At 59.9% G+C, this 226,573-nt stretch carries 210 protein-coding genes, 2 tRNA genes, 3 pseudogenes and 1 riboswitch (2 of these 216 running past the window's edge); of the genes and pseudogenes, 100 read left to right on the forward strand and 115 right to left on the reverse strand.

Annotated features, from left to right (window positions below):
* The 3 genes in view from AC3IUA_RS01275 to AC3IUA_RS01285 are tightly spaced (at most 42 nt apart) and all read left to right on the forward strand, a layout consistent with a single transcriptional unit that may run on beyond the window.
* Positions 1-199: the 3' portion of a tautomerase family protein gene (locus AC3IUA_RS01275; RefSeq protein ID WP_489358729.1), read on the forward strand. The gene continues 17 nt to the left of window position 1, outside the view; the window shows 199 of its 216 coding nt (coding positions 18-216); its start codon lies beyond the left edge, outside the window; its stop codon occupies positions 197-199.
* Positions 196-852 carry a DsbA family oxidoreductase gene (locus tag AC3IUA_RS01280; protein WP_489358730.1) on the forward strand — a complete coding sequence of 219 codons (657 nt, stop codon included), beginning with the start codon at positions 196-198 and terminating at the stop codon, positions 850-852. Before AC3IUA_RS01275 ends, AC3IUA_RS01280 begins: the two co-directional genes overlap by 4 nt.
* Before the next feature lie 42 nt (positions 853-894).
* Positions 895-1,605, forward strand: a complete 711-nt coding sequence (locus tag AC3IUA_RS01285) for an SDR family NAD(P)-dependent oxidoreductase (RefSeq protein ID WP_489358731.1) — start codon at positions 895-897, stop codon at positions 1,603-1,605.
* 118 nt (positions 1,606-1,723) lie between these two features.
* Here AC3IUA_RS01285 and AC3IUA_RS01290 read toward each other — a convergent pair whose 3' ends face one another.
* The 3 genes from AC3IUA_RS01290 to AC3IUA_RS01300 form a co-directional block, all read right to left on the reverse strand.
* Positions 1,724-4,174, reverse strand: a complete 2,451-nt coding sequence (locus AC3IUA_RS01290) for a TonB-dependent siderophore receptor (protein ID WP_489358732.1) — start codon at positions 4,172-4,174, stop codon at positions 1,724-1,726.
* 81 nt (positions 4,175-4,255) lie between these two features.
* On the reverse strand, positions 4,256-5,185 hold the full coding sequence (locus AC3IUA_RS01295) for a FecR family protein (RefSeq protein WP_489358733.1): 930 nt from the start codon (positions 5,183-5,185) through the stop codon (positions 4,256-4,258).
* A gap of 5 nt (positions 5,186-5,190) precedes the next feature.
* Complete coding sequence (locus tag AC3IUA_RS01300; protein WP_489358734.1) at positions 5,191-5,697, reverse strand: RNA polymerase sigma factor; 507 nt, start codon at positions 5,695-5,697, stop codon at positions 5,191-5,193.
* 167 nt (positions 5,698-5,864) lie between these two features.
* Between AC3IUA_RS01300 and AC3IUA_RS01305 the strand changes: the two genes are divergently transcribed.
* The 4 genes from AC3IUA_RS01305 (at position 5,865) to AC3IUA_RS01320 (ending at position 7,191) form a co-directional block, all read left to right on the forward strand.
* Complete coding sequence (locus tag AC3IUA_RS01305) at positions 5,865-6,179, forward strand: hypothetical protein (RefSeq protein WP_489358735.1); 315 nt, start codon at positions 5,865-5,867, stop codon at positions 6,177-6,179.
* Positions 6,179-6,469 (forward strand): helix-turn-helix domain-containing protein, encoded by a 291-nt coding sequence (locus AC3IUA_RS01310; RefSeq protein WP_489358736.1) that lies wholly within the window; start codon positions 6,179-6,181, stop codon positions 6,467-6,469. Before AC3IUA_RS01305 ends, AC3IUA_RS01310 begins: the two co-directional genes overlap by 1 nt.
* A gap of 265 nt (positions 6,470-6,734) precedes the next feature.
* On the forward strand, positions 6,735-6,863 hold the full coding sequence (locus AC3IUA_RS01315; protein ID WP_489358737.1) for a hypothetical protein: 129 nt from the start codon (positions 6,735-6,737) through the stop codon (positions 6,861-6,863).
* A 43-nt stretch (positions 6,864-6,906) separates the two neighbouring features.
* Entirely contained in the window at positions 6,907-7,191 is a 285-nt protein-coding gene (locus AC3IUA_RS01320; protein ID WP_489358738.1) for a hypothetical protein, read from the forward strand.
* A 19-nt stretch (positions 7,192-7,210) separates the two neighbouring features.
* On the opposite strand, the gene AC3IUA_RS01325 is transcribed toward AC3IUA_RS01320, so the two are convergent.
* Complete coding sequence (locus AC3IUA_RS01325) at positions 7,211-7,699, reverse strand: SixA phosphatase family protein (RefSeq protein ID WP_489358739.1); 489 nt, start codon at positions 7,697-7,699, stop codon at positions 7,211-7,213.
* A 164-nt stretch (positions 7,700-7,863) separates the two neighbouring features.
* Between AC3IUA_RS01325 and AC3IUA_RS01330 the strand changes: the two genes are divergently transcribed.
* Positions 7,864-8,298, forward strand: coding sequence for a YybH family protein (locus AC3IUA_RS01330; protein WP_489358740.1), 435 nt, complete (start codon positions 7,864-7,866; stop codon positions 8,296-8,298).
* A 229-nt stretch (positions 8,299-8,527) separates the two neighbouring features.
* Here the strand turns inward: AC3IUA_RS01330 and AC3IUA_RS01335 are convergent.
* The 12 genes from AC3IUA_RS01335 to AC3IUA_RS01390 all read right to left on the reverse strand — a co-directional run bounded on the left by AC3IUA_RS01335 (position 8,528) and on the right by AC3IUA_RS01390 (position 21,100).
* A tRNA-Thr gene (locus tag AC3IUA_RS01335) sits at positions 8,528-8,603 on the reverse strand.
* Positions 8,604-8,800: 197 nt separating this feature from the next.
* The gene (locus AC3IUA_RS01340; protein WP_489358741.1) at positions 8,801-9,022 is read right to left on the reverse strand and encodes a formate dehydrogenase subunit delta; all 222 of its coding nucleotides are present in this window, start codon (positions 9,020-9,022) and stop codon (positions 8,801-8,803) included.
* Positions 9,019-11,901, reverse strand: coding sequence for a formate dehydrogenase subunit alpha (gene fdhF / locus AC3IUA_RS01345; protein ID WP_489358742.1), 2,883 nt, complete (start codon positions 11,899-11,901; stop codon positions 9,019-9,021). The genes AC3IUA_RS01340 and fdhF overlap by 4 nt, the downstream gene beginning before the upstream one ends.
* Positions 11,898-13,460, reverse strand: coding sequence for a formate dehydrogenase beta subunit (locus tag AC3IUA_RS01350; RefSeq protein ID WP_489358743.1), 1,563 nt, complete (start codon positions 13,458-13,460; stop codon positions 11,898-11,900). Before AC3IUA_RS01350 ends, fdhF begins: the two co-directional genes overlap by 4 nt.
* Positions 13,457-13,933, reverse strand: coding sequence for a formate dehydrogenase subunit gamma (locus AC3IUA_RS01355; RefSeq protein ID WP_489358744.1), 477 nt, complete (start codon positions 13,931-13,933; stop codon positions 13,457-13,459). The genes AC3IUA_RS01350 and AC3IUA_RS01355 overlap by 4 nt, the downstream gene beginning before the upstream one ends.
* Before the next feature lie 417 nt (positions 13,934-14,350).
* Positions 14,351-15,175, reverse strand: coding sequence for an FkbM family methyltransferase (locus AC3IUA_RS01360; protein ID WP_489358745.1), 825 nt, complete (start codon positions 15,173-15,175; stop codon positions 14,351-14,353).
* 176 nt (positions 15,176-15,351) lie between these two features.
* Positions 15,352-16,590, reverse strand: coding sequence for a nucleoside deaminase (locus AC3IUA_RS01365; RefSeq protein ID WP_489358746.1), 1,239 nt, complete (start codon positions 16,588-16,590; stop codon positions 15,352-15,354).
* Positions 16,591-16,889: 299 nt separating this feature from the next.
* Positions 16,890-18,119, reverse strand: coding sequence for a methyltransferase (locus AC3IUA_RS01370; protein ID WP_489358747.1), 1,230 nt, complete (start codon positions 18,117-18,119; stop codon positions 16,890-16,892).
* The gene (locus AC3IUA_RS01375) at positions 18,100-18,789 is read right to left on the reverse strand and encodes an ABC transporter permease (protein ID WP_489358748.1); all 690 of its coding nucleotides are present in this window, start codon (positions 18,787-18,789) and stop codon (positions 18,100-18,102) included. The genes AC3IUA_RS01370 and AC3IUA_RS01375 overlap by 20 nt, the downstream gene beginning before the upstream one ends.
* Positions 18,786-19,481, reverse strand: coding sequence for an ABC transporter permease (locus AC3IUA_RS01380; RefSeq protein ID WP_489358749.1), 696 nt, complete (start codon positions 19,479-19,481; stop codon positions 18,786-18,788). The genes AC3IUA_RS01375 and AC3IUA_RS01380 overlap by 4 nt, the downstream gene beginning before the upstream one ends.
* Positions 19,482-19,560: 79 nt before the next feature.
* Entirely contained in the window at positions 19,561-20,313 is a 753-nt protein-coding gene (locus AC3IUA_RS01385) for an ABC transporter substrate-binding protein (RefSeq protein WP_489358750.1), read from the reverse strand.
* 13 nt (positions 20,314-20,326) lie between these two features.
* Positions 20,327-21,100: an ABC transporter ATP-binding protein gene (locus AC3IUA_RS01390; RefSeq protein WP_489358751.1), complete on the reverse strand. Its 774-nt coding sequence runs from the start codon at positions 21,098-21,100 to the stop codon at positions 20,327-20,329.
* A 553-nt stretch (positions 21,101-21,653) separates the two neighbouring features.
* Between AC3IUA_RS01390 and gabP the strand changes: the two genes are divergently transcribed.
* The gene (gabP, locus tag AC3IUA_RS01395; protein ID WP_489358752.1) at positions 21,654-23,045 is read left to right on the forward strand and encodes a GABA permease; all 1,392 of its coding nucleotides are present in this window, start codon (positions 21,654-21,656) and stop codon (positions 23,043-23,045) included.
* Positions 23,046-23,131: 86 nt separating this feature from the next.
* Here the strand turns inward: gabP and AC3IUA_RS01400 are convergent, their stop codons facing one another.
* From AC3IUA_RS01400 to AC3IUA_RS01435, 8 genes are all read right to left on the reverse strand, one after another.
* Positions 23,132-23,590 carry a hypothetical protein gene (locus tag AC3IUA_RS01400; protein WP_489358753.1) on the reverse strand — a complete coding sequence of 153 codons (459 nt, stop codon included), beginning with the start codon at positions 23,588-23,590 and terminating at the stop codon, positions 23,132-23,134.
* Positions 23,591-23,725: 135 nt separating this feature from the next.
* Complete coding sequence (locus tag AC3IUA_RS01405) at positions 23,726-24,784, reverse strand: PDDEXK nuclease domain-containing protein (protein ID WP_489358754.1); 1,059 nt, start codon at positions 24,782-24,784, stop codon at positions 23,726-23,728.
* A 195-nt stretch (positions 24,785-24,979) separates the two neighbouring features.
* A complete protein-coding gene (locus tag AC3IUA_RS01410; protein WP_489358755.1) occupies positions 24,980-25,381 on the reverse strand; it encodes a protein-tyrosine phosphatase family protein in 402 nt (133 codons plus the stop codon).
* A gap of 42 nt (positions 25,382-25,423) precedes the next feature.
* On the reverse strand, positions 25,424-26,389 hold the full coding sequence (locus AC3IUA_RS01415) for an alpha/beta hydrolase family protein (RefSeq protein WP_489358756.1): 966 nt from the start codon (positions 26,387-26,389) through the stop codon (positions 25,424-25,426).
* A 128-nt stretch (positions 26,390-26,517) separates the two neighbouring features.
* On the reverse strand, positions 26,518-27,645 hold the full coding sequence (locus tag AC3IUA_RS01420) for an O-antigen ligase family protein (RefSeq protein ID WP_489362198.1): 1,128 nt from the start codon (positions 27,643-27,645) through the stop codon (positions 26,518-26,520).
* Positions 27,646-27,778: 133 nt separating this feature from the next.
* Positions 27,779-28,660, reverse strand: a complete 882-nt coding sequence (locus AC3IUA_RS01425) for a glycosyltransferase (protein WP_489358757.1) — start codon at positions 28,658-28,660, stop codon at positions 27,779-27,781.
* Positions 28,661-28,670: 10 nt separating this feature from the next.
* A complete protein-coding gene (locus tag AC3IUA_RS01430; RefSeq protein WP_489358758.1) occupies positions 28,671-29,507 on the reverse strand; it encodes a glycosyltransferase family protein in 837 nt (278 codons plus the stop codon).
* 119 nt (positions 29,508-29,626) lie between these two features.
* Positions 29,627-30,568 carry a glycosyltransferase family 2 protein gene (locus tag AC3IUA_RS01435; RefSeq protein ID WP_489358759.1) on the reverse strand — a complete coding sequence of 314 codons (942 nt, stop codon included), beginning with the start codon at positions 30,566-30,568 and terminating at the stop codon, positions 29,627-29,629.
* A gap of 450 nt (positions 30,569-31,018) precedes the next feature.
* Here AC3IUA_RS01435 and AC3IUA_RS01440 point away from each other — a divergent pair, with 450 nt between their 5' ends.
* Positions 31,019-31,474, forward strand: coding sequence for a carboxypeptidase regulatory-like domain-containing protein (locus tag AC3IUA_RS01440; protein WP_489362200.1), 456 nt, complete (start codon positions 31,019-31,021; stop codon positions 31,472-31,474).
* Positions 31,475-31,593: 119 nt separating this feature from the next.
* Here AC3IUA_RS01440 and AC3IUA_RS01445 read toward each other — a convergent pair.
* The 5 genes from AC3IUA_RS01445 to AC3IUA_RS01465 form a co-directional block, all read right to left on the reverse strand.
* Positions 31,594-31,669: transfer RNA gene (locus AC3IUA_RS01445), tRNA-Phe, on the reverse strand.
* Positions 31,670-31,772: 103 nt separating this feature from the next.
* Positions 31,773-32,045, reverse strand: a complete 273-nt coding sequence (locus tag AC3IUA_RS01450) for an oxidative damage protection protein (RefSeq protein WP_489358760.1) — start codon at positions 32,043-32,045, stop codon at positions 31,773-31,775.
* Entirely contained in the window at positions 32,042-33,109 is a 1,068-nt protein-coding gene (mutY, locus tag AC3IUA_RS01455; RefSeq protein WP_489358761.1) for an A/G-specific adenine glycosylase, read from the reverse strand. The genes AC3IUA_RS01450 and mutY overlap by 4 nt, the downstream gene beginning before the upstream one ends.
* Positions 33,106-35,334 (reverse strand): AsmA family protein, encoded by a 2,229-nt coding sequence (locus AC3IUA_RS01460; RefSeq protein WP_489358762.1) that lies wholly within the window; start codon positions 35,332-35,334, stop codon positions 33,106-33,108. The genes mutY and AC3IUA_RS01460 overlap by 4 nt, the downstream gene beginning before the upstream one ends.
* Positions 35,335-35,418: 84 nt before the next feature.
* A complete protein-coding gene (locus AC3IUA_RS01465; protein ID WP_489358763.1) occupies positions 35,419-35,817 on the reverse strand; it encodes an acetyl-CoA sensor PanZ family protein in 399 nt (132 codons plus the stop codon).
* A gap of 265 nt (positions 35,818-36,082) precedes the next feature.
* Between AC3IUA_RS01465 and hisB the strand changes: the two genes are divergently transcribed.
* The 6 genes from hisB (at position 36,083) to AC3IUA_RS01495 (ending at position 39,981) form a co-directional block, all read left to right on the forward strand.
* Positions 36,083-36,676, forward strand: coding sequence for an imidazoleglycerol-phosphate dehydratase HisB (gene hisB, locus AC3IUA_RS01470; protein ID WP_150643277.1), 594 nt, complete (start codon positions 36,083-36,085; stop codon positions 36,674-36,676).
* A complete protein-coding gene (hisH, locus tag AC3IUA_RS01475; RefSeq protein WP_489358764.1) occupies positions 36,676-37,314 on the forward strand; it encodes an imidazole glycerol phosphate synthase subunit HisH in 639 nt (212 codons plus the stop codon). The genes hisB and hisH overlap by 1 nt, the downstream gene beginning before the upstream one ends.
* Positions 37,314-37,568, forward strand: coding sequence for a DUF2164 domain-containing protein (locus tag AC3IUA_RS01480; RefSeq protein WP_150643279.1), 255 nt, complete (start codon positions 37,314-37,316; stop codon positions 37,566-37,568). The genes hisH and AC3IUA_RS01480 overlap by 1 nt, the downstream gene beginning before the upstream one ends.
* Positions 37,569-37,610: 42 nt before the next feature.
* Entirely contained in the window at positions 37,611-38,348 is a 738-nt protein-coding gene (gene hisA, locus AC3IUA_RS01485; protein ID WP_489358765.1) for a 1-(5-phosphoribosyl)-5-[(5-phosphoribosylamino)methylideneamino]imidazole-4-carboxamide isomerase, read from the forward strand.
* Between the two features lie 9 nt (positions 38,349-38,357).
* A complete protein-coding gene (gene hisF / locus AC3IUA_RS01490; RefSeq protein ID WP_489358766.1) occupies positions 38,358-39,128 on the forward strand; it encodes an imidazole glycerol phosphate synthase subunit HisF in 771 nt (256 codons plus the stop codon).
* Positions 39,129-39,225: 97 nt separating this feature from the next.
* A complete protein-coding gene (locus tag AC3IUA_RS01495) occupies positions 39,226-39,981 on the forward strand; it encodes a substrate-binding periplasmic protein (protein ID WP_489358767.1) in 756 nt (251 codons plus the stop codon).
* A 6-nt stretch (positions 39,982-39,987) separates the two neighbouring features.
* Here the strand turns inward: AC3IUA_RS01495 and AC3IUA_RS01500 are convergent, their stop codons facing one another.
* The 5 genes from AC3IUA_RS01500 to gpmI form a co-directional block, all read right to left on the reverse strand.
* On the reverse strand, positions 39,988-41,490 hold the full coding sequence (locus tag AC3IUA_RS01500; RefSeq protein ID WP_489358768.1) for a trypsin-like serine peptidase: 1,503 nt from the start codon (positions 41,488-41,490) through the stop codon (positions 39,988-39,990).
* Between the two features lie 197 nt (positions 41,491-41,687).
* Positions 41,688-42,476: a divergent polysaccharide deacetylase family protein gene (locus AC3IUA_RS01505; RefSeq protein ID WP_489358769.1), complete on the reverse strand. Its 789-nt coding sequence runs from the start codon at positions 42,474-42,476 to the stop codon at positions 41,688-41,690.
* Position 42,477: 1 nt separating this feature from the next.
* On the reverse strand, positions 42,478-43,782 hold the full coding sequence (locus tag AC3IUA_RS01510) for a S41 family peptidase (RefSeq protein ID WP_489358770.1): 1,305 nt from the start codon (positions 43,780-43,782) through the stop codon (positions 42,478-42,480).
* A gap of 31 nt (positions 43,783-43,813) precedes the next feature.
* A complete protein-coding gene (locus AC3IUA_RS01515) occupies positions 43,814-45,100 on the reverse strand; it encodes a murein hydrolase activator EnvC family protein (RefSeq protein WP_489358771.1) in 1,287 nt (428 codons plus the stop codon).
* Positions 45,101-45,294: 194 nt separating this feature from the next.
* Positions 45,295-46,824 carry a 2,3-bisphosphoglycerate-independent phosphoglycerate mutase gene (gpmI, locus tag AC3IUA_RS01520; RefSeq protein ID WP_489358772.1) on the reverse strand — a complete coding sequence of 510 codons (1,530 nt, stop codon included), beginning with the start codon at positions 46,822-46,824 and terminating at the stop codon, positions 45,295-45,297.
* A gap of 151 nt (positions 46,825-46,975) precedes the next feature.
* Between gpmI and AC3IUA_RS01525 the strand changes: the two genes are divergently transcribed.
* From AC3IUA_RS01525 to secB, 3 genes are read left to right on the forward strand one after another with little or no spacing between them, the layout of a single operon-like run.
* Positions 46,976-47,389, forward strand: coding sequence for a rhodanese-like domain-containing protein (locus AC3IUA_RS01525; RefSeq protein ID WP_489358773.1), 414 nt, complete (start codon positions 46,976-46,978; stop codon positions 47,387-47,389).
* A gap of 1 nt (position 47,390) precedes the next feature.
* The gene (gene grxC / locus AC3IUA_RS01530; protein WP_150802314.1) at positions 47,391-47,645 is read left to right on the forward strand and encodes a glutaredoxin 3; all 255 of its coding nucleotides are present in this window, start codon (positions 47,391-47,393) and stop codon (positions 47,643-47,645) included.
* A gap of 42 nt (positions 47,646-47,687) precedes the next feature.
* Entirely contained in the window at positions 47,688-48,176 is a 489-nt protein-coding gene (gene secB, locus AC3IUA_RS01535; RefSeq protein WP_489358775.1) for a protein-export chaperone SecB, read from the forward strand.
* A gap of 202 nt (positions 48,177-48,378) precedes the next feature.
* On the opposite strand, the gene AC3IUA_RS01540 is transcribed toward secB, so the two are convergent.
* Entirely contained in the window at positions 48,379-48,834 is a 456-nt protein-coding gene (locus AC3IUA_RS01540; RefSeq protein ID WP_489358776.1) for a tRNA (cytidine(34)-2'-O)-methyltransferase, read from the reverse strand.
* Between AC3IUA_RS01540 and AC3IUA_RS01545 the strand changes: the two genes are divergently transcribed.
* Positions 48,833-49,273, forward strand: coding sequence for a hypothetical protein (locus tag AC3IUA_RS01545; protein WP_489358777.1), 441 nt, complete (start codon positions 48,833-48,835; stop codon positions 49,271-49,273). The genes AC3IUA_RS01540 and AC3IUA_RS01545 overlap by 2 nt on opposite strands.
* 485 nt (positions 49,274-49,758) lie before the next feature.
* Here the strand turns inward: AC3IUA_RS01545 and ntrC are convergent, their stop codons facing one another.
* The 6 genes from ntrC to glnA all read right to left on the reverse strand — a co-directional run bounded on the left by ntrC (position 49,759) and on the right by glnA (position 55,728).
* Positions 49,759-51,195 carry a nitrogen regulation protein NR(I) gene (gene ntrC / locus AC3IUA_RS01550; RefSeq protein ID WP_489358778.1) on the reverse strand — a complete coding sequence of 479 codons (1,437 nt, stop codon included), beginning with the start codon at positions 51,193-51,195 and terminating at the stop codon, positions 49,759-49,761.
* Complete coding sequence (gene glnL / locus AC3IUA_RS01555; RefSeq protein ID WP_489358779.1) at positions 51,192-52,277, reverse strand: nitrogen regulation protein NR(II); 1,086 nt, start codon at positions 52,275-52,277, stop codon at positions 51,192-51,194. The genes ntrC and glnL overlap by 4 nt, the downstream gene beginning before the upstream one ends.
* 253 nt (positions 52,278-52,530) lie before the next feature.
* Positions 52,531-53,157 (reverse strand): DUF4124 domain-containing protein, encoded by a 627-nt coding sequence (locus tag AC3IUA_RS01560; RefSeq protein ID WP_489358780.1) that lies wholly within the window; start codon positions 53,155-53,157, stop codon positions 52,531-52,533.
* The gene (locus AC3IUA_RS01565) at positions 53,157-53,678 is read right to left on the reverse strand and encodes a DUF4124 domain-containing protein (protein WP_489358781.1); all 522 of its coding nucleotides are present in this window, start codon (positions 53,676-53,678) and stop codon (positions 53,157-53,159) included. The genes AC3IUA_RS01560 and AC3IUA_RS01565 overlap by 1 nt, the downstream gene beginning before the upstream one ends.
* Before the next feature lie 26 nt (positions 53,679-53,704).
* Positions 53,705-54,130, reverse strand: coding sequence for a cupin domain-containing protein (locus AC3IUA_RS01570; protein ID WP_489358782.1), 426 nt, complete (start codon positions 54,128-54,130; stop codon positions 53,705-53,707).
* Between the two features lie 191 nt (positions 54,131-54,321).
* On the reverse strand, positions 54,322-55,728 hold the full coding sequence (gene glnA / locus AC3IUA_RS01575) for a glutamate--ammonia ligase (RefSeq protein WP_150744898.1): 1,407 nt from the start codon (positions 55,726-55,728) through the stop codon (positions 54,322-54,324).
* A 331-nt stretch (positions 55,729-56,059) separates the two neighbouring features.
* Between glnA and thiI the strand changes: the two genes are divergently transcribed.
* Both thiI and typA read left to right on the forward strand, forming a co-directional pair.
* Entirely contained in the window at positions 56,060-57,514 is a 1,455-nt protein-coding gene (thiI, locus tag AC3IUA_RS01580) for a tRNA uracil 4-sulfurtransferase ThiI (protein ID WP_489358783.1), read from the forward strand.
* A 139-nt stretch (positions 57,515-57,653) separates the two neighbouring features.
* Positions 57,654-59,474, forward strand: coding sequence for a translational GTPase TypA (gene typA / locus AC3IUA_RS01585; protein ID WP_489358784.1), 1,821 nt, complete (start codon positions 57,654-57,656; stop codon positions 59,472-59,474).
* A 158-nt stretch (positions 59,475-59,632) separates the two neighbouring features.
* On the opposite strand, the gene AC3IUA_RS01590 is transcribed toward typA, so the two are convergent.
* The gene (locus AC3IUA_RS01590) at positions 59,633-60,073 is read right to left on the reverse strand and encodes a YkgJ family cysteine cluster protein (protein WP_149416955.1); all 441 of its coding nucleotides are present in this window, start codon (positions 60,071-60,073) and stop codon (positions 59,633-59,635) included.
* A gap of 264 nt (positions 60,074-60,337) precedes the next feature.
* Between AC3IUA_RS01590 and AC3IUA_RS01595 the strand changes: the two genes are divergently transcribed.
* The 5 genes from AC3IUA_RS01595 to AC3IUA_RS01615 all read left to right on the forward strand — a co-directional run bounded on the left by AC3IUA_RS01595 (position 60,338) and on the right by AC3IUA_RS01615 (position 69,880).
* Positions 60,338-62,788, forward strand: a complete 2,451-nt coding sequence (locus AC3IUA_RS01595) for a glycogen/starch/alpha-glucan phosphorylase (RefSeq protein WP_489358785.1) — start codon at positions 60,338-60,340, stop codon at positions 62,786-62,788.
* 198 nt (positions 62,789-62,986) lie between these two features.
* Positions 62,987-66,598 (forward strand): DUF2339 domain-containing protein, encoded by a 3,612-nt coding sequence (locus AC3IUA_RS01600; RefSeq protein WP_489358786.1) that lies wholly within the window; start codon positions 62,987-62,989, stop codon positions 66,596-66,598.
* Positions 66,595-67,968, forward strand: a complete 1,374-nt coding sequence (locus AC3IUA_RS01605) for a DUF3999 domain-containing protein (RefSeq protein ID WP_489358787.1) — start codon at positions 66,595-66,597, stop codon at positions 67,966-67,968. The genes AC3IUA_RS01600 and AC3IUA_RS01605 overlap by 4 nt, the downstream gene beginning before the upstream one ends.
* Positions 67,969-68,259: 291 nt before the next feature.
* The gene (locus AC3IUA_RS01610; RefSeq protein ID WP_489358788.1) at positions 68,260-69,270 is read left to right on the forward strand and encodes a class 1 fructose-bisphosphatase; all 1,011 of its coding nucleotides are present in this window, start codon (positions 68,260-68,262) and stop codon (positions 69,268-69,270) included.
* A gap of 4 nt (positions 69,271-69,274) precedes the next feature.
* The gene (locus tag AC3IUA_RS01615) at positions 69,275-69,880 is read left to right on the forward strand and encodes a DUF924 family protein (RefSeq protein ID WP_489358789.1); all 606 of its coding nucleotides are present in this window, start codon (positions 69,275-69,277) and stop codon (positions 69,878-69,880) included.
* A 13-nt stretch (positions 69,881-69,893) separates the two neighbouring features.
* Here AC3IUA_RS01615 and AC3IUA_RS01620 read toward each other — a convergent pair whose 3' ends face one another.
* From AC3IUA_RS01620 to AC3IUA_RS01630, 3 genes are all read right to left on the reverse strand, one after another.
* On the reverse strand, positions 69,894-70,226 hold the full coding sequence (locus tag AC3IUA_RS01620; protein ID WP_489358790.1) for a type II toxin-antitoxin system RelE/ParE family toxin: 333 nt from the start codon (positions 70,224-70,226) through the stop codon (positions 69,894-69,896).
* Complete coding sequence (locus tag AC3IUA_RS01625) at positions 70,223-70,495, reverse strand: type II toxin-antitoxin system Phd/YefM family antitoxin (RefSeq protein ID WP_489358791.1); 273 nt, start codon at positions 70,493-70,495, stop codon at positions 70,223-70,225. The genes AC3IUA_RS01620 and AC3IUA_RS01625 overlap by 4 nt, the downstream gene beginning before the upstream one ends.
* A gap of 97 nt (positions 70,496-70,592) precedes the next feature.
* Positions 70,593-72,485, reverse strand: coding sequence for a methyl-accepting chemotaxis protein (locus AC3IUA_RS01630; RefSeq protein ID WP_489358792.1), 1,893 nt, complete (start codon positions 72,483-72,485; stop codon positions 70,593-70,595).
* A gap of 283 nt (positions 72,486-72,768) precedes the next feature.
* On the opposite strand from AC3IUA_RS01630, the gene AC3IUA_RS01635 reads away from it, so the two are divergent.
* A complete protein-coding gene (locus tag AC3IUA_RS01635) occupies positions 72,769-73,023 on the forward strand; it encodes an outer membrane protein assembly factor BamE (protein WP_150802296.1) in 255 nt (84 codons plus the stop codon).
* 35 nt (positions 73,024-73,058) lie between these two features.
* The gene (locus AC3IUA_RS01640) at positions 73,059-73,628 is read left to right on the forward strand and encodes a lipocalin family protein (RefSeq protein WP_489358794.1); all 570 of its coding nucleotides are present in this window, start codon (positions 73,059-73,061) and stop codon (positions 73,626-73,628) included.
* Between the two features lie 98 nt (positions 73,629-73,726).
* Here the strand turns inward: AC3IUA_RS01640 and AC3IUA_RS01645 are convergent, their stop codons facing one another.
* A complete protein-coding gene (locus AC3IUA_RS01645; RefSeq protein ID WP_489358795.1) occupies positions 73,727-75,091 on the reverse strand; it encodes a formimidoylglutamate deiminase in 1,365 nt (454 codons plus the stop codon).
* A gap of 145 nt (positions 75,092-75,236) precedes the next feature.
* Between AC3IUA_RS01645 and hutC the strand changes: the two genes are divergently transcribed.
* The 18 genes from hutC (at position 75,237) to AC3IUA_RS01735 (ending at position 97,794) form a co-directional block, all read left to right on the forward strand.
* Entirely contained in the window at positions 75,237-75,947 is a 711-nt protein-coding gene (hutC, locus tag AC3IUA_RS01650) for a histidine utilization transcriptional repressor HutC (protein ID WP_489362201.1), read from the forward strand.
* A 24-nt stretch (positions 75,948-75,971) separates the two neighbouring features.
* Positions 75,972-76,544, forward strand: coding sequence for a HutD/Ves family protein (locus AC3IUA_RS01655; RefSeq protein WP_489358796.1), 573 nt, complete (start codon positions 75,972-75,974; stop codon positions 76,542-76,544).
* A 495-nt stretch (positions 76,545-77,039) separates the two neighbouring features.
* Positions 77,040-78,719, forward strand: coding sequence for a urocanate hydratase (gene hutU / locus AC3IUA_RS01660; protein ID WP_489358797.1), 1,680 nt, complete (start codon positions 77,040-77,042; stop codon positions 78,717-78,719).
* A 222-nt stretch (positions 78,720-78,941) separates the two neighbouring features.
* Complete coding sequence (locus AC3IUA_RS01665) at positions 78,942-79,910, forward strand: ABC transporter substrate-binding protein (RefSeq protein WP_489358798.1); 969 nt, start codon at positions 78,942-78,944, stop codon at positions 79,908-79,910.
* A 69-nt stretch (positions 79,911-79,979) separates the two neighbouring features.
* Positions 79,980-80,831: an ABC transporter permease gene (locus AC3IUA_RS01670; RefSeq protein ID WP_489358799.1), complete on the forward strand. Its 852-nt coding sequence runs from the start codon at positions 79,980-79,982 to the stop codon at positions 80,829-80,831.
* Positions 80,828-81,658 carry a quaternary amine ABC transporter ATP-binding protein gene (locus tag AC3IUA_RS01675; RefSeq protein ID WP_489358801.1) on the forward strand — a complete coding sequence of 277 codons (831 nt, stop codon included), beginning with the start codon at positions 80,828-80,830 and terminating at the stop codon, positions 81,656-81,658. The genes AC3IUA_RS01670 and AC3IUA_RS01675 overlap by 4 nt, the downstream gene beginning before the upstream one ends.
* A 142-nt stretch (positions 81,659-81,800) precedes the next feature.
* Positions 81,801-83,339, forward strand: a complete 1,539-nt coding sequence (gene hutH, locus AC3IUA_RS01680) for a histidine ammonia-lyase (protein WP_489358802.1) — start codon at positions 81,801-81,803, stop codon at positions 83,337-83,339.
* Positions 83,340-83,461: 122 nt separating this feature from the next.
* Positions 83,462-84,994, forward strand: a complete 1,533-nt coding sequence (gene hutH, locus AC3IUA_RS01685; RefSeq protein WP_489358804.1) for a histidine ammonia-lyase — start codon at positions 83,462-83,464, stop codon at positions 84,992-84,994.
* 162 nt (positions 84,995-85,156) lie between these two features.
* The gene (locus tag AC3IUA_RS01690; protein WP_489358805.1) at positions 85,157-86,566 is read left to right on the forward strand and encodes an amino acid permease; all 1,410 of its coding nucleotides are present in this window, start codon (positions 85,157-85,159) and stop codon (positions 86,564-86,566) included.
* Positions 86,567-86,583: 17 nt separating this feature from the next.
* Positions 86,584-87,789: an imidazolonepropionase gene (hutI, locus tag AC3IUA_RS01695; protein WP_489358806.1), complete on the forward strand. Its 1,206-nt coding sequence runs from the start codon at positions 86,584-86,586 to the stop codon at positions 87,787-87,789.
* Positions 87,790-87,799: 10 nt separating this feature from the next.
* Positions 87,800-88,603 (forward strand): N-formylglutamate deformylase, encoded by an 804-nt coding sequence (gene hutG, locus AC3IUA_RS01700; protein ID WP_489358807.1) that lies wholly within the window; start codon positions 87,800-87,802, stop codon positions 88,601-88,603.
* A gap of 182 nt (positions 88,604-88,785) precedes the next feature.
* Positions 88,786-89,757, forward strand: coding sequence for a prolyl aminopeptidase (pip, locus tag AC3IUA_RS01705; RefSeq protein ID WP_489358808.1), 972 nt, complete (start codon positions 88,786-88,788; stop codon positions 89,755-89,757).
* The gene (gene dtd / locus AC3IUA_RS01710; protein WP_489358809.1) at positions 89,754-90,191 is read left to right on the forward strand and encodes a D-aminoacyl-tRNA deacylase; all 438 of its coding nucleotides are present in this window, start codon (positions 89,754-89,756) and stop codon (positions 90,189-90,191) included. Before pip ends, dtd begins: the two co-directional genes overlap by 4 nt.
* A 275-nt stretch (positions 90,192-90,466) precedes the next feature.
* Positions 90,467-92,269 (forward strand): glucan biosynthesis protein G, encoded by a 1,803-nt coding sequence (locus AC3IUA_RS01715; protein ID WP_489358810.1) that lies wholly within the window; start codon positions 90,467-90,469, stop codon positions 92,267-92,269.
* Complete coding sequence (gene mdoH / locus AC3IUA_RS01720; protein WP_489358811.1) at positions 92,262-94,832, forward strand: glucans biosynthesis glucosyltransferase MdoH; 2,571 nt, start codon at positions 92,262-92,264, stop codon at positions 94,830-94,832. Before AC3IUA_RS01715 ends, mdoH begins: the two co-directional genes overlap by 8 nt.
* Before the next feature lie 295 nt (positions 94,833-95,127).
* On the forward strand, positions 95,128-95,925 hold the full coding sequence (locus tag AC3IUA_RS01725) for a transporter substrate-binding domain-containing protein (RefSeq protein ID WP_489358812.1): 798 nt from the start codon (positions 95,128-95,130) through the stop codon (positions 95,923-95,925).
* A 182-nt stretch (positions 95,926-96,107) separates the two neighbouring features.
* Positions 96,108-97,067: an amino acid ABC transporter permease gene (locus tag AC3IUA_RS01730; protein WP_489358813.1), complete on the forward strand. Its 960-nt coding sequence runs from the start codon at positions 96,108-96,110 to the stop codon at positions 97,065-97,067.
* Positions 97,060-97,794: an amino acid ABC transporter ATP-binding protein gene (locus AC3IUA_RS01735; RefSeq protein ID WP_489358814.1), complete on the forward strand. Its 735-nt coding sequence runs from the start codon at positions 97,060-97,062 to the stop codon at positions 97,792-97,794. Before AC3IUA_RS01730 ends, AC3IUA_RS01735 begins: the two co-directional genes overlap by 8 nt.
* 106 nt (positions 97,795-97,900) lie before the next feature.
* On the opposite strand, the gene AC3IUA_RS01740 is transcribed toward AC3IUA_RS01735, so the two are convergent.
* The 11 genes and pseudogenes from AC3IUA_RS01740 to ubiE form a co-directional block, all read right to left on the reverse strand.
* On the reverse strand, positions 97,901-98,773 hold the full coding sequence (locus AC3IUA_RS01740) for a methyl-accepting chemotaxis protein (protein ID WP_489362202.1): 873 nt from the start codon (positions 98,771-98,773) through the stop codon (positions 97,901-97,903).
* Positions 98,759-99,817: pseudogene (locus AC3IUA_RS01745) on the reverse strand (methyl-accepting chemotaxis protein); the annotation flags it as partial. The gene AC3IUA_RS01740 and the pseudogene AC3IUA_RS01745, both read right to left, overlap by 15 nt.
* A 204-nt stretch (positions 99,818-100,021) precedes the next feature.
* Complete coding sequence (locus AC3IUA_RS01750; RefSeq protein ID WP_489358815.1) at positions 100,022-100,729, reverse strand: 16S rRNA (uracil(1498)-N(3))-methyltransferase; 708 nt, start codon at positions 100,727-100,729, stop codon at positions 100,022-100,024.
* Entirely contained in the window at positions 100,726-101,526 is an 801-nt protein-coding gene (gene tatC / locus AC3IUA_RS01755; protein ID WP_489358816.1) for a twin-arginine translocase subunit TatC, read from the reverse strand. The genes AC3IUA_RS01750 and tatC overlap by 4 nt, the downstream gene beginning before the upstream one ends.
* Entirely contained in the window at positions 101,523-101,978 is a 456-nt protein-coding gene (gene tatB, locus AC3IUA_RS01760; RefSeq protein WP_489358817.1) for a Sec-independent protein translocase protein TatB, read from the reverse strand. The genes tatC and tatB overlap by 4 nt, the downstream gene beginning before the upstream one ends.
* Before the next feature lie 10 nt (positions 101,979-101,988).
* A complete protein-coding gene (locus tag AC3IUA_RS01765; protein ID WP_489358818.1) occupies positions 101,989-102,264 on the reverse strand; it encodes a twin-arginine translocase TatA/TatE family subunit in 276 nt (91 codons plus the stop codon).
* 28 nt (positions 102,265-102,292) lie between these two features.
* Positions 102,293-102,625, reverse strand: coding sequence for a phosphoribosyl-ATP diphosphatase (locus AC3IUA_RS01770; protein ID WP_489358819.1), 333 nt, complete (start codon positions 102,623-102,625; stop codon positions 102,293-102,295).
* Between the two features lies 1 nt (position 102,626).
* The gene (hisI, locus tag AC3IUA_RS01775; protein ID WP_150802270.1) at positions 102,627-103,019 is read right to left on the reverse strand and encodes a phosphoribosyl-AMP cyclohydrolase; all 393 of its coding nucleotides are present in this window, start codon (positions 103,017-103,019) and stop codon (positions 102,627-102,629) included.
* A 79-nt stretch (positions 103,020-103,098) separates the two neighbouring features.
* Positions 103,099-104,703, reverse strand: coding sequence for a ubiquinone biosynthesis regulatory protein kinase UbiB (gene ubiB / locus AC3IUA_RS01780; protein WP_489358820.1), 1,605 nt, complete (start codon positions 104,701-104,703; stop codon positions 103,099-103,101).
* Positions 104,700-105,323 (reverse strand): ubiquinone biosynthesis accessory factor UbiJ, encoded by a 624-nt coding sequence (locus AC3IUA_RS01785; RefSeq protein ID WP_489358821.1) that lies wholly within the window; start codon positions 105,321-105,323, stop codon positions 104,700-104,702. Before AC3IUA_RS01785 ends, ubiB begins: the two co-directional genes overlap by 4 nt.
* Positions 105,323-106,093 (reverse strand): bifunctional demethylmenaquinone methyltransferase/2-methoxy-6-polyprenyl-1,4-benzoquinol methylase UbiE, encoded by a 771-nt coding sequence (gene ubiE / locus AC3IUA_RS01790; RefSeq protein ID WP_039756654.1) that lies wholly within the window; start codon positions 106,091-106,093, stop codon positions 105,323-105,325. Before ubiE ends, AC3IUA_RS01785 begins: the two co-directional genes overlap by 1 nt.
* A 155-nt stretch (positions 106,094-106,248) precedes the next feature.
* On the opposite strand from ubiE, the gene AC3IUA_RS01795 reads away from it, so the two are divergent.
* From AC3IUA_RS01795 to AC3IUA_RS01805, 3 genes are all read left to right on the forward strand, one after another.
* Entirely contained in the window at positions 106,249-106,524 is a 276-nt protein-coding gene (locus AC3IUA_RS01795) for a polyhydroxyalkanoic acid system family protein (RefSeq protein ID WP_489358822.1), read from the forward strand.
* A 172-nt stretch (positions 106,525-106,696) separates the two neighbouring features.
* Positions 106,697-107,119, forward strand: coding sequence for a phasin family protein (locus tag AC3IUA_RS01800; RefSeq protein WP_489358823.1), 423 nt, complete (start codon positions 106,697-106,699; stop codon positions 107,117-107,119).
* A 10-nt stretch (positions 107,120-107,129) separates the two neighbouring features.
* Positions 107,130-107,918 (forward strand): phasin family protein, encoded by a 789-nt coding sequence (locus tag AC3IUA_RS01805; protein ID WP_489358824.1) that lies wholly within the window; start codon positions 107,130-107,132, stop codon positions 107,916-107,918.
* A gap of 161 nt (positions 107,919-108,079) precedes the next feature.
* On the opposite strand, the gene AC3IUA_RS01810 is transcribed toward AC3IUA_RS01805, so the two are convergent.
* The 10 genes from AC3IUA_RS01810 to AC3IUA_RS01855 all read right to left on the reverse strand — a co-directional run bounded on the left by AC3IUA_RS01810 (position 108,080) and on the right by AC3IUA_RS01855 (position 121,036).
* Positions 108,080-108,700 (reverse strand): TetR/AcrR family transcriptional regulator, encoded by a 621-nt coding sequence (locus AC3IUA_RS01810; RefSeq protein ID WP_489358825.1) that lies wholly within the window; start codon positions 108,698-108,700, stop codon positions 108,080-108,082.
* Positions 108,701-108,762: 62 nt separating this feature from the next.
* Positions 108,763-110,442, reverse strand: coding sequence for a class II poly(R)-hydroxyalkanoic acid synthase (gene phaC, locus AC3IUA_RS01815; protein ID WP_489358826.1), 1,680 nt, complete (start codon positions 110,440-110,442; stop codon positions 108,763-108,765).
* Between the two features lie 113 nt (positions 110,443-110,555).
* Complete coding sequence (gene phaZ / locus AC3IUA_RS01820; RefSeq protein WP_489358827.1) at positions 110,556-111,413, reverse strand: poly(3-hydroxyalkanoate) depolymerase; 858 nt, start codon at positions 111,411-111,413, stop codon at positions 110,556-110,558.
* A 136-nt stretch (positions 111,414-111,549) separates the two neighbouring features.
* Entirely contained in the window at positions 111,550-113,229 is a 1,680-nt protein-coding gene (gene phaC / locus AC3IUA_RS01825) for a class II poly(R)-hydroxyalkanoic acid synthase (protein ID WP_489358828.1), read from the reverse strand.
* Between the two features lie 258 nt (positions 113,230-113,487).
* The gene (locus tag AC3IUA_RS01830) at positions 113,488-113,865 is read right to left on the reverse strand and encodes a gamma-butyrobetaine hydroxylase family protein (RefSeq protein WP_489358829.1); all 378 of its coding nucleotides are present in this window, start codon (positions 113,863-113,865) and stop codon (positions 113,488-113,490) included.
* A gap of 78 nt (positions 113,866-113,943) precedes the next feature.
* Positions 113,944-115,281, reverse strand: coding sequence for an ATP-dependent protease ATPase subunit HslU (gene hslU, locus AC3IUA_RS01835; RefSeq protein ID WP_489358830.1), 1,338 nt, complete (start codon positions 115,279-115,281; stop codon positions 113,944-113,946).
* 58 nt (positions 115,282-115,339) lie between these two features.
* Positions 115,340-115,870 (reverse strand): ATP-dependent protease subunit HslV, encoded by a 531-nt coding sequence (hslV, locus tag AC3IUA_RS01840; protein WP_150802257.1) that lies wholly within the window; start codon positions 115,868-115,870, stop codon positions 115,340-115,342.
* A 246-nt stretch (positions 115,871-116,116) separates the two neighbouring features.
* A complete protein-coding gene (locus AC3IUA_RS01845) occupies positions 116,117-116,815 on the reverse strand; it encodes an SPOR domain-containing protein (RefSeq protein ID WP_489358831.1) in 699 nt (232 codons plus the stop codon).
* Position 116,816: 1 nt separating this feature from the next.
* Entirely contained in the window at positions 116,817-118,553 is a 1,737-nt protein-coding gene (argS, locus tag AC3IUA_RS01850; RefSeq protein ID WP_489358832.1) for an arginine--tRNA ligase, read from the reverse strand.
* 263 nt (positions 118,554-118,816) lie between these two features.
* Positions 118,817-121,036: a primosomal protein N' gene (locus AC3IUA_RS01855; RefSeq protein ID WP_489358833.1), complete on the reverse strand. Its 2,220-nt coding sequence runs from the start codon at positions 121,034-121,036 to the stop codon at positions 118,817-118,819.
* A 252-nt stretch (positions 121,037-121,288) separates the two neighbouring features.
* Here AC3IUA_RS01855 and rpmE point away from each other — a divergent pair, with 252 nt between their 5' ends.
* The 3 genes from rpmE (at position 121,289) to AC3IUA_RS01870 (ending at position 123,797) form a co-directional block, all read left to right on the forward strand.
* A complete protein-coding gene (gene rpmE, locus AC3IUA_RS01860; protein ID WP_150644193.1) occupies positions 121,289-121,522 on the forward strand; it encodes a 50S ribosomal protein L31 in 234 nt (77 codons plus the stop codon).
* Between the two features lie 23 nt (positions 121,523-121,545).
* Complete coding sequence (locus AC3IUA_RS01865) at positions 121,546-122,346, forward strand: thermonuclease family protein (protein WP_489358834.1); 801 nt, start codon at positions 121,546-121,548, stop codon at positions 122,344-122,346.
* A 182-nt stretch (positions 122,347-122,528) separates the two neighbouring features.
* Positions 122,529-123,797: a malic enzyme-like NAD(P)-binding protein gene (locus tag AC3IUA_RS01870; protein ID WP_489358835.1), complete on the forward strand. Its 1,269-nt coding sequence runs from the start codon at positions 122,529-122,531 to the stop codon at positions 123,795-123,797.
* A 166-nt stretch (positions 123,798-123,963) separates the two neighbouring features.
* Here AC3IUA_RS01870 and AC3IUA_RS01875 read toward each other — a convergent pair whose 3' ends face one another.
* Positions 123,964-126,402 carry a penicillin-binding protein 1A gene (locus AC3IUA_RS01875; RefSeq protein ID WP_489362204.1) on the reverse strand — a complete coding sequence of 813 codons (2,439 nt, stop codon included), beginning with the start codon at positions 126,400-126,402 and terminating at the stop codon, positions 123,964-123,966.
* A gap of 220 nt (positions 126,403-126,622) precedes the next feature.
* Here AC3IUA_RS01875 and AC3IUA_RS01880 point away from each other — a divergent pair, with 220 nt between their 5' ends.
* The 11 genes from AC3IUA_RS01880 to hemE all read left to right on the forward strand — a co-directional run bounded on the left by AC3IUA_RS01880 (position 126,623) and on the right by hemE (position 142,372).
* A complete protein-coding gene (locus AC3IUA_RS01880; RefSeq protein ID WP_489358836.1) occupies positions 126,623-127,687 on the forward strand; it encodes a pilus assembly protein PilM in 1,065 nt (354 codons plus the stop codon).
* A complete protein-coding gene (locus AC3IUA_RS01885) occupies positions 127,687-128,256 on the forward strand; it encodes a PilN domain-containing protein (RefSeq protein WP_489358837.1) in 570 nt (189 codons plus the stop codon). Before AC3IUA_RS01880 ends, AC3IUA_RS01885 begins: the two co-directional genes overlap by 1 nt.
* Complete coding sequence (gene pilO / locus AC3IUA_RS01890; protein WP_489358838.1) at positions 128,253-128,876, forward strand: type 4a pilus biogenesis protein PilO; 624 nt, start codon at positions 128,253-128,255, stop codon at positions 128,874-128,876. The genes AC3IUA_RS01885 and pilO overlap by 4 nt, the downstream gene beginning before the upstream one ends.
* Positions 128,873-129,400 (forward strand): pilus assembly protein PilP, encoded by a 528-nt coding sequence (locus AC3IUA_RS01895; protein ID WP_489358839.1) that lies wholly within the window; start codon positions 128,873-128,875, stop codon positions 129,398-129,400. The genes pilO and AC3IUA_RS01895 overlap by 4 nt, the downstream gene beginning before the upstream one ends.
* Before the next feature lie 13 nt (positions 129,401-129,413).
* Positions 129,414-131,492: a type IV pilus secretin PilQ gene (locus AC3IUA_RS01900; RefSeq protein WP_489358840.1), complete on the forward strand. Its 2,079-nt coding sequence runs from the start codon at positions 129,414-129,416 to the stop codon at positions 131,490-131,492.
* A 4-nt stretch (positions 131,493-131,496) separates the two neighbouring features.
* A complete protein-coding gene (gene aroK, locus AC3IUA_RS01905; RefSeq protein ID WP_489358841.1) occupies positions 131,497-132,015 on the forward strand; it encodes a shikimate kinase AroK in 519 nt (172 codons plus the stop codon).
* A gap of 148 nt (positions 132,016-132,163) precedes the next feature.
* Entirely contained in the window at positions 132,164-133,264 is a 1,101-nt protein-coding gene (aroB, locus tag AC3IUA_RS01910; RefSeq protein ID WP_489358842.1) for a 3-dehydroquinate synthase, read from the forward strand.
* Positions 133,265-133,274: 10 nt separating this feature from the next.
* On the forward strand, positions 133,275-134,867 hold the full coding sequence (locus AC3IUA_RS01915; protein WP_489358843.1) for an AAA family ATPase: 1,593 nt from the start codon (positions 133,275-133,277) through the stop codon (positions 134,865-134,867).
* A gap of 350 nt (positions 134,868-135,217) precedes the next feature.
* Positions 135,218-139,666, forward strand: coding sequence for a glutamate synthase large subunit (gene gltB / locus AC3IUA_RS01920; protein ID WP_489358844.1), 4,449 nt, complete (start codon positions 135,218-135,220; stop codon positions 139,664-139,666).
* Positions 139,667-139,698: 32 nt separating this feature from the next.
* Positions 139,699-141,117, forward strand: a complete 1,419-nt coding sequence (locus AC3IUA_RS01925) for an FAD-dependent oxidoreductase (RefSeq protein ID WP_489358845.1) — start codon at positions 139,699-139,701, stop codon at positions 141,115-141,117.
* Positions 141,118-141,304: 187 nt separating this feature from the next.
* A complete protein-coding gene (gene hemE / locus AC3IUA_RS01930; protein ID WP_489358846.1) occupies positions 141,305-142,372 on the forward strand; it encodes a uroporphyrinogen decarboxylase in 1,068 nt (355 codons plus the stop codon).
* Between the two features lie 268 nt (positions 142,373-142,640).
* Here hemE and AC3IUA_RS01935 read toward each other — a convergent pair whose 3' ends face one another.
* Entirely contained in the window at positions 142,641-143,915 is a 1,275-nt protein-coding gene (locus AC3IUA_RS01935; RefSeq protein ID WP_489358847.1) for an MFS transporter, read from the reverse strand.
* Positions 143,916-144,033: 118 nt separating this feature from the next.
* On the opposite strand from AC3IUA_RS01935, the gene AC3IUA_RS01940 reads away from it, so the two are divergent.
* Complete coding sequence (locus AC3IUA_RS01940; RefSeq protein ID WP_489358848.1) at positions 144,034-144,933, forward strand: LysR family transcriptional regulator; 900 nt, start codon at positions 144,034-144,036, stop codon at positions 144,931-144,933.
* A gap of 9 nt (positions 144,934-144,942) precedes the next feature.
* On the opposite strand, the gene AC3IUA_RS01945 is transcribed toward AC3IUA_RS01940, so the two are convergent.
* Positions 144,943-145,311, reverse strand: coding sequence for a DUF6124 family protein (locus tag AC3IUA_RS01945; protein WP_489358849.1), 369 nt, complete (start codon positions 145,309-145,311; stop codon positions 144,943-144,945).
* A 420-nt stretch (positions 145,312-145,731) separates the two neighbouring features.
* On the opposite strand from AC3IUA_RS01945, the pseudogene AC3IUA_RS01950 reads away from it, so the two are divergent.
* Positions 145,732-146,036 (forward strand): annotated as a pseudogene (locus AC3IUA_RS01950) (type II toxin-antitoxin system RelE/ParE family toxin).
* The gene (locus AC3IUA_RS01955; RefSeq protein WP_092395574.1) at positions 146,033-146,320 is read left to right on the forward strand and encodes an addiction module antidote protein; all 288 of its coding nucleotides are present in this window, start codon (positions 146,033-146,035) and stop codon (positions 146,318-146,320) included. Before AC3IUA_RS01950 ends, AC3IUA_RS01955 begins: the two are co-directional and overlap by 4 nt.
* 264 nt (positions 146,321-146,584) lie before the next feature.
* Here the strand turns inward: AC3IUA_RS01955 and AC3IUA_RS01960 are convergent, their stop codons facing one another.
* From AC3IUA_RS01960 to AC3IUA_RS02050, 19 genes are all read right to left on the reverse strand, one after another.
* Positions 146,585-147,811 carry a beta-ketoacyl-ACP synthase gene (locus tag AC3IUA_RS01960; protein WP_489358850.1) on the reverse strand — a complete coding sequence of 409 codons (1,227 nt, stop codon included), beginning with the start codon at positions 147,809-147,811 and terminating at the stop codon, positions 146,585-146,587.
* Entirely contained in the window at positions 147,811-148,539 is a 729-nt protein-coding gene (gene fabG, locus AC3IUA_RS01965; RefSeq protein ID WP_489358851.1) for a 3-oxoacyl-ACP reductase FabG, read from the reverse strand. Before fabG ends, AC3IUA_RS01960 begins: the two co-directional genes overlap by 1 nt.
* A complete protein-coding gene (locus AC3IUA_RS01970; protein WP_489358852.1) occupies positions 148,532-148,996 on the reverse strand; it encodes a hotdog family protein in 465 nt (154 codons plus the stop codon). The genes fabG and AC3IUA_RS01970 overlap by 8 nt, the downstream gene beginning before the upstream one ends.
* Positions 148,993-150,189, reverse strand: a complete 1,197-nt coding sequence (locus AC3IUA_RS01975) for a beta-ketoacyl-[acyl-carrier-protein] synthase family protein (RefSeq protein ID WP_489358853.1) — start codon at positions 150,187-150,189, stop codon at positions 148,993-148,995. Before AC3IUA_RS01975 ends, AC3IUA_RS01970 begins: the two co-directional genes overlap by 4 nt.
* Positions 150,186-150,671, reverse strand: a complete 486-nt coding sequence (locus AC3IUA_RS01980; protein ID WP_489358854.1) for a DUF3261 domain-containing protein — start codon at positions 150,669-150,671, stop codon at positions 150,186-150,188. Before AC3IUA_RS01980 ends, AC3IUA_RS01975 begins: the two co-directional genes overlap by 4 nt.
* A 91-nt stretch (positions 150,672-150,762) precedes the next feature.
* Entirely contained in the window at positions 150,763-152,010 is a 1,248-nt protein-coding gene (locus AC3IUA_RS01985; RefSeq protein ID WP_489358855.1) for an NAD(P)/FAD-dependent oxidoreductase, read from the reverse strand.
* Positions 151,997-153,157, reverse strand: coding sequence for a cation:proton antiporter (locus tag AC3IUA_RS01990; protein WP_489358856.1), 1,161 nt, complete (start codon positions 153,155-153,157; stop codon positions 151,997-151,999). The genes AC3IUA_RS01985 and AC3IUA_RS01990 overlap by 14 nt, the downstream gene beginning before the upstream one ends.
* The gene (locus AC3IUA_RS01995; protein ID WP_489358857.1) at positions 153,154-155,493 is read right to left on the reverse strand and encodes an MMPL family transporter; all 2,340 of its coding nucleotides are present in this window, start codon (positions 155,491-155,493) and stop codon (positions 153,154-153,156) included. The genes AC3IUA_RS01990 and AC3IUA_RS01995 overlap by 4 nt, the downstream gene beginning before the upstream one ends.
* Positions 155,477-156,226: an outer membrane lipoprotein carrier protein LolA gene (locus tag AC3IUA_RS02000; protein WP_489358858.1), complete on the reverse strand. Its 750-nt coding sequence runs from the start codon at positions 156,224-156,226 to the stop codon at positions 155,477-155,479. Before AC3IUA_RS02000 ends, AC3IUA_RS01995 begins: the two co-directional genes overlap by 17 nt.
* Positions 156,223-156,648 (reverse strand): acyl-CoA thioesterase, encoded by a 426-nt coding sequence (locus tag AC3IUA_RS02005; protein ID WP_489358859.1) that lies wholly within the window; start codon positions 156,646-156,648, stop codon positions 156,223-156,225. Before AC3IUA_RS02005 ends, AC3IUA_RS02000 begins: the two co-directional genes overlap by 4 nt.
* The gene (locus AC3IUA_RS02010) at positions 156,641-158,185 is read right to left on the reverse strand and encodes an HAL/PAL/TAL family ammonia-lyase (RefSeq protein ID WP_489358860.1); all 1,545 of its coding nucleotides are present in this window, start codon (positions 158,183-158,185) and stop codon (positions 156,641-156,643) included. Before AC3IUA_RS02010 ends, AC3IUA_RS02005 begins: the two co-directional genes overlap by 8 nt.
* Complete coding sequence (locus AC3IUA_RS02015) at positions 158,166-159,110, reverse strand: lysophospholipid acyltransferase family protein (protein ID WP_489358861.1); 945 nt, start codon at positions 159,108-159,110, stop codon at positions 158,166-158,168. The genes AC3IUA_RS02010 and AC3IUA_RS02015 overlap by 20 nt, the downstream gene beginning before the upstream one ends.
* Entirely contained in the window at positions 159,107-159,841 is a 735-nt protein-coding gene (locus AC3IUA_RS02020) for a glycosyltransferase family 2 protein (RefSeq protein WP_489358862.1), read from the reverse strand. The genes AC3IUA_RS02015 and AC3IUA_RS02020 overlap by 4 nt, the downstream gene beginning before the upstream one ends.
* Complete coding sequence (locus AC3IUA_RS02025; RefSeq protein ID WP_489358863.1) at positions 159,834-161,513, reverse strand: ApeI family dehydratase; 1,680 nt, start codon at positions 161,511-161,513, stop codon at positions 159,834-159,836. The genes AC3IUA_RS02020 and AC3IUA_RS02025 overlap by 8 nt, the downstream gene beginning before the upstream one ends.
* The gene (locus AC3IUA_RS02030; RefSeq protein ID WP_489358864.1) at positions 161,510-162,055 is read right to left on the reverse strand and encodes a COG4648 family protein; all 546 of its coding nucleotides are present in this window, start codon (positions 162,053-162,055) and stop codon (positions 161,510-161,512) included. The genes AC3IUA_RS02025 and AC3IUA_RS02030 overlap by 4 nt, the downstream gene beginning before the upstream one ends.
* Positions 162,052-162,306 carry an acyl carrier protein gene (locus tag AC3IUA_RS02035; RefSeq protein WP_150642358.1) on the reverse strand — a complete coding sequence of 85 codons (255 nt, stop codon included), beginning with the start codon at positions 162,304-162,306 and terminating at the stop codon, positions 162,052-162,054. The genes AC3IUA_RS02030 and AC3IUA_RS02035 overlap by 4 nt, the downstream gene beginning before the upstream one ends.
* Before the next feature lie 9 nt (positions 162,307-162,315).
* On the reverse strand, positions 162,316-162,588 hold the full coding sequence (locus AC3IUA_RS02040) for a phosphopantetheine-binding protein (RefSeq protein WP_419117129.1): 273 nt from the start codon (positions 162,586-162,588) through the stop codon (positions 162,316-162,318).
* Positions 162,557-163,378: a lysophospholipid acyltransferase family protein gene (locus tag AC3IUA_RS02045; RefSeq protein WP_489358867.1), complete on the reverse strand. Its 822-nt coding sequence runs from the start codon at positions 163,376-163,378 to the stop codon at positions 162,557-162,559. The genes AC3IUA_RS02040 and AC3IUA_RS02045 overlap by 32 nt, the downstream gene beginning before the upstream one ends.
* Complete coding sequence (locus AC3IUA_RS02050) at positions 163,354-164,082, reverse strand: beta-ketoacyl synthase chain length factor (RefSeq protein WP_489358868.1); 729 nt, start codon at positions 164,080-164,082, stop codon at positions 163,354-163,356. Before AC3IUA_RS02050 ends, AC3IUA_RS02045 begins: the two co-directional genes overlap by 25 nt.
* A gap of 327 nt (positions 164,083-164,409) precedes the next feature.
* Between AC3IUA_RS02050 and AC3IUA_RS02055 the strand changes: the two genes are divergently transcribed.
* Positions 164,410-165,180 carry a ParA family protein gene (locus AC3IUA_RS02055; protein WP_489358869.1) on the forward strand — a complete coding sequence of 257 codons (771 nt, stop codon included), beginning with the start codon at positions 164,410-164,412 and terminating at the stop codon, positions 165,178-165,180.
* A 139-nt stretch (positions 165,181-165,319) separates the two neighbouring features.
* On the opposite strand, the gene trxC is transcribed toward AC3IUA_RS02055, so the two are convergent.
* Entirely contained in the window at positions 165,320-165,751 is a 432-nt protein-coding gene (trxC, locus tag AC3IUA_RS02060) for a thioredoxin TrxC (RefSeq protein WP_489358870.1), read from the reverse strand.
* A 263-nt stretch (positions 165,752-166,014) separates the two neighbouring features.
* On the opposite strand from trxC, the gene AC3IUA_RS02065 reads away from it, so the two are divergent.
* Together AC3IUA_RS02065 and AC3IUA_RS02070 are read left to right on the forward strand one after the other, a co-directional pair.
* The gene (locus AC3IUA_RS02065; RefSeq protein WP_489358871.1) at positions 166,015-166,311 is read left to right on the forward strand and encodes a type II toxin-antitoxin system HigB family toxin; all 297 of its coding nucleotides are present in this window, start codon (positions 166,015-166,017) and stop codon (positions 166,309-166,311) included.
* A complete protein-coding gene (locus AC3IUA_RS02070; RefSeq protein ID WP_489358872.1) occupies positions 166,308-166,709 on the forward strand; it encodes a helix-turn-helix domain-containing protein in 402 nt (133 codons plus the stop codon). Before AC3IUA_RS02065 ends, AC3IUA_RS02070 begins: the two co-directional genes overlap by 4 nt.
* 6 nt (positions 166,710-166,715) lie before the next feature.
* On the opposite strand, the gene selO is transcribed toward AC3IUA_RS02070, so the two are convergent.
* Genes selO through AC3IUA_RS02085 form a run of 3 tightly spaced genes read right to left on the reverse strand, consistent with a single transcriptional unit; the run spans position 166,716 to position 173,355 of the window.
* The gene (gene selO, locus AC3IUA_RS02075; protein WP_489358873.1) at positions 166,716-168,179 is read right to left on the reverse strand and encodes a protein adenylyltransferase SelO; all 1,464 of its coding nucleotides are present in this window, start codon (positions 168,177-168,179) and stop codon (positions 166,716-166,718) included.
* 48 nt (positions 168,180-168,227) lie between these two features.
* Positions 168,228-171,578, reverse strand: a complete 3,351-nt coding sequence (gene mscK / locus AC3IUA_RS02080; RefSeq protein ID WP_489358874.1) for a mechanosensitive channel MscK — start codon at positions 171,576-171,578, stop codon at positions 168,228-168,230.
* Positions 171,579-171,612: 34 nt separating this feature from the next.
* Positions 171,613-173,355, reverse strand: a complete 1,743-nt coding sequence (locus tag AC3IUA_RS02085) for a potassium/proton antiporter (RefSeq protein WP_489358875.1) — start codon at positions 173,353-173,355, stop codon at positions 171,613-171,615.
* 398 nt (positions 173,356-173,753) lie between these two features.
* On the opposite strand from AC3IUA_RS02085, the gene AC3IUA_RS02090 reads away from it, so the two are divergent.
* From AC3IUA_RS02090 to AC3IUA_RS02105, 4 genes and pseudogenes are all read left to right on the forward strand, one after another.
* The gene (locus AC3IUA_RS02090; protein WP_489358876.1) at positions 173,754-173,984 is read left to right on the forward strand and encodes a hypothetical protein; all 231 of its coding nucleotides are present in this window, start codon (positions 173,754-173,756) and stop codon (positions 173,982-173,984) included.
* On the forward strand, positions 173,981-174,283 hold the full coding sequence (locus AC3IUA_RS02095) for a cell division protein ZapA (RefSeq protein WP_489358877.1): 303 nt from the start codon (positions 173,981-173,983) through the stop codon (positions 174,281-174,283). The genes AC3IUA_RS02090 and AC3IUA_RS02095 overlap by 4 nt, the downstream gene beginning before the upstream one ends.
* 156 nt (positions 174,284-174,439) lie before the next feature.
* Positions 174,440-175,465 (forward strand): annotated as a pseudogene (locus AC3IUA_RS02100) (HAMP domain-containing protein); the annotation flags it as partial.
* Between the two features lie 135 nt (positions 175,466-175,600).
* Entirely contained in the window at positions 175,601-176,332 is a 732-nt protein-coding gene (locus tag AC3IUA_RS02105; RefSeq protein ID WP_489362206.1) for a methyl-accepting chemotaxis protein, read from the forward strand.
* Positions 176,333-176,402: 70 nt separating this feature from the next.
* On the opposite strand, the gene AC3IUA_RS02110 is transcribed toward AC3IUA_RS02105, so the two are convergent.
* Genes AC3IUA_RS02110 through AC3IUA_RS02125 form a run of 4 tightly spaced genes read right to left on the reverse strand, consistent with a single transcriptional unit; the run spans position 176,403 to position 178,862 of the window.
* Positions 176,403-176,708 (reverse strand): DUF167 domain-containing protein, encoded by a 306-nt coding sequence (locus tag AC3IUA_RS02110; RefSeq protein WP_489358878.1) that lies wholly within the window; start codon positions 176,706-176,708, stop codon positions 176,403-176,405.
* A 5-nt stretch (positions 176,709-176,713) separates the two neighbouring features.
* Positions 176,714-177,304 (reverse strand): YggT family protein, encoded by a 591-nt coding sequence (locus AC3IUA_RS02115; protein WP_489358879.1) that lies wholly within the window; start codon positions 177,302-177,304, stop codon positions 176,714-176,716.
* Between the two features lie 10 nt (positions 177,305-177,314).
* The gene (gene proC, locus AC3IUA_RS02120) at positions 177,315-178,133 is read right to left on the reverse strand and encodes a pyrroline-5-carboxylate reductase (protein ID WP_489358880.1); all 819 of its coding nucleotides are present in this window, start codon (positions 178,131-178,133) and stop codon (positions 177,315-177,317) included.
* Positions 178,134-178,157: 24 nt separating this feature from the next.
* On the reverse strand, positions 178,158-178,862 hold the full coding sequence (locus AC3IUA_RS02125) for a YggS family pyridoxal phosphate-dependent enzyme (RefSeq protein ID WP_489358881.1): 705 nt from the start codon (positions 178,860-178,862) through the stop codon (positions 178,158-178,160).
* Positions 178,863-178,919: 57 nt separating this feature from the next.
* Between AC3IUA_RS02125 and AC3IUA_RS02130 the strand changes: the two genes are divergently transcribed.
* Positions 178,920-179,954: a type IV pilus twitching motility protein PilT gene (locus AC3IUA_RS02130; RefSeq protein WP_489358882.1), complete on the forward strand. Its 1,035-nt coding sequence runs from the start codon at positions 178,920-178,922 to the stop codon at positions 179,952-179,954.
* 143 nt (positions 179,955-180,097) lie between these two features.
* Here the strand turns inward: AC3IUA_RS02130 and AC3IUA_RS02135 are convergent, their stop codons facing one another.
* Positions 180,098-180,715: a C40 family peptidase gene (locus AC3IUA_RS02135; RefSeq protein ID WP_489358884.1), complete on the reverse strand. Its 618-nt coding sequence runs from the start codon at positions 180,713-180,715 to the stop codon at positions 180,098-180,100.
* 250 nt (positions 180,716-180,965) lie between these two features.
* On the opposite strand from AC3IUA_RS02135, the gene AC3IUA_RS02140 reads away from it, so the two are divergent.
* Positions 180,966-181,385 (forward strand): NINE protein, encoded by a 420-nt coding sequence (locus AC3IUA_RS02140; RefSeq protein WP_489358886.1) that lies wholly within the window; start codon positions 180,966-180,968, stop codon positions 181,383-181,385.
* 168 nt (positions 181,386-181,553) lie between these two features.
* Here AC3IUA_RS02140 and AC3IUA_RS02145 read toward each other — a convergent pair whose 3' ends face one another.
* The 7 genes from AC3IUA_RS02145 to gshB form a co-directional block, all read right to left on the reverse strand.
* Entirely contained in the window at positions 181,554-182,825 is a 1,272-nt protein-coding gene (locus AC3IUA_RS02145) for a dihydroorotase (protein ID WP_489358887.1), read from the reverse strand.
* A complete protein-coding gene (locus AC3IUA_RS02150) occupies positions 182,822-183,826 on the reverse strand; it encodes an aspartate carbamoyltransferase catalytic subunit (protein WP_489358888.1) in 1,005 nt (334 codons plus the stop codon). The genes AC3IUA_RS02145 and AC3IUA_RS02150 overlap by 4 nt, the downstream gene beginning before the upstream one ends.
* Positions 183,827-183,838: 12 nt before the next feature.
* Complete coding sequence (pyrR, locus tag AC3IUA_RS02155) at positions 183,839-184,342, reverse strand: bifunctional pyr operon transcriptional regulator/uracil phosphoribosyltransferase PyrR (protein WP_489358889.1); 504 nt, start codon at positions 184,340-184,342, stop codon at positions 183,839-183,841.
* 121 nt (positions 184,343-184,463) lie between these two features.
* A complete protein-coding gene (gene ruvX, locus AC3IUA_RS02160) occupies positions 184,464-184,901 on the reverse strand; it encodes a Holliday junction resolvase RuvX (RefSeq protein WP_150642382.1) in 438 nt (145 codons plus the stop codon).
* Positions 184,901-185,470: a YqgE/AlgH family protein gene (locus tag AC3IUA_RS02165; RefSeq protein ID WP_489358890.1), complete on the reverse strand. Its 570-nt coding sequence runs from the start codon at positions 185,468-185,470 to the stop codon at positions 184,901-184,903. Before AC3IUA_RS02165 ends, ruvX begins: the two co-directional genes overlap by 1 nt.
* 187 nt (positions 185,471-185,657) lie before the next feature.
* Positions 185,658-186,557 carry an energy transducer TonB gene (locus AC3IUA_RS02170; RefSeq protein ID WP_489358892.1) on the reverse strand — a complete coding sequence of 300 codons (900 nt, stop codon included), beginning with the start codon at positions 186,555-186,557 and terminating at the stop codon, positions 185,658-185,660.
* Between the two features lie 77 nt (positions 186,558-186,634).
* Complete coding sequence (gene gshB / locus AC3IUA_RS02175; protein ID WP_489358893.1) at positions 186,635-187,588, reverse strand: glutathione synthase; 954 nt, start codon at positions 187,586-187,588, stop codon at positions 186,635-186,637.
* 227 nt (positions 187,589-187,815) lie between these two features.
* Between gshB and pilG the strand changes: the two genes are divergently transcribed.
* From pilG to madM, 15 genes are all read left to right on the forward strand, one after another.
* Positions 187,816-188,223 (forward strand): twitching motility response regulator PilG, encoded by a 408-nt coding sequence (pilG, locus tag AC3IUA_RS02180; protein WP_150642386.1) that lies wholly within the window; start codon positions 187,816-187,818, stop codon positions 188,221-188,223.
* A gap of 43 nt (positions 188,224-188,266) precedes the next feature.
* Positions 188,267-188,632 carry a twitching motility response regulator PilH gene (gene pilH, locus AC3IUA_RS02185; protein ID WP_489358894.1) on the forward strand — a complete coding sequence of 122 codons (366 nt, stop codon included), beginning with the start codon at positions 188,267-188,269 and terminating at the stop codon, positions 188,630-188,632.
* 10 nt (positions 188,633-188,642) lie between these two features.
* Positions 188,643-189,182: a chemotaxis protein CheW gene (locus tag AC3IUA_RS02190; protein ID WP_489358895.1), complete on the forward strand. Its 540-nt coding sequence runs from the start codon at positions 188,643-188,645 to the stop codon at positions 189,180-189,182.
* A 126-nt stretch (positions 189,183-189,308) separates the two neighbouring features.
* A complete protein-coding gene (locus AC3IUA_RS02195; protein WP_489358896.1) occupies positions 189,309-191,369 on the forward strand; it encodes a methyl-accepting chemotaxis protein in 2,061 nt (686 codons plus the stop codon).
* Between the two features lie 34 nt (positions 191,370-191,403).
* A complete protein-coding gene (locus AC3IUA_RS02200; RefSeq protein ID WP_489358897.1) occupies positions 191,404-197,361 on the forward strand; it encodes a hybrid sensor histidine kinase/response regulator in 5,958 nt (1,985 codons plus the stop codon).
* Positions 197,354-197,815, forward strand: a complete 462-nt coding sequence (locus AC3IUA_RS02205) for a chemotaxis protein CheW (RefSeq protein ID WP_489358898.1) — start codon at positions 197,354-197,356, stop codon at positions 197,813-197,815. Before AC3IUA_RS02200 ends, AC3IUA_RS02205 begins: the two co-directional genes overlap by 8 nt.
* Positions 197,816-198,001: 186 nt before the next feature.
* Positions 198,002-199,672, forward strand: coding sequence for a malonate decarboxylase subunit alpha (gene mdcA, locus AC3IUA_RS02210; RefSeq protein WP_489358899.1), 1,671 nt, complete (start codon positions 198,002-198,004; stop codon positions 199,670-199,672).
* Positions 199,672-200,547: a triphosphoribosyl-dephospho-CoA synthase gene (locus AC3IUA_RS02215; RefSeq protein ID WP_489358901.1), complete on the forward strand. Its 876-nt coding sequence runs from the start codon at positions 199,672-199,674 to the stop codon at positions 200,545-200,547. Before mdcA ends, AC3IUA_RS02215 begins: the two co-directional genes overlap by 1 nt.
* On the forward strand, positions 200,547-200,846 hold the full coding sequence (locus tag AC3IUA_RS02220; RefSeq protein WP_489358902.1) for a malonate decarboxylase subunit delta: 300 nt from the start codon (positions 200,547-200,549) through the stop codon (positions 200,844-200,846). The genes AC3IUA_RS02215 and AC3IUA_RS02220 overlap by 1 nt, the downstream gene beginning before the upstream one ends.
* Entirely contained in the window at positions 200,839-201,702 is an 864-nt protein-coding gene (locus AC3IUA_RS02225; RefSeq protein WP_489358903.1) for a biotin-independent malonate decarboxylase subunit beta, read from the forward strand. The genes AC3IUA_RS02220 and AC3IUA_RS02225 overlap by 8 nt, the downstream gene beginning before the upstream one ends.
* On the forward strand, positions 201,699-202,502 hold the full coding sequence (gene mdcE, locus AC3IUA_RS02230; RefSeq protein ID WP_489358904.1) for a biotin-independent malonate decarboxylase subunit gamma: 804 nt from the start codon (positions 201,699-201,701) through the stop codon (positions 202,500-202,502). The genes AC3IUA_RS02225 and mdcE overlap by 4 nt, the downstream gene beginning before the upstream one ends.
* A 14-nt stretch (positions 202,503-202,516) precedes the next feature.
* Positions 202,517-203,134, forward strand: coding sequence for a malonate decarboxylase holo-ACP synthase (locus AC3IUA_RS02235; RefSeq protein ID WP_489362207.1), 618 nt, complete (start codon positions 202,517-202,519; stop codon positions 203,132-203,134).
* On the forward strand, positions 203,131-204,066 hold the full coding sequence (gene mdcH, locus AC3IUA_RS02240) for a malonate decarboxylase subunit epsilon (RefSeq protein ID WP_489358906.1): 936 nt from the start codon (positions 203,131-203,133) through the stop codon (positions 204,064-204,066). Before AC3IUA_RS02235 ends, mdcH begins: the two co-directional genes overlap by 4 nt.
* Before the next feature lie 66 nt (positions 204,067-204,132).
* Positions 204,133-204,549 (forward strand): malonate transporter subunit MadL, encoded by a 417-nt coding sequence (gene madL / locus AC3IUA_RS02245; protein WP_489358907.1) that lies wholly within the window; start codon positions 204,133-204,135, stop codon positions 204,547-204,549.
* Between the two features lies 1 nt (position 204,550).
* Positions 204,551-205,315 (forward strand): malonate transporter subunit MadM, encoded by a 765-nt coding sequence (gene madM / locus AC3IUA_RS02250; RefSeq protein WP_489358908.1) that lies wholly within the window; start codon positions 204,551-204,553, stop codon positions 205,313-205,315.
* Positions 205,316-205,469: 154 nt separating this feature from the next.
* Here the strand turns inward: madM and AC3IUA_RS02255 are convergent, their stop codons facing one another.
* The gene (locus tag AC3IUA_RS02255; protein WP_489358909.1) at positions 205,470-206,384 is read right to left on the reverse strand and encodes a LysR family transcriptional regulator; all 915 of its coding nucleotides are present in this window, start codon (positions 206,382-206,384) and stop codon (positions 205,470-205,472) included.
* 186 nt (positions 206,385-206,570) lie between these two features.
* Here AC3IUA_RS02255 and trhA point away from each other — a divergent pair, with 186 nt between their 5' ends.
* Positions 206,571-207,188 (forward strand): PAQR family membrane homeostasis protein TrhA, encoded by a 618-nt coding sequence (gene trhA, locus AC3IUA_RS02260; RefSeq protein WP_489358910.1) that lies wholly within the window; start codon positions 206,571-206,573, stop codon positions 207,186-207,188.
* A gap of 97 nt (positions 207,189-207,285) precedes the next feature.
* Here the strand turns inward: trhA and AC3IUA_RS02265 are convergent, their stop codons facing one another.
* Positions 207,286-208,200 (reverse strand): LysR family transcriptional regulator, encoded by a 915-nt coding sequence (locus AC3IUA_RS02265; protein ID WP_489358911.1) that lies wholly within the window; start codon positions 208,198-208,200, stop codon positions 207,286-207,288.
* Between the two features lie 107 nt (positions 208,201-208,307).
* Between AC3IUA_RS02265 and AC3IUA_RS02270 the strand changes: the two genes are divergently transcribed.
* From AC3IUA_RS02270 to AC3IUA_RS02280, 3 genes are read left to right on the forward strand one after another with little or no spacing between them, the layout of a single operon-like run.
* On the forward strand, positions 208,308-209,549 hold the full coding sequence (locus AC3IUA_RS02270) for a D-amino acid dehydrogenase (protein ID WP_489358912.1): 1,242 nt from the start codon (positions 208,308-208,310) through the stop codon (positions 209,547-209,549).
* Between the two features lie 26 nt (positions 209,550-209,575).
* Entirely contained in the window at positions 209,576-209,926 is a 351-nt protein-coding gene (locus AC3IUA_RS02275; RefSeq protein ID WP_489358913.1) for a RidA family protein, read from the forward strand.
* Between the two features lie 28 nt (positions 209,927-209,954).
* Positions 209,955-210,857 (forward strand): transporter substrate-binding domain-containing protein, encoded by a 903-nt coding sequence (locus tag AC3IUA_RS02280; RefSeq protein ID WP_489358914.1) that lies wholly within the window; start codon positions 209,955-209,957, stop codon positions 210,855-210,857.
* Between the two features lie 121 nt (positions 210,858-210,978).
* On the opposite strand, the gene AC3IUA_RS02285 is transcribed toward AC3IUA_RS02280, so the two are convergent.
* Together AC3IUA_RS02285 and AC3IUA_RS02290 are read right to left on the reverse strand one after the other, a co-directional pair.
* The gene (locus AC3IUA_RS02285; protein ID WP_489358915.1) at positions 210,979-211,698 is read right to left on the reverse strand and encodes a 16S rRNA (uracil(1498)-N(3))-methyltransferase; all 720 of its coding nucleotides are present in this window, start codon (positions 211,696-211,698) and stop codon (positions 210,979-210,981) included.
* Positions 211,699-211,771: 73 nt separating this feature from the next.
* Positions 211,772-213,178, reverse strand: coding sequence for an adenosylmethionine--8-amino-7-oxononanoate transaminase (locus tag AC3IUA_RS02290; protein ID WP_489358916.1), 1,407 nt, complete (start codon positions 213,176-213,178; stop codon positions 211,772-211,774).
* A gap of 223 nt (positions 213,179-213,401) precedes the next feature.
* Between AC3IUA_RS02290 and AC3IUA_RS02295 the strand changes: the two genes are divergently transcribed.
* The 3 genes from AC3IUA_RS02295 to AC3IUA_RS02305 all read left to right on the forward strand — a co-directional run bounded on the left by AC3IUA_RS02295 (position 213,402) and on the right by AC3IUA_RS02305 (position 216,673).
* Positions 213,402-215,273 (forward strand): FAD-dependent oxidoreductase, encoded by a 1,872-nt coding sequence (locus AC3IUA_RS02295; RefSeq protein WP_489358917.1) that lies wholly within the window; start codon positions 213,402-213,404, stop codon positions 215,271-215,273.
* Positions 215,274-215,510: 237 nt separating this feature from the next.
* Complete coding sequence (locus AC3IUA_RS02300; RefSeq protein ID WP_489358918.1) at positions 215,511-216,062, forward strand: cytochrome b; 552 nt, start codon at positions 215,511-215,513, stop codon at positions 216,060-216,062.
* 32 nt (positions 216,063-216,094) lie between these two features.
* Entirely contained in the window at positions 216,095-216,673 is a 579-nt protein-coding gene (locus AC3IUA_RS02305; protein WP_489358919.1) for a YceI family protein, read from the forward strand.
* 180 nt (positions 216,674-216,853) lie between these two features.
* Here AC3IUA_RS02305 and rhlE2 read toward each other — a convergent pair whose 3' ends face one another.
* The 4 genes from rhlE2 to ahcY all read right to left on the reverse strand — a co-directional run bounded on the left by rhlE2 (position 216,854) and on the right by ahcY (position 222,376).
* A complete protein-coding gene (gene rhlE2, locus AC3IUA_RS02310; RefSeq protein WP_489358920.1) occupies positions 216,854-218,731 on the reverse strand; it encodes an RNA helicase RhlE2 in 1,878 nt (625 codons plus the stop codon).
* Positions 218,732-218,954: 223 nt separating this feature from the next.
* Positions 218,955-219,770, reverse strand: coding sequence for a substrate-binding periplasmic protein (locus AC3IUA_RS02315; RefSeq protein WP_489358921.1), 816 nt, complete (start codon positions 219,768-219,770; stop codon positions 218,955-218,957).
* Between the two features lie 224 nt (positions 219,771-219,994).
* The gene (metF, locus tag AC3IUA_RS02320) at positions 219,995-220,840 is read right to left on the reverse strand and encodes a methylenetetrahydrofolate reductase [NAD(P)H] (RefSeq protein WP_489358922.1); all 846 of its coding nucleotides are present in this window, start codon (positions 220,838-220,840) and stop codon (positions 219,995-219,997) included.
* A 126-nt stretch (positions 220,841-220,966) separates the two neighbouring features.
* Positions 220,967-222,376 (reverse strand): adenosylhomocysteinase, encoded by a 1,410-nt coding sequence (ahcY, locus tag AC3IUA_RS02325; RefSeq protein WP_489358923.1) that lies wholly within the window; start codon positions 222,374-222,376, stop codon positions 220,967-220,969.
* Between the two features lie 22 nt (positions 222,377-222,398).
* Positions 222,399-222,505, reverse strand: a riboswitch (S-adenosyl-L-homocysteine riboswitch).
* A 194-nt stretch (positions 222,506-222,699) separates the two neighbouring features.
* On the opposite strand from ahcY, the gene AC3IUA_RS02330 reads away from it, so the two are divergent.
* Positions 222,700-223,104, forward strand: coding sequence for an acyl-CoA thioesterase (locus AC3IUA_RS02330; RefSeq protein ID WP_489358924.1), 405 nt, complete (start codon positions 222,700-222,702; stop codon positions 223,102-223,104).
* 247 nt (positions 223,105-223,351) lie between these two features.
* Complete coding sequence (locus tag AC3IUA_RS02335) at positions 223,352-224,239, forward strand: formate/nitrite transporter family protein (RefSeq protein WP_489358925.1); 888 nt, start codon at positions 223,352-223,354, stop codon at positions 224,237-224,239.
* Here the strand turns inward: AC3IUA_RS02335 and AC3IUA_RS02340 are convergent, their stop codons facing one another.
* Positions 224,240-225,505 carry a cation:proton antiporter gene (locus AC3IUA_RS02340; protein ID WP_489358926.1) on the reverse strand — a complete coding sequence of 422 codons (1,266 nt, stop codon included), beginning with the start codon at positions 225,503-225,505 and terminating at the stop codon, positions 224,240-224,242. It abuts the gene before it with no gap.
* 190 nt (positions 225,506-225,695) lie between these two features.
* Positions 225,696-226,573: the 3' portion of an MFS transporter gene (locus tag AC3IUA_RS02345; protein ID WP_489358927.1), read on the reverse strand. Its footprint extends 292 nt past the window's final position; 878 of the gene's 1,170 nt are visible here — the last part of the coding sequence; the start codon falls outside the window, past its right edge; it ends in the stop codon at positions 225,696-225,698.

Genomic DNA, 226,573 nt, shown 5'->3' on the forward strand with positions numbered 1-226,573 from the left:
ACGCATTACCCGCGATGGCGTTACCTCAGAGCAGAAAGCTCAGGTGATCGCTGAAATCACTGAAACCCTGGAACGCGTCCTCGACAAACGCCCGGACCTGACCCACATCGTGATCGAAGAAGTCGACACCGATAACTGGGGCTATGCCGGGATGACCACCACCCAGTATCGAAAACAACTGACGGAGGGGCAGTCATGAGACCGTCCGTCACCATTGATTTCGTCTCCGATGTGGTGTGCCCGTGGTGCGCCCTGGGCGCGACGGCGCTGGAGCAAGCCATCGAGAACCTGGCCGATGAGGTCTCGGTCGAGCTGACCTTCAAGCCCTTCGAGCTGAACCCGGACATGCCGGCCGAGGGCGAGAACGCGGTCAAGCACTTGATGCGCAAATACGGCCGCAGCGCCGAGGAAGTCGCCGCCGGCAAAGCGCTGCAAATCGCTCGCGGTCAGGCCATCGGGTTCCGCTTCGATCTGGAAAAGCGCAGCCACTTCTACAACACCTTCGATGCTCACCGTCTGTTGTTCTGGGCGGCGCGGGAAGGGCGGCAGATCGCGCTCAAGCGAGCCTTGCTGCGCGCGTATTTCACCGACGGCCAGAACCCGAGCGATCACCAGACGCTGGTGCGTCTGGCCGCTGAAGTGGGGCTGGACAGGGCGCGTGCGAATGAGGTGTTGGCATCCGGCGCGTTCGCCAACGAGGTGCGTGTGCTTGAAGCGTTTTACCGCGAGCGCGGCATCAATTCGGTACCGGCCATGGTGCTCAACGGTCGTCACCTAGTGTCCGGTTCGCAATCGGTCGAGTACTACGAACAGATGCTGAGACAAATGGCGCAGACCCCCGCCGAAGCCTGATTGATCGCTTTTTCAAACCTTCATTTTTAGTAGAGGTTCATCATGAGCAATTCGAAAAAAGTCATTGTGATCACTGGCGCATCCCAAGGTCTCGGCGCCGGTATGGTCAAGGCCTTCCGTGATCTCGATTACCGGGTGGTTGCCACCTCGCGTTCGATCAAACCGTCCACCGATCCGGACATTCTCACCGTGGCTGGGGACATCGGCGACCCGGCGATCGCCCAGCGAGTTATCCGTGAAGCGATTACACGTTTTGGCCGTATCGACACCCTGGTCAACAACGCCGGGATCTTCGTCGCCAAGCCGTTCACCGCCTATACCCACGAAGACTATGCTGCTGTGTTGTCGGTGAACCTGAATGGTTTCTTCTACATCACCCAACTCGCAATCACCGAGATGGAAAAGCAGGGCAGTGGCCACGTCGTCAATATCACCACCAGCCTGGTGGACCACGCCATCGAAGGTGTGCCGTCGGTACTCGCCTCGTTGACCAAAGGTGGCCTCAATGCCGCCACCAGATCCCTGGCCATTGAGTACGCCAAGCGCGGCATCCGTGTGAACGCGGTTTCCCCCGGCATCATCAAAACCCCGATGCACGGCGAAGAAACCCATGAAGCGCTGGGGAGTTTGCACCCGGTCGGGCATATGGGGGAGGTCAGCGATATCGCTCAGGCCGTCGTGTATCTGGACTCCGCCAAATTCGTCACCGGTGAAATCCTGCACGTCGATGGTGGTCAGAGCGCCGGTCACTAAGCACTGTGCGCAGCGTCGTCGATAAACCAGGCCGATGTTGGCCGGTCTGGCTCAATGCCCCTCTCTCACGATAGGGGCATTTTTGTTTTCGGCTCGCTGGCGTTACACCTTCAGCGACTCAGAAGTCCCACTTGGTAGTGAGCATCAGGTTGCGAGGCTCGCCGTAGAAGGTGGTGTCGAAGTTGCCGAGGCCGGTCAGGTAGCGCTTGTCAAAGACGTTGTTGGCGTTGGCGGTGAAGCTCAGGTGCTCGTTGTACTGATAACGGGTCATCAGGTCCACGAGGGTGTAGCCGCCTTGTTTGATCTGGGTGTAGTCGCCGACGGTAGGGCTGTAGATCTTGCCGTAGAAGGCGCTCTGCCAGCTGACGCCGCCACCGACGGTGACATCGTCCAGGGCGCCGGGCAGGCGGTAAGTGGTGAACATGCGCACCACGTGTTCCGGCTTGCTGGTGGACAGCGGGTAGCCGAAGATCCGTTGTTCGTCGGCGTCGCGGGTGCGGGCGTAGGTGTAGCCGGCGGAGAGGTTCCAGCCTTCTTGCAGCTCGCCGGCCAGCTCCAGTTCCACACCCTTGGTGGTGGCGCCGTCGATGGCCTTGTAGATGCCTTCGTTGGTGATCGGGTTGGTGCCGATCGACTCGGCGACGTTGTCCTGCTCGATGCGGAACAAGGCCAGACTGGCGTTCAGTTTGCCGTCCAGGTACGCCGCTTTCAGGCCAGTCTCGTAGCTATCGCCTTCAACCGGCGCCAGGGTCGTGCCGGCGGAGTCCTTGTAGATCTGTGGTTGGTAGATCGAGGTGTAGCTGGCGTACACCGAGTAAACATCGTTCAGGTCATAGACCACGCCGGCGTACGGTGTGACGACGCCATGTTCCTTGTAGCTGGCGTGGGTATCGTCCAGGCCGGCACCGGCGTTGTAGGTGTAGTCTTCGTTGTATTTGAAGGTGCTCAGACGGCTGCCGAGGATGAACGACAGGTCGTCCGTCGGACGCAAGCGTGACGCCAGGTAAATACCGTTCTGGCTCTGGGTACGTTCGTACTTGCCGTTTTTCGGGAAGTCCTGTTCCGGCAGGTCGCCGTTCCAGTCGTAAATGCTGCCTGGCACCAGGCTGAACGCGCTGGTGTCGTAGGTCGAGCCAGTCTGGCGCGAGTGGGACGCCATGACGCCGGCCACCAGTTCATGCTCGCGACCGCCCAGGGTAAACGGACCGGAGACGTTCACGTCGGCGGTGTCCTGGACACGATGGCCTTCCCAGCGACCCCAAAACAGGAACATGCCTTCTCCGGTGGCCCGGTCCGGGTTGCCGCCGCTGGCGGAGGCCAGGCGGGTGTCGTGATCGGTGATTTTCTCGTCGAGGCTGACCTTGAGTTTCCAGTCATTGGCCAGCGCCTGTTCCAGCGAGGTGAAATAGGTGATGTCGTCGAAATCGCGACGGCTCCAGTCAGCGCCCGGGTTGAAGCTACGGGAGAAGTCGGTACGGCCGCCGTCAGAGAAGTAGGTCGGGTTACCGGTCCAGGAAGTACCGCGCGGCGTCACACTCGACTTGTCGATGCCAAAGGTCAGCAGGGTATCGGGCGTCAGGTCGGCTTCAAGGATCCCGTAAAACACGTCTTTCTTCTGGCTGTAATGGTCCAGGTACGAATTGCGGTCCTGGTAGGCACCGACGAAGCGACCGCGCACGGTGCCAGAATCGTTCAACGAGCCGGAGATGTCGCCTTCGGTGCGGTAGTTGTCCCAGGAACCGGCGGTGCCTTTGATCGACGCCTTGAATTCCTTGGTCGGCTTCTTGCGCACCAGGTTGACGGTCGCGGACGGGTCGCCCGAGCCGGTCATCAGGCCAGTCGCGCCTTTGATCACTTCGATACGGTCCAGGGTGGCCGCGTCGACGTTGGTGGCCGCTTCACCGTAAACACCGTCATAGATGCGGTTGACGCCATCGTACTGGTAGTTGGTGATCGCGAAGCCGCGGGCGGAAAACTCCATGCGGTCGCTGTCGTACGCCTGCTGGGAAATGCCAGGGGTATTGCGCAACACATCGCCGACGTCCTGTGCGCCGAGATCATCCATTTGCTGACGAGTCATCACGGTCACCGATTGCGGCGTTTCGCGAATCGACAACGGCAGTTTGGTCGCCGTTTGCGTGGTGCCAGTGGTATACGAGCCCGTACCTTCGGTGGTTTCGCCCAGTTGTTTGCCATTGATGTTGGTCGCGCCCAACTCCAGCGTCCCGGTGGGCTCTGGCAGTTTTTCCAGCATCACGCTACCGCTGCCGGTGGCGCGCCAGGTCAAGCCGCTGCCCTGGAGCATTTGGGCGAGGGCCGCTTCCGGTTCCTGGCGACCACTGACACCGTGACTCGATTTGCCCACCACCATGTTACCGTCATAGATCACTTGCAAACCGCTCTGCGCCGCCAGGCGATTGAGCGCGCTGCTCAACGGCTGGGCACTGATATCGAACTGCAAGGGTTCGGCCAATGCCAGCCCGGGAATCAACGCCAACAGGAGCGAGATTCGGCCCAGGGCCAAAGCCAGAGGTTTACGCTGAAAACCTTGGGGTAGCGGACGGTACATCGGTGTTCCTCTCTATAAATGCGAAGCATTATCGTTTTAGAGAAGAAAGACGTACGAGCCGCGCAGACCCGTAAAAATAAGTCAGCTGCGGGGTTTGAGGACGATCAAATAGTCGGTGTAGCGCTCGATTTTCAACGGGAACACCTGCTCCAGCGCGGCCAACCCGCCATCGAGGCGGTCGAGCCGGAAGCTGCCACTGACCTTGAGATCACGCAGTCGGTCGTCGCTGATCAGGATGAATCCCGGACGATAACGCTCGATCTCTTTGAGTACTTGCGCCAAGGGTGTCAGCTCGAACACCAGCCGCCCGTGCTGCCAGGCCAGTGCCTTGTCGGTATCGACCCGATGTTTCGCACCCAGGCCATTGGCCTGCCGGGCGACCGCCTCCCCCGCTTGCAGCACCACATTGTCTGACGCATCGTTGACCGCCACTTGGCCTCGGGCAACCGTGACCTGCGCTTGCGCACCGTCGCGGCGCACCGCGTAAACCGTCCCCAGCGCCGTGGCCCGCAGATCCCCCGCTTGCACACTGAACGGCCGCCCAGGGTCATGGGCCACGTCGAACAGCGCTTCGCCTTTGCGCAGCACGATCTGCCGACCGTTCGGTGTCAGCTGCACATCCAGCGCGGAATTCGAGTCGAGGATGATCTGTGAACCATCGGCCAACTGGACCTGTTTTTGCTCACCCTGAGCGGTGCGGTAATCCGCATCCCAAGCGTTCTGCCGCACCAGCAACAGGCTCAACCCCAGCACCAACACCGCCGCACTCGCCATCGCCCAGTGTCGGGTGAATGAGCGCTTCGCGACCGGAACGGACAAGTGCCCGCTCAGTTGCCACAAGTGTCGGGCTTCAATAAAGGCGTTTTGATGGGCCGGATCCTCCTCGCACCAGGCACGGGCCGCGGCAACATCGGCGGGCAGCACAGCGCCCGAGGTCAGGCGAATCACCCAGGCATGGGCAACGCGGTGAACATCGGGTTCAAGGGCATGGGTGGACGGGCGCTCGTGCATAACGGTTAACGTTGCAGACATTGGCGAAGAAAGTCGAGAGCGATGGCCAATTGTTTTTCAACGGTGCTGACCGAGATACCCAATTGCTCGGCGGTCTGCTTGTGGGGCATACCTTGCAGGCGGCACAGCAAAAATATCTGCTGACACTGCGCCGGTAGCCGTTGCAGCGCGTCGGCCAGAGACGCCAGCTCGCGGTGAGCGGCCACCACTTCGAACAGTTCAGGGCTTTCGCCGGTGACCTCATAAAGATAAGCCATGCCCTGATCATGCTGATCCCGCGTGCCACGGCTACGGGCGTGATCGATGGCCAGGTTGCGGGCAATCCGGAAAATAAACCCGCGCAAATTCAGCACCGGTTTTCGCGGCGGTTGGCGCAACAAGCGCAGGTAGGTTTCCTGGGCCAGGTCGGCGGCGGTCTCGGTATTTCTCAACTGCCGATACAAAAACGAGCGCAACTCTCCCGCATGGGCCTTGAAGGCCAATTCCAGCTCTTCGGTGGTCATGCTCGACATTCGGCACAGTCATGCGACGGGAAAGGTTGAGGACTTTAAAGATAACGCTTCGCATTTACAATGAGTGGGTGGCATTTATTTCTGGGGTTGATGCTTGGCAACCAGTTGCGCTTCTTTGGTTAGGCTTCTAGAATCCGTATACGCCATTGACGCATAGCAGGGATTGCATGATATTCATCGAGACGCCAATTTTTACTGCTGACTTACCAAGTCATCTGGGCGATCACGAGTACGGAGAAATGCAGCAGTACCTTGCCGAGCACCCAGAAGCAGGAGCGTTGATTGAAGGGACAGGCGGGTTGAGAAAAATCCGTTGGGCAGCGCATGGCAAGGGAAAGAGTGGCGGCGTACGAGTTATCTACTACCACGTGATCTCTGCTTATCAGATACGTTTGCTGCTGATCTACCGCAAAGGTATTCAAGACACCCTCTCGGATAAAGAAAAAGCAGTTCTTTGTGCCATCAATAAAGGATGGAAATAATGGAAAAAAATCTCTTCGATCGTCTTGTAGACAGCATGACGCAGATGGATGAGATCGATCGTGGTGAGCGCCAACCATCGCGTGAGTTCCATATCGATGCTGTTCAAGTAAAGAAAATCCGCCTGGCCACCGGCCTTTCTCAGGCGGCATTTGCCAAAAGAATTGATGTCGCAGTAGGGACGTTGCGCAACTGGGAACAAGGGCGCCGCGATCCAGAAGGCCCTGCCCGCGCCCTGTTACGAGCGATACACAACGACCCGGAACATGTGCTGGCCGCGCTCAGTCATTAAGTGCTCGGTCATTTGCAGACTGTGGACTTAGCCATTGGCTAAAGGCTGGATAAAAATGCCCGTATCGCAAGATATGGGCATTTTTTGTGCGCTACTGCTATGGAGCGGCCTAGCCGCGGAGTGTCATTCGTCCTGAGGATCACGACACCAAATAGCCCGCCATTACTAGCTGTCTTTCGTTGGCGCGGATGCGCGCGGAACGCTGAGCACTTACACCACATCATCGATCACCGCGAGCGACGAGGAAATTTCCGAAGCCAGCTTTATGGGCGCGCTGACCATGATGGGCAGCACCTTTATTAACGCCCAGCAGATCGACTACGAGCAGTTCCGGCAGGAAACGCTGAGTATCGTCCGGTATGTCAAAGATCACTCGCAATCCAAAGCCGCTTAAGCCGTTGCGCGAACCAGCCCTTCGCCAGCTGACGAAGGATAAGTTGATTGCAACCACCAGCGATGGTCCGAGGACCACCGCTCGGTGGCAAGCGGCGGTGCTGCGCGCCATCGCCGAACTCATGCAATACAGCGATACCGCCCGCGAAGAAAACCAGGACCTGCGCATCCCCTTCGCCAAAGCACTCCATGACCTCTATGCGGGACAGAAGTCCGACGCCGAGTTGACGGAAATGGTGTTGCTGATGCTGGAAGTGGAAACCGCCCCCTTTCTCGGCGAAGGGCCCCAGGCGGGAGCGGCATCTGAACCCCCGCGTTCGCAAGGGTGATGACTTTTCCAGAGTTTCCCTAGGGTTTTTTTGGAGAGTCGAGTGCCACTTGTGCGGGCTCGATCTTGCCGATTTCTGACCACGACTTCACATCGAACCTGAACTCGGCGACGGCGCACGTTGGCATTTCGGTGATCTCGCTGGAGAGCCGCTGTGCGAGTTCGACCAACGCGGGGTTATGGCCAAAGATCATCACTGACTTCAGCCGGTCGCCCAGCGTGCGGATGACCTCAAGCAAGTCATTCGCCTCGACGGCATACAGCCGATCCTCCACGACTATGTCCTTGCGCCGGTAATCGAGTTTCCTGGCGATGATCTTCGCCGTCTCGAGCGCACGCACGGCCGGGCTCGACAGGATCAGATCGGGCTTCAGATCGCGCTTGGCCAAGCGCTTACCGATCTTGGGCGCGTCGCGTCTGCCGCGATCGTTCAATGGGCGGTCTTTGTCGGGCTGCGCAGCGTCATCCCAACTCGACTTGGCATGGCGAATGAGAAATAACATTTTCATACCGCCTCCGGTATCCGGGGAAAATCCGACCAAAGGGGGTCGTAGTGATTATCTAAATTAAATCACCACACCGCCTTATCGAGATATTTTCATGACACCTGTCGATTTACTATCGCGTCGTTCGACCATTAGGTGCCACTACCAACTCAAAATGGAGTAATGGGATGAATTCGACAGCAGATGCAGATAGAGCCGAGATAGAAGCGCTCTTCCAACGATTGGGAAGAGCACATGCTGACCGCGACGCAGACGCCATCGTCGAGGCCTATGCGCCGGACGCTGTGATTTACGACCTGGCGCCGCCACTAGGGCGCCGCGGAATGAAACGCGACAGCGTCGCGGCATGGCTTGCAGGCTGGGACGGGCCAATCCAGATCGATGCGCGCGACGTCGATCTCACCGTCGACGGCGACGTGGCGTTTGCATCAGCGCTAAACCGAATGCGCGGGCGACAGAGCGGTGAAGACCAGGATCTTTGGTACCGCACTACGATGTGTCTTCGGAAGACGAACGGGCGATGGCGCATCGTCCACGATCACTCGTCCGTGCCCTTCCACATGGATGGGAGCTATCGCGCTGCTGTTGATCTTAAACCGTAGTGGGTCGCGTGGTGTGAAAGTGCATCACCAATGACGGCCCTTGGGATCCAGAGAAGGTGTTCTGCGCCCAACACGAGGGGAAAAAAGGGGACACCCATTAGCCGACCCTACGTCAAGATCCAAAGCCTACCCGCCCTGCTTGTTAATGTGTTTCCCGGGGCTGTAGCAGTTGGATTTCTGGATGCCAGAAACAACAAAGGCCCGCATTTCTGCGAGCCTTCGTTTTGTATGGTGCCGGCACCAGGAGTCGAACCCGGGACCTACTGATTACAAGTCAGTTGCTCTACCAACTGAGCTATACCGGCGTGTTAGGGCGACGATTATATCGATTGGTTTGGATCTGTAAACCCCTGAAAACAGACTATTTTTGCGTGGGGCGTGCTGACCCTTTGCGCTTGGGTGTTTGTGGGTTCTCCGCACCCTCGAATGGTCGACTTTAAAAGCCTCTGGAACGCCCCTTGGTTCACAGGCCAAGGGGTAATCCACAAGGGATCGTATGAACCTAAGCCTCCCAGCCCGCCCCACTTACCGCGGCCTGCACCAGTGGGTGCAAGTCTGCCCCCTGATGCGCCGTCTGCCAGGCCAGCAACTCCTTGCGCATGCCGGGCGTCCAGTACATCTGCAGGTGATTGCGCACGCCGAGCACGGCCTGTTGCTGGTCCGGTTCGCCGGCGAAGTACTGGGCGATCTGGTTGGCCATTTTGATCAGGTTGGCGGTGCTCATCGGCGTACCTCTGCTTTAGCGCCACGCGCCTTACGGCGTTCGTCGAGCAGGCGGTGTTGTTCGTCGCTGAATTCCTGGTAGCGTTTTTGCCACTCGGAAGGGTGGTAGACGCGGCTGACTTCCACGGCGGTGACCTTGTACTCCGGACAGTTGGTGGCCCAGTCGGAGTTGTCGGTGGTGATGACGTTGGCTCCCGATTCAGGGAAGTGGAAGGTGGTGTACACCACGCCTGGGGCTACCCGTTCGGTGACTCGCGCACGCAGTACGGTCTGCCCGGCGCGGCTGCCGATGCCGACCCAGTCACCTTCGTTGATGCCACGGCTCTCGGCGTCGGTCGGGTGGATTTCCAGGCGGTCTTCGTCGTGCCAGGCGACGTTGTCGGTACGCCGGGTCTGGGCGCCGACGTTGTACTGGCTGAGGATGCGCCCGGTGGTCAGCAGCAGGGGATAGCGATTGTTGACCTTTTCCTCGGTGGGCACGTAGCCGGTAAGCATGAAGCGCCCCTTGCCGCGCACGAATTCCTCGACGTGCATGGTCGGCGTGCCGTCCGGTGCCGCGGCGTTGCATGGCCATTGCAGGCTGCCGTGGCGCTCCAGTGAGGTGTAGCTGACGTTGCTGAAGGTCGGCGTCAGGCTGGCGATTTCATCCATGATTTCTGACGGGTGCTGGTAGTTCATGGGGTAACCCAGGGCGTTGGCCAGGGCCACTGTGCCTTCCCAGTCGGCCTTGCCGCCCAGAGGCTCCATGACCTTGCGCACCCGGGAGATGCGCCGCTCGGCGTTGGTGAAGGTGCCGTCTTTTTCCAGGAACGAGCTGCCCGGCAGGAACACGTGGGCGAACTTGGCGGTTTCGTTGAGGAAAATATCCTGCACCACCACGCATTCCATGGCCGACAGCGCCGCGGTGACGTGCTGGGTATTGGGGTCGCTCTGGGCGATGTCTTCACCCTGGCAATACAGGCCCTTGAAGCTGCCGCCCAGGGCTGCCTCGAACATGTTGGGGATGCGCAAGCCCGGGTCGGGTTGCAGGGTGACGTTCCACGCCTGTTCGAACTGTGCCCGTACCACCTCGTTGGAGATGTGCCGGTAGCCGGGCAACTCGTGGGGGAAGGAGCCCATGTCGCAGGAGCCCTGAACGTTGTTCTGCCCACGCAGCGGGTTCACGCCGACGCCTTCGCGGCCGATGTTGCCGGTGACCATGGCCAGGTTGGCGATGCCCATGACCGCGGTACTGCCCTGGCTGTGTTCGGTGACGCCCAGGCCGTAGTAGATCGCCGCATTGCCGCCGGTGGCATACAGACGGGCGGCGGCACGGATGTCGGCAGCGGCTACGCCGCAGATGGCGCCAAGGACTTCCGGCGAGTTTTCCGCACGGCTGACGAATTCGCGCCAGTGGGCGAAATCGCTGCCCTCGCAACGGGCGTCGATAAAGGTCTGGTTGAGCAGACCTTCGGTGACGATGACGTGGGCCAGGGCGTTGAGCATGGCGACGTTGGTGCCCGGGCGCAGGGCCAGGTGCAACTCGGCGCGGGCATGCACCGAGTCCACCAGATCAATGCGTCGTGGGTCGATGACGATCAGCCGCGCGCCTTCACGCAGGCGGCGTTTGAGCTGGGAGGCGAACACCGGGTGGGCGTCGCTGGGGTTGGCGCCCATTACCAGGATCACGTCGGCCTGCATCACCGAGTCGAAACTCTGGGTGCCGGCGGACTCGCCCAGGGTTTGTTTCAGGCCATAGCCGGTCGGCGAGTGGCAGACCCGCGCACAGGTGTCGACGTTGTTGTTGCCGAAGGCGGCGCGCACCAGTTTTTGCACCAGGTAGGTTTCTTCGTTGGTGCAGCGGCTGGAGGTGATGCCGCCAATGGAGTCGCGGCCGTATTTTTGCTGCAGCCGGCGGAATTCGCTGGCGGCGTAGGTCACCGCTTCATCCCAGCTGACTTCCTGCCAAGGGTCGTTGATGGACTGGCGGATCATCGGCTTGGTGATGCGATCCGGGTGAGTGGCGTAGCCCCAGGCAAAGCGCCCTTTGACGCAGGAGTGGCCGTGGTTGGCCTGGCCGTTCTTGTCTGGAACCATGCGCACCAGCTGTTCGCCTTTCATCTCGGCGCGGAACGAGCAGCCCACGCCGCAATAGGCACAGGTGGTGATCACGCTGCGTTCGGGCTGACCCAGTTCGACCACGCTTTTTTCCATCAGGGTCGCGGTGGGACAGGCTTGCACACAGGCGCCGCAGGACACGCATTCCGACTCGAGGAAGTTCTCGCCACCGGCGGCTGCGACCCGGGATTCGAAACCGCGCCCGGTAATGGTCAGGGCAAAGGTGCCCTGGGTTTCTTCGCAGGCGCGCACGCAGCGGTTGCAGACGATGCACTTGCTCGGGTCGTAGTCGAAGTAGGGGTTGGAGGTGTCCTTCAGGTCGGCCAGATGGTTGTCGCCTTCATAGCCGTAACGCACTTCCCGCAGGCCGACCTGGCCGGCAACGGTTTGCAGCTCGCAGTTGCCGTTGGCCGAGCAGGTCAGGCAGTCCAGCGGGTGATCGGAGATGTACAGCTCCATGACGTTGCGGCGCAGGGTCGCAAGCTTCGGCGTCTGGGTGTGCACGCTCATGCCTTCGCTGACCGGCGTGGTGCAGGACGCCGGGTAGCCGCGCATGCCGTCGATCTCCACCAGGCACATGCGGCAGGAGCCGAAGGCTTCCAGGCTGTCGGTGGCGCACAGTTTGGGAATGGTGGTGCCCAGCAGCGCGGCGGCGCGCATCACCGAGGTACCTTCGGGCACGCTGATGCTGCGACCGTCGATGTTCAGGGTGACCTGCACCTGGCTGTCGCGGGCCGGGGTTCCAAGGTCGATATCTGTGGCAGGGTCGAAGAGGGTGATCATTGGTCGGCCTCCGAGGGCTGCAGACCGAAGTCGGCGGGGAAGTGCTTGAGGGCGCTGGCCACGGGATAGGAGGTCATGCCGCCCAAGGCGCACAGCGAACCGTACTGCAGGGTGTCGCACAGGTCCTTGAGGATGATCGCCTGTTCATCACGTCCGCTCTGGTCAGGCGCGGCCAGCAGGCGGTCGATCACCTCCACGCCCCGGGTCGAGCCGATGCGGCATGGGGTGCATTTGCCACAGGACTCCTCGGCGCAGAACTGCATCGCGAAGCGCGCCATGCGGGCCATGTCCAGGCTGTCGTCAGCCACCACCACACCACCGTGACCGAGCATGGCGCCGATGGTGGCGAAGGCTTCGTAATCCAGCGGAGTGTCGAATTGCCCTGGTGGCACCCAGGCGCCGAGGGGGCCGCCAACCTGGGCGGCCTTCAGCGGCCGGCCACTGGCGGTACCACCGCCGTAGTCTTCCACCAGTTCCCGCAGGGTCAGGCCAAAGGCCCGTTCCACCAGGCCTCCATGACGAATATTGCCCGCCAGCTGGAAGGGCATGGTGCCCAGGGAGCGGCCCATGCCGTAATCGCGATAGAACTGCGCGCCCTTGGCCAGAATCAGCGGCACCGAGGCCAGGGTCAGTACGTTATGCACCAGGGTCGGCAGGCCGAACAGGCCCTGCAAGGCGGGGATGGGTGGCTTGGCGCGAACGATCCCGCGCTTGCCTTCGAGAGAGTCCAGCAGCGCGGTTTCCTCACCGCAGATGTAAGCGCCGGCACCGACTCGCACTTCCATATCGAAGGTCTGGCCGCTGCCGCCGACATTGGCGCCGAGGTAACCGGCGGCCCGAGCGATTTTCAGCGCCTCGCGCAGTGTGGCCACGGCCTGTGGATATTCCGAGCGCACATAAATGTAGCCGTAGCTGGCCCCGACGGTGAGACCGGCAATGGCCATGCCTTCGATCAGCAGGAAGGGGTCGCCTTCCATCAGCATGCGGTCGGCGAAGGTGCCAGAGTCGCCTTCATCGGCGTTGCACACAATGTATTTCTGCGCAGCCTGGGTGCCGCGCACCGTGCGCCATTTGATCCCTGCCGGGAAGGCCGCGCCGCCACGGCCACGCAGGCCCGAATCGAACACTGCGGTCGCGGTCTGCTCGCCGCCCAAAGCGATGGCCTGGGTCAAGCCCTCGAAGCCACCGTGGGCCCGGTAATCCTCCAGGGACAGCGGCCGGGTAATGCCGGCGCGGGCGAACAGCAGGCGTTGTTGCGTCTTCAGATAAGGCAACTCCTCCACTAACCCCAAGGCCAGCGGATGAGCGGACGGCTCACCTTGCAGCGCATCGAGCAGGGACGGCACATCGGCAGCGGTCAGCGGGCCGAAGCCGATACGGCCTTGCGGGCTGTCCATTTCCAGCAGCGGTTCGAGCCAGTACAGGCCGCGGGAGCTGGTGCGTTGCAGGTCCAGCACCAGATTGCGTTCCCGGGCCTGAGTGGCAAGGGCCGCGGCCACTTCATCGGCGCCCACGGCACGGGCCAGGGAATCAGCGGGCAGATAGAGGCTCGGCATCATGCGTCCTCCCGGCAAGCGTCGAGCAGGGCATCCAGGCGCTCGGCGCTGAGCCGCGCATGCAGCTGGCCATCCAGCTCCAGGGCTGGCGAGCAGGCGCAGGCGCCGAGGCAATACACCGGGCGCAGACTGATGTTGCCATCGGCGCTGCTGCCGTGGTCGTCCAGTTGCAGGCGTTCGCGCAACTGCGCTGCGAGCTGCTCGGCGCCGCGGCTCTGGCAGGACTCGGCCCGGCACAGACGCAGGATGTGCCGCGCTGGGGGCGCGGTGCGGAAGTCATGGTAGAAGCTGATCACCCCGCGAATCTCGGCCTGACTCTGGTTGAGGGCGTGGGCAATCTCGGGGATGGCGGCATCGGGGATGTAACCGATGCCCTCCTGAATCTCATGAAGGATCGGCAACAGTGCGCCAGGGGAGCCCTTGTGGCGCTCCAGCAGGCTGTTGACCATCGGCAGGTGCAACATCTCATCAGGCATACAGCAATCCTCACGGTCACGGACAAACCAGGCGGTTGCCGATTGTCCGAAAAGTGTCGGCTGCGGCACTCACGCCACGTCACGGTATCGTGGCATTTTCAGGCCGTTGGCCAGGCACCCTGAGCGGGCATCTTGTTGGGCCCGGTGCGGTCTTTGCCGCACCTCTTCAGGGCATAACAGGCAGCTTGCCACGCTGCCTTTGATTCATCTGCACCAAAGCGACGTGTTCGATTCTTTCTACGACTACCTATTGAGTCTAGAAGAGCGCAGCCCTGGGTGTTGGGGGGGAAGATCAAAAGATCGCAGCCTTCGGCAGCTCCTACGGGGGTATGTGCAGCCGTGAGGTTTCTGGATGGCGGAAACAACAAAGGCCTGCATTGCTGCGAGCCTTCGTTTTGTATGGCAGGCTGAAAACGTCTAGCCGCGAACCAGCAGGGTTTTTAGTTTTTGCACGGCGCGCCATGAGCGGCTCAGCTTGAGCGCGCGGAGTTCTGCTTCGGCGCGGTCGGCGCGTTGGCGTTCCTGTTTGAGGGCGTTTTCGAGGTCGGCCACCGGGTAGCTGAATTTGTGGCCGTAGCAGAACTGGAATTCATCGAGGTTGCACGGCGGGGTGTTGAAGGCGCCCAACAGGTTCAGGTGTTCTTCGGCCAGGTAGAAGGTGTTCAGGCCGTCGAACTGGACAACTTGATAACCGGCTTCGATGACGATTTTTTCCCAGGCCTGGTCTCTGCTCCATGGGGTCTCGATCAGCATGATCCAGGGCCGCCATTGCTTGAAGTCCATGCCGCGCAGCACGGATTCTTCGTGGCCTTCGACATCGATTTTCATGAAGTGAATGGGCCGGCCCTGGACGTGCTCCGCGCAGATGGCGGACAAGGTGCGTGAGGTGACGGTTTGAGTCTGCACGTCCATGCCGGAGTCTCTGTGAAGCCTGGCGACCTCGGCTTCGACGGTCGACAGGCCGGTGCCGGCGATGCCGTAAAGCGTGCGGGTTTCTTCGGTCTCGCCCGCCACGCATTGCAGGTTGATGTCCTTGGGGCGTTGCTGGGCCAGGGCGGCGTAGTATTCCTCGACCGGTTCTATGTTGATGCCGGTCCAGCCGCGGTCATAGAAGGCTTTGGTGACTGAGTCGTGTGAGGGGTGGTTGGCCCCGACGTCGATGTAGAAGCCGTTTTCAAAGTACTTGAGTGCGCGCCACAACCTGATGTCTTCGAAGTTCTGTGCGTAAGAAATGAACGTCACTGTCGCTTCCCGATGGTCAGAAATGAAGCCCGATGCCTGAGTTTAGCCAGCTTCAATCAGAAAATGTGTGGCGAAGCGGCCAAAGACGGGTGCCTGGCAGCAATTTGGCAAGCACGGTGAAAGCGCCTGATCCGCTGATTCAATCAGGGATCAGGCTGTCAGCTGTACTCCGCTCTCTACACGCCGTTTTTGACCGCGTTGATCAAGTCCTGGCTAAGCACTTGATTCGGCGCCACTTGAACGCTTTGGGTATAGAAGGGTGGCAGGTTCTGGGCCAGAGTCGCCAGTGCCTGAGGCGTGGTATTGCCCGGCAGCAGCACGTATTGCAGGTTCGACGGGTAACTCTGGGGCACCGGGCCTTCCATGGTCGAGCCGTAGGCGCCGAAGGTCATCACGGCTTGCGGGGTGGTCGGGTCCGGGGCGTAGAGGAACACGAAGGTGCCGTATTTCGGGTGCGTCAGGTATTGCTCGGCCTGGGCGCGAACGACCGGGTCCGGGTCGTTCATCAAGGTCCAGCGCATGACGGCGTAATTGCGGGTGGTTTCCATGAACGCGGTACGGATCGGCGACTGGTTCTCTACTCCGCCAAGGCACACCAGCAGGTTGCCGAAGGGGTCGAGCAAGGCCACGGAGTTGAAGGCATCGGCTTTTTTCGCGGTCTGCAGCAACGGCTGGGCCAGTTCTGCACCGGGGTCGCGCGGGTTGGCCGAGGTGACGGTCAAGGCGTAGGGGCTGAGCTTGGTCAGCGCTTTGCGCACCGGGCTGTTGAGCGGGAGTGTCGCCGGGTTCTGCAGCTGCGAAGGGTCCAGGCCGCTGTTGTTGCTGGCTTCGCGCACCGTATTGACGCTGGCGTCGAAGATCGACGCGGTGAGGTAGTAGGCCGATGAGTCGATGCCCTGGCCGCCGAATACCGGGCTCGTCGAGCCCTGATAGGAGCGTTTGACCGGGGCGCCGATGGCGTAATAAGCCCAGGTGCTTTGCGCCTGCTGGCGAATCTGCGGCGGCAGCGACGGGAAGGTGAACTGGCTGTTGTAGTTGATCCCGGCGTAGGTATCGATCGCGCTGACGGCGACGTTGAAACCGGCGGTGAGCAGCGAGCCGGCGCACATGGCGCAAGGGTCGAGAGTGGTCACGATCGTCAGTTGGCCAGGCGGCGGGAGATTCAGTGCCGCTACATGCTCGTAATACCAGTCGACCAGTTGCCGCTCGCCGTGGGCGGTCGGGTCGTGAGGCAGGAAGTAGGTGGTGTTGCCCAGGAAGGGCATCAGTACGTTGTTGTGCATCGCGACTATGACTTCGCCGGTCGCGTTGTTGATGATGGCGCCGCCGACGGCGAAGGTTTTCTGAATGGCGGCGAGAATGGCCTGGTCGGCGACGGTATCTACAGCTTCCTGTGCACTGTTCACTGTGCTCATGGTGTTCCAGCTCCTTGCTGTCTTTTCGCCAGACCATTCTGGCGTTTGAAAACAATAGCTCAGCTTTATCCGGGCCGTTGGTGCGAATGCTTATGCACAACTGACCCGTCGCAATCAAGATTTATAAGTGATTTTTTGGATCCGTTTTCAGCTTCGCGCAACTGGCTGTTTTTTGGGTTTTTTATCGAGTGATACAAAACTGAACGGTTGTTGTGTCAGCGCTGAAACAGCGCCGGGATTGGAGACTCGCAAGTTTCATCAACAGAGTTATCCACAGGCTGGAGGATAAAAGGACGTGGCTATTTGCGTTCGGCCAGGAGCATCAGGTTGCGCGGGGTGAGTGGGGTTTCGCAGAACAATCCGAGGCGTACGGCATACTTTTGCTCTTGCAGAAACAAGGCGCGATCGAGCACCAGCCAGAGTTCCAGTGGCCGCCGAAACAGGCCCCGCACCAGCTCCAGATTGCGCACTTGCGCCAATCGCTGCCAGCCGGCCGCTTCGAGTGACGACCAATCCTGTTCGTTTGTGGATAACTCTTTGAGGGTGGCGAGGTCGCGGCAATAATCGGCGAACGGCTTGTCCAGCCAGGCGCTGGGTAATGAAGGCGTCGGTAGATACTCGTCGCAGCCGCGCAGTTGCCGTTGCAGCAGATCGAAGGCCAGGCGCCGGGCCATCGAGGTATCACGCTGGCGCCGTACGCGAGCGCCAGCGGTGACGGTTTCGCTGAGGGGCAGTGCCAGGTCATCCAGTGATAACCGCAGGCCCGATGCTTTTGCCGCGATGGACAGTGTCTGGTACTCATCGCTGCGGATGCGGTTGTAGCAGCAGGGGGCGATAGCCATTTGCTTGCAGCCCGCGGCGCTGGCCAGTTGCATCAGGCGTACGTGCAGGTCGCCGCAGGCGTGCAGGGCAACCGGGGTTTGCCCGCTGCTCAGGCGCGAGACGGCGTCGTCTGCCAGAACGTCCTGTTGTACATGGGTTGCGGGCAGTCGATGGCGTTGGCTGAGCTGCTGGCCGGAGGCGATCAGGGCAGGATCGTATTCCAGGCAAGTCAGTTGTTGCCCGCTTTGCAGCAGGCGCCGGCCCAGATGCCCCTTGCCCGCGCACCAGTCGAGCCAGTGGGTGGGCGTTTGCGCAAACTGCAGGCATCCGGCGAAGGCCTCGATCTGCTGCCATTTGCGCCCGGGTACATCGACGTTCAAGCGCCGGGTGGCAGGATCGAGCGGATGGCTGGGCAGATCCCCGACAGCGCTGAGCGCGACCGAGGTGGCCGCCAGCGCTGTAAAGGGTGCCGGGGCATCCAGGTATTGTGGCTGGTTGTGGCTGGCTTCGGCCTCGTCCAGTGAACGTTGCCGCAGCCAGTTGGCCAGTTCGGGATGCTGCGCTTCCCAAGGCAGTTGCCGGTGGGTAAAGGGCCGCGGTCGCCACAACGCCTGATGCTCGATGAGGAACGCATCCAGGGCCTTGAAGCGGGCGATCAGTTGCTCGCCCTTCAATACCTGTGGCAGATCAGCGTCCCTGGCAGGCATCGACGCGCAACCAGCGCTCCAGCAGCTTGAAGCCGCGTACCAGGAGGTAGGCCATCAGCAGGTAGAACATGCCCGCGGCGAAGAAGATCTCCACCGGCAGATAGGTCCGGGCAATGATGGTCCGGGCCATGCCGGTCAGTTCCAGCAGGGTCACGGTACTGGCCAGGGCGCTGGCCTTGAGCATCAGGATCACTTCGTTGCTGTAGGCCGGCAAACCGATCCGCGCCGCACGCGGCAGGATGATGTAGAACAACGCCTTGGGCCGGGACATGCCCAGGGCACGCGCCGCTTCGATCTCGCCGGGTGGAATGGCCTGGATCGCGCCGCGCAGGATCTCGGCGATGTAGGCCGCCGTGTGCAAGGTCATGGTGGCAGTGGCGCACCAGAACGGATCACGCAGGTAAGGCCAGAAGACACTCTCACGTATTGCGTCGAACTGCGCCAGACCGTAGTAGACCAAAAACAACTGCACCAGCAGCGGTGTGCCACGGAAGAAGAAGATGTAGGCGTAAGGCAGGGACCGTACATACCAGCGCCGCGACGAGCGGGCGATGCCCAATGGAATGGCCAGCAGCAAGCCGAGGATGACGGCGATGGCGACCAGTTCCAGGGTCAGGGTTGCGCCCTGCGCCAGTTTCGGCAGCCATTTGATGATCACTTCCCAGTTCATTGCGTGCTCCTCGCGAAGCCGCGAGCGGCGCGTCGTTCCAGAAAGTGCATGCCGGTCATGGCGAGAACTGTCAGGCCCAGGTACATGAAGGCGGCAACCATATAGAAGGTGAACGCCTGTTTGGAGAAGTTCACCGCGATTTGCGAGTGACGCATGATCTCTTCCAGCCCGATCACCGAGACCAGCGCGGTGTCCTTCATCAGGATCATGAACAGGTTGCCCAGCCCCGGCAGGGCGATGCGCCACATTTGCGGCATGATCAGCTTGGTGAAGATCCGGAATTTCGACAGGCCCAAGGCCACGCCGGCTTCACGGTGACCTTTCGGAATTGCCAGAATCGCCCCGCGGAAGACTTCCGTGGCATAGGCGCCGAAGCACAGGCCCAAGGCAATCACACCGGCAGCGAAGGCGTTGAGTTCCAGATCGGGATTGCCGAAGAACTCGCCCAAGGCACGCATCAGGTTGACCGTGCCGAAGTAAATCAACAATACCCAAAGCAGTTCCGGGATGCCGCGAACCAGCGTCGAGTAAGTACCGCCAAGCCACTGCAGCGGCTTGTACGGGGAAGTCTTGGCCAAGGCGCCGAGCAGACCGAGCACCAGCCCCAGGCACAGTGCCGAGAGAGCCAGTTTGACGGTCATCAGCGCGCCAGCGGCGAGCGCCGGGCCGAATCCGTAGAGATCGATATTCATGGCATTCTTTTTTTAAATCGCGGCAGGCTTTACCAAGGACCATCACCGCGGGTTGCGGTGACGGTCAGGCAAGTCAGGATCAATAGATGCTGAACGGGAAGTACTTGTCGTTGATCTTCTTGTAGGTGCCGTCAGCCACGATTTCTTTCAGTGCGGTGTTCAGCTTCTCGCGGATCGGATCGCCTTTGCGCACGGCAATACCGATTTTGTCGCTTTCTTCAACCGGGTCGCCCTTGAATTCATAAGGCTTGCCCGCGTCGCTTTTAAGCCACTCGTAGTTGACATACTTGTCCGCCAGGATCGCGTCGACACGGCCGGAAGTCAGGTCCAGGTAAGCGTTTTCCTGGGTGTCGTAGAGTTTGATCTCGACCGCGTCACCCAGATTGTCTTCCAGCCAGGTACCGGCCAGCGTCGCGCGTTGGGCGCCGATGACTTTGCCTTTGAGGGATTCTTTGTCGGTCTTGAAATCGGTTTTGGCTTTAGGCGCGATGAACTGCAGCTTGTTCGAGTAGTACGGTTCGCTGAAATCGACGGCTTGTTTGCGCTCGTCAGTGATCGACATCGAAGAGATCAGGAAGTCGAACTTCTTCGCGTTCAGGGCCGGGATGATGCCGTCCCAGTCGGAGGTGACGATGGTGCACTCGGCTTTCATCTTGGCGCACAGGGCGTTGCCGATATCGACGTCGAAACCGACGACCTGGCCGCTGGCATCTTTATTGTTGAACGGCGGGTAGGCCGCTTCGATGCCCATTTTCAGGGTTTCGGCAGCAGCGGTGGCGCTGAACGCCATGGTAACGGCAGCGGCCAAGAGGAATTTTTTATAGCTCTGCATTCGTGTTGCTCCGTTAGCGGTTGCTGGACATGAATTGTTTGCAGCGTGCCGAAAGCGGGTTCTCGAAAACCTGCTGTGGCGATCCTTGCTCTTCGATCAGGCCTTGATGAAGGAACACCACTTCACTGGAAACCTGACGGGCGAAGCCCATTTCATGGGTGACCAGCAGCATGGTGCGGCCTTCTTCAGCCAATGCGCGGATCACATTAAGTACTTCCTGAACCATTTCCGGGTCAAGGGCCGAAGTCGGTTCATCGAACAGAATGACTTTGGGTTGCATCGCCAGGGTACGGGCGATGGCCGCACGCTGTTGCTGACCGCCGGAGAGTTGCGCGGGGTAGGCGTGGCGTTTGTCAGCGATGCCGACCTTGGCCAGCAAGGCTTCGGCGACTTCGATGGCTTCGGCCTTGCTCTGCCCCAGTACCCGGCGTGGCGCTTCGATGATGTTGTCGAGCACGCTCATGTGCGGCCAGAGGTTGAAGTTCTGGAACACAAAACCGATTTCGCTGCGCATGCGGTTGATCTGCCTGCCGTCGGCAGCGACCAGGTCACCGTTTTTCGCGGCTTTGAGCTTGAGTTCTTCACCGGCCACGAGGATCTGGCCCTGATGAGGGTTTTCCAGCAGGTTGATGCAGCGAAGGAAAGTGGACTTGCCGGAACCGGAGGAACCCAGGATCGAGATCACATCGCCGTCGCGTGCGGTCAGCGAGATACCTTTGAGTACCTCAAGCGTGCCGTAGCGTTTATGCAAGTTGCGGATTTCAAGCGCGGGCGTGGCCTCAGCCATGTGCGGTCCTCATTGTTCTGTAGCGCTCCTGCTGTTGGTGGCCTTCCTGGCGAGGCGGCCAAGCTAGCATAGCGTTTGAATGACAGCCAACAGCGCTACGGGGGTAAACAGGTGGCATGTGGCAGGTTGTCGCATCGGCACAGCAGACTGTCGCGCTATCAACAACCGAACACTCGTTTGAACTGCTGTCGCGGCGGCTGTCGCGTAAAAAAGGGCGCGATGGTGCCAGCTTTGGCCGGGTGTTGGAAGCGCCAGGCAGCTCAACGGACCCATATCCGCCCCTTTATTGTGCATGAGCTGAATTTGCAGTGTGTTTCTGGTGCGTCGATTGGCTTTGCGGATGGGTCGGAGGGTAACGTTCTGGCGAAATGCCATTAATCTCAATGGGTTACGATTTTTTCCCGATTGCTCCACAGCCCCCGGAAACTGGCGATTTGAAACATTTTGGCGCAAAACTTGCGTAAAAAATAAGGAACGCCCCGTTGGATACTTTTTACGAGAAAGTCTGCAGACGGGGTGGACTGAATCGCTTTCACCCGCAAAGGTAGTTTCAATGAGCAGTACCCATAGCTCCAATGGCCTCGAACAGGGGCTTAAACCACGGCATGTGACCATGCTGTCGATCGCCGGTGTGATCGGCGCCGGGCTGTTCGTCGGTTCCGGCCACGCCATCGCCGCCGCCGGTCCCGCTGTGCTGTTGGCCTATGCCGCCGCAGGTACCCTGGTGGTGCTGGTCATGCGCATGCTGGCTGAAATGGCCATTGCTTCGCCGGACACCGGCTCGTTCTCGACCTATGCCGATCAGGCAATCGGTCACTGGGCCGGTTTCACCATCGGCTGGCTGTACTGGTGGTTCTGGGTGTTGGTGATCCCGCTGGAAGCCAACGCCGCCGCAACCATCCTCCACGCCTGGTTCCCCGATGTGGCGATCTGGGTGTTCACGCTGGTTATTACCCTGCTGCTGACGGTGACCAACCTGTTCAGCGTGAAGAATTACGGCGAGTTCGAATTCTGGTTTGCGCTGGTCAAGGTCGTCGCGATTATCGGCTTTATCATCCTCGGTTTGCTGGCGATCTTCGGCTTCCTGCCGGGCAGCCAGGTCAGCGGTGTGTCGCACCTGTTCGATACCCAAGGCTTCCTGCCCAACGGCATGGGCGCGGTCCTGGCCGCGATGCTGACCACAATGTTCTCGTTTATGGGCACCGAAATCGTCACCATCGCCGCTGCCGAATCGAAGGACCCGGGCAAGCAAATCTCCAAGGCCACCAACTCGGTGATCTGGCGGATCGGCTTGTTCTACCTGGTGTCGATCTTCATCGTTGTGGCGTTGGTGCCATGGAACGACTCAGGCCTGGCGCAGGTCGGTTCCTACCAGACCGTGCTCGACCGCATGGGTATTCCCAACGCCAAGCTGATTGTTGATCTCGTGGTGCTGGTCGCTGTAACCAGCTGCCTGAACTCGGCGCTGTATACCGCTTCGCGGATGCTCTTCTCCCTCGGTAAGCGCGGCGATGCCCCGGCAGTATCGAAGATCACCAACAACAGCGGTACGCCTTACTGGGCGGTGATCCTGTCCACAGCAGCGGCGTTCCTCGCGGTATTCGCCAACTACGTGGCTCCGGCTGCGGTGTTCGAATTCCTCCTCGCCAGTTCCGGGGCGATTGCCCTGCTGGTGTACCTGGTGATTGCCGTGTCCCAGCTGCGCATGCGCCAGAAGCGCATGGCCGTTGGCGAGAAGATCGCCTTCAAGATGTGGCTGTTCCCGGGCCTGACCTACGCGGTGATCGTGTTCATCGTCGGGGTGCTGGCGATCATGCTGTTCCAGGAAGCGCACCGCGTAGAAATTCTCGCGACGGGGCTGCTGAGTGTTCTGGTGGTTGCGGCGGGCCTGTTGGTCGCGCGTCGCCGCAGTATCGAGAAGCGTGGGGTGGTGGTGTTGAATTGATGGTTTGATTCGAACCGCATAACCAGAACGGCCGCTGCCAGGGATGACAGCGGCCGTTTTTGTTTTCGGTGTTTTAACGAATGGATTTACTCGTCCGTTTTCAGCGCTATATCGAGCGCTTTCTTATAGCTGTCCAGCGCGGTCCCGAAATCAGCGATGACTTCAGGGTCTTCAAGCCAGCGTTGGGCTTGCTCGCGATCAATGCCGTCGGCCCACATGCGGTAATCAATCAACATGTCCGCCGCCAGGTGGGTGGCAGCCATCGACTCGTTCTCGGCGTTTTCCATGTCCAGCAGCTCTGGCTGCTCCTCGATAATCTTGCTGAGCGAGATGAGCATTCTCACCAGCATTTCTACGCGATTGGTGGACTCTTCCGCGTCCTGCATGAGGAGGAACATCTTCAGGATGTTCTGCGGAATTTGCTCATCGTTCGGGCCGGTCGGATCGTCGTACATAGCGATGGGTTTTCTTGTTCCCATGCGCAGTTGCTTGGCTTTGACCTTCGCGCGTTTGGCGCGTTTCTGTTGTTTGTTCAGGGATGCCATTGGTTTGGGTCGTTTTCAGAGAGAGATTGCTGAGCATTAAAACGCAATATGACGGATCGATAAATCATCTGCCTGTAAGGCGCGGTCGTATTGCGCGGCTTACGGTGGTCGTTCGCCACCTAGCGTGGCTGTTTTCTATTGCGGATTCTGACCGAGCAGGCGCTCCTCCAGTACCGATCGTTCACGATCCAGTTCGGCGCGCAGCTCTTCTTCACTCGGCAGCACCAGTTTGTATTTGCTGGCGAACAGCTGTTCATTACCCTGGAGTACCGAGTAGCGCACCACCGACTCATCTTTCTGCGCGCAAAGAATAATGCCCACCGTCGGCCCGTCGTCCGGTCCGCGTTTGAGGTCGTCGTACATGCGTACGTACATGTCCATCTGGCCGATGTCTTGATGAGTGAGTTCGCCGCGTTTGAGGTCGAAGATCACGAAGCATTTGAGCAAGTAGTTGTAGAACACCAGGTCCAGGTAAAAGTCTTTGCTGTCGGTGCTGATGCGTTGCTGTCGGGCGATGAAGGCGAAGCCTTTGCCAAGTTCCAGCAAGAATCCTTGCAGTTGATCGATCAGTGCTTGTTCGAGGGCGTTTTCCAGAACGATTCCGGTGTTAGGCAGACCCAGGAACTCCAGCACCACAGGGTCTCGCACAAACTCTCGTGGGCTTTTGTTGAGCGTCTGGAGATTGATGGCTGCTTCTTGCTCGACTGGAAGCCGATCCTTGCTGGCCAGCAGGCGCTCGTAGTAGAGCGTCGCGATTTGGCGTTCCAGTGCGCGGGTTGACCAGTTGAGCGTGGCAGCTTCGCCCATGTACCACTGGCGGGCGTTGTTGTTTTCAACCCGAAGCAGGAGGCGGTAGTGGGTCCAGCTCAATTCGCGACGCAGTGCGTCGCATATTGGGAACGCTATGAAAAAACCGCGCATGTGACGCAGATTCGTCGTATCGAACCCCTTTCCAAACTCCGCCGTCAGCCTATTGGCCAGCGTTGGCAGTAACCGCTTGCCATAGGCAGCCCGCTCCACGCCCTCCTGCTCGAATTCAACGATATGCCTACCGATTTGCCAGCAGGTTTGCACTTGCAGCGTATCCACCGCGCGCAGCGCTTTCTGGCGCGCCTGCCGGATCAGTTCGCCGAGGCTGCCAAGCAGTGGAGCGAGTTGTACGTTTTGATCGTGGGTTGAGGTGAGTGTGCTCATGGCGTCTTCCGCAGCGAGGGCTGGTGCGCGGTCGGATGGACGGGGGGTTGACCGAACTGGAAGAAGAGAATGCCTGCAAACGCTGAGCGGGCTTTGTAGGACAGATCTGATTGATCGGAAGGAATAGGCGATAACGAAAGCGGCCGCCGTCAGTGATGACGGCGGCCGTTTTCGGTCAGTTCGAAAAAGTCAGGCTTACGACATCAGCAACGCGTCCGATGCAGCAACGTAATCGGCCTGGAATTGCGGGCTCTCGATCCAGGCAAGGGCTGCGGCCTCGTCCGCCTCGGTGGACCACTGGCGATACTCGATGAGCGCCGCGAGTATGAAGTCAGTCGCGCCTTCTTCGCCTTCCTGCTCCAGCACCAGCTCGAGCAGAGGATCGGCCAGGAAAGCCGCACACATGGCTTGTTGGCTGGTGGTTTCGGCCGTGCGCATCTTCTTGAACAGCTCGGTCAGGTCCACCGATTCAAAGTCGATGCGATCGTCATTCGGATCCAGCGCTTCGACTGCGGCGCCTGCGCGTTGAGTTCGATTCTGCTTGGCCTTGGCTTTTGCGCGGGAGGCGCGTTTGTGTTGTTTGTTCGCGGATGCCATGGGCTTCGTTCCGTATTCCGTTGAGTAGGGCAGGCAGGTCAATCAGCTGCGTGGCATCAAGCGCCCAGGCGTACCGGGAGCAAGCTCGCCGTTTTGCAGCCAGGACAATGCAATGGGCCATAGTGTGGCTTGGTACGGGCTGCGAAAAAAGGCGAAATGTCCGACTTCCACTTCGCCGATGTCTTGCGGGGCGATTCGCAGGTGCGAGTTTGAGCTGGCCTTGAAGTAGCCAAGCAGCCGCTCGATGGCCGGGATCGTGCCATAGGGATCGTCGCTGAGGCTGATGGCAAGGGTTTGCGCGGTGACAGCGTGGAAGGGCAATTTATCGAGCAAGCGCCCGCTGGGACGCCTCTCGTACAGTGCAGTCGGGGTGCTCCAGTCCCGGACCACGCCAGCCGGAGTGTCTTCAAGCCAGCCCAGGCGCTTGCCGGGGAAGTAACCGTAGAACATTGTCACCAGTGGCATCAACACGTGCCATTTGCAGAGCATCCGCCAACGGGTGGCCGGTGCGTAGTCGCGCCAATAGGCGAACTGTGCTCCTACGGTCACCAGGCGTCGGATCAGCTGTCCCGAGGCGCCCAGCCCGGCTGCGCAACCGCCGAAGCTGTGCCCGACCACGTCTATGGGTTGGCCGGGAAACTCCCGGGTCGCCCGTTGCAACATAGCCTCGAAGTCGAGTGCGCCCCAATCCGTCCATGATGCGCTGAAGCCGCGCAAGGATGCTGGTCGTGACTCACCGATCCCGCGATAGTCGTAGGTGATGACGTCGAAGCCGTTGGCAAACAGATAATCGGCGAAGCGAAAATAATGGCGGCAGCGCACCGAGGTCGCCGCGTTGATCACCACCACTGAGCGTGTGATGTCCGTCTGTGGATGACGCCAGGTGAAACCACCGAGGGTGAAGCCATCGGCGGCTACTTCCTTGAATGATTCTCCAGGTTCTGTTTTGGGGGCGGCCCGTGCAGTGGTTGCCGGGAGCTCCGACGCAGGCGTGATCTGCTGATTCATGAGTGCTGGGGTCCCTTGTGCTGTTGATGCATTCACTGCGAAGCGTGTCGCGGAAATCAGAAGCTAGCAAATTCCCGGCAATAAAAAACCCCAAGGAAACACACTTGGGGTTTTTCGACGCGAGCTTGTCAGGTATGCGGGTGATTTTCAGCTCGGGGTAGCGGCGGCTGTTCTTCAGCCTGCTGCCTGGAGCTGAATCGGGTCGCTGCCAATAAGGCCAGGGGAATCCAGATCAGAAACCAGTGCTCCTTGGGTCGGGAAAAAAACGCACTGCCTTCGGTGAGGCCGGCCATGAAGCCATAGACCACCAACGTAGAGGCCATCAGCACGCAGGGTTGGTCGCGACGTTGCCATGCGTAAAACATGGCATAGGCATACATCATTAGCCACAGCATCAGGCCAACCACGCCACCCTCAAACAGTACGCCAAGTTCAATGTTGTGTGGGTCGGCCAGCGCATAGTGGAGCCCTTCGACCCAGAAGACTTGCGGGTGGGTAAAGCCCAGGCCCAACCATGGGCTTGCCTGGATTTGCCGCAGTGCTTCAGCCCAGATTGCCGGTCGGTAGGAAACCCCGCGGGCCATTAAATCCTCCGATTGCGGCAGTGACTGGGTGGCGACGACAAGGGCTATCGCCACGGCAATGACCAGCCACAGTCGATGTTTCCATTGTGCAATGGCCATCCACAACAGGCAGCCGGCCATGGCCATGATCGGGGTGCGCGATCCGGTAAAGATCAGCAGTGCCCAGAGTATGGTCATGGCGATCAGGGGTAAAAGGGCGGTCGGTTTGCTGTCCAGATACCAGCAACTCAGCCAGTAAGCGCAAAAAAAGCCAAATACATGTGAGCTCAGCAGCGGGTTGTATAAGGCGCCATAACCATTGAAGCGGCCACCTTCGTCACGATAAAAGAAATAAACCAGGGAAGCAGCCGCACACACTACGGCAAGCATCGCTGCCAGCCTGGTCATGCGGTCAAGTCGGCCGGGAGATTTGAGGGTAATCAGCATCGCGGCAAACAGCAGCATCAAGATGTAGAGCGGGCGTTTACTCATGCTCAGGGGAGTTTCTTCGGTGCCTGACCATTGCACCGAAATCAGTATGTAAGCCGAGAACAACAAGAACAGTTTTATCAAAGGCGAACTTAATAGTTGTTTGAGCAGTTGTGGCTCAAGGAGCAACGCTATCAAGGTCGGTGCGGCAAGGGTGAGGTAGTAGAGTTTGTGGTACAAGGCGCGATCACCGACCCAGAACATCCCGCTGAGCAAGGCAAGCCAGCCGATGGGTAGCCAGTACAAAATGAGCCAGGTGGAAATTTTTCCGGCTTGCGCTGAAACCCGGTGGGTCGCTTTAAGTGATTGTGTGGTTGTCATTCGGGGAAGTACCGCGTCATTTATCGTTATGAGGCAAAGCCAGGCGCCACAGTCCACGCAAAGTCTTTGCATTCCATGTTCTGAGCGGGAGTTGCGCCAGCAGCTCGCGTGCGAGGTTCTTGTCCTGGCGCGCGCACTTGAGCAGCATCGAGTTGCGAAAGTTCGTGCACACCTGCGTATAGGCGGGGTGATCACTGAACTGTGCATAGGTGCGCAGAACGTTGTCGGTCATGAAGTGATGATTTTTGTAGGTGTTGCTGCCGTGTACGCGGTAGTGGGCCAATACTTCGCCCAGTACATCGATGGAGTAGCCCGCCCGGGTGATCTTTAGCTGAATCAGCAAGTCTTCCAGACGAATCTGCGGGTCGAAACCACCCACTTTTTCCAGTGCTTCACGACGAAACAACAGCGTCGGTGCTGGCGCTCCGGTTTTGCGGTTGAGGAACACATCCTCGAAGTCGAGGCGGCGCCGCGGCAGATCGCGGAACGTGCCTAGCGGGTGCCCTTCGGCATCGATCTCTTGAATATTGCCGGCACAAATCCCTACCCCGGGTTTATCCCTTAGATACGCCACTTGCAGTGCTATGCGCGCTGGCAGCATCACATCATCGGAACCGAACGGGGCAATCAGGTTGCCCCGTGCCCGCGCTATGGTTTCGTTGAGCGTTCGCGACAAGCCCTGGTTTTCCTGCGCGAGGAAATTGAAACCATGCAGTTGCTGCAAACGCTGAATGCGTTCGACGCTGCCATCCGTTGAGCCATCATCGACCACCAGCAGCTCGATGTTCGGGTACGTCTGCGTGAGTGCGCTGGTGATGCTCGCTTCGATGAAGGCGCAATGGTTGTATGAGGCAATAATGATGCTGACCAGGGGTTGATCAGCCACGGACTGGGTCATGCAGGCGCTCTCAGTAGGGGCACAGGCGCTGCCACAGGGCTCGCCAATAGGTGGGGGAGGAGATGGCTGGCCAAGGCTCTGCCAGCACGCCGGCGATCTGCTCGGCGAGGTGTTTGTAGCTATGATGGGTTTCGACAAAGGCGCGCCCCGAATCCGCGATGCGCTGTGCCAGCTCCGGGTCGCTACGCAGCTTGGCGATATGCCCGCGCAACTCTTCAAGGCTGCTGTAGAGCAGCAGGTGCTCGCCATCGCGCAGACCCAGCGCCGCCTCTTCTGCGTCCTGACGCCAGGCCAGCAGCACGCAACCACAGGCCATGGCCTCGAAGTTCTTTGCCATGTACTCGCCTAGCCCGATATCGGCACTGATAAACAGTCGAATCCGGTTGAGCGTCTGCCGATAAGGCTCACCCGGATCAGTGCGCAGTACTTGCAAGGGTTCAGTGGCGGCCAGCTGCTCAAGCAGCGATTTGCGTTGCGTATAGGCATCGCTCGTCGTTCGGCCAATAAAACCTAACTCGATGTCACGCTCGACCGACTCGGCAAATAACCTGACGGGGTCATAGCCTTTGGCCGCGAAGCTCACGTTGAAGCCTTCGGCCTGCAAGCGGGCGGCGATACCGGCCCCGGTCACCAGAATGCGGGCGCGTGGCAAGCGGCGATAGAACCGGCTGAAGGCCCCGCGCCAGCGCGAGCAGGTCAGGTAGTTCTGGCAGGCATCTTCCTCGTAGACCAGCAAGCCGCTGAGGTGTGCCAGGTAGCTCGTTTGGCGGTGCACATTCTTGAACGGCAAATCCAGAATGATTCGCTGAAAATCAGACAGGTCGAGATCGCCCAGAAATGTGCGCAAATTTCGCTGCTGACTTTTTGTCAGTCGGTGAACCTCAAGGGAAACACGTCGCGCAAGGTCGCCGTATAGCGTTGTGAGATCTGGCAGGCGTTCAGCCGCAGTCAACACTAGAACGCGCATCAGCTCAGCCCGGTCACGAGTCGTAGAGCCTTTTTCAGATAGCTCCAACGCAATGCCTGCAAGGGCGACAGGCCCAGGGCATGCCGATAAAAGCGCCGCGCCGCGGGCTTGTCATCGGCTAGCATGGCCGCACGAAACAACGACAGATAACGTTGCGCTTCATACGCCGCTCGAAAGACCTGGCAATCTTCAGGCAGGCTGGCGAAAACCTCGTGGAGCATGCCCTGGGCCACCGCCTTTTCGTCATGACGGTCATGCCGCAAGCTGTTGGCGTGTTTATGGATTCGCGCCAGGGGGCGATTGGTCAGGGCGACTGGTGCGCTTACCAGCAGGTAAGCGAAGACTGCAACGTCTTCTCCTGCTCGCAGCTCCTCAGGGTAGGGGCGCTGCAACAACAGGTCGCGACGAAAGAGCGTGCGGCTGTGGGAGATGGAGATTTTCTTGTCCAGCAGATAACGCCGAATCAGTTCCGGCGGCGAGCCCGTGGCTGGAGTCGGCAGGCGAACCCGCTCACGCCCGTCGGCAAAGACGGATATGTGCGCACCGAGGATCATGCCTGCCGCTGAATTGTCGAGCAGCACTGAGCGCAGAGTCTGCAACGCTTCAGGCAACAGCTCGTCATCGGCATCCAGCAACAACACATACTTCCCGCGGGCCACGCGGATGCCATGGTTGCGCGCGGCTGCAGGACCGGCATTTTGCTGGTGGATGATTTGAAGCGTGTCCGGGTAGCCTTGGGCGTACTCCTCGAGTACGTGTGCAGTGTTGTCTTCGGAGCCGTCGTTGATGATCAGGACTTCAATATCCTCAGCCCACTGTGACAGCACAGAGTCCAGCGCCCGCGGCAGGACGGCAGCGTAGTTGTATGCGGCGATAACGACACTGATGAGCGGCTCAGACAGTGCCACCGGCACGCTTGCCTTCTCTTTAAACGCTTGCATTTCAGCTTCCTGATTACTGCTGAATGTTTGGCGTCTGACCCGGTTAACGCCCCCGGTACAAGCATTCCCTTGGGGCGGGTTCTGGTCTGTAAGGCAATTCTTGCGTGACTGTCAGTAGATTCTTTATCGGATGACGATACTGGATCGCAGGCTTGTGCTGGCCGAACGAAAGATGCTCAGACTCTATGAGTCTGCGCATTCCCGGCGCGATGGATAAACGGGGCGGAATAGGCGTTGAGGCAGTATTCAACGTTTGGCTGTAGTCCGAATAGGCGCAAGTCTCACACTGAATTGATCCAGGTGCCCTATGAGCCAGGCATAAACTTTTCGCAGTCGGACGGATCAACAGTACAGGGAGGGGATTTAATCGGGATGCCGCTGGTTTATGGCATAGCGCCCAATGGTGGTATCGCATTCATCGGTGTCTGTACGAACCTGGGAGTCGTCATCATGAAGTCCTTCCACTTACTCGTGATTTCAGGAGCGGTAGCGTTCATGTTGTCGGGGTTGCCTGCAACGGTACTGCAGGCTGCCACCGAGGAGCCGATCGATATGTCCGGCGTACAGCTGGAGCCACAAACGCAAAATGGGATTACTTATCTATCGGGGGGAATCGGTCTGGATGAGTCGCGGGCCATTCATCAGGCCAAGGGTTACAACCTGCACATGACCTTTGCGATCGGGCCGGACAATAAATACATCCCTGATGTCGATCTAGTGGTGCAGAACATGCAAGGGAGCTCAGTGCTGAAGCTGAGTCAGGTAGGGCCTATCGTTTACGTTCAGTTGCCACCCGGTAAATACTCGGTGGTCGCCGCTCGTAATGGTCAGGAAAAACGCAGTGCTGCCGAGATCAAAGGCGGGGCTATTCGCGATCTGGTCTTCCACTGGAATGATGGCGATTGATCGCTGATACCTGGAAACCATTAGTGCTTCTTCAAAATTCACAGGCAACAAAAAACCCGCACGAGGCGGGTTTTTTTTGGGCTTTCATGTGATCTATAACACCACATGAAAACTGAATGTGGTGCCCAGAGACGGAATCGAACCGCCGACACGGGGATTTTCAATCCCCTGCTCTACCGACTGAGCTATCTGGGCAACGGGGCGCATTAAACTGGTTTTTCGGGGGGTCGTCAAGCAAGTTTTCAAAAAAAGTTTAATTATTACCGTCGCTTACGACCCGGCCCCCGAAAACGCGGGGTTATTCGGACGGCGGCACGTAGCCTTCGGCCTTGGCGTAGTCCTCTCCGCAAAAGAACTTGTCCATTTCGCCCTGCAGATATTTGCGGTCTTCGGCGTTCATCATGTTCAGGCGTTTTTCGTTGATCAGCAGGGTCTGGTGCTTTTGCCAGTCAGCCCAGGCCTTGGCCGAGACGTGATCGAAAATGTCCTGGCCTTTGGCTCCCGGGAACGGGGCGCGCTCCAGGGCGGGCAATTCTTCTTTGTACTTGCGGCACATGATGGTGCGGGTCATGACGACTCTCCTGCGTTCAATACGTCGGCCGCGCGTTTGAGCAGCTTTTTCACCGGAGCGGCAAGGCCCAGGCGCGGCGGGGTGGCGAGGTTATACCAGAGCCAGTCAGCCTCGGCCACGTGGTGGCTGGACTCCTGGACCTGAACCAGCCAGGGTTCGATAGCCAGTTGGAAATGGCTGAAGGTGTGAATCAGGCTTGGTAGTGCGTGATGTTTGCCCAGTTCCAGCGAGTGTTGCAGCGCCAGATGTTCCAGGTCGCCGAGATCATCCAGCTCCGGCAAGCTCCAGAGACCGCCCCAGAGGCCCGTGGAGGGGCGACGGTAAAGCAGGATGGCGCCGTCGCGATTTGCCAGCAACGGCATCAGGGTGCGCTTCTGCGGCACGCTCTTGCGCGGTTTTGGAATCGGGTAGCGAGTCTCCAGGCCAAGCAGGTGCGCCTGGCAGCCGCTTTTCAGCGGGCACAGCAGGCAACTGGGTTTGCTGCGGGTACAGAGCGTCGCACCGAGGTCCATCATTGCCTGGGTGTAATTGTTGACCCGAATGTGCGGCGTGAACCGCTCGGCATTGGCCCATAGCTGTTTGGCGACCTTGGGTTCGCCCGGGTAGCCCTCTTGTGCGGTGAAGCGTGCCAACACCCGCTTGACGTTGCCGTCGAGGATCGGAGCGCGCAGGCCCATGCTCAGGCTGGCGATGGCGCCAGCGGTGGACAGGCCGATGCCGGGTAGCTCGATAAGTTTTTCGACATCGCGGGGAAACTCGCCGGCGTGGTCGGCGACAATGATCTTCGCGGTCTTCTGCAGGTTGCGGGCGCGAGTGTAGTAACCCAGGCCGGTCCACAGGTGCAACACTTCGTCTTCCGGCGCCGCGGCCAGGGCTTCGACCGTTGGTAAAGACGCCATGAAGCGGTCGAAGTAGTTCAGCACGGTGCTGACCTGGGTCTGCTGCAACATGATTTCCGAGACCCACACCCGATACGGGGTGATGCCCTGTTGCCAGGGCAGATCGTGGCGGCCGTGGCAGTCGTACCAGTCCAGCACCGCCGTTGAAAATTGCTCGGCTCTCATCGTTTGAACAGCCCCTTGAGAGCGTCTTTCAGTTCCGGACTGACTTTGTCGCCGAGTTTCTCTTCAAGCTTGTCGCCGAGCTTGTCACCGGCCAGTTTGGCCGCGATCTTGCCCAGCCCGTCATTGTCCAGGCGGCAGGCCTTGGCCCCCAGTTCCAGCGGACCGCGGCAACGCAATGGCCACTCGATGCCGACATAACGCTCGTTAACCTGACAAGCCGGGTCCGGCATGTCGCTCTTGTCGCCTTCGATGAGGATGCCGACCCGGTAATCCATGCCCAGTACCCGCAGGTCGACATCACCGTTGCCTTTGACGGTCAACCCCGGGATTCGCACTTTCAGGTCGGGGTTGCTGGCCACGCCGTTACGGAAAGTCAGGTTGCCCTTGAGCTCCTCGAACGGAGTGTCCTTGCCCCGTGGTGGGCCGTTGAGCGTTTTGCGATTGAGGGTCGCAATGCCCTGGCAGAGTTGCTGTTCGAGGTTGGCGTTGAGCAGCACACCGTCGTTGATGACGAAGTTGCTGGTGCCATTGAGGCTGTCGATCAGGGCTTTCTGGCTATTGCCGCTGCCCGTCAGGTTGCTGTTCAACGTGACCAAGCCTTTTACCGGCGGCGTTTGCCCCTGGCTTTCGAGGATGCGTTCGACCGGCACTTTGTTGATGCGTGTCTGCATGCTCAGCAACGGCTCTGGCTGGCGTACGTCAAGGTTGCCACTGGCTTCGAAGTTGCCGTCGTAGAGCTCGCCGCGCAGGTTGTCGAGCTTGAGCAGGCCGCCCTGGCCGGAAGCTTTGAGCGTTGCATTCTGGATCGGTAGCTTGTCGAGGGTCAGTTGACCGAAGCTCAGGTCAGCGTCGATATCCAGTTTGCTCAGGCGTTCGATCGGCAACAGTCTTTCGGTGCTCCAGGCGCCCTTGGTCGGTGCATCAGGCAGGGGTGAGGTAGCGGGACCGGTCATGGCAGTGTCCTCGCTGCTTTTCACTTCAGCCTTGCGGGCCACCGCAGCGCTGTTGGCTTCCGCGGATTTTGGCGGCAGGTAGCGATCAACGTTGAAGGTGTCGCCCTTGAGCTGTACGCGCAGTGACTGTTTGGCGAAGTCTTCGACCGCGACGCGCCCGGTGAAGGTGCCGTCATCGAGTTTCAGATTCAGCTCTTCGAGGGCGATGCTGGTCGGCGTGCCTCTGAGGCGGCTGACCAGTTCGACCTTGCTCAGGCTGCCCTCGGCCATGGCCGGGAGTTTCTGCCCGATGCTGTCGACAAACTTCGCCAGGTCGAATTGGGCAATCGACAGCCCGCCGCTGATTTGCGGGGTCTTGTCCAGATCGTTGACCTTCAGTTCACCCAGGGCGCGCAATTGGTTGGCGGAGATTTTCAGGCCGGTCCATTCGGCAACGTTGGCTGCCTTGTCGACCAGCAACTGGCCTTGGGCGGCGAAGGTCATGGTCTTGCCTTGCAGCGGTTCGCCGGAAGCTTCGCCGGAAAGCTTCATGTCTTCAAACTGATAGCGCTTGAGCACCCGGTCGAAACGCAGTTCGCCGCCGAGCTCGGTTCTGACCCGCAGTACCGGTTGGTTGCTGCCCAGGAATGCCGTCAGTTTGACTGGAATATTTGTGCCTTCATGGATCGCACCGGTACTCAGCTGGATGCTTTCGGCGCTGAATTGCTTGCCGCTGCGCTCATCGAAATACTCAACCCGGGCGTTGTTCACGGTCAGGCTGTCGATATCCAGGCGAATCGGCTGGGAAGCCTTGTCGGGCGCTGGAGGGGTAGCGGGCGCGGATTCTCCGGCCGTTGTTGCGCGGGTGTCAGCCGGGGTGGCTTTCGGCGCGGTCTTGCCGATGTCCTGCCAGTTGCCGTGGCCGTCCTTGTCGCGATTCAGGCGCAGGTTCAGCCCTTCGACGCGCACATCGCTCATCTGTACTTCGCGGCGCAGCAATGGCATCACGCGTACCGACAAACCAAGCATTTGCAGGTCGGCGAAAGGTTTGGTCGGGTTGGCCAGGGTCGCGACGCTGGCTTCGTGCAGTTCCAGGCCAAGCCATGGGAACAGGCTCCAACCGATATCGCCATTGAGCGTCAGCTCAATATGGGCCTTGTCGCGGGCCATCTGGCGAATCTCGTCTTTGTAGTCATTGGGATCGAAGAGGTGGGTCAGGGCAAAGCCCAGAGCCACAATGATCAGCAACAACCCGAGAATTACCAGACCCAGGATTTTGCCAAACGCTTTCATGGGCGAGTCCTTGTAGTGTGTCGAATTCGTAATTTAGCCGGGGAGTATAGCGCTCCAAATCTGGTGGCAGGCCATGGATAGCGATTAGAGCAGATCCAGCGGCAGGTGCAGCTTGGCCGCCAGTGCCTGTGCTTCCAGGTGTCCGGCAGGGGCCAGCAGGCGCAGTGTTGCGCCTTGCTGCTCGGCCATTCTTTGGGCTTCGCTCACCAGGCGTTCGGCCACGCCGCGGCGCCGGGTAATTTTTCGTACGCACAATTGCGACAGGTGCCATACCTCAGGCTGCCGCTGCAGGCGTGCCGCACCCAGCAGCCGGTCATTGAAGCGCCCGGCGATCAGGCTGCCTTCGCGCAGGCCGTGTTCGATCAGCTGCAGCTCATCGTCGAATGGTGCAAACAGCCAGTCCGGGGCGTCGCGATAAATTTTCTGCAGGTCCTGCTGATCCTGATAGCTGGCTTCGTTCAGCGACTCGACAACGATGGGCATGGGATTTCCTTGGACAGTACGAGAGCAGATGACACAGAGAAGTGATGTCAGTTTGATTTTTCAGGCATGAGCAAATGGTAACCATGTGTTGTGTCAGGTGCATGGGGTTTATGCCCGCAAAAATCGCAGCCTGCGGCAGCTCCTACGGTCAACGTTCACTTGAAATTGTGTTGCCCGTCAGTGATATTGACCTTCATGTTTCTGTTTGCCGCCCGCGAGCCTATAATGGCTGCCTTTTTCGCCCAATGATTTTGCGGAGCTGGTGATGGCCGAACGTAAGGCGTCCGTCGAGCGCGACACTCTGGAAACCCAGATCAAAGCCTCGATCAACCTGGATGGCACCGGAAAGGCCCGATTTGATATCGGTGTTCCTTTTCTTGAGCACATGCTGGATCAGATCGCCCGTCACGGGTTGATCGACATTGATATCGTGAGCAAGGGCGACCTGCATATCGACGACCACCACACAGTGGAAGACGTCGGTATCACCTTGGGTCAGGCCTTCAGCAAAGCTATCGGCGACAAAAAAGGCATCCGTCGTTACGGCCATGCCTACGTGCCGCTCGATGAAGCGCTGTCGCGCGTGGTGATCGACTTCTCCGGCCGTCCAGGCCTGCAGATGCACGTCCCCTATACCCGCGCTACCGTCGGCGGCTTCGATGTCGACCTGTTCCAGGAATTTTTCCAGGGCTTCGTCAACCACGCCAACGTCTCCTTGCACATCGACAATCTGCGTGGGCATAACACCCACCACCAGATCGAGACTGTGTTCAAGGCCTTCGGTCGCGCGTTGCGCATGGCTGTCGAGCTGGATGAACGCATGGCCGGGCAAATGCCTTCGACCAAGGGCGTGCTCTGATGCAGACGGTCGCGGTTATCGATTACGGCATGGGCAACCTGCACTCGGTGGCCAAGGCCCTCGAGCACGTGGGTGCCGGCAAGGTGTTGATCACCAGTGATGCCAACGTGATTCGCGAAGCCGACCGGGTGGTATTCCCCGGGGTCGGTGCGATTCGCGATTGCATGGCGGAAATCCGTCGCCTGGGTTTCGATTCGCTGGTCCGTGAAGTCAGCCAGGATCGCCCGTTTCTCGGCATCTGCGTCGGCATGCAAGCCTTGCTCGACCACAGCGAAGAGAACGATGGCGTCGATTGCATCGGTCTGTTTCCGGGTCAGGTGAAGTTCTTCGGCAAAGGTCTGCACGAAGATGGCGAACACCTGAAGGTCCCGCATATGGGCTGGAACGAAGTGCGCCAGGCGGTGGATCACCCGCTGTGGCACAACATTCCGGACCTGGCGCGCTTTTACTTTGTGCACAGCTACTACATCGCCGCCGGCAACCCGCGGCAGGTGGTGGGCGGCGGGCATTATGGTGTCGACTTCGCCGCAGCGCTGGCTGAAGGTTCACGTTTTGCCGTGCAGTTCCATCCGGAGAAGAGCCATACCCATGGCCTGCAGTTGCTGCAGAACTTCGCCGCCTGGGACGGTCGCTGGTAATGGCCAGGAAGAAGCCGCCGATTCTCACGCTCACCCCTGAGCAGGAGAACGAAGCCAACAGCAAGATCAAGCGCTTCATGGAAGATCGCTTCGAACTCGACCTGGGCTCTTTCGAGGCGGCTGAAATCCTCGATCTGTTTACCCGCGAAATTGCTCCGCACTATTACAACAGGGCGATTTTCGATGTGCAGACACACCTCAAAGAGAGGTTCGAAAGCATCGAAAGCGACTTGTGGGCGCTCGAGAAAAACTGATTTTCGAGTGAAGCTGAAAAATCGAATTTGAAGGTTTGCCAGATGCTGATTATCCCCGCTATCGATCTTAAAGACGGTGCCTGTGTACGTCTGCGCCAAGGCCGCATGGAAGATTCCACGGTGTTCTCCGATGACCCGGTGAGCATGGCCGCCAAGTGGGTGGAGGGCGGTTGCCGCCGGCTGCATCTGGTCGATCTGAACGGCGCTTTCGAAGGCCAGCCGGTCAATGGCGAAGTGGTCACTGCGATTGCCAAGCGCTACCCGAACCTGCCGATCCAGATCGGCGGCGGTATCCGTTCGCTGGAAACCATCGAGCATTACGTCAAGGCTGGCGTCAGCTACGTGATTATCGGTACCAAGGCAGTCAAGGATCCGGCATTCGTTGCCGAGGCCTGCCGCGCGTTCCCGGGCAAGGTGATTGTCGGCCTGGACGCTAAAGACGGCTTCGTCGCCACCGATGGCTGGGCTGAAATCAGTACTGTGCAGGTGATCGACCTGGCGAAGCGCTTCGAAGCTGATGGCGTCTCGGCCATCGTTTATACCGACATTGCCAAAGACGGCATGATGCAGGGCTGCAATGTGTCGTACACCGCAGCACTGGCGGCCGCTACGCGGATCCCGGTGATCGCTTCCGGCGGCATCCACAACCTGGGCGACATCAAGTCGTTGCTGGATGCCAAGGCTCCGGGGATCATCGGTGCCATCACTGGCCGGGCGATCTACGAAGGCACTCTCGATGTCGCCGAGGCGCAAGCCTTCTGCGACAGCTACCAAGGCTGAGGACTCACCATGGCTCTGGCCAAACGCATCATCCCTTGCCTGGACGTGGATAACGGCCGGGTGGTCAAGGGCGTCAAGTTCGAGAACATCCGTGACGCCGGCGATCCGGTGGAAATTGCCCGTCTTTATGATGAGCAAGGCGCCGACGAGATTACCTTTCTCGACATCACCGCCAGCGTCGATGGCCGCGATACCACGCTGCATACCGTCGAGCGCATGGCCAGCCAGGTGTTCATCCCGCTGACTGTCGGAGGCGGTGTGCGTACCGTGCAGGACATTCGCAACCTGCTCAATGCCGGCGCGGACAAGGTCTCGATCAACACCGCAGCGGTGTTCAATCCAGAGTTTGTGGGCGAGGCGGCGCAGCATTTCGGTTCGCAATGCATTGTCGTCGCGATCGATGCGAAGAAGGTCTCCTTGCCTGGCGAAGCTCCGCGCTGGGAAATCTTCACCCACGGCGGCCGCAAGCCGACCGGACTGGATGCGGTACAGTGGGCGATCAAGATGGAAGGCCTGGGTGCCGGTGAGATCCTGCTGACCAGCATGGATCAGGACGGTATGAAAAACGGCTTCGACCTGGGCGTTACCCGTGCCATCAGCGACGCGTTGGGGATTCCGGTGATCGCTTCCGGGGGGGTCGGCAACCTGCAGCATCTGGCGGACGGTATTCTGGAAGGCCACGCCAGCGCGGTCCTGGCGGCGAGTATTTTCCACTTTGGCGAATACACGGTTCCCGAGGCCAAGGCCTATATGGCGCAGCGCGGCATCGTCGTTCGCTAGTCGTTTGACATAAAGGCCCTAGTGGCCACACAGGCCACTAGACAGCATGGCGGGCTCACGGCACTCTTGGGCACGCCATGGATTTGGGTAGCCCGTTATGTTCAAACGTCTTCTCCTTGTACTTGCCAGCGCTTCGGTGTTGCTCGCCGGCACCGCTCACGCTGCAGAGAATGCCGACACCCCGCTGGTGTTGCTGACGGAAAACTTCCCGCCGTACAACATGGCGAAAAACGGCAAAAACTTCGCTCAGGACGAAAATATCAACGGTATCGCCGTGGATATCGTCCGCGAAATGTTCAAGCGCGCCGAGATCAACTACAGCCTGACCTTGCGCTTCCCATGGGAGCGAATCTACAAACTCGCCCTGGAAAAACCGGGGTACGGTGTGTTTGTCATGGCGCGTCTGGCGGATCGCGAAAAACTCTTCAAATGGGTCGGCCCGATCGGCCCTGACGACTGGATTATGCTGGCCAGGGCCGACAGTAAAATCAGTCTCGAATCGCTACAGCAGGCGCGCAAGTACAAGATCGGCGCCTACAAAGGCGACGCGATTGCCGAGACCCTGAGCAAGCAAGGGTTGGCCCCTGTCGTAGTGCTGCGCGATCAGGACAACGCCCGCAAGCTCGTCAATGGCCAGATCGACCTGTGGGCCACCGGTGACCCGGCCGGTCGCTACCTGGCGCGGCAGGACGGAGTCACCGGGCTCAAGACGGTACTGCGTTTCAACAGCGCAGAGCTTTATCTGGCGCTGAATAAAAACGTGCCGGATGAAGTGGTGAAAAAACTTCAGGCTGCGCTGGATCAGTTGCGCAATGAAGGTGTGGTCGACGACATCATGGCGCGTTATCTCTGATTGCTTTCAGGGCAGGGCAAGCAGGTCCGTGCGTATTGCGGAGGGGCGAAAACCATAGTCCTTTCCATAACTGCAAAGAGTCAGAGGAAGTTGCTCTGCGGCGAAGGTGACGTCTTCAGTGACGAAAATATACTCTTCAGTCTTTATATTGCTGCAATTTGTCTTGTCTGCCGGTCCGGCGTAATAGTAGCTTTCGGCATACAGGGGATATGAAAAGCGCCATGTAACGCTGTAATTCCAGTCAGCTCCCAGCGTAATAGTCAGCTCCGGTAGTCTGACGGGTTCTGCCTCGACGAGTTGTGCCGGGGAGATCCAGGCATTTCTCAATAGTCCGGCTGTTGGAGTTTGCTCCGCAGATTCGACGCCCAGCACGCAAAGAAAATACATACCTGCTTCGCGACCCGTAGGCGTATTGATAAAAGCCCCGGCGGAACTAGTTGCCTGGCTGTAAAAGTGGGGAGACATACACTCACTGGCATCGCGTACGGTTTTGAAACGGTAGTAAGGAGTATCAATCGTAAAGCTCAGGCCCCATGCAGGTGTTTGATTTTCAGTGGATGGCACCGTGGTGTACCTCAATGGCGCGTAATCCTTGGTGGATAATTTGAAGCTTGGTTCCAGCGTGCAGGAACTTGATGTGGTACTGAAGACTCCTTGTGCGAAGCAGTCAGGCAAGTAGTCGATAGCGTGGCTGTAATGGGTTTCAGGAGCCCACTCGGGTTTTCCGTTTTTTACTTCGCAAGGGGCATTTTCGAAGCACAATTGATCTGGTGTCGATCCAAATGTAGACGTAAATAACACGCCGACAATATTACCTGTTCCACGATCAAGTACAGGGCTGCCGGAGGATCCGCCACGAATATCCTTGCACTTGTTTTTCAGGGTGTTCGGAAAGCTCCACCAGTCTTCAACAAGCGTTGCTTCTGTTGGCTCCTGAACGCAAGCAGCCAAGCGTAGACCTGATTCCGGAAGGCTTCCGGGGGCGCCGACAATGAGGACATCGCCAGGTGCTGTAAAGGCATCGCGTGTCAGTTTAAGTGGTGTTATTCCATCTTCCAGCAAGGTGGAAAGAGGTGAAGTCAACTCCAGAATTGCAATGTCAGTGCCGGTCATGCTGGCCCAGTTCGCTGTATGGATGGTGTAGCTCTTGTAGTCGTCCGGGGTATCATTGAAAAAATTAAATTTCACGCTGGCTTCAAAGGGACGTACTGCAGCAGGGCGTGCCAGATATAGGGACACGCAGTGTCCCGCAGTGAGCACATAAGCCGGTCCGAGCGCATTGCTTTCCTCATCTCGAGTGTCAATAAGGCTCGCGGTACAGTGGGGTTGGTTATCCTTGAAGAGTTTGCCAATACCATTCCAGTGATTATATTTTCCTTGGTGATTTTTCAGTGCCGTCGACTGCGATTGATTGATAAGCCCTTCCCCTAGGTCTCCTGCGTGGAGAGGGCCGCAAAGGAGTGCTGCGCCGAGTGCGCAATAGATAGCTGTGGCAAGTGTACTTCTCATGACCGTTCCTTGGTAATGATGATTGATTTATTGTGTGACTGGATGCAGGGATATTATTGGCGGGTTCTATAACTGTGGGTGATATATATGTATGTTGCAGTCGATAAGGTCGACGGCACGCTGGGAAAGCGTTCAAGTGTACGGGGTCTGTTAATGGTTCCGGGTCTTCCGAGGAAACAGCTTATTGTGAGCGTTAGTTACCGCACTTCGTGATAACGCCCATTCTTTCCGTGCGCTGCTGTTGCTTGGTTGCCGCGCACACTGATCATCAGCTTGATGTCGATCCAGTCGATGCCCTGGGCCTTGAGCTTGGGCAGTTCACGCTCAAGCACCGCCAGGGTTTGCGGATAAGGGTGGCCGATCATCACCGCCGAGCCCTGCTTGTGAGCGAGACTGATAGCCGTCTGTAGTTGAGTGAGGATCGCCGCCTCGGTGCGTTCATCATCGAGAAACACGTCCCGCGATACGCTCGCCAATCCGGTTTTCTGTGCTTGGGCCGCGGCCGAGGTTTTGGCGCTGGTGCGGCTATCGACGAAGAATTTGTGCCGACCCTGCAAGTCGGCCATCAACCAGGCCATGGCCTGGGGTTCGGCGGTCATGCGGCTGCCCATGTGATTGTTGAGGCCGCTGGTGTAGGGCACGGCCCTGAATGCGGCATTCAAGCGCTTCTCGAGTTCTTCCAGGGGTAAGTCGGGATGCCAGGTGAATGGACCGGTAGCGGGGTCCATAGGCATGTGCAGCATGACTGTCTTGCCGGCGCGATGGGCTTCGCGGGCGAATTCGGCGGCATGGGGGGTGTCGGGCATCACCGCGGTGGCAACCGGGCCGGGTAATGCCAGCACCCGGCGGTCCCGTGGCAGGTTTTGCCCGAGGTCATCGATGATCAGGCTCAGGTAAGCCTTGTGCGGGGCCTCCGTATCGGCGGGCAACCCGTGAGCAGCGCCCGCCAGGCAGCACAGCAGACTGAGGATTAGCGCAAGGCGCATCTCAGTGGCTACGAGTAATGCTCAGACCTTTGAGCAGGCTCAGGGCCTGAGCCAACTGATAGTCATCATCCTGCGGCATCGGTTTGGCCTTGCCACTGCTGGTCGGCTTGTCGGCACCGCCGTTGCCATTGCCCAGGTGGCCTTGCAGATCGGCTTCCTTGAAGTATTCGCTGTCTTGTTCGCTAGTGATCTTGGCCTTGCGCACTTCAATGTCCGGCACGATGCCCTGAGCCTGGATCGAGCGACCGTTCGGGGTGTAATACAGCGCGGTGGTGATCTTCAGCGCACGGTCATTGTTCAGCGGCAGCACGGTTTGCACCGAGCCTTTGCCGAAGCTGGTAGTGCCCATCACGACCGCCCGCTTCTGGTCCTGCAGGGCGCCAGCAACAATTTCCGAAGCCGAGGCACTGCCGCCGTTGATCAACACCACCAGTGGAACGGCTTCGCTTTCGTCTTTGCCGGTCGCCGAGAAACGCAGTTCGGAATTGGCGATGCGGCCCTTGGTGTAGACGATCAGGCCCTTGGTGATGAAGTGGTCGACCACTTCAACCGCCGATTGCAGCACGCCACCCGGGTTGTTACGCAGGTCGAGGACGATCCCGTTGAGTTTCTTGCCGTTGTCCTTGCGCAGCTTGGCCAGGGCCTTCGAGACCTCTTCGCCGGTCTTGACCTGGAACTGGGTGATGCGGATGTAACCGTAGCCGGATTCGAGCAACTGGCTCTTCACGCTCTTGACCTGGATGATGGCGCGAGCCAGCGTCACGTCGAACGGCGTGCCGCCATCGCGCACCAGGGTCAGGGTGATTTTCTCGCCGACCTTGCCACGCATCTTGTCGATGGCTTCGGTCATGCTTTGGCCGCGAGTCGGCTGGCCGTTAATCTTGACGATGTAGTCGCCGGCCTGAATACCTGCTTTGGATGCAGGGGTATCGTCGATCGGTGAGACGACTTTGATGAAGCCGTCTTCGGCACCGACTTCGATGCCCAGGCCACCGAATTCGCCGCTGGTGCTTTCCTGCAACTCAGCGAAGTCTTCCGGGCCAAGGTAGGCCGAGTGTGGATCAAGGTTGTTGAGCATGCCCTTGATGGCATTTTCCAGCAGGGTCTTGTCGTCTACGGGTTCGACATAGGCAGCCTTGATCCGGTCCATGACCTCGGCAAAGGTGCGCAGCTCGTCGAGCGGCAGTGGCGCCTTGGTGGTCGCGGCCGTCGCTGGCTTCGCGGTTTCGGCGGCGAACGCGCAGGGCGCACCGATCACAATGGCGATGGTCAGGGCCAGCGAGGTAAGGCGGGACAAATGCAGCATGACGAACGAACTCCTGGGTTAGATGGTGCGCTTATCCTTGCGCACGGCACCATTGTGCTGGATCGCTGGGGCGACCCTGCTGGCGAATTGCGAAATACAACGCTGGGGTATCCTGGCCACCACTGCTACCGACAGTGGAGATGGATTCACCGGCTTTGACAATGTCGCCAGCTTCTTTAAGTAGCGTCTGGTTATGTCCGTACAGGCTCAAGTAGCCGTTGCCATGGTCGAGAATGACCAGCAATCCGGCGCCTCGCAACCAGTCGGCGAACACCACGCGACCGCCGTGTACGGCGTGTACCTGGCTGCCGGCGGAGGCACTGATCATTACCCCGTCCCACTTGGTACGGGCATCATCGCCACGGGTTTCGCCAAAGCGCGCAAGCAGACGACCATCAACCGGCCATGGAAGTTTGCCGCGCGCTGAGACAAAAGGGCCGCCGTAGGATGCTCCCGAACTGGAAACCAGTGGGCCAGGTGCTGCTTTAGCCGGCTTGTCCGGACTATCGCTGGCAAGCGCCTGGGCCTCAAGCAAGCGCTTTTTTTCGGCTTCCTGCTGGGCGATCAGCGCCTTTTGTCGTGCTTCTTCTGCCTCCCTGGCCTGGCGAGCCAGGGTTTCTTCGATGGTTTTCAGGACGTTTGACAGGTCGGCCTGATCTTGCTCGCGGGCCTGGAGTTTTTCGTCGCGGGCCTTTACGTCGCTGTTGAGCTTGGCCAGCGCCAATTGGCGCTCCTTGCGGACCTTGTCGAGTTCGTCATGCTGGCTGTCGAAGGTGCTTTTCTGCACCAGCAGCTGAGCTTGCTGCAGGGCGATGTCCTGTTCGACGTTGGCCAGCTGGCGCAAGGTCTCGTTGAAGTTTTTCAGCTGCTCCAGGCGCGCTTGGCTCAGGTAATCGTAATAGGTCAGGGTCCGGGCGAATTTTTCCGGGTTCTGTTGGTTGAGCAGCAGCTTCAAATACTCCTGGCGGCCGTTCTGGTAGGCCGCGCGAGCCTGAATGGCGATCAGTCGCTGCTGTTCAATGCGCGCGCTCTGAAGTTTTTTTTTCTCTTCATCGAGCCGCTGCAGCTCGGATTCGCTTTTCTTCAGCTCTTTTTGCAGAGACTCGACCTGCTTCTCGAGCTTGCCCATTTCGGTTTCGGTGCCGCGCAGGTCTTTTTGCACGCCGGATTTTTCTTCCTGGAGCTTGCCCAGGAGCTTTTTCAGCTCGGCAATATCCTGACGCGTAGCGTCCAGCTGTTGTTGGGTTTGTACGCGCTCGTCGGCCAAGGCCGGTTGGAGCAGGCAGACAAGAGCAAGGGTCATCAGGGCGCGAAGCATAGAGGCGGGCGACACCAGGGAAAGGGACGGCCTAGTATGCCCGCCGCGGACCGCAAAAAAAATGCCCAATTCAGACTGTGTGATGACCGGAGTGGGGTTCAGTCAGGTCTGGCACTTAAAAACAGCGCAAAACCAATGTGGGAAGGGCCGCCCGGCCCTTCCCACAGTTGATTTGCGGTGTAGCAGGGGCTGAATCAGACCAGTATCGAAGTGCCGGTCATTTCTTCAGGCTGCTTGAGATCCAGCAGTTTGAGCATGGTCGGCGCCACATCGGCCAATACCCCACCTTCGCGGACTTTAAGGTCGCGCTTGCCGACGTAGATGAACGGTACCGGCTCCGTGGTATGGGCGGTATGAGCCTGGCCAGTGGAGTCATCGGACATTTGCTCGACGTTGCCGTGGTCTGCGGTGATCAGTGCTTCACCGCCGACTTTTTCCAGGGCCTCGACAATCCGGCCAACGCACAGGTCCAGGCATTCAACGGCCTTCACTGCCGCGTCGAACACACCGCTGTGGCCGACCATGTCGCCATTGGCGTAGTTGACGACGATGACGTCGTAACGCTGGTTTTCGATGGCGTCGACGATTCTGTCGGTAACTTCCGGTGCACTCATTTCTGGTTGCAGGTCATAGGTCGCGACTTTCGGCGACGGGATCAGGATGCGTTCTTCGCCGTGGAAGGGTTCTTCACGACCGCCGGAGAAAAAGAAGGTCACGTGAGCGTACTTCTCGGTCTCGGCAATGCGCAGCTGGGTTTTGCCGTTTTTCGCCAGGTAATCACCCAGCACGTTTTCCAGGCTGCTCGGTGCAAAGGCCGAGGGTGCAGGAATACTGGCCGCGTATTGGGTCAGCATGACGAAAGCTGCCAGTTTCGGCTGGCGGGCACGTTCGAAGTCCTTGAAGTCGTCTTCGACGAACACGCGGGTCAGCTCGCGGGCGCGGTCAGCGCGGAAGTTCATGAACACTACGGCATCGCCGTCTTCGACCTTGACCGGCTCGCCGATGGTCGTGGCTTTGACGAATTCGTCGTTCTCGCCGCGTTCGTAGGCCGCTTGCAGGCCTTCCTGGGCGGTGGCGGCGTTGAATTCGCCGTTGCCGTCAACGATCAGGTCGTAGGCCTGGGACACGCGATCCCAACGATTGTCGCGATCCATGGCGAAATAACGACCAACGATACTGGCAATCCGGCCCTTGCCGAGGGTTTTGAAGGACTCATCCAGCAGTTCGATCGACGACTGGGCGCTTTTGGGCGGCGTGTCGCGGCCATCGAGGAAGGCGTGCAGGTAGATTTTCTCGGCGCCGCGTCTGGATGCCAGTTCAGCCATGGCTATCAGGTGATCCTGATGGCTGTGCACGCCACCATCGGACAGTAAACCGAGGATATGCACCGCTTTGCCAGCGGCAACGGCTTTATCTACGGCCGCGCAGAGGGTCGGGTTTTCGAAAAACTCGCCGTCGCGGATCGACTTTGTTACCCGGGTGAAGTCCTGGTACACCACGCGACCGGCGCCAAGGTTCATGTGGCCGACTTCCGAGTTGCCCATTTGCCCGTCCGGCAGACCGACGTCCATGCCCGAACCTGAAATCAAGCCGTTCGGCACCGTGGCGCACAGGCGGTCTAGCACAGGCTTCTTGGCCGAATAGACGGCGTTGTGTTCTTGGCTTTCACTGTAACCGAAGCCATCCAGAATTATCAGGACTAAAGGTTTAGGCGTGGTAGTCATAGATCCCACTCGTGGCTGGATTGAAAAGGGTATGGAAAAAAGAGTGGCAGTTTAAAGGCAAGTTCAATTGCCGTCACCGCCGGGCGGGGTTTGGTCGGCCATGGCGGCTGTGTATACTGGCCGACATTTTAACGCACTGGAACCTCCTTCAATGGTTGATCACCTGATTGCATTCGCCACTACCCACTATCTGCTCGTCGGCGCCTTCGTCGTTCTGCTGGCATTGCTGATCGCCCATGAGATGAAAGGCGGCGGCCGTAGCCTGAGCACCGGTGAACTGACCGGGCTGGTTAACAAGGACGCAGGCGTGGTGATCGACATTCGTCCGACCAAGGATTTCGCAGCCGGTCACATCGTTGGCGCGCTGAACATTCCACACGACAAACTCACCGCTCGCGTCGGCGAACTGGAAAAGCACAAGGCCAAGACCATCATCCTGGTCGATGCTCAGGGCCAGACTTCCGGTACTCACGCCCGTGAACTGCTGAAATCCGGCTTCACTGCCGCCAAGCTGTCCGGCGGCATTGCCAGCTGGAAAGGCGACAACCTGCCGCTGGTGAAGTGACATGAAAAACGTCGTCGTCTATTCCAGCGATTACTGCCCTTACTGCTCGCGAGCCAAGTATCTGCTCGAGAGCAAAGGCGTAGCCTTCGAAGAAATCAAGGTCGATGGCAAGCCGCAGGTGCGCGCTGAAATGTCCCAGAAGGCCGGCCGGACCTCCGTGCCGCAAATCTGGATCGGCAGCACCCACGTCGGTGGTTGTGACGAACTGCACGCTCTGGAGCGCGCCGGCAAGCTGGACGCGCTGCTCGAGGCTTGAATCCCAAACCCTACAAGACCCTAAAAGTGAGAAGGATCTGCGATGACTGATGAACAGAACACTACTGCTGCCAGCGAAGAAGAAACTGCTCCGCAATTCTCGCTGCAGCGTATCTATGTGCGTGACCTGTCCTTCGAAGCTCCGAAAAGCCCGGCGATCTTCCGCCAGCAGTGGGAGCCGAGCGTAGCTCTGGATCTGAACACTCGCCAAAAAGCCCTGGAAGGTGACTTCCACGAAGTTGTGCTGACCTTGTCGGTTACCGTGAAGAACGGTGAAGAAGTCGCGTTCATCGCTGAAGTGCAACAGGCCGGGATCTTCCTGATCAAGAACCTGGACGACGCTTCGATGAGCCACACCCTGGGTGCGTTCTGCCCGAACATCCTGTTCCCGTACGCTCGCGAAACCCTGGACAGCCTGGTAGTTCGTGGTTCGTTCCCGGCGCTGATGCTGGCTCCGGTGAATTTCGACGCGCTGTACGCACAAGAACTGCATCGCATGCAGGCCGCCGGCGAAACACCGACCGTACAATAAGCTTCGCCCGCCCATGAAAAAAGCGCCTCAACGGCGCTTTTTTCATGGGGAAAATGAAACGGTCGGGCACGCTGCGATCTTTTGATTTGCGTAGGAGCTGCCGCAGGCTGCGATCTTTTGATCTTAAAGGCGAAAAGATCGCAGCCTTCGGCAGCTCCTACATTGGATCGCTGTATCGCACGTTAACGAAGTGTGACGGGGGTTACTTGAAACCCAGTTGCCGCCACCCCTCGTAGACAGCGACGGCGACGGTGTTCGACAGGTTCAGGCTGCGACAGCCTTCGCGCATCGGCAGGCGCAGGCGTTGCTCGGCAGGCAGGGCGTCCAGCACTTCGGCTGGCAGGCCACGGCTTTCCGGACCGAACAGGAAGACATCGCCCTCGGCGAAGCTGGCGTCGTGAAACGGTCGCGAGCCCTTGGTGGTGAAGGCGAACACGCGTGGGTGGCCGAGGCTTTCCAGGCAGCTGGCGAGGTCGGCATGGCGTTGCAGGGTGGCATATTCGTGGTAATCGAGGCCGGCCCGGCGCAGGCGCTTGTCGTCCATCTCGAAGCCCAGCGGCTCGATCAAATGCAGGTGGCAGCCACTGTTGGCGCACAGCCTGATAACGTTGCCGGTATTCGGCGGAATTTCTGGTTGAAAAAGGATGACGTGAAACATGCACGGCTCCGAAGATAAAGATGGGCTGCATTCTACGCCTGAAGCAGATCCGCGGCCGAAGCTATTGCGGCGTATGTTTTTCTCGCTGGTGATAGTCGGCGTCATGGTCGGCCTGATGATCGGCCGCCTGACCACGCCGGATCCGACCGAGCTGCAGCAGGTGGATGTCGACACGGAAGGGTTGGTGCTGTGGTTCAACAATGAGCCCAAGCTGCATGGCGAACACATCGAGGGCGCCGTGGCGTTGCTGTTCGAGGCGACGGGCAGGGTGCAGAAGGGTCAGCTGAAGGTCAACGGCAATACTGCGAATTGGCGGGTGCGCTCGAGTGATGGAGGATTGTTGCTGAGTGTGGTGGCGGCCCGACCGTTGCGTGGTGAGTGGGCGGGGAGTGAGGTCGACGACCGCTGGCGGCTGGAGATCCATCTCCGGGAGGAATAAAAGAGGGAAGCCCCGGCCTGCCTGTACCAGGGTTCCCGAAACCGGGTGGGGCTCGGCGCTGTTTGCGTCGTGAGCCCGGTGTAAAGAAGGAATCCCCGGCCTGCCTGTACCAAGGACCCCAAAACGGGACGGGCTCGTCGCAGTTGCGGTATGAGCCCGGTGTAAAGAGGGGAATCCCCGGCCTGCCTGTACCAAGGTCCCCGAAACCGGGTAGTGAATCGAATCACTGATTGGACTATTGCAGGGGGCGTGCCAGTTTTTAACAAGTTGAAACAGAAAGTCGCGGAGCAGCGATGAAAGCCCCGTAAATCGGGGCTTTTGTGTTTTTCTGATATGGGGTTTCTGGTGGATGAAGGCGGGATTTCGAATCAATTGTCGTGTGCGATTGCGGTTCACGGTGCATTGCGGTGGTGCATGCTGGCCCCAAAAGCATCGCGAGCAGGCTCGCGATTGGATCTGGAGATCAGCGCAGATCTAAAGGCTGTTTAGCCCTCATCACTCTCGTCATCCTCTGCGCCATCGACCTTCATCCCCAGTTCCTTGATCTTGCGGGTCAAGGTGTTGCGGCCCCAGCCCAGTAGCACGGCGGCGTCGCGGCGACGGCCGGCGGTGTGTTTGAGGGCGGTTTCGATCATGATCCGCTCGAAGCTCGGCACCGCGCTGTCGAGCAGGCTCGATTGGCCGCGTGCCAGCGCCTGATCGGCCCATTGACGCAACGCCTGCTCCCAGTTGGTGACTGGCGCAGAGTCCTGCGGCAGGTTCAGCAGTTCCGGTGGCAGGTCGCCGATATGCACTTCGCGACCCGAAGCCATCACCGTGATCCAGCGGCAGGTGTTCTCCAATTGGCGCACGTTGCCGGGCCACGGCAGGTTTTTCAGGTATTCCTCGGTTTCGCTTTTCAGCAATTTAGGCTCGACCGCCAGTTCTTGGGCGGCGCGAGCGAGGAAATGCTTGGCCAGGGTCGGAATGTCTTCGCGACGATCGGACATCCGCGGGATATGGATGCGGATCACATTCAGGCGATGGAACAAATCTTCACGAAACTTCCCGGCATGAACCAGGGTTTCCAGATTCTGGTGAGTCGCGGCGATGATCCGCACGTCGACCTTGACCGGGGTGTGGCCGCCGACCCGATAAAACTCGCCATCGGCCAATACCCGCAACAGGCGCGTCTGGGTGTCGGCTGGCATGTCGCCGATCTCGTCGAGAAACAACGTACCGCCATCAGCTTGCTCGAAACGTCCACGGCGCAGGTTGGCGGCACCGGTGAAGGCGCCTTTTTCATGGCCAAACAGCTCGGACTCCATCAAGTCCTTGGGTATCGCCGCCATGTTCAAGGCGATGAACGGTGACGCCGCGCGCGGGCTGTGGCGGTGCAGGGCATGGGCCACCAGCTCTTTACCGGTACCGGATTCGCCGTTGATCAGTACCGTAATGTTCGAGTGGCTGAGACGACCAATGGCCCGAAACACCTCCTGCATCGCCGGCGCTTCGCCGATGATTTCCGGGGTGCGGGTCAGGATTGGCGCCACTTCCAGGCCTTGCTGTTCCTGGGCGTGCTGGTTGGCGCGCTTGACCAGGGAAACGGCTTCGTCGACATCGAACGGCTTGGGCAGGTATTCGAAAGCGCCGCCTTGATAGGACGCGACAGCGCTGTCCAGGTCGGAGTGAGCAGTCATGATAATCACTGGCAACCGTGGGTGCTGTTCGCGAATCCGTGCCAGCAGGTCCAGACCGCTGGCACCCGGCATGCGAATGTCGGAGATGATCACGTCCGGCTGCTGGCGCGCCAGGCGGCTCATCACGCCATCGGCGCTGTCGAAGCTTTGCGTGGTCATGCCTTCCTGCTGCAAGGCCTTTTCCAGAACCCAACGGATAGAACGGTCGTCATCGACGATCCACACGGTTTCACTACGGCTCATGTCGATGGGGCTCCTTGTTCCAGTGGCAGAAAGATCGAGAACGTGGTGTGGCCAGGATGGCTGTCACATTCGATCAGGCCCTGGTGCTGGCTGATGATGTTCTGAGTAATGGCCAGGCCCAGCCCGGTGCCGTCCGGGCGGCCGCTGACCATTGGAAAGAAGATGGTTTCCTGCAGTTCGGCGGGAATTCCCGGGCCGTTGTCGATGATTTCGATCTTGGTCACCAGGCGATGGCGTACATGGCCGATGGTGAACTGGCGCATCGCACGGGTGCGCAGGCTGATGCGGCCCAGGCGCAGTTCGTTCTGGCTGCTGATGGCCTGCATGGCATTGCGCACGATGTTGAGCACCGCCTGGATCATCTGCTCGCGGTCGATCAAGACATCGGGAATGCTCGGGTCGTAGTCGCGCACCAACGTGATGCAGCCCTGGCTTTCGGCTTCTACCAGGCTGCCCACGCGCTCGAGCACTTCATGGATATTGGTCATCGCCAGTGACGGCAGCTTGTTCGAGCCGAGCATGCGATCCACCAGGTTACGCAGGCGATCGGCCTCTTCGATGATGACGTTAGTGTAGTCCCTGAGGCTATCTTCGGGCAGTTCGCGGGCCAGCAACTGGGCGGCGCCGCGAATCCCGCCGAGGGGGTTCTTGATCTCGTGGGCCAGGCCGCGCACCAGCATCTTGCTGGTTTCCTGCTTGGACAGCTGGGCCTCTTCCTTGGTGATCCGCAGCAAACGGTCACGGGGATGGACTTCCAGCAGCAGCAGGGTGGTGCCCTCGCTGAGGATCGGCGTCACCGCGTAATCGACGGTCAGGGTCTGGCCGGTCAGGGCGGTGAGCATCGCTTCGCGTTTGGTGAACGGGTGCGCCTGCTCGACGGCCTGGCGCAAGGAGCTCAGGGCTTCGGCTGATTCGGTGAACAGCTCGCTGATGAATTGCCCATGACTGCGCTGGCCACTGATGGCCAGCAGCATTTCCGCCGCCGGGTTCATGTACTCAAGGCGCAGGTCGGCGTTGAGCAGGATGGTCGCGGTGGTCAGGTTGTCGAGTAGCAAGCGGTGCAGTGCGTCGCTGATGGTCATTAGGACCTCTTTTGAAGCGGGACAACCCAGGGCCGGTCCCGCATTGCGCGCGCGAATAAAGCGCTGATGCAAGGAAAATGCAAAAACCAAACCAAGGCTCCGAAAAGAAGCGTTAAACCCCTGAAACAGGCGTTTTAGGCTCGATTGCGTGGCGTTCGGCCGGCACTACCGGGTATTTTCGAACCAAAATGGGTTGATAAGTGACTAGGGTGCAGCTCATTGCACCAATATAGTGCGCAAACCTGAAAGGCGTTTAGAAGTTTGAAAAAATGCTTTTAGGTTCTTCAGGTTTGTCGACCAGCGGACATTCCGGACGCTGGCCGTAATCGACCAGGGAGCAAGGCTTGACCTGACGTTTCTGCGCCAGGGACATGCGCAGCATATGGAAAGGCTGATTGGCTGTTCGCTCGACGATTCGCCCTTGCTCATCGAGACTTTCCACTGCCAGGTGGTGGCTGCCGCGGTCGATATTGCTCAAGGCAAACACCGGGCTGGGGCCCGGAGCGGAGGTTGGCTGGCCATCCAGCAACAAGCGAAAGCGGTGACCGCGTTGCAGGCCGGGCTCATTGGTGACGCTGACAATCAACTCACCCTGAGTGCTGCGAATCGTGGCGTCGGGGTCGGGTACCAGAACACGCAACATCTGATAGTAGAAGGGCGGTTTACCCTCGGCCTTCCTGGCGGCTGATGTCGGAACGGCACCGCTCGGGTTTGCTGACATGCGATTGTCGGGTGCCAGCTGAACACGTTTGGCATTGCCCGGTTGCGGTTGATCGGTAAAAACCCGATTCCCCTGGCCATCGATATAGGTGTAGACCTCGGCGACGGCCGGAAAGGCGATCAGCAGCAGGCAGAGCGCAAGGGCACCAGTGAAAGGCATCAAGGCTTGTGCACCCGTTGCACGGTAAAGGTGGCGGTCGGGCTCTGTTGCACAACGCGCGCGCCATCCAGTACCTGAACCGCCAGTCGGTGTTCACCACGATCGATGTTCACCAGTTGCAAGCGTGGCACGTTGCTTGGCTGACCATAGGGCTGGTCGTCCAGCAGCAGACGCAGGCGATGCTCGCCTTGCAGGCGCGGTTGCAGCGCAACACCCACGGTGAAGGTGCCATTGTTGGCGCGCAGGGCTTCTTCGCTGGGTAACCCGGTCAACTCCAATACCTCATATGCAGCGACACTATCGGCTTGCTGACGGTCGTTTTGTGTCGGGCTGGCGTGTGGCGGGGCAGGCGGCTGACGCTCGACGCTATTGAGTGGCGGCAAGTCGACGGCCTGGCTCCGGGTACCGTCGGGCGGCTGATTGCTATAGGCAGTGTTGCCATTGGCATCGGTGTATTTGTAGATCTGCGCCGTCGCCGAGAAGGTGAGGGACAAAAGCAGAAACAGTAAAAACGGCCGCATTCAGGCTTCCCGATGGGTTGAACAAGTTACTCCGACAGCGCGATACCCGGGCTGCCAGCATAGAACACTATGAGTTCTACCGGGCTGTCGCCGGTTTTGCCGCGATGCACCGTGTTGACCATTTCCGCCAGGGTCTGCCCTTGTTTGAGTACTCGGGTCTGACCGCTGTCCCTGGCTTCGACGGTGAGCTCTCCGGCGAGGATATAAGCCGCATTGGGGATCGGGTGAGTGTGCCACTTTAGTTCGGTGTTGGCAGGTATCTTCAGTTTGAGCAGGGTCAGTTCGGGGCGGTCTTGGGGGTAGGAGGCATAGGGCGTTCCATCCCAGGAAGAGGAACTCTGCAGCAAGACTTCCTTTTCGATCCCGGGCTTTGCATTGGTATTGCTGCAGCCCAGAGTGAGCAGGCAAGCGAGCGCGACGAGCAAGGTTCTGGCAGGGACTGGTGTTTTCATGGCTCTATCCTTTGCAGGGGGGGGTGATGGCTCGAACAAGTGCTGTCAGGCTACATGCAATGCAATGGCGTTGATGCCGGAGGGGGCTGTGAGTACCGGAGGATGGGGTGCGATCAGTTGTCAGAAATTGCCCACAAAAAAGGCCTCCCGAAGGAGGCCTCTGTTACGCCGCTTGCGCAAGCGTTACTGGATTAGCAGCTGTAGTACAGCTCGTATTCCAGTGGGTGTACGAAGGTGCGAACCTTGATTTCTTCTTCGCTTTTCAGGGCGATGTAAGCGTCGATGAAGTCGTCGCTGAAAACGCCGCCTTTGGTCAGGAATGCACGACCTTTGTCCAGCTCTTCCAGGGCTTCTTTCAGGCTGCCGCAAACTTGTGGAATCTCTTTCGCCTCTTCAGGCGGCAGGTCGTACAAGTTTTTATCGGCGGCGTCGCCTGGGTGAATCTTGTTCTGGATACCGTCCAGGCCGGCCATTACCAGGGCAGCGAAGGCCAGGTACGGGTTGGCTGCTGGATCCGGGAAGCGGGCTTCGATACGGCGAGCACGAGGGCTGGACACGTAAGGAATACGGATCGAAGCGGAACGGTTGCGAGCCGAGTAGGCCAGCATTACCGGTGCTTCGAAACCTGGGACCAGACGCTTGTAGGAGTTGGTCGACGGGTTGGTGAAACCGTTCAGCGCCTTACCGTGCTTGATGATGCCGCCGATGAAGAACAGGGCGGTGTCGGACAGGCCGGCATAACCTTCGCCAGCGAAGGTGTTCTTGCCATCTTTGGCGATGGACAGGTGAACGTGCATACCCGAACCGTTATCGCCGTACAGCGGCTTAGGCATGAAGGTCGCGGTGCGGCCGTAAGCGTCAGCAACGTTGTGCACGCAGTATTTCAGGGTCTGAACTTCGTCAGCCTTGGCTACCAGGGTGTTGAACTTGACGCCGATTTCGTTCTGGCCAGCAGTCGCCACTTCGTGGTGGTGAACTTCGATGACCAGGCCCATTTCTTCCATGGCGTTGCACATGGAGGTACGGATTTCGTGGTCGTGGTCGAACGGAGGAACCGGGAAGTAGCCGCCTTTGACGCCTGGACGGTGACCGCGGTTGCCGCCTTCGACGTCCTGGTCGGACATCCACGAACCTTGTTCGGAGAAAATCTTGAACATGGAGCCGGAGATGTCGGACTTGAACTTCACTTCGTCGAAGATGAAGAATTCTGGCTCCGGGCCTACGAATACGGTGTCGCCGATACCGGTGGACTTCAGGTATTCCTCGGCGCGCTTGGCGATGGCACGTGGGTCACGGTCATAGCCTTGCATGGTCGAAGGTTCGATCACGTCGCAAACCAGGATCAGGGTCGGCTCTTCGGTGAACGGGTCCAGGACGGCAGTGCTGTCGTCCGGCATCAGGATCATGTCGGAAGCTTCGATGCCTTTCCAGCCAGCGATGGAGGAGCCGTCGAACATTTTGCCTTCTTCGAAGAAAGCTTCGTCCAGCGCGTCGCGAGCCGGCATGGTCACGTGGTGCTGTGTGCCTTTGGTGTCAGTGAAGCGCAGATCAATCCATTTGACGTCATGATCTTTGATGAGTTGAACCGACTTCGACATAGTGTCCTCCGGGTGGGCTTCGGGCTTGGTAGTGGATGCCCTTAGAATGTGGGTGATGCCGGCGCGAATACTCTGCCAAGGCAACCTGCCTCACAAGGGAGCAAATTGCATGCCAGTGCCCCGACTTGGGTTTTTCGCCCCAATCTCACGCATATAAACGTGTAAATGGAGAAAAACGTAATTTTTACGCACTGCAATGTGGCGCGAAAAAGCTCATACGCCCCGTTTTAGTGCGCGCAAAACCATCTGAACATTAACTGGTTAAACCTTGAGCAATTTCCGCTATAATCCGCGCCCCCCTTTTTCGGCTGGCCCTTCGCGCGCTGTTTTCATGAAACTAATCGTAAAAGTCTTTCCCGAGATCACCATCAAGAGCCGCCCGGTACGGATGCGTTTCATCCGCCAGCTGGCCAAAAACATCCGTGCCGTGCTCCGTGATCTGGATCCGGCTGTGGTGGTGAACGGTGTGTGGGACAATCTCGAGCTGGAAACCCGTGTCAGCGAGCCGAAAGCCTTGAAGGACATGATGGATCGCCTGAGCTGCATGCCGGGCATCGCGCATTTCCTGCAGGTTGACGAGTACCCGTTGGGCGACTTCGACGACATCGTCGCCAAGTGCAAGCAGCACTTCGGCGATGCCTTGCCGGGCAAGATTTTTTCTGTGCGCTGCAAGCGCGCCGGCAAGCACGAATTTTCCTCGATGGATGTCGAGAAATACGTCGGCAGCCAGCTGCGTCGTCAGTGCGGCGCCGCCGGAATTTCCCTGAAAGAGCCTGAAATCGAAGTGCGGATGGAAATTCGCGACCAACGGTTGTTTGTGATCCACAGCCAGCACAACAGCATCGGCGGATATCCGCTGGGCGCCCTCGAACAGACCCTGGTACTGATGTCCGGTGGTTTCGATTCGACGGTAGCGGCTTACCAGATCATGCGCCGCGGGCTTATGAGCCATTTCTGCTTCTTCAACCTCGGCGGCCGCGCCCACGAACTGGGCGTGATGGAAGTCGCGCATTTCATCTGGAAGAAGTACGGCAGCTCCCAGCGCGTGCTATTCGTCAGCGTACCGTTCGAGGAAGTGCTCGGAGAAATTCTCGGTAAAGTCGATAACAGTCATATGGGCGTAGTATTGAAGCGTATGATGTTGCGCGCGGCTTCAAGAATTGCCGATCGGCTGGAAATCGATGCGCTGGTTACCGGTGAGGCGATCTCCCAGGTGTCCAGCCAGACGCTGCCGAATCTCTCGGTGATCGACTGCGTGACCGAGAAGCTGGTGCTACGCCCCCTGATCGCCAGTCACAAGCAGGACATCATTGATCTGGCCACCGAGATCGGCACTGCCGATTTCGCCAAGCACATGCCGGAATATTGCGGGGTGATTTCGGTCAACCCCAAGACCCACGCCAAGCGCAACCGCGTGGAGTATGAAGAACAACAGTTCGATATGGCGGTGCTCGAGCGTGCGCTCGAGAACGCCAAACTGGTGCCGATCGATCGGGTTATCGATGAATTGGGCCAGGATTTGCAGGTCGAAGAAGTCAGTGAAGCACTGGCCGGTCAGATCGTGATCGACATCCGTCACCCGGATGCTCAGGACGACGAGCCGCTGGAGCTGCCTGGCATCGAGGTACAAGCGATGCCGTTTTATGCATTGAACGCTCGTTTCAAGGAACTGGACCCTACTCGCCAGTACCTGTTGTATTGCGACAAAGGCGTGATGAGTCGCCTGCATGCCCACCATTTGCTCAGTGAGGGGCATGCCAATGTGCGCGTTTATCGACCGAGCTAAGAGCCCGGGGCTGTATGCCTGTGGTTTGCGTCACCGGCCCCCCGACGCCGCCGTCAAGCTGTAACGGCAAGGCCTGACTCTACTGAAAATCGCTGCCACGACCTGTCAGCACACCGAATCCTCTGATCGAGATACACAAGTGATCGAAAATCTACGCAACATCGCCATCATTGCTCACGTTGACCATGGTAAAACCACCCTGGTAGACAAACTCTTGCGTCAATCCGGCACCCTGGAGCGCAACGAGCTCAACGACGAGCGCGTGATGGACTCCAACGACCAGGAGAAAGAGCGCGGTATTACCATTCTGGCGAAAAACACCGCCATCAACTGGAACGGCTACCACATCAACATCGTGGACACCCCGGGCCACGCCGACTTCGGCGGCGAAGTAGAACGCGTAATGTCGATGGTCGACTCCGTTCTGCTGCTGGTTGACGCTCAAGACGGCCCTATGCCGCAAACCCGTTTCGTGACCAAGAAGGCTTTCGAAGCCGGCCTGCGTCCAATCGTGGTAATCAACAAGGTTGACCGTCCAGGCGCGCGTCCGGACTGGGTTCTGGACCAGATCTTCGACCTGTTCGACAACCTCGGTGCTACCGAAGAACAACTGGACTTCAAAGTCGTCTACGCCTCGGCCCTGAACGGCATTGCCGGTCTGGACCACACCGACATGGCTGAAGACATGACGCCGCTGTACCAGTCGATCGTCGACAACGTACCTGCGCCGAAAGTCGACCGTGACGGTCCGTTCCAGATGCAAATCTCCGCTCTGGACTACAACAGCTTCCTGGGTGTTATCGGCGTTGGCCGTATCGCTCGTGGTCGCATCAAGCCGAACACTCCGGTTGTCGCTATCGACGCCGACGGCAAGAAGCGTAACGGTCGTATCCTGAAGCTGATGGGTCACCACGGTCTGCACCGTATCGACGTTGAAGAAGCAGCTGCCGGCGACATCGTCTGCATCAGCGGCTTCGACCAGCTGTTCATCTCCGACACTCTGTGCGACCCACTGAACGTCGAAGCGATGAAGCCGCTGACCGTTGACGAGCCAACCGTTTCCATGACCTTCCAGGTAAACGACTCGCCTTTCTGCGGTAAAGAAGGCAAGTTCGTGACCAGCCGTAACATCAAGGAACGTCTGGACAAAGAGCTGCTGTACAACGTTGCACTGCGCGTTGAAGAAGGCGACTCGGCTGACAAATTCAAGGTATCCGGCCGTGGTGAGCTGCACCTCTCGGTACTGATCGAAACCATGCGTCGCGAAGGCTTCGAAATGGGTGTCGGTCGTCCGGAAGTGATCATCCGCATGGTTGACGGCGTCAAGCACGAACCGTACGAAAACGTCACCATCGACCTGCCGGAAGAGTCCCAGGGCTCGATCATGGAGCAAATGGGTATCCGTAAAGGCGACCTGACCAACATGGTTCCGGATGGCAAGGGCCGTGTGCGCCTTGAGTACAACATCCCGGCCCGTGGCCTGATCGGTTTCCGTAACGAGTTCCTGACCCTGACCTCCGGTGCAGGCATCCTGACCTCGATCTTCGACCGTTACGACGCCATGAAGTCCGGCGACATGTCCGGTCGTCAGAACGGCGTACTGGTTTCGGTGGCTACCGGTAAGGCACTGACCTACTCGCTGGAAACCCTGCAGTCCCGTGGCAAGCTGTTCATCGAACACGGCCAGGACATCTATGAAGGTCAAATCGTTGGTCTGAACAGCCGCGACAACGACTTGGGTGTTAACCCGACTAAAGGCAAGAAGCTCGACAACATGCGTGCTTCGGGTAAAGACGAAACCATCGCTCTGGTTCCACCTGTACGTTTCACTCTGGAGCAAGCTCTGGAATTCGTACAAGAAGACGAGCTGTGTGAAGTTACGCCGAAGTCCATCCGTCTTCGCAAGAAGATCCTGGGCGAAAGCGAGCGTACCCGCGCTGCCAAGAAAAGCGGCAACTGATTCGTCAGTAGTCTGCTGAAATGAAAACGCCCCCGACCGCAAGGTCGGGGGCGTTTTTGTTTGTCTGGAGCAAAATCAAAAGATCGCAGCCTTCGGCAGCTCCTACGGGGGTGCATCAATCCTGTGTAGGAGAGGCCGAAGGCTGCGATCTTTTCAGGTTAAAACTTTTCCAGCGTCCGACGGCTACTGCTCGTCTCACGCGCCACTTCTTTTGGCTTGTAGGCGCAATACCCCGGGCGCGGCCCGATTTTCGGGTGGTTGCGGCAGGTATCCGGACGCTTTTCATAAATAGTGCATAGACGACTCTTACGATCCAGGTACAGGCAATCGTTGTTACTCATGCGCTGGAGGGTGAAGATCTCGGACTTCTGGTTGTAACGCTCGACGATCCCTTCCTTCTGCAAACGCTTGGCGATGTTCTTCGCGGGCTCGCCGCGCTCGAATTCATCGACGATGCCAATACGGATCAGATCCTTGATCTTGACCTCGACCGGCAGCGTGCAGCAGCTGGACACGCAGGAACCGCACATCGGCGCAGAATACTTGGCCCAGGTATCGAGGCGATCGATCTCTGCGGCAGCGATCAGGTTGGACTTCATCATCTGTTGTTACCAGGGGGTGTATCAGGGCGCGCGATGATACCGGGGTTGGTGCAAGTGTGAACAACCATTTGCCGGTTTTTCATCCAATCAGCGTGTTTTGACCGGATCGGCACGGCATCTGCATCTTTTCAGGGCGTATCGGCCGGGGGAAAATGTTTACCTGGGTAATTGCAGAAAATGCCGAACCGGAACCTCTGCCTCGTGTCAGACCGACTAGGCTCAGACAATTCCATGCCGTCTATCTCGCTCGAGGTTGTATTGATGACTCAGGAACCACTTGTTCGTGACGCAGAGGTGGCCGCGTTTCGCGACGCTGTCTTGACCAAACTGACCTACGCAGTGGGTAAAGACCCGGATCACGCGTTTGACCATGACTGGTTCGAAGCCATTGCCTTGGCCGCGCGGGACCATATGGTCGAACACTGGATGGACCACACGCGGCAGATCTACCGCAAAGGCCAGAAGCGTGTTTACTACCTGTCGCTGGAGTTCCTTATCGGCCGTCTGCTCTACGACAGCCTGAGCAATCTCGGCCTGCTGGATGTGGCGCGCGAGGCGATGACTGAACTGGGCGTCGACCTTGAGCGCATTCGCCTGCTGGAGCCGGATGCGGCGCTGGGTAACGGCGGCCTTGGGCGATTGGCTGCGTGTTTCATGGAAAGCATGTCGACCCTCGGCATCGCTGGCCATGGTTATGGTATTCGTTATGAACACGGCTTGTTCCGTCAGGCCATTGTCGACGGCTGGCAGCAGGAACAGACCGAGCACTGGCTGGATTTCGGCAACCCCTGGGAGTTCGAGCGGCCTGAGGTGATTTACCCGATCGGCTTCGGCGGTGGTGTCGAGACCGTGATGGATGAAACCGGCAAGACCAAGCAAGTCTGGTGGCCGGCGGAAACCGTACGGGCAGTGGCCTACGACACGCCCGTGGTCGGTTGGCGCGGTGCCAGCGTCAACACGCTGCGCCTGTGGCGGGCGCGGGCCATGGAAGAGCTGCACCTGGAGCGCTTCAATGCCGGCGATCACCTGGGCGCGGTGGCCGAAGTGGCGCGAGCGGAAAGTATTTCCCGCGTGCTGTACCCCGCCGACAGCACCGAGGCCGGCCAGGAGTTGCGGCTGCGTCAGGAATATTTCTTCGTTTCTGCCTCGTTGCAGGATTTGCTGCGCCGGCACAAGAACATGCATGACTCGGTGCTGAGCCTTGGCGACCACGCCGCGATCCAGCTCAACGACACCCATCCCTCGATTGCCGTGGCCGAGCTGATGCGGCAGTTGCTCGATTTGTACGATGTCGACTGGGATACCGCCTGGCAGATCACTGTCGACACGCTGTCCTACACCAACCACACGTTACTGCCTGAAGCGCTGGAAACCTGGCCGGTAGGGCTGATGGAGCGGATGCTGCCGCGGCACATGCAGATCATCTATCTGATCAACGCCCATCACATCGACTCACTGCGAGCCAAGGGCATCCACGACTTCGACGTGCTGCGCGCCGTGTCCCTGATCGAGGAAGACAACGGCCGTCGGGTACGCATGGGCAACCTGGCGTTTCTCGGCTCCCACAGTGTCAACGGAGTTTCCGGTCTGCATACCCAACTGATGCGCAGCACGGTATTTTCCGAACTGCACAGACTCTATCCGGAACGGATCAACAACAAGACTAACGGCATCACCTTCCGTCGCTGGTTGTACCAGTCCAATCCGGAACTGACCTCAATGTTGGTCGATGCGTTGGGTCCCAAGCTGCTGGATAACGTTGAAGAACGCTTGATCGATCTTGAGCCGTTCGCCGAAAAGGCAGCGTTCCGCAAACAGTTCGCCGAGCAGCGGCTGCACAGCAAAAGAGCCTTGGCCAATATCATCCAGGAGCAGTTGGGGATCACGGTCAACCCGGCGGCGATGTTCGATGTGCAGGTCAAGCGGATTCACGAATACAAGCGCCAGTTGTTGAACTTGCTGCACACCGTAGCGTTGTACCAGGCGATCCGCGCGGAACCTGAAGTCGACTGGGTACCGAGGGTGAAAATTTTCGGCGGCAAAGCCGCGGCCAGCTATCACCAGGCCAAGTTGATCATCAAACTGGCCAACGACATCGCGCGCACCGTGAACAACGACCCGACCGTACGCGGCCTGCTCAAGGTGGTGTTCCTGCCCAACTACAACGTGAGCCTGGCCGAGAGCATCATTCCTGCAGCCGACCTCTCGGAGCAGATCTCCACCGCCGGATTCGAGGCGTCGGGCACCAGCAACATGAAGTTTGGCCTCAACGGCGCCCTGACCATCGGCACGCTGGACGGAGCCAACGTGGAGATGTGCGAGCGCATCGGTGCCGAGCACATGTTTATCTTTGGTCTCAGCGCCCAGCAGGTCGAAGCGCGAACACTCAACGCCGAGTTCAGCGCCGTGCCCGATATTGCGGCCTCCCATCGACTGGGGGACGTGTTGCAAGCGATCCGCAGCGGCGTCTTCTCGCCGGATGACCCGACGCGTTACACCGGGTTGATCGATTCGCTGGTCGACCATGACCGCTTTCTGGTCTGCGCCGACTTTGACTCCTACTGGAATGCTCAGGCACGGGTCGAAGCCCACTGGCATGACTCGAAAGAGTGGTGGCGTTCGGCGGTGTTGAGCACTGCCCGGATGGGCTGGTTCTCGTCCGACCGGACGATTCGTGAGTACGCGACGGATATCTGGAAGGCGCTTGAGTAAGTTTTAGGCGCCGTTTGATTGGCTCGATATAGTGTGGTGCTCCGGAAAAGATCGCAGCCTTCGGCAGCTCCTACGGTCCGTGTTCACAGGAAATTTTGGTGAGCGCGGTTGTTGTAGGAGCTGCCGCAGGCTGCGATCTTGGCGATGCGGGCCGCGCCAACCCTTTTCGGTCGGCCACTGTGCTTAGGGATATCGACCATGCAATGGATTTTCATGCTGATAGGGCTGGTGCTGGGCTGGATGCTCGATGAGTCCTTCAGCGATGCCTTGCTGGGTGCCCTGATCGGGCTTGGTGTCGGGCTGACGATTCGCGTTACGGGTCTGAGTTCGCAAGCGGCGCAGCAGCGCCAGCAGCTGGAACTGGCGCAGAAGGCTTTAGCGGCTGTCGAGCAGCGCCTGGCACTGCTTGAAGCCTCTGGAATCAGAGCTGGCGAACCGAGCGCTGCCAGTGAAGCTGCCCAGCCCTATTCCCCTCCTGAAGTTGTCTTGAGCGAAGCGCCGGAACCGATTCCGGCGTCTTTGCGTGCGGTTCCCGAACTGGTCTGGGATTGGCCGGCTGAGCTCGAACGCGAGCAATTTGACGTCGCGCCGCAACTGAGCAAGCCACCGCCAGTCGATGCGTGGAAGCCAGCGCCCGCTGCCAGCGAGCCGAGAAAACCGGCAGGCCCCCGTGAACCGAACCTGATTGAGCGCGCCATGAGCAGTGCGCGCAATTGGCTGTTCGGCGGTAACACTGTGCTGCGGGTCGGTGCGGTGCTGTTGTTTCTCGGGTTGGCGTTCCTGCTGCGCTATGCCACCGAAGGCATGGTGGTGCCGATCGAGCTGCGTTATGCCGGGGTTGCCGCTTGTGCCCTGGGCCTGTTGGGGCTGGGTTGGTGGCTGCGTTTGCGCAACAGTAGCTACGCGCTGATGTTGCAGGGTACGGGGATCGCGGTGCTATACCTGACGGTGTTCGCCGCCATGCGCCTGCATCCGCTGCTTGATCCGACTGCCGCTTTAGGCTTGCTGGTGGTGGTCACGCTGTTCTCGGCGATTCTGGCGATCACCCAGGATGCGCTGGGCCTGGCTGCGGCGGCGGCCCTCGGTGGTTTTGCCGCGCCGATCCTGACCTCCACGGGTGCTGGCAACCATGTCGCGTTGTTCAGCTATTTCGCCTTGCTCAACGCTGGCATCCTGGCCATTGCCTGGTTCAAGGCCTGGCGCCTGCTCAATCTGATCGGTTTCGTCGGCACCTTCGGCATTGGTTTCGCCTGGGGGCTGCGCTCTTACACCGCGCAACTGTTGTGGAGCACCGAACCGTTCCTGATTCTGTTCTTTCTGATGTACCTGGCAATCGGGCTGTTATTCGCGCGGCGCACGTTGCTGGAGCTGAGCGATGCACCCGCAGACGCCGGCCGCGAAGCGCTGCTGCGCTGGTCGGCGCGCAAGGGCGATTACGTCGACGGCACTATGCTGTTCGGCCCGCCGCTGATTGGTTTCGGCTTGCAGTTCGCGCTGGTCCAGCATCTGCAGTTCGCCGCGGCGTTCAGCGCGCTGGCGCTGGGCATCGTCTATATCGGCCTGGCCCGCTTGCTCGCCGGTGGGCGAGCACTGTTGCTCGGGGAAACCTGCCTGGCACTGGGGGTGATTTTCGCCAGCCTGGCGATTCCGCTGGGCCTGGATGCGCGGTGGACGGCGGCAGCCTGGGCGGTGGAAGGCGCAGGGATTTTCTGGCTTGGCCTGCGTCAGCAGCGACCTTTGGCACGGGCGTTTGCCTTGCTGCTGCAAGTGGGCTCGGCGCTGGCATTCCTCAGTGAACTGCGGGGTGGCGAGACCAGCCTGTTGGACGGCGCACCGCTCGGGGCGCTGATGCTGGGCGCAGCCTTGTTGTTCAGTTTCTATCAATTGCGCAAAGCCCTGCCGGGGCAAGCGTCGAACCCGGAGCGTAAAGCGCTGCCGGTGTTGGCTTGCGGCGGCCTGGTATTTCTTTATCTGCTGGCTCCCTTGTTCTTCTTCACCCAGGGTACCGCTATCAGTTGGGCACTGGCGGGGCTGGCGACCTTGTTCGTCGGCCTGCGCCTGCAATCGCGGACGTTCCTGTTCAGCGCCTTCGCTGTGCAACTGCTCGGTGGCGCGTTGTTCCTGCTGCGGCTGCAAGGCGCGCAGGACGACTCTGCAGTATTCAGTGCCGGCTGGAGCGGTTTGCTCAGTGCCTCCTTGATCGGCCTGGCGTTGATCGGTGGCATGTTGCTGGCGGCACGTGATGACATGGTGCGCAATGACATGCGACTGCTGCGCGGCCTGTCGGTGGTATTGCTGGCGGGACTGGTGCTGATCAATCTGGCGGTATTGTTTGTGCTGCCATGGCAAACGGCGAGCGCGGTGTGGGCTGCCAGCGGTCTGATGATCATCTGGCTGAGCTTGTACATGCAGCAGCGCGTGAGTTTTGTCTTTGGTCTGCTGTTGCAGTTGATTGGCGGCGCGGCGTTCCTGATTGCCGGGCCCGATCTGCTCGGGCCGTTGTCCAGTGAAGGGGTGCGGCCACTGGCTCATGGCGGCTTCTGGACGCCGATGGTGCTCGGGTTGGCGGCGTTGGTCGGTGCCTGGCGCTTGCAGCGAGGCGGTCATGCAACGGCCTTCGATGCCTTGAGTTTACAGACTTTGTCCGAACTGCTGCTGGTGTGGGGCGCGGCCTGGTGGGCGCTGGCGCTGATCAGCGAAGTGTTGCGCTTTGCCCCGGCGGATCTGCAAGCCACGTGGTTGCTCGGCGTCGCGGCGCTGAGTGTGGCGCTGTGGTGCCTGTTGGCCTTGCGCTTGAAGTGGCCGGCGCTGGGTCTGCTCTGCACCTTGCTGGTACTGACAGCGAGTCTGGTATTGGTCGCGGCATGGCACGCTCGTTATCACCCGGCAGCCCATTTCGGCTGGCTGGCGTGGGTGGCGGTGTTTATCGTGCACTTCTTCGCGTTGCGGCGTTTGGCGCCGATGCTGCCCGCTGCGGCCTTGAGCGCCGCCCATGTACTGGGTTGCTGGCTGCTGATTGGCGTACTGGCGCTGGAACTGCGTTACGGCCTGCTGCTGTTGTCCGAGCAATACAACGCCTGGCGCTGGCTGGGTTGGGCGATTCTGCCAAGTCTGTATCTGGTGCTGATGGCTGCCCCTCGCAACTGGCGGTGGCCGGTCTCGAGCCATTCCCCCGAGTATCGCTTTTATGCGGCGTTGCCGTTGGCAGTGTTGATGCTTGGCTGGTTTTGGCTGGCGAACATCGCCAGTGACGGTACCGCCGAGCCGCTGCCCTATGTGCCGCTGCTCAACCCGCTGGAGGTGGGGCTGTTGTTCGCCCTGTTCGGGGTTTATGCCTGGTCGCGCAGTGCGCTCAGGCAATGGGCAACTCGCTCCGACGCTGTCGAGCCTGCCACACAACGGGTGGTTGGCGTCTTGTTGTTCGCCTTCTTCACCGCATTGGTGATGCGCAGCGCTCACCATTGGGGCGGTGTGCCGTTCGAGTTGGACGCGCTGTTGCAGTCGATGCTGGTGCAAGCCGGACTGTCGATCGTCTGGACGCTGATTGCCCTGAGTCTGATGATCGGCGGCCATTTGCGTCACCGTCGCGAAGTCTGGTTGATCGGCGCGTTGCTGATCGCCGTGGTGGTCGCCAAACTGCTTTTTGTCGAGTTGAGTAACCGTGGCGGGCTGGCGCGGATCGTGTCGTTTATCGGTGTGGGGGTGTTGCTGCTGGTGGTGGGCTATTTCGCGCCGCTGCCGCCCAAGCGTGCCGAAACCGAACCGGCAGCTGGAAAGTCGGCCAATGAATCTGAAGGAGTGTCATCTTGAGTCAGAAGCTGAGTCTGGGCTGGTTAGGGGCTGTCGGGTTGTGTGTGGCACTGTCGGCCAATGCCCAGGAGAAACCGGGGGATTTTACCACTCAAATGCCGTTGACCCTGAGCGGCGAGAGTCCGTGGTACCGCCTTGAATTACCGCTGGCAGTGCAACTGAACGCACGTCAGACCGATCTCGGCGACGTGCGGGTGTTCAATGCTGCCGGTGAAGTCCAGGCCTATGCGCTAGCCCGGGAGCAGGCACAGACCAGCGAAAACCGCGCCTTGACCGACGTTAAATGGTTCCCGCTCTACAGCTCGACGGACGCCAGCGACGCCACCCCGAGTATCCAGGTGAAATCGAGTGCAAACGGCACCCTGGTCGAAGTCCGGCCCTCCGGCCAGATTGAGGCCGGCGAGGAAGTGCTGCGTGGCTGGTTGCTGGATGTCAGCGCAATCAAGGCGCCGTTGCAGCAGTTGATTCTCGATTGGGACAGTGAGCGGGAAGGTTTCCAACGCTTCAGCATTGAAGCCAGTGACGATTTGCAGCATTGGCAATCGTGGGGCGAAGGGCAGGTGGCGCGCCTGTCGTTTGCCGACGAGCGGATCGAGCAGCAGGAGGTCGCTTTGCCGGGGCAGCCGGCGCGGTATCTGCGCTTGTTGTGGGACACCCGGCAGTCGGTGCCGATCCTCACTTCAGCCCAACTGGAAAGCGCCAGCATCAACAGCCTGCCGCTGCCTTTGAGCTGGTCGCAGCCGCTGGCCGGGAGTAGCGTGAGGGCGGGTGAATACACCTGGCAACTGCCCGCTGGCCTGAACATCGAGCGCTTGCGGGTGGCGCTGAGTCAGGCTAACAGCCTTGCTCCCGTTACCTTGTACGGTCGTCGCGAAAGTAGCCAGGCGTGGCAGCCGTTGAGCAGCGGGTTGCTTTATCGCCTGACCCAGAATGGCCAGGATGTGGTGCAAGATGAATTGCAGGTGCCCGGTCAGACTGTCCAGCAATTGAAGCTGGTCGTCGACGAGCGCGGTGGAGGCCTGGGCGCTGAAGCCCCGGCCGTGCACTTTGCCGTGCGGGCGACGCAGTTGGTGTTTCTCGCTCGTGGAGCAGCGCCGTATACCCTGGCCCTGGGCAACCCGGCGGTGAAAGCGGCAAATCTGCCGCTGCCGACCTTGATCCCTGATTACAGTCCCGGGCGTCTGGCGGCCTTGGGTCAGGCAAAAGTGGACGGTGGTTTGTTGTTCGCTCCATCAACCACTGCGACATCACCGATTGTCGTGGGCACCGACTGGAAGAAAATCGGTTTGTGGGCGGTGTTGTTGCTGGGTGTGCTTTTTCTCGCGCTCATGGCGTTCAGTCTGTTGCGCCAACCACCGGTGAAAACCTGACGGTTGGTGCTTCGCACCATTCGCGGGCAAGCCGGATCGCCGCACCGCTGCTCCCATAGAAGAAATACGATCAAATAATGTGGGAGCGGGCTTGCTCGCGATGACGCTCTCTCGGCCACAGAGAATTGCTGAAGTGGTGGAAAATCTTCAGCCACCTTCGGTCGGTTTCGGGCTACGCTCAACCCGGCACATGAACTCTATGGGGCGGATCACGTCTGATAAGAGGAAAAGCGCCCCGACTCGCGTTAAACTGCGCGGGTTTTTAGCCCCCCCCTTTCTCCGGAGCCATCCATGTCCCGCGTTACCTTGAGTCGCTATTTGATTGAGCAGACCCGTAGCAACAACACTCCTGCCGATCTGCGTTTCCTGATCGAAGTGGTGGCGCGTGCTTGCAAGGAAATCAGCCACGCCGTCTCCAAAGGCGCCCTGGGTGGTGTTCTGGGCAGCATGGGCACTGAAAACGTGCAAGGTGAAGTGCAGAAGAAACTCGACGTGCTTTCCAACGAAATCCTGCTCGAAGCCAACGAATGGGGTGGTCACCTGGCCGGCATGGCGTCCGAAGAAATGGACAATGCCTACCAGATCCCGGGCAAATACCCGAAAGGCGCGTACCTGCTGGTTTTCGACCCGCTGGACGGTTCGTCGAACATCGACGTCAACGTTTCGGTAGGCACCATCTTCTCGGTACTGCGTTGCCCGAGCGAGCACCTGAGCCAGAACGAAACCCTCAGCGAGAAGGCTTTCCTGCAGCCGGGTACCCAGCAGGTCGCTGCCGGCTATGCCATCTACGGTCCACAAACCATGCTGGTGCTGACCCTGGGCGACGGCGTCAAAGGCTTCACCCTGGACCGTGAAATGGGCAGCTTCGTGCTGACCCACGAAGACATCAAGATCCCGGAAACCACCCAGGAATTCGCCATCAACATGTCCAACCAGCGTCACTGGGAAGCTCCGGTACAGCGCTACGTCAGCGAGTTGCTGGCCGGTGAAGAAGGTCCGCTGAAAAAGAACTTCAACATGCGCTGGATTGCCGCGATGGTTGCCGATGTGCATCGCATCCTGACCCGTGGCGGCCTGTTCATGTACCCGCGCGACAACCGCGATCCGTCCAAGCCGGGCAAACTGCGCCTGATGTACGAAGCCAACCCGATGTCGTTCCTGGTCGAGCAAGCGGGCGGTATTTCCACCGACGGCCACCAGCGGATTCTCGACATTCAGCCTGAAGGTCTGCACCAGCGTGTAGCGGTGTTCCTTGGTTCGAAAGAAGAAGTCGAGCGCGTCACCGCTTACCACAAGGAGTAAACCCATGCCTGCGCCTTGGCAGCTGTTGCTCGATTGGTGGTTCGGTTCAGCCGAGGAGCGGCCCGCCGAAGTGGTGGCTGCCAAGAGCAAGCTGTGGTTTGGCAATCGCGACAGCCAGGACCTCGAAGCGCGTGAGCGCTTCGGGGCCTGGGTCGAGCAGGCACTGGCCGGCGAATTGGCTGAGTGGGCGCAATGCCCGCAAGGCTGGCTGGCCTTGGTGCTGTTGCTCGATCAATTGCCGCGAATGATCTATCGCGATACCCCCAAGGCCTTTTCGGGTGACCTGCGTGCTCAAGCGCTGGTGGCTCAAGGGATTGCCGCGGATTTCGATCGACAACTACCGGCCATGCGCAGGGCGTTCATCTACCTGGTGTTTGAACATTGCGAGAACCTCGCGGTGCAGAACGAAGGTGTGTCGCGATTTGCTGCCTTGCAAGCAGAGCAACCGCTGGCCGATCAGCCCGTGTTTGCCGACCATCTCGACTACGCCGAACGGCATCAGAAAATCATCGCCCGGTTTGGCCGGTTTCCCCATCGCAACGAAGTACTGGGGCGGGTTTCCACGCCTGAAGAGTTGGCGTTTTTGAAAGAGCCGGGGGCGCGGTTCTAGGCACTACGTCAACTCACGGATTGACTTGCAGCAGCCGTTTCATCAGCAGTGTTGGCAAGTTTTTTCGGGTGTCGGCAATGATATGGATGAAGACGGTCTGGTCCCGCACCTCATAAATGATCCGGTTCGTTCCTGACAAAATCTGTCGGTACTGGCTGAGATTTAGCTTCTCGATCTCTTCGGGGATTGATCCTGCATAAGGCAGTGGCCCCAAATGTCGAATAGCTGTCTTTAGATTGGCGTAGGTGCTTTGCCATGTCTGGGCAGAGAATTGTTTTGTGATATGGCTTCGTAGTTCTTTGAGGTCTGTTTCTGCGGACTGAAGAATGACGACATTAAAACTCATTGATGATCGGCCTTATCCAGTTCTGCAAAAACGTCCTCCGCATCTCTGAATTTGCCCTCGTCGATCTCGCGATTGCCCATCGCGAGTAGCTTTAGCAGGGCCATCGTATCTTCCAGCTCTTCGAAACTCTTTACATCCATCACCACCAGTTTTGCTTCGCCGTTTTGGGTTATGACCAAAGGCTCTCGACTCTCGGTGATGGTCTTGACGATTTCAGCTGTATGGCTTTTCAAGTAGCTGATGGGTTTGATCTGGGATGAAAGCTTCATGGTGTGATCTCGTCTGGGTGAGCAGGACTGAGTTTAGTCTTAATTCAGTCCTGCGTCAGTTCCGCCAGACAAGTGCACCTCGGGTACGATGTGTGGATTAAATCCTGAAACTACCCACCAGTTGTTTCAACCGTGCCGCTTGCTGTTCCAGGTCCGCGCAGGCGCGCAAGGTCGACTGCAAGTTTTCCACGCCTTCCTGGTTGAGGGTGTTGATCTCGGTGATATCGACGTTGATCGACTCGACCACAGCGGTCTGTTCCTCGGTGGCGGTGGCCACCGACTGGTTCATCCCGTCGATCTCACCAATGCGCTGGGTCACACTGCCCAGGCGTTCGCCGGCCTGGTTGGCGATACCCACACTGCTTTCGCTCTGGCGCTGGCTGTCGGTCATGGTGAGGACGGCCTCGCGGGCGCCGACTTGCAGTTCTTCGATCATCTTCTGCACTTGCTGCGCCGAATCCTGGGTGCGGTGGGCAAGGTTGCGCACTTCGTCGGCGACCACCGCAAAGCCGCGTCCGGCTTCACCGGCGCGGGCGGCTTCGATCGCCGTGTTAAGCGCCAGCAGGTTGGTCTGTTGCGAGATGCTGGTGATCACTTCGAGGATCTGCCCGATGTTCACCGTATTGCTGTTCAGTGTTTCGATATTGCCGCACGAATCACTGATCTTGGCCGACAGTTGTTGCATCGCGGCGATGGTTTTATCCACCACCAGCTGACCATCTTCGGCCAGGCTGCGGGCGTCGCTGGAGTGCTGCGAGGCGAGGGCGGCGTTCTGGGCTATTTCCTGGGCGGCGGCGCCCAGTTGATTGATCGCCGCGGCGACGCTGCTGGTGCGCGAGGCCTGCTGGTCGGAGTTGAACATCGACGAGTTGGAAGCGCTGACCACGCGCAAGGCCACTTCGTTGACCTGGCCGGTGGCCGACGCTACTTCGCGGATCGAGGTGTGAATCCGCTCGACGAAACGGTTGAAGGATATGCCCAGGGCGCCGAATTCGTCCTGGTTCTGGATCGTCAGGCGCCGGGTCAGGTCGCCTTCACCTTCGGCGATATCGTGCATCGCACGGCCCATGGTCAGCAGTGGTTGCATCAGCACACGGATCAGCAGGCCCAGCAACGCGATGATGATCACTACGGCGATGAGCATGGCAATGATTGCCGAAGTGCGGAATTCACCGAGCATCGAGAACGCGGTGTCTTGGTCGAGCACCAGCGCCAGATACCAGTCCGCCGAAGGCACACCGTTGACGTGGGTGAAGGAGATAAACTGCGACTTGCCGTTCACTTCAACTTCCTTCATGCCCGGGCTGACCTTGGGAGCACCGTTGGGATACGCGTCGACCAGGCTTTTAAGCACCAGTTTGCTGTCCGGGTGGATCAGGATCTTGCCGTCTGCGCTGACGATAAAGGCGTGGCCATGGCCGCCGAAGTTCAACGAGTTGATGATCGCGCTGACGCTGCTGAGGTCGATATCGGCGCCGGCGATGCCGATGAACTGGCTCTGGTGTTGTACCGGGGTGGCGACGGTGATCACCAGTTTGCCCGAGGACGCAGCGATGTAAGGCTCGGTAACGATGGTCTGCCGGGCGCTGTTGGCTGCTTTGTACCAACCACGGGAGCGCGGGTCATAGTCGGCCGCACGGTTACCCGCCGGAACCGAAAACATTACGCCGTCCTGGCCACCGAAGTAACTGAGCTGGAAATTGCTCGTATAGGCCGGTAAGCCGATGGCGCGTTTCAGGCTGTCAGGCGCGCTGCCGTCGACGGCGATTTGCTGGGCCAGCGATTGTAGCAACTGCATGCGGCTTTCCAGCCAGGTCTGGATGTTGCTGGTGGTCAGGCTACCGAGTTCCTGCATTGAGGATTCGGTGCTGCTGCGCAAGGTCTGGCGCTGGTGGTAGTCGTTGAACAGGATGAAGCAGGCAAATGCAACGGCGACCACAAGCGCGGCTGCAAGCAGAATCTTGTGGCTGAATTTCATGTTTCTGGTCATTAAATGAACTACCGCGAGGGACTGGTCAGCGAGTGGGCGTCAATTTGCCACAGTGAAGGGCTTTGCACTGCTTATATGTCGACCGGTGAGCGCCAAGAATGAGGCGCTTTTGGCAAATCTTGACGAAATACTCTTGAACCCGGAAAAGAGCTTGATTTGAGGAGGAATTAGCGGATAGACGGCGCAAGAAATAGCCAATGGCGTCGGGAACCAGATGGACCTTTTCTCTTCTAAGCTTCTGGTTGGCAGCCATGCCTTCCCCCTTCCTCCCAGGAGTTTCACCATGTCGCTGCGATCTCTTGCCTTGTTGTCGTTCTGCGTGCTGCTGGCCGCGTGCAGCAAGGTAAACCAGGAAAACTACTCGAAGCTTTCGACAGGCATGCCTAAAGCCGAAGTCGAAACCTTGCTGGGTAAGCCATCGGATTGCTCTGGCGCCCTGGGTATGTCCAGTTGCACCTGGGGTGACAAGAACAGCTTTATCAGCGTGCAGTACGCCGGTGACAAAGTATTAATGTTTTCCGGGCAAGGCCTGAAGTAAAAAAACCGGGGCTTTGAGCCCACGGGAGAAAAATAATGATGCGGTTCGTAATAGTTCTTTTAGCCGGCCTGATATTGGCCGGCTGTGCCACCTCTGGCAATGATCCTTTGGCGCCCAAGACCGTCAACAGCGTCAATCTCAAGCGTTACCAAGGGACCTGGTACGAGCTGGCCCGCCTGCCGATGTATTTCCAGCGCAACTGTGCGCAATCCGAAGCCCATTACACCCTCAAGGCCGATGGCGATATCGCGGTATTGAACCGCTGCCTGACGACCGAATGGCAATGGGAAGAAGCCAGGGGCACGGCAACGCCACAGATTCCCGGTAGGACCGACAAGCTCTGGGTCGAATTCGATAACTGGATTTCCCGCCTGCTGCCAGGCGTGTCCAAGGGCGAATACTGGGTACTGTTTGTCAGCGACAACTACAAGACCGCGATCGTTGGCGACCCGAGTCGTCGGCACCTTTGGCTGCTGTCGCGCTCGCCTGAGGTCAATGGGGTAGTTCGTGAGGAGCTGCTGAGCAAGGCGCGCGAGCAAGGGTATGACACCACGCGGCTGATCTGGCGAGTGTCGGATACCCAGATGGCCAAGACTTCGAATTAGCGGCGTGGCTGAAAAGATCGCAGCCTGCGGCAGCTCCTACAAGGGATCCTGTGTATACACATTCCGTAGGAGCTGCCGCAGGCTGCGATCTTTTGCTTTTAACCCAACAACTCGCGCAACACCTGGGTAAACGCCCGTCTGCTGTCCTCTTCCCTGGCATGATGGCCGTCGCGGATCACCCATTGACCGTTGACCAGCACATCCCGCACCTGGCGATCGCCACCGGCAAATAGCCAGCGATTGAGAATCGCGTCGCCATTTGCCGTTGCCAGGTAAGGGTCGTTGCCGTCGAGCACCAGCCAGTCGGCACGCTTGCCCACTTCCAGTGCGCCAATCGGTTGACCCAATGCCTGGGCTCCACCGTCCAGCGCGGCGTCATACAGCGTGCGCCCGACCATCGGCTGATCGCCGCGATACAGGCGGTTGCGCCGTTGATCGCGCAGACGCTGGCCATATTCCAACCAGCGCAGTTCTTCGACCACGCTCAGTGATACGTGGCTGTCGGAACCGATACCCATCCGCCCGCCCTGAGCGAGGAAATCCACTGCCGGGAAAATCCCGTCGCCGAGGTTGGCTTCAGTGGTCAGGCACAGCCCGGCGATGGCTTTGCTCTTGGCCATCAGCGTGACTTCTTCGGGGTTGGCGTGGGTCGCATGGACCAGGCACCAGCGCTGATCGACCTCGGTGTTTTCGTACAGCCATTGCAAGGGACGACGACCGCTCCAGCTCAGGCAGTCGTCGACTTCTTTTTGCTGTTCGGCGATATGAATATGCACCGGGCACTGTTTGTCGCTGGCCGCCAGTACCTCGCTGATCTGTTGCGGTGTTACCGCGCGCAACGAGTGGAAGCACAGGCCCACGTGTTGCGCCGGTTGTTGCGCCAGCAGCGGCTGCAAACGCGCCTGCAACTTCAGATAACTTTCGGTGCTGTTGATAAAGCGCCGCTGGCCTTCATTCGGTGCTTGTCCACCGAAGCCTGCATGGCTGTAGAGCACTGGCAGCAGGGTCAGGCCGATACCGGCAGCACTGGCGGCCTGGCTGATCTGCAACGACAGCTCGGCCGGGTCGGCATAGGGCTGGCCATGGGTGTCGTGATGCACATAATGAAATTCGGCGACCGAGGTGTAGCCGGCCTTGAGCATTTCGATATAGAGCTGACGGGCGATGATCCCGAGTTGTTCCGGGCTGATTTTTCCGACGAGGCGATACATCAGATCGCGCCAGGTCCAGAAACTGTCATTTGGATTACCGGCAACTTCCGCCAGCCCGGCCATCGCCCGCTGGAACGCGTGGGAGTGCAGATTCGGCATGCCCGGCAGCAGCGGACCGTTCAACCGTTCGGCGCCATCGGCGCTGGCATCGGCCTGGATGTGGGTCAGCAAGCCATCGGCGCTGACCTCAAGACGTACATTGTTAGCCCATCCACTAGGCAGTAGCGCGCGTTCGGCAAAGAAGGCGGACATGGTTCAGCACCCCATCGTGTGTTATTTGTATATACATATACAGACGTTTGCCTGCTCGGTAAACTCCGGCAAGCTAGCAACCTTTACTCACTCACAAGGATTTCCTGTGCCGACTCCCCCTGCCATCTCCCCGCTGGCTGCCCAAATGGGTGACAGTCCGGCGCCCTTGTACGCCCGCGTCAAACAGATGATCACTCAGCAGATCGAGAGTGGAAACTGGCCGCCGCATTATCGTGTGCCATCGGAAAGCGAACTGGTCAACCAGTTGGGCTTCAGCCGCATGACCATCAATCGCGCCCTGCGCGAAATGACCGCCGACGGTATGTTGGTGCGCATGCAGGGTGTCGGTACGTTCGTCGCTGAACCGAAGAGCCAGTCAGCTTTGTTCGAAGTGCACAATATTGCCGACGAGATCGCCTCCCGCGGCCATCGCCACACCTGCAAGGTGATCACTCTTGGCGAAGAGTCCGCCGGTTCCGAACGCGCTGTCGCGCTGGATATGCGCGAAGGGCAGAAGGTTTTCCATTCGCTGATCGTGCATTTCGAGAACGATATTCCGGTGCAAATCGAAGACCGGTTCGTCAACGCCCTGGTAGCGCCGGATTACCTCAAACAAGACTTCACCTTGCAAACGCCCTACGCCTATCTGAACCAGGTCGCACCGCTGACCGAAGGCGAACACGTGGTTGAGGCGATTCTGGCCGAGCCGGAAGAATGCAAGTTGCTGCAGATCGAGCGCGGTGAGCCATGCCTGTTGATTCGTCGCCGGACCTGGTCCGGGCGTCAGCCGGTAACCGCCGCACGCTTGATTCACCCCGGTTCCCGTCATCGTCTGGAAGGACGGTTTCACAAATAAAGAGACATAGATAAAGAGACATAGATGAGTCAGTTGAACGTTTTGCGCGCGGCCAACTATCCGCGCATGCCGTGGAAAAACGGCGGCGGCAGCACCGAAGAAATCACCCGCGATGCCGGTACCGGCCTGGATGGATTTGGCTGGCGTCTGTCGATTGCCGATATTGGTGAGTCGGGCGGGTTCTCCACCTTTGCCGGCTATCAGCGGGTCATCACCGTGCTGCAAGGCGCAGGCATGACCTTGACGGTCGATGGCCAAGACACTCGGCCGCTGTTACCGCTGGACCCGTTTGTGTTCAGCGGCGAGAGCCAGGTTTCCTGCGCGCTGCTCGGCGGTGCGATTCGCGATTTCAACCTGATCTATGCGCCGGACCGCTATAGCGCGCGGTTGCAGTGGCTTGAAGGCAAGCAGCGGTTTTTCAGCTCGGCGAGTACGCTGCTGGTTTTCAGTGTGGCGCCGCAGGTGCAGGTTGAATTGGGTGACGGTGCGCCTGAAGTACTGGGGTTGCATGATTGCCTGCAGCTCGACGGTAACAATGGGTTGCTCGAAGTTGCCGTCGCTGGCCAGTGCTGCGTGATTGAGCTGACAGTGGTCTGATCTCGCATTGCCAAAAGATCGCAGCCTGCGGCAGCTCCTACAAGGGATCCTGTGTACACACATTCCGTAGGAGCTGCCGCAGGCTGCGATCTTTTTTTTGGCCATCCAATTTTCCCATGCGTAAACCAACCCCCTTTAACCGTTCCCTCCCGCGCACCAACATCTCTCAAGTTGTTACCGAAAGCCCCAGCGTGGCGCAAAACCATGCTTCGGTAACAACTGTTTCCCCTTCAAAAAAACCTCGAAGAAAAATTCCTTCCGCCTAAAAGCCCTTGATCCAGACGGCTTCCAGCTGGTTTCAAATCTTTTTTGAACGCCTCGCCAGCAAGTTGGCCGCTTGATTGCATATGCTTGTATGTACAAGTAAAGACGTATGCGTATGAGTCACGAAGACTCAACCATCGTCCACTGATTCGCCGGTGTGCACCGCTTGCACATTGGCTTGCTCGCCCACTGCCTGGGTTGGTTTGGATTGATTGCTGAGGAGTTCTTTTCGTGACTGAGAATAAACCGACGAAATACCGTGACGTTGAAATCCGCGCCGCCCGCGGTAACAAGCTGACCGCCAAAAGCTGGCTGACTGAAGCGCCGCTGCGCATGCTGATGAACAACCTCGACCCGGAAGTCGCCGAGAACCCGAAAGAACTGGTGGTTTACGGTGGTATCGGACGTGCCGCGCGTAACTGGGAATGCTACGACAAGATCGTCGAAAGCCTGACCAACCTGAATGACGACGAGACCCTGCTGGTGCAATCCGGCAAGCCGGTCGGCGTGTTCAAGACTCACACCAACGCGCCGCGCGTGCTGATCGCCAACTCCAACCTGGTTCCACACTGGGCGAGCTGGGAGCACTTCAACGAACTGGATGCCAAGGGCCTGGCCATGTACGGCCAGATGACCGCCGGTAGCTGGATCTATATCGGCAGCCAGGGCATCGTCCAGGGCACCTACGAAACCTTCGTCGAAGCCGGTCGCCAACACTACAACGACGACCTCAAAGGTCGCTGGGTACTGACCGCAGGCCTGGGTGGCATGGGCGGCGCTCAGCCATTGGCCGCAACCCTGGCCGGTGCCTGCTCGCTGAACATCGAATGCCAGCAGGTCAGCATCGATTTCCGTTTGAACAGCCGTTATGTCGATGAGCAAGCCGCCGACCTCGACGACGCTCTGGCGCGTATCGCCAAATACACTAAGGAAGGCAAAGCGATTTCCATCGCCCTGCTCGGCAACGCGGCTGAAATTCTGCCGGAACTGGTCAAACGCGGCGTGCGCCCGGACATGGTCACCGACCAGACTAGCGCCCACGACCCGCTCAACGGTTACCTGCCAGCAGGCTGGACCTGGGACGAGTACCGTACCCGCGCCAAGACCGAGCCTGCTGCCGTGGTAAAAGCCGCCAAACAATCGATGGCCGTGCATGTCAAAGCCATGCTCGACTTCCAGAAAATGGGCATTCCAACCTTCGACTACGGCAACAACATCCGTCAGATGGCGCAAGAAGAAGGCGTAGAAAACGCATTCGACTTCCCGGGTTTCGTACCGGCTTACATCCGTCCGCTGTTCTGCCGTGGCATCGGTCCATTCCGTTGGGCTGCACTGTCAGGTGATCCGCAAGACATCTATAAGACTGACGCAAAAGTAAAAGAACTGATCCCGGACGACGCTCACCTGCACAACTGGCTGGACATGGCGCGCGAGCGCATCAGCTTCCAGGGTCTGCCGGCACGTATCTGCTGGGTTGGCCTGGGTCTGCGCGCCAAGCTCGGTCTGGCGTTCAACGAAATGGTCCGTAGCGGTGAGTTGTCGGCGCCGATCGTAATCGGTCGCGACCATCTGGACTCCGGTTCCGTGGCCAGCCCGAACCGCGAAACCGAATCCATGCAGGACGGTTCCGATGCCGTGTCCGACTGGCCACTGCTCAACGCCTTGCTCAACACCGCCAGCGGCGCGACCTGGGTTTCCCTGCACCACGGCGGCGGCGTCGGCATGGGCTTCTCCCAGCACTCGGGCATGGTGATTGTCTGCGACGGTACTGACGAAGCGGCCGAGCGCATCGCTCGTGTACTGCACAACGACCCGGCCACTGGCGTTATGCGTCACGCCGATGCCGGCTACCAGATCGCGATCGACTGCGCCAAGGAGCAGGGTTTGAACCTGCCGATGATTACGGGTTGAGAAGTCGGCCGCCCTTGATGGGCGGCCTGACACAACACCTGCGGGAAAGAACAGCGTGGTTACCCGACCGTTTGATCCTGCCGGTAGAGCAGGGCGCGGTGACAGAACAAAAGCTGAGTGGGGCGGGCCGTGCTGCTGCGGTCTAGACCTTGATTGGACGTGGACAGGGCTGGATGCCTTCTTGACTGCCGTAATCCATTTCATGTTTAGGAGCGTCACACAATGAAAATGCATAAGACCCTGCTGACCACGTTACTTTCCATGGGCCTGTTGGCCAGTGCCGGCGCCACTCAAGCAGCCGGCTGGTGCGAATCCGGAAAGCCGGTGAAATTCGCCGGACTGAACTGGGAAAGCGGCATGCTGCTCACTGACGTGCTGCAGTTGGTGCTGGAGAAGGGTTACGACTGCAAGGTCGACACCTTGCCAGGCAATTCCATCACCATGGAAAACGCCCTGAGCAGCAACGATATCCAGGTCTTTGCCGAGGAGTGGGTAGGCCGCAGCGAAGTCTGGAACAAGGCTGAGAAGGCCGGCAAAGTCGTCGGTGTCGGCGCGCCAGTCGTCGGTGCGATCGAAGGCTGGTACGTACCACGTTACGTGATCGAAGGTGACGCCAAGCGTAAACTGGAAGCCAAGGCTCCGGGCCTGAAAAGCATCGCTGATCTGGGCAAATATTCTGCGGTGTTCAAGGACCAGGAAGAGCCCGCCAAGGGCCGTTTCTACAACTGCCCGGCCGGTTGGACCTGTGAACTGGACAACAGTGAAATGCTCAAGAGCTACGGCCTGGAAAGCAGCTACACCAACTTCCGCCCAGGCACCGGCCCGGCGCTGGATGCGGCGGTGCTTTCCAGCTACAAGCGTGGCGAACCGATCCTGTTCTATTACTGGTCGCCAACCCCGTTGATGGGCCAGGTGGATCTGGTGAAACTCGAAGAGAAACCGGGCGTGGACAAGAGCGTGACCATCAAGGTCGGACTGTCCAAGACGTTCCACGAACAAGCGCCGGAACTTGTCGCTGTGCTTGAGAAGGTCAACCTGCCTATCGACCTGCTCAACCAGAACCTGGGGCGCATGGCCAAGGAACGTATCGAATCGCCGAAGCTGGCGAAGATCTTCCTCAAGGAACATCCTGAAGTCTGGCATGCGTGGGTGAGCGACGACGCAGCCAGGAAAATCGACGCGGCTTTGTAGGTTGAACCTTCCCGGCTGGCCGTAAGGTCGGCGGGGGATTCACCTCAACCACTTGATCGAGAGCACCTTATGTTTCCCGAAAATTTCACATTCTCCATCGCCGACTGGGTCAACAGTTGGGTCGATTCGCTGGTCACCAACTACGGTGATGTGTTCCGGCAGATCTCTGACACCCTGTTGTGGGCCATCGTCAACCTCGAAGGCTTGCTGCGTGCGGCGCCCTGGTGGTTGATGCTGGCGATTGTAGCCGGCGTCGCCTGGCACGCCACCCGTAAAGTGGTGACCACCGCAGTGATCGTCGGTTTGTTGTTCCTGGTGGGCATGGTTGGCCTCTGGGACAAGCTTATGCAGACGTTGGCGCTGATGATGGTGGCGACGGTGATCTCGGTACTGATCGGCATTCCGTTGGGCATTCTTTCGGCGCGCAGCAATCGCCTGCGTTCGTTCCTGATGCCGCTGCTGGACATCATGCAGACCATGCCGAGCTTCGTGTACCTGATTCCGGTGCTGATGCTGTTTGGCCTGGGCAAGGTTCCGGCGATTTTCGCCACGGTGATCTACGCCGCGCCGCCGCTGATTCGTTTGACCGATCTGGGTATTCGTCAGGTTGACAACGAAGTGATGGAAGCGATCAACGCCTTTGGCGCCAACCGCATGCAGCAACTGTTCGGCGTGCAACTGCCGCTGGCACTGCCGAGCATCATGGCCGGGATCAACCAGACCACCATGATGGCGCTGTCGATGGTGGTGATTGCCTCGATGATCGGTGCTCGTGGCTTGGGCGAAGATGTCCTGGTCGGTATCCAGACCCTCAACGTCGGTCGCGGCCTGGAAGCCGGTCTGGCGATCGTGATTCTCGCAGTGGTCATCGACCGCATTACTCAGGCCTACGGTCGGCCACGGCATGAGGTGAACAAATGACTAACGCAGCCATCAGCAAGATCGAAGTCAAAAACGTCTTCAAGATTTTCGGCGCCCGTTCCAAGGATGCGCTGGAGATGATTCGCCAGAAAAAGAGCAAGGATCAGGTACTGGCCGAAACCGGCTGCGTGGTCGGCGTGAATGACCTGTCGCTGTCCATCGGCACTGGCGAGATCTTCGTGATCATGGGCCTGTCCGGTTCTGGCAAATCGACCCTGGTTCGCCACTTCAACCGCCTGATCGACCCCACCAGCGGGGCGATCCTGGTGGACGGTGTGGATATCCTGCAATACGACATGGAAGCCCTGCGCGAATTCCGTCGGCACAAGATCAGCATGGTGTTCCAGAGCTTCGGTCTGTTGCCCCACAAGACGGTGCTGGACAACGTCGCCTACGGCCTGAAGGTTCGTGGCGAGACCAAGGAAGTGTGCGCTGAACGCGCGCTGCACTGGATCAATACCGTGGGCCTCAAAGGCTACGAAAACAAATACCCGCACCAGCTGTCTGGCGGTATGCGGCAACGTGTCGGCCTGGCCCGTGCGCTGGCGGCGGACACTGACATCATCCTGATGGACGAAGCTTTCAGTGCCCTCGACCCGCTGATCCGCGCCGAGATGCAAGACCAGTTGCTGGAGCTGCAAAAGACCCTGCACAAGACCATCGTGTTCATCACCCACGACCTCGACGAAGCCGTGCGCATCGGTAATCGCATTGCGATTCTCAAGGACGGCCGCTTGATCCAGGTCGGCACGCCGAAAGAAATCCTCCATTCGCCTGCCGATGAATATGTGGATCGTTTCGTTCAGCGGCGTGCTGCGGTGGTTTGAGAATGAGTGAGGCCCCTAAAAGATCGCAGCCTGCGGCAGCTCCTACGGGGTTGCTTACGGCCGCGGCTTCGAGGGCGCACTCGGTCGGCGCAGGAACTGCCGCAGGCTGCGATCTTTTGATGTGATTTGGATGAGGTTGAAGATGTCCCAGGCTGAAAAAATCGTTATCGCCGACGCCCCGTTGCGTTGGCAGGATGTGGTTGCCGTAGCCCGTCATGGCGCACAGCTTGAGCTGTCGGCCCAGGTATGGGCGCGGATCGACAATGCCCAGGCCATCGTCCAGCGCATTGTCGCCAGCGGCGAACGTGCCTATGGTGTCAACACCGGTCTGGGTGCGCTGTGCAACGTCTCGCTCAAAGACGAGCAGCTCAGCCAACTGTCGCGCAATACCTTGCTCAGCCACGCGTGTGGCGTCGGTGCTCCTCTGACCGACGAACAGACGCGGGCGATCATGTGCGCGGCGATCATCAATTTCAGCCAGGGCAAGTCCGGCCTGCATCGGCAAGTGGTCGAAGCGCTGCTGGCCCTGCTCAACCATGGCATTACCCCGCAAGTACCGTCCCAGGGCTCGGTCGGTTACCTGACCCACATGGCGCACATCGGCATCAGCCTGCTCGGCGTCGGCCAGGTCAGCTATCGCGGGCAGATCGTCTCGGCGCAGCAAGCCTTGGCTGAAGAAGGTTTGAAGCCTGTGCAACTCGGCGCGAAAGACGGTCTGTGCCTGGTCAATGGCACACCGTGCATGACCGGCCTGAGCTGCCTGGCCCTGGCCGACGCGACTCGCTTGATCCAGTGGGCCGACGTGATCAGCGCCATGAGCTTCGAAGCCCAGCGCGGTCAGATCGACGCCTTCGACGCTGAAATCATTGCCCTCAAACCCCATCCGGGCATGCAGCAAGTGGGGATCAACCTGCGCGGCCTGCTTGATGGCAGCGAAGTGATCGCCAGCAGCAAAGGCATTCGTACTCAAGATGCCTTGAGTATTCGTTCGATTCCGCAAGTGCATGGTGCGGCGCGAGATCAGCTCGAACACGCCACCCGGCAGATCGAAATCGAACTCAACGCGGCGACCGATAACCCGTTGCTATTGGGCACGCCAGACAGCTTTCGGGTGATGTCCCAGGCCAACCCTCACGGGCAATCGGTGGCGTTGGCGGCGGATCTGCTGGCCATTGCCATGGCGGAAATCGGCTCGATCGCCGAGCGTCGCCTGGACCGCCTGATCAACCCGCACGTCAGCGGCTTGCCGGCGTTTCTGGTGAGCAACCCCGGGGTCAATTCCGGGATGATGATCGTCCAGTACGTCGCCGCCTCGCTCTGCGCGCAAAACCGCCAGTTGGCACAACCGGCGGTGCTCGATAACTACGTCACCTCGGGCCTGCAGGAGGACCACCTGAGCATGGGCACCAATGCCGCACTGAAGCTGCATCAGGCGCTGGAAAACTGCACGCAGATCCTCGCCATCGAATACCTGCTGGCGGCCCAGGCCTTCGAGTTTCTCAAAGCCGACTTTCCTCAGGGGCCATGCTTCGGCGCCGGCACCGATGTCGCCTGGCGACTGCTGCGCGAGCGCGTTCCGGCCTATGACCAGGACCGCTGGCTGGCGCCGGATATCGCCAGCGCCGCGTCAGTACTGAACGACCCGCAATTGCTGCACAAAGCGTTACCGAATTTGCACTGAAACCTGTTTCCACAAAAGCCAGCGTGCCAAGGCGCCACCCCCTCATAAAGCGGGCAGCGACGGACAACGGAATCATCCGGAGCGACTGGCTAGTTAATAAAACTCTCAAAAGGAGCATAAAAGTGACTGCGCTAAATTTGATTCCCGGCCAACTGACCCTTGCCCAGCTGCGGACTGTCTACCAGCAGCCGGTAAAAATCAGCCTCGACGACAGCGCTTCGGCGCAGATCGAAGCCAGTGTGGCCTGTGTCGAACAGATCCTCGCTGAAAACCGCACTGCCTATGGCATCAACACCGGTTTTGGCCTGCTGGCCTCGACTCGCATCGCCAGCGAAGACCTGGAAAACCTCCAGCGCTCCCTGGTGCTGTCCCACGCTGCCGGCGTCGGCGAGCCAATCAGCGACGCACTGGTGCGCCTGGTCATGGTGCTCAAGGTCAACAGCCTGAGCCGTGGTTTCTCCGGCATCCGTCGTCAGGTGATCGATGCGCTGATCGCCCTGATCAACGCCGAGGTTTACCCGCATATTCCGCTTAAAGGTTCGGTCGGTGCTTCCGGCGACCTGGCGCCATTGGCCCACATGTCGCTGGTGCTGCTGGGCGAAGGCAAGGCGCGTTACAAAGGTGAATGGCTGGACGCAGTGAGCGCCCTGAAGCAAGCCGGACTGGAGCCGCTGACCCTGGCGGCCAAAGAAGGTCTGGCCTTGCTGAACGGTACCCAGGTCTCCACCGCCTACGCTCTGCGTGGCCTGTTCGAAGGCGAAGACCTGTTCGCCGCGGCAGTGGCGTGTGGCGGCTTGACCGTTGAAGCGGTACTGGGCTCGCGCTCGCCGTTCGACGCGCGGATTCACGATGCTCGCGGTCAACGCGGTCAGATCGACGCCGCTGCGGCTTATCGTGATCTGCTGGGTGAGCGCAGTGAAGTCTCCGACTCCCACGAGAACTGCGAGAAGGTCCAGGACCCGTACTCCCTGCGCTGCCAGCCGCAAGTCATGGGCGCCTGCCTGACTCAGTTCCGTCAAGCGGCTGAAGTGCTGAGCATCGAAGCCAACGCCGTGTCGGATAACCCGCTGGTGTTCGCGGCTGAAGGCGACGTGATCTCCGGCGGTAACTTCCACGCCGAACCCGTAGCCATGGCAGCGGACAATATGGCATTGGCCATCGCTGAAATCGGCTCGCTGAGCGAACGCCGCATCTCGCTGATGATGGACAAGCACATGTCGCAATTGCCGCCGTTCCTGGTGGCCAACGGCGGGGTCAACTCCGGCTTCATGATCGCTCAGGTGACTGCTGCAGCCCTGGCCAGCGAAAACAAGGCTCTGGCGCACCCGCATTCGGTCGACAGCCTGCCGACTTCCGCCAACCAGGAAGACCACGTTTCCATGGCGCCTGCCGCCGGCAAGCGTCTCTGGGAAATGGCCGAAAACACCCGCGGTGTTCTCGCCGTGGAATGGCTCTCCGCCTGCCAGGGCCTCGACCTGCGCGACGGTCTGAAGACTTCGAGCAAACTTGAAGAAGCTCGCGCCATCCTGCGCAGCAAAGTGCCGTACTACGAGAAGGACCGTTTCTTCGCGCCGGACATCAATGCTGCGAGTGAGTTGCTGGCCTCGCGTTGCCTGAATGAGTTGGTGATGGCGAAGTTGCTGCCGAGCCTGTGATTGGAAGGGGGGGGCCTGACATTTGCGCCAGGCCCTACATCCACCCCTCGCCCCAACCCTCTCCCCAGGGGTGGATTGTGTTGACGCCAGAGATGTCAGATCTGACTCGGCTCATTCACCCCTTATCGACTTTCTCCGACAAAAATAATTTAAGGACGAGAAATGCATCAGCAAGAAAAGGGTTTGAAACGCGGGCTATCGGCCCGCCATATTCGTTTCATGGCACTGGGGTCGGCGATCGGCACCGGGCTGTTTTACGGTTCTGCCTCGGCCATTCAAATGGCCGGTCCGGCAGTGCTGCTTGCCTACCTGATTGGTGGTGCGGCGGTGTTCATGGTCATGCGCGCCCTCGGTGAAATGGCCGTGCACAACCCGGTCGCCGGTTCCTTCGGTCAGTACGCCAGCACCTACCTGGGCCCTATGGCGGGCTTCATCCTTGGCTGGACCTATGCCTTCGAGATGATCATCGTCTGCCTGGCCGACGTCACTGCGTTCGGTATCTACATGGGTTTCTGGTTTCCCGAGGTCGCACGCTGGGTCTGGGTGCTGGGCATCGTGTTCCTGATCGGCGGGCTGAACCTGTGCAACGTCAAAGTCTTCGGTGAGATGGAGTTCTGGCTGTCGTTACTGAAAGTCGCCGCCATCGTCGCGATGATCCTCGGCGGCTTCGGCATCATGCTATTCGGGATCAGTTCGGCCAGCACCGAACAGGCTACCGGCCTGAGCAACCTCTGGGCCCATGGCGGCTTTATGCCCAACGGCATCGGTGGCTTGATCGCATCGTTGGCGGTGGTGATGTTCGCGTTCGGCGGGATCGAAATCATTGGCATCACCGCCGGTGAGGCCAAGGATCCACAGCGGGTGATTCCACGGGCGATCAATGCTGTGCCGCTGCGGATTCTGCTGTTCTACGTGCTGACACTGTTCGTGCTGATGGCCATCTATCCGTGGCCGCAGATCGGCAGCCAGGGCAGCCCGTTCGTGCAGATTTTCGACAACCTGGGCATCAGCTCGGCGGCGACCATCCTCAATATTGTGGTGATCTCCGCGGCAGTCTCGGCGATCAACAGCGACATTTTTGGTGCCGGACGCATGATGTACGGCCTGGCGCAACAAGGTCAGGCGCCAAAAGGTTTTGCTCAACTGTCGAAGCAAGGCGTGCCCTGGATGACCGTGGTGGTCATGGGTGCAGCCCTGCTGGGCGGCGTGCTGCTGAACTACCTGATCCCGGAAAACGTGTTCCTGGTGATCGCCTCGATTGCGACCTTCGCCACGGTCTGGGTCTGGTTGATGATTCTGATCACTCAGGTGGCCATGCGTCGTTCGATGACTCGCGAACAAGTCGCTCAGCTGCAGTTCCCGGTTCCGTTCTGGCCCTATGCACCGGCGGCGGCGATTGTGTTCATGCTGTTTGTTTTCGGCGTGCTGGGTTACTTCCCGGATACCCAGGCGGCGCTGGTGGTGGGTGCGGTATGGATCGTGCTGCTGGTGATTGCTTATAAACTGTGGGTAAAACCGGCGGCCGGACAGGCGGTCGAGGTCAACCACGACCCTTCTTTGTCCCATCGATAATCTAACGGAGGCCTCGGATGAAAACTCTCTGGCAACACTGCCACGTTGCAAGCATGGCGCAGGGTACTTACTCGATCATCGAGGATGCCGCCATCGTGACGTCAGGAGCGCACATAGAGTGGATCGGCCCACGCAGTGAACTACCGGCAGGCGAATACCCCGAAGTCTACGACCTCGCCGGAGCCTGGGTCACCCCGGGCCTGATCGACTGCCACACCCACACGGTGTTCGGCGGCAACCGCAGCGGCGAGTTCGAGCAGCGCCTGCAAGGTGTGAGCTATGCCGAAATCGCCGCGGCCGGTGGAGGCATTGCCAGCACCGTGCGCGCGACTCGGGCGGCCAGCGAGGAGGAGTTGTTCGCCAGCGCGCATAAACGGTTGAAGAGCCTGCTGCGTGACGGCGTCACCAGCGTCGAGATCAAGTCCGGTTACGGTCTGGATCTGGCCAGTGAACGGAAGATTCTGCGAGTAATCCGCCGTCTCGGCGCCGAGTTGCCGGTCAGTGTGCGCAGCACCTGTCTGGCGGCGCACGCCTTGCCGCCGGAATATGCCGATCGCGCCGACGACTACATCGAGCACATCTGCACCGAAATGCTTCCGGCGCTGGCCGCTGAAGGCCTGGTGGATGCGGTGGATGCGTTTTGCGAATACCTGGCGTTTTCGCCTGCGCAGGTCGAGCGGGTGTTCATCGCCGCGCAGAACCTCGGTCTGCCGGTGAAATTGCACGCCGAACAGCTGTCATCCCTGCATGGGTCGAGTCTGGCGGCGCGTTACCATGCGTTGTCGGCTGACCATCTGGAATTCATGACGCAAGACGACGCCATCGCCATGGCCAGGTCCGGCACCGTCGCGGTGTTGCTGCCGGGCGCGTTCTACTTCCTGCGCGAAACCCAATTGCCGCCGATGGATGCCTTGCGCAAACACGGGGTGAAAATCGCCATCGCCAGCGACCTCAACCCCGGCACCTCACCGGCCCTGTCGGTGCGGCTGATGCTGAACATGGCCTGCACCTGTTTGCGTATGACCCCGGAAGAGGCTCTGGCAGGGGTAACCATTCACGCGGCTACCGCGCTGGGCATGGACAAAACCCATGGCTCGCTGGAAGTCGGCAAGGTCGCCGACTTCGTCGCCTGGCAGATCGATCGTCCGGCCGACCTGGCGTACTGGCTGGGCGGCGACCTGGAAAAACGCGTCGTACGCCACGGCGTCGAAGTCACGATTTAGGAGAATGGCTGTGGATAAGGTTCTGAACTTCAAACAAGGTCGGGTGCCGTTGCTGATCAGCATGCCCCATGCCGGTGTGCGTCTGACCCCTGCGGTACAAGCCGGCCTGATCCCAGAGGCACAAAGCCTGCCGGACACTGACTGGCATATCCCGCAGCTCTATGAGTTCGCTCAAGCGTTGGGTGCCAGCACCCTGGCAGCCGAGTACTCGCGGTTCGTTATCGACCTGAACCGTCCGTCCGACGACAAGCCGTTATATGTTGGCGCGACCACTGGTTTGTATCCGGCAACGCTGTTCGACGGTGTGCCGTTGTTCCGCGAAGGGCTGGAGCCGTCCGTCGAGGAGCGCGCCCGTTACCTTGAGCAGGTCTGGACGCCGTATCACCGCACCTTGCAACAAGAACTGGCACGGCTGAAAGCCGAGTTCGGCTATGCGCTGTTGTTCGATGCGCATTCGATCCGCTCGGTGATCCCGCATCTGTTCGAAGGCCGACTGCCGGACTTCAACCTCGGCACCTTCAATGGCGCCAGTTGCGATCCGCAGCTGGCTAATCAGTTGGAAGCCATCTGCGCCCGGCACCCGGACTACAGTCATGTGCTGAACGGACGCTTCAAGGGTGGCCACATCACCCGGCATTACGGCAACCCTGCGGAAAATATCCATGCGGTGCAGCTCGAACTGGGGCAGCGGACCTATATGGAAGAGGTCGAGCCCTTCCGCTATCGCGCTGACCTGGCCGCGCCGACTCAGGTGGTACTCAAGGAGTTGCTGCAAGGGTTGCTGGATTGGGGGCAGCAGCACTACCCGCGCTGACCCCCTGTGGCGAGGGAGCAAGCTCCCTCGCCACACAGGTTCACTCAAGACTGATGTGGGTCCTGAAACACCTCCCAATTTCTCCAAGGACATGCTCATTGCACAATTCGGGTTTATGATGCCGGACGGCAGAATAATAGAAGTCCCCCCAGGGATGACCTCGACCCCTTACGGAGCGCGCAATGCAGACTTTGTACCCGCAGATCAAACCTTACGCCCGGCACGATCTGGCCGTCGAAAAACCCCATGTACTGTATGTCGACGAAAGTGGTTCACCCGAAGGTTTGCCGGTGGTGTTCATCCACGGCGGGCCAGGGGCCGGGTGCGATGCGCAGAGTCGCTGTTATTTCGATCCGAATATGTACCGCATCATCACCTTCGATCAGCGTGGCTGCGGTCGCTCGACGCCTCATGCCAGTCTGGAAAACAACACCACCTGGGATCTGATTGCCGACCTTGAGCGGATTCGCCTGCATCTGGGCATCGAAAAATGGGTGCTGTTTGGCGGCTCCTGGGGTTCGACCCTCGCGCTGGCCTATGCGCAGACCCACCCGGAGCGGGTCCACGGGCTGATCCTGCGCGGCATCTTTCTCTGCCGTCCGCAAGAGATCGAGTGGTTCTATCAGGCCGGTGCCAGCCGGCTGTTTCCGGATTACTGGCAGGACTATGTAGCGCCAATCCCGCTGGATGAGCGCGATGATCTGCTCACGGCTTTCCACAAGCGCCTGACCGGCAACGACCAGATCGCGCAGATGCACGCGGCCAAGGCCTGGTCGACCTGGGAAGGCCGCACTGCGACCTTGCGGCCCAACCCCTTGGTCGTCGATCGTTTCTCCGAGCCGCAGCGCGCGCTGTCGATTGCCCGGATCGAATGCCACTACTTCACCAATAATGCCTTCCTTGAGCCCAATCAGTTGATCCGCGACATGCAGAAGATCGCCCACCTGCCAGGGGTGATCGTCCATGGCCGCTACGATGTGATCTGCCCATTGGATAACGCGTGGGAACTGCATCAGGCCTGGCCGAACAGCGAATTGCAGGTGATTCGCGATGCCGGCCATGCGGCATCCGAACCTGGGATCACTGATGCCTTGGTGCGCGCGGCGAGCAAAATGGCCCGACGCTTGCTCGACTTGCCACCCGAAGAAGCATGAAGGGCCTGCTACAGCGCGTACGTAGCGCGCGAGTCGAGGTGGCGGGGGAGATCGTTGGCGCAGTAGACCAGGGGTTGTTGGTGCTGGTGGCGGTCGAACCCGAGGATACTCGGGCCAGTGCCGACAAATTGCTGCATAAGCTGCTTAACTATCGGGTGTTCAGTGATGTCGAAGGCAAGATGAACCTGTCTTTGGCGGACGTCGGTGGCGGTTTGCTACTGGTGTCGCAGTTCACCCTGGCCGCCGATACCAGGAACGGTTTGCGCCCGAGCTTTTCTTCCGCTGCCCCTCCGGCATTGGGAGAAGAGCTTTTTGACTATCTATTAATAAGGGCGCGGCAGTTGCATGGCAATGTGGCATCAGGGATATTTGGCGCGGACATGCAGGTGCATTTGGTCAATGATGGCCCAGTGACCTTCCTGCTGCAGTCCTGAAAGCGCTTGAAACATCTTTTCAGGTCCTTTTGGGCCTGAAATCGGGCGTTTTCGCGATAAATACTTTGTTACCCCTGATGCGTTGTAACGCGCCCTACTAGATAATCGCGCGCTACGGGGATCAGCGTTCGTTGGTCCATTTTGACTTAGGTAGAGACTTGTCCGGAACCGTTTGGGGAATCATTTAGCCCCATCGGAGTCGGAACAATGCTCGCCAACCTGGCATATAGAAGCTGGCCGTTGGTTTTCTGATCTGTTTTCGGCGAGGGTTGCTCGTGATTGTTAGTCCCTGTATTGCACCAAAATTGTCTGCCAAACGGTTACGAAACGCTCTAGCAACCGGCTCTGCACTGCTGTGTCTGCTCAGCGCCGGCCAGCTTTGGGCTTTCAATCTGAATGATGTGTCGGCCAAGGCCAAAGAGCTGGCCGGGCAAAAGTACGAAGCCCCGCGCAGTAACCTGCCGAACGAATTTCGTGAAATGAAGTTCGCCGATTATCAGAAAATTCGTTTCCGCACTGAAAAAGCCGAATGGGCCGATCAGAAAACCCCGTTCAAGTTGTCGTTCTATCACCAGGGCATGCATTTCGACACGCCGGTGAAGATCAACGAAATCACGGCGACCACCGTTCAAGAGATCAAGTACGACCCGAGTCGTTTCGATTTCGGCGACGTCAAAGTCGATCCCAAGGCCACCGAGCAGTTGGGTTATGCCGGTTTCCGTGTGCTGTACCCGGTCAATAAGGCGGACAAGCAAGACGAGATCATGACCATGCTCGGCGCGAGTTACTTCCGCGTTGTCGGCAAAGGCCATGTCTATGGTTTGTCCGCTCGTGGCCTGGCGATCGATACCGCGCTGCCGTCCGGTGAAGAATTCCCGCGCTTCACTGAATTCTGGATTCAGCAACCCAAGCCGGGCGACAAGCACCTGGTGATCTTTGCCTTGCTGGATTCGCCGCGTTCGACCGGTGCCTACCGACTGACCCTGCGTCCGGGTAGCGACACCGTCGTCGACGTCAAGGCGCAGGTGTACCTGCGTGACAAGGTCAACAAGCTCGGCATCGCCCCGTTGACCAGCATGTTCCTGTTCGGCGCGAACCAGCCGTCGAAGGTGCTCAATTATCGTCGTGAGCTGCACGATTCAGACGGTTTGTCGATTCATGCCGGCAATGGCGAATGGATCTGGCGTCCGCTGAACAACCCGAAACACCTGGCCGTGAGCAACTTCTCGGTCGAGAACCCGCGTGGTTTCGGTCTGCTGCAACGTGGTCGTGATTTCGCCCACTATGAAGACCTCGACGACCGCTACGACAAGCGCCCAAGCGCCTGGATCGAACCGAAGGGCGACTGGGGCAAAGGCTCCGTCGATCTGGTAGAGATTCCGACTGCCGACGAAACCAACGATAATATCGTGGCTTTCTGGAGCCCGGAAAAGCTCCCTGAGCCAGGCCAACCGCTGGACTTCGCTTACCGTATGCACTGGACCATGGACGAAGCTGCGCTGCATTCGGTCGACAGTGCCTGGGTCAAGCAGACACTGCGCTCTACCGGTGACGTGAAGCAGTCCAACCTGATCCGTCAGCCGGACGGCAGCGTCGCGTATCTGGTGGACTTTGAAGGTCCGTCCCTCAAGGCTCTGCCGGAGGACGCGGAAGTTCGCAGCCAGGTCAGCGTTGGCGACAATGCCGAACTGGTGGAAAACAGCGTTCGCTACAATCCTGAGACCCAAGGCTGGCGCCTGACGCTGCGCATGAAGATCAAGGACCCGAGCAAGTCGACCGAGATGCGTGCCGCGCTGGTCCAGAATATCGAGGCTGCGGAGCCGGCCAAGGTTGCTCCTGTGACCAACTCTTCAATTGCAAAGGCCGACAAAATCGCCGCCAAGCAGCAAGAGAAACAAGCGGCTCAAGCGGCTCAAGCGGCGCAAGAGCAGAAAGTGAAACAAGAGCAGAAAGAACAGAAAGAACCAGACGCCAAGCAGCCTGCAGCTGCCGAAGCGGCCCCAGTCACCCCGGAATCGGTAAAAACTGAAAAAGTATTGACCGAGACCTGGAGCTACCAGTTGCCTGCCGATGAGTAATTCCCAAGTACAGCCAGAGACTCTCGCCGAGTATCTGGCGCATCTGCCGATGAGCGATGTGCAACGCGCCGAACTGGCGGGCTGCAAGTCGTTCAGCGAGTTGCATGAACGCCTGTCGTCTTCGACGTTCGACGCGCCTGTCGAGGCTGCACAAGCCTCGGTAGGCCGCCGTCTGACCTTGAACTCCGCGCAAGAGCTGGAGGAGGCCGAGATGTTGGCGGTCGACGCCGAAGGCCGGGTCTGCCTCAAGGCAACCCCGCCGATTCGCCGGACCAAGGTCGTGCCGGAGCCGTGGCGCACCAATATCCTGGTGCGCGGCTGGCGTCGCCTGACCGGACGCACCAACCCGCCTGCGCCGCCGAAAGATGAGAACGTGCTGCCGGCTGCCCGCTGGCGTACGGTCGGCTCGATCCGCCGTTACATCCTGCTGGTGCTGATGCTCGGTCAAACCATCGTCGCCGGCTGGTACATGAAAGGCATCATGCCGTACCAGGGCTGGTCGTTCGTCGACCTGGACGAAGTCCTGCATCAACCGCTGATCCAAACCGCCACGCAAGTGCTGCCATATGCCTTGCAAACCAGCATCCTGATTCTGTTCGGGATTCTGTTCTGCTGGGTATCGGCCGGTTTCTGGACCGCGCTGATGGGCTTCCTCGAATTGCTCACCGGTCACGACAAATACCGGATTTCCGGTAAAAGCGCCGGTAACGAACCGATCGCCAAGGATGCGCGCACTGCGCTGGTGATGCCGATCTGCAACGAAGACGTGCCGCGGGTGTTCGCCGGTTTGCGGGCGACTTTCGAGTCGGTCGCGGCGACCGGTGACCTGGATCGCTTCGACTTCTTCGTCTTGAGCGACAGTAACGATGCCGATATTTGCGTCGCCGAGCAGCAGGCCTGGCTGGACGTCTGCCGCGAAGCCAAGGGTTTCGGCAAGATCTTCTATCGCCGTCGCCGCCGCCGTGTAAAACGCAAGAGCGGCAACCTCGACGACTTCTGCCGTCGTTGGGGCGGTGATTACAAGTACATGGTAGTGCTCGACGCCGACAGCGTGATGAGCGGCGAATGCCTGTCCAGTCTGGTGCGCTTGATGGAGGCCACACCGGACGCCGGGATCATTCAGACCGCGCCGCGCGCCTCGGGCATGGATACGCTTTATGCACGCATGCAGCAGTTCGCCACCCGGGTGTACGGTCCGTTGTTTACCGCGGGCCTGCACTTCTGGCAGTTGGGTGAATCCCACTACTGGGGTCACAACGCGATCATTCGCATGAAGCCGTTCATCGAGCATTGCGCCTTGGCGCCATTGCCCGGCAAAGGCGCGTTCGCCGGTGCGATCCTCTCTCACGACTTCGTCGAAGCTGCGCTGATGCGCCGTGCCGGCTGGGGCGTGTGGATTGCCTACGACTTGCCCGGCAGCTATGAAGAACTGCCGCCGAACCTGCTTGACGAACTCAAGCGTGATCGCCGCTGGTGTCACGGCAACCTGATGAATTTCCGGCTGTTCCTGGTCAAGGGCATGCACCCGGTGCACCGTGCGGTGTTCCTGACCGGCGTGATGTCGTACTTGTCGGCGCCGTTGTGGTTCTTCTTCCTCGTGTTGTCGACGGCGCTGCTGGCGGTCAACACATTGATGGAGCCGCAGTACTTCCTGGAACCGCGACAGCTCTATCCGCTGTGGCCACAATGGCATCCGGACAAGGCAATTGCGCTGTTCTCGACCACCATCGTGCTGCTGTTCCTGCCGAAGTTGCTGAGCATCATCCTGATTTGGGCCAAGGGCGCGAAAGAGTTCGGCGGCAAGTTCAAGGTGACCCTGTCGATGCTGCTGGAGATGTTGTTCTCCATGCTGCTGGCGCCGGTGCGGATGATTTTCCACACCCGCTTCGTACTCGCCGCGTTCCTCGGCTGGGCCGCGACCTGGAACTCCCCGCAACGTGACGATGACTCCACTCCGTGGAGCGAAGCGGTACGTCGCCATGGTCCGCAAACCTTGCTGGGCTTCTTCTGGGCGCTGCTGGTGATTTGGCTCAACCCAAGCTTCCTCTGGTGGTTGGTACCGATCGTCGGTTCGCTGATGCTGTCGATCCCGGTGTCGGTGATCTCCAGCCGGGTTGGTCTGGGCCTCAAATCCCGTGACGAAAGCCTGTTCCTGATCCCTGAGGAATACAATCCGCCACAGGCGTTGCTGGCAACTGACCAGTACACCCACGAAAACCGTTGGCATGCGCTGAAAGACGGCTTCATCCGCTCGGTGGTCGATCCACAGCAAAACGCCTTGGCGTGCTCGCTGGCGACTTCGCGTCACGGTCAGGCCGAGCCGATCGAATGGCTGCGGATCGAGCGGGTTCGCCATGCATTGAAAGTCGGGCCTGACGGTCTGAACAACAATGAGCGGGTGCAACTGCTGAGCGATCCAGTGGCAATGGCTCGTTTGCATGAGCAGATCTGGAACGAAAACCACCCCGACTGGCTGCAAGCCTGGCGCAAATCGGTGAAAGCCGACCCCCATGCGCCACTGCTGCCGCTCAAGCCGCTGAGCGTGCAACCTCAGCTGGCATAATGAAAAGCCCCGCTAAGTTAGCGGGGCTTTTTTGTTGTGGTTAGATTGAAGCGTGTGGCCAGCCGAACCGCCCGACCATGCTACGCATCCAATACACCGGTAAAATGCTCCGCTTCCCGAGAGACAGAGCTTTTTTTACCTGAACGTTGCCAAACCCTTGTGCAAACTAATGAGTGCGTTAGCATTCGTCCCCGAATTGGTGCGCCCGGACAACTTTCTGTTCGTATCTACCGGTTTCTCAAAGGAAACCTGCGGTTTGCGCGCCTCACAACACACTGGGCTTGGGGACTGGATGATGAAAAAGTATCTCTCGATGCTGCTGCTTGGCGTCACGGCATTGGTTGCAGTCAACACGGCTCAGGCCGGCGCCATCGATGACGCAATCAAACGCGGCACACTGAAAGTCGGCATGGACCCGACCTACATGCCGTTCCAGATGACCAACAAACGTGGCGAGATCATCGGCTTTGAAGTCGACCTGCTCAAAGCCATGACCAAGGCCATGGGTGTCAAGCTGGAGACGGTTTCCACCGGCTATGACGGCATCATCCCGGCCTTGCTGACCGACAAGTTCGACATGATCGGCAGTGGCATGACCCTGACCCAGGAACGCAACCTGCGCTTGAACTTCAGCGAACCGTTCATCGTGGTTGGCCAGACCCTGCTGATCCGCAAGGAGCTGGAAGGCACCATCAAGTCCTACAAAGACCTGAACAGCGCTGACTACCGCATCACCTCCAAGCTCGGCACCACTGGCGAAATGGTCGCGAAAAAACTGATCTCCAAAGCCAAGTACCACGGTTACGACAACGAGCAGGAAGCAGTGCTCGACGTGGTCAACGGCAAGGCTGACGCCTTTATCTACGACGCGCCATACAACGTCGTGGCGGTGAACAAGGTCGGCAACGGCAAGCTGGTCTTCATCGACAAGCCATTCACCTACGAGCCGCTGGCCTTTGGTCTGAAGAAGGGCGACTACGACAGTCTCAACTTCATCAACAACTTCTTGCACCAGATCCGCGAAGACGGCACCTACGATCGCATCCATGACAAGTGGTTCAAAGACACCGCCTGGCTCAAGGATATGGAATAAGGCTGATCATTGACGACGCTGTGCCAGTTGCACCGCGTCGTCCCTTTCGCGAGCAAGCCCGCTCCCACACTGGATCTGTGGTGTACACAAAATGTGTGCTTGAAGCAGATCAAATGTGGGAGCGGGCTTGCTCGCGATGACGGCTTATCTGGCAACATAGAATTTGGAATCTAGTAGAACCAATGAAACAGAAAAAAGCCCAATGGCCCTGGCACGTTTTAACCGTGCTGGTGCTGATCGGCCTGGCTGGCGCGTTGTATTACGCCACCTCGCTGATGTCCTATGAGTGGCGCTGGAACCGTGTGCCGCAATACTTTGTCTACCACGCTGAAGAGTCCCAGCGAGCAGCGGATATCTCCACTGTCAGCGAACTGGTGCGTAAAGGCGATAAAGCCGAAGTTACCCTGCGCAATGAGGCTGGTGACGAACAGCACCTCACAGTCGATGACAACAGCCTGCAAGTCGCCCGTGGCGATGATGTGGCCGAAGGCGATGTGATTGGTGTCACTCGCCATTGGGCGGCAGGGCCGCTGCTCTGGGGTCTTTGGACCACGCTGTGGCTGTCGGTGGTGTCCGGCGTGCTCGGGCTGGTGATCGGCCTGGCGACCGGTCTGTGCCGGCTATCGAACAACCCGACCTTGCGCGACCTGTCGACGGTCTATGTCGAGCTGGTGCGCGGCACGCCGTTGCTGGTGCAGATTTTCATTTTCTATTTCTTCATCGGTACGGTGTTGAACCTGTCCCGCGAATTCGCCGGGATTGCCGCGCTGTCGTTGTTCACCGGCGCCTATGTCGCGGAAATCGTCCGTTCCGGCGTGCAGTCAATTGCCCGTGGCCAGAACGAGGCTGCGCGCTCGCTGGGTTTGAGCGCCGGCCAGTCGATGCGCCATGTGGTCCTGCCACAGGCCTTCAAGCGAGTGCTACCGCCGTTGGCGGGGCAATTCATCAGCCTGGTGAAAGACACCTCGCTGGTGTCGGTGATCGCCATTACCGAACTGCTCAAGAGCGGACGGGAAGTCATCACCACCTCGTTTTCGCCGTTCGAGATCCTGTTCTGCGTGGCGGGACTGTATCTGTTGATCAACCTGCCGCTGTCGAAAATCGCCAGCCGGCTTGAGCGGAGGCTCGCGCAAAGTGATTGAAGTCCGCGATCTGGTAAAAGTCTTCGACACCCGTGGCCAAGTGGTCCGCGCGGTGGATAACGTCACCACGCAGGTGGCCAAGGGTGAAGTGCTGGTGGTGATCGGCCCGTCCGGCTCAGGCAAGTCGACCTTCCTGCGCTGCCTCAATGGCCTGGAAGAGTTCGACTCGGGCTCCGTCAGTATTGACGGCCTGGAACTCGCCAATCCGAAAACCGACGTCAATGCCTACCGCCGTGAAGTCGGTATGGTCTTCCAGCATTTCAACCTGTTCCCGCACATGACGGTGCTGGAAAACCTCTGTCTGGCGCAGAAAGTCGTGCGCAAGCGCGGCAAGCAGGAACGCGAAGCCAAGGCCCGGGCGTTGCTGGAAAAGGTCGGTATTGCACAGAAGGCCAACGAGTTCCCTTCACGCCTCTCGGGCGGTCAGCAACAGCGGGTGGCGATAGCCCGTGCACTGGCCATGGAGCCGAAGGTCATGTTATTCGATGAGCCGACCTCGGCGCTCGACCCGGAAATGGTCGGTGAAGTCCTCGACGTGATGAAGACTCTGGCCCTGGAAGGCATGACCATGGTCTGCGTCACCCACGAAATGGGCTTCGCCCGGGAAGTGGCGGACCGGGTGCTGTTCTTCGATCACGGCAAACTGCTGGAAGATTCCCCGCCGGACGAGTTCTTTGCGTCGCCGAAGGATCTGCGGGCTCAGGCGTTTTTGCGCCAGGTTCTATAACTTCGTCGCCTGCTAAGAGATCGCAGCCTGCGGCAGCTCCTACAGATGTACACAAATCCTTGTAGGAGCTGGCGCAGGCTGCGATCTTTCAGGCTTCACGCCCTACTCAAACCTTGAACTTACCCACCAACATCTGCAGATGAGTCCCCAATCGCGCCAGCTCGACGCTGGAGGCGGCGGTCTCTTCACTGGCGGCCGAGGTCTGCTCCGACACATCTCGCACATTCAGCACGCTGCGGTTGATCTCTTCGGCCACAGCGCTTTGTTGCTCGGCGGCTGCGGCGATTTGTTGGTTCATCGCCTGGATCGCTGACACGGTACGGGTGATGTTGGCCAGCGAGCCGCCAGCGCGCCGGGTCAACTCGACGCTGCTATCGGTCAGGCAGCGGCTGTTGTCCATGATGGTGGCGACTTGCTGGGTGCCGCTTTGCAGGCCGACGATCAGCTCTTCGATTTCCTCGGTGGACTTCTGGGTGCGTTGGGCGAGGCTGCGCACCTCATCGGCGACCACCGCAAAACCGCGTCCGGCCTCACCGGCGCGAGCGGCTTCAATAGCTGCGTTGAGCGCCAGCAGGTTGGTTTGTTGCGCCACCGACTTGATCACGTCGAGCACGCTGCCGATCTTGTCGCTTTCGCGCTTGAGATGACTCATGGCCTCGGTGGAATTACCGACCTCGGTGGCCAGGCGTTCGATCTGGGCGATGGCTTCGCCGACCACCTTATCGCCTTCACGGGCCTGCTGGTCAGCGGCGACCGCGGCTTCCGAGGCCTCTTCAGCGTTGCGCGCGACTTCCTGCACAGTGGCGGTCATCTCATGCATGGCGGTGGCGACCTGATCGGTCTCGACTTTCTGGCTGTTGACCCCGGCACTGGTTTGTTCGGTGACGGCTGACAGCTGCGCGGCGGCGCTGGCGATCTGCGTCACGCCCTCGCCGATGCCACCGACCAGGTCCCGCAGGCCGAGCGTCATGCGCTGCATTGCGCGCTGCAGTTGGCCGAGTTCATCGCGGCGCTGGACGTCGAGATCCTGGCTGAGATCGCCGGCAGCCACGCGCTCGACGACTGTCAGGGTCTGTTGCAGCGGAATGACGATCTGCCGGGTGATGGCCCAGGCGGCAATCAGGCCGAACAACAGCGTCGCTACGGTAACCAGCGCCAGGGTGTTTTTTGCTTGCGTCGCATCGTTGTCACGCTTGGTGATTTGCGCGGCGGTCAGCTGCTTGCTGGCGTCGAGCAAGACAGCGCCCTGGTCGGCCATGAGTTTGAGGGCGGCGGCGCTGGCCACTTGGAAGTCACGGAATTGGCTGACCGCTGCCCGGTAGCCTTTGAGCGATTCGCTAGCCTGCTGCAGGTTGGCGATGTACTGCTCCGGCAGTTGGCTCGACAGGCTGGCGAGGTTCTTCAGCGCGTTGTCGATGGCGTCCAGCGCCGGTTGTTCGGCCTCGGACTTGCCGCTGTAGGTGTAACCACGGACCTGGAAGCGCGCTTGCTGGATCAGTTTGCTCTGCTCGATGATGCTGTTGAACTGCGCGACGCTGTCGCCTTGCAGCATCGACTTTTCAACCTCGGCTATGCGGGCCACGGCGTTGTCGGCGGCGGCGCCGAGTTTGGCGCGGGCGGCTTCACGGTTGGCGGTTGTCCGAGTCATGTCGGCGAAGGCGCGCTTGTATTCGCTCACGGCAGCCAGTTGCTTGTCGAGCAAGGCGATGCTATCTGGCTGCGCCAGACGATTGCGCGCGATTTGCAGGCCTTCGTCGAGCGTGTTCAGCAGTTCGCTGACCGCCGCCGGGCCTTGCTCGCCTTTGTGCATTTCGTAGTCCAGGCGGGCGATGCGCAGTTCTTTGGTCAAATCGCTTAGCGTGGCGATATAGCCCAGCTTGTCGCCGCGCTCGATCACGCTACTCAGGCCAGTCCAGCCGGTAAAGGTGATCAACAGGGTCAGGAGCAGCACCAGACCGAAGCCGATGCCAAGTTTCAGATTTACGCTCACATTACCAAGGTTCTGGGCTAACCAACGGTACATGCTATGAACTCCCTTTAAGCATGGATGGGTCTATCAGGAGCGTATCGGCAGGCCGGCGGGAAACTGTAGAGGCGAGCAAGCTCGCTTCAGGGGGTACCCGGTCAGCGCAGGAGCTGCCGCCAGGCTGCGATCTTTTCGGGGCGCCGCAAATGCAGGATCAAAAGATCGCAGCCTGCGGCAGCTCCTACAGGGGGTGCGAAACGATTAGAACAGTCGGGACAGGAGGGCTGTCACGGCCGTCTCGACCCGCAGGATGCGCTCGCCGAGCTGTACCGGTTGCAGGCCGGCCTTGGCCAGCAGGTCGATTTCGTAGGGGATCCAGCCGCCTTCAGGGCCGATCGCCAGCGTCACCGGCTCGTCCAGCCCGCGCGGGCAGGGTGGATAGTTGCCGGGGTGCCCGACCAGCCCGAGGGTGCCTTCGGTCATTGCTGGCAGGCGGTCTTCGACGAAGGGTTTGAAGCGCTTTTCGATGATGATTTGCGGCAGCACGCTGTCGCGGGCCTGCTCCAGGCCGAGGATCAGTTGCTCGCGAACCGCTTGCGGTTCGAGGAACGGCGTTTGCCAGAAACTCTTCTCGACCCGGTAGCTGTTCACCAGCACCACCCGCGGCACGCCCATGGCAGCCACGGTTTGCAGTACCCGACGGAGCATCTTCGGTCGTGGCAGGGCCAGCAGCAGGGTCAGCGGCAGTTTCGCCGGTGGGGGCTGGTCGAGGCTGATCCGCAATTCCGCCTCGCTGGCTTCCAGGCGCAGTACCTCGGCAGAACCCATTAACCCGCCGATGCGCCCGACCCGCAGGCTGTCACCGACGACACTGCGATGGACTTCCTGCATGTGAGTCAGGCGCCGATCACGCAGGATTACCCGGTCGGCCGCAATGAAGTCGGCCTCTTCGAGAAGCAGCAGGTTCACGCTTGGGTCGCTGGCGGCTGGTCGTCGTGATCGCTGTCGACAGGCTGGTCGTCCGGATGCTCGCCGCGCTTGCTGATCAAGCTGCCAAAAAGGATGCCGATTTCGAACAGAATCCACATTGGCACCGCCAGCAAGGTCTGCGAGAAGATGTCCGGCGGGGTGAGGATCATGCCGACCACGAAGCAGCCGATGATCACATACGGGCGGATTTTCTTCAGGTATTTGACGTCGACCACGCCGATCCACACCAGCAGCACCACGGCCACCGGGATTTCGAAGGCTACGCCGAAGGCGAAGAACAGCGTCATGACGAAATCGAGGTAGCTGGTGATGTCGGTCATCATCTCAACGCCGGCCGGGGTGGCAGCGGCGAAGAACTTGAAGATCAGCGGGAACACCAGGAAGTAGGCGAAGGCCATCCCGGTGTAGAACAGCAGAATGCTCGAGACCAGCAAGGGCATCGCTATGCGCTTCTCGTGCTTGTACAGCCCCGGTGCGATAAAGCCCCAGATCTGATGCAGGATCACCGGGATCGCCAGAAACAGCGAGACCATCATCGTCAGCTTGAGCGGCGTGAGGAACGGCGAAGATACGTCGGTGGCGATCATCGTCGCGCCCACTGGCAGGTACTCGCGCAGTGGCGTGGAGACGAAGGTGTAGATCTGCTGCGTGAAGGCGAACAGCCCGGCAAAGATCACAAAGATCGCCGCGACACAACGCAGCAGGCGGGTGCGCAACTCGGTGAGGTGCGAAACCAGCGGCATGTGCTGGTCGTTTTCCGGTTTATCAGCGCTCATGGGGCTCGCGGCGGCAAAGTGGAGTCGAGGGGGGCAGGCGCACTGGGTGCCGCCACGGGAGAAACAGTTTCTGTAGCAGGCGGGCCGACAGCCGGCTCGGCCGGTTTGACGACTGCTGCGGGCGCTGGCTCGACAGCCGTGGCAACCTGCGCCGGAGCATGGATCGACTGCTCCGCCGCTGGCTCGAAGGTGCTCGGCGACTGCTGTTGCGGCGCGAGAATCTTCCGCGCTTCCTGCTCCAGCGACAGAATATGTTCGTTGTGCAGTTGCCGACGAATCTCGTCCGCGCCGATTTCCCGTTCAACTTCCTGTTTGATCGCGTTGAAACTGCGTTTCAGGCGCCCGACCCACAGGCCGGCCGTGCGCGCGGCACCCGGCAGGCGTTCAGGGCCGAGCACCAGCAGCGCGACGAGGCCGACGAGCAGCAGTTCAGAGAAGCTGATACCAAACATTAGTCAGTGCTCACGAGTCTTTGCGGATCGGCTCTTCGACTTTTTGTGCTTTCACGTCGATGGTGTGCGGTTCGTTCAGTGTCGAGGCCTGTGGTTGTGCCGGTGGTACCGGTTGAGCCGGTGTCACTGTCGGATCAGCAGGTTTCTCATCGTCGTTCATGGCCTTGCGAAAGCCCTTGATCGACTCGCCGACATCGGTGCCGAGGTTTTTCAGTTTCTTGGTGCCGAACACCAGTATCACGACAACCAGGATGACGACCCAGTGTTTCCAGTCAAAAATGCCCATGCTGCGATTCCTCTCTTCTAAGCGTAATTCAAGCGGACGGGCGCGAGGCTTTCTCGGCGTGTCCGGAAAGACCGAAGCGTCGGTCCAGTTCATCCAGCACAGCTTGTGGATGCTGCCCCAGTTGGGCGAGCATGACCATACTGTGGAACCATAAATCGGCGGTTTCGTAGATCACATCGCTGCAATCGCCGCTGATGGCAGCGTCCTTGGCGGCGATGATGGTTTCAACCGATTCCTCACCGACCTTCTCCAGAATCTTGTTCAAGCCCTTGTGGTACAGACTGGCGACATACGAACTGTCGGCGGCAGCGCCTTTGCGCTCTTCCAGCACTTGGGCCAGGCGGATCAGGGTGTCAGTCATCTCAGTGTCCTGCCGAATAGATGGCGTGCGGGTCTTTGAGCACCGGGTCGACAGTCTTCCAGTCGCCGTTTTCGTAGACGCGGTAGAAGCAGCTTTGGCGGCCGGTATGGCAGGCGATATCGCCGACCTGTTCGACCATCAGGATGATCACATCGGCATCGCAGTCCAGGCGCATCTCGTGCAGTTGTTGCACATGCCCGGACTCTTCGCCCTTGCGCCACAGTTTGCCACGGGAACGCGACCAGTAGATGGCGCGGTTCTCGGCGGCGGTCAGTTCCAGCGCTTCGCGGTTCATCCAGGCCATCATCAGTACGCGCCCGGTCTTGTGATCCTGAGCAATCGCCGGTACCAGACCGTCGTTGTCCCATTTGATCTCGTCCAGCCAATCTTTCATCTTCGACTCCGACAATCGGCGCAGCGCTTATTGCTGTGCCCAGGCGTTAAAACAGTGTGCCAGCAGCACGCGTTGCTGGCTATCGGCGCACGACCAGATACAAACCGACCGCAACCATGATTCCGGCCGGCCAGTGCCCCAGTTCATTCAATGGGCCGCCGGCAGCGAGCACCGTACCGCCAGCCAGATGGGCGCAACCGAGCAGGCGCAGGAACCAGTCGTCCTTGCGTCGGTGCCAGGCGGGTGGCGGATTGGACACGTGTGGTTGCGACATGCGCTCCAGCAGATCGCGGGTCATGTTGGCCAGGTGCGGCAGTTGCTCTACCTGGCTCTGCAGGTTGCCCAGCAAGGCTTTGGGGCTGACCCGCTCGCGCATCCAGCGTTCGAGGAACGGCTGGGCGGTGTTCCACAGATCCAGCTCCGGGTACAGCTGACGACCCAGGCCTTCGATGTTCAGCAGGGTTTTCTGCAAGAGAACCAGCTGCGGCTGCACTTCCATGTTGAAGCGCCGAGCAGTCTGGAACAGGCGCATCAGCACCTGACCGAAGGAAATATCTTTTAAAGGCTTCTCGAAAATCGGCTCGCAAACGGTTCGGATCGCCGCTTCGAATTCGTTGAGTCTTGTTTCCGCCGGTACCCAGCCCGAGTCGATATGCAACTGGGCGACGCGGCGGTAGTCGCGCTTGAAGAAGGCGAACAGGTTGCGCGCCAGATAATCCTGGTCTTCCGGGGTCAGGCTGCCGACGATGCCACAGTCGATGGCAATGTACTGCGGGCTCCACGGCTGCACGGTGCTGACGAAGATATTGCCGGGGTGCATGTCGGCGTGGAAGAAGCTGTCACGGAACACTTGGGTGAAGAAAATCTCCACGCCGCGTTCGGCAAGCATTTTCATGTCGGTGCGCTGGTCGGCCAACGTTGCCAGGTCGGTGACCTGAATACCGTAGATGCGCTCCATCACCAGCACTTTCGGCCGGCACCAGTCCCAATAGACTTGCGGCACATACAGCAGCGGCGAACCGTCGAAGTTGCGCTTGAGCTGGCTGGCATTGGCCGCCTCGCGCAACAGATCGAGCTCGTCGTAGATGGTTTTTTCGTAGTCCTGGACCACATCCACCGGGTGCAGCAGACGGGCATCGGCGGAGAGTTTTTCCGCAGCGCGGGCGAGGATGAACAGCCAGGCCAGATCCTGGGCGATGATCGGCTTGAGGCCCGGGCGGATGACCTTGACCACCACTTCTTCACCGCTTTTCAGCTGTGCGGCATGAACTTGCGCCACCGACGCGGAGGCCAGCGGTTCGAAGTCGAAACGGCTGAAGACATCGCTGATTTTCTTGCCGAGCTGGCTTTCGATCAGATCTATCGCCACTTGCGAATCGAACGGCGGTACGCGGTCTTGCAACAGCATCAGCTCGTCGGCGATGTCTTCGGGCAGCAGATCGCGGCGAGTGGACAGAATCTGCCCGAACTTGATGAAGATCGGCCCCAGATCCTGCAACGCCAGACGCAGACGCGCACCACGAGTCAGTGTCAGTGGCTTGCGCGGGAACCAGCGCCACGGCAAGGCGTAGCGCAGTGCCAGGAGAAACCAGGGCAGTGGCAGGGCGAACAATAGATCATCGAGGCGGTAGCGGATCACGACGCGCTGGATGCGCAACAAACGGCGGACGGCAAGCAGCTTCATGCGTTATCGCTTGAATCAAGGGATCGGGAAAGGCGCTCGAAACGCGCCTCAAGACGTTCCAGATCAAGCTTGATCTGGTCCAGTTCGCTAAAACGGGCTTCGGCCTCGCGCTGGCCCACCAGGGTGCGCGACTCTTCGCTGAGGTATTCGGCGAGGTTCTGGTTCAGGCTGGCGAACCCTTGCTGGTACCACTGTGCGCGGCTGCGCAGATGGCCGCCGATCAGTTGCGTGGCGACCGGACCGAGCCAGCGCGAGAGTTCGTACTCCCAGTCAAGCTCCAGGTCCTGCAGTATCGCCGCCAGCTCCAGCAGCACCGCGCTGTCACCTTCGAGTTCGACCTCGGGGCCATGCAACACGGCGGTCTTGTCCTTGCTCAGCGCCAGGCTCAGCAAGCTCGACGCCGGAGCGCGCAAGGTGCAGTCGGCCTCGGCGGCCCAATGGGCGGCCAGCATCAGGCCTTCATCGCCGGGCATGATGAACAGTTGCAACGCCGGGCTGCGGCAGTCGACAGCGATCACCTTGCCACTCAAGTGCTGCAGGCGCGGCAGCGCCGTGCTGTCGAGACGCAGCACGCGGTTGAGGCCGAGTTCGACGCCGACCAGCAGGCCGCTAAGCAACATCAGGGTTTGATGCCACGATGCAGGGCGACGATGCCGGCGGTCATGTTGTGATAAGTCACGCGGTCGAAACCGGCCTCGACCATCATCGACTTCAGGGTTTCCTGGTTCGGGTGCATGCGGATCGACTCGGCCAGGTAGCGGTAGCTTTCCGAGTCATTGGTGATCAGCTTGCCCATCAGCGGCATGAAGGCGAAGGAATAGGCATCGTAGGCCTTGGACATCAGCGCATTGGTCGGTTTGGAGAACTCCAGCACCAGCAGCCGGCCACCGGGCTTGAGCACCCGCAGCATGGAGCGCAGGGCATCTTCCTTGTGAGTCACGTTGCGCAGGCCGAAGGCGATGGTCACACAGTCGAAATGGTTGTCCGGGAACGGCAGCTTTTCAGCATCGGCCTGGACGAACTCGACATTGCCGGCCACACCCAGATCCAGCAAGCGATCGCGACCGACCTTGAGCATGGATTCGTTGATGTCAGCCAGTACCACCTGGCCGGTAGGACCCACCAGGTGCGAAAACTTTCTGGTCAGGTCACCGGTACCGCCAGCGATGTCCAGCACGCGGTTGCCGCTGCGTACGCCGGACAGTTCGATCGCGAAACGCTTCCATAGCCGGTGCATGCCGCCCGACAGCAGGTCGTTCATCAGGTCGTACTTGGCCGCTACGGAGTGGAAAACTTCAGCGACTTTTTCCGCTTTTTGGCTTTCCGGAACGTTTTTGAAGCCGAAGTGAGTGGTGGGTTCGGCATCGCTGCCTTTGCGCTGATCAGTCATATCGCTGTCACCAGAAGAGAATGCGGGACATTCTAATCCCGGTGACGGTCTTTGTCTTGGCAAGGCTGAAGGTAAGATAGGCAATCGCCGGGACGTTTTGACGCATGCAAGGTCAAGATGTCTTGAGCAAGTCCCGATAAAACAGGAGTCATTCGATGGCCCGTATAAGTGTTGAACGTGCCCACGGCCTGGGTAAGGAAGCGGCCCGAGAGAAGGCCGACAAGTTGGCGCAGAGACTGTCCGATCAATATGGCCTGGAGCCGCAGTGGTCAGGCGACACCTTGAACCTCAGACGCTCCGGTGTGAAAGGCGCGGTGTATGTGGGCGAGAACTCGATCAAGGTCGATGTCGAACTGGGCCTGCTAATGTCGGCCATGAGCGGCACGATCAAGTCCGAGATCGAAAAGGCGCTGGATAAAGCCCTGGCGTGATCGTGAATTTTCAGTTTGCGCTGTGGTGTTCGAACCTTTTGTTGCCAATCAATTCATCACTCCGGGATTGCTTCGCAACCTAGGGTGATGTTTCTAATTTTTCTCACTACTTTGTGCCTAAGCCCTCATTCCTGTGGGCAGTTCCTCAAACCTTTTGCGCGTGAGGTGCACCATGGCCAAAGTAATTTTGAAGAAAAAAACCGACGTTCAGACAACCGCTCCGAGCGAAGTGAAATCCTATGCCCGCAAGATTTGGCTGGCAGGCCTGGGGGCCTACGCCAAGGTCGGTCAGGAAGGCAGCGAGTACATTCAGGAGCTGATCGAGACTGGTCAAGCTGTTGAAAATAAAGGCAAAAAAGTTGTGACTCAGCAACTTGAAGCGGCCAACAGTCAGATCGATAACGTCAAGGGTGACGTCACCGGTTTCAAAGGTAAAATCGAAGTGCAGTTCGATAAAGTCGAGAAGGCGTTCGACACTCGTGTCGCAAGTGCCTTGAATCGCTTCGGCATTGCGTCTAAACATGATGTTGAGACACTCTCTGCTAAGCTCGATGGGTTGACGGCATTGCTTGAACGTGTCGCGCGTAAACATTAAGGAGAACGGGATGGCTGGTAAAAAGAATACTGAAAAAGAAGGCAGCTCGTGGATCGGGAAAGTCGAAGACTACTCCCGCAAAATCTGGCTTGCTGGTTTAGGCGTGTACTCGAAGATCGACACTGACGGCAGCAAACTCTTCGATACCCTGGTCAAAGATGGTGAGAAAGCCGAGAAGCTCACCAAGAGCGCCGTCGGTAAAAAAGTCGATGCCGCCAAGGATTCGGCTCAGTCGGCCAAGTCCCGTGTCGGTGATGTCAAAGACCGTGCGCTGGGCAAATGGGGCGAGCTGGAAGAGGCTTTCGACAAGCGACTCAACAGCGCCATTTCGCGTCTGGGCGTGCCGAGCCGCAATGAAGTCAAGGCGCTGCACAGCAAGGTCGACACCCTGACCAAGCAGATCGAGCGCCTGACCGGTGCTTCTGTGACCAAGCCAGTGGCGAGCAAGACCGCAGCGGCCAAACCGGCAGCTAAAACCGCGGCCAAACCTCTGGTAAAGGCCGCCGCTAAACCGGCAGCCAAACCAGCGGCCAAAGCAGCAGCCAAGCCCGCAACAAAAACCGCAGCAGCCAAACCTGCCGCGGCCAAGCCAGCAGCTAAAGCGGTTGCCGCCAAGCCAGCAGCGGCGAAGAAGCCGGTGGCCAGGAAGCCAGCTGCGCCCAAAGCAGCGGCGCCCAAGCCTGCCGTAGAGGCCAAGCCGGTCGCTGCGGTCAGCTCTTCGAACTCTGCAGCTGCTCCGACCCCTGCGGTCACCCCGACTGTCGCGCCGATTCCATCGACGCCATCCAGTCAGTCCTAATTTTCTCGGGACAGACAAAAACGCCCGGCCTGCAAAGGTCGGGCGTTTTTGTTTTGGTCAGAAAACTCTCCGGTGCCTGATCGAGCGCAAAAGATCGCAGCCTATCGGCAGCTCCTACGCATTCCGGAGCTGCCGCAGGCTGCGATCTTTTGATCTTACAATCACACTTGCTCTTCCAGGTACCGCAATGCCATCTGTTCGGTCGCCAGTTTTGCCGGGGGCAGCAAGTGCGGCGCTACCAGCATCATGATCTGGTAAACCACCACCCGTACTTCGCCCTCGCGCCCTAGAATCCGTTGATAGTCGAGGGAAAACAGCAGCGTCATGGTGATCTGTTCGACCAGTTGTCCCAGCGCCTGGGTTTCGCTGACCAGTTGCCCCTGCGCTTTCAAGCCTGCCAGCAATGAGGCCAGGGTCCGCTTCAAGGCATTGAGCAGATTGCGAATGCCCTTGGCCAGTTTCGGCAAGCGCCCGGCCAGGTTGGACAGGTCCTGGAACAGAAAGCGATAGTGCGCTAGCCGCTCGACGATCAGGTGCAGGAACAGCCAGTAATCTTCAGCCGCCAGTTGCGCATCCGCCGGCGGGTCGAGCAGCGGCGTCAGTTCGGCCTGGAAGCGTTCGAACAAGCCGAGGATCAGCGGTTCCTTGCCGTGGAAGTGGTAGTAGAGGTTGCCCGGGCTGATGCCCATCTCATTGGCAACTTCCATGGTGGAGACATTCGGTTCGCCCTTTTGGTTGAACAGTTGCAGGGCACATTCGAGGATCCGGTCGCGGGTTTTCATCCAGTCTTCTTGGTTGTTGAGTCATGCCACGGACAAAAGCCCGACCGTGGTGCAGAGAGCATTCAGCGCACGCGCACGTAGGTACCTGGCGCCGCCTCCATCGGTGGATAGTTCTGGTTGCCGAGCGCCATCAGGGTTTCCCGTTGGGTCCCGGAGCGTTCCTGAATCCAGCTCAGCCATTGTGGCCACCAGCTGCCTTCGGCATGGGTGCCGTCGTAATACCAGGCGCGTGGATCGCTGCTGAGCTTGGGGTTCTCGATGAAACTGGCCTTGGGGTTGCTCGGCGGGTTGAGGATGCTCTGGACGTGTCCGCTGTTGGACAGTACGAAGCGGCGATTGCCGCCCAGCAACAAGGTCGAGCGGTACACCGCATCCCAAGGAGTGATGTGGTCGTTGATGCCGGCCACGTTGAAGCTGTCGACGTTAACCTTCTGCAGATCGATCGGAGTACCGCACACCTCCAGGCCACCTGGATGACTCAGCGGGTTGTGCTTGAAGAAGTCCAGCAGGTCGCCATGCAATGCCGCGGGCAGGCGCGTGTTGTCGTTATTCCAGTACAGGATGTCAAAGGCCGGCGGCTCCTTGCCCAGCAGGTAGTTGTTGACCCAGTAGTTCCAGATCAGGTCGTTGGGGCGCATCCAGGCGAAGACCTTGGCCATGTCGCGCCCTTCGAATACGCCTCGCTGATAGGATTGGCGCTTGGCGGCTTCGAGGGTCTGCTCGTCGGCGAACAAGGTGGCCGGGCTGTCGATCTGGCTATCGAGCAGGCTGACCAGGTAGGTGGAGCTGGAGATCCGCCGCAGTTGCCGCTTGGCTTGCAGATGACCTTGCAGGGCGGCGATGGTCAGGCCGCCGGCACAGGCGCCCATCAGATTGACTTCGCGCGCACCAGTGATGGCGCGGCAGACATTCAGCCCTTGCTCCAGAGCCTCCACATAACTGGACAGGCCCCATTCGCGATGGCGAACATCCGGGTTGCGCCAACTGACCACGAACACTTGCAGGCCATTTTTCAGCGCGTACTGGACGAAGCTGTTGCCCGGGCTGAGGTCGAAAATATAATACTTGTTGATCTGCGGTGGCACGATCAGCAGCGGCTTGCTGTACTGCTTTTCGCTCATCGGCTTGTATTGCATCAGCTCGAGCAGTTCGTTGCGAAACACTACCGAGCCGGTGGTGGTCGCTACCGTCTTGCCGATCTCGAACGCGTGTCTGTTGACCTGGCTGGGCAATCCGTTGTTGTGCAGCAGGTCGTCGAACAAATGGCTGAGGCCGCGGACCAGGCTGTTACCGCCGGAATTGAACAGTTCCTTGACAGCCAGCGGGTTGAGTAGCGTGTTGGAGGGCGATACGGCGTCATTGAGCAGGGCGAAGGCGAAGTGTGCACGGGCGCGGTCGTCGGGGCTCATGCCGCTTTCGTCGATCCAGCTTTTGACCTGTTTTTGCCAGCTCAGATAGGCCTGCAGGCTGCGACGATAAAACGGATTCAGAGTCCAGGTCGGGTCGGTAAACCGCTTGTCCTTAGGGTTCGGAGTGTGCAGCGTTTCACCCAATAACACGCGACCCAGCTGACCACCCAGGGCCAGCGCATGACGGGCACTTTTTACCGGGTGACGCAGGCCATGGGCGGCCACGCTGCGCAGGGTCGAGAACAGATCCCGGCCGCGCAGACCGGTAATCGCACTCTGAGCGTTGATAAACGTGGGGGTGGGCAAGGAGCCCTGCGCTGCTTTGTCTCTCATGAGTCAACACTCCTTCGTCAAGCCTTCAACAAGCACATCAATGCAAGACAGACACCATAGTCGGTCCAGAGCTCTCCTGCGCAGGCAATGATCCTGTCGACATGCACAAGACGTTAAGTCCTGCCGAACGGTTCCGGGTGCGGGTGCATCACGGCCCGCTGACGTTCTTCTTCGAGAAATTTCATGATGATCGGCGCGACGGCTTCGGCCCGGGTAATCAGGAACAAATGACCGTCGTCGATTATGTGTAGCTGGGCGTTGGGGATCCGCCAGGTCAGCATGCGCATATTGATCAGCGGGATCAGTGGATCGTCATCGCCGGCCAGTATCAGGGTCGGTTGATGAATCTTGTGCAGCCAGTGAATGCTGGTCCAGCCCAGCCCTGCGAACAGTTGCCAGTAGTAACCCAGCTTGCCGCCCGAACGCACCTTGCTGGCGTGTTCGGCGGCCAGGTTAGGGTCGCGGCGGAAGGATCCGCCATAGATCAACGGCGCGATGCGAATCACATGGGACGGCTGGATGTAGCGCCTGGGGCTGGCCATCATCCACAGCACTTTCGGTTTGCCTGGCACCATAAAGGCACCGGCCGCAGTGGCGGCAAGCACCAGTTTTTTGCAGCGCTCCGGGTAGTCGTAGGCAAATTGCTGGGCCAGTGCACCCCCCCAGGACACGCCGACAACATTGACTTGCCCGTAATCCAGATAGTCGAGCATGCGCGTGGTCAGTTTGGCCAGACCCGGGAAACGATAGGGGATGCGGGGTGTCGAGGAGCCGCCGACCCCGGGAACGTCGAAGGCGATCACCTCCAGATCGGGGTCGAGCGCCTGGACGAACGGAAACACCAGTTCCAGGTTGGCGCCGATGCCATTGAAAATAAGCAGGGGCGTCAAGTGAGGCTTGCCGGGGCGTACTGCGGTACGGATGGTTTGGCCATCCAGGTCGACAGTACGAAATATGAACGGTTGCGGCATCTCAGAAGCCCTGTGGGTTAAACCATTGGGCAAGCCTTCCTGAGCTTGTCCCGAAAAATTCGAGGGCTGGCCTCGTCCGTGTTGAGCAGGGCTCGCGGCACCTCTGAGTGCCGCGGATTTCGTGACTGCCTACAACTTAACGTTCATGTACATAGGTACCCGGTGCGGCTTCCCCGGGCGGATAGGCCTTGTTGCCCAGGTTGGTCGGGGACTTTTTCAGCTTGCCCGCGCGCTCGGCCTGCCAGGCTTGCCAGTGCAGCCACCAGGAGTCAGTGTGCTTGGTCGAGTTTTCTTGCCAGTCCTCGGCCTTGACTGGCATCTCGGTGCTGGTCATATAGCGTGACTTAGGGTTGCCGGGCGGGTTCAGGATGCTTTGGATATGCCCGCTGCTGGACAGCACGAATTCGACCTTGCCACCGAACAGTTGCGCCGACTTGTAGCAAGACTTCCAGGGCGTGATGTGATCGTTGGTACCGGCCAGGGAGTAGATGTCGGCAGTGACCTGTTTGAGGTCGATCGGTGTGCCGCTCACTTCCAGTGCATTGGCACGGATCAGTGGGTTATTTTTGAACATTTCGATCAGGTCGCCGTGGAACGCCGCAGGCAAGCGGGTGGTGTCATTGTTCCAGTACAGAATGTCGAAGACCGGCGGCTCGTTGCCCAACAGGTAGTTGTTGACCCAGTAATTCCAGATCAGATCGTTGGGGCGCATCCAGGCAAAGACTTTGGCCATGTCACGGCCTTCCAGCACGCCAGCCTGATAGGATTGACGCTTGGCGGATTCCAGGGTTTTCTCGTCGACGAACAGCGCAACCTGGGAGTCGAGGGTGGTATCGAGCACGCTGACCAGCAGGGTCAGGGCATTGACCTTCTTCTCGCCCAGGGCGGCGTAGTGGCCGAGCAACGCGGTGCAGGTGATGCCGCCAGAGCAGGCACCGAGCATATTGATGTCTTTGCTGCCGGTGATGGCCGAGACCACGTCGACAGCTTCCTTCAGCGCATCGATGTAAGTCGACAGACCCCACTCACGCTGGGCCTTGGTCGGATTGCGCCAGCTGACGATAAAAGTCTGCTGTTTGTTTCGCAGGCAAAAGCGCGCCAGGCTTTTATCCGGACTCAGGTCGAACACATAAAATTTGTTGATCTGCGGCGGCACCACCAGCAGAGGGCGCTCATGCACCTGCTCGGTGGTCGGCTGGTACTGGATCAATTCGAGCACGTCGTTGCGGAAAACCACCGAGCCTTCGGTGGTCCCCAGGCTCTTGCCGACTTCGAAGGCGCCCATGTTCGTCTGGCTCGGCATGCCGCCGTTGTTGACCAGGTCCTTGGCCAGGTGCGAGAGGCCGTCGAGCAGGCTTTTACCACCGGTCTCGAAGAAACGTTTGACCGCCGCCGGGTTGGCCGCACTGTTGGTCGGGGCCATGGCATCGGTCATCAGGTTGATCACGAAGTGCGCGCGGTTGATGTCCGCTTCGGACAGGTTGCTGTCGCTGACCCAGTCGTGCAGCTCCTTGCGCCACGCCAGGTAGGTTTGCAGATAACGTTTGTAGAGGGGGTTCTGACTCCAGGCCGGATCATTGAAGCGACGGTCGTCACTCTCGGGCTGCAGACTGGATTTTCCGAACATCACATTCTTGAGCTCGACGCCAAAATGCGCGACGTGCTTGACGCTGTGAATCGGTTGCTTGATGGCCTGGGTCAAGACCATTCGAGCAGAGGTAAGCAAATCTTTACCACGCAAGCCGACGACGGGATTGAGCCCCAGAGTGTTTTCCGAGGCTTGGCGATTCAAGTCATCGTTATTCTTGTTACTCATCTACGACGCTCCATTGTCCTGAGACGAATACCGGGACCAACTGTGTAGTCACACAGCAAACGCCAGGTACTACTGCTCGGGTGACCGTTAATTCTGCATTGCTGTTTTTTTAGTTCAGAGAGCACTGCAGGGACCCTGCCAGCTACATTGGTTACCCGAGTTTAATTTTTTTCGCAAGCGGGCCAAACGCTGCCTGCGCGGCAGAGCATTCAAACAGATGAAATTAGAAAATGCCTTCTAAACAGCGAGAGGCCTGAGTTAGAGCATCAGTTTGACGATGGATTCGCTAGGGTCGCGGGATTTTCCAGCGGCTTTGAGCTCGGCAAGATAATCCGCCCAAAGATCGTCCTGGCGTACTGCCAGCTGGTACAGGTAATCCCAAGTGAACAGACCACTGTCGTGGCCGTCGTCGAAGGTCAATTTCAGTGCGTACTGACCGGCCGGTTCGACCTTGCTCAGGCCGACACCGATCTTGCCAAATTGCAGGATAGGTTTGCCATGGCCCTGGACCTCGGCGGAGGGAGAGTGCACCCGCAGGAATTCGGCGGGCAGGTGATAGACCTCATCCGGCGCATATTTCAGCGTCAGGGTCTTCGAGGCTTTGTGCAGTTCGATGGCGCTGGGAAGTTTGGTCATGACCTGTAGTCCGGCTTGTGTGGGACCTTGTGGGAGCAAGCTCGCTCCCACAAGGTCCGCTACCACTGTAAGTATTGCTTACAGGATATAACGGGACAGGTCTTCGTTCTGCGCCAATTCGCCGAGGTGATTGTTGACGTAGTCAGCGTCGATGCGAATCGGTTGAGCGTCCTGTGCACCGGCCAGGTCGCCGGCACTGAACGACACCTCTTCGAGCAGGCGCTCGAGCAGGGTGTGCAGGCGACGGGCACCGATGTTCTCGGTTTTCTCGTTGACCTGCCAGGCGATCTCGGCCAGACGCTTGATGCCGCCGGGCAAGAACTCGATCGCCAGACCCTCGGTTTTCAACAGCTCGCGGTATTGCTCGGTGAGCGAGGCGTGCGGTTCGCTTAGGATGCGTTCGAAATCTTGCGGGCTCAGGGCCTTGAGCTCGACTCGGATCGGCAGGCGGCCTTGCAGCTCCGGCACCAGGTCGCTCGGTTTGCTCAGGTGGAACGCGCCGGAGGCGATGAACAGGATGTGGTCGGTCTTGACCATGCCCAGCTTGGTGTTGACCGTGCAGCCTTCGATCAGCGGCAGCAAATCGCGCTGTACGCCTTCACGGGACACGTCGATGCCACCGGTGTTGCCGCGCTTGGCGACCTTGTCGATTTCGTCGATGAACACGATGCCATGCTGCTCGACCGCTTCCAGGGCCTTGGCCTTGAGCTCGTCGTCATTGACCAGGCGGCTGGCCTCTTCGTCACGGACCAGTTTCAGCGCGTCCTTGACCTTGAGCTTGCGGCTCTTGCGCTTGCCCTTGCCCATGTTGGCGAACAGGTTCTGCAACTGGCTGGTCATTTCTTCCATGCCTGGAGGCGCGGAGATATCGACGCCAGACACTTCGGCCACTTCGATTTCGATCTCCTTGTCATCCAGCTGACCTTCGCGCAGGCGTTTGCGGAACAGCTGGCGGGTGTTGGAGTCCTGGCTCGGCGCGGCGTCTTCGTTGAAGCCCATGCGTGCCGGTGGCAGCAAGGCATCGAGGATACGCTCTTCGGCGGCGTCTTCGGCACGATGACGAACCTTGGTCATTTCCTGCTCGCGCAGGAGCTTGATTGCCGCATCGGCCAGATCACGAATGATCGACTCGACGTCACGACCAACGTAGCCGACCTCGGTGAACTTGGTGGCTTCGACCTTGATGAACGGTGCGTTGGCCAGTTTGGCCAGACGTCGGGCGATTTCGGTTTTACCGACGCCGGTCGGGCCGATCATCAGGATGTTTTTGGGCGTCACTTCGACGCGCAGCTCTTCGGGCAGTTGCATCCGGCGCCAGCGGTTACGCAGCGCGATGGCGACGGCGCGCTTGGCGTCGTCCTGGCCGATGATATGGCGGTTGAGTTCGTGGACGATTTCGCGGGGAGTCATGGACATAGTATTTGGCGGTCCTCAAGCAAAAATGAAAGCCGTGGCGCGATGGCCGAAAACAGGCTTATTCCGCGAGATCCTGCTCCTCAATGGTGAAGGTGTGGTTGGTGAATACACAGATGTCGCCGGCGATGCCGAGCGCGGTTTCGACGATTTCGCGGGCCGACAGATCGGTTTTTTTCAGCAAGGCGCTGGCTGCGGCCTGAGCGTAACCGCCACCGGAGCCCATAGCGATCAGGCCTTCTTCGGGCTCAACCACATCGCCGTTACCGGTGATGATCAAGGACGCGTCTTTGTTGGCAACGGCCAACATGGCTTCCAGGCGGCTGAGGGAGCGATCGGTACGCCATTCTTTGGCGAGTTCGACGGCGGCACGAACCAGGTGACCTTGATGTTTCTCAAGCTGGCCTTCGAAGCGTTCGAAGAGGGTGAAGGCGTCAGCGGTAGCCCCGGCAAAACCGGCAATGACTTCACCATGGTAGAGGCGACGAACTTTTTTCGCGTTGCCTTTCATCACGGTATTGCCCAGAGAAACCTGGCCGTCGCCGCCCATGACGACTTTGCCGTGGCGGCGAACTGAAACGATGGTGGTCAAGGGAGAGTCTCCACGCTGCGGGGCGAAAATGCCCTGATGGGAACTCATATGGGGGTGGTGGGGCGTATTTCAACTGCAGAAGAGGATGGGAGACGAGCGGTGCGAGGCCCGGTAGGAGCTGCCGAAGGCTGCGATCCTTTGATCTTGCTTAAGATTCCAGCGAACCCCGATCCCCGAAAAGATCGCAGCCTGCGGCAGCTCCTACAAGTGGTGCGCTGTTCTGTAGGAGCTATCCCAGGTCTTCGCCTATCGGCTCTGGCGTTGTTGTAACAACAGATTGCTGAAACCGCTGCCGGCCAGTTGTTTTTGCGCGGTGGTCAGCTGTTCACGATTGCTGAACGGCCCCACCAACACCCGGTACCAGGTCTCGTCCTTCACCGTGCCGGACTCAACCGATACGCTCTGCCCCAGCAGAATGATCTGCGCACGAACCTTGTCGGCATCCGCTTCTTTGCGGAACGAGCCGGCCTGGAGGAAGAACCTGGTCACTGGCGCAGCTTTCGCTACCGGAGGCGCTGGCGGCGGGGTAATGCCGCTGAGTGCCGCCTGAGCGCGGGCAGTGTCGATCTTCGCCGCTTCAGCCGGGGTCACCGGAGCCAGGGGCGCGGTCTGCGGTGTCGGCAGGGTTTTTTCCGGCACGGCATCCGGCGGCACTATCACCTCGGATTCCGGCAGCAGGGTATAGAAGTCGTATTTCGGCTTCACCGGTTGCTGCGGGCTTGGAGGCGTCTTGTTCGCTTCGGCGATCCTGGAGGCTTTCTGCTGCTCTTGCTTGACCCGTTTGACGTCATCGCCCTGGCCCGGGTCGAGCTTCATCAAGAAAACGATGAATGCGCCCACGGTGAGCCCGATGGCCAGCCATAGCCAGCCCGGGATCGGTTGTTTTGCAGGAGCTTGGTAACGGCTGGCGCCACGCTTGGGTGCAGGTTTTTTCTTGGCGGCCAACTTACATACGCTCCAGAGTTTCCAGACCCAATAGCTCCAGGCCTTGCTTGAGAGTGCGACCGGTCAGCGCCGCGAGACGCAAGCGGCTCTGCATCTGTGCCGGGGTTTCGGCAGTCAGGATCGGGCAGTTCTCGTAGAAACTGGAGAACAGCCCGGCGACGTCGTACAGGTAAGTGCAGAGGATGTGCGGGGTGCCCTTGTCGCCGACGTTGTTCAATATTTCGCCGAACTGCGCCAGTTTGGCGGCGAGCTCGTGTTCGTGCGCCGCTTCGAGGATGATTTGCCCTTCGACTTCGCTGAAGTCCTTGCCCAGTTTGCGGAACACGCCGGCCACCCGGGTGTAGGCGTACAGCAAGTAAGGTGCGGTATTGCCTTCGAAGTTGAGCATCAGGTCGAAGTTGAAGCTGTAATCGCTGGTGCGGTGCTTGGACAGGTCGGCGTACTTCACCGCGCCAATGCCCACGACCTTGGCGATGTTGCGCAATTCTGCTTCGGCCAGCTCCGGATTTTTTTCCTTCACCAGCGCGTAAGCGCGCTCCTGGGCTTCGGTCAGCAGATCGATCAACTTCACGGTGCCGCCGTCACGGGTCTTGAACGGACGGCCATCGGCGCCGTTCATGGTGCCGAAGCCCATGTGCTCCATTTCCATCGGATGGGTCACGAAGCCTGCGGTGCGGGCCACCGCGAACACCTGCTGGAAGTGCAGGGCCTGACGCTGATCGACGAAGTACAGCGCGCGATCGGCCTTGAGTACGCCGCTGCGATAACGCACGGCTGCAAGGTCGGTGGTGGCGTAGAGATAACCGCCGTCGGCCTTGACGATGATCACCGGCAGCGGCTCGCCGTCGGCGTTTTTGAATTCATCGAGGAACACGCACTGGGCGCCGTTGCTCTCGACCAGCATGTCCTTGGCCTTGAGGTCGTTGACCACGTTGATCAGGTCATCGTTGTAGGCACTTTCACCCATGACGTCGGCCGGGGTCAGTTTGACGTTCAGCAGGTCGTAGATTTTCTGGCAGTGAGACAGCGAGATGTCCTTGAACTTCGTCCACAGCGCCAGGCAGTCCGGATCACCGGCTTGCAGCTTGACCACCAGGCCGCGGGCGCGATCAGCGAACTCCGGGGATTCGTCGAAGCGTTGTTTGGCGGCACGGTAGAAGTTCTCCAGGTCCGACAGCTCGTCGCTGCTGATCGGGTTTTCCTGCAGGTACGCCATCAGCATGCCGAATTGGGTGCCCCAGTCGCCGACATGGTTCTGGCGGATCACGGTATCGCCGAGAAACTCGAGAACTCGCGCCACGCCATCGCCGATGATGGTCGAACGCAGGTGGCCAACGTGCATCTCTTTGGCCAGGTTGGGTGCCGACAGGTCGACCACCGTGCGCTGCACCGGACCGGCCTTGCGCACACCGATCTGCGGGTCGGCGAGCGCGGCGTCCAGGCGCGAAGCCAGGGCCTGGGTGTTCTGGAAGAAATTGAGGAAGCCCGGGCCAGCGATTTCGGCTTTGCTGACGTTCTCGTCAGCCGGCAGCGCGGCGATGATCTTTTCTGCCAGATCGCGTGGCTTCATGCCGGCCGGCTTGGCCAACATCATGGCGATGTTGCTGGCGAAGTCGCCATGGGTTTTGTCGCGGGAATTCTCCACCTGAATCGCTGGCGTCAGGCCTTCAGGCAACACACCTTCGTTGACGAGTTGGGTGATGGCTTGCTGGATCAGCTGGCGAATGGTGTCTTTCATGGTCTTCTCTTTCGACCGCAGACGCGGTGGCGCTTCGATGCGCAGGTGGAAAAACTGGGCATTATCCGTTGCGAAGGCGGGCTTGCCAACCTTCGTGGGCAGGTTATAGACCTGCGGAGCCGGGCAGGAAGATCTTCGCGTCTGGCAAGACCGTTAAAGATCGCAGCCTGCGGCAGCAAGCATTAATCCCGTAGGAGCTGCCGCAGACTGCGATCTTTTGACTATTTATCTATCAATACAAATCGATCAATAAAGATTATCGATCAATACAAATCCACCGGATCAACATCCAGCGACCAACGCACCTGCCGCCCGCTGGGCATTTGCTCCAGCGCCAGCAGCCAACTGCTGAGCAATCGATGCAGCGGCGCCCGAGCGCTGGCTTGCAGCAAGAGCTGCGCGCGATAGCGTCCGGCGCGGCGCTCCATGGGCGCCGGTACCGGGCCGAGCAGCTCGATACCGGTCAGGTTCTGTTCGCCCAGCAAGCGTTCGGCCTCGCTGCAGGCTTCGTCGAGAAAGCTTTCGGCTTGCCCCGGCTTATGCGCTTCGGCCCGTAACAGCGCCAAATGCGCGAATGGCGGCAAGCCAGCAGCGCGGCGTTCACTCAGGGCCTGCTCGGCAAAGGCGAAGTAACCTTGCTCGGTCAATTGCACCAGCAGCGGATGATCGGCCAGATGCGTCTGAATAATCACTTTGCCGGGCTCTTCGGCGCGCCCGGCACGTCCGGCGACCTGAACGATCAGCTGGGCCATGCGTTCGCTGGCGCGGAAATCTCCGGAAAACAGTCCGCCATCGGCATCCAGAATCGACACCAGGGTCACTCGCGGGAAGTGATGGCCCTTGGCGAGCATCTGTGTGCCCACCAGGATGCACGGCTGGCCTTTCTGAATGGTGGCGAATAGCTGGTTCATCGCGTCCTTGCGCGAGGTGCTGTCGCGGTCAACTCGCAACACCGGGTAATCCGGAAAGAGAATCCCCAGCCGCTCTTCGGCTCGCTCAGTGCCCGCGCCAACGGGACGCAGGTCAACCTTGCCGCATTTCGGACAATGGCGTGGCACACGCTCCACGTAGCCGCAGTGATGGCAGCGCAGTTCAGCGGAACGCTGATGCACCGTCATGCGTGCATCGCAGCGATTGCACTCGGACATCCAGCCGCAGTCGTGGCACAGCAGGGTCGGCGCGAAGCCGCGGCGGTTGAGGAACACCAATACTTGCTGCCCGGCCGCGAGGGTCTGGCCGATGGCTTGCTGCATCGGCCCGGAAATGCCGCTGTCCAGTGGGCGGCTTTTAACGTCCAGGCGCAGGAAGCGTGGTTGTTGCGCGCCGCCGGCCCGTTGATTCAGGCGCAGCAGGCCGTAGCGACCGGTGTAGGCGTTGTGCAGGCTTTCCAGCGAAGGTGTGGCCGAGCCGAGCACGATCGGGATGTTTTCCTGGCGCGCGCGCACCAGTGCCAGGTCGCGGGCGTGATAGCGCAGGCCTTCTTGCTGCTTATAAGAGCCGTCGTGTTCTTCATCGATGATGATCAGGCCGGGGTTCTTCATCGGCGTGAACAGCGCCGAGCGGGTGCCGATAATGATGTCGGCGTCGCCGTCCCGAGCCGCCAGCCAGGCCTCCAGCCGTTCGCGATCATTGACTGCCGAGTGCACCAGCGCGATACGAGCGTTGAAGCGCTGCTCGAAGCGCGCCAGGGTTTGCGGACCGAGGTTGATCTCGGGAATCAGCACCAGTGCCTGCTTGCCGGCTTCCAGGGTTTCGCGGATCAACTGCAAATAGACTTCGGTCTTGCCGCTGCCGGTAACCCCGGCCAGCAGGAATGCATGAAAGCTGTCGAAGCCTGCGCGAATCGCTTCATAGGCGGCGCGCTGCTCCGGATTGAGCGGTAACTCCGGTTGCGCCAGCCAGTGTTCGTGGCGTTCGCTGGGGGCATGCTTGCGGATTTCCACCTGCACCAGGTCTTTGGCCAGCAGCAGGTCAAGGCTGTCCTTGCTCAACATCAGTTTACTGAGCAACTGATGGGCCACGCCGTGGGGATGCTGCGCCAGTGTTGCCAGGGCTTCGCGCTGGCGTGGCGCCCGGCTGATACGTGGATCGTCGAGGCGTGCGCCAGGGCTGATCGACCAGAAGCGTTCCTGGCGGGCTTCAGCCAATTCGCCCTGACGCAGCAATACCGGCAGTGCCCAGCTCAGGGTGTCGCCCAGGCTGTGCTGGTAGTACTGAGAAGTCCACAGGCACAGCTTGAAGAGCGCCGGTGGCAAGGGCGACATGGCGTCGAGCAGTGCCAGCGCTGGCTTGAGTTTTTCTACCGGGACTTCACTGTGGCTGGTGACCTCCACCAGAATGCCAATCATCTCGCGTCGACCGAAGGGTACGCGCAGGCGCATGCCTGGATGCAAATGAGCGCGCAGGACACCGGCCGGGGCGCGGTAGTCGAACAGGCGGCGCAGCGGCGAAGGCAGGGCGAGGCGCAGAATGGCGTCGGGCACGCGGGAGGTTCTCGGTAAGCGGGTGGTGAAGAAGGCCCGGAGCCTAGCAGACGGTCGGAGTAGTGTCCTGCATTAGGAAAGCGTTCAAGCGTTGGCGATAAAAGACGCCGTCAAAATTGAACAGCCTTTTCTGATGGAGGACACCCAGGACAGCTTGCGCGATTGCGAAGGTCTGGTAGAATCCGCGGCCTAATTACGTGCGGTATTCAACAATAGTGTTGGGTGGCGGCACGCTAGCCTGAGGAATACATCATGAAAGCCGATATCCATCCGGTATACGAAGCCATCACCGTTACTTGCAGCTGCGGCAATGTCTTCGAAACCCGTTCCAACCTGGCCAAGCCTTTGCCGGTTGACGTATGCAACTTGTGCCACCCGTTCTACACCGGTAAGCAGAAGACTCTGGACATCGGCGGTCGTGTCGACAAGTTCAAGTCGCGTTTCGGTGCTTTCGGCGCAACCAAAGCTCCTGCTGCCGCAGAGTAAGGTTGGTCGTACTGGAAAGCCCGATGGGCTTCTCCTCGCTGTTGAAAAAGGCGTCCCTTGCGGGCGCCTTTTTCATGTCCGCGATTTGCTTTTCCAGCGCTCAGGCCTTCTGTCCGGCGCCGACTGCATTGACCCGTGTACAGGTCCAGCAGGTGGTCGATGGCGACACCCTTCGTCTGAAGGATGGCCGCAGCGTGCGCATGATCGGCTTGAATACTCCGGAGCTGGGCAGGCAAGGCCGATCGGATGAACCATTCGCTGTGGCAGCCCGCAAGCGCCTGCAGGTTCTGGTAAACGACAGTGACGGTCGGGTTGGCCTGCGCCTGGGGCAAGAGAGCAAGGATCACTATGGCCGCACGCTGGCCCATGTGTATGGCGCCAATGGCCTGAACCTTGAAGCTCAGCTGCTGGCTGACGGTCTTGGCTATCAAGTGGCTATTGCACCGAACGTCGATCTTTTGCGTTGCCAGCAAGCGGCAGAGCGCAGCGCGCGCCAGGCTGGCCTCGGGCTCTGGCGGCAATCACCTGTACTGAAAACAGATCAGATCAACACTCCGGGCTTCACCGTGCTCAGCGGGCGTGTGAGCAATGTTCAACGCAATCGCGGAGGGCTGTGGATCGAGTTGCAGGGCTCGGTTGTATTGCGCGTTGCGCCCAATCTGTTGAGCCAGTTCGACGTCTCAATGCTGCAGCGACTCAAGGGGCGGCAGATCGAGGCGCGTGGCTGGGTGCTCGATCGCTCTCGGCGAGGTGGGCTGAAATCCGGTCAGGCCCGCTGGCTGCTGCCGTTGACCCATCCGGGAATGCTCGAACTGGCGCGATAAGGAAAAATTGTAGACATTTTTTACGCTTATTGTGAACAGTTAATCCCTTGTATTCCGTGGCTCTCCACCCAAAGTCTTATAGTAGGGCCCTTGACACTCGTGACTGGTCAGTCTTGTAGGGGCTTTGCGACACGAGTATCCTCGGCGGTCCGTCGTCCAACAGTAAAAAGCGGAATGCCGATATGTCTGATCTGAAAACTGCCGCTCTCGAATATCATGCCCATCCTCGTCCGGGGAAGCTGAGTGTCGAGCTCACCAAAGCCACCGCTACCGCTCGCGATCTGTCGCTGGCCTACAGCCCCGGTGTAGCCGAACCAGTCCGCGAAATCGCCCGCGACCCTGAACTCGCCTACAAGTACACCGGCAAGGGCAATCTGGTTGCAGTGATTTCCGATGGCACCGCGATTCTCGGCCTGGGTAACCTCGGTCCATTGGCTTCCAAGCCAGTCATGGAAGGCAAGGGCGTGCTGTTCAAGCGCTTCGCCGGTATTGACGTGTTCGACATCGAAGTCGACTCCGAAAGCCCGCAAGCCTTCATCGACACCGTCAAGCGCATCTCCATCACCTTCGGTGGCATCAACCTGGAAGACATCAAGGCGCCAGAGTGCTTTGAAATCGAACGCGCTCTGATCGAGCAGTGCGATATTCCGGTGTTCCACGATGACCAGCATGGCACCGCGATCGTGACCGCTGCCGGCATGATCAATGCCCTGGAAATCGCTGGCAAAACCCTGCCAGAAGCCAAGATCGTCTGCCTGGGCGCTGGTGCTGCCGCTATCTCCTGCATGAAACTGCTGGTGAGCATGGGCGCCAGTATCGAAAACATCTTCATGGTTGACCGTACCGGCGTGATCCACTCCGGCCGTGACGACCTGAACCAGTATAAGGCAGTCTTCGCTCACGCCACCCACAAGCGCACCTTGTCCGATGCGCTGGAAGGTGCTGACGTGTTCGTCGGTCTGTCCGGCCCGAACCTGCTGAGCGCAGAAAACCTGCTGCTGATGGCGGCTAATCCGATCGTTTTCGCTTGCTCGAACCCGGACCCGGAAATCTCCCCGGAACTGGCTCACGCTACCCGCAACGACGTGATCATGGCCACCGGCCGTTCGGACTACCCGAACCAGGTCAACAACGTACTGGGCTTCCCGTTCATCTTCCGTGGTGCCCTGGACGTTCGCGCCAAGCGCATCAACGAAGAAATGAAAGTCGCTGCCGCCAACGCCCTGCGCGAACTGGCCAAACTGCCTGTACCTCAGGAAGTGTGCGACGCCTACGGTGGCATCCCGCTGGAATTCGGTCGTGAGTACATCATCCCGAAACCAATGGACGCTCGCCTGATCACCGTAATCTCCGACGCCGTGGCCAAGGCCGCGATCGAGACCGGTGTAGCTACCCTGCCGTATCCGAAGAACTACCCGCTGAAAAGCGTGGATGATGTGTTCAACGGCTAAGCCGTTGTAGCGTCAAACAAAAAGCCCCGGCTCGTGAGAGTCGGGGCTTTTTGCGTTGGAACCAAAGGCAAATCCTGTAGGAGCTGCCGCAGGCTGCGATCTTCTTGGGTGCCCATGTAGATCAAGATCAAAAGATCGCAGCCTTCGGCAGCTCCTACGTGCTCCTCTAGAAGAGGTCGATCGGCGCCGCGTCATCCGCTGGCAGCGGGCTGCCCGGCGCGTTGCCGTTGCTCAGTTCATTGGTTGAGGGCGGCGTATCTTCGCTCTTGAACAGCTCGAAGTAGGCGTTTGGCGTGCCTGGTGTGGCTGCGCGACCGCTGACCGGATCGACTCGCAGGCTGAGAATGCCTTCCGGTTCGTTCTGGGTATGAGCCGGTTTGTCCTTGAGGGCGGCGGCCATGTAAGTCATCCAGATCGGCAGTGCGACGGTGCCGCCGTATTCGCGCCGGCCGAGGCTTTCCGGCTGGTCGAAACCGGTCCAGACGGTGGTCACGTAATCAGCATTGTAACCAGAGAACCAGGCATCCTTGGACTCGTTGGTGGTCCCGGTCTTGCCTGCCAGATCGGTTCGGCCCAGAGCCATGGCGCGTCGCCCGGTGCCGAGCTTGATCACATCTTGCAGCATGCTGTTGAGGATGTAGGTGGTTCGTCCGTCGATGATGCGTTCAGCCACGACGGGCGTTTGCGCGGCTGGCAGCGCCTCGGGCGCTTCGGCTGGCGTCGTGTTGACGGTGAAGGCGTTGGCGACTGGCGCGGCAATCCCGTTGCTGGCGCTGTCGCCGGTCGGCACGCTGGGCGGGTTGGCGGTGAACAGGTTGTCACCGTTGCGGCTTTCGATCTTGTCGATGATGTACGGGGTGACCTTGTAGCCACCATTGGCAAAGGTGCTCCAGCCGGTGGCGATTTCCATCGGGGTCAGGGTGGCCGTGCCCAATGCCAGCGACAGGTTGCGCGGCAGGTCCTGCTTGTTGAAGCCGAACTTGCTGATGTAGTCGATGGTGCGGTCGACGCCCATGCTTTGCAGCAGGCGGATCGATACCAGGTTGCGCGATTTGTAGAGCGCTTCGCGCATGCGGATCGGACCGAGGAAGGTGTTGGTGTCGTTCTTCGGACGCCAGACCTTGTCCAGGTATTCATCGACGAACACGATCGGTGCGTCGTTCACCAGGCTGGAGGCGGTGTAACCGCTGTCCAGGGCTGCGCTGTAGACGAACGGCTTGAAGCTGGAACCGGGTTGGCGCTTGGCCTGCAGCGCCCGGTTGTAGTTGCTTTGCTCGAAAGCGAAGCCGCCGACCAGTGAGCGGATTGCGCCGTTCTGTGGGTCCAGCGAGACCAGTGCGCCCTGAGCGAGCGGGATCTGGCTGAACTTCAGCGAATTGTCCGCCTGACGTTGCACGCGGATCAGGTCGCCGACCTGGGCAACGTCTGCCGGCTGCTTGGGGTTGGGGCCCATGCTGTTGGTGTTGAGGAACGGCCGGGCCCATTTCATGCTGTCCCAGCCGACATGCTCTTCGCCGGTGCGGGTCAGCACCTGCGCGCCGTTCTTGTCGACTTGAGTGACGATGGCCGGCTCAAGCCCGCTGATCGTGCGCTGCTTGGTCAGTTCCAGGGCCCAGGCTTCACGGGTCTTGCCTGGCAGGCGCGATTCCGGGCCACGGTAGCCGTGGCGCTGATCGTAGGTCATCAGGCCTTCATGGACTGCGGTGTTCGCCATCTCCTGCAGGTTGCTCGGCACGGTAGTGGTGACGCGGAAGCCTTCGGTGTAGGCGTCGCTGCCATAGCGGCCGACCATTTCGGCACGGGCCATTTCCGCAATGTACGGGGCATTAACTTCGGGTGTCGGTACATGGTAGCTGGCGTTGAGCGGCTCGTTTACAGCTGCCTGATAGGCCGCTTCGTCGATTTTGCCGAGCTTGTACATGCGCCCCAGGATCCAGTCGCGACGCTCCTTGCTGCGTGCCGGGTTGGCCAGCGGATTAAAACGCGAAGGCGCCTTCGGCAGGCCGGCGATCATCGCCATCTGCGCCAGGGTGACGTCACGAATCGACTTGCCGTAATACACCTGTGCCGCCGCCTCGATCCCGTAGGCCCGGTTGCCCAGATAGATCTTGTTGACGTAGAGCTCGAGGATCTCGTCTTTGGTCAGCTGACGCTCTATCTGCAGGGCCAGGAGAATCTCCGTGGTCTTGCGCGAGAAGCTGCGTTCGCTGGTAAGGAAGAAGTTCTTTGCCACCTGCATGGTGATGGTGCTACCGCCGGACTGAATGTGTCCGCTTTTTATCAGTTGGGTGGCGGCACGCATCAGGCTGCTGGGGTCTACGCCATAGTGATGGGCGAAATTGTCATCTTCGGCAGAAAGCAGGGCGTTGATGAAGTTGGGCGGAATGTCGGCGAAACGAATCGGAGTGCGACGCATTTCGCCGAACTCCGCGATCAGCTTGTTATCGCTGCTGTACACCCGCAAAGGAATCTGCAACTGGATACTTCTCAGTGCCTCCACGGACGGTAACCCGGGACTAAGATAGAGAAACGCGCCGCTCAGACCGAGGAGCAGTCCGCAGAAAACAGCGACGATAGACCACCCGAAAAACTTCAGCAGACGAATCAAGGCTTTTGGATTTCCAGAGAAAAGAATGAATTAGGCGTCAGGCGATCAGGGTATACACGATCAGCCGACACTTGAGATAAAAAGCGGAAAAAAGCGTTGGGCATTATAAGCATTTTTCGGCGCAGAGCGTGATTTGCGCCTCTGTCAAGACGAAGGGTATTGAACGCATTGAGTAATCAGGAGTCCGTAAGTCACGGATAGTCATAGGGAATGGGTAGTGCTAGGACTCTTCAACAAGAAAGCCAACACGCTGTTGGGCATCGACATCAGCTCCACCTCGGTCAAGCTTCTCGAACTCAGTCGCACGGGCAACCGCTTTAGAGTGGAGGCCTACGCGGTAGAGCCGCTGCCGGTCAACGCCGTCGTCGAGAAAAATATTGCCGAGCTGGAAGGGGTAGGGCAAGCCTTGTCCAGATTATTGCTCAAGGCCGGAACCGGGGTCCGGAACGTCGCCGTGGCGGTAGCCGGATCAGCGGTCATCACCAAAACCATCGAGATGGATGCCGGGCTATCTGATGAAGAAATGGAAAACCAGCTGAAGATCGAAGCCGATCAATACATTCCCTATCCGCTTGAAGAGGTCGCCATCGATTTCGAAGTTCAGGGCTATTCGGCGCGTAATCCTGAGCGTGTCGAAGTGCTGTTGGCGGCGTGCCGCAAGGAGAATGTCGAGGTCCGTGAAGCAGCTCTGGCTATGGCCGGCCTGACGGCCCGGGTGGTCGATATCGAAGCTTATGCCCTGGAGCGTTCGTTCGGCCTGCTGCAGACGCAACTGGGCGGCTCCCAGGAGGCCTTGACAGTGGCGGTGGTCGACATCGGCGCGACCATGACCACCCTGAGCGTGCTGCATCACGGGCGGATTATCTATACCCGCGAGCAGTTGTTCGGTGGGCGCCAATTGACCGAAGAAATCCAGCGGCGCTACGGCTTGTCGAAGGAAGAGGCGGGGTTGGCCAAAAAACACGGCGGCTTGCCGGATGACTACCTCATCGAGGTTCTGCAGCCGTTCAAGGATGCGCTGGTGCAGCAGGTCTCGCGCTCCTTGCAGTTTTTCTTTGCTTGCGGACAGTACAACAGTGTCGACTACATCCTCCTGGCGGGCGGCAACGCTTCCCTCGCCGGGCTCGATCGACTGGTCGAGCAGCGCCTCGGTACGCCGACCCGGGTGGCCAATCCTTTCGCCGACATGACCCTCGGTAGCAAGGTCAACGCCGGTGCGTTGGCCAGTGATGCGCCGGCCTTGATGATTGCCTGCGGTCTGGCTCTCAGGAGTTTCGACTGATGGCGCGGATCAACCTGCTGCCCTGGCGCGAAGAACTGCGCGAAATGCGCCGCAAACGATTTTTGCTGGCCCTGGCGGGCGTTCTGTTGGCGGGGGTAGGTGCAGTGCTTATGGTCGACCAATACATCGCTGGCGAGATCGATCGGCAAATGGCCCGCAATCACCATGTCAGCCAGCAAATTGCGCTGCTCGACGAGCGGATCAAGCAGATCAGTGAATTGAAGACCCATCGTCAGCAGCTCGTGGAGCGGATGAGGATCATCCAGGACTTGCAGGGCAACCGCCCGGTCAGTGGACGAATCTTTGATCAGTTGGCCCGCACTCTCCCGGACGGGGTGTATTTCACCGAAGTTGCAATGACCGGCAACACGCTCTCGATTCGTGGTGCGGCCGATTCGAACAACCGTGTCTCGGACTTGATGCGTAACCTGGACGGGTCCGACTGGTTCGACGCGCCGAGTCTGACCGAGGTCAAGACCAATACGGCCGGAGCGGTGGATCAGGCTAATGTCTTTCAGCTGACGGTTCGCCAGGCTCGACCGAAAGCAGCCCTGGAGGATGCGCAATGACGCCGTCCGAGTGGTTGCAGGGGCTGCGCAGGATCGACCTGAGCGATCTGGACATGAACAACATGGGCGCCTGGCCGGCGGCCGTGAAAGCCATGGTCGGCAGCTTGCTCATGGTCCTGGTGTTGGCGCTGGGGTACAACTTCTTCACCAGGGATCTTCAGGACCAGCTCGACCAGCAGCGTACCGATGAAGTTGTCTTGAAGCGGCAATTCGCGAGCAAGGCCCATCTGGCGGCGAATCTGGAGCGCTACACCGAGCAGATGAAAGGCATGGAAAACTCCTTCGGCGTTCTCCTGCGTCAACTTCCCGGTGATACCGAGGTTCCTGGCCTGCTGGAAGACATCACACGTACGGGATTGGGCAGTGGCCTGGAGTTCGAGGAGATAAAGCTGCTGCCAGAGGAAGCTCAGCAGTTCTACATCGAATTACCGATCCAGATCACCGTCACCGGCGCCTACCATGACCTGGCGACCTTTGTCAGTGGCGTGGCCGGCTTGCCACGAATCGTCACTCTGCATGATTTCGAGATCAAGCCGATCACTCCGGACATTGGCTCGAAACTGCGCATGAGCATCCTGGCCAAGACTTACCGCTACAACGACGAGGGGCTGCAGAAATGAAGGCGGCCCACTGGACATCGATGATCGTGGTACTGATGGGGTTGTCGGGCTGCGGCAACGATAACGATTTCAGCGATCTGGATGCCTACATGAACGAGGTGCGCCTGCGACCTCCCGGAAACATTGAACCTGCGCCGACATTCAGCTCCTACCAGGCATTCACCTATAACGCCGCGTCCTTGCGTAGCCCATTTTTACCGCCGGTCAGGATCGATCTGGCAGGGCGCCAGCAGGGATCGCGCAACGTAAAGCCGGACCTGAATCGGCAGAAGCAGTATCTCGAAGGGTTCAATATCGAGCAGTTCGAGATGGTCGGCACCATTTCCAATGCCTCTGGCTCCTTTGCCCTGCTGCGTGGCGCCAGTGGTGTGCACAGGTTGAAAGTCGGGGATTACCTGGGGCGTAACGATGGTCGGATCGTGGTCGTCAGTGATTCGCAAGTCGATGTGGTTGAAATCGTTTCCGATGGCGAGGGTGCCTGGCTGGAGCGACCGCGGACCATTCCTATGAAAGCCCGCCAATAGTGGAACTCGAATAATGAACAGGACTATTTCATCCCTCGGTATTGCGCTATGGATGGCGCTGCTTTCGCCGATGGTATTAGCGGCCAACCTCAAAGCGCTGGATGTTGCGGCGCTGCCGGGGGACCGCGTCGAGTTGAAGCTGACATTCGACGCTCCGCCTCCCGCGCCCGCGGGCTATACCACCGATCAACCCGCGCGAATTGCCCTCGACTTGCCGGGGGTGATCAGCGGTCTGGCGAACAAGAATCGTGATCTGGGCGGGGGCAACGCGCGCAGCGTGGCGGTGGTCGAAGCCAAGGGTCGCACCCGGCTGATCGTCAGTTTGACGACGCTGGCGCCCTATAGCACGCGCGTCGAGGGCAACAAGCTGTTCGTGGTGATCGGTCAGGGCGGGGCGGTTGCACAGCAGCCCGCGTCGAGTGCACCGCGAGCGGCTGTCCCGGCACCGGCCAGGGCATCCGCGCCAATGGGTAAGGCCATCCGGGGCGTGGATTTCCAGCGCGGTGAGTTGGGTGAGGGCAACGTGGTCATCGAGTTGTCGGATCCGGGCATTAGCCCGGATATCCAGGAAAACAATGGCAAAATCGTCCTGAACTTCGCCAAAACCCAGCTGCCCGAACCGCTGCGAGTCCGGCTCGATGTCAAGGATTTCGCCACGCCCGTGCAGTTCGTCAGCGCCAGTGCCTCCGCCGACAAGACCCGCATCATCATCGAGCCCAGTGGCGCCTTCGACTATTCGACTTATCAGGCCGATAACAAGCTGACCGTCAGTGTTCGGCCCATGACCACCGACGACTTGCAAAAGCGTAACGCCGATCGCGTCGCCTACAGCGGTGAAAAGCTCTCGCTGAATTTTCAGGACATCGATGTGCGCTCGGTGCTGCAGCTGATCGCCGACTTCACCAACCTCAATCTGGTTGCCAGTGACACGGTGCAAGGTGGTATCACCTTGCGTTTGCAAAATGTGCCGTGGGACCAGGCCCTGGACCTGGTGCTGAAAACCAAGGGTCTCGACAAACGCATGATTGGCAACGTCCTGCTGATCGCCCCTGCGGATGAAATCGCCGCCCGCGAACGGCAGGAGCTGGAGTCGCAAAAGCAGATTGCCGAACTGGCGCCGCTGCGACGTGAGCTGCTGCAGGTCAACTATGCCAAAGCGAAGGACATTGCCGAGCTGTTCAAGTCGGTGACCAGCAAACAGTCGGAAACGGACGAGCGGGGCTCGATTACCGTGGATGAGCGAACGAACAACATCATTGCCTACCAAACCCAGGACCGCCTCGATGAATTACGCCGCATCGTCGCCCAGCTGGATATCCCGGTGCGCCAGGTGATGATCGAAGCGCGGATCGTCGAAGCCAATGTCGATTACGACAAAAGCCTTGGCGTGCGCTGGGGTGGCTCGATCCAGAACAAGGGCAACTGGAACACCTCGGGCGTCAGCAACGGCAGCAATCCGTCGTCCACCATTGGCACCCCGGGTGGTACCAATACCAACGCGCCGTTCGTCGATATGGGCACGGTTGGCAACACCTCGGGTCTGGGTATCGCCTTCATCACCGATAACGTGCTGCTGGACCTGGAGCTGACGGCCATGGAGAAGACCGGGAACGGGGAAATTGTCTCTCAGCCGAAGGTGGTGACCTCCGACAAGGAAACCGCGAAGATCCTCAAAGGCACTGAAATTCCCTATCAGGAAGCCAGTTCCAGTGGCGCAACTTCGGTGTCTTTCAAGGAAGCTTCGCTGTCGCTGGAGGTGACACCGCAGATCACCCCGGACAACCGCATCATCATGGAGGTCAAGGTCACCAAGGATGAGCCGGATTATCTGAACAAGCTCAACGACGTCCCGCCCATCAAGAAAAACGAAGTCAACGCCAAGGTGCTGGTCAATGATGGAGAAACCATCGTTATCGGTGGGGTTTTCTCAAATACTCAAAGCAAGGTGGTAGATAAGGTGCCATTTCTTGGAGATGTGCCGTATCTTGGCCGCCTTTTCCGAAGGGATGTTGTTTCGGAGAAAAAATCCGAGCTGCTGGTATTCCTGACTCCGCGTATCATGAATAACCAGGCGATTGCTGTGAGTCATTGATTCTGTGCGAAATTTGATTCTTGTTGGGCCAATGGGTGCTGGAAAAAGCACCATCGGCCGTTTGTTGGCCAAAGAGCTGCGCCTGCCATTCAAAGATTCCGATAAGGAAATTGAATTGCGCACCGGCGCCAATATCCCGTGGATCTTCGATAAGGAAGGCGAACCGGGCTTTCGTGATCGTGAGCAGGCGATGATTGCCGAGCTCTGCGCGGCCGATGGCGTGGTGCTGGCAACCGGTGGTGGCGCGGTCATGCGCGATGCCAATCGCAAGGCGCTGCACGCCGGTGGCCGTGTGGTGTATCTGCATGCTTCGGTGGAGCAGCAGGTTGGCCGCACCGCCCGCGATCGCAATCGGCCGCTGTTGCGTACCGCTGATCCGGCAAAAACCCTCAGGGATTTGCTGGCGATCCGCGATCCGCTTTATCGGGAAATCGCCGATCTGGTGGTGGAAACCGATGAGCGGCCGCCACGGATGGTCGTTCTGGATATTCTGGATCGCTTGCAGCAGCTTCCTCCTCGTTAATGCGCGAGGCGAAATGCGCTATCCTCGGCGTCCAGCCTTGAGCGCTTTAACTCATGGCCCAGGACTGCCGGGGTGACGTCAGAAAACCTGGCGTTGCCGGCCGTTGATGCAGGCCGCAAGCCAGCTTCATTTTTCACTGTGGGGACACATGCAGACACTTAAGGTCGATTTAGGCGAGCGTAGCTACCCGATTCATATTGGCGAGGGTTTGTTGGGGCAACCCGAACTCCTGGCGCCGCATATCGCCGGGCGGCAAGTGGCAATCATCTCCAACGAGACCGTTGCGCCGCTTTATCTCGAGCGTCTGACCCGCAGCCTCGCGCAGTTTTCAGTTATTTCCGTGGTGCTGCCCGACGGCGAGGCCTTCAAGAACTGGGAAACCCTGCAGACTATTTTCGACGGTTTGCTCACCGCACGGCATGACCGCCGCACCACCATCATCGCCCTCGGCGGCGGCGTAATCGGTGACATGGCCGGTTTTGCCGCTGCCTGCTACCAGCGCGGCGTCGATTTCATCCAGGTGCCGACCACGCTGCTGTCGCAAGTCGACTCGTCGGTGGGTGGCAAAACCGGGATCAACCACCCACTGGGCAAAAACATGGTCGGCGCCTTCTATCAGCCCAATGTGGTGCTGATCGACACCTCGACGCTCAATACCCTGCCGCCCCGCGAGCTGTCCGCAGGCTTGGCCGAGGTCATCAAATACGGCCTGATCTGCGACGAACCCTTCCTCACCTGGCTCGAAGAAAACGTCGATCGGTTGCGGGCACTGGACCAGGCGGCGCTGACCGTCGCCATCGAACGCTCCTGCGCGGCCAAGGCTGCTGTGGTTGGAGCCGACGAGCGTGAGTCCGGCGTGCGCGCTACGCTCAATCTGGGGCATACCTTCGGTCACGCCATCGAAACCCATATGGGCTATGGTGTCTGGTTACATGGTGAGGCGGTCGCTGCTGGCACCGTGATGGCCCTGGAAATGTCCACGCGGCTGGGCTGGATCACCGCGCAAGAGCGTGATCGCGGGATTCGCCTGTTTCAGCGCGCCGGGTTGCCGGTCATCCCGCCCGAAGAGATGACCGAAGCCGATTTTCTCGAACACATGGCAATCGACAAGAAAGTAATCGACGGTCGCTTGCGCCTGGTGCTGTTGCGCCGCATTGGCGAAGCCGTCGTGACCGACGATTATCCGAAAGAGGTTTTACAGGCCACGCTGGGAGCGGATTACCGCGCTCTGGCTCAGCTTAAAGGTTGATAAGATCCCGATGACTAGTTTGCATGCCGACGAGGCTTTCCTCGGCCATTACCAGTTGAGTCATGACCCTTTCGCTCCACGGGTGCCTGGCTTCAAATTCTTCCCTGCCCAGCGCAAACCGGTGTTGGGGCAATTGCACCACCTGGCCCGTTACAGTCAGCTGCTGCTGGTGGTGACCGGGCCGCAAGGCAGCGGCAAGACCTTGTTGCGTCAGGCGCTGGTAGCCAGCACCAACAAGCAGTCCGTACAAAGCGTGGTGGTTTCCGCCCGTGGCGCCAGCGATGCGGCAGGCGTATTGCGTCAGGTGGCTCTGGCGCTGAACGTGGCCCAGTCCGAGATCGGCGCGATTCTGGCGCAGGTGGTGCAACTTGCACTCACCGGGCAGGAAGTCTATTTACTGGTCGATGATGCCGAGCAACTCGACGAGTCTGCGCTCGAGGCGCTGTTGGCGCTGGCCGCGGGAGCTCCGGAAGGTCGCCCGCATGTGTTCCTGTTCGGTGAGTCATCGCTGATTGCCGGTCTTGAGCAGTTGAGTGCCGAGGAAGAGCGCTTCCACGTCATCGAGTTGCAACCCTACACCGAAGAAGAAACCCGCGAATACCTGGCTCAGCGTCTCGAAGGTGCCGGCCGCGGAATCGAACTTTTCACCGCAGATCAGATCTCTGATATTCATGAAAACTCCGATGGCTGGCCGGGCACGATCAATCAGGTCGCTCGCGACGCAATGATCGAAGCCATGATTGCCAGCCGCTCAGCGGTCAAGCGTCCAAGTATGGGGTTCAATATGCCGAAGAAACACGTATTGGCGATTTCCGCCGTCGTCGTGGTGGCGGTAGCAGCAGCCTGGATGATGCCGGGTCGTAGCAAGGCGCCGACTACCGGTGCTCCAGCCACTGAACAGGCGCAATCGCCCTCGGGGGAAGAGGCGCCACAACCGAACAGCAGCGGCAATCCGGCTGTCGAGTTCGCCGGATCTTCGCAGCCAATGCCGCTGCCGTTGGTCGGGCAGTCGCAACCGGTCATGCGCGGTCCTCTGGCCGAAGCCGCTGGCGGCATCACCGAGGGCGACGATGGGGTGCCGGTCGAGGGCTCCAGCTCTACCCCGCCGACTGTGACCACTATCGCACCGCCAGCGGGCGTTACGCCAGGTCCGGCAGCCACTCCAGCCGCACGCCCGACACCTGCTCCGACACCTGCTCCGACCCAGGTCGCCAGCGCCAAGCCGGTACCTGTGACCAAGCCTGCCGCGGCTCCAGTGGTCAAGCCAGCGCCGGTCGCCAAGCCTGCCGAGAAACCCGTCGCCAAGGCCGCTGCTGGCGGTGGCTGGTACGCCGGGCAAGCGCCGGGCAACTATGTGGTGCAGATCCTCGGCACCAGCTCCGAAGCCTCTGCACAAAACTTTGTCAAAGAGCAGGGTGGCGAGTACCGCTATTTCAAGAAAGTCCTGCAAGGCAAGCCACTGTATGTGATCACTTACGGTAACTTTGCCAACCGCGACGCAGCTGTCGCCGCCATCAAGGCCTTGCCAGCGAAGGTTCAGGCTGGTAAACCTTGGCCTCGCACTGTCGCCAGCGTCCAACAGGAACTGGCAGCAACTCGCTGAAGATTCGGCGGCCTTACCCAGGCCGCCTCTCCAGGCACCTCAAAATTTCCGCAGGCGCATGCTGCTCTCCGAGCCGCGTGCCTTGTGGTGTCTGCGTCATCGTAGCTTTTGAGTCGTAGCGGTCAAAATTAAAAAAAGTTTTGACTAGCACAGCATATAGTTTTAAACCTTTCATAAATGCGACATAGATTTGCGACATTTCGTCGTCAAATTTGTGAGCGTCTGTGTCGGTGTGTACAATGACCTCCCTTTTGCCCCCGCAAAGCTGGCGTACGTTCGGTGTGGACGGTAAGTGGTTGAATTGAAAAGAAATTTGCCTCGATAAGAGGCAGCCTGGTGAGAAAGTGTCTATGAAAGCAGGTCTGTACCAACCAGATGAATTCAAGGATAACTGCGGTTTCGGCCTGATAGCCCATATGCAGGGCGAGCCCAGTCATACCCTTTTGCAAACGGCCATCGAGGCCCTGACCTGCATGACCCACCGCGGTGGGATCAACGCCGACGGCAAGACCGGTGACGGTTGCGGTCTGCTGATGCAAAAGCCGGACGTGTTCCTGCGCGCCATCGCCCAGGAAACCTTCGGCATCGACCTGCCCAAGCAATACGCGGTGGGCATGGTGTTCTTCAATCAGGACCCGGTCCGCGCCGAAGCCGCTCGCGAGAACATGAACCGCGAGATCCTGGCCGCCGGCCTGCAGCTCGTCGGCTGGCGCAAAGTGCCGATCGATACCAGCGTACTTGGCCGTCTGGCGCTGGAGCGCTTGCCGCTGATCGAGCAAGTGTTCGTTGGTGGTGAAGGCCTGAGCGATCAGGACATGGCGATCAAGCTGTTCAGCTCACGTCGTCGTTCGTCCGTGGCCAACGCTGCCGACACCGATCACTACATCTGCAGCTTTTCCCACAAGACCATCATTTATAAAGGCCTGATGATGCCGGCGGATTTGACCGCCTTCTATCCAGACCTGAGTGACCAGCGCCTGCAAACCGCAATCTGCGTGTTCCACCAGCGCTTCTCCACCAACACCCTGCCGAAATGGCCGCTGGCTCAGCCGTTCCGCTTCCTCGCGCACAACGGCGAGATCAACACCATTACGGGCAACCGCAACTGGGCCGTAGCCCGTCGCACCAAATTCGCCAACGATTTGATGCCCGATCTGGAAGAGCTCGGCCCGCTGGTCAACCGTGTCGGTTCCGACTCCTCGAGCATGGACAACATGCTCGAGTTGATGGTCACCGGCGGTATCGACCTGTTCCGTGGCGTGCGCATGATCATTCCGCCAGCGTGGCAGAACGTCGAAACCATGGACGCCGATCTGCGCGCGTTCTATGAATACAACTCCATGCATATGGAACCGTGGGACGGCCCGGCTGGCGTCGTAATGACCGACGGTCGCTACGCGGTGTGCCTGCTCGACCGTAATGGTCTGCGTCCGGCGCGTTGGGTGACCACCAAAAACGGTTTCATTACCCTGGCCTCGGAAATCGGCGTCTGGAACTACCAGCCTGAAGACGTGATCGCCAAGGGCCGTGTAGGTCCTGGGCAGATCTTCGCGGTGGACACCGAGACCGGTCAGATCCTCGACACCGACTCCATCGACAACCGTCTGAAGTCGCGTCATCCGTACAAGCAATGGCTGCGCAAGAATGCCCTGCGCATCCAGGCGACCATGGAAGACAACGACCACGGTTCGGCTTTCTACGATGTCGACCAGCTCAAGCAGTACATGAAGATGTACCAGGTCACCTTCGAAGAGCGTGACCAGGTGTTGCGCCCATTGGGTGAGCAAGGCTACGAAGCGGTCGGCTCCATGGGCGATGACACGCCGATGGCCGTGCTGTCCCAGCGTGTACGCACGCCGTACGACTATTTCCGCCAGCAGTTCGCGCAGGTCACCAACCCGCCGATCGATCCGCTGCGCGAAGCCATCGTCATGTCGCTGGAGATCTGCCTTGGTGCCGAGCGCAACATCTTCCAGGAGTCGCCGGAACACGCTTCACGCGTGATCCTCAGCTCGCCGGTCATCTCTCCGGCCAAATGGCGTTCGCTGATGAACCTCGAGCTCCCGGGCTTCGAGCGTCACATTATCGATCTGAATTACGACGAGAGCATCGGCCTGGAAGCTGCGGTACGTAACATCGCCGACCAGGCCGAGGAAGCCGTGCGTGCCGGTCGCACCCAGATCGTGCTGACCGATCGTCACATCGCGCCAGGCAAACTGCCGGTGCATGCTTCGCTGGCAACCGGCGCGGTACACCACCGCCTGACCGAAAAAGGCCTGCGCTGCGACAGCAACATTCTGGTAGAGACCGCCACTGCGCGCGATCCGCACCATTTCGCGGTGCTGATCGGCTTCGGTGCTTCGGCAGTCTATCCGTTCCTGGCCTACGAAGTGCTGGGCGACCTGATCCGTACCGGTGAAGTGCTGGGCGACCTCTACGAGGTGTTCAAGAACTACCGCAAAGGCATCACCAAAGGCCTGCTCAAGATCCTATCGAAGATGGGCATCTCGACCATTGCTTCGTACCGTGGTGCGCAGCTGTTCGAAGCCATCGGCCTGTCCGAAGAGATTTGCGAGCTGAGCTTCCGTGGCGTACCGAGCCGCATCAAGGGTGCGCGCTTCGTCGACCTCGAAGCCGAGCAGAAAGCCCTGGCCGCCGAAGCCTGGAGTCCGCGCAAGCCGATCCAGCAGGGCGGTTTGTTGAAGTTTGTCCACGGTGGCGAATACCACGCCTACAACCCGGACGTGGTCAGCACCTTGCAGGCCGCTGTGCAGCAGGGCGACTACAGCAAGTTCAAGGAATACACGGCGCTGGTGGACAACCGTCCGATCTCGATGATCCGCGACATGTTCAAGGTCAAAACCCTTGAGCAGCCGCTGGATATCAGCGAAATCGAACCGTTGGAATCGGTTCTCAAGCGCTTCGACTCCGCCGGGATCTCCCTGGGCGCCTTGTCGCCGGAAGCTCACGAAGCCCTGGCCGAAGCCATGAACCGCCTGGGTGCGCGTTCCAACTCCGGTGAAGGCGGCGAAGACCCGGCGCGTTACGGCACCATCAAGAGCTCGAAAATCAAACAAGTGGCGACCGGCCGTTTCGGGGTAACCCCGGAATACCTGGTCAACGCCGAAGTGCTGCAGATCAAGGTCGCTCAGGGCGCCAAGCCCGGCGAAGGTGGTCAGCTGCCTGGCGGCAAGGTCAACGGTCTGATCGCCAAACTGCGTTATGCCGTACCTGGCGTGACCCTGATTTCGCCTCCTCCGCACCACGACATCTATTCCATCGAAGACTTGTCGCAGCTGATCTTTGACCTCAAACAGGTCAATCCGAAGGCGCTGGTCTCGGTGAAGCTGGTTGCCGAAGCGGGCGTCGGCACCATCGCCGCCGGTGTGGCCAAGGCCTATGCGGACTTGATCACTATCTCCGGTTACGACGGCGGTACCGGTGCTTCGCCGCTGACCTCGATCAAGTACGCCGGCGCACCGTGGGAACTCGGCCTGGCCGAAACCCACCAGACCCTGCGCGGCAACGACCTGCGCGGCAAGGTCCGGGTGCAGACCGACGGCGGCCTGAAAACCGGTCTCGACGTGATCAAGGCGGCAATTCTCGGCGCTGAGAGCTTCGGCTTCGGCACCGCGCCAATGATCGCCCTGGGCTGCAAATACCTGCGTATCTGCCACCTGAACAACTGCGCCACCGGCGTAGCGACTCAGAACGACAAGCTGCGCAAGGATCACTACATCGGTACCGTCGACATGGTGGTGAATTTCTTCACCTACGTCGCCGAAGAAACCCGTGAGTGGCTGGCAAAGCTGGGCGTGCGCACCCTCGAAGAGCTGATCGGGCGTACTGATCTGCTGGAAATCCTCGAAGGTCAGAGCGCCAAGCAGAACTATCTGGACCTGACCCCGTTGCTGGGCAGCGATCACATCCCGGCGGACAAACCACAGTTCTGCCAGGTGGAGCGCAACCCGCCGTTCGATAAAGGCTTGCTGGCCGAGAAAATGGTCCAGATGGCTACTTCGGCGATCAACGATATGAGCGGCGCCGATTTCTCGCTGGATATCTGCAACTGCGACCGTTCCATCGGCGCGCGGATTTCCGGTGAAATTGCCCGTGCTCACGGCAACCAGGGCATGGCCAAGGCACCCATCACGTTCCGCTTCAAAGGCACTGCCGGTCAGAGTTTCGGGGTGTGGAACGCGGGCGGTCTGAACATGTACCTCGAAGGCGACGCCAACGACTACGTCGGCAAAGGCATGACCGGCGGTAAACTGGTCATCGTTCCGCCAGTGGGTAGCGCTTACAAGACTCAGGACAGCGCCATTATCGGCAACACCTGCCTGTACGGCGCCACAGGTGGCAAACTGTTCGCTGCCGGTACTGCGGGCGAGCGTTTCGCGGTGCGTAACTCCGGTGCGCACACCGTGGTCGAAGGCACTGGTGATCACTGCTGCGAGTACATGACCGGCGGTTTCGTCTGTGTACTGGGCAAGACTGGCTACAACTTCGGCTCGGGCATGACCGGCGGTTTCGCCTACGTGCTGGACCAGGACAACTCCTTCGTTGACCGGGTCAACCACGAACTGGTGGAAATCCAGCGGATCAGCGGTGAAGCGATGGAAGCCTACCGCAGCCACCTGCAACGCGTGCTGGACGAATACGTCGAGGAAACCAATAGCGAGTGGGGTCGTAACCTCGCCGAAAACCTCGATGACTACCTGCGTCGGTTCTGGTTGGTCAAGCCCAAGGCTGCCAGCTTGAAATCGTTGCTTTCCAGCACCCGTGCCAACCCGCAGTGATATGCGCCTGAAGAGTTTGATGAGGTTTTAACATGGCTGAACGTCTGAATAATGACTTCCAGTTCATCGAGGTCGGGCGCAAGGATCCGAAGAAGAAACTGTTGCGTCAACGCAAGAAAGAGTTCGTGGAAATCTACGAACCCTTCAAACCCCAGCAGTCGGCCGATCAGGCCCACCGCTGCCTGGGTTGCGGTAACCCGTACTGCGAATGGAAGTGCCCGGTGCACAACTTCATTCCCAACTGGCTCAAATTGGTGGCCGAGGGCAACATCCTCGCCGCCGCCGAGCTGTCACACCAGACCAACACCCTGCCGGAAGTCTGCGGCCGGGTGTGCCCGCAGGATCGTCTGTGCGAGGGTGCCTGCACCCTCAACGACGGCTTTGGCGCGGTAACCATCGGTTCGGTGGAGAAGTACATCACCGACACCGCGTTCGCCATGGGCTGGCGCCCGGACATGTCCAAGGTCGTACCGACCGGCAAACGTGTTGCGGTAATCGGCGCGGGCCCGGCGGGCCTGGGCTGTGCCGACGTGCTGGTACGCGGTGGCGTGACCCCGGTGGTGTTCGACAAGAACCCGGAAATCGGTGGTCTGCTGACCTTCGGCATCCCCGAGTTCAAGCTGGAAAAGACCGTGCTGAGCAATCGCCGCGAAGTCTTCACCGGCATGGGCATCGAATTCCGGCTGAACACCGAAATCGGCAAGGACGTGACCATCGAGCAACTGCTTGAGGAATACGATGCCGTATTCATGGGCATGGGCACCTACACCTACATGAAGGGTGGCTTTGCCGGTGAAGATCTGCCGGGCGTGTATGACGCACTGGACTTCCTGATCGCCAACGTCAACCGCAACCTGGGCTTTGAAAAGTCGCCGGAAGATTTCATCGACATGAAAGGCAAGAAGGTCGTGGTCCTTGGTGGCGGCGACACGGCGATGGACTGCAACCGCACCTCGATCCGCCAGGGCTCCAAGTCGGTGACCTGCGCGTATCGGCGTGACGAAGCGAACATGCCGGGCTCGCGCAAAGAGGTGAAGAACGCCAAGGAAGAAGGCGTGAAGTTCCTCTACAACCGCCAGCCAATCGCCATCGTCGGTGAAGATCGGGTCGAAGGTGTGAAGGTGGTCGAGACCCGTCTCGGCGAGCCGGATGCCCGTGGCCGTCGCAGCCCTGAGCCGATCCCGGGTTCCGAAGAAATCATCCCGGCCGACGCCGTGGTCATCGCCTTCGGTTTCCGTCCAAGCCCGGCGTCGTGGTTCGAGCAGTTCGACATCCAGACCGACAGCCAGGGCCGCGTCGTGGCCCCGGAACAAGGCCAGTACAAGCACCAGACCAGCAACCCGAAAATCTTCGCCGGTGGCGACATGGTGCGTGGTTCTGACTTGGTGGTGACCGCGATCTTCGAAGGCCGCAACGCCGCTGAAGGGATCCTGGATTACCTGGGGGTCTAAAGACCCCAGCTGCAAGCTTCAAGCTGCAAGCCTCCAGTTAAAAGCAACTGAGCTTGCGGCTTACAGCTGATAGCTTGCAGCTGCTTTTCTGCGACAAATTGACCCGATAGACAAAAGGCACGGCTCTTGCCGTGCCTTTTGCGTCGCTCTCTGAGAAAATGCCCGCACTTTTTTTCCGGATGCCGACATGACTGCCCTGAAGAACGACCGTTTCCTTCGTGCCCTGCTCAAGCAACCCGTAGATGTCACCCCGGTGTGGATGATGCGTCAGGCCGGTCGCTACCTGCCTGAGTACCGCGCCAGCCGCTCCAAGGCCGGTGACTTCATGAGCTTGTGCATGAACCCGGAGTTCGCCTGCGAAGTCACCATGCAGCCGCTCGACCGCTATCCACAGCTGGATGCGGCGATCCTCTTCTCCGACATCCTGACCATCCCCGACGCCATGGGCCAGGGCCTGTACTTCGAGACGGGTGAAGGCCCGCGCTTCAAGAAAGTCGTCAGCACCCTGGCCGACATCGAAGCCCTGCCGATCCCTGATCCGCACAAAGACCTCGGCTACGTCATGGACGCAGTCAGCACCATCCGCCGCGAACTGAACGGCCGCGTGCCGCTGATCGGCTTCTCCGGCAGCCCATGGACCCTGGCCACCTACATGGTCGAAGGCGGTTCGTCGAAAGACTTCCGCAAGACCAAGGCCATGCTCTACGACAACCCGCAAGCCATGCACCTGCTGCTCGACAAGCTGGCACAGTCCGTCACCTCCTACCTCAATGGCCAGATCATGGCCGGCGCCCAAGCGGTACAGATCTTCGACACCTGGGGCGGTAACCTCTCGGCGGCGGCGTACCAGGAGTTCTCCCTGGCCTACATGCGCAAAATCGTCAGCGGCCTGATCCGCGAACACGAAGGCCGCAAAGTGCCGGTGATCCTCTTCACCAAAAACGGCGGCCTGTGGCTGGAAAGCATCGCCGATGCCGGCGCTGACGCCCTCGGCCTGGACTGGACCTGCGACATCGGCGAAGCCCGCCAGCGCGTCGGCAACAAAGTCGCCCTGCAAGGCAACATGGACCCGACCGTGCTCTACGCCAAACCTGAAGCCATCCGCGCCGAAGTCGGTCGCATCCTTGCCAGCTACGGCAAAGGCACTGGCCACGTATTCAATCTTGGCCACGGCATCACCCCGGAAGTCGACCCGGAGCATGCCGGCGCTTTCCTGCGCGCGGTGCATGAGCTGTCGGCGCAGTATCACGAGTGATAGCAACCCGATAAAAAAACGCCCGGCTCATGCCGGGCTTTTTTATGGGAGTTTCAGAGGTGTCGAATAATGTGGGAGCGGTCAGTTAAGATGTTACGCAATTCGTAGCAGCTGCCGAAGGCTGCGTCCGGCTGCGCAGCAGTCGCAAATTCTACTTGCACGGTTTGTCTGGAGTACTGCAGCGCTTGATTTTACGGCCGCTGCGCAGCCGGTCGCAGGCTTCGCCAGCTGCTACGGGGGCAAGCCCGCTCCTACAAGGTTTACGCCTTCAAGCTTTCACTCCACCCAGCGGCGGCAACTTCGCCAGCTTCAACGCCACCAACAGCGCAATCACCAGCAACCCGCCGATGAACGCGCCGATGCCGTTCCAGCCCGCGTAGTGCCAGAACACTCCGCCGACTGTCCCGGCAATACTCGACCCGGCGTAATAGCAGAACACGTACAGCGACGAAGCCTGGCCCTTAGCTTTGGTCGCCCGGCGACCGATCCAGCTACTGGCTACCGAGTGCGCGCCAAAGAAGCCGAAGGTGAACAGCAGCATGCCAATCAGCACCAGTGCCAAGGGGGTGAACATAGTCAGGGCAATCCCCGCCAGCATCAAAACGATAGTGCCCCAGAGCATTTTGCGCCGGCCGAATGTGTCGGCCAGCGCACCGACTTTCGCCGAGCTGTAGATGCCCGACAGGTAAACCACCGAGAGCAGGCCGACGAATGCCTGGTCCATGTGGTATGGCGCGGCCAGCAGCCGATAACCGATGTAGTTGAACAGCGTGACGAAGGCGCCCATTACCAGAAAACCTTGCACAAACAGCCATGGCAGACCGGCGTCGCGAAAGTGCATGGTGAAGCCGTCGATCAGGCTGCGCGGGTGCAGCGAACGAGCACGAAAGTTGCGCGACTCCGGGAGGATTCTCCAGAACACCGCCGCGGCGATCAGCGACAGACCGCCGATCACCAGCATCGCCGTATGCCAGCTGACGAAATCAATCAACACACCGGTGATCAAGCGGCCAGACATACCACCAATCGCGTTACCACCGATGTACAAGCCCATTGCCAGGCCGAGGTGTTGCGGGTGGATTTCTTCGCTCAGGTAAGTCATGGCGACCGCTGCCAGCCCGCTCAGGGACAGTCCCGTCAGCGCGCGCATCACCAGCACCCCTTGCCAGGTGGGCATCATCGCGCTGGCGAGAGTGCACAGGGCCGCGGCGAACAGCGCCGCGACCATCATCGGTTTGCGACCTATGCGGTCAGAAATCGGTCCGGTGAGCAGCAGGCCGATGGCCAACATGCCGGTGGCGACCGAGAGAATCAAACTGCTCTGCGCCGCGTTGATGGAAAACTCCCGGGACAGCAGCGGCATCATCGGTTGCACGCAATAGAGCAGGGCGAAGGTCGCGAAGCCGCCGCAGAACAGCGCCAGCACTGTTCGCGTGAACGACGGGGTGCCTTTTTCGATGTAGATATCATTCAGTTCGGCGACCACATCGTTCTGCGCGGCAGGCGGCAATTCGTGGGTCTGGGGGGCGACAGCAGTTTTCACGAGGACCTCGGAGGGGCGCAGCCGGTCAGGCAATGAAAAAAGCATATAGCTGGCTAATGTTTCTATCCAATATATTGTTCGACCTGTTTGATAGGTTTAACGACCTAATGGAGTTTTCATGGAATTGCGTCACCTGCGCTACTTCATCGCCGTCGCCGAAGAACTGCATTTTGGCCGCGCCGCCCAGGTGCTGGGCATCTCCCAGCCACCCTTGAGTCAGCAGATTCAGGCGCTGGAACAAGAGGTGGGTGCGCGGTTGTTCGAGCGGACCAATCGTCGGGTCGAGCTCAGTGAAGCCGGCCGACTGTTTCTGGAGGAGGCGCGGCTGGTACTGGCGCAGGTCGACAAGGCCGCCGATGTGGCCAGGCGTGCGCAATTGGGCGAGCTGGGGGAACTGAAGATCGGCTTCACCTCGTCAGCACCGTTCAACTCGAACATTCCCCAAGCGATTTTCTCTTTTCGCCAGAGCTTCCCGGCGGTGCACTTGAACCTGCGGGAAATGAGCAGTACCCAGGTGGCCGACGCACTGGTGGATCAATCGATCCAGGTCGGCATCATGCGCCCCTTGCCACTGCCGGATTCGTTGACTGTGGTCGAATTGATGCGCGAACCCTTGGTGGCGGTGCTCAGCTCCAAGCACCCACTGGTGGCCGGCAGCGAGGAGGGTTTGTACCTGTCGGCGCTGGCCCTTGAGCCTTTTGTGTTTTTTCCGCGCAGCTATGGCAGCGGGCTGTATACACAACTGCTGAGCCTGGCGCGGGATGCCGGGTTCAGCCCGCACTTCGCTCAAGAGGCCGGCGAGGCGATGACCATTATCGGACTGGTGGCAGCAGGGCTGGGGGTGTCGGTACTGCCGGCCTCTTACCGGCAGATGCGCATCGAAGGCGTGGTTTATCGACCGTTGCTCGACCCGCAAGCGATCTCGGCGGTGTGGCTGGTGCAAAGGAAGGATCAAAGCTCGCCGATGGCCAAGGCGTTTGTCGAGTTGTTGACCCGCAAGGCCGAGCCCATCGGTTGAAGCGTCTGGTCAGGGCTGTGCGCGCGGCCACATCTGTTCGATGGACTGATCGACCATGGACTTGGCGATTTCCAGCAGATGCCACACGGCGTAGACCATGGCGCGCTCGGTGCCTTTGAAGTGCTCCCCGCACTCGTAAGCGGTGACTGATGCACAGCGCAGCAGGTCGGCGGTGTAGAGCAGCGAGTCTTCGAAGCTCACATCCTTGCTGACGTTGTAAAAGCGCATGGCGTCAGGCGAGGTCGGGTTGGCATCGGGCAGGTAGTAATCAAGGGCACGGTACAGCGCAGCGCGGTCCTTGAGCAGGTCGCGGGTGAAGGCGTTGTCCATTGAAGGGGTAACGGGTGGAATGGGTGGGTCGGGGGTGATTTTATCCATGTGGTGTTGCTCCTATTGCTGCATGGGAGCCATCACTTATCGCCGCTAAACGAGAGGGTGGCGGCTGTACGCAGGTTAGCAGACCGGGCAATAGGGAAACCGGCGCATCCGAAGGTGCCCTGCGCACAGTCACCATAAAAATGGGGGCGTTAAAAAACGCATGCCATGAGATATGGGACGCTATGCGCCTATTGGACCCGGGCTGCTAAACCCGATCACTGATATGCAGTGACGGAGCGAAGATTAGCCACGGGATCTGGTAGGCACAAGGCGCAAAGATTCTCTAGGAAATGTCCTGCAAGTTAAAGAGATTTGCCTTGCTGGCCTTAAAAGATCGCAGCCTGCGGCAGCTCGAGCATTGAGTGCCAGCAGCAAAAATGTCAGTTGAGATAGTGTAGCTCACGCGCTACACTTCGCTGCATGACGGAGATCATACGAAGCTCAACATTCTCAGGCTGGCTGTCGAAACTGGCTGATAGCCGCGCCCGAATACGTATTCAGGTGCGAATTGACCGCATGGCTGATGGCAATTTTGGCGATGCCAAACCGATTGGCGATGGGTTGAGTGAAGCGCGTATCGACTACGGCCCGGTTATCGGGTGTATTTCATGCAACAAGGTCGACAGCTAGTCATTCTTCTCTGCGGTGGCGACAAAAGCAGTCAGGTCCGAGATATCAAACAAGCCAGGCTCATTGCGAAATCCTGGCAGGAGCAAAACCCATGACCGAACAATTCACTCGCTGGGACTCTGCCGAGTACCTCAAGACCGAAGAGGACATGGCCAACTATCTTGACGCGTGCATGGAGGAGGCAGGAGATGATCCAGCCTTTATCGCCAAGGCTCTTGGGACCATTGCGCGTGCGCGTGGTATGACCCAGGTTGCACGCGACGCCGGGCTTTCGCGCGAAAACCTCTACCGCGCTTTGTCCGGTGAAGGAAATCCCGAGTTCGGCACCATCCTCAAAGTCGTCAAGGCGCTTGGGCTGAAGTTGCACGCCAGCACCTGAGTTCAACGAAAAAGAAAGAATGACCGCCGCGAAGGTTTGAGCAATATTTCCCGCGTTCCCGAAAGGGGCTTGTGAGACTCTGAGGATCCTGGGTAACCAGCCATCGCAGAGCCAGGCAGGCGTAGAGCAATGACAAGCCTGCCTGTTTGTGAATGAGGGTGCCGAAAGGCACCCTTTGTCGTTTCCGGGCAGCGAAGATTTCTCCAGGTGCCCATCACTCTGTACCACTCAAGACCCTTCGCGAGCAGGCGACACAATTGTCAGCTACTGCCAGCGCCGAAAGACCAGCGAAGTGTTGACCCCGCCAAAGGCAAAGTTGTTGTTCATCACATACTGGTTGCTCATCTGCCGGAATTCGCCACGCAGGTAGTCCAGTGCGCCGCAACGCGGGTCGACTTCATCGAGATTCAGGGTGTGCACGTACAAGTCGCGGTTCATCATTTCGATGCTGAACCATGACTCCAGCGCACCACAGGCACCGAGGGTGTGGCCGAGGAAACTCTTCTGCGAACTGATCGGCATGCGGCTGCCGAACAGGCTGTTGGTGGCCAGGGTTTCAGCGATGTCGCCCTGCTCGGTGGCGGTGCCGTGACCATTGACGTAGCCGATGGCGTCAGGCGTGATCCCGGCATCTTCCAGCGCCAGCTCCATGGCCCGGCGCATGGTGGTTTGCTCCGGACGGGTGGCGTGCTGGCCGTCGGCGTTGCTGCCGAAACCAACGATCTCGGCGTGAATATGCGCACCGCGAGCGAGTGCGTGTTCCAGCTCTTCGAGCACCAGTATGCCGCCGCCTTCACCGATCACCAGGCCATCGCGGCCGATGTCGAAAGGACGCGGGCTGGTGTGTGGTGCATCGTTTTTCAGGCTGGTGGCGTAGAGCGCGTCGAAGACCATGGCTTCGGTCGGGCACAGTTCTTCGGCACCGCCGGCGAGCATCAGTGGCAGGCGGCCGAACTTGATGGCCTCATAGGCATAGCCGATGCCCTGGCTGCCGCTGGTGCAGGCGCTGGACGTCGGGATCAGCCGCCCGGTGAGACCGAAGAAGATGCTGATATTCGCCGCCGTGGTGTGCGGCATCATGCGCACATAGGAGTTGGCGTTGAGGCCTTCGGCGACCGAGTTCAGCAGCATGTTGCCGAAGGCTTTGATTTCATCGGTGCTGCCAGTGGACGAGCCACAGGAGACGCCCATGCGCCCATCCTTGATCGATTCATCGCCCAGCAGCCCGGCATCAGCCAGGGCCCGCTCAGCTGCGGCGACTGCCAGCCGTGAAACCCGGCCCATGCTGCGCAGTTGCTTGCGGGTCCAGTGGGCGGGCACCTTGAAGCCATCGATCGGCCCGGCCAGTCGGGTGTTCAATTCAGTGAAGCGATCCCACTCATCCATGCGCCGGATGCCGCTGCGATTGGCGCGGAAGTTGGCGGCGATGGTTTCCCAGTCGCTGCCCAGCGAGGTGATGCCGGCCATGCCGGTGACGACGACGCGCTTCATCAACACAGGCCTCCATTAACGGCCAGAACCTGCCGGGTGATATAGGACGCTTCGCCAGACATCAGAAAATTCACCGCGCTGGCGACTTCTTCCGGGGTGCCCATGCGTTGTGCGGGGATCATTTTCATCAGTTCTTCGACCGGCACGTTCTCGTCGAGCATCGCGGTGTCGATCAAGCCCGGTGCGACACAGTTGACGGTGATCTTGCGTTTGCCCAACTCGATGGCCAACGCTTTGGCCGCGCCGATCAGTCCGGCCTTGGAGGCGCTGTAGTTGACCTGCCCGCGATTGCCGATCAGCCCCGAAACCGAGGTGATGCAGACAATTCGCCCGGCAGCGCGACGCCGGATCATCGGCATCATTACCGGATGCAGCACGTTGTAGAAACCGTCCAGGTTGGTGCGCATCACCACGTCCCAATCGTCCTCGCTGAGTGCCGGGAAGGCACCGTCGCGGGTCAGTCCGGCATTCAGGACCACGCCGTAATAGGCGCCATGGGTGTCGACGTCGGCTTCGAGAATCGCTTTGCAGCTGGCCCGCTCAGACACGTCGAACTGCAGGATGCGCGCGCGACGGCCCAGGGCCTGGATTTCGGCCTGAACGGCTTCTGCGTCGCCACGACCACTGCGGCAGTGCAGCACCAGGTCGAAACCTGCCTGGGCCAGGCGCAAGGCGATGGCGCGGCCGATGCCACGGCTGGAGCCGGTGACCAGTACGGATTCAGTCATGACTGGACTCCTGGGATTCGTGAAGGTAGTGAGTCGGCTGCGGCGGGCAGTACACGTTCAGGCGCGCTGTGGCATGGATGCCCGGCCCGTAGATGTGGCATTCGAATATGCCCATGCCGCTGGCGTCTTCCAGCGAGCGCAGCGCATGCAGGGTGAGCTCGGTGCCAGCAGGGAAATATTCCACGTTGCATTCAAATTTACGCGTACCGAGCAGAAATCCCAACTCCACCGGATTGCCCAGCAATCGCGCGCGACAACCGGCATAGGCGGCGACGGTCTGGGCCATCAGCTCGACGCCGATCCAGGCCGGCAGGCTACCGTCGGGGCGGCTGAACACACCGCCCGGCTTGACCGTGAGGCGGGTGTGGATTTGCTCTTCATCGAACGACAGGACCTGATCGATGAGGATCATGTCGCCAGCGTGGGGAATCAGCTCGGCGAGCGGCCAATCAATCATGGAGCGTCTCCGATAATCAGGCTGACGTTGTTGCCACCGAAGGCAAAAGAGTTACTCATCAGGCAGCGGGGTGCGCGTTGGTCGAGGCGATCGGCCGCCGTCACCCAGTTTAACGCGGGCAGTACGGGATCGGCCTGGCCATCCCAGATGTGCGGTGGCAACGCGTGTCCGGTGTTGTCGGCAGCCAGGCTCAGCCAGCAAAACGCAGCCTCCAGCGCCCCGGCGGCGCCGAGGGTATGGCCGCTCATGGGCTTGGTCGACGAGCAGGGCACACCACCAGGGAATAGCGTCGCGACCGCGAGGCTTTCCATGGCGTCGTTATGCTGCGTAGCGGTGCCGTGCAGGTTCAGGTAGCCGATCTGTGCTGGCTGCAGGTGCGCGCGGCTCAACGCCTTGCTCATGGCCTGCAGCGCGCCGCGGCCACTCGGCTCGGGCGCCGAAATATGGTGGGCGTCGGAACTGGCGCCGCCGCCGAGCAAGGCTATCGGCTGCTTGCCGTTGGCACTTTTGCTCATCAGGAACAGCGCCGCCGCTTCGCCGATATTGATGCCGTTGCGATTGACCGAAAACGGGTTGCAGCGTTGCTCGCAGACCGCTTCCAGTGCCGAGAAACCATTGAGGGTCAGCTTGCACAGGCTGTCGACACCGCCGCACAGCACCGCGTCGCACAGGCCCAGGTCCAGCAGCCTTTGCGCACTCATCAGGGCCCGGGCGCTGGAGGTGCAGGCAGTGGAAATGACATAGGCCGGGCCGCTCAGTTGCAACCAGTCGGCGAGAAAATTCGCCGGGGCGCCGAGTTCCTGTTGCTGGTAGTCGTAACCGGCAGGGAACTGGCCGTCGCGCAGGTAACTGGCAATCCCTTGGCTGGCCTCATCGATGCCCGAGGTGCTGGTGCCGAGGACGATACCGATACGGCCGTGGCCATAGCGCTGAATCGCCTGGTCGATGTCATCGCGAATCTGCAGTGCGGCTTCCAGTAATAGCTGGTTATTGCGACTACGTTGTGCGGCGAGTTCGGCGGGAATTGCCGCGAGGTCGCCTTTTACGGCGGCCACGGGTAATGCGCGATCAGGCACCCAGCCGCTCTCGGGGCGCATGCCCGAGCAGTCTCCGGCAAACAGATTGCGCGCAACTTCCTGCTTGCCGCGGCCTAAACCACAGATCAGCCCGAGAGCATTCAAATAAGCCGTCATGACGCGGTCTCGGCGGTCAGGGGGGTGATGTGATAGCGCAAGCCTTGAGGCAGGTTCAGCTCAAAGATCCGCGGTTGTTGATAACGAATCTGCCAGCGTGGGCCAAGGGAGCGCTGCGAGCCCTGTTGCTGCGCCGTTGGATAGTTGCCGAGCAGTTCGCCCTCAGGCGTCAGGGCAAACAACAGCGCGGCAAACAGCTCGCGAGCTTCCGGATTAGGCGGCAGCAAGCCGTCGGCCCGCCACTGGCCTTCGACCAGACGCTGACGGGCCAGCGGGATCCCCAGCGGGTCCATCAGCGACCAACGAAGGCTTTGCCCTTCACGCTGGATCACCAGCAGCCAGTCCTGACGTTGCCCGGCTTGCTGACGTTCGATGTGCAATTGCAGCGGCAGCGCCAGGCTCGGGTTTCTCTCAGGCAGCGGTGCCTGGCTGGCGCAGGCGCTCAGCAGCAGAACACAGCTCAAGAGCAGCGCGCGGATCATTAGATTTTACCTTCAAAAGGGTTGCGCGCGAGCACATTGCCCCGGATTTCTTCGAAGTGGCTGTCGCTCGGACAGTGACCTGGACTTGTCTTCATGGCGCATCGCTTGCGCAAATTTCCGAGAGCATTCGCAGGCGACGCCTGGATTCGCTGACAAAGGGGTTGCGCTCATCCCAGGCGTAACCGGCGAGGATCGCACTGATCATGCGGCGAATTTCCGGCGCACCGCCCGAATGGTAAATCACATCCTGGAACGTCCCGGCGTACCAGCCTTCGACGTAACAGCGGAAGGTGTCGACGCCACGCTTCAAGGGCGCGGCGAACTCGCTCTGCCAGTCGACGCTTTCACCTTGCAGCTGGCGATGCAGCACGCCAGCGGCCATGCTCGCCGAACGCATGGCGATAGTCACGCCGGAGGAGAAAACCGGGTCGAGGAACTCCGCGGCATTGCCGAGCAAGGCGAATCCCGGCCCGTGCAGGGTTTTGACATTGGCCGAGTAACCTCCGATGGCTCGCGCCGGGGTGTCCCATACGGCGTTCTGCAACACGCCTGAAAGGCTCGGGGTTTCAGCGATAAAGCCGCGCAGGCACTCATCCAGATCGCCCGTGCGACCTTCAAAATGCTCTTTTGCGGCGACCACACCCACCGAGCAACGACCGTTGCTGAACGGGATGGTCCAGAACCAGATATCGCGATGGATCGGGTGAGTGGTAATGAGGATTTTCTCCCGCTCGAAACGCGGGCTGTCGATATGGTCTTCAACATGGGTGAACACCGCCTGACGCATCGGGAAATTCGACGGTGCCTCGAGGTCCAGCAAGCGTGGCAACACGCGGCCGTAACCACTGGCGTCGAGCACGAAGTCGGCTTCGATGCGGTACTCGCTGCCGTCTTCGCGGCGGGCGCTCAACTGCGGCTTCGGCAGGCCGAAGTCGACGCTGATGATCTCTTCGCCATAACGGATGTCCACACCCTGCAACTCGGCCTGGTCGGCCAGCAGTTTGTCGAAGTCGGCACGCAGTACCTGGAAGGTGGTCGGCTTGCCGTTGCTGAAGGTGTCACCGAAATCGAAGGCGCTGTAGCGCTCGCCCCAGGCGAAGGCCGCACCGTTTTTCAGCTGGAAGCCGGCAGCGTTGACGGCGTCGAGCATGCCGGCTTCTTCGACGAAATCCAGGCAGTGGGACAGCAGGCTTTCTCCGATGGAGAAGCGTGGGAAATGCTGGCGTTCGATGATCAGCACGTCGTGGCCTTTACGCTTGAGCAGCGCGGCGGCGATGGCGCCGGATGGGCCCGCGCCGATGATCACAACCTGGCGACGTTCCATTTCAATTGTGGGCACTGGGGCTCCTTGCCGGGACGGCGATCTGGGAGGGGGTACGGTGGATACCGGCCACGGCCGGCAATAAGGTTGCGATCAAGCCCATCAGCATCAGCGCAAAGTACAGCGCCGGGCTGATCAGCTGTTGTTGCAGCAGCAGATTGAGAAAAACGATCTCGCTCAAGCCACGAATGTTCAGCAGCAGGCTTTCCCGCCAGCGGCTGGCGCCGACAAAGGACGCGCCGGCCCAGCCGAGCCCGAGCCAGTTGCCCAGCAATTTGCTGAGGATCGGCAGGATCAGCAGCGCGCCGAGCTGGAACCCGCTGAGGCTGTCCATGGCGCTGTGCACATCGATCTGCACGATGCCGAAGGTCAGGATCAGCGGAATCGCGATATAGGTCTGCAACGGGTTCATCCAGGTCGCTTTCAACGGCAGCACCAGTGGCAGCTTGAGGGCCGCCATGCACAGCACATAACCGATACCCAGAATCAGCGCATTGAGCTTGTAATGTTCGGCGACCACCAGCAGTCCGAAAAAGCCCAGGCTGTGGAGCAGCGGCTGACGCAGACCCAGTACCCGCAGCAGCACTGGCAGGCAGGCGCCGGCCAGCGGCAGCAGCAGGCTGCTCAGGTGCAGGCTGCCTTGGGCGATGGCGAACAGGCTCCAGCAGGCCAGGTCAATGAGGATCGCGGTCTGCACCAACCGGCGGGTGGCCGGCGGCGGATAACCGATGTGTAACAGGTACAGGTAGAGCACCGGGATCGCGGTGATCGCGAACAGCAGGCCTACCGCCAGCGAACTCAACCACGGCTGGCTTGGCAACAGCCAGAGGGCAGTGGCCAGCCCGCAGAAGAACGGAATGCAAAAGCTCGGCAGGGCGATTTTAAGGCTCTGGCGATCCAGCCGCAGGTCGATCACGTCACTCAGGATGTGCCCCAGTAACAGCGCAAAGCCCAGGCTGTAGAGGTTTTTCAGCCAGCCCGGTGATACCAGTTCGGCACCGCTCAACTGCCAGTGTGGTTCGATCCACAACAGCATCAACAGCGGCAGGCCGAAGGTCGCCAGCACTAACTGGCTGACAATCGGGATCAAACCGAAACGACGTCCGACCCAGGTCACCACCGCGAACAGCACCAGGGCCAGCAGCCAGAACAGAGCGATCATCATACTCTCGACTCCATTGCAGGCACGGGTTGGGCCTGAGGTCTGGCCCATGGCGCGAGGATAAAACTGTAGGCCAGCCCCAGGCTCACCGACAAGCCGAAATTGCTCACCGCCGGGGTGCTGGAAATCGCCAACAGGCCAAACGACAGCCAGGTGGTCACTGCCGCCAGCAGGGTGCCCAGCAGGCTTACCGCCGCGCCACCGATTTGTTCACGCATGAGGATCGCGTAGTCGACGCTGATAGCCGTCACCAGCAGCAGTCCGAACAGGCTGAACAGCGTCAGCGGCTGCCCCAGCCAACCGAGGCTGGCCAGACTGCACAGCGCCGCCAGCAACGGAAGGGCGACGACTCGCAGCGCGCCGCCGAAGCCGAACGGCAGGATCAGCAGCAGCACGATCAGCACGCAGGACAGCAGTTTCAATTCAGCGGCGCTGACCTGGGTTGCGGCGAAGATCTTGTTCAGATCTCCTAACCGGTCAACCAACTGCACACCGGGCAAATCCAGCGCCTGGACCCGCAGCAATGCCGGGTTGTTCAAGCCTTGCAGGCTGACCATCCCGGCCACGCCATCGCTGGTGGAACCCAGCCACAGCGGGCGCCATGGCTCTGCGAGCGGTCCGCTCAAGGCGGCGTCGATGTCCTGAACGGGTTGCGTCTGCAACTGCGCCAGCTCGGCTTGCAGCGCGCTGGCCGGTACACCGAGGTCGAGCAGTGGCTGCCAGTACTGCGGTAGTGTGTTTAGCGCTTCGCGAACCCGTTGCTGTTCGCTGGGCGGGCTGACCAGTTGATTCAGTGCCAGGTAGCCCTGGAGCTTATTCAGGTTAACCAGTTGATCCAGCCGTTCGCTCAGGGCCGTCGAACGCTCAAGCAGCTGCTGCTGATCGGCAGCGCGTACCAGGAAGAACTGGCTGGTGGGCTGATAGCCGGTGATCCGCGCAATCGTCTGGGCTTCGTTCATCAGCTGTGGCGGTGCGCTGATCCATTGGCGGATGTCGTTTCGGGTGGTGAGTTGCCACAGACCGCCAGCGCAGAACAACACCAGCAACGCCAGCAGAACCGGGCTACGAACCCGGCGCAGCAGCGCTTCGCGTATATTCAGCAAGAACTGAGCGACGTGCAGCGGCCACTGCGCCGGCCGCAGATCGATGCCCTTGAGCATTGCCGGCAGCAGGCACACGGCCGCCAGGTAGGCGCCCAGCAAACCGGCGGCGGAAAACACGGCAATCTGGGTCAACGCGGGGAAGGGTGTCCAGGCCAGTGCCAGGTAACCGATGCAACTGGTGGCCAGGCTCAGGGTCAGCCCGGGCAATGTCAGGCGCAGCGCTGGCCAGCTGTGCCAGGGTTTCAGGCTCCAGCTCTTGGACAGGTAATGCAGTGGGTAGTCGACTGCTACGCCGATCAGACTCGAACCCAATACCAGTGTCATTACGTGCATGTGGCCGAACAGCGCCACGCAAGCCACGGCGCCAAACAGCATGCCCACCAGTACCGGAACAAAAGCCAGCAACACCCGAAAGCGGCGGAAGGCCAACAGCAGCAGCAACAGTATGCCGACGGTGGCGCCACCACCGACCCAGGTGATCTCGCGGCTGGCCTGTTGCTGACCGTTGGCGGCATACAGCAGGCCACTGGCGGCGAGCAATTGCACGTCGGCCTGGGCTGCGTGTTCGCGGCTCTGTTTCAGCAACCGGGCCACTTGCAGCGGCAGGTGCAGGTCGAAGGCATTGCCCTGAGTCCGGGCCCGCAACAATACCCAGCTCTTGCCGTCGGCATCGGCGATCAACGCGCCGCTGCCGATGTCCAGCTGCACCGAGCCCCGCTGCGGCTGGCTATTCTGGATGCGCCCGGTCAGGCCGAGCCAATCGTCCTGGCTGGGCACCAGGCTGAACCCGCTGAAGGGGTCGAACAGCGCTTGCACGCGCTGCTGGATAAACGCCTGGGGCTGCGCGATCAGTTGCTGGCGATCCGTTTCCGAGAGCATTGCCAACCGCCCTTGCAGCAACTGGGTGCGCAGCGCCGGCAAGTCCGCTTGCAGGTTCCACTGGACCTTCTCGAACAAGCCGCTGGCTTTCCATTGATCCCCAAGTTGCTCGGCCATGGCGATGGCCTGCTGGCGATCAGCATGGCCGACCAATACCAGCACTTCGCTGTTCAGCGGTTCTTGTATGCGCTGTTCGGCGCGCAGTTCCAGTGCGTCCGGCGCGCTGCCCGGTACCAGTTCCATCAGGTTGGCGGACAGCGGCGCAGCGCCACGCCACTGCCAGCCGGCCAGCGCCAGTACGGCCACCAGCAGGATCAGGAACAAGCGAGGCAACCAGCGTTCACTCGGCAAAGTCATGTTGCTCCGTATCGCTCAACGGTTGGCTGCTGGTGGTGTCTTGCATGCGCAACAGGGTGCTGTCGCCCTGGGTTTCCAGCAACTCGATGCGTTGCACCAGCTCACCGCCGTCGATGTTGATCTGGTTGAAGACTTGCTTGAGTAGCATGGAGCGTGGCGTCAGGGTCAGCTTCCACTGTTGGGCATCGCCCTCCAGGTGCAGATCGAAGTCCCGTTGCAGTCCGCTGCTGTCACCTTGCAGCACGGCGAGGAACAAGCGGTTCTGCTCGGCGCCGGCGCTCTTGTTCGGGAGCATTTGCCAGCTGTTGCCCTCACGGCGGGCAATGCCCTTGGCGCTGATGCGGTAGTCCTGAGGCAGAGGGGTTTTCAGCAGCCAGAGCAGCCCATGGTCTTTCGCCAGGACGAAGGTACCTTTGCTGGTCAGCGGCTGTGGCAGGGCGCGCAGGTGCTTTTCCTGGATGAAACTACCGTGGATTACCTCGGGCTTGGCGAGTTGATCACTGAGTTGTTGCAGGTCGAAGGCGTTGGCCAGCGATGACAATCCCAGAAGCAGGATCAAGCTCAGACATTTTCCGTAGCAGCTGCCGCCAGGCTGCGTCCGGCCGCGCAGCAGTCGTAAAACCTGAGTCCCGGATTCTGATCGGAAAATGGGCAGGCCGGATTGCGACTGCTTTGCAGCCGAACGCAGGCTTCGCCAGCTGCTACGAGATAGCGTGTGCCAAAACAGTTTCATGGCAACACCTTCTCGACAGCGTCGATAAACACCTGGGGCGAAGCCAGCTGCATTTCATGGCTGGCGAGATCCACCGCGACCTGTACGGAGCAGGCGCGGGTCAAGCGTTCGGCGCTCTCCAGATCGCTGATCAGGTAGCTGATCTTCAAACGGTTTTCCCATTCCACCAGGCTTGCGCGCACATTGAGCTTCTGGCCGAAGGTGGCACCGCGTACGTAGCGCAGTTGCAAGTCGATCACCGGCCAGGCGTAACCGGACTCTTTCATTTGTGTGTAGTTGTGGCCGATCTTGTCCAGCAAGGCGCAGCGAGCGACTTCCAGGTATTTGACGTAATGGCCGTGCCACACCACATCCATCGTGTCGATGTCGAAAAACGGTACGAGGATTTCCGTATCGGCGTGAATCACTCCCTTGCTACGCATGCAGCCTCCAGTGTTGCTCGGCGATACGGCGCAGGCACAGGCGCAGTTCGGCTTCCAGCGCGCGGTCTTCGATAACCGGTGGGAAGTCCTTGCCCAGCTCGATGTGCATCTCGGCCAATGCCTGTGGCAATGGCCGCGCGTCCTCAGCCTGGCTGCGCAGCCAGACGCCTTGGTTGGCCGCCAGCAAGGTGGCGGCGGCGACCTGTTCGGTCAGTTCCAGCACGCGGATCGCATCGCGGGCGGCGATGGTGCCCATACTGACCTTGTCCTGGTTGTGGCATTCGGTGGAGCGTGAGAAGACGCTGGCCGGCATGGTGTTTTTCAGTGCTTCGGCGGTCCAGGCGCTGGCGCCGATCTGCACCGCTTTAAAACCATGGTTGAGCATCGCCCGCTCGGCGCTGGCGCCGGACAGGTTGCTCGGCAGGCCGTGGTTGTAGCGCTCGTCCACCAACAGTGCGAGCTGCCGGTCGAGCAGGTCGGCGACATTGGCTACCAGGGTTTTCAGACTGTCCATGGCGAAGGCGATATGCCCGCCGTAGAAATGCCCGCCATGCAGCACGCGTTCGGCTTCGGCGTCGATGATCGGGTTGTCGTTGGCGCTGTTGAGCTCGATCTCAATGAACGAGCGCAGCCAGTTCAGGCTGTCGGCCAACACGCCGAGCACATGGGGCGCGCAGCGCAGCGAGTAGCGGTCTTGCAGGCGATGCAGCGGGGCGGTCGGTGCGTCGATCGCCAGGTCCTTGCGCAACCACGCGGCGACCTGCATTTGCCCCGGGTGCGGCTTGGTGGCGAACAGGCGCTCGTCGAAGTGCTCCGGATTGCCTTGCAGCGCGACCACGTTCAGCGCGGTGATGCGGGTCGCCAGTTGCAGCAGGTAATCGGCGCGGGCATACGCCAGGCAGGCCAGTCCGGTCATCACCGCGGTGCCGTTCATCAGTGCCAGGGCCTCTTTGGGGCGTAGCACCAGCGGCGTCCAGTTCAGTTCAAGGTGCACGTCGGCGGCTTGCCGGCGCTCACCACGGAACATCACCTCACGTTCACCGGACAGGGTCGCGGCGACGTAGGACAGCGGTGTCAGATCGCCGCTGGCGCCCACCGAACCCTCTTCGGGAATCAACGGCAGAATGTCCAGGTCGATGAAGGCTTGCAGGCGCTCCAGCAGTTCCACGCGAACCCCGGACACACCCTGGCATAACGACTGCAGACGCGCCGCCAGCACTGCACGGGTGGCCTGAGCATCGAGCATTTTGCCCAGCCCGCAGCCGTGAAAGGTGTACAGATGACGGGGCAGGGCCTCGACGTGGTGCAACGGCACCGCGACTACGCAGGAATCGCCATAGCCGGTAGTGACGCCGTAGATCACGCCTTCCTTGTCCAGCAAGGAATCGAGAAACTGCGGGCCCTTGGCGATGCGCTGGCGAAACTCGGGGTCGCCTTGCAGCTGCGTCGGCACCTGACGGTTGGCCAGGGCCAGCACGTCTTCGATGCGCAAAGGGAGTTCGCCGAAGATTACCGGCTCAAGCGGATGCGTGGTCATCGGTCTTCCAGTAAGGGTAAAAGTTGAACCATTGTTGGGGTGCTTCGAGGCAGTACTGCCCCAAACGCTCGGCATAACGTGCAGTCCACTGGGTGATAACCTGCTCGCGGTCGCTGCGTTTCCAGAGTACGGCGGCGGCGAAAGGCTCGAGAGTTACCCGATAGCGCCCATTGTGCTTCAGACAAAACAACAGATTGACCGGGCACTTCAACAGCCCGGCCAGCAGCCAGGGGCCTTGGGCAAAGGCGGCCGGATGCCCGAGAAAGTCGACTTGCACAGTGCGTCCGCCATGCAGCGGCACACGATCGCCGGCAATTGCCAGCCACTCGCCGCGATCCAGCCGCTGGTTGAGTTGCAGCATGATCACCGGGTCCAGTTCGCTGACCTGAATCAGTCGCAGGTGGGTCGCCCCGGCTTCGCCGAGCAGGCGGTTGAAGCGTTCAGCATGCTTGGTGTGCACCAGCACGTTCATCGTGACTTTTTCGCCCAGCTCGGCCAACGCGCGACAGACCTCGAGGTTGCCCAGATGCGCACCCACCAGCATTTGTCCGCGCTCGCCGCGCAACCGTTGGCGCAGCAGCGCCGGATCGACGATTTCGATTTGCTCGATGCCCAGTTTGCCATTCCACACGTCGAGCTTGTCGAGCATGGAGTCGGCGAAGGCCATGAACTGGCCGAACACCCGCCAATGGGTCGGGCGCAATTCGCTGCGGCCACTCCAGTCAGCGAGGTGTTGCTGGTATTGCCAGGCGCTCTTGCGGGCGCGGCGACCGAACAGAAAAAAATACAAGACGATGCCGTACAGCAGCGGGCTCAATATTCGACGACCCAGCATCTTGACGCCGAGCGCTGTGAGCTTCATCAGCCAGAAACTGCCGCGTTCCTTGTGCTCGGCCCAGTGTTCTTTGTCGGTGTTGATGCTCATGCTCGCCACCGTCGCCCAAGGATCATCGGCGCGCGCAGCAGCATGCCGAAGAACAGCCGGGTGTGCATGCTCGAAATCAGCACGTTGTCGTGGAACATTCGAAAATGCGAAATACCATCCTGCGGGTAATGGACCCTGGTTTGCAGCCAGTGCATCGGCTGATTGCGCCAGGCCAGGCGGACGATGATGTCCGAGTCGAAGTCCATGCGTTTGCCGATTTTCACCGAGTTGATCAGTGCCAGTGTCGGCGGCAATGGATAGACGCGAAAGCCGCACATGGAGTCAATAATCTGCAGCGACAGGGTGTTGATCCAGACCAGGACGTGAGTCAGATAACGTGCATATAAACGGCCTTTAGGTACGCTGGCGTCATATTTCGGGTGTCCGCATATCAGCGCTTGCGGATGAGCGCGTGAAGCTTCGATGAAGGTCTTGATGTCACGCAGATCGTGCTGACCATCGGCGTCCACTTGCAGGGCATGACTGAAGCCCAGGCGCGACGCTTCGCGAAAGCCGTCCATGACCGCCGCGCCTTTGCCTTGGTTGACCCCATGCTTGATCAGGTAGATGTGTTCACCTTCGGCCAGCTGCTCAAGCACGGCTGCGCAGGACGGGCTACTGGCGTCGTCCACCAGTATGCAGGGCAGGCCGTTGGCGCGTACCGCCTCGACCACGGCAGGGACGGTGGTTTCGTGGTTGTAGACCGGGATGATGGCGCAGGGGTTAAACATGCGCCGCCTCCAGCACTATTCGCCCACTGGAGCAAGTCGCGGTGTCGTTTCGATAGGTGAAATACAGTTTGCCGCGTTCCGGGTCAAAGCGCAGGTGCAGCTGGACTTGATCGCCGGGGCGGAGCAGTTGCTGGAACTTCAACACTTCCATCCCGACGAACCTGCCGGGCAAGTCGAGTAACTGTCGACCCAGGCTCAACGCCCAATCGACTTGCACCACGCCGGGCAATACCGGGGTTTTCGGGAAGTGGCCACTGAAGCAGGCCAGGTCCGGCGGGACCGCCAGTTGCAGGCTCCACTCGCCGTTGGCCTCGACCTGTTCCAGCACGTGCGGCGCTTGCGGACGCGGGGCCAGTAGCAGGGCTTCGACCTCGGCTTGGAGCAGCTTGCCTTGGGCGTTCAACGGCATTTGTTGCAACAGGCGCCAACGCCGCGGCAAGGCCAGTGCTTCGCAATGCTGACTGAGGTGTTGACGCAGCCCTTCGGTCAAGGTGCGTCGACCTTGATTGCGCAGGGCATGCAGGCCTTGTTCGCTCAACACCAATAAGGCACCCAGGGACGCACGGTTTTCCTGAACCACGCCCAGACGTGCTTCGGCGACCCAGTCATGGTTGACCAGTGCCTGTTCGAGCATTGGCAACGAGATACGTTTTTCTTCCAGCTTGACGATCCGGTCCAGCCGTCCCAGCAGCTCGAAGCGCCCATCGGCGAAGATTCGTGCGGCGTCGGCAGTCTGTTCGACGTGACCGGCTGGCAGGTACGGTGAAGCAACGCGCAGCGCGCCGTCACTGTCCTGGCTCAGTTGTACATCAGCAAACGGCTGCCACAGGCTGGCGCCCTGACGCCAGGCGATGCCGCCGGTTTCCGAGCTACCGAGAATCTCCGTGGGCCATTGCTGCAAGCGTTGTCGCAAGCTCAGCGCGGCTTGCGCAGGCAACTCGCCACCGGAAGAAAACACCCGTCGCACAGCGCTCAATGCCGGCCAGTCGAGGTTGTCGCCCATGCGTTTGAGCAACGCCGGGCTGGCGACCCAGGCGAAGGCCGGGTGTTCACGGCTGGCACGCTGCAGATCTTCCGGGAATGGCAGTTGTTTGCGCACGAACTGGCGCCCCGCACACAGCGGCCAGAGTACGCGGAACAGCAAGCCATAAATGTGCTGGGTGGCGACGCTGCCGATGATGCAGGCTTCGCCCAGATCCGCGCCCCACAATTGCTCCAGGGCTTCGACTTCGGTGGCCAGTTGCCGCAGGCTTTTTTCGATGCGCTTGGGTTCGCCGCTGGAGCCGGAGGTGCACAGGCTCAGGCGGCATAGGTCCAGATCCAGTTCAGCCGCGGGCAAGGGGGTTTGAAACAGGTCGCTGAGCGCGGCGTCGTGCGCCTGATCGGTCAGCCACAGGTCAACCTCGTTCGACCAACGTTGCCGGGTCTGGGCTTGCAGGTCGGCGGGCAACAATACGCTGACTCCGGCGCGCCAAGCGCCGAGCAGGGCGATTGCCAGGTCACCGGCGTCTTCCAGATACACGGCGATCCGCTGCACTCCCCGGGCTTGCAGGCCGGCAGCGAGGCTTGACGCCTGGGCGCATAGCTCGACGTGATTCAGGGCCGGGTCAGCCGTGACGGCGCGCCCTGGCTGAGCCTTGAGCAACAGATGCTCAAGTTTTATCCAATTCATGCGCGGCCTCGTACGCGTTGTCGCAATAACCATTCAATGGCAAACAGCAAGCCCATCAACCCGTAGGAAATCAGGCCGGTATACAACGCCCACCAACTCAGCGGCGCCCAGAGGGTCAGGGCGGTGGCGAGCAAACCGTTACAGAGAAAAAACACACTCCAGGCAATCGTTACCTGGCGGGTATAGTGAATCGCCTCTTCCGGCAGGTCCGGCTCGCTCAAGCGCGCCAGACGTTCAACCACCGGTGGCCCGTATTTCAAACTCAAGCCAAACAGCGCCAGCATGAAACTGCTGATCAGCACCGGGTACCAGCGCAACAACAGCGGGCTATCGAGCAGCGCCAGCAACAGGCAAAAAGCAATCGCCGCGATTGCCATCCACAGGCTGCCGGGGCGCCGCGCACTGGTCAGCGCGCGGGCCAGCCACAGGCCGCCCAACAGCAGGCCGAACTGCCACGGGGCGAAATGCTCCATGCCGTAATACACCGCAAAGGGGTACAGCAGGCCTGCCAGCAGCAGGCCAAGGCCAATCAAACGACTCATGCGGCCGGTTGAACCAGACGGTAGACCGCCTCGACCACGTCGCTGACGGTGCGCACTGCCTTGAACTCTTCGGCAGCGATTTTTTTACCGGTCTGGCGCTTGATATGGTCGATCAGGTCAACCGCGTCGATGCTGTCGATTTCCAGGTCCTGATACAGGTTGGACTCGAGGGTGACGCGTTCGGGCTCCAGCTCGAAGAGTTCGACCAGGGCATCGCGCAGGGTGTTGAAAATGTCGTCACGAGTTTGCATGGTCCGGTCTCAAGCTGCCTGTTTTGCAGTGACGAAAGCCGCAAGGCTGGCCACATTGGTGAAGTGATTGCGGGTGTCCTTGGCGTCGGCGTCGATCTTGATGCCGTACTTTTTCTGGATCGCCAGGCCGAGTTCGAGTGCGTCCACCGAGTCCAGGCCCAGGCCTTCACCGAAAAGTATCTGCTCGTCGCCGATGTCTTGTGCACTGATGTCTTCGAGGCCCAGGGCGTCGATGATCAACAGTTTGATTTCATGCTGAAGGTCGTGTTGTAGATCGCTCATCGTCGGCGAGCTCCTTGATAAAGTAGTGGTGCAGGTAATCGTTGAGCTTGCGCGAGGCCTGGGGAGGCGGACCAAGCTCGACAAAGGCCTGTGGGTCTATATCGGCGCCGACGCGCAAACTGAAGTGCGCGCGACGCGACGGGATGCGATACCAGGGTTGGGCTTTGGTCAGGGTGGTCGGGCTGACCTTGATAATCACCGGGGTCACGATTTTCGCACCCCGCAGCGCGATTGCCGCAGCGCCCCGATGAAAGGCTGGCGGTTGGCCAGGCTTGGTGCGGGTGCCCTCGGGAAAGATAATCAACGTCTGCCCGCTTTGCAGAGCCTGCGCGGCGGTATCCAGCATGTCCATACTGCCATCATTGCTGATGTATTGGGTGGAACGCAGTGGGCCGCGAGTAAAGGGATTTTTCCAGAGGCTCTGTTTGACCACGCAGTTGGCGTCGCGCACCAGGCCGATCAGGAACACCACATCGATCAGCGACGGATGATTGGCGATGATCATCTGTCCCGGACGACCGAGTTTTCCCGCGCCTTCGACCTCGTAGGTCAATACGCCTGCACGGGCCATGAAACGGATAAAAAACCAGAACAATCGCCCGATGGTGCGCCGCGCCCGTTGCCGATGCTGCTGGGCATCGCCCGGCAGGCAGCTGAGCAGCGGGAAAATCACCAGCCGCAGGCACAGCCCGACCAGACCGAACAGCGCAAAGCTTGCGGCGGTAGCCAGCAGGCGCCAGTAATAGGCGTCGCGGCGTTTACCCTTCAGTGGTTGCGTTGCCAGGTCCATACACGGTTCTTCCAGGCATGTTGGCAGGTGGTCTGCTGGCTGAGCAGAATACGCAACAGATTCAGGGCATGGGGCCAGTCGGCCTTGGCCGGCTCGGCCGTGGCGCTGTTCAGCGACAGCTGCCAATCGTCGCCCCGGGTCAATAACAGGCCGACGGCGTAGGGGAAGGGCACGTCATCGATCCAGGCGGCGTAGGCCTCGGGCGGTTGCTCTTCGGTGACCACCAGCAATACCGCCGGAGCCCCTTCGTCGAGGAGCGTGGCGGCCTCTAGCATGCCGTGTTCGAGGCCATCGCCAGCCGCCGCGAGGGCGGTCATTTCGCTGGTTTCGCCGCGCATGATCGACCACAGTCCAATCACTGCGTTGTGCACCGACAGGCTGAATTGGGTCGGCGACAAGGGTTGATCGGCGGCCAGCTCACACAGGATGTTGAAGGTCCGCGGGGTTTCGCCATGGCGGGAAATAAAGACCAGTGGTAGCTGCTCGCGGCCTTCGGCCAATGGCCAGCCCACGCTGAAGGCCATCCGTGCCAGGCGACTGAGGCGTCGGCGTTGCATGGCGGGTAGAAATGAGACATCGGGGGCGGCGTCGCTGCTGGCGAGCACGACCGGTTGTCGACTCCAGGCCAGCCAATCGTCCACGCTTTCGAGCCCCGGAGCCCAGGCGCGCCATTGGGCGATATTAAAGTTGATCACTGAATTCATCCCGCCCCTGCGGGCTTCCTTGATACGGCGAGTCGTTTTGACGGGCGGTCAGCCGTACATGGCGCGATGGCCGAGTGGTGCGCATTATCCCGGCACAGCTGACTTGTAGCAAACGGTGGATACATTTTGCTCAATAGAATTGACCGGTGTTTCAGGAAAAAGTGCTGTTTGGTGATTGTCCGGTTTTTCGCAGCCGCTTCTGCTGGTCCATTCGCATTGTCGTCGGGCAAATTGCAACTGACTGTGTAGTCCTATTCCTGACGTGCTAGCTAAGGGCGGCCGTGGACTACTACACTCGGTCATTCTTTGATGCACGGAGGTTTTGACATGCGGCGCGTGGTGTTCAATCAAAAAGGTGGCGTTGGCAAATCCAGCATCGCCTGCAATCTGGCAGCGGTCAGTGCCCATGAAGGCTATCGGACGCTGCTGGTCGATCTTGATGCTCAGGCCAACTCCACTCAATACCTCACCGGCCTTACCGGTAACGATATCCCGATGGGCATCGCCGACTTCTTCAAGCAGACCCTGTCTGCCGGGCCGTTCTCGAAGAAAAACCAGGTGGACATCTACGAAACCCCGTTCGACAACCTGCACGTAGTCACCGCCACCGCGGAGCTGGCTGACCTGCAGCCCAAGCTCGAGGCGAAACACAAGATCAACAAACTGCGCAAACTGCTGGATGAATTGGCGCAGGACTATGACCGAATCTATCTGGATACCCCGCCAGCTCTTAATTTTTATGCGGTTTCGGCACTGATCGCCGCCGATCGCGTGCTGATCCCCTTCGACTGCGACAGCTTTTCCCGCCAGGCACTTTACGGTCTGCTGGCGGAAATCGAAGAACTCAAGGAGGACCACAACGAAGACCTGCAGGTCGAAGGAATCGTGGTTAACCAGTTCCAGGCCCGTGCGAGTCTGCCGCAGCAAATGCTCGACGAGCTGATCAACGAGGGCCTGCCGGTACTGCCGGTATACCTGGGCAGCTCAGTGCGCATGCGCGAATCCCATCAGGCCAATATGCCATTGATCCACCTCGACCCACGCCACAAGCTGACCCGGCAGTTTGTCGATTTGCACACCCTGCTGGAAAATGCCTGATCTTCGGCGCGGGCAAGATCGCCAGGATTGCAGCCTACGGCAGCTCCTGCGCCGACGCCGTACTGCCGAAAATTATCAGGAGTATGCAATAACTGTAGGAGCTGCCGAAGGCTGCGATCTTTTGGGGGCCTCCAGTGCCTCAGATCTGACTACGCAACCAGCTCAACAACTGCGGCAGCGGGAAGGCACCGCTCTGGCGCGCTATTTCCCGGCCGTTCTTGAACAGAATCAGGCTGGGAATCGAACGAATGCCCAACTGCGCCGACAACTGCTGATTGGCCTCGCTGTCCAGCTTGGCCAGCCGGCACTTGCCTGCCAGCTGCGTTGCGGCCTGCTCAAACACGGGCGCGAATGACTTGCACGGCCCGCACCAGTCTGCCCAGACATCCACCAGTAGCGGCAGATCGCCCTTGATCTGGCTGGCGTAATCGCCCTGCTTCAATTCGAAAGGCTTGCTCAGCAACACCTCGACCTTGCAGCGCCCGCACTTGGGCTGATCGCCCAAGCGTTCGGCGGGGATACGGTTGAGGCCGTTACAGTGAGGGCAGGGGATCAGCAGTGGATCGGACATGAGCAGGCTCCGGGAGAAATAGGCAATGGTGCTTATTTGGAGTCGCGGGCGGGGGTTATCAAGGCGTGGGGGCTGCTATCGCAGATTTTCGGGGTCAGTTGATTTTGCATGTCCTTACATTTTCGATCGAGCGCGGAAGCACTGCGAATCTAGGCTGGGGGAAGGCGTCAGGGTCATGCCGCTGGTCTACTTGACGCTATAGCAAATTGCGATAGTTGGATTCTGCGTTTAATCTCCATAGCAATATGCGATAAGGAAGTTGCATGCATGTGATTACTGAAAAGCGAATTTGGGAAGCCAAGGAAAAATGGCCACGCTCTGCCAGCGCGCTGGATGCATGGTATCGAGTGGTAAAGGCGAGTAGCCCTGACGACTTTGCAGCAATGAAGGGGATGTTTCCTGCAACGGATAAGGTAGGACCGTTGCATGTGTTTGATATCGGCGGGAACAAGCTGCGATTGATCGCGGTTGTCCAGTACCGGGCGCAACGGCTCTACATCAAGCACGTGCTGGATCATCGCGACTATGACAAGGGTAAGTGGAAGGAGGAGCGTCGATGAGCGTTCTGATCAAACAAGCCGCCGAGCACTGGCACTTCGTGTCGCCGCTGTTGCGCAAACCCAAAAACGAGGCGGATTACGATCTGCTGGTCGCATCGCTGGATGAGTTATTGGAACTGATCGGCGACGACGAGGCGAACCCGCTAGCCAGCCTGGCGACAATTATGGGGGACTTGATAGAGTCCTATGATCATGAGCATCGACCGATGCCCGTGGCCAGTGGGGTTGAGGTTCTGCGCTATCTGATGCGAGAGCATGGCCTGAGCCAGAGTGACCTGCCAGGCGTGGGGGCTCAGTCGGTGGTCTCGGAAATTCTCAGTGGCAAGCGCAAGCTCAACCTGCGACAGATTCGCTGGTTGGCCGAGCGCTTCAGTGTGAAGGTAGACGTGTTTTTCTAACCTGCTTCACGACGAACAACTGATCTCCAGATGCTTGCCCCACTCTGGTGGGCGCTCGGCATAACTTTCCATGCCGGGTTGTTCTTCGAACGGATTGCTCAGTACCGCATGCAGGCGACGGACTTCCTGGTAGTCGCCGCTCTCGGCCGCATCGATGGCTTTCTGTGCCAGATAGTTGCGCAGGATGTAGAGCGGATTGACCGCGTGCATGCGGCTGCGGCGCTGCTCCTGGTTGTCGGAGCCCTCGCGGGCGACGCGGGCGGTGTAGCGTTCGGCCCAGGCATCGAAGCCCTGGAGATTGACAAAGTCGTCACGCAGGCGGGTGACGGCCAGTTCGGCGGATTCATTGCCCAGGCGACGGAAGAACAGGCTGTAGTCGACGCCGCTGTTCTGCATCAGTTGCAGCAAACCTTCAACCAGTTTCTGGTCGTCGTCCTCCGCGGTAGTGAAGCCGAGGCGGCGGCGCATCAGGTCCAGGTAATGGGCCTGGTACAGCGGGAAGTACAGGCCAAGGGTTTCGCGCAAGGCCTCGACGCTGATGAACGGCGTCAGGGCCTGGGCCAGTGCGCTGAGGTTCCATTGACCGATGGGCACCTGGTTGCTGAAGGAGTAGCGACCCTGGTCATCGGAGTGGTTGCAGATGAACTGGGCATCGAAGTCATCGAGGAAGGCGAACGGACCGAAGTCGAAAGTGATGCCGAGTATCGACATGTTGTCGGTGTTCATCACGCCGTGGCAGAAGCCATAGGCCTGCCATTTGGCAATCAACTCGGCGTTACGCTCGACGATCTCGCGAAACATCGCCAGATACGGCTCGGGTTGTTCCAGGCACTCTGGAAAGTGCATCGCCAGCACGTGCTCGCCGAGCTGCTTTTGTTGCTCGGGTTTCCTGGTGTAGTAGAAATACTCGAAATGCCCAAAGCGCACATGGCTTGGCGACAGGCGCAGTAGCATCGCCCCGCGTTCCTGCTTCTCGCGCCAGACCGGTGTACTCGAGCCGATCACACACAGCGCGCGGGTGGTGGGAATGCCCAGCGCCTGCAGCGCTTCAGAGGCGAGAAACTCGCGGATCGATGAACGCAGCACCGCCCGACCATCACCCATGCGCGAATACGGCGTTTGCCCGGCGCCCTTGAGGTGCAGGTCCCAATGCTCGCCGGTCTCGTTGTAGACCTCGCCCAGCAGCAGCCCTCGACCGTCCCCCAGTTGCGGGTTGTAGGAACCGAACTGATGCCCGGAGTAAACCATCGCCCGTGGTTCGGCCTCCTCCCAGAGCTTGTGGCCGCTGAACAGTTCGGCGAACACCGGAGTCTCGGCGATCGCCGGGTCCAGATCGAGCAGGGCCATGGCGGTTGGGCTGGCTACCACCAGCCGCGGGTCGGCAATAGGTTCAGGCAGCACATGGGTTGAGAACGCGTCGCCCAGGCGGGCGAAGCGATTATCGAAGGTCAGTTCGTCGAGGGCTTTCAACGGCCATCTCCAGCAGAATGTCCGAGCATTCTGCTAGGGATAGCGTGGTTAGTCGAGTTCGGCTGACGGCGGCTCTGGCGACAATTTGCCAGTGGGCACAGGAGCGATGGTTTTGGTTGTCGGTTCGATGGGCACCATTTTGTATTCCTGGCCCTGGAGGTTTTTCAGGTAGACCTCCATCTGCCGGAACGAGATGTTGATGTGGTGTTTCTTGAACTCGCGGTTAATGAAACGGTTGATCTCATCGAGCGCCGGGTTGCGGTCGCCGAGGTCGCGTACGTGAATGCGCAGCTCGTGGTCGAGCGTGCTCTCGCCGAAATTCAGGAAGTACACCGACGGCGATGGCTCCTTGAGCACGCGCGGGTTTTCATTGGCGGCCTTGAGCAGCAGGTCGCGAACCATATCGAGGTCGGAGCCGTAGTCGACGCCGAGCTTGAGAGTGACCCGGGTGATGGTGTCGGTCAGCGACCAGTTGATCAGTTGCCCGGTGATGAACGTCTTGTTCGGGACAATGATGTCCTTGCGGTCGAAGTCGGTGATCGTCGTGGCGCGGATGCGGATCTTGCTCACCGTGCCGGACAGGTTGCCGATGGTGATGGTGTCGCCGATCCGGACCGGGCGCTCGAAGAGGATCATGATCCCCGAGATGAAGTTGGCGAAGATCTCCTGCATGCCGAAACCCAGACCTACCGAGAGCGCTGCCACCAGCCATTGCAGCTTGTCCCAGCTCACGCCGAGAGTGGATAGCGTGGAGACGAAACCGACGCCGGCGATCACGTAGGACAGTAGCGTGGTGGTGGCGTAGGCGCTGCCCTGAGCCAGATTGAGCTTGGACAGTACCAGCACTTCCAGCAGGCCGGGCAGGTTGCGCGCCAGGGCGAAGGTAATGCCGATAATGATGGCCGCCCCCAGCACATCACCAATGCTGATCGGCACCATGCTGATGTTGGCACCGGTACCGCTGGTGTATTCGTAGAGGGTGACGTTGTCCAGATAGGAGAAGACCGTGATCAGGTCCGACCAGACCCAATACAGTGCGGCGATGAAACCACCGAGCAGCGCCAGTCGGATCAAGCGCATGGACTGTTCGTTGACCTGCTCGATGTCCAGCGTCGGCTCTTCAACAACTGCTTCGCCATCGCCGGCTTCCTTGGCCGCCTGGCGTTTGCTCAGCGCACGCTGGTAGGCCAGGCGCCGCGCCGCGACCCCCAGGCCACGGGCGAAGGTGGCTTCGATCACCAGCCAGAACATCAGCAGGTAGAGGGTGTTGATCAGTCGGTCGCTGAGTTTCAGCGCTGTGTAGTAGTAGCCGAAGCACACGGCGATGAACAAGGCGATCGGCAGGGCGGTGAACACCACCCCGACGGCCTTGCGAAACAGTGACGTGTTGCGGTGCGTCGGGCTGCTGATCAGCAGCCGGCTGAGCAGCCAGGCCATCGAGGCGTAGCAGGTCAGGACCACGGGCATCCCGAGGACGTCATCGGCCAATGTTGCGGGTTGCAGTTCCGCGACGGCGACCACTGCCACCAGCGCCAACACCACCAGCCCGAGTCGGCGGATCCAGCCCTGGAGAAATTCAACCTGACGTTTTTCCCAGCGGAAATGCAGTTCGGCTACACCGCCCGGCGCGAGGATCCGGTAGGCGGTGTAGAACACCAGCCAGGCCTGGGAAATTTGCAATAGCGCAGCGCCCAGGTTGCTGTTCTGTCCGCGGGCATCAATCTGCAAGGCTAAGCCGCACAAGGCCAGTGCCAGGGAAACCGGCATCGCCAGCAGGATATTGATCAGAATCGCCTGAGGCGTATGCCACTGGCTGTCGCGTTTGAAGTGGCCGATATCCTGGTGAACCTTGTTCAGCCGGGCATAGAGGTACTTGCGTCGCCACAGCAAGGCGCCGATCAGCAATGCCAGCGGCAGGAACAGCAGCGGGCGCTGGGTCAGGCCGTCGGCCAACTCGCGCAGGCTTGAAGCCCATGGCAGCGTGGTGATCTGTCTTTCCAGCCGCTCAGGCACCAGTCGCATCCATTCGAGGTCCAGCGGCTTGTTACTGGGAATCCAGAACATCTGCTCATCGAGGGTCGCGCGCAGGCTTTGCGCAGTGCTGAGCAGTTGCTTCTGATTCAGTTGCAGGGTAATGGATTCGTTGAGCACAGCGCTCAGCTCGCGGTTCAGCCGCTCCAGCAGATCGGCGCGGGTGATCGCCAGCTCGAGCAGGGTCTTGCGCAGTTGGGGCGTGACTTGCTCCGGTGGCTGGGTCGCCAGCAGGGTGTCGACATAGCTGCTCGGGTTGCTGAGCAACTCTCGTTGCTGGCTGACCTCGAATTGGTACAGGCGAATGTCGGCGATCTGGTCGGCCAGATCACGGTCGAGCTTAAGGCGCGGCAGGGATAGTTTCTGTTTGTAGAGAATCTTGGAGAGCAGCAGGCTGCCCTTGAGCACGTTGATCTGCTCTTCCAGGGCTGAATCGCTTTGGGTCACGCTGTCCAGCTGCTGTTTGGTCTGCAGGTTTTGCTGGGTGACTTCGTTGAGGCGGTCGGTGCTTTTAAGCAGGTAGTCGGACAGTTTCAGATTGGCCGCGCTTTCGGTGGCGAGCAGACTGCTGCCGCCGGCCTTTTGCGCTTCGATCGACTGTTGGGTCACCGTCTCCTGGGACTGGGCCAGGCGCTTCTGGTTGATCAGGGTTTGCAGGTCCTGAATTTCCTGCTCCATGCGCGCGGTCTTTTCTTCCAACAGATCATGTTGGCTGTTGCCCAGGTCTTGCAGTTGGTTATTGCCAGCGAGCTCCTGGCGGCGCAGCAGAATCAATGCTTCGAGCGCGGCCTGTTCGGCATTGAGCAGATTGCGTTGATCGGCACTCAGCGGCTTGCCATTGTCCTTGCCGCTTTTGAGGATGTTGTTGATTGCCTGGATGCGTGTCTGGCTGCTGCTGATCTCGGCCTGAGCCCGCTCCGGACGGGTCTGGGAGGTGATGATCAGGCTGTTGGCGTCGGCCAGGGCTTTTTGCAGTTGGCCTTGCTGGCTAGTGCGCTCGGTCAGCAACTGCTCGAGCTGCGGCACTGGCTGGCTGGCGTAACGCTGCGACGCAGGTACCACCTTGGTGGCCTTGAGGCGTGCCAGTTCGCGCTGGTTTTCGGTGTTCTGGCGCGGTGCGGTGCTCAGTTGCTGCTTGAGGGCAGCCAGCTTCTTTTCGTAATCCTGCTTGTTGGCCAAGTGGGTCAACGTTTGCTGCAGAATCGCTTGCAGGGCCTTCTGGTCGGCCTCGGGGAGTTTTCGATCAGCTATTTTGTCCAGGCTTTGCTGGACTGCTTCAGTGCTGGGCAGGTCTGCTGCATACAGCGTACCGACAGAAAGGCTCAGTCCAAGCAGGATAATGGCGAAATAGGTGCGCAGGGTTGACATAAATACCGGTCAAACTGGATAGAGAATAGGCAGTTTAGAGGAAGAGCCCGGGGCCCGGGCGACTTCCTTCGGGGAATCTGACGCCCACTTTGGCAATCTTGTTCCCGTCCATCACTGCAACTGTCCAGATGGTGTTGTTCCACTCCACCTGGTCACCGACTACTGGCGCACCGCCAACCTTCTGGGTAATGAAGCGGCTTAATGGCATGTCCGGGTCGATCCCTTCGAGCTTGAGTCCATACAGCGCTGAAACCGCGCCCAGCCGGGCGTCGCCTTCGAGTATGAAGTCGCCGAAGAAGCGTAAATCCAGCCCCCGTTGCGGCGCCTGGCTGAACAGTTTTCCGAGGGCTGGAAGGTTGTGTTCGTGGCCGATTACGCAGAGCAAATCATCGGCTTCCAGGGTGGTACTACCCGACGGATGGAGCAGTTGCTGGCCACGAAACAGGGCTGCGATGCGGGTGCCCTCGGGCATTTTCAGCTCACGAAGGGGCGCACCAATGCACCACTTTTCCGCCCCGAGGCGATAAACGAACAACTCCCACTCACTGGTGACATGCACTTCGAGCGCCGCCCGGGAGATCGGCGCAGGCTCTGGCGGAACCGTGACTTTCAGCAGCTTGGCGACCCATGGCAGGCTGGTGCCTTGTACCAGCAGCGAGACCAGCACGATAAAAAATGCGAGGTTGAAATAGAGCTGGGCGTTAGGCAGTCCGGCCATCAGCGGGAACACCGCGAGAATGATCGGTACCGCGCCACGCAGCCCGACCCAGGCGATAAACGCCTTCTCGCGCCCATGGAAGGCCTTGAACGGTAGCAGGCCGACGATCACCGAAAGAGGGCGGGCAAACAGGATCATCCACAACGCCAGGCCCAGGGCTGGCACGGCGATCGGCAGTAGGTCGTGGGGAGTGACCAGCAGGCCCAGCACCAGGAACATGCCGATCTGCGCCAGCCACGCCATGCCGTCGAGCATGTGCAGAATGCCGTGACGGCTGCGCACCGGACGGTTGCCGATCACCAGGCCGCACAGGTATACCGCGAGGAAGCCACTGCCATGCAGGGCGTTGGTCAGGGCGAAGATCAGCAGACCACCACTGATCACCAGGATCGGGTAAAGGCCGGAAGCCAGCTTGATTCGGTTGACCATCTGCAGCATCAACCAGCCACCGCCCAGGCCGATCATGCCGCCGATACCGAATTCACGAAACAGATGCACCAGCAGGCTCCAGTGCAAGCCGGTCTCGCCACTGGCAAGCATGTCGATCAGGGTCACGGTGAGGAACACAGCCATCGGGTCGTTGCTGCCGGATTCGATTTCGAGGCTGGCGCTTACCCGTTCGTTGAGGCCTTTGCCGCCCAGCAGCGAGAACACCGCCGCGGCGTCGGTTGAGCCGACGATAGCGCCGATCAGCAAGCCTTGAATGAGGTTCAGGTCGAACAGCCAGGCCGCCGCCATGCCGGTCAGGCCGGTGGTGATCAATACACCGACGGTGGCCAGCGAGAGCGCCGGCCATAATGCCACGCGGAAACTCGCCACCCGGGTGCGCAGGCCGCCGTCGAGCAGGATCACGGCAAGGGCGAGGTTACCGACCAGATAAGCGGTGGGGTAATTATCGAAAATGATGCCAGCGCCGTCGACACCGGCAGCCATGCCCACGGCCAGGATGATCACCAGAATCGGGATACCGAGGCGGGACGAAAGAGAACTTACCAGAATGCTCGCACCTACCAGCAACGCGCCGATCAAGAACAGGCTGTTGATGGTCGTCGCATTCAATGGCGGTACTCCAGAAGCAGAAAGGCGGGCACACACTGACCATGCAGTCTGCGTGCCAGCGATTCTAACCTGTTGAAATGCTGCGCTGTCAAAAAGCTTTTAAGATCAAAAGATCGCTGCCTGCGGCAGCTCCTGCACAGATTGGCCGCGACACCAACCGAAGGTGAACCACGCCCCCCGTAGGAGCTGCCGAAGGCTGCGATCTTTTCGGCCGTGGCGCAGTTCCCAATTGCCGTACGACGAAGTGTCTGGAACCAGATAGAGGAATAGCAGTCTTTTAAAGCTCACGAGCAAGGTCGCCGCCAGGAAAATCAAGGCTTGGGGCCCGGATAACCCTGGCATCCGTGGTGACTTTTCTTTATCGTACGCGCCCTTTGAAAATGCCCGAGAAATCAAAAATGTTAGAAGCATCCCTAAGCCAATTGGAACAACTGGTCAGCGAACTGGTGCAACAGAACCAGGAACTGCTCGGTGCGAACCAGACCCTGAGTGCGGAACTGGCCCAGGTCAAAGACGAAAATGAAAGCCTGCAACTGAGCCTGATGGAACAGGAAGAAAAGCAGGGTGCTACCGCCGCGCGCATTCAAGCCCTGGTTGAGCGCGTCAGCGCCGGCCCTGTCAGCGCATGAAGCACGGCGCCGAAGGGGTAAAAGTCGTCTCGATTCTCGGGGAAGACTATTCAATCAAGGCGCCGGCCGGGGAAGAGCAGACCCTGCTGGACGCCGCATTAATGTTAAAAGCCGCCCTGGCTGACACCAAGAAGAAGTACCCGTCCCTGATCGGTGACAGGCTGTTGGTGCTGGCAGCGATGAATCTGTGTTCGCAGCAGATCGATATGCAAAAACGGCACAAGCAGGAACTCGACCGTTACCAAGAGCAAGTCAGCGCCACGGTTGAAGTGATTTCACGAACGATCGGCCAGGCCTGATCGAATTGAACACAACCAGAGAATAAGTCGTCGAACAAACTGACTTGCAGTTTGTATACAATCGGCACGGCTGTTGCAGTGTTTCAGCCTCTTATTCTTTGGGGGTGTTCCATGCAGTTCTGGCGGCGCAGTATTCAGTGGCAGTTGATCCTCAGCATGGGCACCGCCCTGCTGGTCAGTATTTTGATCGTGGTTGGCATTTATACCCTGGTGGTCAATCGTCTGGCCCAGAGCTATCTGGTCGAGAAGGCACTGCCATCGAGCATCGAAGCGATGCGCAATGATATTGAGCGGATTCTGGTCCAGCCGCTGACCGCCGCCAAAGACATCGCCAGCAACAGCATGGTGCGCGAATGGCTGGCCGGAGGCGAAAGCAGTGCCCAGGCCCATAGCTTCGTCAGCTATCTGGAAGGCATTCGCGCCGAGCACAAAGCCTTTACCGCACTAATCGCCGGCTCCGAATCGAGCCACTACTACACCGAAAAAGGCCTGGATCGGACCCTCAGCCGAGCCAACCCCACCGACGCCTGGTTCTATTCCTTCCTCGACAGCAACCAGCCGCGCACCCTGAACATCGACAAAGACACCCGTACCGGTGAGCTGGCGCTATTTATCGACCTCAAGGTCGAACAAGCCGGCAAGGTGGTGGGCGTCGCCGGGCTGGGCCTGAGCATGCGCGAGCTGTCGGAATTGATTCACAACTTCAGCTTCGGCGAACGCGGCAAGGTTTACCTGGTGCGTGCCGATGGTTTGATTCAGGTGCATCCAGAGGCTGAGTACAGCGGTAAACGTCAGTTGGCGGAGCAGATTGGCGGCCCGGCGGCGTTGGCGGTGATGGGCCATCAAGGGCTGACCAGCAGCAACTTTGTCCGTGAGGGTGAAGATTTTCTGGCCCTGAGCCTGCCGCTGCGGGATTTGGGCTGGACGCTGGTGGCCGAAGTGCCGCAGTCGCAGATCTACGCCCAGGCCCGACAAGCGATGTGGCTGACCAGTGCCATCGGCTTGGCGGTGGCCCTGGTCTGCCTGTTATTGGTGGTGCTGCTGGCGCGTGGACTGGTGCGGCCGATTCGCCAGGTAACAGCGGCGCTGGTGGCGATTGGTAGCGGTGGTGGCGATTTGACTCAGAGGTTAGATTCTTCCCGAGCCGATGAGCTGGGTGATCTGGCGCGCGGCTTCAATCGTTTCCAGGGCAGCCAGCGCGACATGATCGGCGAAGTCCTGGCCACCAGTGAGCGGCTGCGCACTGCGGTCGGGCAGGTCGCCCTGGTAGTTGATAACACCGCCGAACGCTCGGGTCGGCAGCAGGAAATGACCGACATGGTCGCCACCGCCGTGTATGAGATGGGCCTCACGGTGCAGGAAATCGCCCAGAACGCCGGCAACGCCGCCGTCGCCTCGCAAGCCGCTCGCGATGAAGCCTTGCAGGCGCGGGAGATGGTCGGTGGTTCTATCCGGCATATCGAAAGCATGTCCGACGAAATCGGCATCGCCGCCGGTGCGGTGGGTGAACTGGCGACTCAGGTGGCGTCTATCGATCAGGTGCTGGCGGTGATTCGCGGGATCTCCGAGCAGACCAATCTGCTGGCGCTGAACGCAGCGATCGAAGCGGCGCGAGCGGGGGATATGGGCCGTGGTTTTGCGGTGGTGGCCGACGAGGTGCGAACCCTGGCCCGACGAACCCAGGCGTCCACCGATGAAATCCAGCAGATGATCCAGAGCCTTAAACAGGGCGCGGAAAACGCCGTGTCGTCGATGCACTCCGGGCAGGCCGCGACCGGCACCGGGGTTGAGTCGAGCCAGCGCACCGGGGCTTCACTGAAGGCGATTACCGGTCAGGTCGAGCGCATCAGCGACATGAACCAGCAGGTGGCAACCGCCACTGAAGAACAGTCGGCGGTGACGGAAGAGATCAACCGTAACGTGCAAGGCATCTCTGACTTGGCCCGGGCCACGGCCAGCGAAGTACGGGGGTGTCGTGAGGACTGTCAGACGTTGCAACGCCTGGCCGACGATCTGGCGCGGCAGATGGGTGGGTTTCGGTTGAGATAGAACGCGGCAGGTGTGGGTCGGCAAACTGCCGGCCCGTCCTTGCGAGGGACCAGGCCTGGCCTCGAGACGGTTACCCTGAATGTGTGGGCGGCGGCGTTAACCCCGGTAAACCCGGGAGCTTCTTCGGCGATTGCAAGCGCACGCGCTTTTGCCGGTTCAGTTCGCCGCTGAGCAAGCTGACCTGGCTTTTCGAGATGCCGAAGGCCTTGGCCAGAAATGCCATCAGGTGCGCATTGGCCTTGCCTTCCACCGGCGGGGCGGTGAGCTGGATTTTCAATCGCTCACCATGCAGGCCGGCGAACTCATCGCTGCTGGCCTTGGGTTGCAGGTGGCAATCGAGGATCAGGTCCTCGCCGTCCCAGCGGAAATAGCTCATCCGGGTCAGATCAAAAGACGCAGGATGGGCGGCATCATGGTCATGGCGGCGAGGTTGTTGATCACCAGCATGTCCAACAGCTTGAGCGCGATGAACGCGAAGATCGGCGAAATATCCAGGCCGCCCAGGTTCGGCAGGATCTTGCGGAATGGCGCCAGGGCCGGCTCGCAGATCTGGTTGACCAGTTCGGCGCCCGGGTTATGGCTGGCCGGAGCGACCCAGGAGAGGATCACGCTGACGATCAGGGCGAAGAAGAAGATCTTCAGGAACAGCGCCGTTACGCCAATGAGCGACCAGACCAGCAGTTGCAGCGGGTTGCCGATGGAGCCGTAGGTCAGTAGCAGGGTCAGGGCCATCAAGGCCAGCTGCACGATGATCGCCAATACCAGCGAAGACATGTCCAGGCCGAACATGCTCGGAATGATCCGGCGCAGCGGCTTTAGCAGCGGTTGGGTGGCCTTCACCGCGAACTGGCAGAGCGGGTTGTAGAAATTCGCCCGCACCAGTTGCAGCACAAAGCGCAACAGTACGATCAGCAGGTACAGACTGCCGAGGGTTTGCAGCACGTAAACCGCTGCAGTGTTCAATCCAATCATTAGTGGCTCCTTATTGACCCAGTTGTTCGGCCATCTCGGCCGAGCGGTGCGCAGCGGCACCCAGTGCTTTTTCTACCAGGGCTTCGAAGCCACCGGCCTGGAACGACTTGATGGCGGCTTCGGTGGTTCCGGCAGGTGAGGTCACGCGGCGACGCAATTCAGCTGCGTCGACATCGCTGGCCACGGCCATGTGCGCGGCGCCCAGGGCGGTTTGCAGGGTCAGTTGAGCGGCGGTTTCCCGTGGCAGGCCGAGCTTCTCGCCAGCGGCGGTCATGGCCTCGATCAGCAGGAAGAAATATGCCGGGCCGCTGCCGGAAACCGCAGTAACGGCGTCCAGTTGCTGTTCCTGGTCCAGCCACAGGGCGATGCCGACGGCCGACAGCAGGTCTTCGGCTTGCTGACGCTGTTGGGCAGAGACTTCGGCAGTGGCGTACAGGCCGCTCACGCCCTGGCGCAGCAGCGCCGGGGTGTTGGGCATGCAGCGCACGATCGGCTGGGCGCCGAGCCAGTTGTTCATGCTGGCGCAAGTGATACCGGCGGCGATGGACACCACCAGTTGATTCGGCTTGAGGCTTGGGCGCAGGGCCTGGCAAACGGCTTTCATCACCTGGGGTTTGACTGCCAGGACGACGACGTCGGCGCCTTCAATGGCTTGAGCATTGTCGGCAAACAGTTCGATGCCGTGTTCGGCATGAACCCGGGCGCGGGTTTCGGCGCCTGGATCACTGGCACGGATCTGCGCCGCTTCCAGCCCCTTGGCGCGCAGGCCACCGATCAGGCTGGCGGCCATGTTGCCGGCACCGATAAAGGCAATACGAGTCTTGCTCATGAGAGGTCCTTATAGAGAGGTGAGTCAGCCACGTTCAGGGCTGGCCATATGACCATAATCGCGCGCACCAAACAGCGCGGTACCGATGCGTACCCAGGTGGCGCCTTGAGCGATGGCCGACTCGAGATCGTGGCTCATGCCCATGGAAAGTGTGTCGAGTGACAGATTCAGGCTGGCTTGAAGGTTTTGCACGGCAGCAAAGGCGGCGTCCTGGGCGACGCGATCTTCAGTCGGCTCCGGGATCGCCATTAACCCGCGCAGCTTCAAGCGCGGCAAGGCACTGATGGCGCTGGCCAGGGCAGGCAAGTCGGCCGGGGTGCAGCCGGATTTGCTGGCTTCACCGCTGACGTTGACCTGAATGCAGATGTTCAGGGGTGGCAGTTCGGCAGGGCGTTGTTCGGACAAACGTTGTGCGATTTTCAAGCGATCCACTGAGTGCACCCAAGCGAAGTTCTCGGCGATAGCACGAGTCTTGTTCGACTGAATGGGGCCGATAAAGTGCCAACTCAAGGGCAGGTCGGCCAATTCGAGCTGTTTGCCCAGTGCTTCCTGCAGATAGTTCTCGCCGAAGTCGCGGATCCCGGCAGCGTAAGCTTCGCGCAACGCCTCGGCGGGTTTGGTCTTGCTCACTGCCAACAGATGAACGCTATTGGCGTCACGTTGTGCGGCGAGTGCCGCGGCGTGGATCCGTGTCTGAACCAGAGCGATGTTGTCTGCTATCGTGGACATTCTATGTACGCCAGCGGGTCTGAGGTTCGCGGCATTCTACTGGAATTGAGGAGCACTATGGATATCACTGAACTGCTGGCCTTCAGCGCCAAACAGGGTGCGTCCGACTTGCACCTCTCCGCGGGCTTGCCGCCAATGATCCGGGTCGATGGCGATGTGCGGCGGATTAACTTGCCAGCGCTGGACCACCAGCAGGTTCATCAGTTGATCCACGCCATCATGAACGACAAGCAGCGGGCGGACTTCGAGAAGCTGCTGGAGCTCGACTTTTCCTTCGAGGTTCCCCGAGTGGCGCGCTTCCGGGTCAATGCGTTCCATCAGCATCGCGGCGCTGGCGCGGTGTTCCGGACCATTCCGTCTCAGGTCCCGAGCTTCGACGAGCTCGGCATGGGTGAAGTGTTTCGCAAGATTACCGAGGTATCACGTGGGCTGGTGCTGGTCACCGGGCCAACCGGCTCCGGCAAGTCGACCACCCTGGCGGCGATGATCGATTACCTGAATAACCATCGGCATCACCATATCCTCACTATTGAAGACCCCATCGAATTCGTTCACGAATCGAAGAAATGCCTGATCAATCAGCGTGAGGTACATCGCGATACCCGAAGTTTTGCTTCTGCGCTGCGCTCGGCCCTGCGCGAAGACCCGGACGTGATCCTGGTGGGCGAGATGCGCGACCTGGAGACCATTCGCCTGGCGTTGACCGCGGCGGAGACCGGGCATCTGGTGTTTGGCACGCTGCATACCACTTCTGCGGCGAAAACCATCGACAGGGTGGTGGACGTGTTTGCGGCGGATGAGAAGTCGATGGTTCGTTCGATGCTGTCCGAGTCGTTGCAGGCGGTGATTTCGCAATGCCTGGTCAAAAAGATCGGTGGCGGCAGGGTCGCCGCTCACGAAATCATGATCGGTACCTCGGCGATCCGGAATCTGATTCGCGAAGACAAGGTCGCCCAGATGTACTCGTCGATCCAGACCGGGAGTTCGGTGGGGATGCAGACCCTGGATATGTGCTTGAAAGAACTGGTGGCGAAGGGCTTGATCAGCCGCGAGCACGCGCGGGAGAAGGCCAGGATGCCGGATGGGATTTGAGAGGGTGAGTGGTGCTGCCAAAAAGATCGCAGCCTATCGGCAGCTCCTACAGAATCAAGGTGTACAGGGTCCCGTAGGAGCTGCCGAAGGCTGCGAACTTTTTCGGGTGTTGAGCAAGCCTGCATATATACACAGGCTTCGAATCAACGCTGAGCCATACGCAGGGTGTTCTGCTCTTTGGGCAGCACCCGCTTGGCGACCACATAGTGGTTTTGCCAGTAAGGCTTCTTCAGCGTATCGATGGACACCGACTTGCCGCGACGCGGTGCATGGATGAACCGGTCATTGCCCAGGTAGATGGCAACGTGATTGACCCTGCGGCTCTTGATGTTGAAGAAGATCAGATCGCCAGGCTTGAGGTCCTTGCGGTCGACTTTCTGCCCATGACCGCTGGCCATGGCATTCGATGTACGCGGCAGATCGACGGCGGCGACATCGGTGAAGGCGTATTTCACCAGGCCGCTGCAGTCGAAACCTTTACTTGGGCTGCTGCCGCCCCAACGATAAGGTGTACCCAGCACATTTACGGCGCGGCTCAGCACATTACTGCTTTGCTTGGCCGGCATTGGCGGGACCAACGTGCTCCTCTCGACCTTGCTCAGGTAGGTTGAGCGTTTGATGGCTTGTTTGGTCGCAGACGATGTATGGGACTTTGCGGTGTAACCATTAACGTTTGGAAGACGTTGCTCACGGTTGGTGGCGTGGGCGGCCAGAGGCAATAATAGGCAAATGGTTAGCCATGTCTTGAAAAATGAACGCATTAGGCAGGGCTCTATGTAGTTGGCGCGCAACTTTATAACAGCTTTTTTGTCCCTCTCGAGGCCGCTGGTCGATTCAGCCGGGGGGTCAAGTTCGCCAAATGTGTGGCAAATTGGCGCAATTGTCTGACACAAGTGAGGCCCTATAAGGCTTTGCGCCATCTTTAGGGTTTCGAAGCCACACGTCGGCTCGACACAAAAAAGTCACAGAAAAACTGAAAAAATTTATCTATTGCGTCCAAAGAGGGAACCCATGAACAGCTATCGACAGGATTTTTCACCGCAGGATACCCACAGCAAGGTGATTGGCTACCTGCTGTGGATTTTCGGTTTTACCGGTGCTCACCGCTTTTATTACGGCAAACCGGTGACGGGGACGATCTGGTTTTTCACCTTGGGTTTGTTAGGGATTGGCTGGCTGATCGACGTGTTCCTGATCCCGGCGATGGACCGTGAAGCTGACCTGCGATTCACCGCAGGTCCGATCGAGTACAACGTCGCCTGGATTCTGCTGGCATTCCTTGGGGTATTCGGCGTGCATCGCATGTATCAGGGCAAGTGGATCAGCGGGTTCCTTTATCTGATTACTGGCGGATTTTTCCTGCTGGGTGTGTTGTATGACTTCTGGACGTTGAATGACCAGATTTCCATTCGCAATGCCGAGCGCCGTTGATTAACCGCGTTTGCCAGCGATGATCCGGGTGGACGCAAAAAGATCGCAGCCTGCGGCAGCTCCTACGGGGAATTGCGTACGCCCATGATTTCAAAGGTGTACGCGGTACCGTAGGCGCTGCCGATGGCTCGGGCCGCGATCGGACGATCTTTTGAAGGCGCTAGAAACTCAACGCTGGTAGCTGATCCGCCCATCCACCAGCGTGTAACGCACGGTCGCCGGCAGGCTATGGCCGAGGAAGGGGCAATTTTCGCCCCTGGACTGCCAGGTTTCACCGGCAACCGTCGAGGCGGCCGTATCGAACAGCACCAGGTCAGCCGGTCCACCCACCGCGAGCTTGCCGGCCGGCAGGCGCAGCGCTGCGGCCGGACCGGCTCCGAGACGTGCCAGCAGCGTTGGCAGGTCGAGCAAGCCGTCTTCCACCAGGGTCATGGCCAATGGCAGCAACAGTTCGACGCTGCTGATCCCCGGTTCGGTTGCACCGAATGGCGCCAGCTTCGCATCCCGCTCATGGGGCTGGTGATGGCTGGAAATGGCCTGAATCACGCCAGACTTCACCGCCTCGCGCAACCCCTCGCGGTCGGCGCGGGTGCGCAGCGGTGGTTGCACGTGGTACAGGCTGTTGAAGTCGATCAGTGCTTCGTCCGTCAAAATCAGCTGATACAGCGCCACATCGGCGGTTACCGGCAGCCCGCGAGCCTGGGCCTGAGCGATCAGGGCCACGCCACGGGCGCTGGTCAGCTGGCTGAAGTGCGCGCGCACGCCGCTTTGCTCGACCAGCAGCAGGTCCCGGGCCAGGGCCACGGTTTCAGCGGTTTCGGGAATCCCCGGCAAACCGAGGAAGCTGGCGGTCGGGCCTTCATGGGCCAGGCCACCCTCTGCCAGATCATGATCCTGCGAGTGGAAGATCACCGTCAGGTCGAAGGTCGCTGCATATTCCAGCGCCCGGCACAGGGTGCGGGTGTTGCGGAAATTATCCAGGCCGTTGCCGAACGCGACGCAACCGGCATCGCGCAAGGCAATCAGTTCTGCCAGTTGTTCGCCTTCCAGACCTTTGCTCAACGCGCCGATCGGGAACACTTTGCAATTGCCCGCTTCGCGAGCGCGATCGAGGATCAGCTCGGCCACCGCCGAGGTGTCCAGCACCGGTTTGGTTCGGGGCGGGCAGCACAGGCTGGTAACGCCACCGGCCGCTGCAGCCTGGGTTTCGCTAACAATCGTGCCTTTGCGGCTGTAACCCGGTTCGCGCAGGGCGACGCTCAGGTCGACCAGGCCGGGGGCGGCCACCAAGCCTTTGGCGTCGATGGTGTCGACGGCGACGAAACCGGCCGGAGCGGCGCCAATGGCGACGATCTTGCAGGCTTCGACGTGGATATCGGTAACTTGATCCAGGCCCGTGCCTGGATCGATGACGCGGGCGCCGAGGATGCTGAGCTTCACTGGGCGTTCTCCTGCTCGAATTGACGCTGGGCAGTTTGCCCGCTCATGGCCATGGACAGCACAGCCATACGTATCGCGATACCGTAGGTCACCTGGTTGAGGATCACCGAGTGCGGACCGTCGGCCACCGCCGACTCAATCTCCACCCCACGGTTGATCGGCCCCGGGTGCATGACGATGGCATCCGGTTTGGCGCCGGCCAGGCGCGCGGTGGTCAGGCCGAACAGGCGATAGAACTCGCCCTCGCTCGGCAGCAGGCCGCCGGTCATGCGTTCGCGCTGCAGGCGCAGCATGATCACCACGTCGACGTCTTTCAGGCCTTCGGCCATATCGGTGTAGACCTTCACGCCGTACTGCTCGATGCCGATCGGCAGCAGGGTTTTCGGCGCGATCACCCGGATATCCGGACAACCAAGGGTTTTCAGCGCGAGCATGTTCGAGCGTGCGACCCGCGAGTGCAGGATGTCGCCGACGATGGCCACCGAGAGGTTTTCAAAGCCACCCTTGTGGCGACGGATGGTCAGCATGTCGAGCATGCCTTGGGTCGGGTGGGCATGCCGGCCATCTCCACCGTTGATGATCGCCACTTGCGGGCAGACATGTTCGGCGATGAAGTGCGCGGCACCGGAGTCGCCGTGACGCACGACGAACATGTCGGCGGCCATGGCTTCAAGATTGCGCAAGGTGTCGAGCAAGGTTTCGCCCTTGCTTGCCGAGGAGGTCGACACGTTCAGCGTGATGACATCCGCCGACAGCCGCTGGGCTGCCAGTTCAAAGGTGGTCCGGGTGCGGGTGGAGTTCTCGAAGAACACGTTGCACACGGTCTTGCCGCGCAACAACGGGACTTTCTTCACCGCCCGGGCGCCCACTTCGAGAAAGGAGTCGGCGGTGTCGAGAATTTCCGTCAGCAACTCGCGGCGCAAACCGTCGAGCGAGAGGAAGTGGCGCAGCTGGCCCTGATCATTGAGCTGCAACGGGCGCTTGGTATTGAGAGGCGTCATCGCAATGGACTCTTAAAGGGCGAGGTCTTGGATTTCGAGCTGGAGCTCAGGGCCGGACAGTTTTACCCGCTCATTGGCGGCCAAAGACAGCGTGGCACCGAGCACATTCGGCCGGATCGGCAGTTCGGCGGCATTCAGATCCAGCAGGCAGACCAGGGTCACGCTGGCCGGACGGCCGTAATCGAAGAGCTCGTTGAGTGCGGCGCGGATGGTTCGCCCGCTCATCAACACATCGTCGATCAGTACCAGGTGCTGGCCTTCGATCTCGAACGGCAGCTCTGAAGGGCGCACTTGGGGGTGCAGGCCGCTTTGGCTGAAGTCGTCGCGGTAGAAAGAGACGTCCAGCGTGCCCAGTGGCGAATCGCTACCCAGTGCTTCCAGCAAGGCTTGGGCAACCCAGATGCCACCGGTGCGGATGCCGATATAGCGCGGCTCGCTAATGGCGCGGTGGGCCAGATGGGCCTTGAGATCGACGGCCATCTGGCTGATCAGTTCGACGGGATTGGGCAGGCTCATGGTTGCTCCTTCATGGGCCCGAGCCGGGTTCTGCACAGTGAGGCTCGGGTTGTAGGCAGGTTCGTGTGTAGCCAGCAGGTGGGTGGCTGATGGCAGCCACCCACCTTCAGGATTCGGTTTTTCAGGATTCGAACAGTGCTGAGTTTTCGTCGAGCCAGCCTTGCAGCAGCAGGGCTGCGGCGATGGCGTCGACCGGGTTGTCGCGGTAGCTGCCCTTCTGTCCGCCCCGGGCCAGGCGTTCGCCCTTGGCCTCGAAGGTAGTCAGGCGTTCATCATGAGTATAGAAAGGCAGGTTGTAGCGGCCATTCAGGCGCCGGGCAAACTTCTCGGCGCGTGCGCACATGTCGCTGGGGGTCCCGTCCATGTTCAGCGGCAGGCCGACCACCACGGCGTCGGGCTTCCACTCCTTGATCAGCGCTTCGACCTGATTCCAGTCGGGAATGCCGTTCTGCGCCTTCAGGGTGCAGAGCTCGCGAGCCTGGCCGGTGATCACCTGGCCGACGGCGACGCCGATCTGTTTGGTACCGAAGTCAAAACCCAGTAGTAAACGCAAGGCCATCAGGCGTGTCCCGCCTGGCTGGTCAGCAGGCTCAGGTTGATGCCCAGACGTTTGGCGGCGGCTTCCAGACGCAGTTCGCTGCTGGTGTTGAACAGAATGTCAGCGTCGAACGGGCAGGTCAGCCAGGCGTTCTCGGCCAGTTCGGCTTCCAGTTGCCCGGCTTCCCAACCGGCATAGCCGAGGGCAATCAGGCTTTTTGGCGGGCCAACCCCGTCAGCGATGGCAAATAGCACGTCCTGGGAGGTCGACAGCGCCAGGCCATCGAGCTCGACCGTGGCCTGGTAGGTCGAACCGATGGGATGCAGGACAAAACCGCGATCGGTCTGCACCGGGCCGCCAATAAAGATTGGCACGTGCTGGCAAAGCGGTGGCGGCTCGATATCGGGGCGCAATTGCTCGAGGATGTCCGCCAGGTTCAGGTCCTGTGGACGATTGACCACCAACCCCATGGCACCATTGGCAGTGTGCTCGACGATGTAGGTCAAGGTATGCGCAAAGTTCGGGTCGGCCATATGCGGCATGGCGATCAGGAAGTGATGCTTGAGGTAGCTGGGGCTGACGTTCTTCATGTGCGCTAGTGTGGCGTTGGCGGGGCGAACTGACAAGCTGGTGATAGGCAGGAAATGGTGAAACTGTGAGTTATGTGTCGGATGTCAGATTGCCAGGATCGCAGCTTTTGGCAGCTCCTGCATTGGAATGTGTACCCCTGGTAGGAGCTGCCGAAGGCTGCGATCTTTTGATCTTTTGATCTTTCGGCTAATTACTCGACAACCGGTCCCCGCGGGCAAACTTCCAGGTGCGGATGATTTCCAGGCGGTCGATATCCGACAGGTCGCCGCTGAACGGCGCAAAAGGCGCGGCCAGCCGGACGATCCGTTGCGCGGCCTGATCCAGCAGCGGTTGCCCGGAAGATTCGAGTACCAGCACCTCATACAACGAGCCATCGCGGTTGATCGAGACCATCAGCCGCAAATTGCCGTAGATCTGCTTGCGTCGGGCTTCGTCGGGGTAGTTGAGGTTGCCGATGCGCTCGACCTTCTTGCGCCATTCGTCCTTATACCAGGCGCCTTTGTCGCGCATGGTCGAGGCGGCACTCAGGCGGTGGATGCGCGGGCGTTTGGCATACAGCTGCTGCTCATTGGCCAGCTCGGCTTCCAGGCTGGAAATTTCGCTGGACAGCTGCGAGCTGTCGAAAGTCGGTGTAGGGGCCTTGGGTTTGGGCTCGGTCTTGAGCTCTTCACGCTGGGTGACGGTCTTCTTCGGCTTCGGCGCGGTGGTGGCGACTGCGGGTTTGGGCGAGGCCACTTTGACCTCGGCTGGCGCCGAAGGCGGTGGCGTGACTTTTTTCACCGTGTTGTCCTGGAACGGCGCGACTTCGGTGGTCTTCGGGATCGCCTTTTTATCCAGGGTGCCGCTGCCTTGCTGATTTTCCTGGGCGAGAAAGTCGGCCTTTTTCGGCTGGGTTTCGCTTTTGAAGGTGGCGAGGGTGATTTCCAGGGTTCTGCTGATTTGCTTGGGTTCGACGAAGGTAAAACCCACGCCGAGGATCAGCGCCAGGTGAATCAGCGCCGCGAGAAACAGGGTAAATCCGAGACGATCGGCCGGGCGCACGCCGCTATGAGCAAGTTCGGGGGGCAGATCGGCGGGGAGTGTCATATCAACAAAACCAACATCGCGTGTTTCACAGGCGGGGCATGATAACGCAATGTTGGTTTCACCTTGGGAGTTCTGGATCAACGAGCCTTTAGCTTCAGATCGATGGCATCCATCAGCATGCCGCCGATGTTGGTGCCATAGGCGTTGTCGATCTCGCGAATACAGGTCGGGCTGGTGACGTTGATTTCCGTCAGATGCTCGCCAATCACGTCGAGGCCGACAAACAGCAGGCCTTTTTCACGCAAGGTCGGGCCGACCTGAGCGGCAATCCAGCGATCTTTTTCGGTCAGCGGGCGCGCTTCACCGCGGCCACCGGCGGCGAGGTTGCCACGTGTTTCGCCGGCCGCCGGGATTCGCGCCAGGCAATACGGCACCGGCTCGCCATCGATCATCAGGATGCGTTTATCGCCATCCTTGATCGCCGGAAGGTAGCCTTGGGCCATGATTTGTTGCTTGCCATGCAGGGTCAGGGTTTCCAGGATCACCGAGAGGTTCGGGTGACCAGCGGTGTGACGGAAGATAGACGTGCCGCCCATGCCGTCCAGCGGTTTGAGAATCACGTCGCCGTGATGGTCGGCGAAGTCGCGCAGGATGTCCGGGCGACGGCTGACCACGGTCGGCGGCGTGCACTGCGGGAACAGTGTGGCAAACAGCTTTTCATTGCAGTCACGCAGGCTCTGCGGCTTGTTCACCACCAGCACGCCAGCGCTTTCGGCCTGTTCCAGCAGGTATGTGGAATAGACGAATTCCATGTCGAACGGTGGATCCTTGCGCATCAGGATCACGTCCAGCTCGCTCAGGGCACTGTCGGTTTCCGCTTCCAGTTCGAACCATTTCTCGGGGTTGGCGAAGACTTTCAGCGGACGCATCCGCGCACGTGCTTCACCGGCGGCCTGATACAGGTCGCGCTGCTCCATATAGAACAGCGTCCAGCCGCGCTCCTGGGCGGCAAGCAGCATGGCCAGCGAGCTATCCTTTTTGTAGGAGATGCTGGCAATGGGGTCCATGACAATCCCGACGCGAACGCTCATGGGGTGATTCCTCTGGCAAATTGGGCGCTGAAAAGTGGCGTCAGAGTGGCGCCCGGCTTGTTCCCGGTCAAGGAAAAACCACCTTGCGGGTCGGCCGATAGATTGAACCTTGCGACTGTGCTAAAAAGGCTCCCATGCGGCGCCGAGCCCTTGAACATCAAGGGGTTCGAGCTCTGGTAACCCGTGCATGGATAAAAACGATTCGCTGTGGCGATGGTAGAGCAGATATGGAACAGCATTCCAGCGCCTTGAAAGTCATGGTGATCGACGATTCGAAGACGATTCGCCGCACCGCCGAAACGCTGTTGAAGAACGTGGGTTGTGAAGTGATCACGGCGGTCGATGGTTTCGATGCCCTGGCCAAGATTGCCGACCATCATCCCGGGATTATCTTCGTCGACATCATGATGCCGCGCCTGGATGGTTATCAGACCTGCGCGCTGATCAAGAACAACAGTGCATTCAAGTCCACACCGGTCATCATGCTGTCCTCCAAGGATGGTCTGTTCGACAAGGCCAAGGGGCGGATCGTCGGTTCTGACCAGTTTTTGACCAAGCCTTTCAGCAAGGAAGAGCTGCTGAGCGCAATCAAGGCCCATGTGCCGGGTTTCGCCGCAGTAGAACAAGCACATTGACGTCCGGCCAGCAGGCCGCACGCCTACTCGAATGGGGAAGACCATGGCACGTATCCTGATCGTCGATGACTCGCCGACTGAAATGTACAAACTGACCGGCATGCTGGAAAAGCACGGCCATGAAGTGTTGAAGGCTGAAAACGGTGCCGATGGCGTGGCCCTGGCGCGCCAGGAAAAACCCGATGCAGTGCTGATGGACATCGTCATGCCTGGCCTCAATGGTTTCCAGGCGACTCGCCAGTTGACCAAAGACCCGGAAACCGGGCACATCCCGGTGATCATCATCACCACCAAGGATCAGGAGACCGACAAGGTCTGGGGCACCCGTCAGGGCGCCAAGGACTACCTGACCAAGCCGGTGGATGAAGACACACTGATCAAAACCTTGAATGCGGTCCTGGCCGGCTGACGGCGCTCGTATGACCGAGTCGCAAACGGCTTTCGAGCTGCTGCTGGAAATCGACCACCGCTGTCGCCTGCTGGCGGCGGATTTACCGTCTCAGGAAACCCGCCAGCAGAGCTGGAGCGGGATCGGCTTTCGTATCGGCGAATGCTGGTATGTCGCGCCGATGGGCGAAGTCAGTGAGGTGCTGCATGAGCCACGCTATACCGCACTGCCTGGAGTAAAACCCTGGGTCAAAGGCGTGGCCAATCTGCGCGGAAGGCTGTTGCCGATCATGGACCTGTGCGGTTTCTTCGGCCACGAGCTGTCGACAGTGCGCAAACAGCGGCGGGTGCTGGTGGTCGAGCATCAGGAAGTATTTGCCGGTTTGCTGGTGGATGAAGTGTTCGGCTTGCAGCATTTTGCACAGGACCGTCTGGAGTCGGTGGCGTCGCAGGAGCTGGAAGGCGCGATTGCACCGTTCGTGAAGGGGCAGTTCCAGCGCGAGCAACTCTGGCGGGTCTTCAGTCCGTTCGCCCTGGCGCAGTCGTCGGGGTTCATGGATGTAGCCCTGTAAAAAGAGGCATCGCCAGGATCGCAGCCTTCGGCAGCTCCGCCGTACGCGATACCTGTAGGAGCTGCCGCAGGCTGCGATCTTTTAAGGCGGCCACAGAGAATTTAGCTGTTTATTAGGCGAATACCGATGATAAAAGCAAAAACAGGCAAGCCAATGGAAGGGTCGCGCAGCCGTGTGCAGATCATCGTGCTGTTCATGGCACTGATCGTGTTCATCATGCTGCTGTTCGCCAATTTCGCCTACCTCAACACCCAAGCCAATTACGACAAGCAGTACATCGGCCACGCCGGTGAACTGCGGGTGCTGTCCCAGCGCATCGCCAAGAACGCTACCGAAGCGGCTGCCGGCAAGGCTGCCGCCTTCAAGCTGCTGAGCGACGCGCGTAATGATTTTGCGCGACGTTGGGGTTACCTCAAGAAAGGTGACCCGGCCACAGGCCTGCCGGGCGCCCCACGGGAAGTGCGTCCGGAAATGCGTGCGGTGCAGCTGGATTGGGAGCGCTTGCTGAAAAACACCGACGCGATCCTGTCCAGTGAGCAGACCGTGCTGTCCTTGCATCAGGTCGCCGCGACGCTGGCCGAGACCGTGCCGCAATTGCAGGTCGAATACGAGAAAGTCGTGGAGATCCTGCTGCAACGCGGGGCTCCAGCCAGCCAGGTAGCCGTGGCCCAACGGCAGACGCTTTTGGCCGAGCGCATTCTGGGTGCGGTGAACACGGTGCTGGCCGGTGACGACAATGCGGTGCAGGCCGCCGATGCCTTTGGTCGTGATGCGGCGCGTTTTGGTCTGGTGCTCAACGGCATGCTGCAAGGCAATTCGGCGTTGAAAATCAGCCAGGTCGAGGACCGCGATGCCCGTTCCCGGTTGACCGAAATTGCCGAGCTGTTTGAATTCGTTTCGGGCTCGGTGGATGAAATCCTCGAAACCTCGCCCGAACTGTTCAAGGTCCGGGAGTCGGCGAGCAATATTTTCAGTCTCTCGCAAACCCTGCTCGATGAAGCCTCGCTGCTGGCCAGCGGTTTCGAGAACCTGGCGGCCGGGCGCACTACTCATACCATCGGCGGTTATATGCTGGGCCTGGCGGCGCTGACCTCGATCATTCTGATCGGACTGGTGATGGTGCGTGAAACCAATCGCCAGCTCCGCGAGACCGCTGAGAAGAACGAGCGTAATCAAAACGCGATCATGCGTCTGCTCGACGAAATCGAAGACCTGGCCGACGGTGACCTGACGGTGACGGCCTCGGTGACCGAAGACTTCACCGGCACCATCGCCGACTCGATCAACTACTCGGTCGATCAGCTGCGCGACCTGGTGGCAACCATCAATCTCACCGCAGGTCAGGTCGCCGCCGCGGTGCAGGAAACCCAGGCCACGGCGATGCATCTGGCGCAAGCTTCCGAGCATCAGGCGCAGCAGATCAGCGAGGCGTCGGCGGCGATCAACGAGATGGCCGATTCCATCGATCAGGTGTCCGCCAACGCTGCTGAGTCGTCGGCAGTGGCCGAGCGTTCGGTGGAGATCGCCAACAAGGGCAACGAGGTGGTGCACAACACCATCCACGGCATGGACAACATTCGCGAGCAGATTCAGGACACCGCAAAACGGATCAAGCGCCTGGGCGAGTCTTCCCAGGAGATTGGTGACATAGTCAGCCTGATCGACGACATTGCCGATCAAACCAACATTCTCGCGCTCAACGCGGCGATTCAGGCCTCCATGGCCGGTGACGCCGGGCGCGGCTTCGCGGTGGTCGCCGATGAAGTCCAGCGGCTGGCGGAACGCTCATCGGCCGCCACCCGACAGATCGAGACCCTGGTACGGGCGATCCAGACCGATACCAACGAAGCGGTGATTTCCATGGAGCAGACCACCACCGAAGTGGTGCGCGGCGCGCGACTGGCTCAAGATGCCGGAGTCGCCCTGGAAGAAATCGAAGGCGTGTCGAAAACCCTGGCAGCCTTGATCCAGAGTATTTCCAACGCGGCGCAGCAGCAGACGTCCTCGGCGGGTCAGATATCCTTGACGATGAACGTGATCCAGCAGATCACCACACAAACCTCGTCCGGTTCGACCGCCACCGCCGAGAGTATCGGCAACCTGGCGAAAATGGCCAGTCAGCTGCGGCGTTCGGTGTCCGGTTTCACCTTGCCGGCCGCATCGGAGCGGGACACGGATAAGGCGTGAGCAGTGCATGCCGGGTATGAAGAGCGGAGTGGTTATGGTTGATCGCCACGACTATGTGGCCCTCGAATGGGTCAAGGGCGAAATTGCCGAAACGCTGAAGCAGGCCAGCCGGGCACTCGACAGCCTGGTTGCCGACCCGCAGTCGGCGCCTGCGCTCAGCCAGTGCCTGGCGTACATCCATCAGGTCCACGGCAGTTTGCAGATGGTCGAGTTCTATGGCGCGGCCTTGCTCGCCGAAGAAATGGAAAAACTGACACTGGCCCTGCAGCAGAAGCGGGTCAGTCATCGCGACGAAGCGATCCGACTGTTGCAGCAAGCACTTGGCCAGTTGCCGATCTACCTCGACCTTATACACAGTGCCCGCCACGATCTTCCACTGGTGGTGTTACCGCTGCTCAACGATCTGCGCAGCGCCCGCGGTGAAAGTCTGTTGTCGGAAACCAGCCTGTTCAGCCCGCAGCTACTGGACTTGCCAGCGCTAAGCGAGGAAGCCCTGGCACTGCTCGAACCGGCGGACCTGCCAAGTGTATTGCGCAAGTTGCGGCAGATTCTGCAAATGGCGTTGGTCGGGTTGTTGCGCGAACAGGATGATCGAACCAATCTGGGTTATCTGACCAAGGTCTTCGCCCGTCTTGAAGGGCTTTGCCGCAAAGCGCCCCTGAGCCCGTTGTGGCAGGTCGCTTCGGCGCTGGTGGAAGGCATGATTGCGGGCAGCATCGCCAACAGCCCGGCCTTGCGCAGCCTGCTCAAAGACACCGACAAGGAAATCAAGCGCTTGCTCGAGCAAGGAATGGCCGGGATCAATCAACCGGCCCCGCAAGAATTGCTCAAGAGCCTATTGTTCTATATAGCCAAAGCCGAATACCCCACCGGGCAGATGCAGACCATGAAAGAAAGTTACGGACTCGATGACGCGCTGCCCAACAGTGCACTGGTCGACGAAGAGCGCGCCCGCCTGGCTGGCCCGGACCGGGATGCCATGCGTTCGGTACTGGCCGCGTTGTGCGAAGAGCTGGTGCGGGTCAAGGAGCGCCTGGATCTGTTCGTGCGCAGCGACCGCCAGCATGCTTCCGACCTCGACAGCTTGCTTGCACCGCTGCGGCAAATCGCCGACACCCTGGCAGTGCTGGGTTTCGGCCAGCCGCGCAAGGTGATCATCGATCAACTGGCAGTGGTCCTGAGCCTGGCCCAGGGGCAGCGTGAACCCAATGACGCGATCCTCATGGACGTCGCCGGGGCCTTGTTGTACGTCGAGGCGACCCTGGCCGGGATGGTCGGCACCGTCGAGCCGGAAAGCCGGGAAGAAAGCCGGTTGCCGACCACTGACCTGACGCAGATCCACCAGCTGGTGATCAAAGAAGCGCGGATCTGTATGCAGCAAGCCAAGGACACCATCGTCGACTACATCGACGCCGGCTGGGATCGTCAACATCTGCAACCGCTGCCGGAGTTGCTGACCCAGGTTCGCGGTGCATTGGCGATGATTCCGTTGAACCGTGCAGCGAGCCTGCTGGAGGCCTGTAACGGCTACATTCGCGAGCATTTGCTGGTCGACAGGGTTCAACCCGACTGGCAGCAGCTGGACAATCTGGCCGATGTCATTACCAGCGTCGAGTACTACCTCGAACGCTTGAGCGAGGACGCTCAGGCGCCCGGCGAACAGGTGCTGGACGTCGCCGAGGAGAGTCTGGCCGCCTTGGGGTATTTCCCGACCCCGCAGCAGGTGCCGTTGCTCAATGAAGTGCTCAGCCCCAGCGAAGCCCTGGCGATGCAGGACCTGCAGGCGCTGGACAACCCTGAAGTGGTCCAGTCCCTGGCCGAGGTGCTGGCCAGCCCGGTTTCCGTTCTCAATCCGCCGGCCCTGCATACGCCGGGCAGCCTGCTGCCACCACCGGACGATGAAGCACCGGTGGATGACGAGTTGCGGGAAGTCTTTCTCGAAGAGACCGACGAGGTCCTCGAAGTATTGCGTGCCTATCTGCCGCAATGGTTGGCCGATCCCGACGACACAGCCGCTTTGAGCGAATTGCGCCGTGGCTTCCATACCTTGAAAGGCAGTGGCCGCATGGTCCGTGCACTGGTGTTGGGGGAGCTGGCCTGGGCCGTGGAAAACCTGCTCAACCGGGTTCTGGAGCGCAGCGTCGAGCCAGGGCCGCAGGTGCAGCAACTGCTGGGCGAAGTGCTGCAGCTGTTGCCCGAACTGATCGGCGAGTTCGCCGTCAACATCCAGCGCCAGCGCGATGATGTCGACCAGTTGGCCGCCCGTGCCCATGGGCTGACCAAGGGTGATGAGCAGGCTTCGGACGCTGTTGCGCAAACGCTGGAGGTTCTCGATCCGCAGTTGCTGGAGATCTTCCACAATGAAGCTGAAACCCACCTCGACAGCCTCAACCACTTTCTCGATCAAGCCGCCGCACACCTGCCGCTGCAGGCCAGCGATGAGTTGCAGCGTGCACTGCACACCCTCAAAGGCAGCGCCTACATGGCTGGCGTGTTGCCGATCGCCGAGCTGGCGAAACCGCTGGACCAGCTGACCCGTGAATACAAGGCGCACCAGATTGCACTGGACCTGGACGAAGTCGAACTGCTGCTCGAAGCTGAAGGTTTATTGCGTCGGAGTTTGAAGCAGCTCAAAACCAATCCACTGGCCGCGATCAGCGGCGCGCAGTCGTTGATCGAACGGATCCAGAAGTTATTGGCCGAACGCCTTGAAGCCCTGCTCAACTCGCCGAACACGGGGCTGCGGATCAAGCGTGATCCGCAACTGATCAGCAACTTTCTCGCCCAGGGCATGGATATCCTGCTCGACGCTGAAAACCTCTTGCGGCGGTGGCAGCAACATCCCGGAGAACGCCAGGAACTCAGTGCGCTGCTCGATGAGCTGACCACCCTGGGCGAAGGCGCGCATCTGGCCGACCTGCATCCGGTCGATGAACTGTGCGAAGCCCTGCTCGACCTGTATGGCGCGGTGGAAGAGAGCAGCCTGGCGGTCAGCGAGCGGTTTTTCCATGAGGCCGACAGCGCTCACGAAGCGTTGATCAGCATGCTTGATCAACTGGCCGCGGGCCAGGAAGTCAGCCCCCGGCCGGATCGAGTGCAAGCCCTGCGCGATTTGCTCGACCAGAGCCTGGACCCGTCGGCCATGGGCCTGATCAGGAGCGATGGTAGTCGCACGCTGAGCATCACCGAACTGAACGCCGCCACCAGCGAGATGAAGCAGGCGTCGGTGGCGCTGGATCTGGACGATGAAATCGTCTCGATCTTTCTCGAAGAGGCGGTGGATATCCTCGAAAGCGCCGGGCAAGCCTTGCAGCGCTGGCTGGACGACCCCGACAACGCCGCGCCGTTATTGTCGTTGCAGCGCGATCTGCACACCCTCAAGGGCGGCGCGCGGATGGCCGAAGTCGGGCCGGTCGGTGACCTGGCCCATGAACTGGAAAGCCTTTATGAAGGCTTGGTCGACCGCCGCTACAACCATTCCAGTGAACTGGTGCACCTGCTGCAGCAGAGCCATGACCGCTTGGCCGTGTTGCTTGAGCAACTGCACAAGCAGCAACCGCTGAGCGACCCCGGTGAACTGATCGAGTCGATCCGCGAGTTCCGTCAGGGCAGCGGCGTGAGCGCCGAGGTGGCAGAGGCCGCGCCCCGGACTGACTCGGCGAGCCACGACCCCGAGTTGCTGGAAATCTTCCTCGAGGAAGGTTTCGACATCATCGACAGTTCCGGCGCGGCGCTGTCGCGCTGGCAGGCCGAGCCGCAAAACCGCCTTGAAGTGGAAACCCTGCTGCGTGACCTGCACACCCTCAAGGGTGGAGCGCGGATGGTCGAGATCGGGCCGATCGGCGACCTGGCCCATGAACTGGAATTTCTCTACGAAGGGTTGTCGACCGGACTGCTGCAACCGACCGCGCCATTGTTCACGCTGTTGCAGCGCAGCCATGACCAACTTGCGCAAATGCTGGACGCGGCACGGGCGGGCAAGCCGGTGTTACCCGCCCAGGCCTTGATAGAGGCGATCGTCGCCTTCACCCATCCTGCTGTCGGCGATCTACAGCCTCGGACGCTCCCGGGCGAGGTCGCCTCTCAGCTCCAGGTTCAGGATCCGGTTCAGGCCAAAACCGAGTTGCCGGCGCTACAGCCCGAAGCCGGTACGGCCGGCGACATGGTCAAGGTCTCGGCCGAACTGCTCGATGATCTGGTCAATCTGGCCGGTGAAACCTCGATCTTCCGTGGCCGTATCGAGCAACAAGTCAACGATGCCCAGGTGGCCCTGAGCGAGATGGAAACCACTATTGAGCGCATGCGCGACCAGTTGCGGCGCCTGGACACCGAAACCCAGGGGCGGATTCTCAGCCGTCAGCAGGTCGAGGCCGAGCGCCTGGGCTACGAAGAATTCGACCCATTGGAAATGGATCGTCATTCGCAATTGCAGCAGCTGTCGCGGGCCTTGTTCGAGTCGGCGTCGGACTTGCTCGACCTCAAGGAAACCCTCGATCGGCGCAACCAGGAGGCAGAAAGCCTGCTGCAGCAGCAGGGGCGGATCAATACCGATTTGCAGGAAGGCCTGATGCGTACGCGCATGGTGCCATTCGAGCGCATGCTGCCGCGGCTCAAGCGCATCGTCCGGCAGGTCGCCAGTGAGTTGGGCAAAGACGTCGAATTCATTGTCGGCAACGCCGAGAGCGAAATGGACCGCAACGTGCTCGAACGCATGCTCGCGCCGCTGGAGCACATGCTGCGCAATGCGGTCGACCACGGTCTGGAATCCGCCGAGGGGCGGCTCGCGGCCGGAAAGCCTGTGCAGGGCAGGATCACCCTGGACCTGGCTCATGAAGGTGGCGACATCATTTTCGACATCCGCGATGATGGCGCCGGTATACCCCTCGAGGCGGTGCGACGCAAGGCGATCAAGCGTGGGTTACTCGATCCGGATCTCGAGATCAGCGACCGCGATGTATTGCAGTTCATCATGCAGCCGGGGTTCTCCACCGCCGAAAAAATCACCCAGATTTCCGGGCGCGGCGTTGGCATGGACGTGGTCCACGAAGAAGTCCGGCAATTGGGCGGCAGCATGAGCATCGACTCTATCCCGGGGCAGGGCGTGCACTTTCGCATTCGCCTGCCGTTCACCGTATCGGTCAACCGTGCGTTGATGGTGCAGTGTGCCGAGGACCAGTACGCGATCCCGCTGAATACCATCGAAGGCATCGTTCGGGTTTTACCCAACGAACTCGATGGTTACTATCAACTGAACCCACCAATCTACGAATACGCCGGGCAACGCTACGAACTCTGCTACCTCGGCGAGTTGCTGCACACCGCGGCCAAGCCCAGGCTGCTGGGTCAGAGCCTGCCGTTACCGGTGCTGCTGGTGCAGTGCAATGAGCGGCGGATCGCGGTGCAAGTCGATGTCATGGCCGGCACCCGGGAAATCGTGGTGAAAAGCCTCGGCCCGCAATTTGCCGCAGTGCAGGGCTTGTCCGGTGCGACCATTCTGGGCGATGGCCGGGTGGTGTTGATTCTCGACCTGCTGGCGCACATCCGCGCCATGCAGGCGCGCTTGCCACAATCGCGTCCGGCCAATGGCGGTGAGCCCGCGGTCGACGCCGAGCCACATCGGCCGCGGCTGGTCATGGTGGTCGATGATTCGGTTACCGTGCGCAAGGTCACCAGCCGCCTGCTCGAACGCCACGGCATGAACGTGTTGACAGCCAAGGACGGGATCGACGCCATGGCGCTGCTGGAGGAACACACCCCGGATTTGATGCTGCTGGACATCGAAATGCCGCGCATGGACGGGTTCGAAGTGGCGATGCAGGTCCGCAGCGACCCGCGCTTGCAGCACTTGCCGATCATCATGATCACCTCGCGCACCGGCCAGAAACACCGCGACCGGGCCATGGCCATCGGCGTCAATGACTACCTCGGCAAGCCGTATCAGGAATCGGTCCTGCTGGAGAGCATTGCCCTCTGGAGCAAAACCCATGCTTGATCATCGCACCAGCAACCTCACCGGGCTGCTGCTGCCCCTGGCCGACCGCAACCTGATCCTGCCCAATGTCGCCATCGCCGAACTGATCGACTACCAACCCGGAGCCTTCGACCTCGACACGCCACCCTGGTACCTGGGCCGGGTGACCTGGCGCGACCGGCAGATCCCGCTGCTCAGTTTCGAATCCGCCTGCGGCAGCAAAACCGTGATCGGCAACCGCGCACGCATCGTCGTGCTCAACGCCCTGGGCGGCCACCCGCAACTCAAATTCATCGCCTTGCTGGTACAGGGCCTGCCACGCTCCTACAAGCTCGACAGCCAACTGAGCTACGTCGACGTGCCGTTGTGCCCACTGGAAAAAGCCGCTGTGCAAATCGCCGAACAAGTGGCCAAGGTGCCTGATTTGTTGGGGCTGGAAGAGTTGTTGGTGGGAGCGGGGTTGGTTCAGGGATGATCTCAGAATCGCCTGCGACATTGGGTTAAACCCTTTGGAGCCCAAGGATGGGCAGCAACGCAAGCCACCTCGCCACAGGGGATCGATTCATTACCCTGACCGTAACAATCCGTCTCTGTGCTTGATTGATGCCGTTATCCATTCGCTCCTAAGGTAGCTCCACGACAGCGAACCCGTGGAGTGAGCATGACAACAATAATATCCCCCGACTCGCGCTGGACGCGGCGGCGCAGCGAGAAGCAGCGTCGCCTCGAACAAGTGCGGGGTCTCGCCGATGGTGTGGTGTTGCCGACCGACAAGATTGTCGCGGCGCTGGAGGCGTTGATTATGCCCGGCGACCGGGTGGTGCTTGAAGGCAACAACCAGAAGCAGGCGGACTTCCTTTCCCGCTCCCTGGCCAAGGCCGATCCGGCAAAGCTGCATGACTTGCACATGATCATGCCCAGCGTCGGCCGGTCCGAGCATCTGGACCTGTTCGAGCGCGGCATCGCCCGCAAGCTGGACTTCTCCTTTGCCGGCACCCAAAGCCTGCGCATCAGCCAGTTGCTCGAAGACGGCCTGCTGGAAATTGGCGCGATCCATACCTACATCGAACTCTATGCCCGGCTGGTGGTGGACCTGATTCCCAACGTGGTGCTCTCGGCCGGGTTCATGGCCGACCGTGCGGGCAATATCTACACCGGGCCAAGCACCGAAGACACCCCGGCGCTGATTGAACCCGCCGCCTTCAGCGACGGTATCGTGATTGTCCAGGTCAATCAGTTGGTGGACGACGTCAGCGAGTTGCCCCGTGTGGACATTCCCGCCTCTTGGGTCGACTTCGTGGTGGTCGCCGACAAACCGTTCTACATCGAACCGTTGTTCACCCGTGACCCACGGCACATCAAACCGGTGCATGTGTTGATGGCGATGATGGCGATCCGCGGCATCTACGAGAAGCACAACGTTCAGTCGCTCAACCATGGCATCGGCTTCAACACCGCGGCCATCGAGCTGATCCTGCCGACCTACGGCGAGTCCCTCGGGCTCAAGGGCAAGATCTGTCGCAACTGGACCCTCAATCCCCATCCCACCTTGATTCCGGCCATCGAAAGCGGCTGGGTCCAGAGCGTGCATTGCTTCGGCACCGAGCTGGGGATGGAAAACTACATCGCCGCGCGGCCGGATGTGTTTTTCACCGGGCGGGACGGTTCGCTACGCTCGAACCGGATGTTCTGCCAACTGGCCGGGCAATACGCAGTGGACCTGTTCATCGGTGCGACCTTGCAGGTGGATGGCGACGGACATTCCTCGACCGTCACCCGTGGACGCCTGGCCGGCTTCGGCGGTGCGCCGAACATGGGCCACGACCCGCGCGGTCGGCGTCACGGCACTCCGGCGTGGCTGGACATGCGCCACGGCGACGCGCCGGAAGCCTTGCTTGAACGCGGCAAAAAACTCGTGGTGCAAATGGTCGAGACCTTTCAGGAGGGTGGCAAACCGACTTTCGTCGAGACCCTGGACGCGGTCGAGGTGGCGAAGAAAAGTGGTATGCCACTGGCGCCGATCATGATTTACGGCGACGACGTTACCCACTTGCTCACCGAAGAAGGCATCGCCTACCTGTACAAGGCCCGCTCCCTGGAAGAGCGCCAGGCAATGATCGCCGCAGTCGCCGGGGTGACCGTCATCGGCATGCGGCATAACCCGAAAGACACTGCCCGCATGCGCCGCGAAGGTTTGATCGCGCTACCGGAAGACCTCGGTATTCGTCGCACCGACGCCACCCGCGAATTGCTCGCGGCGAAAAGCGTCGCCGATCTGGTGGAGTGGTCGGGTGGCTTGTACAACCCGCCCGCCAAATTCAGGAGCTGGTAATGCACGCATTCAACCTGCAACACAAAACCCTCTCCCTGGCCGAACGGCTGGCGGATCTGGCGGTGGACGCCTTGATCGATGAAGTCGATCTGTCGCCGAAGCCGGCGCTGGTTGATCGTCGTGGCAATGGCGCCCATAGCGATTTGCACCTTGGGCTGATGCACGCCTCGGCGTTGTCCTTGTGGCCGGCGTTCAAGGAAATGGCCGAAGCGGCTCTCGAGTTTGCCGAAGTCGGCCTGCCGCTGCGCGAAGCTCTTGGCCGTATTGGTCGTGATGGCGAGCAGACAATGCTCGCCACCACTGGCGGCATAAATACTCATCGCGGTGCGATCTGGGCCTTGGGCCTGCTGGTTGCCGCTGCGGCACTGGAGCCTGAATCCACTGGCGCTGGCGCAGTAACTTTGCGTGCCGCACGCCTGGCTTTGCTCGACGACCGTTATGCGCCGCGTCCCCTCAGCCACGGCGCTCAAGTCGCCCACCGCTACGGCGTTCGCGGAGCCCGAGAAGAAGCGCAACTCGGCTTCCCTGCTGTGATGCAACGCGCGTTACCGCAACTCAAACGCAGCCGTGCCGATGGCCATGGCGAACAGAACGCCCGGCTCGATGCCTTGCTGGCAATCATGACCACCCTGGCCGACACCTGCGTGCTCTATCGCGCAGGCCCGGTCGGACTGCAAGCCATGCAACAGGGCGCGCAAGCAGTGCTCGACGCTGGCGGCAGCGCGAGCCTGGGCGGGCGTCGTCGTCTTTACGAGCTGGACCAACAATTATTGGCGTTGAACGCCTCGCCCGGCGGCGCTGCGGATTTGCTCGCGGCTTGCCTGTTGATCGACCGTATCGAGTCGGGCAACGGCTTCATCCAGGGAGCACTTTGATGGAAACCTTATCCTTTGAATTTCCCGCCGGGCAGCCGGCCAGGGGCAGGGCGCTGGTGGGCTGTGTCGGTTCCGGTGATCTGGAAGTACTGCTGGAGCCGGGTCAGGCCGGCAAGCTGACAATCCAGGTGCAGACCTCGGTCAATGGCAGCGCGCAACGCTGGCAGCATCTGTTCGAACGGATGTTCGACGAATCCATGCCGCCGGCTCTGTTGATCGATATCCATGATTTCGGTGCCACGCCGGGTGTGGTGCGTTTGCGTCTGGAGCAAGGCTTCGAGGAGATCGGTCATGACTGACAGTACAGCCTTGCTGAAGCCATACCTTGAAAGACGCAGCTTCGTCGAACTCGGCGCCCGTCAGCGGGCGAAAGCCTTGCTCGACGCCGGCAGCTTTCGCGAATTGCTCGATCCGTTCCAACGACTGATGTCGCCATGGTTGGCGCGCCAGGGTGTGGTCCCGCAAGCCGACGACGGCGTGGTAATCGCCAAGGGCAGCATCGGTGGTTTGCCGGTGGTGATCGCGGCCATTGAAGGCGCTTTCCAGGGCGGCAGCCTCGGCGAAGTCGGTGGGGCGAAGATCGCCGGTGCGCTGGAGCTGGCGGCCGAGGACAACCGCAAGGGTATTGCCACCCGTGCCGTGTTGCTGCTGGAAACCGGTGGCGTGCGCTTGCAGGAGGCCAACCTCGGCTTGGCGGCGATTGCCGATATCCATGCCGCCATCGTTGACCTTCGCCAATTCCAGCCGGTGATAGGCGTAGTGGCCGGCAGTGTCGGTTGCTTTGGCGGTATGTCGATTGCCGCCGGGTTGTGCAGCTATTTGCTGGTAACCCGGGAAGCCCGCCTGGGCCTCAACGGCCCACAGGTGATCGAGCAGGAAGCCGGGCTCGAAGAGTACGACTCTCGCGACCGGCCCTTCATCTGGAGCCTGACCGGCGGCGAGCAACGGTTTGCCAGTGGCCTGGTGGATCGTTATGTGGCCGACGATGTGGCGCAGATTCAGCAGCAGGTCAGTGAATTGCTGCAACAGGGTTTGCCGAGCGAACAACGCAGCCGTCAAGCCGATCTGTTCCTGCAACGCCTGGCCCGTCTCGATGCGGAACCGCAAATCAATCCGGCGACGGTTCGCGATCTGTATCAAGGAGTGCGCTCATGAGTACTTTTTCCCTCAGAGGTTTGCAGTGGTTCCAGGCCTTGAGTGTCGACGCCACACCCGTGAGTGGTTTGCCCGCTTCGTTGAAAGCCGCCGACGGTCTGCTGGGTGAGCAACCGGTGCGTTTTCTCGCCGTAGTGGCGGACCCGGAAAACCGCTTCGTTCGCGCTCGCAACGGCGAGGTCGGTCTGCTGGAAGGCTGGGGTCTGGCCAAGGCCATTGATGAAGTGATCGAGGCGGATCGCAACCAATCGCACAAGCGCGCCTTGATCGCCATCGTCGATGTCCCGAGTCAGGCGTACGGTCGTCGCGAGGAAGCGCTGGGCATTCATCAGGCATTGGCGGGCGCGGTGGACAGTTATGCCCGGGCTCGACTGGCCGGACATGCGGTCATTGGTCTGTTGGTGGGCAAGGCAATGTCCGGGGCGTTTCTCGCTCATGGATATCAGGCCAACCGACTGATTGCCCTGCGCGACCCCGGTGTGATGGTGCATGCCATGGGCAAGGCCTCGGCAGCGCGAGTGACCTTGCGCAGCGTCGAAGAGCTCGAAGCCCTGGCCGCCAGCGTGCCGCCGATGGCGTATGACATCGACAGCTTCGCCAGCCTTGGTTTGCTCTGGGAAACCCTGGAAGTCAGCCAGATCGAGCAGCCAACGGCCGGTGACCTGGCGCGAGTGAACGGTTGTCTGGCTCAGGCGATCCACGATGTGGAAGCCAGTGGTCATGATCTGAGCAGTCGTCTGGGGGCAACCAATCGCGCAGCGTCGAGCAAGGTTCGGCAGCTGTTGCGCGAGCAGTGGTGAGCGAGATGACCGAGATGACCGGGATACTTGCCCATGACCTGCTCTGGGGGCTGACTCCAGAACAGTTGCCTGCCGATGCACCGGCCTGGGCCGTTGCGGCTATGAGCGCAGGTCAGCCGGTTGTGGTGCGACGAGCGTTGACGGCGGCCGGGCAGATCGCTGTCGGCGTGCGCGGGCATTTGCGTGAGCAGCGTTACGCCACATTGATGGCCGTCGCGGCAATCCAGCGGCGAGTGCGGCCGGAGGAGCTGTGTCATGTCGAGACGGATCGAGACTGGCCGGCGCTGCAGGCTTTGGCACAACTGCGTCCATTGCTCGATGCCGGCGGCTTGAGCTGGGGTGTCAGCGGCAGTGCCGGGTTCGAGTTGGCCAGCGGCTTCTCGGCCTTGCATCAGCACAGCGATCTCGACTTGATCCTGCGGACCCCGCAACCGTTGAATCGTGTTCAGGCACTGGAGTTGCTCATGCTTCTGGACTCCACCGTTTGCCCGGTGGATCTGCAACTGCAAACACCTTACGGTGCCGTCGCCTTGCGCGAATGGGCCGGTTCAGCTCCACGGGTGTTGCTCAAAAGTGCCAGCGGCGCGCGGTTGGTGCTGGATCCGTGGCAGGCATTGGAGCAGGCAGCGTGAGCAGCCTGTTGGTGTTCCCGGGCCAGGGTGCGCAGCAGCCGGGCATGCTTCATCGTCTGCCGCAAAACGCAGAGGTTGAAGCTTGCTTGAAAGAGGCGAGCGAAGTGCTGGGCGAGGATGTTTTGCAGTTGGACTCAACGCTGGCGCTGACCTCGACCCGTGCGGTTCAGCTGTGTCTGTTGGTCGCCGGGGTCGCGGGTTCGCGCTTGCTGTTGCAGCAAGCGCCAGCAGCGGATTACGCGGCCGGGCTGTCGATCGGTGCCTATCCGGCGGCGGTGGTGGCCGGTGCGTTGACGTTCAGCGATGCGTTGCGTCTGGTCAGCCTGCGCGGTGAGTTGATGCAGCAGGCTTATCCACAGGGCTATGGCATGACCGCGATTGTCGGTCTGGATCTGGCGACGGTGGAGGCGTTGCTGGCGCAGGTTCATCGCCCGCAGACACCGGTCTATCTGGCCAATATCAACGCCGATAACCAGGTTGTCATCGCCGGTAGCGACGGGGCGATGAACGCGGTTGCCGAGCGGGCTCGCGATTATGGTGCCGGTCTGGCCAAGCGGCTGGCGGTCAGCGTGCCGTCTCATTGTCCGTTGCTGGAACAACCGGCCGCGGTCCTGGCGCAAGCCTTTGCCAAAGTGCCCCTGCAGGTTCCAACGCTGGGCTATTTAAGCGGCAGTCGCGCCCGTCCGATTCGTACGGTCGAGCAGCTGCGCGACGATCTGGCTTTCAACATGTGCCGGGTTGTCGACTGGCGCGGCACCGTACAAAGCGCTTACGAGCGTGGTGTGCGGCTGCAGATTGAACTGCCGCCGGGAGCGGTGCTCACCGGGCTGGCGCGCCGGGTGTTCGAACAAGGCACGGCCATCGCTTTCGACGGCGCGCGTCTGGACACCCTGCAAGCGCTGTTGCGTGAGGAGGGAAGCCGCCAACCTTAGACTCCGGCTCAGGCTTTCGAAGGACAAAAACAACAACTTCGACGATTCACTTTGAGGACTACAACAATGATTATTTATGGCGTGGCGCTGTTGGCGATCTGTACGCTGGCAGGGGTGATTCTGGGTGACATGCTGGGTGTATTGCTGGGAGTGAAGTCGAACGTCGGCGGTGTGGGTATCGCCATGATCCTGTTGATCTTTGCGCGGTTGTGGATGCACCGCCAGGGCGGCATGACCAAGGAGTGCGAGTTGGGTGTCGGCTTCTGGGGTGCCATGTACATTCCGGTGGTGGTGGCCATGGCCGCGCAACAAAACGTGGTGACCGCGCTCCACGGCGGCCCGGTGGCGGTGCTGGCGGCAATCGGCTCAGTGGTGATTTGCGGATTCACCATTGCCTTGATCAGCCGGACTCACAAAGGTGAACCCCTGCCGGATGAACCGGACGCTATTGCGTCACCTGCCGTTACCGCAGGGGGGCGCTGATATGTGGGATCTCATTGAAAAAGGTCTGGAACATAACGGTCTGGTCACGGCGTTCGCGTTTGTCGGGGTGATCATGTGGGTCTCGGTGGTGCTGTCCAGGCGCCTGACTTTCGGGAGGATCCACGGTTCGGCAATTGCCATCGTCATCGGGCTGGTGCTGGCCTGGGTCGGCGGGACCATTACCGGCGGACAAAAAGGCCTGGCGGATCTGGCGCTGTTTTCCGGCATCGGTTTGATGGGCGGCGCCATGCTGCGAGACTTCGCGATCGTCGCCACGGCGTTCGAGGTGCAGGCCACTGAAGCGCGCAAAGCCGGAATGATCGGGGCCATCGCGCTAGTGCTGGGCACGGTGCTGCCGTTTATTGTCGGTGCGAGTATTGCCTGGGTATTGGGTTATCGCGATGCGGTGAGCATGACCACCATCGGTGCCGGTGCGGTGACTTACATTGTCGGCCCGGTGACCGGTGCGGCGATTGGTGCGAGTTCCGATGTGGTGGCACTGTCGATTGCCACGGGTCTGATCAAGGCGATTCTGGTGATGGTCGCAACGCCAATGGCAGCTCGCTGGATGGGGCTGGATAACCCGCGCTCGGCGATGGTCTTCGGCGGCCTGGCCGGCACCGTCAGCGGTGTGACGGCGGGACTGGCGGCGACGGATCGACGGTTGGTGCCCTATGGCGCGCTGACGGCGACCTTCCATACCGGGCTGGGGTGTCTGCTTGGGCCTTCGCTGCTGTATTTCATTGTGCGGGGGATAGTGGGGTAGGGCACTCCATTGTGGCGAGGGAGCTTGCTCCCGCTCGGCTGTGCAGCAGTCGTGAGTCCGGCAGATGCGTTCTACCTGATGAACTGCAATTGCTGAATTTAGGGCCGCTTCGCGACCCAGCGCGAGCAAGCTCCCTCGCCACAGGGGGCTTGGTTTAACTCTGCCGATTGGCATACATCCGACATTCCGCCAACAGCGCCAATAAATTCGGATCGCGCTCCTTGGCCTTGAGGAACACCACGCCGATCTGCTGTTGCAGGCGATAACGTGCCTGCAACGGAATCAGCTTCACCCGGTTCTCATACACCGCCGCAATCCGCCCCGGCAGCAAGGCATAACCGACCCCGGAGCTGACCATACTCAGTAGGGTGAAGATGTCGTTGACCTGCATCGCCACCTTCGGCTCGAAGCCTGCCTGCTTGAACACCCGATTACCGTCCTGATGAGTGGCGAAGCCTTGGGTCAGGGTGATGAAGGTCTCATTGCGCACATCGCTCAGGTCGACTTCCGTTTGTTGTGCGAACGGTGAATCGGCCGGCGTGGCGAGAAAGATATCGTCGCAGAACAGCGGAATCTGCTCGCAGTCCGGGTCGTTCATGCTGTCGTCGAGAGACACCAGGATCGCGTCGACTTCCATGTTCTTGAGCTTGTACAGCAGGTCGATATTCGAGCCGAGAATCAAGTCGATATTCAGCTCGCTGCGGCGGATCTTCAGACCCATGATCAATTGCGGCACGGTCTTCACTGTCAGCGAATACAACGAGCCCAGTTTGAAACGTTCTGCGGAGAACCCCGCGGCTTCTCGGGTCAAGCGCACCGTTTCAACCACGTCCTGAATCAGCTTCTGTGCGCGCTCTTCCAGCACATAGGCGCTTTCCAGCGGCGTCAGGTTGCGCCCTTCGTGTTTGAACAGCGGGCAACGCAAGGCGCTTTCCAGGGAGTGGATGGCCCGATGCACGCTGACGTTGCTGGTCTGCAACTCAACCGCCGCCCGCGCCAGATTGCCGGTGCGCATGAAGGCCAGGAACACCTCGAGTTTTTTCAGGGTCAACTCTTCATCAATCAGCATGGCGCGGACTCTTATTCGAATACGTTGATTGTGCCCAACTGGTTCGCGCTTTTGTAGGAGCTGCCGCAGGCTGCGATCTTTTAGCGATCTTCCTGGCGCCTTAAGATCAAAAGATCGCAGCCTGCGGCAGCTCCTACGAGGAATGTGCGTATACGATGTTGTAACGAGTCTCGAGGGGAGTGACGCATGTATCACGGGGAGAGATTCAACGCCTGGACGCATCTGGTGGGCGCGGTCGCGGCGTGTATCGGGGCGGTCTGGTTACTGGTGATTGCCAGTCTGGACGGCAGCCCCTGGAAGATTGTCAGCGTGGCAATTTATGGTTTCACCTTGCTGGTGCTGTACAGCGCCTCGACGGTGTATCACAGCGTGCAAGGGCGCAAGAAAACCATCATGCAAAAGGTCGACCATTTTTCGATCTACCTGTTGATCGCCGGGAGTTACACGCCGTTCTGCCTGGTCACGTTACGCGGCCCGTGGGGCTGGACGCTGTTCGGAATTGTCTGGGGGCTGGCGATTATCGGCATCCTGCAGGAGATCAAGCCGCGCTCCGAGGCGCGGATTCTTTCGATTGTGATCTACGCGGTGATGGGCTGGATCGTGCTGGTGGCGGTCAAACCGTTGCTGGCGGCGCTGGGCACTGCCGGTTTTGCCTGGCTGGCGTCAGGTGGGGTGTTGTACACCGTGGGTATTATTTTCTTCGCCCTCGACAGTCGCTTGCGTCATGCCCATGGGATCTGGCATTTGTTCGTCATCGCCGGCAGTTTGCTGCATTTTGTGGCGATCCTGTTTTATGTGTTGTGAGAGAAAAGATCGCAGCCTGCGATCTTTTTCGGTATCCGCGTGTCAATCCGATCCGTAGGAGCTGCCGAAGGCTGCGATCTTGTAGCAGGCACCGCGATCACCCCTTATCCATCAACCGATCCAACTGCTCCTGAGCCCGGCTGCTGAAAATCTCCAGCAGATTGCTCAGGGTGTGCGGCGGTGGTTCATTGGCGCGGGTCACGGCGTACAGACTGATCGGCAGCGCCGGAGCCAGCGGGCGAATGGCGGTGGTGGCGGGCGAGGCGCCGAGGGCGGTGAACGGGTCGATCACCGCCAGCCCGGCGCCGGATTCGACCATGGCCCTGGCCAGTGAATAAGTCTGCACGGCAATGCTGACCCGTGGCGGCGGTTCGACGGCTTTCAGGTAGCTGTCCAGTTTCGCCGACAACGGGTCGGCACTGGATAAGCCAATCAATGGCGCATCCGCCAGCTCCATCAACGGCAATGGCTTGCCCTTGCTCTCCTCGGCCCAGTAATCGATGGGTGCCAATACCACCAACACGCCGTGCGCCAAAGCCTGGGCTTTGAGCCCTGGATGATCCGGTTGCTGCAGGCTGAGGGCGACATCGATCTCGCGCATCAACAAATTTTGCACCAATTCGCGGCTGTGGGCGCTGGACAGCTCGCAGACGAGGTCCGGGTAACGCCGGGTCCATTCGCTGATCGCCGGTGGCAGCAGAGACAGGGCCAGCGCCGGTGTGGCGCCGATACGCAAGCTGTGGCCCGGGTCGCGGCGCAGGCTCTGGGCCAGGCGCCGTACGCCTTGCAGGCTTTCGGTGACCTTGTCGACCTCGCGCTCCAGCTCCAGCGCCTCGGGTGTGGCTTGCAGTTTGCCGCGGACCCGCAGGAACAACGGGAAGCCCAATTGCAGCTCGGCGTGCTGCAGGACCTTGGTCACCGCCGGCTGTGAGACATGCAGCAGTTGCGCCGCGCCGCTGACCGAGCCGGTCTGGCGGATGGCCTGAAAGATCTCGATATGTCGCAATCGCATGGCAAGTCCATAACCTTTGTTTATGGTTAGCGCATCTTTATTCATTGTTCCGCGCCTGTCACCTGGTCCTAATCTGAAGCTCGATTCAATAGTGGCTAAGGACTGACATGGCTCAGCGGGTTTGCATCATCGGGGGTGGCGTAATCGGGTTGGCAACGGCCTACGCGCTGGTTCGCGACGGCTTTGACGTGACCCTGGTCGAGGCTCGTGACTCGCTGGGCAGCGAAACCAGTTTCGCCAATGGCGGCCAACTGTCTTATCGCTACGTCGCGCCGCTGGCGGATGCCGGTGTGCCCTTGCAGGCGATCGGCTGGATGTTGCGCGGTGATTCGCCGTTAAAGCTGCGCCCGCGTTTCGACCCGGCACAATGGCGCTGGATGGCGTCGTTCCTGGGCGCGTGCCGCACCTCAGTGAACCGCAGGAACGCCGGGCATCTGTTGCGCCTGGCCTTGTTGAGCCAGAGCACGCTGCAATGCTGGCGCGAAGAAGATCACCTCGACGGGTTCAACTGGCGGCGCAACGGCAAATTGGTGACCTTCCGCCAGTCGGGCAGTTTTGCCCATGCCCGGCACAACCTGGCCGATACCCGTCACCAGCAAGTTTTGTCTCAGGCCGACTGCGCACAGCTGGAACCCACACTGGCCGACTCGCCCTTTGTCGGCGCGATCTATACCCCCGACGAAGAGGTTGGCGACTGTCACGCTTTCTGCCAGCAACTGGCGGCGAGGTTGAAGGCTTCCGGTCGCTGCGAGTTTCTGCTGGGCCGTACGGTGACGGGCATCCGTCATGGCAACGGTGCGGTGCAGGCCATCGAATTGGGTGGCGAAGTCTTGCCGGTCGAACAACTGGTGATCGCCGCCGGCCATCGCAGCCCGGCCCTGGCGCTGCCCGGTATGCAAGTGCCGCTCTATCCGCTCAAGGGATACAGCCTCACCGTGCCGATTGGCGCGCAGCATCGCGCGCCGGACATCAGCATCACCGATTACGACCGCAAGATGGTTTATGCCCGCATCGGCGAGCAATTGCGGATAGCGGCAATGGTGGACATTGTCGGATTCGATCCGGCGGTTGATCCGAAACGCCTGGCGTTGATAAAGCGCCAGGCCTGCGCCACCTTCCCGAATGCCGGGGACTACGATGCGGCCATCGAATGGGCCGGCATGCGCCCGGCCACCCCCAGCGGCGTGCCGCTGATCGGCGCCAGTGGCTATCGCAACCTCTGGCTGAACCTCGGTCATGGCGCACTGGGTTTCACCTTGGCCAGTGGCAGCGCCCGGCTGCTCAGTGAAATGATAGGTCAACGCAGCACCTCGATCGACATGCAGGGCCTCGCGCCCCATGCCGCCTGACATTTATCCAGCAGAAGGAAAATCCCATGACCATCAATCGAATCAACAGCAACAGCCGACTCTGCGCTGCCGCGACCTTCGGCGACCTGATATTTCTTTCCGGCCAGGTCCCGGGTGCAAGCCCCGAGATCTCTGGCCAGACACGCGAGGTGCTGGAAAAGATCGACCTCCTGTTGGACGAGGCGGGCAGCGACAAGGATCATCTGCTCAGTGCGACCATTTACCTGAAAGACATCCAGAATGATTTCGCCCCGATGAATGAGGTCTGGTCGGCCTGGTTATCCCCCGGTCAGGCGCCCACTCGCACTACTGTGCAAGCCGAACTGGCGCGGCCTGAAATCCTCGTGGAAATCACTGTCATCGCAACTCGCCGCTAATCCCCCATACCCACAACGGAGAATAACAATGCAAAAAATCACGTTGATCGGCTGCACCCTGAGCCTTCTGCTCAGCACCCAACTACAGGCCACCGAAGCGCCGCTTGCGGGGGCGCTGAACAAGATCGCCAATGCCAAAAGCATCACGCTGGGCTACCGCGATGCGTCGGTGCCGTTTTCCTATGTGGGTGACAACACTGGCCAGCCGATGGGCTATTCGGTGGACCTGGCGAGCAAAGTCGTCGAGCGGATCAAACACAAACTCGAGTTGCCGCAGCTCAAGGTCAAGTACAACCTGGTGACCTCGCAGACGCGCATTCCACTGGTGCAGAACGGTACTGTCGACCTGGAATGTGGTTCCACCGGGGTCACCGCGGAGCGGCAGAAACAGGTGGCGTTTTCCTATGGGTTTATCTATGTCAAAGGCCAGCTACTGACCGCCAAAGACAGCGGCATCAAGCGCTTTGCCGACTTGCGCGGCAAGAACGTGGTGACCACCGCCGGCACTACCAACGAACGTTTCCTCAAGAACTACAACGTCGAGCACAAGATCGACATGTTCGTGATCAGCGCCAAGGATCACGGCGAAGCCTTCCAGATGCTGGAAACTGGCCGTGCCGCAGCATTTTATATGGATGATGCACTGTTGTATGGCGAGCGCGCCAAAGCCCGCGATCCGCATAAATGGGTCGTGGTAGGGGAAGAGCAGTCTCGGGAAATCTACAGCTGCATGGTGCGCAAGGATGATCCGCAGTTCCTGGCTTTGGTGAATGAAACGCTGGCGGATCTGTACCGCTCGGGTGAAATCAACGGCATCTATCAACGCTGGTTCGAACAGCCAATCCCGCCCAAGGGCCTGAACCTGGAATTCCCGATGACCAGTGAGCTGAAAGCAATCATCGCCAAGCCGGTGAGCGATCCGGTGCAATAACCTACAAATAGATCGCAGGCCGCCCCAACCGGCTCAACCCAATAACGAGCGGACGCAAATCCGTAGGAGCTGCCGCAGGCTGCGATCTTTTCCCAGCCACCACAAATCAACAATAGCGCGGTTAAAAATCACCCCACAACTGTTGGGCCACCGCCAACGCCACCACCGGCGCCGTCTCGGTTCGCAACACCCGCGGACCAAGGCGGGCGGGCTGGAAACCGGCGTCCCGAGCCTGATCGACTTCAGCGTCGGACAACCCACCCTCCGGGCCGATCAGGAACGCCAGCGTCGCCGGTTTGGCATGGCTGACCAGCGGCTCGGCCACCGGGTGCAGCACCAGCTTCAATTCGGCTTCGGCCTGTTTCAGCCAATCGGCCAGCAACAGCGGTGGATGAATCAGCGGCACCCGCGAACGCCCACATTGCTCGCAGGCGCTGATAGCGACCTGGCGCCAGTGCATCAGACGCTTGTCGGCGCGTTCATCCTTGAGGCGAACTTCGCAGCGGTCGCTGAAGATCGGAGTGATCTCGGTAACGCCCAGCTCGGTGGCTTTCTGAATCGCCCAATCCATCCGCTCGCCACGGGACAAACCCTGGCCCAGATGAATCTGCAGCGGTGATTCGATCTGCCCGGCGAAGGTTTCATCCAGCTGGACCACCACGCGCTTCTTGCCGACTTCCAGCAACTTGCCACGAAACTCAAAGCCTGAGCCGTCGAACACCTGCAACGCGTCACCTTCTGTCATGCGCAGCACACGGCTGATGTAATGCGCCTGGGCTTCCGGCAGTTCGTGCTCGCCGAGGCTCAAAGGGGTGTCGATAAAGAAGCGGGACAGTCTCATTCTGGATCTCTACTGAATATCTGATGTGTGGCGCATAAGTTGGATCTGACGCTCATTTGTGGCGAGGGGGACCTTAGCCCGGATCACGAAAATCCGGATGGAAATTCGCCGGTACCGCAACGTGAATGTCGCTGCGAGTGGCGATGTCGATCCCTTCACTGGCCACTTCGGCGAGGAAGTCGATTTGCTCCGGGGTGATTACATAGGGCGGCAGGAAATACACCACGCTGCCCAACGGCCTGAGCAATGCGCCACGCTCCAGCGCATGCTGGAACACCTTGAGGCCTCGCCGCTCTTGCCACGGATAGGCAGTCTTGCCGGCCTTGTCCTGAACCATCTCGATGGCCAGCACCATGCCGGTCTGACGCACCTCCGACACATGCGGGTGATCGACCAGGTGCGCAGTGGACGTGGCCATTCGCTGGGCGAGGGCCTTGTTGTTCTCGATCACGTTGTCCTGTTCGAAGATATCCAGGGTCGCCAACGCCGCCGCACAGGCCAGCGGATTGCCGGTGTAACTGTGGGAGTGCAGAAAGGCGCGCAGGGTCGGATAGTCGTCGTAGAAGGCGCTGTAGACATCCTCGGTGGTCACGCACGCGGCAAGCGGCAGGTAACCGCCGGTCAGGGCTTTGGACAGGCAGAGGAAGTCCGGGCGGATGCCGGCCTGTTCACAGGCGAACATCGTCCCGGTGCGGCCGAAACCCACCGCGATTTCGTCATGAATCAGGTGCACACCATAGCGGTCGCAGGCTGCGCGCAGCAGTTGCAGGTACACCGGGTGGTACATGCGCATGCCGCCGGCACCCTGGATCAGCGGCTCGACGATGACTGCAGCGACGCTGTCATGGTTTTCCGCCAGGGTCTGCTCCATGGCGGCGAACATGTTGCGCGAGTGTTCTTCCCAGCTCATGCCTTCCGGGCGCAGGTAGCAGTCCGGGCTCGGCACTTTGATGGTGTCGAGCAGCAGCGCCTTGTAGGTCTCGGTGAACAACGGCACATCACCGACCGACATCGCGGCCATGGTTTCGCCGTGGTAGCTGTTGGTCAGGGTGACGAAGCGCTTCTTGTTCGGCTGGCCACGGTTGAGCCAGTAGTGAAAGCTCATTTTCAGCGCGACTTCGATGCAGGACGAGCCGTTATCGGCGTAGAAGCACCGGGTCAGGCCTTCCGGGGTCATCTTCACCAGGCGTTCCGACAACTCAATCACCGGCTGATGGCTGAAACCGGCCAGAATCACATGCTCAAGCTGGTCGACCTGATCCTTGATGCGCTGATTGATCCGCGGGTTGGCGTGGCCGAACACGTTGACCCACCAGGAACTGACCGCATCGAGATAGCGTTTGCCTTCGAAGTCTTCCAGCCACACGCCTTCGCCGCGCTTGATCGGGATCAGTGGCAGTTGTTCGTGATCTTTCATCTGGGTGCAGGGATGCCACAACACCGCGAGATCGCGCTGCATCCACTGATTATTCAGGCCCATTTTCACTCTCCTCGAGGCGGTCCTCGACATGCGCGGACATACAATCGCGCAAGCCTATGCAATGCATGACGCCGGGACAACCCATTGTGTAGTTTCAGCTACTCTGAAGTGGGTAGTAAACGCCGCTGGCAGGCGTGTGACGCCTGACGTATTCTTCGCGGCCCTTTGAGTGGTCGGCCTTGATAAACCGACACTTTTCTCGTTTTTTTCAGGAGTCGCGGAAATGTCTGCTGCTAGTTGGCTGCGCGCCTGTGCGCTGGTGATGATAGGGCTGTTCAGTGTCTCGGCGCTGGCAAAAGACAAACAACCGACGGCGATCGTGATCGGTGGTGGGCTGTCGGGCCTGACCGCAGCTTACGAGTTGCAGAACAAAGGCTGGCAGGTCACGTTGCTGGAAGCCAAGCCGGGCATGGGCGGGCGCTCGGGCATGGCCACCAGTGAATGGATCGGCAACAGCAAGACCCAGCCGGTCCTGAACAAGTACGTCGAGACATTCAAGCTGGGCACTACACCCGCGCCGGAGTTTGTCCGTACTCCCGGTTATCTGATCGACGGCACCTACTTCACCGCCGCCGATCTGGCAGTGAAACAGCCAGCGACCGCTGAGGCGCTGAAACGCTACGAAACGACCCTGGACGATCTGGCGCGCTCGATTGATGACCCGCTGAACCCGGCGGCCAACAGCACACTGTTCGCGCTTGATCAGATCAACGTTGCCAATTGGCTGGATCGCCTGCAATTGCCAGCCACTGCGCGGCAGCTGGTCAATCAGCAGATTCGCACCCGTTATGACGAACCATCGCGTTTGTCGCTGCTGTATTTCGCGCAGCAGAGCCGGGTCTACCGTGGCGTTGCCGATCGCGACCTGCGGGCTTCGCGTTTGCTCGGTGGCAGCCCGGTGCTGGCCCAGGCCTTCGTCAAGGAACTGAAGACAATAAAGACCAGCTCGCCGGTTTCGGCGATTGTCCAGGATAAGGAGGGCGTCACGGTCAAGGTCGGTAGCGTTGGCTACCAGGCCGACTACGTGGTGCTGGCGGTGCCGTTGCGGGCCCTGGGCAAGATCCAGATGACCCCGTCCCTCGATCCTTTGCATCAGAATGCGATCAAGGGCACCAACTACGGTTGGCGCGACCAGATCATGCTGAAGTTCAGTACTCCGGTCTGGGAAAGCAAGGCACGGATGTCCGGTGAGATTTTCAGCAACACCGGCCTGGGCATGCTGTGGGTCGAACCGGCCCTCAAAGGTGGCGCCAATGTGGTGATCAACCTGTCTGGCGACAATGCGCGGATCCTGCAGGCGTTCGGCGACAAGCAGATGGCCGATCAGGTACTGATCCGGCTGCACGCGTTTTATCCACAGGCTCGCGGTGCGTTTACCGGTTATGAAATCCGTCGTTACAGCACCGACCCGTCGACTGGCGGTGCTTATCTGGCCTTCGGCCCGGGCCAGATCAGCAAGTACTGGCGCCTGTGGGAGCGTCCGATGCATCGCGTAGTTTTTGCCGGCGAGCATACCGATGCCTTGTACCCGGGCACTCTGGAAGGTGCTTTGCGCACCGGTCAGCGTGCGGCCGGCCAGGTTGAAGACATGGCGGCAGGCAAATCCTTTGAACCGGCAAAAGTGCTTCCGGTGGCTGCAGTCGCAGCGGCTGGCGCGGCGACTGCCAGCCAAGGGAATTTCTTCTCCAATATGTTCGGTGGTTCGTCCGATAAAAAGGCCGACAAGAAATCTGAACCGGCAAAAACCGAGAGCAAAGCGCAAGACTCCAAGCCTGGCTTCTTCTCGCGGATGTTTGGTGCTTCGGAAAAAGCCCCGGCCAAACCGGCGGCACCTGCTCCGCAAGCCGCTCCAGCGCCAACTCCGGAGCCGGTTGCGCCCGCACCGCTTGAACCGCCGAAACCTTTGCTTCCAGCGAAGGCCGAACCGGTGAAAAAAGCCCCGGCCAAAGCTCAGCCGGTGAAAAAACCGGTGGTGAAAACCGAAGCCAAAAAGGCCCCGGCCAAGCCGGTAGCGAAGAAAGCGCCTGCCAATGTGGAACCGGTGAAAAAAATTGCGGCCAAGTCTCCAGCCGCCACTGACGTCAAGGTGCAATAACCCTCTCCAGGGCGCGGCGTCCATGCCGCGCTCTTATTGATCCAATCCCGATACAGAGCCGAGCGCCGAACCTGTGGCGAGGCACTTCATCCTTGTCCTTCCTGCCCGTTAATCTTTCCTTAACCAGCCCGCTTCAGACTCTTGATCGTATTTCTCGATATTTCAAAGCGAAATTTTTCGCTTTAAATCGATAGGTAAGTCGTTAGTCTTGGGCGCAGTTCTTACAGGATTTGGGCAATGCAGCTACGTAACTCTTCCTCCCGCTATGGCTGGGTCAGCATTTTTTTGCACTGGGGCGTGGCTCTCGCGGTCTTTGGTCTGTTTGCTCTTGGCTTGTGGATGGTCGGTCTCGACTACTACGACACCTGGCGCAAAGACGCACCGGACCTGCACAAGAGCATCGGCCTGACGTTATTCGCGATCATGTTGCTGCGTTTGCTGTGGCGCTTTATCAGCCCGCCGCCGCCAGCACCGTCCAACCATGGACGCTTGACCCGGCTCGGTGCCAGTTTCGGCCATGCCTTTCTCTACCTCAGTCTGTTCGCTGTGATGATTTCCGGTTACCTGATTTCCACCGCAGACGGTGTCGGGATTCCGGTGTTTGGCCTGTTTGAAATCCCTGCATTGATATCCGGGTTACCGGACCAGGCAGACGTGGCAGGTGCGGTGCACTTTTACCTGGCCTGGGCACTGGTGATCTTTTCCGGTGTGCATGCCTTGGCTGCCTTGAAACACCACTTTATTGATCGTGACGCGACCCTTACGCGAATGCTGGGGCGCAAAGCCTGATGTTCAACCTCGACTCCAAAGGAACAAAAAATATGTTGAAAAAGACTCTCGCTGCTCTGGCAATCGGTACTGCACTGTTGTCAGCCGGTCAGGCAATGGCCGCGGACTATAAAATCGACAAGGCAGGTCAACATGCCTTCGTCGAATGGAAAATCAACCACTTGGGCTACAGCTTCATCTACGGCACTTTCAAGGATTGGGACGGTTCGTTCAGCTTCGATGCTGCCAAACCAGAAGCCAGTAAAATTGCTGTCGAGCTGAAAACTGCCAGCCTGTTTTCCAACCACGCAGAACGTGACAAGCACATTGCCAGCAAAGACTTCCTGGACGTAAGCAAATACCCGGAAGCCAAGTTCGTCTCCACCAGTGTCAAATCCACTGGCGAAAAAACCGCTGACGTGACCGGTGACCTGACCCTGCGCGGTGTGACCAAACCGGTGGTGTTCAAGACTACCTTCATTGGCGAAGGCAAGGATCCATGGGGTGGCTACCGTGCCGGTTTTGCCGGTACTACTACCGTTCAGCTGAACGACTTCGGTATCAAGGGCCCAGGTGCTTCTTCGCAAACGCTGGACCTGAACATCTCGTTCGAAGGTGTTCAAACGAAATAATGTTGAGACCGCCGTAGGAGCTGCCGCAGGCTGCGATCTTTTGATCTTGGCGTCCGTCCGGACAACGCATTGTCCGCCGGAAAGATCGCAGGCTTCGCCAGCTCCTACAGAAGCAGTGCCCCACACCAACAAAAACGCCCCTGATCTTGCGATCAGGGGCGTTTTTGTTAGCAGGAAAAATCAGCGATTGCGGGTCAGCAATGCCGGTTTTTCACCACGTGGACGGCTTGGCAGTTGATCGAGCTGCTCAGGTGTCGGGAAGCGATCGCTTTTGGACTCCTTGTGCATGATCTTCGGCTGCTTGTCGCGCGGACCTTGAACCGCAGGTTCCTGGCGTCCTGGCTGATCGTCACGCGCTGGACGACGGTTACGCGGCTCTTCACGACGAGCTTGACCGTCACGTGGGGCACCGTTACGCGGACCACTGCGCTTGGCGGGCGGGGTGCCAGTGCTGGCGCCGCTGCCGTTGCGTGGAGCGCTTGGACGACCCGCGCCACCGCCGCGCGGCGGTGTGCCGGCGCCTGCAGCAGCGCCCTGTGCCGGAGCGCCTGGACGACGGCCACGGCCCTGAGGTGCCTTTTGCTGCGGAACGTAATCGACGCGGTTACCGAAGTTATCGACGTCATCGTCAAGAAACTCGTCCGGCGCACGATCGGCGGCTGCGCGTGGAGCCGGTTGACGCTGTTCGCGGGCCGGAGTGCCTTCACGCGGCTTCTGTTCGCGAGCAGGACGGTCGGAGCGAGCTGCGGCTGCCGGCTTCTCTTTGCCGCCCTTGTCCTTGCCTTTGTCTTTACGACCACCGCCGCCACCGCTGCCGTTCGGGCCGTCACCACGTGGACCGCGCGGAGTATTGCGCGGGTTGCGCACATCCGGACGTTCACGAACTTCAGGTTTCTCGGCTTCTACGGCACTGGAGTCAAAACCCATCAGGTCGCCATCGGCGATTTTCTGCTTGGTCATGCGCTCGATGCTTTTCAGCAGTTTTTCTTCATCCGGAGCCACCAGCGAGATCGCCTCGCCCGAACGACCGGCACGGCCGGTACGGCCGATGCGGTGCACGTAGTCTTCATCGACGTTCGGCAGTTCGAAGTTGACCACGTGTGGCAACTGGTCGATATCCAGGCCGCGGGCGGCAATATCGGTGGCGACCAGGATCCGCACTTCACCGGCCTTGAAGTCGGCCAAGGCTTTGGTGCGAGCGTTCTGGCTCTTGTTACCGTGGATGGCGACGGCGGTGAGGCCGTGCTTGTCCAGGTACTCGGCCAGACGGTTGGCGCCGTGTTTGGTGCGAGTGAAGACCAGGACCTGTTCCCAGGCGCCGGCAGTAATCAGGTGCGCCAGCAGCGAACGCTTGTGGCTGGCCGCCAGGCGGAACACCCGTTGCTCGATACGCTCGACCGTAGTGTTCGGTGGCGTGACTTCGATGCGCTCCGGGTTGTGCAACAGCTTCCCGGCCAAGGCAGTGATGTCGTTGGAGAAGGTCGCGGAGAACAGCAGGTTCTGACGCTTGGCCGGCAAACGGGCCAGGACTTTTTTCACGTCATGGACGAAGCCCATGTCGAGCATCCGGTCGGCTTCGTCCAACACGAGGATTTCTACGTGGGACAGGTCGACGCTGCCTTGGCCTGCGAGGTCGAGCAAGCGGCCAGGGCAGGCCACCAGCACGTCAACGCCACGGGACATGGCCTGAACCTGTGGGTTCATGCCGACGCCGCCGAAGATGCAGGCGCTGACGAATTTCAAGTCGCGAGCATAGACCTTGAAGCTATCGTGCACTTGAGCAGCGAGTTCGCGAGTCGGGGTCAGGACCAGTACGCGCGGTTGGCGCGGGCCATGACGCTGGGATTTGTCCGGGTGACCGTTGGGGAACAACCGCTCCAGAATCGGAAGGGCGAAGCCGCCGGTTTTACCAGTACCTGTCTGTGCCGCGACCATCAAGTCGCGACCTTGCAACACGGCGGGAATGGCCCGCTGTTGCACCGGAGTAGGCTCGGTATAGCCCGCTGCCTCGATGGCGCGGACTAAAGCCTCGGAGAGACCGAGGGAAGCAAAGGACATGAGTAATCCTGTTTTAGTTAGGGCTTGGCCCAAAGGGATAGTCTTGCCTGGCGCGAATGGCGTTTAAGAGGACGCAATCCCGTCCGGTCCTGCTGGGCTTGAAGGCTTGTCTGAAAGCGCCCGCGCGGGCCTGGGGCTGCGCTGTAGCGGTGTCGGGATGCCTTTTACAAGACCGAGCGTCCGGGCGTGAGCCTGGCGGGAAGGCCGGAGTATAACAGAGCAATCACTGTGCGCTGCTTTCCTGCTGCTCAACGGTTTTTTCCGGGTTGATTGAAGGTGTTGCTTGCTGGACTGCAATGGTCTCGTTGCCGGCATACCGGGCGCTGAGCGCGGCGTAGCCCGGTTCCCGCTTGAAGCGTTTGAGTTCGGCGCCGAAACGCTGCACCAGCAAATCCATCCCGGCATTGCGCCGCAAGGCCAGAAATTGGCGATTACTGCTGATTACTGTCGGGCTTTCGCTGATCTGGTCGCGTAGCTTCAGTTCATTGAGCAAGTACTGGCCAACCCGGCGATCAGTAATCAACAGGTCGATTCTCCCGCGCACCAGTTTGCCGAAATTGGCTTCGTGGCTGGGGGCGGGTTCGCGCTGGAACAGGGGCGATTCGCTGAAGTCCTGGCTGTACAGGTAACCCGGCGAGGTTCCGACGGTCAGCCCGCGCAAGTCCTCGAGGGTGCGAAATAGGTGAGGTCGCTCGTTGGCGTAGAACATCACGAAATCCACTTGCGACAGCGGTTCGCTGGGATAAAGCAGTGTGCTCTCGCGCTCGTTGCTGTGGAATATATCCAGGACGCCGTCGGCCTGGCCTTGTTCGAGCATCGCAAGGCAACGCTTCCAGGGCAGAAACTGCCACTCCACTTCGATTCCCAGGCGCTGGAAGACAATCGCTGTGGTTTCGTAGTCCAGACCTCGAGCCTGGCCATTTTCCTCATACACATAAGGTGCCCAGGGTTCGGTGACAATGCGCAGCTTCTCGCCCCGGGCTGCAATGCTCAGGCAAGAAAAAAGAAGGACAGTCAGCAACTGGGCGATAAGAGGCATTGCTTGAGATTACGACGAGTTTTGAGCAATAGCCAGAAACCGGTGCACGCTCTAGCTCACAGGATAGGGCGAAGGTCCGAAAATCAAAAGATCGCGGCCTGCGACAGCTCCTGAATGCCTGGGCATACCGCAAGTCTTGCGGTGAATACCTTCGCGTAGGAGCTGGCGCAGGCTGCGATCTTTTGATCTTGCTTGTAGCTTTCAGCTTATAGCTTTCATCAACTTCAGCGCGGCAGCTTCAGGTTGTTCCACACAGCGAGGCTAGGTTCGGCCTGGTTCAGGGTGTAGAAGTGCAGCCCTGGAGCGCCACCTTGCAGCAAGCGTTCGCACATCTGGGTGATAACCTGCTCACCGAATGCTTGAATGCTCTGGGTGTCATCGCCGTAGGCTTCCAGCTGCTTGCGGATCCAGCGGGGGATTTCCGCGCCGCAGGCATCGGAGAATCGTGCCAGTTTGCTGTAGTTGGTGATCGGCATGATGCCCGGCACGATCGGAATGCTCACGCCCATCTTCTGCACGCGTTCGACGAAGTAGAAATAGCTGTCGGCGTTGAAGAAGTACTGGGTGATCGCACTGTCGGCGCCAGCGTTGGCCTTGCGCACGAAGTTGATCAGATCCTCTTCGAAATTACGCGCTTGCGGGTGCATTTCCGGGTAAGCGGCGACTTCGATGTGGAAGTGGTTGCCGGTCTCTTCACGAATGAAGCTCACCAGGTCATTGGCGTGGCGCATTTCACCGCTGGCCATGCCCATGCCCGAAGGCAGGTCACCGCGCAGGGCAACGATACGAGTAATGCCCGCATCCTTGTACTGGCTCAACAGGCCGCGCAGATCGTCCTTGCTGTCGCCAACGCAGGACATATGCGGCGCCGCAGGGACTTTTACTTCACTCTCCAGCTGCAACACGGTATTCAACGTGCGATCACGGGTGGAGCCGCCTGCGCCATAGGTGCAGGAGAAGAAATCGGGATTGTAGCTGGCCAGCTGACGGGCAGTGGCGAGGAGCTTTTCATGCCCAGCATCGGTCTTGGTCGGGAAGAACTCGAAGCTGTAGCGACGGTCTTGGGACATGGTCGTATCCTTGGAAACTCGAAAGCCGGACGCTTGCCCCCGTGTAGGGGCTGCCGAAGCTATGATTTTTTAAAGATCAAAAGATCGCAGCCTTCGGCAGCTCCTACACAGGGGATCGCGTATGGATCAGTAACGGTAAGCGTGCGGCTTGAACGGGCCTTCGACGGTTACGCCGATGTAGTCAGCCTGTTGCTTGGTCAGTTGAGTGACCACGCCGCCGAAACCACGGACCATTTCCAGGGCCACTTCTTCGTCGAGTTTCTTCGGCAGTACTTCAACCGTCAGGCGCTCGGCTTTCTGGGCTGGCGACAGGTCGGCGTACTTCTGGCCGAACAGGAAGATCTGCGCCAGAACCTGGTTGGCGAACGAACCGTCCATGATCCGGCTTGGGTGGCCGGTGGCGTTGCCCAGGTTAACCAAGCGACCTTCGGCCAGCAGGATCAGGTAGTCGTCGTTCTGTGGGTCGAAATCGCCCGCGCCAGTACGGTGAACCTTGTGAACCTGTGGCTTCACTTCTTCCCATGCCCAGTTCTTGCGCATGAAAGCAGTGTCGATTTCGTTGTCGAAGTGGCCGATGTTGCAGACAACAGCGCGCTTCTTCAGGGCTTTGAGCATGTTCGAGTCGCAAACATTCACGTTGCCGGTGGTGGTCACGATCAGGTCGATCTTGCCCAGCAGTGCTTTGTCGATGCTCGCTTCGGTGCCGTCGTTGATCCCGTCGATGAACGGCGAAACCAGTTCGAAGCCGTCCATGCAGGCCTGCATGGCGCAGATCGGGTCGACTTCGGAGACTTTAACGATCATGCCTTCCTGACGCAGGGACTGCGAAGAGCCCTTACCGACGTCGCCGTAGCCGATGACCAGCGCTTGTTTGCCGGACAGCAGGTGGTCGGTGCCGCGCTTGATCGCATCGTTCAGGCTGTGACGGCAGCCGTACTTGTTGTCGTTCTTGCTCTTGGTCACCGAGTCGTTGACGTTGATGGCCGGGATTTTCAGCTCGCCCTTGGCCAGCATGTCCAGCAGGCGATGAACGCCAGTGGTGGTTTCTTCGGTAACGCCGTGGACGCGGTCCAGGATCGCCGGGTATTTCTTGTGCAGCAATTCGGTCAGGTCGCCACCGTCGTCGAGGACCATGTTGGCGTCCCAAGGCTGGCCATCTTTGAGGATGGTTTGCTCCAGGCACCACTCGTACTCTTCTTCAGTCTCGCCTTTCCAGGCGAAAACCGCGATGCCGGCAGCAGCGATAGCGGCAGCGGCCTGGTCCTGAGTCGAGAAAATGTTGCAGGACGACCAGCGTACTTCGGCACCCAGGGCAACCAGGGTTTCGATCAGCACGGCAGTCTGAATGGTCATGTGGATGCAGCCGAGGATTTTCGCGCCTTTGAGCGGCTGCTCACCAGCGTACTTGCGACGCAGACCCATCAGGGCCGGCATTTCCGATTCGGCGATGATGGTTTCGCGACGACCCCAGGCAGCCAGGGACATGTCGGCGACTTTGTAGTCGTTAAAATCTGCAGGCGTGATTACAGCGCTCATGAAGAGCCTCCATTCGTAGATATGCGAATGGGCGCCGTTGTGCGTTTAAGGCCTGACCGGATCATCCTGGTCAGACAACGCCCCATCCGAGCCTGACAGGTCGAGCCTGCTGCAGCGCCCCTCGGACAGGTGGCGGGAAAACGGAATTGAAGATCACCGTTTTGAAACGGAGGCGATTATAGCCGTGTGCGCGGCACTTCCCAAGGGTTTCTGTCGGCCGATGTTCGAACGGTAATCGAGACCATAGGCGTTGCTTAATAGAGCTAATGAATGAGGTCTGCCATTATCAGTCCCATCAATCGGCAAGACGGTCAGGAGTGAGCATGAATTTCCACACCCGCAAATGGGTAAAACCCGAAGACCTCAACCCCAACGGCACGCTGTTCGGCGGCAGTCTGTTGCGCTGGATCGATGAAGAAGCGGCAATCTACGCCATCGTCCAGCTGGGCAATCAGCGCGTGGTCACCAAGTACATTTCCGAAATCAACTTCGTCAGCGCCTCGCGTCAGGGCGACATCATCGAACTGGGCATCACCGCCACCGAATTCGGTCGCACCTCGATCACCCTGACCTGCGAAGTACGCAACAAGATAACCCGCAAAAGTATCCTCACAGTCGAGAAAATGGTTTTTGTGAACCTGGGTGAAGACGGCCTGCCCGCACCCCATGGCCAGACCGAGATCAAGTATGTGAAAGATCAGTTCAAGGATGACGGGATCGACGCGTAAACGCGGTCCCTTGTGGTGAGGGAGCTTCTGTGGCGAGGGGGCTTGCCCCCGCTCGGCTGCGTAGCAGTCGTAAAGTCGGTGAACTCGGTGTTTCTGACACAACGCGGTGACCGATGTCAGGACCGCTTCGCGCTCCAGCGGGGGCAAGCCCCCTCGCCACAAATCCGGATTCTGTGTTGTGCCCTGTTGAACAGCCCTGACCGGAGCCTGTCGTACCTACATGACACGCCCACCGTTCAGGAGCTTCATGGACACGCAAAAAGACGGCAAGACCCCCGATCTCTCCGCCAAGGAACAGCATGAGGTCGACAAGAGCCAGCCACCGCGTGCGGCGGTGCTGCATGAAATCATCCGCACCCAGGGCAATAAGGAACTGGAACGCAGCGTCGCGGCGTTGTGGTGGTCGGCGCTGGCTGCCGGCTTGACCATGGGCCTGTCGTTGATGGCCATGGGGCTACTCAACTCGCGCCTGCCGGACGGCGAAGGCTTCAAGGTGATCGCCAGTTTCGGTTACTGCGCAGGCTTTCTCGCGGTCATCCTCGCCCGCCAGCAACTCTTTACCGAAAACACCCTGACCGCCGTCCTGCCGATCATGAGCAAGCCGACCCTGGGTAACTTCGGCCGATTGTTTCGTTTATGGGGCGTGGTGCTGTTCGGCAACCTCGTCGGCACCTTGCTGGTGGCCTACGTCATGCTGCATTTACCGATATTCGACCGCAAGACTGACCTGGCCTTCCTCGACATCGGCCGCAAGATCATGGAAAACGACCCCAGCCAGATGTTCGCCAAAGGCATCGTTTCCGGCTGGATGATCGCCACCATGGTCTGGATGATCCCGTCCATGGAAAGCGCCAAGATGTGGATCATCATCCTCATCACCTACCTCATGGCGCTGGGGGATTTCACCCATATCGTCGCCGGTACGGTCGAGGTGTCCTATCTGGTGTTCGCCGGCGAGTTGCCGTGGAAGGATTTCTGGCTGATATTCGCCGGACCGACGCTGGGCGGGAATATCATCGGCGGCAGCTTTATCTTTGCCTTGATTAGCCATGCGCAGGTTCGCAGTGAGAGCGGCGCGCCGAAGGAGGCTGCGGATCAGGCTACTTCACCCAAGCCGCAGCAGATCAAAAAATGATCAGTGAACATCAGGCTGCGCCACTGGCGTGGGCTCGTCCTTGGTCACATGCTTGACCAGTTTGCCGATGCTCAAGCCCTGCAGCAGGATCGACGACAGCACCACGATGTAGGTGATGCTCAGCAATAGATCGCGCTCCGGCCCGAGGGGCAGGGCCAGAGCCAGCGCTACTGAAACACCGCCGCGCAGACCACCCCAGGTGAGGATCCGAATGGTGCCGCGTGGCACGTTGCGCCAGCGGCGCAGCAGCAAAATTGCCGGGGCCACGGTGAGCAGGCGCGAGAGCAGAATCGCTACTGCCAGGAGGCTGGCGGCCAGCAAGTGCAGCCAGTTGAATGGCAGCAGCAACAGTTCCATGCCGATCAGTGCGAACAGTAGCGCGTTGAGCATGTCATCAAGCAGTTCCCAGAAACCGTCGAGGTAACGCCGGGTCATGTCGTTCATTGCCAGGTTGCGCCCCAGGTTGCCGATGATCAGCCCAGCGACCACCATCGCGATCGGTGCTGAAACGTGCAGTTCGCTGGCCATGGCCGAGCCGCCGATCACCAGCGCCAGTGTCAGCATCACCTCGATCTGATGCTGCTCGATGCTCTTGATCATCAGGTACACCAGATAACCGATCAGCCCGCCGAACACCGCGCCGCCAATCGCTTCGTGGGCGAACAGCATGGCGGTGGCGCCGATGGTCGGGGTTTCGCCGAGTTGGGCGATGCCCAGTAAGACGGTGAACACCACGACGGCAGTACCGTCATTGAACAGTGATTCGCCGACGATGGTAGTTTTCAGCGGTTTTGAAGCGTTGGCAGTCCGCAGTACGCCAAGCACTGCAATCGGGTCGGTGGGGGAAATCAGCGCGCCAAACAGCAGGCAGTACAGGAAGCTCACATGCCAGCCGAACAAGGCGAATATCCAGTAGGCGAGGCTGCCGATAACCGAGGTGGCGATCAATACGCCGACGGTAGCGAGCAGGCCGATAGGCCAACGGTAGCTGCGCAAGTCGCCCAGGTTGACGTGCAAGGCACCGGCAAACAGCAGGAACGATAACATCCAGTTCATCAGCAAGTCGCCGAAGTCGATCTGGCCGATCAGTTGTTGCACGCGCTCTTCCAGACCGGGGTAGCCAAGGACGCTCAAGCCTTGTAGCAACAAGGAGAACAGCAGGGCGGTGACCATCACGCCGATGGTCGGCGGCAGGCCGATGAAGCGGAAGTTCACATAGGTGAGCAGCGAGGTCAGGCAGATAAACGCAGCGACAAGTTCAAGCATCCGGGGTCCTTGGGAAGGAGGCAGCAAAAGAAAGGTTGAGGTGTCATCGTTCTTCGCGAGCAAACGAACGTCGCCCGGCCCTTCCCACATTCGATCTTTGGTGTGCACAACAAGGTGTGCTCAACGCAGGTCTAGTGTGTGAGCGGGCTTGCCCGCGAAGGCAGTTTAGGCAGCGATGCGGGTTAGAGCCTTAGCCGCAGACATTGACCGCAGCAGTCTCGCGACGTTGCAGGTAGATGAAGAAAAGCGCAGTGAGCACGGTCAGGCCGCCGACCAGCGCACCGGTCCATGGCAGGTCGGCGAGGTCGGCGCCGCTGGCTACCACCAGGCCACCGATCCAGGCACCCGCGGCATTGCCAAGGTTGAACGCACTCTGGTTCAGGGTCGAACCGAGGTTCGGTGCTTCATGGGCCTGGTCGATGATCAGCAGTTGCAGGATCGGGCACAGGGCAAAAGCGAAGATGCCCCACAACACCAGAGTGATCGCCGCCGGGATCACCGAGTGGCTGGTCTGGCTGAACGCCGCCAGGACAATCACCACCGCCAACGCCATGCCGACCAAGGACGGCAACAAACGGCTATCCGCCAAACGTCCGCCAAGCATGCTGCCGGCGGTCAGGCCGACGCCGAACAACAGCAACATGATGGTTACGCCGTGAGGGCTGACGCCGGTGATGTCCTGCAGAATCGGTGCGATGTAAGTGAAGACGCTGAACAGACTGGTGGACGCCAGCACGCTCATGCCCAGCGCCAACAACACATTGACCTTGCCGAGCACTTTGAACTCGCTGGCCAGGTTGGCTTTGTCCATGGCGATGTGCTTCGGCAGCCAGACCCACTGGGCAATGGCCGCAATCACACCGATCACCGATACCGCCCAGAAGGTCGAGCGCCAGCCGGCGTATTGTCCCAAAGCCGTGCCCAACGGTACGCCGAGCACGTTGGCCAGGGTCAGGCCGGTGAACATCATGGCAATCGCCTGCGCCCGTTTGTTCGGTGCCACCAGCCCGGCTGCAACCACTGAGCCGATGCCGAAGAACGCGCCATGGCACAGCGCGGTGATCACTC

The sequence above is a fragment of the Pseudomonas sp. KH_050 genome (assembly GCF_057838875.1).

Excerpts from the sequence above, each read along its gene's own strand:
- hutH (WP_489358802.1), top strand. The coding sequence starts at position 81,801 with ATGTCCCAGGCTGAAAAAATCGTTATCGCCGACGCCCCGTTGCGTTGG.
- ruvX (WP_150642382.1), bottom strand. The coding sequence starts at position 184,901 with ATGGCCTTGCGTTTACTACTGGGTTTTGACTTCGGTACCAAACAGATC.
- AC3IUA_RS01310 (WP_489358736.1), top strand. The coding sequence starts at position 6,179 with ATGGAAAAAAATCTCTTCGATCGTCTTGTAGACAGCATGACGCAGATG.
- AC3IUA_RS01925 (WP_489358845.1), top strand. The coding sequence starts at position 139,699 with ATGGCTGAACGTCTGAATAATGACTTCCAGTTCATCGAGGTCGGGCGC.
- AC3IUA_RS02205 (WP_489358898.1), top strand. The coding sequence starts at position 197,354 with ATGCTTGATCATCGCACCAGCAACCTCACCGGGCTGCTGCTGCCCCTG.
- AC3IUA_RS01995 (WP_489358857.1), bottom strand. The coding sequence starts at position 155,493 with ATGACTTTGCCGAGTGAACGCTGGTTGCCTCGCTTGTTCCTGATCCTG.
- AC3IUA_RS02000 (WP_489358858.1), bottom strand. The coding sequence starts at position 156,226 with ATGAAACTGTTTTGGCACACGCTATCTCGTAGCAGCTGGCGAAGCCTG.
- AC3IUA_RS01595 (WP_489358785.1), top strand. The coding sequence starts at position 60,338 with ATGACTCAGGAACCACTTGTTCGTGACGCAGAGGTGGCCGCGTTTCGC.
- AC3IUA_RS01690 (WP_489358805.1), top strand. The coding sequence starts at position 85,157 with ATGCATCAGCAAGAAAAGGGTTTGAAACGCGGGCTATCGGCCCGCCAT.
- AC3IUA_RS01635 (WP_150802296.1), top strand. The coding sequence starts at position 72,769 with ATGTCGCTGCGATCTCTTGCCTTGTTGTCGTTCTGCGTGCTGCTGGCC.
- AC3IUA_RS01630 (WP_489358792.1), bottom strand. The coding sequence starts at position 72,485 with ATGACCAGAAACATGAAATTCAGCCACAAGATTCTGCTTGCAGCCGCG.
- AC3IUA_RS02150 (WP_489358888.1), bottom strand. The coding sequence starts at position 183,826 with ATGACGCCTCTCAATACCAAGCGCCCGTTGCAGCTCAATGATCAGGGC.
- AC3IUA_RS02340 (WP_489358926.1), bottom strand. The coding sequence starts at position 225,505 with ATGCTTGAACTTGTCGCTGCGTTTATCTGCCTGACCTCGCTGCTCACC.
- ahcY (WP_489358923.1), bottom strand. The coding sequence starts at position 222,376 with ATGAGCGCTGTAATCACGCCTGCAGATTTTAACGACTACAAAGTCGCC.
- AC3IUA_RS01505 (WP_489358769.1), bottom strand. The coding sequence starts at position 42,476 with ATGCGCCTTGCGCTAATCCTCAGTCTGCTGTGCTGCCTGGCGGGCGCT.
- AC3IUA_RS01590 (WP_149416955.1), bottom strand. The coding sequence starts at position 60,073 with ATGAAGTCCAACCTGATCGCTGCCGCAGAGATCGATCGCCTCGATACC.
- AC3IUA_RS02140 (WP_489358886.1), top strand. The coding sequence starts at position 180,966 with ATGAACAGCTATCGACAGGATTTTTCACCGCAGGATACCCACAGCAAG.
- AC3IUA_RS01330 (WP_489358740.1), top strand. The coding sequence starts at position 7,864 with ATGAATTCGACAGCAGATGCAGATAGAGCCGAGATAGAAGCGCTCTTC.
- ntrC (WP_489358778.1), bottom strand. The coding sequence starts at position 51,195 with ATGAGCCGTAGTGAAACCGTGTGGATCGTCGATGACGACCGTTCTATC.
- AC3IUA_RS01465 (WP_489358763.1), bottom strand. The coding sequence starts at position 35,817 with ATGCCCATCGTTGTCGAGTCGCTGAACGAAGCCAGCTATCAGGATCAG.
- AC3IUA_RS01410 (WP_489358755.1), bottom strand. The coding sequence starts at position 25,381 with ATGGCATCCGCGAACAAACAACACAAACGCGCCTCCCGCGCAAAAGCC.
- hslU (WP_489358830.1), bottom strand. The coding sequence starts at position 115,281 with ATGTCCATGACTCCCCGCGAAATCGTCCACGAACTCAACCGCCATATC.
- AC3IUA_RS01295 (WP_489358733.1), bottom strand. The coding sequence starts at position 5,185 with ATGCACGAGCGCCCGTCCACCCATGCCCTTGAACCCGATGTTCACCGC.
- AC3IUA_RS01915 (WP_489358843.1), top strand. The coding sequence starts at position 133,275 with ATGACTAGTTTGCATGCCGACGAGGCTTTCCTCGGCCATTACCAGTTG.
- AC3IUA_RS02015 (WP_489358861.1), bottom strand. The coding sequence starts at position 159,110 with ATGAGCATCAACACCGACAAAGAACACTGGGCCGAGCACAAGGAACGC.
- AC3IUA_RS02290 (WP_489358916.1), bottom strand. The coding sequence starts at position 213,178 with ATGGGCCTGAATAATCAGTGGATGCAGCGCGATCTCGCGGTGTTGTGG.
- AC3IUA_RS02190 (WP_489358895.1), top strand. The coding sequence starts at position 188,643 with ATGACCGAGTCGCAAACGGCTTTCGAGCTGCTGCTGGAAATCGACCAC.
- AC3IUA_RS02295 (WP_489358917.1), top strand. The coding sequence starts at position 213,402 with ATGTCTGCTGCTAGTTGGCTGCGCGCCTGTGCGCTGGTGATGATAGGG.
- AC3IUA_RS01415 (WP_489358756.1), bottom strand. The coding sequence starts at position 26,389 with ATGAATCAGCAGATCACGCCTGCGTCGGAGCTCCCGGCAACCACTGCA.
- pilH (WP_489358894.1), top strand. The coding sequence starts at position 188,267 with ATGGCACGTATCCTGATCGTCGATGACTCGCCGACTGAAATGTACAAA.
- AC3IUA_RS02025 (WP_489358863.1), bottom strand. The coding sequence starts at position 161,513 with ATGAATTGGATAAAACTTGAGCATCTGTTGCTCAAGGCTCAGCCAGGG.
- mscK (WP_489358874.1), bottom strand. The coding sequence starts at position 171,578 with ATGTCAACCCTGCGCACCTATTTCGCCATTATCCTGCTTGGACTGAGC.
- AC3IUA_RS01665 (WP_489358798.1), top strand. The coding sequence starts at position 78,942 with ATGAAAATGCATAAGACCCTGCTGACCACGTTACTTTCCATGGGCCTG.
- AC3IUA_RS01655 (WP_489358796.1), top strand. The coding sequence starts at position 75,972 with ATGAGTCAGTTGAACGTTTTGCGCGCGGCCAACTATCCGCGCATGCCG.
- AC3IUA_RS01290 (WP_489358732.1), bottom strand. The coding sequence starts at position 4,174 with ATGTACCGTCCGCTACCCCAAGGTTTTCAGCGTAAACCTCTGGCTTTG.
- proC (WP_489358880.1), bottom strand. The coding sequence starts at position 178,133 with ATGAGCAAGACTCGTATTGCCTTTATCGGTGCCGGCAACATGGCCGCC.
- AC3IUA_RS01870 (WP_489358835.1), top strand. The coding sequence starts at position 122,529 with ATGTCTGATCTGAAAACTGCCGCTCTCGAATATCATGCCCATCCTCGT.
- gabP (WP_489358752.1), top strand. The coding sequence starts at position 21,654 with ATGAGCAGTACCCATAGCTCCAATGGCCTCGAACAGGGGCTTAAACCA.
- pilG (WP_150642386.1), top strand. The coding sequence starts at position 187,816 with ATGGAACAGCATTCCAGCGCCTTGAAAGTCATGGTGATCGACGATTCG.
- pyrR (WP_489358889.1), bottom strand. The coding sequence starts at position 184,342 with ATGAGCCTGCCCAATCCCGTCGAACTGATCAGCCAGATGGCCGTCGAT.
- AC3IUA_RS01940 (WP_489358848.1), top strand. The coding sequence starts at position 144,034 with ATGGAATTGCGTCACCTGCGCTACTTCATCGCCGTCGCCGAAGAACTG.
- AC3IUA_RS02225 (WP_489358903.1), top strand. The coding sequence starts at position 200,839 with ATGACTGACAGTACAGCCTTGCTGAAGCCATACCTTGAAAGACGCAGC.
- AC3IUA_RS02055 (WP_489358869.1), top strand. The coding sequence starts at position 164,410 with ATGCGGCGCGTGGTGTTCAATCAAAAAGGTGGCGTTGGCAAATCCAGC.
- hisF (WP_489358766.1), top strand. The coding sequence starts at position 38,358 with ATGGCTCTGGCCAAACGCATCATCCCTTGCCTGGACGTGGATAACGGC.
- AC3IUA_RS02020 (WP_489358862.1), bottom strand. The coding sequence starts at position 159,841 with ATGTTTAACCCCTGCGCCATCATCCCGGTCTACAACCACGAAACCACC.
- tatB (WP_489358817.1), bottom strand. The coding sequence starts at position 101,978 with ATGTTTGGTATCAGCTTCTCTGAACTGCTGCTCGTCGGCCTCGTCGCG.
- AC3IUA_RS01560 (WP_489358780.1), bottom strand. The coding sequence starts at position 53,157 with ATGCCTTTCACTGGTGCCCTTGCGCTCTGCCTGCTGCTGATCGCCTTT.
- AC3IUA_RS01785 (WP_489358821.1), bottom strand. The coding sequence starts at position 105,323 with ATGTTGCTTAGCGGCCTGCTGGTCGGCGTCGAACTCGGCCTCAACCGC.
- AC3IUA_RS02010 (WP_489358860.1), bottom strand. The coding sequence starts at position 158,185 with ATGACCACGCATCCGCTTGAGCCGGTAATCTTCGGCGAACTCCCTTTG.
- AC3IUA_RS01405 (WP_489358754.1), bottom strand. The coding sequence starts at position 24,784 with ATGAGCACACTCACCTCAACCCACGATCAAAACGTACAACTCGCTCCA.
- dtd (WP_489358809.1), top strand. The coding sequence starts at position 89,754 with ATGAAGGGCCTGCTACAGCGCGTACGTAGCGCGCGAGTCGAGGTGGCG.
- hisB (WP_150643277.1), top strand. The coding sequence starts at position 36,083 with ATGGCCGAACGTAAGGCGTCCGTCGAGCGCGACACTCTGGAAACCCAG.
- AC3IUA_RS02215 (WP_489358901.1), top strand. The coding sequence starts at position 199,672 with ATGCACGCATTCAACCTGCAACACAAAACCCTCTCCCTGGCCGAACGG.
- AC3IUA_RS02195 (WP_489358896.1), top strand. The coding sequence starts at position 189,309 with ATGATAAAAGCAAAAACAGGCAAGCCAATGGAAGGGTCGCGCAGCCGT.
- metF (WP_489358922.1), bottom strand. The coding sequence starts at position 220,840 with ATGTCCCAAGACCGTCGCTACAGCTTCGAGTTCTTCCCGACCAAGACC.
- AC3IUA_RS01350 (WP_489358743.1), bottom strand. The coding sequence starts at position 13,460 with ATGATGCCGAGCCTCTATCTGCCCGCTGATTCCCTGGCCCGTGCCGTG.
- aroB (WP_489358842.1), top strand. The coding sequence starts at position 132,164 with ATGCAGACACTTAAGGTCGATTTAGGCGAGCGTAGCTACCCGATTCAT.
- AC3IUA_RS02170 (WP_489358892.1), bottom strand. The coding sequence starts at position 186,557 with ATGACACTCCCCGCCGATCTGCCCCCCGAACTTGCTCATAGCGGCGTG.
- fabG (WP_489358851.1), bottom strand. The coding sequence starts at position 148,539 with ATGACTGAATCCGTACTGGTCACCGGCTCCAGCCGTGGCATCGGCCGC.
- mutY (WP_489358761.1), bottom strand. The coding sequence starts at position 33,109 with ATGAGAGCCGAGCAATTTTCAACGGCGGTGCTGGACTGGTACGACTGC.
- AC3IUA_RS01420 (WP_489362198.1), bottom strand. The coding sequence starts at position 27,645 with ATGTTCTGGGTCGGTGATCGCGCCTTGTACCACAAACTCTACTACCTC.
- mdoH (WP_489358811.1), top strand. The coding sequence starts at position 92,262 with ATGAGTAATTCCCAAGTACAGCCAGAGACTCTCGCCGAGTATCTGGCG.
- AC3IUA_RS01810 (WP_489358825.1), bottom strand. The coding sequence starts at position 108,700 with ATGAAAACCCGCGACCGGATCCTCGAATGTGCCCTGCAACTGTTCAAC.
- AC3IUA_RS02065 (WP_489358871.1), top strand. The coding sequence starts at position 166,015 with ATGCATGTGATTACTGAAAAGCGAATTTGGGAAGCCAAGGAAAAATGG.
- AC3IUA_RS02285 (WP_489358915.1), bottom strand. The coding sequence starts at position 211,698 with ATGAGACTGTCCCGCTTCTTTATCGACACCCCTTTGAGCCTCGGCGAG.
- AC3IUA_RS01600 (WP_489358786.1), top strand. The coding sequence starts at position 62,987 with ATGCAATGGATTTTCATGCTGATAGGGCTGGTGCTGGGCTGGATGCTC.
- phaZ (WP_489358827.1), bottom strand. The coding sequence starts at position 111,413 with ATGCCGCAACCGTTCATATTTCGTACTGTCGACCTGGATGGCCAAACC.
- trxC (WP_489358870.1), bottom strand. The coding sequence starts at position 165,751 with ATGTCCGATCCACTGCTGATCCCCTGCCCTCACTGTAACGGCCTCAAC.
- gltB (WP_489358844.1), top strand. The coding sequence starts at position 135,218 with ATGAAAGCAGGTCTGTACCAACCAGATGAATTCAAGGATAACTGCGGT.
- AC3IUA_RS01900 (WP_489358840.1), top strand. The coding sequence starts at position 129,414 with ATGAACAGGACTATTTCATCCCTCGGTATTGCGCTATGGATGGCGCTG.
- AC3IUA_RS01280 (WP_489358730.1), top strand. The coding sequence starts at position 196 with ATGAGACCGTCCGTCACCATTGATTTCGTCTCCGATGTGGTGTGCCCG.
- AC3IUA_RS01435 (WP_489358759.1), bottom strand. The coding sequence starts at position 30,568 with ATGCAAGCGTTTAAAGAGAAGGCAAGCGTGCCGGTGGCACTGTCTGAG.
- AC3IUA_RS02270 (WP_489358912.1), top strand. The coding sequence starts at position 208,308 with ATGGCTCAGCGGGTTTGCATCATCGGGGGTGGCGTAATCGGGTTGGCA.
- AC3IUA_RS01385 (WP_489358750.1), bottom strand. The coding sequence starts at position 20,313 with ATGCAGAGCTATAAAAAATTCCTCTTGGCCGCTGCCGTTACCATGGCG.
- AC3IUA_RS01770 (WP_489358819.1), bottom strand. The coding sequence starts at position 102,625 with ATGACTGACACCCTGATCCGCCTGGCCCAAGTGCTGGAAGAGCGCAAA.
- AC3IUA_RS02005 (WP_489358859.1), bottom strand. The coding sequence starts at position 156,648 with ATGCGTAGCAAGGGAGTGATTCACGCCGATACGGAAATCCTCGTACCG.
- AC3IUA_RS02265 (WP_489358911.1), bottom strand. The coding sequence starts at position 208,200 with ATGCGATTGCGACATATCGAGATCTTTCAGGCCATCCGCCAGACCGGC.
- AC3IUA_RS01645 (WP_489358795.1), bottom strand. The coding sequence starts at position 75,091 with ATGTCCGCCTTCTTTGCCGAACGCGCGCTACTGCCTAGTGGATGGGCT.
- mdcE (WP_489358904.1), top strand. The coding sequence starts at position 201,699 with ATGAGTACTTTTTCCCTCAGAGGTTTGCAGTGGTTCCAGGCCTTGAGT.
- AC3IUA_RS01450 (WP_489358760.1), bottom strand. The coding sequence starts at position 32,045 with ATGACCCGCACCATCATGTGCCGCAAGTACAAAGAAGAATTGCCCGCC.
- AC3IUA_RS01800 (WP_489358823.1), top strand. The coding sequence starts at position 106,697 with ATGGCCAAAGTAATTTTGAAGAAAAAAACCGACGTTCAGACAACCGCT.
- AC3IUA_RS01390 (WP_489358751.1), bottom strand. The coding sequence starts at position 21,100 with ATGGCTGAGGCCACGCCCGCGCTTGAAATCCGCAACTTGCATAAACGC.
- AC3IUA_RS02335 (WP_489358925.1), top strand. The coding sequence starts at position 223,352 with ATGGACACGCAAAAAGACGGCAAGACCCCCGATCTCTCCGCCAAGGAA.
- AC3IUA_RS01640 (WP_489358794.1), top strand. The coding sequence starts at position 73,059 with ATGATGCGGTTCGTAATAGTTCTTTTAGCCGGCCTGATATTGGCCGGC.
- rpmE (WP_150644193.1), top strand. The coding sequence starts at position 121,289 with ATGAAAGCCGATATCCATCCGGTATACGAAGCCATCACCGTTACTTGC.
- AC3IUA_RS02030 (WP_489358864.1), bottom strand. The coding sequence starts at position 162,055 with ATGAGTCGTTTGATTGGCCTTGGCCTGCTGCTGGCAGGCCTGCTGTAC.
- phaC (WP_489358828.1), bottom strand. The coding sequence starts at position 113,229 with ATGAGTAACAAGAATAACGATGACTTGAATCGCCAAGCCTCGGAAAAC.
- AC3IUA_RS01425 (WP_489358757.1), bottom strand. The coding sequence starts at position 28,660 with ATGACCCAGTCCGTGGCTGATCAACCCCTGGTCAGCATCATTATTGCC.
- phaC (WP_489358826.1), bottom strand. The coding sequence starts at position 110,442 with ATGAGAGACAAAGCAGCGCAGGGCTCCTTGCCCACCCCCACGTTTATC.
- AC3IUA_RS01480 (WP_150643279.1), top strand. The coding sequence starts at position 37,314 with ATGGCCAGGAAGAAGCCGCCGATTCTCACGCTCACCCCTGAGCAGGAG.
- AC3IUA_RS02305 (WP_489358919.1), top strand. The coding sequence starts at position 216,095 with ATGTTGAAAAAGACTCTCGCTGCTCTGGCAATCGGTACTGCACTGTTG.
- AC3IUA_RS02300 (WP_489358918.1), top strand. The coding sequence starts at position 215,511 with ATGCAGCTACGTAACTCTTCCTCCCGCTATGGCTGGGTCAGCATTTTT.
- AC3IUA_RS01610 (WP_489358788.1), top strand. The coding sequence starts at position 68,260 with ATGTCCCGCGTTACCTTGAGTCGCTATTTGATTGAGCAGACCCGTAGC.
- AC3IUA_RS02255 (WP_489358909.1), bottom strand. The coding sequence starts at position 206,384 with ATGCTGATTGATGAAGAGTTGACCCTGAAAAAACTCGAGGTGTTCCTG.
- AC3IUA_RS01400 (WP_489358753.1), bottom strand. The coding sequence starts at position 23,590 with ATGGCATCCCTGAACAAACAACAGAAACGCGCCAAACGCGCGAAGGTC.
- grxC (WP_150802314.1), top strand. The coding sequence starts at position 47,391 with ATGAAAAACGTCGTCGTCTATTCCAGCGATTACTGCCCTTACTGCTCG.
- AC3IUA_RS01980 (WP_489358854.1), bottom strand. The coding sequence starts at position 150,671 with ATGATCCGCGCGCTGCTCTTGAGCTGTGTTCTGCTGCTGAGCGCCTGC.
- AC3IUA_RS01615 (WP_489358789.1), top strand. The coding sequence starts at position 69,275 with ATGCCTGCGCCTTGGCAGCTGTTGCTCGATTGGTGGTTCGGTTCAGCC.
- AC3IUA_RS01525 (WP_489358773.1), top strand. The coding sequence starts at position 46,976 with ATGGTTGATCACCTGATTGCATTCGCCACTACCCACTATCTGCTCGTC.
- AC3IUA_RS01955 (WP_092395574.1), top strand. The coding sequence starts at position 146,033 with ATGACCGAACAATTCACTCGCTGGGACTCTGCCGAGTACCTCAAGACC.
- AC3IUA_RS01830 (WP_489358829.1), bottom strand. The coding sequence starts at position 113,865 with ATGACCAAACTTCCCAGCGCCATCGAACTGCACAAAGCCTCGAAGACC.
- AC3IUA_RS01460 (WP_489358762.1), bottom strand. The coding sequence starts at position 35,334 with ATGAAAGCGTTTGGCAAAATCCTGGGTCTGGTAATTCTCGGGTTGTTG.
- mdcA (WP_489358899.1), top strand. The coding sequence starts at position 198,002 with ATGACAACAATAATATCCCCCGACTCGCGCTGGACGCGGCGGCGCAGC.
- AC3IUA_RS01570 (WP_489358782.1), bottom strand. The coding sequence starts at position 54,130 with ATGAAAACACCAGTCCCTGCCAGAACCTTGCTCGTCGCGCTCGCTTGC.
- AC3IUA_RS02165 (WP_489358890.1), bottom strand. The coding sequence starts at position 185,470 with ATGAAGAACGTCAGCCCCAGCTACCTCAAGCATCACTTCCTGATCGCC.
- AC3IUA_RS02110 (WP_489358878.1), bottom strand. The coding sequence starts at position 176,708 with ATGAGCTATTTCCGCTGGGACGGCGAGGACCTGATCCTCGATTGCCAC.
- AC3IUA_RS01305 (WP_489358735.1), top strand. The coding sequence starts at position 5,865 with ATGATATTCATCGAGACGCCAATTTTTACTGCTGACTTACCAAGTCAT.
- pilO (WP_489358838.1), top strand. The coding sequence starts at position 128,253 with ATGACGCCGTCCGAGTGGTTGCAGGGGCTGCGCAGGATCGACCTGAGC.
- fdhF (WP_489358742.1), bottom strand. The coding sequence starts at position 11,901 with ATGATCACCCTCTTCGACCCTGCCACAGATATCGACCTTGGAACCCCG.
- AC3IUA_RS02220 (WP_489358902.1), top strand. The coding sequence starts at position 200,547 with ATGGAAACCTTATCCTTTGAATTTCCCGCCGGGCAGCCGGCCAGGGGC.
- AC3IUA_RS01380 (WP_489358749.1), bottom strand. The coding sequence starts at position 19,481 with ATGAATATCGATCTCTACGGATTCGGCCCGGCGCTCGCCGCTGGCGCG.
- pip (WP_489358808.1), top strand. The coding sequence starts at position 88,786 with ATGCAGACTTTGTACCCGCAGATCAAACCTTACGCCCGGCACGATCTG.
- secB (WP_489358775.1), top strand. The coding sequence starts at position 47,688 with ATGACTGATGAACAGAACACTACTGCTGCCAGCGAAGAAGAAACTGCT.
- gpmI (WP_489358772.1), bottom strand. The coding sequence starts at position 46,824 with ATGACTACCACGCCTAAACCTTTAGTCCTGATAATTCTGGATGGCTTC.
- AC3IUA_RS01970 (WP_489358852.1), bottom strand. The coding sequence starts at position 148,996 with ATGATTGATTGGCCGCTCGCCGAGCTGATTCCCCACGCTGGCGACATG.
- glnA (WP_150744898.1), bottom strand. The coding sequence starts at position 55,728 with ATGTCGAAGTCGGTTCAACTCATCAAAGATCATGACGTCAAATGGATT.
- AC3IUA_RS01765 (WP_489358818.1), bottom strand. The coding sequence starts at position 102,264 with ATGGGCATTTTTGACTGGAAACACTGGGTCGTCATCCTGGTTGTCGTG.
- AC3IUA_RS02115 (WP_489358879.1), bottom strand. The coding sequence starts at position 177,304 with ATGATTGGATTGAACACTGCAGCGGTTTACGTGCTGCAAACCCTCGGC.
- gshB (WP_489358893.1), bottom strand. The coding sequence starts at position 187,588 with ATGAGCGTTCGCGTCGGGATTGTCATGGACCCCATTGCCAGCATCTCC.
- AC3IUA_RS02280 (WP_489358914.1), top strand. The coding sequence starts at position 209,955 with ATGCAAAAAATCACGTTGATCGGCTGCACCCTGAGCCTTCTGCTCAGC.
- AC3IUA_RS02090 (WP_489358876.1), top strand. The coding sequence starts at position 173,754 with ATGTTAGAAGCATCCCTAAGCCAATTGGAACAACTGGTCAGCGAACTG.
- AC3IUA_RS02135 (WP_489358884.1), bottom strand. The coding sequence starts at position 180,715 with ATGCGTTCATTTTTCAAGACATGGCTAACCATTTGCCTATTATTGCCT.
- AC3IUA_RS01340 (WP_489358741.1), bottom strand. The coding sequence starts at position 9,022 with ATGAGCACCGCCAACCTGATCAAAATGGCCAACCAGATCGCCCAGTAC.
- rhlE2 (WP_489358920.1), bottom strand. The coding sequence starts at position 218,731 with ATGTCCTTTGCTTCCCTCGGTCTCTCCGAGGCTTTAGTCCGCGCCATC.
- AC3IUA_RS01670 (WP_489358799.1), top strand. The coding sequence starts at position 79,980 with ATGTTTCCCGAAAATTTCACATTCTCCATCGCCGACTGGGTCAACAGT.
- AC3IUA_RS02040 (WP_419117129.1), bottom strand. The coding sequence starts at position 162,588 with ATGAGCGATCTACAACACGACCTTCAGCATGAAATCAAACTGTTGATC.
- madL (WP_489358907.1), top strand. The coding sequence starts at position 204,133 with ATGATTATTTATGGCGTGGCGCTGTTGGCGATCTGTACGCTGGCAGGG.
- AC3IUA_RS01325 (WP_489358739.1), bottom strand. The coding sequence starts at position 7,699 with ATGAAAATGTTATTTCTCATTCGCCATGCCAAGTCGAGTTGGGATGAC.
- hisI (WP_150802270.1), bottom strand. The coding sequence starts at position 103,019 with ATGAAAGATTGGCTGGACGAGATCAAATGGGACAACGACGGTCTGGTA.
- argS (WP_489358832.1), bottom strand. The coding sequence starts at position 118,553 with ATGAAAGACACCATTCGCCAGCTGATCCAGCAAGCCATCACCCAACTC.
- AC3IUA_RS02125 (WP_489358881.1), bottom strand. The coding sequence starts at position 178,862 with ATGTCCACGATAGCAGACAACATCGCTCTGGTTCAGACACGGATCCAC.
- AC3IUA_RS01675 (WP_489358801.1), top strand. The coding sequence starts at position 80,828 with ATGACTAACGCAGCCATCAGCAAGATCGAAGTCAAAAACGTCTTCAAG.
- hemE (WP_489358846.1), top strand. The coding sequence starts at position 141,305 with ATGACTGCCCTGAAGAACGACCGTTTCCTTCGTGCCCTGCTCAAGCAA.
- AC3IUA_RS02070 (WP_489358872.1), top strand. The coding sequence starts at position 166,308 with ATGAGCGTTCTGATCAAACAAGCCGCCGAGCACTGGCACTTCGTGTCG.
- AC3IUA_RS01285 (WP_489358731.1), top strand. The coding sequence starts at position 895 with ATGAGCAATTCGAAAAAAGTCATTGTGATCACTGGCGCATCCCAAGGT.
- madM (WP_489358908.1), top strand. The coding sequence starts at position 204,551 with ATGTGGGATCTCATTGAAAAAGGTCTGGAACATAACGGTCTGGTCACG.
- AC3IUA_RS01440 (WP_489362200.1), top strand. The coding sequence starts at position 31,019 with ATGAAGTCCTTCCACTTACTCGTGATTTCAGGAGCGGTAGCGTTCATG.
- AC3IUA_RS02105 (WP_489362206.1), top strand. The coding sequence starts at position 175,601 with ATGGTCGCCACCGCCGTGTATGAGATGGGCCTCACGGTGCAGGAAATC.
- AC3IUA_RS01945 (WP_489358849.1), bottom strand. The coding sequence starts at position 145,311 with ATGGATAAAATCACCCCCGACCCACCCATTCCACCCGTTACCCCTTCA.
- ubiB (WP_489358820.1), bottom strand. The coding sequence starts at position 104,703 with ATGAAGCTGCTTGCCGTCCGCCGTTTGTTGCGCATCCAGCGCGTCGTG.
- AC3IUA_RS01565 (WP_489358781.1), bottom strand. The coding sequence starts at position 53,678 with ATGCGGCCGTTTTTACTGTTTCTGCTTTTGTCCCTCACCTTCTCGGCG.
- AC3IUA_RS02045 (WP_489358867.1), bottom strand. The coding sequence starts at position 163,378 with ATGGACCTGGCAACGCAACCACTGAAGGGTAAACGCCGCGACGCCTAT.
- AC3IUA_RS01975 (WP_489358853.1), bottom strand. The coding sequence starts at position 150,189 with ATGACGGCTTATTTGAATGCTCTCGGGCTGATCTGTGGTTTAGGCCGC.
- AC3IUA_RS01865 (WP_489358834.1), top strand. The coding sequence starts at position 121,546 with ATGGGCTTCTCCTCGCTGTTGAAAAAGGCGTCCCTTGCGGGCGCCTTT.
- AC3IUA_RS02130 (WP_489358882.1), top strand. The coding sequence starts at position 178,920 with ATGGATATCACTGAACTGCTGGCCTTCAGCGCCAAACAGGGTGCGTCC.
- hutI (WP_489358806.1), top strand. The coding sequence starts at position 86,584 with ATGAAAACTCTCTGGCAACACTGCCACGTTGCAAGCATGGCGCAGGGT.
- AC3IUA_RS01545 (WP_489358777.1), top strand. The coding sequence starts at position 48,833 with ATGCACGGCTCCGAAGATAAAGATGGGCTGCATTCTACGCCTGAAGCA.
- trhA (WP_489358910.1), top strand. The coding sequence starts at position 206,571 with ATGTATCACGGGGAGAGATTCAACGCCTGGACGCATCTGGTGGGCGCG.
- AC3IUA_RS02095 (WP_489358877.1), top strand. The coding sequence starts at position 173,981 with ATGAAGCACGGCGCCGAAGGGGTAAAAGTCGTCTCGATTCTCGGGGAA.
- AC3IUA_RS01515 (WP_489358771.1), bottom strand. The coding sequence starts at position 45,100 with ATGCTTCGCGCCCTGATGACCCTTGCTCTTGTCTGCCTGCTCCAACCG.
- AC3IUA_RS02235 (WP_489362207.1), top strand. The coding sequence starts at position 202,517 with ATGACCGGGATACTTGCCCATGACCTGCTCTGGGGGCTGACTCCAGAA.
- AC3IUA_RS02315 (WP_489358921.1), bottom strand. The coding sequence starts at position 219,770 with ATGCCTCTTATCGCCCAGTTGCTGACTGTCCTTCTTTTTTCTTGCCTG.
- AC3IUA_RS01355 (WP_489358744.1), bottom strand. The coding sequence starts at position 13,933 with ATGCCTGATGAGATGTTGCACCTGCCGATGGTCAACAGCCTGCTGGAG.
- AC3IUA_RS01730 (WP_489358813.1), top strand. The coding sequence starts at position 96,108 with ATGAAACAGAAAAAAGCCCAATGGCCCTGGCACGTTTTAACCGTGCTG.
- AC3IUA_RS01740 (WP_489362202.1), bottom strand. The coding sequence starts at position 98,773 with ATGCAGCGCATGACGCTCGGCCTGCGGGACCTGGTCGGTGGCATCGGC.
- AC3IUA_RS01625 (WP_489358791.1), bottom strand. The coding sequence starts at position 70,495 with ATGAAGCTTTCATCCCAGATCAAACCCATCAGCTACTTGAAAAGCCAT.
- AC3IUA_RS01620 (WP_489358790.1), bottom strand. The coding sequence starts at position 70,226 with ATGAGTTTTAATGTCGTCATTCTTCAGTCCGCAGAAACAGACCTCAAA.
- hisA (WP_489358765.1), top strand. The coding sequence starts at position 37,611 with ATGCTGATTATCCCCGCTATCGATCTTAAAGACGGTGCCTGTGTACGT.
- AC3IUA_RS01300 (WP_489358734.1), bottom strand. The coding sequence starts at position 5,697 with ATGTCGAGCATGACCACCGAAGAGCTGGAATTGGCCTTCAAGGCCCAT.
- AC3IUA_RS02050 (WP_489358868.1), bottom strand. The coding sequence starts at position 164,082 with ATGAATTCAGTGATCAACTTTAATATCGCCCAATGGCGCGCCTGGGCT.
- AC3IUA_RS01510 (WP_489358770.1), bottom strand. The coding sequence starts at position 43,782 with ATGCTGCATTTGTCCCGCCTTACCTCGCTGGCCCTGACCATCGCCATT.
- AC3IUA_RS01370 (WP_489358747.1), bottom strand. The coding sequence starts at position 18,119 with ATGCCTGCCAGGGACGCTGATCTGCCACAGGTATTGAAGGGCGAGCAA.
- AC3IUA_RS01495 (WP_489358767.1), top strand. The coding sequence starts at position 39,226 with ATGTTCAAACGTCTTCTCCTTGTACTTGCCAGCGCTTCGGTGTTGCTC.
- AC3IUA_RS01960 (WP_489358850.1), bottom strand. The coding sequence starts at position 147,811 with ATGAAGCGCGTCGTCGTCACCGGCATGGCCGGCATCACCTCGCTGGGC.
- AC3IUA_RS01500 (WP_489358768.1), bottom strand. The coding sequence starts at position 41,490 with ATGAGAAGTACACTTGCCACAGCTATCTATTGCGCACTCGGCGCAGCA.
- AC3IUA_RS02035 (WP_150642358.1), bottom strand. The coding sequence starts at position 162,306 with ATGCAAACTCGTGACGACATTTTCAACACCCTGCGCGATGCCCTGGTC.
- AC3IUA_RS01895 (WP_489358839.1), top strand. The coding sequence starts at position 128,873 with ATGAAGGCGGCCCACTGGACATCGATGATCGTGGTACTGATGGGGTTG.
- AC3IUA_RS02275 (WP_489358913.1), top strand. The coding sequence starts at position 209,576 with ATGACCATCAATCGAATCAACAGCAACAGCCGACTCTGCGCTGCCGCG.
- thiI (WP_489358783.1), top strand. The coding sequence starts at position 56,060 with ATGAAACTAATCGTAAAAGTCTTTCCCGAGATCACCATCAAGAGCCGC.
- hisH (WP_489358764.1), top strand. The coding sequence starts at position 36,676 with ATGCAGACGGTCGCGGTTATCGATTACGGCATGGGCAACCTGCACTCG.
- AC3IUA_RS01795 (WP_489358822.1), top strand. The coding sequence starts at position 106,249 with ATGGCCCGTATAAGTGTTGAACGTGCCCACGGCCTGGGTAAGGAAGCG.
- AC3IUA_RS01375 (WP_489358748.1), bottom strand. The coding sequence starts at position 18,789 with ATGAACTGGGAAGTGATCATCAAATGGCTGCCGAAACTGGCGCAGGGC.
- AC3IUA_RS01885 (WP_489358837.1), top strand. The coding sequence starts at position 127,687 with ATGGCGCGGATCAACCTGCTGCCCTGGCGCGAAGAACTGCGCGAAATG.
- glnL (WP_489358779.1), bottom strand. The coding sequence starts at position 52,277 with ATGACCATCAGCGACGCACTGCACCGCTTGCTACTCGACAACCTGACC.
- AC3IUA_RS01725 (WP_489358812.1), top strand. The coding sequence starts at position 95,128 with ATGAAAAAGTATCTCTCGATGCTGCTGCTTGGCGTCACGGCATTGGTT.
- hutC (WP_489362201.1), top strand. The coding sequence starts at position 75,237 with ATGGGTGACAGTCCGGCGCCCTTGTACGCCCGCGTCAAACAGATGATC.
- AC3IUA_RS02200 (WP_489358897.1), top strand. The coding sequence starts at position 191,404 with ATGGTTGATCGCCACGACTATGTGGCCCTCGAATGGGTCAAGGGCGAA.
- AC3IUA_RS01315 (WP_489358737.1), top strand. The coding sequence starts at position 6,735 with ATGGGCGCGCTGACCATGATGGGCAGCACCTTTATTAACGCCCAGCAG.
- AC3IUA_RS01805 (WP_489358824.1), top strand. The coding sequence starts at position 107,130 with ATGGCTGGTAAAAAGAATACTGAAAAAGAAGGCAGCTCGTGGATCGGG.
- AC3IUA_RS01365 (WP_489358746.1), bottom strand. The coding sequence starts at position 16,590 with ATGAGCACAGTGAACAGTGCACAGGAAGCTGTAGATACCGTCGCCGAC.
- AC3IUA_RS01990 (WP_489358856.1), bottom strand. The coding sequence starts at position 153,157 with ATGATGATCGCTCTGTTCTGGCTGCTGGCCCTGGTGCTGTTCGCGGTG.
- AC3IUA_RS02330 (WP_489358924.1), top strand. The coding sequence starts at position 222,700 with ATGAATTTCCACACCCGCAAATGGGTAAAACCCGAAGACCTCAACCCC.
- ubiE (WP_039756654.1), bottom strand. The coding sequence starts at position 106,093 with ATGACTGATCAGCGCAAAGGCAGCGATGCCGAACCCACCACTCACTTC.
- AC3IUA_RS01540 (WP_489358776.1), bottom strand. The coding sequence starts at position 48,834 with ATGTTTCACGTCATCCTTTTTCAACCAGAAATTCCGCCGAATACCGGC.
- tatC (WP_489358816.1), bottom strand. The coding sequence starts at position 101,526 with ATGAGCGCTGATAAACCGGAAAACGACCAGCACATGCCGCTGGTTTCG.